This is a genomic window from Paenibacillus lignilyticus, assembly GCF_017942085.1.
GTDB classification, from domain to species: Bacteria; Bacillota; Bacilli; order Paenibacillales; family Paenibacillaceae; genus Paenibacillus_Z; species Paenibacillus_Z lignilyticus.
The window spans coordinates 692,059-922,744 of the sequence record NZ_JAGKSP010000001.1 but is presented as its reverse complement, the minus strand read 5'-3'; the positions used below and the strand labels follow the sequence as shown (position 1 = coordinate 922,744).

Below are 230,686 nucleotides of genomic sequence, written 5' to 3'. Positions count from 1 at the left end.
TTGTCGCGCCTATTCCGAGCGTGGATGGGAAACCCGCCGTGCCTAAGGCGCTTCCCTTCTCGGGAAGCTGGGTCGTGGTCCGCAGCGGCTACGAGCATCCCGAGGCGTTGATCAAGGCGCTCAACGTCACCTACATGATGCAAGCGAATATGGGCGAGCCGGGTAAGTTCTGGGACGAAGCGGGCAAAGGCGTCTACAAGGATTTGTCCGCGCATCTGTACATGAAGCCCTACTTGTTCGATTCACCTGTTCGGAACTTGCAATCAGGCAAAGAAATTCATGCGGCGCTTCAGTCGGGCGATGAAACCAAGCTCGTTTCCACATCGGCCCGCAATATCTATGCGAACTTCATTCAATCCAAGGATAAGCTGGACGCCTGGACCTTCCGCAAAATATTCGATGAGTCGGAACTGGTGCTGAGCAGTTACCCTAAGCTGCAGTATTCGGCCTTCTTCGATGCGCCGACACCGGAGATGCTCACTAAAGGAGAAGCGCTCGCACGCCTCGAGCACGAACAATTGACGCGAATCATCATGGGTTCACCTCTGGACATGTTTGGCCGGTTCAAGGAAAAATGGGTCAAGCTCGGCGGGGATGCGATCACTCGGGAAGTGAATGCCTGGCAGCAAAAACAATGAAGCTCCGATTAGCGGAGCACGGGCAGGAAGGCGGTGGACAATGGGATTGAGAGGGTTGCTGCGCACAGGCGTGTTTCGTAAAATGTTTCTCGGCTTTCTTGCGGTCATGATTCCTTTCACCGCGATTTGCTATGGCGCCTTGTGGGTGGCCGGCAATGCGTTGTCCAATCAAGCGCAGCAATCGGCGCATTCGAAGCTGCAGTTTTTTATGGATTACTTGCAGGAAGAGCTGCGCAACGTGAATCAGATGCTCATCGCCCTGAATAACGACGCTGACATGCCGGCGGTATACCTACATCAGCATGACGGTTTCGATTATGAATTCGTCCAGCTGGCTGGCAGCATCCGGGCCAAGATGAAGATCGTCAATTACTCCAGCGATTACGTCACGGACGTCTTCCTGCTGCTTCCCCAGTCGAAGATCAAGCTGTCCGTCAATGAAGGGGTGACGTCGATCGGGGGAGCGGACGAAACCATTCTTCGCAGGCATATGAACCGTACGGACGAGATGGTGCGCTACATCGGCAATGACACTATTACCTATTCCACGGCGGTTACGGACGGCAGCAATACCAACGTCCTCTACGTGCTCGGAACGAACCTATCACAGAAACGCATGATTGCGACGATGAACAAGCTGGACGACAACAAGAAGTATAACGTGTTTCTTATCGATGACGAAACGAGAAAACGAATCGGCGATGCGGATTCGGAAGTGCTTGACCGCAGCATCTACGATCAGCTTGCGGAGGACGAGACGAGCCGGATTCAAGTTGACGGGAAAGCATATCTCGTCCAGCGCTCGACGGACCACAACTTCACGCTGGTGTCCTATATCGCCGAAAGCAGCATTTTGGCGCCGGTCGCCGTCATCTGGAAATGGTACGTGGGCATCTCGATCAGCATGATTCTATTTGCCGTGCTGTACTCCTGGTTCACCTACCATCAAATTCATAAGCCGCTCCATAAGCTTGTGCGGACGATGCGCGAGGTGGAGATCGGGAATTTGAATTCCACCTTGCCCGTCAGTCAGAAGGACGAGTTCGGATTTGTCTATAAACAGTTCAATAAAATGGTCGGTCAACTCCGAAGCCTGATCGAGGAAGTCCTCGAAAGCAAAATCGAGCGACAGCAAGCAGAGCTGAAGCAGCTCCAATCGCAGATTAACCCGCATTTTCTGTTCAACTGCTTCTACATCGGGTATCGGATGGCCAAATCCGGCGAGATGGATCAGGTGGCAAAGCTGTGCAAGTACTTAGGCGATTATTTCCGTTTCGTCACCCAACAGGGATCTCGCGACGTGGCGCTGATGGAGGAGATCAAATACACACGTACGTATTTGGAAATTCAGAAGATGCGGTTCTCCAACCGGCTCGAATTCGAAATCGATATTCAATCAGGGCTTGAACGTATCGAGGTTCCGGGCCTACTCTTGCAGCCGCTTGTGGAGAATGCGCTTTTGCATGGGATCGAACGCGCGGACCGGCCTGGTTTTCTGCGCATTACCGGTTGCGTGGAAGGGGATGTCTTACGGTTGGACGTGAAGGATAACGGTCGCGGCATGGAAAACGAGCAATGGCTGAGGCTGCAGAGCCGTCTGGAGAAGCCCGTGAACAGCTCGGATCATTTTGGCTTATGGAATGTGAATCGCAGGCTTTATCATCTGTATGGCGAGGAGAGCGGGATCATGCTGGAGAACGGTGCGCCGGACGGGTTTACATCCTCGCTTCGCATTCCGCTATGCAAGCTGAAGCAGCAGCCGGAAGCTATTCATCCGTTCAAGCCACAAAACCAAGAGGGAGTGACCGGCCATGTACAGACTGTTGATCGTTGACGACGAGCCGGCGATTGCGGAGGGCCTTGCGGAGATGATTACCGAGCTTGGGCTGCCTCTAAGGGAAATCAGCTACTCCTTCTCGGCGAACGAAGCGCTTCGCAAGTTCGATCAGGAACCGTTCGATATCGTGCTGGCAGATATCCGCATGCCCGAAATGGATGGACTGCAGCTCGTTCAGCGGCTTAGGGAAAGATGGCGCCATACCGCAGTTATCTTCCTGACCGGTTTCTCGGACTTTGATTACGCAAGGCGCGCGCTGCAACTGGGAGCATTGAATTACTTGCTGAAGCCTGCGGAAGACGAAGAAGTAGTGGTGAGCTTGAAAGAGGCTATATCCCAGCTCGACCAAGCCTATCATCTAATGCTTTCTCTAGAGGAGGCCGAGCGTCTGTCCCGTCAAGCGATTCCGCTCATGCAGGACAAATGGTGGGGGCGCATGCTTCACGGCGAAGTGAATGTGAGGACATTATCCGATTCGGCTTTCAGCCAGAAGCGGATACCGCTTTCTGTGTCGCTGCCCGTATGGACGTTGATTGTGCGTATCGACGATTTCGGCAGGCGGTTTCATAACGAAGACGAGTTCTTGCTTCTGTTTGCGGTGCAAAACATGGTTCAGGAGCTATGGGCGGGACAATATCGCGTGGAGTCGTTCCGCTTCGAAGGCTGGTTCGTGCTGCTGCTGCAGACGGAAGATCAGGAGCAGAGCAGGGAGCAGTGGAGCGAGCGGGTGTCGATTATGCATGAAACCGTTCAACGGGTGCTCGGCATCACCTTCTCTATGGTGCTCACACCTGAGCCGTCCTCATGGGACAAATGGCCCGATGCGTTCTGGTATGCTGAATCCGCGCTGCGATTGTGCGCATTCAGCAGCACGCTGCTCGTCACGCCGGAGCGTGACAAGGCGACGGCGATCCACTACCAGTTGCTGCACAAGATCACGCAGGAGTTATCCGAGGCGCTAAAAGCCAGGGATGAGGCAAGGTTCAAGCGCTGCCTGGACAGCGCTTTCGCCATTAACGGCCTGGAGCTGCCGAGTCCGGAGCAGCTGGCCATTCACTACATTGCGATCGCCAACCAGCTGTCGCAATTCTTGCTGCTCTATAATTTGCAGAACCAATTGGACCCTCAGACGGCAGATCGGCTAGGCAACTTCAAGTCTCATCGGGACGTCGGCTCTATGAAGAGCTTCCTCATCCAGCTCTTTAATCATATCTCGAACAAGATGGGCGCGGTTCGCGACAATCCATCCGATCTCTTGATCGCGCAGGTCCGCGCTTACATTCATCAGCATCTAGAAGAGGATCTATCCTTGAACGCGCTGGCCAAGCTTAAGTATGTCAGTCCGTCCTATCTGTCGCGCCTGTTCCACCAGATTACAGGTGAGCAGCTGATGAGCTACATTACCCGAGTTCGGATGGAGGAAGCCAAGAAGCTGCTGCTTGACGATCGCTACCGGATACAGGACATATCCGAGAAGCTCGGCTTCCAGAGTGCGAACTACTTCTCCAAGGTGTTCCGCAAAACCGTCGGCATCCCGCCGCAGGATTTCCGTTCCTCCTCGTTATCGAATTCATAGCTTGAAGCGGCGGCTCTCACTCGGGAGCCGCTTTTTTTACTGCTTCGTATCCCTTTAATCCGCGCAGAGGACAAAATCGTGCACGAACGTAAAGACTTTCTTCTTATTGGCGATAGCCTGCATCCGTTACGATAAATGTGTAGCAAGTAGAGCAATTCCAATAACGTTGAGCGAAAGGATTGGATGCATGTGAAGAACAAGGCACTGCGCTTTACTCTGTTTGGATGCGTGGCGTTGACGCTCGTACTGACGGCAGCCTGCGGCAGCAACAATGGCAATAACACGGGGGAATCGGGGAATAAGACGAACGATTCGGCGACAACGAATAATGCGCCGACGGACAATACTTCTGCGGAGAAGCCGGCGGAAGAGATCGACTACTACAAATTCAAGGAGCCGGTCGATGTCGTATTCGCGAAGAGCGTATTCGATGTCAAGGTGTACCCTGAAGGAGAAGATCCAGGCAACAACGCGGTGTACAAAATGATCGAGCAGACGACGAACATCAAGCCGACGAACAAGTTCGCCGTCCCTTACGAAAACTACCGCGAACGCATCAAGCTTGGGATTGCGAGCAACGATCTGCCGGACATCTTCTTCGCGGAGCAAGCCGACGTGGACCAACTGATCAAGAATGACATGCTGGAAGACCTGAAGCCGATTTATGACAAGTACGCAACGGACAAAACAAAACAAATCGCCGGTTACAAGGATGGGCTTCTGTTCTCTGGCGCACAGCGCGAAGACAAGATCTACGGCATGCCTAACGTTTCCGATTCACTGAACGGTTCGCCTGTCGTCTACATCCGCAAGGATTGGATGGACAAACTGGGCGCGCAAATGCCGAAGACGTTCGAAGAGCTGATCGCGCTGGCTAAGCGCTTCGCCAAGGAAGATCCGGATGGCGACGGCAAACCGGACACGTACGGGCTGTCCATGAACAACCAGCTCGACCTGAAGTTTACGGCGCTGATGAACGCTTACGGCGCATATCCGAAGGTATACGTGAAGGATGCGGACGGCAAGCTGAATTACGGCAGCTTGAATCCGAATATGAAGCAGGGCTTGACGATGCTGGCCGAACTGTATAAAGAAGGCGTCATTGACAAGGAATTCGTAACGAAAGACATGCCGAAATCGATGGAGCTCGTCTCGCAAGGCAAAGTCGGCATTCTGATCGGGGAGTTCTTCTCGCCGCTCTGGCCGCTGCAGGATGTGCCGAAGAACGTGAAGGGCGCTGATTTCGTCAGCATGCCAATGCCTGGTCTTGGCGGTTCGGAGTATCAGCCGAACGTTCCGATTAACGTAAGCGGCTACTTCGTGGTCCGCAAAGGCTTCGCGCATCCGGAAGCGCTGATGGTGCTGCTAAACAATCTTGCCGAAACGTCCTACAGTAACCTCGACAATGCGTGGGCGAAAGCATGGTCGGAACTCAATAAGGATCCGAAGTACGCGAATGCCAGCATCAACAACTGGCTGCCAGTCTTCAATGACCGCCCTGACGCCAATACGAACCGCTACAACCTCTTCACCGATGCGCTTAAATCAGGCACCGATCAGAACATGCCGGCCGATCAGCGCGTTACGTTCCAGAACGTGAAGAAGGGCAAGGAAGGCGATGCGGCTAACTGGCCATGGTACAAAACGTTCCTCGAAGGAGTACCGAATGCCAGCAGCTACAAAACGATCGTCTACAACGGTTGGTTCGGAAGCGCGACAGAGACAGGCAAGCTCAAAGGCGCAAGCCTGCTCGACCTGGAGAATCAAACGTTCATTAAAATCATCGTGGGCAAGTCTCCGGTCGATTCCTTCGACGACTTTGCGAAGCAATACAACGATCTCGGCGGCAAGCAGATTCTAGATGAAATGAATGCGGTGCTAGCAACGCAGAAGTAAGCCCAATACCAAGACGTACGCGCAACCGAATACCAGGGCTCGTCCGCAGCGGCGAGCCTTGGCATATCTAATGGCAATGGCGGTGGCTTCATGAACATGATCAAAAGGCGTTTGGCTACAAAAGAATGGCAGCTTCATCTGATGATTGCTCCCGGCGTCGTTTTTCTTATCCTGTTTTCGTATTTGCCGCTCTATGGCATCCTGATTGCTTTCAAAGAGTTCTTGCCTTCCAAAGGAATTTGGGCATCGCCTTGGGTCGGACTCAAATACTTCGACTTCATGATGAAGTTGCCCGATGTCTGGCGCGTGACGAACAATACGGTTTACATTGCCGGACTGAAAATACTGCTCGGCTTCCCGGTTCCGATTATCATTGCGCTCATGCTGAACGAAGTGCGCCGCAGCTTCTTCAAGAAAGGCGTGCAAACGATCATTTATCTGCCTCATTTCCTGTCCTGGGTCATTCTGGCGGGACTCATTCTCGACGTGTTTTCGCTAACGGGCATCGTGAACTCATTTCTTGGCTGGTTCGGCATCGAGCCTTTCTATTATCTTGGAGACAACCGGAGCTTTCCCTGGATTATTATAGCAACGGACATTTGGAAAAATTTTGGCTGGGGAACGGTCATTTATCTGGCAGCTTTAACCGGAATCGATCCAGCCCTTTACGAGTCGTCGGTTATTGACGGTGCGAACCGCTGGAAGCAAACGCTCCACATTACGATCCCGGGCATCGTGCCCATTATCATATTGACCGCGATTCTGAGCCTGGGCAATGTGCTCAATGCGGGGTTCGAGCAAATTTTCAACTTATATAATCCGCTCGTCATGGATCGGGGCGATATTCTGGACACGTACGTGTATCGGGTGGCGTTTCAGGAAACGAACTGGAGCCTTAGCACGATGGTAGGGCTGATCAAATCGGTTGTGAACAGCGTGCTCATTATCGCAGGCTACTTGCTTGCTTACCGCATTACGAAATACCGCGTATTCTAATCGCGCATTCAGGCATTTGTTCCTTCGGGGGGGCATGAAATGAACAAACTACATGATACATGGGGGATGCGCTTGTTCGCCATCTTCAACTATCTGCTTCTTGCGGCTGCAGCATTCCTTTGCATCCTGCCTCTGATAAACGTGCTGGCCGTTTCCTTGAGCAGCAGCCACGCGGCCAATGCCAATCTGGTAGGCCTATGGCCGGTTGATTTCACGATTCAATCTTACAAAGTCATTCTGACCCGCGCGGAAGTGTTGAAGGCGTTTTGGATATCCACGGAGCGAACCTTGCTTGGCGTGCTGCTCAATAATGTACTGACCATCCTGATGGCCTATCCGCTGGCCAAGTCTGCGAAGCAGTTTGCAGGGCGGCACGTCTACATGTGGGGGATGATCTTCGTTATGCTGTTTAACGGCGGACTCGTCCCAACCTATATCATCGTGCATGATCTTGGGCTGCTGAACTCCATTTGGTCGCTGGTGCTGCCGGGCGCCGTTCCGATCTTCAGTGTCATTCTAATGATGAATTTCTTGAAGCAGCTGCCTTCCGAAATCGAAGAAGCCGCGTTTATGGACGGCGCATCCTACTTCACAAGCTTATCGCGGATCGTCATTCCGCTGTCTATGCCGGTTATCGCGACCGTGACGTTGTTCCACTTCGTGGGGCATTGGAACGATTGGTTCGCGGGCTTGCTGTACATGACGGATATATCCAAGTATCCACTGCAGACGATGCTGCAATCGGTCGTCAAGGGCAACGACATTATGACGCTCGACGCAGCAAAGCTGTATGCAGATGTTTCGGATCGGACGCTGAAAGGCGCGCAAGTCTTCGTGACGGCTTTGCCGATTCTCTTGCTCTATCCTTTTCTTCAGAAGTATTTTACAAAAGGGATCGTCCTCGGTTCTGTTAAAGGGTAAATGGGTAGTCTACTTTCATGTCCTTGATCCAACAATCTACAATCAATTGCATGGAGGTTGAGCAGACACGTTCTGCTCAACCTTTTTTTGCGTCAATTTCATGCTTCCTGTTACAAAATTATTTAGTATTCCCGATTTTTCGAATATGTTTTCGTTGGCAGATGACATATTTCATTAAGAGTATTGCAGATATAATTAAAAAAAAAGAGATAGGAGAGAAAATCATGAAATCGGAGCTACAAGCTGCAACTTATAAAGAGATCCGTCATCGTTCCAGCAAAAGCTGGTTAAAAACTTTCATCAGTCAGATTGATTTACAAGTGATGGTGCTTCCCGGCGTTTTGTTGGTCCTCATATTCAGCTATTTTCCCATGTGGGGCGTCTTAATGGCTTTCCAGAATTATAACTTATTTAATGGCTTTTTCGGCAGTGATTGGGTGGGGCTGAAGCATTTTGAGATGTTCTTGCATTCGCCTGACTTTTCACCCTGATGGAGAGGTTGCCATCTTCCTTAATTATATGTCGAGCTCGCAAGTAGTAGAGTTTAAGGAACCTGTCCAAGATTGCATAAATATTGGAACGTTGGTCGGAAACACAGAATTGCCGCCATACGGGGTTATGGTTGTGCAGCGTCTTCGGAGAAACTAGTGGGTAAGCTGTTCAGCGAGCAGATCAAGCTTACCACGGGCTTGGCTGTATAGTCCCCCGCCCCGGCCATGTGGCCGAAGCGGGGAATTTGGCTTGGTGAGAGGAAGGAAGATGAATGAGCAATCCCGCGATAAAAGGCATGCATCACCCGGATGACAATTTTTGAACGGGAATCCGGATCGTTACCTGCGTGCCGCGACCCGGTTCGCTATGGAAAGCGAGTCCGAAATCGATTCCGTAAAATAGCCGGATCCTCTCGTGAATGTTACGGAGTCCGTATCCGCTATCTCTCGTTCGGTTATCCGAATTGTCCGTAAGCAACATTCCGACCATTTCGGTTTGCATGCCTACGCCGTCATCGGACACCTTAATGACGATGTCTCCTCTCTCGAGCCCCCCCGTAATCCGAATCTCGCCCGCTTCCGAATCTTTGCACAAAATCCCATGAATGATGGCGTTCTCCAAAATCGGCTGTAGCGTGATTTTCAAAATTCCATAATCATGGATTTCTTCATCGACATCAACGACCAATTGAATTTTATTGACGTAACGAGCAGTTTGCACTTGCATGTAGCTGCTCGCGTGAAGCAGCTCGTCCCGAATGGAGATGACCGTTTTTCCCATGCTCAAACTTAATTTATAAAACTTCGAAAGTGAAGTCACAACCTGCTCGATCTGGTCGTTCATTCCGCTTCGGGCCATCCATTTCATCATATCTAATGTGTTATACAGAAAATGGGGATTGATCTGCGCCTGCAATGCTCTCAGCTCTGCGTTCTTGACCTCCTGTCCCGAAAGATATTGCTCCTCGAGCAGCAATTCGATCTTGCCAACCATGAAATTGTAGTTCTCGATCAATTCCCCGAACTCGTCTTTGGAAGGAGGCAGGGAGAGCGCCGCAATATGGCCATTTTGAACGTTGCGCATTTTGCGCATGATCTGAGTGAGACGGGACGTCATGTAGTTGGAGATTACAATGGACAATAGAAAAGCGATCAGGGCGATGGCAATGAGCAAGAGAACGGATTTCCTTAACATCAGCTTGCTCTCGGAGGCGATTTCTTTAAGCGGAATCGCCGTCACCATGTACCAGTCCGTATCGGGAATTCGTCTGCTTTCGAGATACATGCTGGCGGATGTATGGTCCACTTTAACGAAATGCGGACCTTTTTCTGCGGAACTCGCCGTCTCCGCAAGATCGATGTTGTATTGCTGCTGAAGCTTAGGATTCGAGCTGGCGACGATTTCGTTGCTTGAATTCTGGATATAGGTCAGGCTGTTGCGGATCGGCGAGGCGTTGTTTAGAACGTCGACGATAGCCGATTCTGGAATGTCTAATCTGACGATTCCCAGAAATTCGGAAAAATCATTCTGGTTGCGAATCGGTCGAAGAACGGACAACGTTCTGGACGAAAGAGATTCGCTTTCGAAGTACGAGCCCGGTGCCCAGAGAATGCCTTTTCCGCTGTCCATTAATCGTTTAAACCAGGCGGTTTTCTTTGCGGCACCCAAGCTGAATAAATTCCAATTTTCCTCTGAATAAAACAGCTGATCGTTGACGTATAGTTTCACGCTGCTAATATCCTGCTCATTTTCAAACGAAGACAAGAACGGGCGGATATTGAGAAAATCTTTATATTGCGTAAAAAAGTCGGCGGCGCTTGCCTCACTCGTCATGACGTCGTTTAGCATTTTCTCAGATACGAGGATATCACTCGCCGCGCGAATTCTTTGAAATTTATAGGCGAGAAATGAGAAGGACTGGTCGAAATTCCGGGTGACCGAGAACGTCGTTCGATCCAAAAATTGCTTATAGGCCTGTTCCGAAGACAGATAGAAGTAACCGCCGAGTGGGATGACGATCAGTGCTAAAAAGGATAGAATAAGCTTGTTTTTGAGCTTCAATTCATAAAAAAAGCGAAATGCTCCCATTAACGTTCGCTTCATTCCACTAAATCCTCCCTGTATTCCGAAGGATTCTTCCCTGTAAGCTTTCGGAAGCACTTCGCGAAATAATCTCCGTTGCTGTAGCCTACCCGGGCGGATACATCGGAGATTTTAAGCGAAGCATCGCGAAGAAGAGCTTTCGCTTGTCCGACACGGTACTCCGTTAAATATTGGTTGATCGTGCGGCCCGTCTCCTGCTTGAACCGATTGCACAGGTAAGAAGCAGTCAGCAATGTATGAGCGCTTATCCGTGCAATGGACAATTCTTGGTCTGCGTAATGAGAATGAATGTAATCGAGAATGCCGTCTACGACGCTACTGTAAGGCGAGCGTTCCTTCAAGAGGGAGGCGTAACGTTCAATCTTCTTTACGAGAAATTCTCTCAGTTCGCTTAGTGTATTGAAATCGCTCATTAAATTCCATAGATAATTCGAGCTGTCTGCATTGTCGAACAAACGGATTTCTTTTTCTCCGGCGGCACGAACGACGACGAGCAGGAGCTGGAAGTATATTTCCTTGACGCTGTTCACCGTCGTGTTCTTATGTTGCTTAATATCGAAGGTCAGGCTATGGATAAGTCTAATCGCAAGGCGGGTTTCTTGTTTGGCAAGATGCTCGCCGAATGAGGTAATCAATTGGGAATTTAACGAATAGGAGGGCGTGTTATTCTCGCTATATCCGTATAAAGAATAGCCGTTATAGAACATATGTTGCAGGACGATCGCTGCCGTCCGATAAGATTGCTCCGCGTTAGCCAGGCCGACAACCGGCTTGCCAACAGCAATGAACACCGCTTCCTTCGCGGGCAAAACGTCCAGCAAGTTGGAAGCGAAACGGTCGACTTGATCCTGAAGCTCTTCCGAATGGCCGGACGCAGCATATAGATGCACGATGATGTGGTGTTTGTCCTTAACGGCGGCGAGGCCGGTCGTGTCCGGGGCCGTTAGCAATCCGGATGCCAGGTTGTATATATAGTCAGCCATCGTTTCAGCCTGCTCCTGATTCCCAGAGGCGGACATGGAACGGATTTTAATCAATAAAGTTTGTAACCGCAGTTTGGCGGGAAATGAAATAGATGCTAATTGGCACATTTCTTCAATACGTTCTTTGTTCGATTGGGACTTCGTGATGGCGATCGCCATTTCGCTCAAGATGAGTGGAACGGCAGCGACGATCGTGCTCTTCTCCGCATTGGGGTTTTTGAGAAGCTCTCGATAATGGGATACTGCCAGCCGAACCGCTTCTGTCATCTCCGGGAGGTCAATCGGTTTCTCGACGTAGGAAACTGCCCTCAGCTTGATGGCCGACTTCAAATATTCCTTGTCGGAGAATCCGCTCATGAAAATAATGTGGCAATTCGGCTCTGTTTCTCTGTAAGCGGTTGCAAAATCAATCCCATTCATCTTGGGCATTCGCACATCGGTTAAAAGCATTTGGGGACGTTCCCGCCTAGCGATTTCCAACGCTTTGCTCCCATTGCTCGCTACTAGCACGGTTTCCACGCCAAGCGATTGCCAAGGTAGGGACTCGTAAATTCCTTGCAGCGTAAACGGATCATCATCCGCGATCAACACTTTCAGCATGTATTCAGCTCCCCCTCATTGAGAAGACAGTTTTCTCAACAGTACAATATTTTTGGCTATATTACAATTCTGTCGGGTTCATTTGAAAACGAAGAATCGGCATACTAGAAACATAGCTATCCAAGAATGAACTACATAGAACAGGGGGATTAACGCAGTGAAACGTGAATCATTGCTTCGGCATCTAGTGAAAAATCGGCTTCTGGTGTTGATGTCGTTGCCGGCCATCGTTTTTTTTATCGTATTTAGTTATTTGCCTATTGCCGGTTTGGTTATCGCTTTCAAACAGTACAATTACCGCGATGGCATCTTCGGCAGCCCATGGGCAGGTATTGACAATTTTCAGTTTTTCTTTATTTCAGGAAAAGCCTGGCTTGTTACGAGCAATACGTTTCTGTATAATCTAGCGTTCATTATCATTAACAACCTACTTGAGATTGTGCTTGCAGTCGCACTCGTCGAAATTTCGAGCAATTGGCTTCGTAAAGTGATGCAATCGATGCTGTTCCTTCCGTATTTCGTATCCTGGGTGACGGTAGGGCTGTTGTTCTTCGGTTTTGCGAACTTCGATTCGGGTATCGTGAACAGCTTGTTGCAGACATTTGGCGCGGAGCCGATCGATATTTACAATACGCCAGGTTATTGGCCGATCATGATCGTGCTCGTAAGCGCTTGGAAAGCGGTGGGTTACGGGATGATCTACTATATGGCGGCGATTATGGGCGTCGATCCCGAAATCTATGAAGCGGCCGAAATCGACGGAGCGAATATTTTTCGCAAAATTTGGCATCTGACGATTCCGTACTTGATTCCGACAGTTGTCATCTTGCTGCTGCTGGCGGTCGGGAACATATTTCGAGGCGACTTCGGCTTGTTCTATCAGCTCGTCCAGAACAATGGAGTTCTGTTCGATAAAACCGACGTCATCGACACCTTCGTCTTCCGTTCACTGCTCATGACGAGGGAAGAGGGAATGGCCGCTGCGGCCGGTTTCTATCAATCCGTCCTTTGCTTCGTTACGATTATGATGGCGAACTTCGCTGTAAAAAAATACAACAAAGACTACTCTTTGTTCTAGGAAGGAGAGCTTGCCGTTGAGAAAAATTACTACGGATCGGTTAACCTTCAACACCATTGCATATGTGTTAATCGGAGTTATATCCGTTTTATGCGTCATCCCGTTCATCATGGTCATCTCCTCGTCCTTCACGAGCGAACAGACGATTGTGGCAAGCGGTTACACGCTTCTGCCGAAGGACGTGACGGTAGAAGCTTACCGGGTTGCGCTGAAAGACCCGATGCTGATGCTAAGAGCGTATAGCGTTACGATAACCGTCACGGTTATCGGCACGGTACTGAGCGTCTATTTGATGGCGATGACGGCTTATGTCATTCACAAGCGAGTGTTCAGAATTGCCAACGGTCTCGCGTTTTTCTTCTTCTTCACGACGTTGTTTAACGCAGGGCTAGTTCCTTGGTACATCTTGATTATTAAATATTTGAACCTTAAAGACAGCTTGCTCGCTCTTATCTTGCCTTCCTTGCTAAACGTGTTCTATATCATCGTCTTGAAAGCGTTCATGAGGGGAGTGCCGGAAGAGCTTAGCGAGTCCGCGTATATGGACGGTGCGAACGAATTTCGCATTTTTAACTCGATCTTGCTGCCCGTATGCAAACCGGTTCTTGCGACGGTCACGCTATTTGTCGCCTTGCATTACTGGAACGACTGGTACCTTGCGATGCTGTTCATCTCCGAAGAGCACCTTCGGCCGCTCCAGCTATTGCTTTACAACCTGGTGACGAATTCGGAGGAATTGCGCAGAGTCATGGAAGCATCGGGGGGAGGCGCTTCTGTGGATATGTCGAACCTGCCGCAAAATTCCCTCAAGATGGCGGTTACCGTCATCGCAATCGGGCCGATCATCTTACTGTACCCGTTCATTCAGCGTTATTTCGTTAAAGGGTTGACTTTAGGCGCGGTTAAAGGTTAAATCCGGTCATACCGGTTTAACATAAATACATTTTACATGGAGGGTCACTATGAGAAAGAAACAGGCAAAGTGGTTTACCGCAATGGCATTGGCAATCCTCTGCAGCATCTTTTTATCGGCATGCTCCAACAACAATGGCAATGGCAATTCCTCCTCAAGCTCTTCTGGTAGCGGTTCGGCTTCCCCGTCCGTATCGGCGAACGAGTCGGAAGCGACTCAAGAGCCGCTAGAAGAAGTGACGTTGAAAATGGTGCTGCTCGGTGATAAGCCGACGGATGCCGACGAGGTGTACACAGAGCTCAGCAAGATGGCGAAGAAAGATATTAATGCGAATATCGAGGTTCAGAACCTGAGCTGGGGAGAATGGAGTCAGAAATATCCTTTGCTCTTCTCGAGCGGCGAAGATTTCGACCTCGTCTACGTCGCGGACTGGACCGGCTATCAAGGTTACGCAGGAAAGAACGCCTTCCTTGAATTAACGGAAGATCTATTGTCCAAGAATGCGCCGATTACTTGGGAGAAAACCCCGAAAGACGCATGGGAGCAAGCCAAAGTGAATGGAAAAGTGTACGCCGTGCCGCAAGCTGTACAAGAGAACGCTTCTCACTCTTTCATGATTCGCGGCGATTTGAGAGAGAAGCACAATATACCGACGATTAAAGACATGGCCGGTCTTGAAGCTTATTTGCTGGCCGTCGCCCAGAATGAAAAAGGAATCATTCCATTCGGATTCCAGCTGTCGACGGAAATGTTCATCCAGAAGTATTTTGATAAAAACCCACAAGCATATACGAACGGATCGGACAAATCGAACAGCGCGCTGAGCTGGAACTATTTCACGAAAGATGGCATGGTCGCCCAAAACCTTTATGCCAATGACACGTATAAAAGCTTTGCCAGCGCGATGTCTAATTGGCAAAAAGCAGGCGTACTTTCCAAAAACGCGTTAACGCAAAAAGAAACGTCCGCGCAGCTTTTCCAAGCGGGTAAATCTGCTGTGGGAGCTCTGTCGCTTGACCAAGCTTCCAATGTCGTAGCCGGAATTAAAAAGACGCATCCGGAATGGAAGCCTGAAGTGTTCATGCCAAACGTCGCGATCGTGCCTGCAAGATTTACGCAGAACGGCGTGTCGATCAACGCGAATTCCAAAAATCCGGAACGCGCGCTCATGTTCCTCGATCTGTTGAAGTGGAACAAGGAGTATTTCGACTTAACTTGGTACGGTATTAAAGGCAAGCACTGGGAGCCGTCAGGCGATGACCGCTTCATCTCGTTGGCGGATGCCGCAAATTATCCGCCTTCCGGTAACGACCCTTGGGGTTGGAGAGGCACATTTGAAAGATGGAATGTGGAGCAGCCGGACGACGTCGTCGCTCAATTGAAAGGGTATAGAGAGTCGTTCCACGAATATCCGTATGGTTTGAGCTTCGTTTACAGCGATGCCAACGTCAAAAACGAAAACGCGGCAATCAATAATTTGGCGCAACAATACATGAATCCTGTTTCTGTCGGGTTGGCCGACTATGACACCGCATACGCGAAGTTCGAGAAAGCGGCTAATAAAGCGGGTCTGGAAAAAGTGCTCACGGACTTGCAAATGCAGATCGATACGTTCAAAAAAAATAATCCTTAAGTTACCAGAAGCGGCTGGACGGGATCTTTCCGATCCAGCTTTTTGCTTTTCAGACAAGAAGAATGATCCGCACATCGTATGGGGGTTATCGTGATATGAGACAACACTTAGAGCATGCTAAATTCTTTATATTGGAAAAGACGAAGAAGAACGCGTCTTCATTCGGCGACCGGCTGCCGACGAGCACGGAAGGAGGCAAATACAAGTTCGCGGACGATGGATTCTGGGTAGGCGGATTCTGGTCGGGCTTGAACTGGCTTTGCTACGAGATGTCGGAAGAAGAATCGTTCGCCGTTGCAGCGCAAGCATCCAATTGGCGCTTAACAAAGAGACTTTACGAGAAGCCGGATACGTTGGATCATGACACGGGTTTTCTCTACCTTCCGACGTTCGTGGCGCATTATAAGCTGACCGGCGATTCCTCTTCGAGGCAGATTGCTTTGGATGCGGCGGATCGATTAAAGGAACGGTTCAATGATAAGGGCAAATTCATTCAGGCATGGAACGTTTGGGTGAAGGGAGAGGCCTTCAGTGAAGAAAACCGGGGCAGGATTATTATCGATTGCATGTATAATTTGCCGCTTTTGTTCTGGGCTACGGAGGAAACGAACGACGAGGCTTACCGTAACGTTGCGGTGGCCCATGCGGACACGTGTGCAAAGACAATTATCAGGTCGGATTACACTGCGTTCCATACTTACGTGTTCGATCCCGATAGTGGAGAACCTAAATACGGCAAGACATTCCAAGGTTACTCGGACGATTCATGCTGGTCCCGGGGTCTGACCTGGGCGATCGGCGGATACGCTTATGCATACAAATATACTGGAAATACGAAATACTTGGAGATCGCCCGAAAGACGGCGGAAGCGTACATGAGCCGTGTGGAACAAGACTTCATTCCTTTATGGGACTTCTCTGTGCCTAATCGCTCGGAAGCATTGCGGGACACGTCGGCAGCGGCGATCTCGGCGGCTTCGTTGCTCGAACTGGCTGAGCATGCGGATAGCGAGGACGAAAAGCAACGTTATACGAACTTTGCTATTCAAACGCTCCTGAACTTATATGAAACATACAGCACGAGGTTTGAACCCGAGAACGAAGGCTTGCTTAACGAAGGTTGCGGCCATCACCCAGCCGGCGTCGATTTGAACTGCTCGTTAATTTACGGAGATTATTATTTCGCGGAAGCCATCGCGCGTCTGCAAGCGAATGGGAATACGAAAGGCTACTGGTGATCGGCAATGAATTCATGATTACATTCGTATAATTAGGAAAGCATCAAAAAGGCAGGTTCAATTTATTGAACCTGCCTTTTTACCTAGTTTTCTCGTTTCGCGCGGTGTTTTGCTATATTGCTTTCGATACACTCGTTCAAAGTGTGTCAATGTATTGAAACCTGCTACATGACAAACTTCGGTAACGGGAAGCATCGTAGAGCGAAGCAGATTATGAGCGAACTTCAGGCGTAGCTGCTGCAGATACTGCTGGAAAGTAAGCCCCAATGTCTGTCGAAACAGCTCGCTGAAGTACGTAGCAGACAAATGTGCGTGCGCTGCGGCTTCCTCGAGCATGAGAGGTTGACGGAAATAATGCTGAATATGAATGAGTGCTTTATAAATGCCCGGATGAATCGGAGTGCCATTGTCGGATATGATCGTTGAGAAATCGGAGGTATTATTCTGCTTTATGCTCCGCCCGCGATGCCATTCGATGTCCTTTGTTATTCGCCGATGTGCGATGTGCAGCGCATCTGTTATCTCGATGTTTTTACACCACGTTTAATTGAACGTCAATATTGCCGCGAATCGCCCTCTGGAATAGGGACATACATCATGAGCTGCTCTGGCGAGTTCCTGAGCAGTATTCCGGTCCACACCAGCCAAGGCGATGTCGAGCTTGACCGCAAGTTTGAAATGGTCTGTTTCATCTTTGCCCAGTGTTACGTGCGCTGTCACCTCTGTACGGTCGGGGTTCACTTTCCGCTCCCGACACACTACATTCAGCGCACTCTCGAAGCATGCCGCGTATCCGCCCGCGGTTATAGGTTACCCATCTTTCGTTAAATCAACAGTTGCGTACAAAGCTGTGTTTTCACGATTTTCGTGAGCGGTTTACACGTGACCTCTATAGATCCATTGTGCTAGCCTCATCAAAAGGTAAGATGCGTTAAAAAATGTAAAATATTACAAATTCTATATCGCTGCCCAAGCATTATTTCATTATTTTCATAGAATGTAGCATGTCCTCTAAGAAAGTGAGGTGAGACGTCATGCCTTTTACTACTGGTCCAGTAACGAATACTAGAGACTTTGGCACAGCTTCAACTAATATTGTTATAAGCACAAGAAATCTGGATTTGGCAAGCCCAGCAACAATTATCGCACAGATTTTTGCTTCTGTTGATTCCAGTATTTTTTATACTGCATACCATCTCTCGTATTTAGTGCCCCCAAACTCCTATGATGTTAGGGAGTTTTTTATTGCAGGAAATGTTACCTACGAGGTGCAGCTTGCTACAATGAATGTAAGCCCGCCTGCTGTATTGATGGCTGTTACTGGTATTAACGAATTCGGAAACTTAGTTGAGGAGCAACTCTTTAATCAGAATGAGCTTATCTTTATTACTTCAATGAGTCCTCCAATAGTGTAATTAACTTATTTTAATAGTACTGCCCATTTGATATGCTCCCCCAACAGCAGACAGGTGAATTAATAAAAATCTGTTGCTATAAAGGGAGCATTATTTATGTTTGAGATTCAATTCCGCTGATGTGAAACTCGCCAAAATAGAAGCGATAAAGAGAAAAGGAAAAACTTTACGTATGAACAAACGTTCCGTATCCTTATAAGGAAACATACCTTAAATAAAGGTGGTTGTTCCTTTGAGTAACGAGAATGCTTATCTTAAGAATTTTCTACAAGTAAGATTAGTTTCGGATCTCGAGAAAGCAAGAACGTATTACCAAGAAGTTCCAAGTTGACGGCTGGGGGCATGCCGAACGCGGTAATAATCTTGGCTTTATCCTTCAACAAGCTATTAAGCCGGAAGACGTTCTCCCTAATCGAAAGCCGGATAAACCAACCGGGGACGAGCAAACTTCTATAGCAATTTCGACGGGGTTGGATATTTGTTTAATGAGTTCAGCTCCAAGGGAGCAATAATTGCATACGAACCAAGAATAGAACCAATGGGAAATAGTCAGTGGAAGCATTTTGCGGTCAAGGACCTGGATGGTTACGTCATGGTTTTTGGTGGAAGTGATTAGTCAACGGTTACGTTTTTCAATCACCACAATAAATACTTGGCCCCGACTCATTCTGAAAAATCGGCTTTATAAAATAAAAGTGCTCGACTTTGCTGTAATGCAAAGTTGGGCACTTTTTGCTTTATGGAAGTAATGCGATGAAACAGCGATTTATTTATTCATTATTTAATTGAGCCTCTGGAGAATACGGTATTTCCTGCGAAATTCTTATAGACACCTTGAACATAGGATTTTTGCAGGGTGTTAACGGTAAAGTAATGGGATGGCAAAATAACCATTTGATCCAGTAACAGTTGTTCCGCTTTGTGGTAGAGCTCCATCCTTGTTTTGGCATCGAATGTTTGTTGTGCTTTACGGATATAGCCATCATAGTCGGCATTGCTCCACCCACTATCATTCATGCCGCTCCAAGAAGTAAATATATCGAGGAAGGAAGACGGATCGTTATAGTCAGCCCCCCAGCTGGCTCTGGCAATCTGATAATTTTGATCTCTGCGATTTTGTAATAATTCATACCATTCCTGAAACTCTATATTAACTTTGACTCCTAAATTCTGTCCCAACATTTGCTGCAAACCGGTTAGAAGCTCTTCGATACCCAACGTATCATTCGAAATCAATGTTACAGGCGGTAATTCATCGAGTCCTTCTTCTTCAAGCCCTTTCTTCAAGAGTTGTTTAGCCAACTTTACATTTTCCGAAATATACGCCTTATCCGAGTACTCTTCACGAAATGATTGTTTTGCGCCTTGAATACCCGGTGGTACGAAACCGTATGCAGGTGTAGCAGCAGATACAAGCTTGTCACGATGAATCGCCATTGAAAATGCACGCCGGATGTTCACATTATCGAAAGGTTTCTTGTTGACATTAAACACATAATAGAAGGTAGAAGCGATCTCGGAGACATGCAGATCTTTTATTGTGTTTGAATCAAGAGCTTGTCTGCTAATATTGGTCTGATCTGACCCCGACCAATCGATTTGATTACTCTTGTACATTTGTAATTCTTTCTCGGGGTTATCCATGATTTGAATGCGTACTTCGGTAAAATGAATCTGTTTCGCATCTGAATAGTGGCTGTTCTTCGCAAGTATGATCTGCTTGTTTGGCATCCATGCTTTCATATAGAAAGGCCCGTTAGAGACCAACGTTTTTGCGGAAGCGAACCAATTCGGGTTCGTTTTTGCAATTGATGCCGGGACCGGCGAATAGATCGGTGTAGTGAGCAGCTGCAAGAAGTAGGCAGTCTTCTCCTGCAGCGTCACTTGAAGCGTGTTGTCATCCAGTGCTTTAACGCCAACTTTAGAAACATCGATTAGCCCTTTATTGTAACTTTCGGCATTGCTAATACTGTAGAGCAAGAAAGCATAGTCGGCGTTCATTTTCGGATTCAATGCGCGCTTCCATGCATATTCGAAATCGGATGCTTTTACTTTCTGATTGTTACTCCAGTAAGCGGAAGATCGCAAATGAAATGTATACGTTTTGCCATCTTTAGAGATGTCCCACGACTTCGCCATCCCTGGCTCTGCTTGGCCGGTTTTCGTCAATCTCGTTAATCCTTCATAAAGCGCCTGTGCCACTGTGAATTCGGTGGAGTCTACAATGCGAGCCGGATCCAACGTTGAGGGATTCGTATACAGATTAAATCGAAAAGTTTGTGGTTTCGTACTTGCAGCCGGGGCTGCATATGCTCCGGTAATTAGTGAACAAATGAATATAAAGCTGATTAATAGTGCCGATAATTTCTTTTTCATGACTCCCCCTGAAATGTCTGCCATATTGTGGAAATGGATACATCTATTATCGGGGATATACTATTTTTTGTCTATATATGGATTCCTCGTTATCGACACAGCACGGTGAGCTAGAAGGGGCTGCGTAAATCGAGGCATTTTTGTATAATGATCCTAATGTAGACAATACTAGCACGTGGCAGTGGTTTCGGATGTCGAGGGTCTCGTTGAAAATAATTATCAATTAGATGCCGAAAAAGTCTTGACAAATGCTCGTCCGAGAATTAATATCAGTTTAGAATAATTTTAATTAAATGCTCTATAGGAGGAAACAAACTCATGTCTCTAATCGGAAAAGAAGTACTACCTTTCAAAGCGCAAGCATTCCAAGGCGGTAAATTCATCGAAGTATCCGACGCTAACTTCAAAGGTCAATGGAGCGTTGTTTGCTTCTATCCAGCTGACTTCACGTTCGTCTGCCCAACTGAGCTTGGCGACTTGCAAGATCAATACGCTACATTGAAATCGCTTGGCGTAGAAGTTTTCTCCGTATCGACGGATACACACTTCACGCATAAAGCATGGCACGATAGCTCGGAAACAATCGGCAAAATCGAATACATCATGATCGGCGACCCTACGCACGCGATCTCCCGCAACTTCGACGTATTGATCGAAGAAGCCGGTCTTGCTGACCGCGGTACGTTCATCATCGATCCGGACGGCGTTGTTCAATCGGTTGAAATCAGCGCAGGCGGCATCGGCCGCGATGCAAGCACGCTAGTTAACAAAATCAAAGCAGCTCAATACGTCCGCAACAATCCAGGCGAAGTTTGCCCTGCGAAATGGCAAGAAGGCGGCGCAACACTTAAACCGAGCCTTGATCTTGTCGGCAAGATCTAAGGAACGATGTAAATGACTACTGCCGCTTTGCATCCCGACGGGTGCAGGCGGTTTTTTCTTGCAATAACTGAAAATGATTCTCATTTGGAGTTTTGAAACGCGGCAATCATTTAACATCACTTGGGAGGGAATGTGAAATGGTCTTAGACCCGGAAATTAAGGCTCAACTGAATCAATACCTTGGTTTAATGGAAGGCGACGTGCATATCCAAGTCTGCGCGGGCGAGGATCAAGTATCGAAAGAAATGCTTGAGCTGATGGATGAACTTGTCGGCATGTCTTCCCGGATCAAGGTCGAGAAGGCTGATCTGCCGAGAACGCCGAGCTTTAGCGTGAACCGCCCAGGCGAGAATACGGGCATTGCGTTCGCGGGCATTCCGCTCGGTCATGAGTTTACCTCATTGGTGCTTGCGCTGCTGCAAGTCAGCGGCAGAGCTCCCAAAGTCGAGCAGGACGTAATCGATCAAATCAAGAGCATCCAAGGCGAATACCGCTTCGAGTCGTACATCAGCTTAAGCTGCCATAACTGTCCGGACGTCGTGCAGGCGCTAAATCTGATGAGCGTTCTCAACCCAGGCATTTCGCATACGATGATCGACGGCGCGGTATTTAAAGAAGAAGCCGAAAGCAAGGAAGTCATGGCGGTTCCATCCGTTTACTTGAATGGCGCGTTTTTCGGCGGCGGCCGCATGACCATCGACGAGATTTTGGCGAAAATCGGCGCGACGCGCGACGACTCCGAGCTATTCGATAAGAAGCCATATGACGTCCTTGTTGTCGGCGGCGGTCCGGCAGGCGCGAGCGCGGCGATCTATGCAGCCCGCAAAGGAATTCGCACAGGCATCTTGGCGGAGCGATTCGGCGGGCAAGTCATGGATACGGTCGGCATCGAGAACTTCATCAGCACGAAATACACCGAGGGCCCTAAGCTCGCGGCAAGCCTGGAAGAGCATGTGAAAGAGTACAACGTTGACGTCATGAAGCTGCAGCGCGCTGTGCGTTTGGATAAGAGCGACTTTATTGAGGTCGAGCTCGAGAACGGCGCTGTACTCAAGAGCAAAACCGTTATCCTCTCCACAGGCGCTCGCTGGCGCAATGTCGGCGTTCCCGGCGAAGCAGAGTTCAAGAACAAGGGCGTGGCTTATTGCCCGCATTGCGATGGTCCTTTGTTCGCCGGCAAACACGTAGCTGTCATCGGCGGAGGGAACTCCGGGATCGAAGCGGCAATTGATCTCGCTGGCATTACCAGCCATGTCACCGTTCTGGAATTCGCTCCGGAATTGAAGGCGGACGCCGTTCTTCAAGATCGTTTGTACAGTCTGCCGAACGTAACGGTGCATAAGAACGTCCAGACGAAAGAAATTACGGGTACGGACAAAGTAAACGGCATTTCCTACATCGAACGCGATACAGGTGCCGAGAAGCATGTCGAGCTAGAAGGCGTATTTGTTCAGATTGGACTTGTGCCGAATACCGACTGGCTACCTGATCATATCGAGCGGACGCGTTTCGGCGAGGTTGTCGTGAACAACCACGGAGCGACAAGCCTGCCGGGCGTATTTGCCGCGGGTGATTGCACGAACAGTCCGTATAAGCAAATTATTATTTCGATGGGTTCAGGCGCAACTGCGGCTTTAGGTGCCTTTGATTATCTCATTCGTCATTAATCCAGCTTATGCTCGCTTCCGGCCGCCTTGTATCCTACAGGATGCGGGCGGCTTTTTTATTGAGAGTGATTGATAATTGTTTTCAATTGGAAGCATAATCTTATTGACAGCGACCTATTCTATAGTTAATATTATTTTATAATAATTATAATTAATTGCGCAGCAGGCGGCATCGGCCGAGATGCAAGCGCGCTCGTGAATAAAATCAAAGCAGCACAATACGTATGCAATAATCCAGGCGAGGTTTGCCCAGCGAAATGGCAAGAGGGCGGTTCTACGCTTAAACCGAGCCTTGATCTCGTAGGCAAGATCTAAGGAGTGAATAGACGATGGTATTAGACCCCGAGATAAAATCACAGTTAAATCAATACCTTGGTTTGATGGAAGGCGACGTACTGCTCAAAGTATGTGCAGGCGACGATCAAGTATCGACAGATATGCTTGGACTGGTGGACGCGATTGCCGGCATGTCATCCCGTATCCAAGTAGAGAAAGCGGATTTGCCGAGAACGCCAAGCTTCAGCGTGAACCGTCCCGGCGAGGAGACCGGCATCGTTTTTGCAGGGATCCCGCTCGGCCATGAGTTTACATCCTTGGTACTCGCTCTGCTGCAGGTTAGCGGAAGAGCTCCCAAAGTCGAGCAGGACGTTATCGATCGGATCAAGAGCATTCAAGGCGAATACCGTTTTGAGACGTACATCAGTTTAAGCTGCCATAACTGCCCGGACGTCGTGCAGGCACTGAACCTGATGAGCGTCCTAAATGCCGGCATATCGCATACGATGATCGACGGTGCTGCATTCAAAGCGGAAGTGGAGAGCAACAACATCATGGCTGTCCCATCCGTGTTCCTAAACGGCGAGTTTTTCGGCGGCGGCCGAATGACGATCGACGAGATTTTGACCAAAATCGGCATGACGCGCGACGACTCGGAGCTGTTCGTCAAAGAGCCATATGACGTGCTAGTTGTCGGCGGCGGACCTGCGGGAGCTAGTGCAGCGATCTACGCGGCGCGCAAAGGGATCCGCACCGGCATCGTGGCAGACCGCTTCGGCGGACAAGTCGTCGATACGCTTGCGATCGAGAATCTGATCGGCATGAAATATACCGAAGGCCCCAAGCTGGCGGCTAGTCTCGAAGAGCATGTGAAAGAGTATAACGTCGACATTATGAAGCTGCAGCGCGCCGTACGTTTAGAGAAGAGAGACTTCATTGAAGTCGAGCTCGAGAACGGGGCAGTGCTGAAGAGCAAGACCGTCATTCTCTCCACCGGCGCGCGCTGGCGCAATATCGGCGTTCCGGGCGAAGAGGAGTTCAAGAATAAAGGCGTGGCTTATTGTCCGCATTGCGATGGTCCGTTGTATGCAGGCAAGCGCGTAGCCGTAGTCGGCGGAGGCAACTCCGGCGTCGAGGCGGCGATAGATCTCGCAGGCATCGCCAGCCATGTCACCGTCCTGGCATCATCTCCGGAATTGAAGGCCGACGCGGTACTTCAAGATCGTCTGTACAGTCTGGCGAACGTTACCGTACTGGTGAACGTTCAGACGAAAGAAATTACAGGGACGGACAAAGTGAACGGTATTTCCTACATCGAGCGCGTGACGGGAGCCGAGAAGCATGTCGAGCTCGAGGGCGTATTCGTACAGATCGGACTCGTTCCCAATACCGAATGGCTCGGCGATGGCCTTGAGCGGATTAGCTCCGGCGAAATTGTCGTGGACAAGCGCGGAGCAACAAGCCTGCCCGGCGTATTTGCCGGCGGGGATTGCACGGACATTCCGTACAATCAAATCGTGATCTCCATGGGTTCAGGCGCTACCGCAGCTTTGAGTGCCTTTGATTATCTGATCCGTCATTAATTGTGTTTATAGATACTTCCAAGCCGCTTGTATTCGATCTGATGCAGGCGGCTTTTTATTTGTCCTCCATCCCATCAAGCGTGAGACTCATAATGACTTGCATGGAATGACAAAATAGAAACCTATTTCCTGTTACCTTCGTCTTTGACTTTAGATAAAGAAAGGATGGAGGTCAAAGGGATATGTTTTTCTTACAAATGTCCGGTTTTCCCGGTTCGGGAAAATCAACGCTTGCCAGAGAAATTGCGAAGCGCACCAAATCGGTCATAATCGACCATGATATCGTGAAAACAGGATTGTTAGAGGGACTTGAATTAGAGTGCCAGGAGGTAGATCCCAGAAGGGCGGGAGGGGTCGCTTATCATATCGAATGGGCGTTGGTTGATTTCCACCTTTCCCAAGGACATAGCGTTATATTGGATAGTCCTTGTTTGTATGAGGTGTTGGTTGAGAAAGGAACCGCATTGTCTGACAAACATCATGTGAAATACAAGTATGTAGAATGCGTATTGAACGATATCCATGAACTGAATAATCGGCTGAAAAACCGAGAGCGAATGATGACCCAGATCGGTCCGGTCGATATACCTGAAGAGAAATGGCAAGAGGTGATCAACCGAGCCAAAAGGAAGTTACACGTGGCGTGCACCAAAGTAGACACCTCACAACCCGTTGATCATTACATTAATGATGTACTGCTGTATTTGAATAAATAATGGCTCTAAGTAGGTAAAACAACAAAAAGTGCTTAACTTTGCTCATGCAAAGTTAAGCACTTTTTTCTTACGTTCAATCATTAATAATCATCGGTTAATCCCGAGCAGTTGCTCTTAGTCCAGCCGTTTATGCTCGAATACGTGTCCTAAAATAGCTTCCGGTGATTTGCCGGTCATAAATTGAGCGATTAGTCGCTTAGTGGCTAATGCTTCCGTCCACTGGTTCGCTTCCGTCAGAACCTGGATCGCTTGGTCGAGAGTCGCGAAAAACGCTTTTTGCATCTCTTGCGCCGTTTTGAGTTCTTCTTCGCTTGACCGAATGCCTGACGATTCCGGTTTGCGCTCCTTGGTCGCTTGGGCCAGCGCTTTACGCATGTCTTCTACGCCGAGATCCGTGCAATAGGCAGGCGATCCGGGCTGTTGGCGCCAGGACTCATCCAGCCCTCCGGCATCGACCGGATCGAATCCTGCTTCGGCGACCAATTGCGATACGATCGCTTTAGCTGCAGGGTCGTCGCCGGATACAGGCAACGCGAAGCGGCCGGGTAGTTGCGATTGAATTTCTTCCGTCAAGTTATACCAATTCGTGGCATTGAACGCTTTAATAACCGGATGCTTGATTTGTTCCTCTACCCAGCGGCTTTCGGGCAACCCTTTCTCAATGGGCTCAATTGCGCCGTCGCGGTGCAAAGGGTAGTAATTGCCGGTATCGATGACAACCGCTTCAGGTGCGATGCCGGCGAGAAATTCCGCCGGTAAATTGAGAATTCCCTTTGTAGGAATGGAGACGATAATAACATCGGCGCCTTTAGCTACATCCTGTACCGTTGATGGCGTCGCTCCCGTTTCTTTGGCTAATTCGTGCAAAGCCTGGGAGTTACTCGAATTCGCAATAGAGACAGTATGTCCTTTTCGGGTGAAAATCCGTGCAAGGTTACCGCCGATATTTCCTGTACCGATAATAGCTATTTTCATCATGAACAACCTTCCTTCTTGGAATTTATCATATAGCCACTTAAATATGACTGCAGTCAGTTTAAATGTGACTGAAGTCAGTATACTCTGGTCACTTTTGTTTTGTCAATTCCCTGCGTGCGCTTTGACTAACTAAAAACCAATACAGTATAGTTGTAATAGTGGAGGGGTTACGGAATGAAGGAAAAAGAAACAAGTCGGTACCTGAAGGGGAAAGCCACGAAGAAAAAGATATTCGCCGTCGCGAAGGAGCTCATCCTAAGCAAGGGATATAGCAACGTTACGGTTGATGAAATTTGCGAGAAATGCAGCCTGTCCAAAGGGGCATTCTATATTCACTACAAGTCCAAAGAGGACATCGTCAAAAAATTATACCGAGACGATTTTTCCGAGTACATGGAGGAGCATTTCGGAAAGTATATCAATGAAAACGAAGAAGCTTCTCCGGTAGAGAAGCTCAAAACTTTTATGATGGTTGCACTGGGCTTTCCAATCATCGTTGGAGAGGAACTGACGAAACTTACGTTTGTAGTCAACCTATCTCAGAACTCAACAGAACCATCCTTTTTCTCGGACTGCATCGAGCAGGAGTTGCTGATCAAAGCGATTGCTGACGGAATATCGACGTCCATATTCAAGACGGCGTTATCCGTCGATGAAGTCGTGAATTATATTTATTCTTTTTTGACGGGAGCCTTCATCACTTGGTGTCTGTCCGATGCCGACTACGATATTGGCCAAGCCAGTGAGAAATATGTGGATACGCTGATTAAAGGCCTCCTATAATCGTCCGAAAAGGACTTGAAGCTTGAGCAATCAAGCTTTTTTTGATGCGATAAAGGCAAGCCGAGATGAGAAGAGCCGATGCCGAGCCCATTGCGTTGGGGAGGCAACGGCTCTTCCTCATTTAATACATTTTGTTATGATCCATGATCCATATGGAACCATAGACGACGACCACGACAATGATGAGGCCGAGAATGAGCGTAACGAGGTTATACCGCGGTCCTTCCTCTTCGCGCAGATGCATAAAGAACAGCAGCTGCACCGCGAATTGCAGAACCGCCGTGGCCAGCAGTACAACGACCGTCGTTGTTTTCCCGAACCAGCCGTTCATGACGGCCAGAATCGGGATAATGGTCAAGAGGATGGAGAGCGCGAAGCCGATGACGTACTCTTTGAGGGAGCCGTGGTGCTTGGCATGGCTGCCATGATTTCCGTGTCCGCCGATAGCATTATTGTGATTCACTTCTCACATCACTCCCATCAAATAAACGAATGTGAACACGAAGATCCATACGGCATCGAGAAAGTGCCAATACAAGCTTGTGATATGTACTTTTCGCTGCGTGACCGGCGTAATGCCGTGCCGGGTCAGCTGGATAATCAACGCCGTGATCCAGCAGATGCCCAGCGAGACGTGCAGTCCATGCGTACCGACAAGCGTGAAGAAACCGGATAGAAACGCACTGGTATGAATCGTATGGCCTTCGTGTACGAGCTTCAGAAATTCCGTTACTTCCATCACAATAAAGCAGGCACCGAGCAGGATCGTTACAATTAGCCAGCCTAACAGTCCTTTTCGGCTTCCCGCGTTCATAGCCAGCACAGCCAGACCGCTGGTGAAGCTGCTCGTCAGCAGGATGAACGTTTCGACGATGACGCCGGGCATTTCGAAGATTTCTTTGGCCCCCGGTCCGCCTGCGGTACTCTCATGAAGCACGAGATAGGTGGCAAACAGAGTCGCGAACAAGATACAGTCGGTGATCAAGAAAATCCAGAAGCCGAATTTACGGAGCTCTTCAAGATCGTGATGGCCATCATGTCCGGCCTCATGCGCATGCGCGTGTGCCATTAGCTAAGCCCCCTTGCATTTGCTTCCGTCCGTTGGATTTCATCTATCGGGATATAGTAATCGGTGTTGTAGTTAAACGAATGAACGAGCATCGTCAGCGCAATGCCGACGAAACCGGGAATCGCGATCCATAGCCAGTGAAATACAAGGCCAAAGCCGACTGTAAACCAGCAGATGGATTGAATAAAAGGAATCGGTGAGTTCTTCGGCATATGAATAGGCTCGAGCGCCGGCTTCTCCTTAGGCATTTTCCCTGCGGCGATGCGTTCTTTCTCCTCCCACCAATCATCTCGGTCCGTAACGAGAGGCGTCGTCGCAAAGTTATAGAGAGGTGCCGGCGATGGAATGGACCATTCCAGCGTACGGGCTCCCCACGGATCGCCGGTTGTGTCCTTTTCCATAAACTTGATGCTGTGCGCGATCTGCCATACCTGGAACAAGAAGCCGAGACCCATCAAGAAACCGCCAATGGTCGATGTGAAATTGAGCGCCCACCAGCCGGTATCCCAGTCGTACGAATTGATCCGGCGAGTCATGCCGTCAAGTCCGACCACATACTGAGGCATAAAGCAGACATAGAATCCAATATTCCATATCCAGAACGCCCATTTGCCGATAGGTTCATTCAGTTTGAAGCCGAACATCTTCGGCCACCAGTAATACAAGCCCGCAAAGTAACCGAAAGCTACCCCGCCGATGAGTACTTGATGGAAGTGGGCAATGAGGAAGTAGCTGTTATGGAACTGGAAATCCGCAGGTGCTACCGAGAGCATGACGCCGGTCATGCCGCCAACGATGAAACATGGAATGAACCCGATCGTCCACAGCATTGGCGTTGCTAACGAGATCCGTCCGCGGAACATGGTGAACAGCCAATTGAATATTTTCACGCCCGTAGGAATTGCGATGATCATCGTTGATATGGCGAAGAAGAGGTTGACGTTAGCTCCGGAGCCCATCGTGAAGAAGTGATGGAGCCAGGTGAAATACGCCATCAGACTGATGCTCATCATCGCAAACACCATGGATCCATAGCCAAACAAACGTTTCCTGGAGAAGGTTGCCACCACTTCCGAGAAAATACCGAAGGCGGGCAGAACGACAATGTATACCTCCGGATGGCCCCACATCCAGATTAGGTTGACGTACATCATGGCGTTGCCGCCGCCATCCATCGTGAAGAAATGCGCACCCAGGAAGCGGTCCAAGAACAGCAGCGCGAGCGTTACGGTCAGCACAGGGAACGCGACAATAATCGCGATGCAGCTTGAGAGTACGGACCACGTGAAGATCGGGACCCTTGACCATGTCATCCCGGGAGCACGCATTTTGACAATGGTGACAATGAAGTTAATCCCCGTCATCAGGGAACCGATCCCGGAAATTTGAACGCCCCAGATGTAGAAGTCTTCGCCTACTCCCGGACTGCCCGTCATCTCGGAGAGCGGCGGATACGACAGCCAGCCGGCATTCGCCGAACCGCCGATGACGAAGGACATATTGAACAGCATCGCGCCGAAGAAGAACAGCCAGAAGCTGAGCGAGTTGAGGAACGGGAAAGCGACGTCGCGCGCGCCAAGCTGCAACGGCACGGCGATGTTGAATAAGCCGAACATGAGCGGCATCGCCATGAATAGAATCATGATGACGCCATGCGTGGTGAACACCTCGTTGTAGTGCTCCGGCGATAGAAATTTCATTTCGGGAAAAGCAAGCTGAGTCCGCATCAGCAGTGCATCCACCCCGCCGCGGAACAGCATAAGAAGTGAAGCAATGATGTACATAATCCCGACGCGCTTATGATCGACGGTCGTCAGCCATTCCCTCCACAACCAGCCCCATTTGCCAAAATAGCTAAGCACGAAGATAATAGCCACCGTCGTCAGCGAGATTGCCACATCCGCCCCGTAGATCAACGGGTCGCCTGTGACAAAGAACCACGAGACGAAATCTTTAATTTGGTCCATCACGGAAGCCTCTCCTCTCATTTGCCATGATTCATATGCATGTTGTCCAATTTAGGATTGGCGTGCCCGGAGCCGAAGCTTTCCAAGTCGTCCGGCGCATCCTTTTGCGCGTTGTTGCCAGGAGGGAGCTGGCCGCCTTCCGAATGTTCAGTCGATTTTTCTCCACTTAGCGTTTGGGCTTTCTGCGTATATCCCGGAGGAGCTCCGCGGCTCATGGAGTAGACATGAACGATCCGCTCGAATAAGCCGGGCGGGATGGACGCGAAGGTCATCGGGCCAGAAGTGCCGGGCTTTGCAAGATTTTGATAGCCTTCTTCGGACAAAGCATTCCCGCCGGCTTTCGATTCTGCCACCCACTGATCGAATTCCGCCTGCGGAACAGCTTTGGTCTTAAAGCCCATTTTCGCGAAATCGCGGCCGGTAAAATTGGATCCGGTACCCATATAATTACCGGGCTCATCGGCTTGAAGATACATCGTCGTCGCCATGCCGGACATCGTGTAAATCATCCCTCCGAGCTGAGGCACCCAGAACCCGTTCATCGGCCCGTCTGAGGTAAGCTCGAACTTAATCGGGGTCCCCTCGGGAATGACCAGATGGTTGACGGTGGCGATGCCTTGGTCCGGATACTGGAACAGCCATTTCCAGTCCAGCGACGTTACCTGGATCGTGATCGCTTTCTTGTCGGACGTGATCGGTTTTGCCGGATCCAGCATGTACGTGTACCGTGCGGTTACAATGGCCAAGATCAAAATGACCAGGATAGGAATGCTCCACCAGATGATCTCCAGTTTGGTGCTGTGAGACCAGATCGGTTGATAAGGCGCATTGTTGCCCTTCTTGTCGCGGAAGCGCCATACGATCCAGGCCGCAATGATTAACACCGGAACCAATAGGATCAGGCAAAGCAGCATTGTGATATAGATTAGGTCACGCTGATGGATGCCGATTGGTCCTTTCGGATCGAAGACTATCATCGACTTGCAACCCGATACGAACATGGCGGTGCTTGCCAAGACGCCGCTCGTCGTCAACAGCCGTGTGAGCTTTGAAATATTCATCAGTTCCTCATCTCCTAAACATCACCTTGGATTAACTTAATTTTCCCCGGAATGCGGTTCAATATTACAACGGCAATTGCTGCAAGTCCGAGCTATATAAAGAAGGACTGCTCCCTATAGAAGGAAACAGTCCTTGTTCAAAGCAAGACTAAGCTGCCTATTCGGATTCGATTTTGCGTTTATGCACGAGGTTGATCGCCGTACCGATCGTATAGATGAACACACTGCCGACCAGACAGCCGATGCCGGTCATTAAAGAGCTATTGCTATCGCTGAAATTCTCATAATTGATGAGACACAGCGCCACACCAATTATAAATGCTAACCACGCGGCAATTTTCATGGTTAGAAACAGAGCATTTCCTTCTCGTTCCGTTTTTTCATTCGATACCGATTTCGTCGTCAATGTACGTCCACTTCCTCAAAAGGATCTATTTCATACTTTTCCTCAATAGTATGGACAGCTATTTGTTTTTTAGTTCGAAAAAGGAATGAAACCTTCTTGTACAGTCCAATGAGGTATGATATTTTGTATATAAAACTAAGAAAACTAGAATGGTTTTATGAGTTTTATAGATGTTTTCGTAATTGAAGAAGAAAAGGAAGTGGCGCGATGGAATTAAAATCAAGGGTCATGAAAGCGGCTATAGAGGTATTCGACGAGAAGGGAATTCGGTTTACGATGGACGACCTTTCGGCCAAGCTGGGCATCTCCAAACGAACACTTTATGAGCAAATAGGAAATAAGGAAGATGTTATTCGTCTGTTTATCCAAGAAGCTTTTGCAAGCATTAAGGAACAGGAGCAGCGCATTTTATCGGATTCATCCCTGGATGTGATTGAGAAGCTGAAGCGCGTTATTCCGATCATGCCTGCTGTCTCAGATGTACTCGATTACCGGCGTGTCTACGAAATCGAGAAGACGTACCCCAAGCTGTTCGCGGAGATCGAAGGCCACCTGCAGGCAGATTGGGATCAAACGATGGCTTTAATCGAAGAAGGGATTAGGCAGAAGCGGATTAAACCGATTCATCCCGTGATACTGAAGGAAATGATTGTCGGGACAATGAATCGCATGCTGAAGGACCGGTTCTTGATGGATACGAATCTGACTTACGACGAAGCGTTGAAAGAGATGATCGATATTCTGTTTACCGGTATTTTGCACGAGGCTCCGTTATAACCATTCTAATGAGAAAAGGTGAGCATATGGGAGAACATCGGATTGCAATCAATCAGGCAGACAAGAAACAAAGCATGGAGGGCTTTGGTGCTTCAGGCGCATGGTGGGCACAGCATACGGGCAGCTGGCAGCAGTCGGAAGTATCTCGATTGCTGGAATTGCTCTATGATCCCCACAAGGGCATCGGTATGACGATCTATCGCCATAATATCGGAGCCGGCAATGGCGAGGAAATTGAAGATGTATGGCGGCGAGCGGAAGGCGTCGAAGTTGCCGAAGGTCAATATGACTGGAGCAAGGATGCGCAAGCGCTGGCGGTAATGAAGATGGCCGCTCAGAAAGGCGCCAAGCAAATTGTAGCGTTTGCCAACAGTCCAACTCCTAGAATGACCATTAGCGGGATGACCTCCGGACATCGAGAAGGGAAGTCCAATTTCCGGGAAGGCATGGAAGAGCAGTTCGCCCGGTATCTTGTGGATGTCGTCAAGCATCTGATTGAAGTCGAAGGCTTGCCTGTGGAATGGATATCCCCGATCAATGAACCAATGTGGTTATGGAATGCGGAGAATGGACAAGAAGGCTGTCACTACACGCCTGAGGAATGCGCGCAAGTATATCGTGCGTTAGCACGCAACATACAAGAGCAAGGGCTGCCTGTCCGCATATCCGCGATCGAAGCGGGAGAATGGACAAGCGCTAGGATGTACTATTATAAGCTGGCAGAGGATAAGGAGCTTATGAGCCAAATCGGCAATATTGCCGTCCATTCGTACGTTCCGCAGGTTTCTAATCCGGTGTACAAAGAAGAGTTCGCCGAGCTTATTCGCCGGGATCAGCCGAACCTCAGCATTTGGATGTCGGAGTGGACCGAGATGGAGGGCGGAGCGGACTATGGCATGGAAACGGCGCTGAATCTAGCCAATTTGGTCCATGAGGATATCACCATTGGCGGCGTGACTTCATGGCAGTATTGGATCGCCGTGTCCAAATACGACTTCCGCGATGGGCTGGTTTATGTCGATGAGGCAGAGGGCCGGATTAAGGAAACGAAACGGCTTTGGGCAATCGGAAATTATAGTAAATTCATTCGGCCGGGCGATGTAAGAAACGAGGCTCAATCCGATCATCCGGAGCTTAAGGTTGCTGCGTTTACCGACAACGGTGGAGAGCGCGTAACGCTTGTTGTCGTCAACAACAGCAAAGAGAATGTTACCTCTGGCATCGATATCGGTACGGATGGAGAGGGAACGACTACAGAAATTTACGAAACATCGGCAGATTTCGACTTGGAGCGTGTATTCACCGGCGCAACCCCGCGTACATGGTCGTTTAAAGCGGAAAGCGTGACTACGGTCGTGGTAAAGGGATAACAAAAATACGAGACGCAGAGAGTTCCTCTCTGCGTCTTATTTATGTAACAGGCAGGAGAATCGGATTACGGGCGCGAAAGTTTCGGTACAGGTTGCGTAAATAAGCTCCTTATATTGTAACGAGGTGAACCATGATGGAGACAATAGGGCACATGATGGATGTTGGGATAAAGCCTGATCTTGGAACAGATGCCGTGCCGGCCTTCCGACAGGCAGTAGAGAAGATGAAAGAGTACGATAGTCCGGTAACGCTATCGATCCCGAAAGGCAGATACGATTTCTATCCCGAGCACGCGGCGAAGGTGCCCTATTATATTACCAATACGGCAAGCGAATCCGAGAATCCGGATGTGAGCAAGACCGTCGGGCTGTTGTTGAAAGGCATGAAAGACATTACGCTCGATGGCAACGGTTCGCTCTTTGTTTTCCATGGGAAAATGACGCCTCTGGTCATCGATGGCTGCGAGAACATTCAGATTCGAAATCTATCGATTGATTTCGAGCGTGCGACCATGTCGGAGATGGTAGTCGAGTCAGTAGGCCGTCATCATCTGGATGTTCGCGTCAAGCCTGACTCTTGGTATGAGCTCGATCTTCATGGGGATCTGTTCTGGGTCGGGGAAGGCTGGCGATACCAAGGAGGACCGGCAGCGCAATACGATCCGGCGAACCATACGATCAGGCGTATCCCGCAACATCCCGTCATGGACGCGGTGAAAGTAGAAGCGTTAGAGCCGAATCGCTTGCGTTTGCATTATGCAGGGGAGATGCCGGATACGAAAGCCGGAAACGTATTCCAGCTGCGCGATGGCATCCGCGATCAAGTGGGCTCATTCGTGGTCCGCAGCCGGAACGTAACCTGGTCAAAGGTCGGCATGCATTACATGCATGGGCTTGGAATTGTATGCCAGTTCAGCGAGAATGTTTCATTCGATGAAATGAGCATGAAGCCTCGCGCCGAATCCGGCCGGACATGCGCAGGATTTGCGGATTTGATCCATGTCTCGGGATGCCGCGGACTTATCCGTATCGAGAACAGTGATTTTGAAGGGGCGCATGATGATGCCATTAACGTGCATGGCACCCATTTGCGAATCGTGGATCGTCCTTCCGGAAACCAGATTGTCGTTCGATATATGCACGGGCAAACTTATGGTTTTGAGCCTTTCTTCGCAGGAGATGAGCTGGAGTTTATTCAAGCACGTACATTAACACCTTATTCCAGCCACACTGTTGAAGCGGTTAGCAGGATTGATGCCAGAGATTGGCTGCTTACTTTAGACAAGCTGGTACCGGATTCGATCGAGGAACATGATGTAGTGGAGAATGTCACTTGGACTCCGCAGGTCAGCGTCCGCAACAATCGGTTTGCTTGTATTCCGACGCGCGGCATATTGGTCACGACAAGACGTAAGGTTGTAATCGAGAACAACCAATTTGAACGCACAGGCATGAGCGCCATACTTATCGCCGATGATGCCGAGAGCTGGTTCGAGTCCGGCATGGTTCGGGATGTGACGATCAGAATGAACCGATTCTTGGAGTGCGGCAATGAGGAGCACCCTGTCATTCTCATCGCTCCGGAGAATCGAGAGGTTCCAATCGAACAGCCGGTACATCAACAAGTCCGAATTAAAGACAATCGTTTTGACATGACCGCCGGTCAAATTCTGCATGCGAAGAGCACTTCGGGGCTGCATGTTCTCCATAATGAGATTGCCGTACCCGCATCGGGTAAGGCGTTCTCCCGATTCGAGGATGCTGTTCGTCTGCTGGCTTGCAGTAATGTAGTGATTAATGGGAATTCCATTTAAAATTTAGGCTTGGGCTGAGTTTAAGAATGGCTAGGAGATTCCCACTCGGTTTTCCATTGATTCATGTGCGTAAACACATCCGAGAAGGCTGCTCCTTTATCCGTGAATCGCTGAGGCTCCTTCAATAACTCCGTGATGACTAGAATAGTCCATTTTCCGGAAAGAAATTGCAAAACTTCAGCAATGGATTCAATACAATCGCTCTCGAACTTCGTATATTCCACCTGTATCATCTCACAATCTGAATGATCTCAGTATACAAGTTACCCCTCGGGAGCTCCGATACGGGCGAGCGTGTCCGTAGCATGGCTGGGATTTCGCTATCAAGTGCGGGATTTCGCTGCATACAAACAGATCCTAAGGACATAATAGTTGCAAATCATGCAGGGATACGATGGAGGCACAACTTCATGTCGAACAAAAAATGCTATTATGCATTTGAAGATTCAGCAGGCACTGCAATTGAATTTCAAGCCACCAGCTTACAACAGGCGATGATGATCAAGAAGAAGAAAGCGGAACTTCTGGGGATTCATAAAGAGGCTTTCGAGCTCACAGGTATACGCTTGAAACAAAATCAGAGCGAATAGAGAACATTCGGGCGACTGCGCATTGAATGCGGTAAAACCAAAGCTACGTAAGAGCAAGGGGCTGTTCCATCGTCATCACAGATGACATATGGGACAGCCTCTTACTTTTGTATGCAATGTCGTAATGAAATGTTGCCCCTAGTGCAATAATATTTCCACCACCAGCCGCCTAAGCTGCATTTCCTGCGGCAATGTCACACATCCTCCGCGTCAATCGTTTAATCAGTGAACAACTAGAAATATGTCATATGAGAGGTGGAGTCATGAAAGGAAACGCATATTACTGGCGCAAGCTGCACTCGCTCTTCGGGGTCATTCCTCTTGGAGGTTTTATTCTTGTGCACGTATCGATCAACTTTCAGGCGTTTGAACGCGGACCGGAAGGGTTCGCTACCTATGTCCATATTATTAACAGTATACCGCTGAAGCCGCTGCTCGAGATTTTCGGAATCTACCTTCCGATACTGTTTCACGGCGTATATGGATTGTACATGGCCTATCGGTCCAACATGAACGCGGGACAATATTCATACGGCCGCAACTGGGCTTTCATTCTGCAGCGGATGACGGGCGTTCTTACGTTTATTTTCGTTTTCTGGCATTTCTATAATACGCGCCTTCAAATTTACTTGGGCAACATTACGCATGAAGAGCTTGGTTCAACCATGCATCAAATTGCCACGAATCCCATGTATTTTATCCTTTACGTCATTGGCGTATTGTCGGCCGTATTCCATTTCAGCAACGGACTCTGGGCATTCATGATCAGCTGGGGCATTACGATTTCGCCACGCTCGCAGAAACTGTCTGCTTCTATTTGCATGGGCGTATTTGCGCTGATCTCGCTGCTGTTCATTCTTTCGCTCGTTGCTTTTACCGGTAATGAATTCATGTCATCTTAATAAATCGATATATTCACACACATCTTGGGGGGCATTCATATGAAAATTGTAGTTATTGGCGGCAGCGGCTTAATTGGGAAAAAACTTGTAAACAACCTTCGTCAGCTTGGCCATGAGGTGGTGGCGGCATCCCCGTCGCTTGGCATCAATACGCTGACCGGAGAAGGGTTGAAGGAAGCGCTGTTCGGGGCGAGGGTTGTCGTGGACGTATCCAACTCGCCTTCGTTTGAGGACAAGGCGGTGATGGAGTTCTTCGAGACTTCCACTCGCAATCTCCTCGCTGCGGAAGCGGCCGCCGGCGTCAGTCATCACGTAGCGCTGTCGGTCGTGGGCACCGATCGCCTTCTTCAAAGCGGTTATTTCCGTGCGAAAATGGCTCAAGAAGAGCTGATCAAATCTTCCAAAATTCCGTATTCGATCGTCCGCGTGACGCAGTTCTTCGAGTTTGTCGGCAGTATCGCCTTTGTCGCTACGGAAGGGGATATCGTGCGGCTGCCTTCGGTTCTTACACAGCCTATGGCTGCGGATGATGTTGCGTCCGCGCTGGTTGATTTTATTGAAAAACCGGTGAATGGCATCATCGAGGTGGCCGGTCCGGATCAGATGCGTCTCGATGAAATCGTTCGACTGTACTTGCAGGCTACCGGGGATTCGCGGAAAGTGGTCACGGATGACAAAGCGCTCTATTTCGCTTCAGCTGCGGTGAATGATCAATCTCTCGTACCAAGCGATGGTCATGCACGCATCAGCTCGACGCACTATAAGGAATGGCTGAGCAGTTCCGTTAACTGAAGCTGGGATCGTTCTCATGATTAAAGCAACGCAGTATATTACCGTGTTTCTCGGCATCCTGTCGTTCGTATTTGTGTTTGCCATGGTTCCTAATGTTCTCATACAAGGTCATTTTGACGGTTCTCTTCATTTCCTTTGGTCCAATGGGCTGACAAGCTTTAATGAATATCTAGCAGGTATCGCGAACGGGGATACGTTTCGTTATCTGTCCGGCAAGACGGAACGATCGTTCTGGGAGCAGATCGGAAGCAGTCTTACGCTCACTTTCTCCTACATGGCGGTCGGCGCTGTTATCGGCATGACCTCCGGCATATTGCTCGGGATCTATTTCTCGGTAACACGTAAACAATGGCTCAAAGGGCTGCTGGAGCTGACAAGCGTGCTCCCGGATTTCGTCATCGTGCTGCTCCTGCAGGTTCTAATCGTCCTCATTGCGGATAAGACCGGGCTTGTCATGTTTCAAGTCGCCAGCTTCTCGACGGATGAACCGGCGATTGCGCTTCCGTTGATTTCGACGATCATCATTCCTGCGATCTATATGATTCGCAATGTGGCTCTTCACATGAGCCAGACGCTGTCCGAGGATTATATCAGCTTTGCGAAAGCACGGGGATTAGGCAAACGCTATATTATTTTCTTTCATGCGCTGCCTAATGTGCTTCCCTTCGTCAAAGCGGATTTGCATAAGTTTCTGGGGATTCTGTTCGGGAATTTGTTTATTTTCGAATATCTGTACAACCTGAACGGCGTGACGTTGCTGGTGTTCTCCAATGCTTATGCCTATGAAGGTTATCAGTACAATTTGGTCGTGAACGGCCTCTTCACTTTGCTGCTGCTCTATGCCGTTATGTTACTCCTCATGAAAGTGCTGATTGCCGGCTGGGAGAAGGTGTTCGTACGATGAATAAAACGCTGTTTATCGGCTTGTTCATTACGATTCTAATGATCTTGGCTTCTTTCTTGGGCCAATTTGTAGCTCCCCACGATCTAAGCGACTCGGCTACGGTGGATTATGTGGTCGATGAGAACGGCAACGGCACGCTTCTGGCACCGCCGTTCCCGCCGAATGCGAGTTATCCGTTCGGTACCGATAAGTTCAGCGTGGATATGATGGCCAAACTGCTGGCCGGAGCGAAATTTACGATCATCGCGTCGCTGTCGATTGCCGCATTTCGGATTATCGTTGGCGGCGTGCTGGGGATGCTGCTCGGATTTGTCGGCAAAGGCAAAACGACAACGGGCAAGCGCCATCCGCTCTGGAGTCTGTTAAATGGCATCCCGATCTTTATTCTGGTATGGATGATTATGATCGGCATCTCTATTGAACCTTCGGCATCACCGTTAAAGCTGACGGTCATCATAGCCGTCGTATTGGCGCTGGTGGGCATTCCGACAGTCGCCTCCACGATGAAAGAGAAAACGATGATCCTTCGCGAGAAGCAGTTCGTACTCTCCGCCAAGTCCATCGGAGCAAGCCGCTGGAGCATTATTCGGAAGCATCTGTTTCCGCATTTGAAGGAAAGCTTTCTCATTCTGTTCGTTCAAGAGATCGTCTTGATCCTCGGCTTGTTCGGGCAGCTGGCGATCTTCCATATCTTCGTCGGCGGCACGGCGGTGTACTACAATCCGCCCGATCCGCCCGATTATGTGAGTATCTCGAATGAGTGGAGCGGATTGGTCGGACAAGCTCGCAGTAATTTGTTTATTTATCAGTGGGTGCTGGTCATCCCGCTGCTTGCGTATCTCCTCTACATTCTCGGCTTTCATATGATCTCGATCGGGCTTGAGAAGCTGTACAAGAAGAGATTTTCGAAGTTCTCTCACTTCTGAGTCCGGCAAACTTTCTATGGTTTCATTTACCGTACTTTTACCGTTTGTATGGTATCCTAAACGAAATAGGCTATTGTCGGCGGTGAAATGAAAGTGAACATTCTTCTGGCGGAAGATGATAAGAAGCTGGGCAAGTTAATGAAATATGTACTGGAGAAGAAAGGCGACTACCACGTCGATTGGGTAGATAACGGCGAGGATGCGCACCACTACGCGGTCGGCTCGACCTATGATGTGCTGGTTCTGGATTGGATGATGCCGCGCAAGGATGGAATTGACGTTTGCAAAAGCTTGCGAGCGGCCCATTACCGTCAGGCTATCCTTCTGTTAACCGCGAAGGATGCGCTGCAAGATAAAATCCTCGGCTTGGATGCCGGGGCAGATGACTATCTCACGAAGCCCTTCGAGATGGATGAGTTACTCGCCCGTCTCCGCTCGCTCACGCGGCGAAACTTTGCCCCTATTCAGGCGGAGGCGGTGACGTTCGGGCCGTTTATGCTGAAGCGGTCGTCCCGTCAATTGTTCCGGAGAGGGGAAGAGATCTTCCTCAGCCAGCGGGAGTACCAGCTGCTCGATTTGTTTCTTCAGAATCTCGGCCATGCGCTGACGAGGGACGTTATCTTAGATCGTGTCTGGGGCGTTGGCAGCGAGGTGTCCAATAAAAATGTGGATGTAACGGTCAAAATGCTTCGGGACAAGCTGGAGGCTGTACAAGGGGAAACGATGATCCAGAGCGTCAGAGGGGTAGGCTACCGATTTGAAGCCTAAACGACCGGCGCTCAAGACAGACATGTTCGTTAAATCGAGAAGGAAGTTAACCTACACGTACACCTGGCTGATTATTCTCTTCTTGGTCGTATTTTCAATCATCGTTTCCGCTATATTCCTCGGAATGGCTTATCGGGAGCAGCAAGAATCCATTATGTCAACGTTGTTTGCGACGACAGAGAAGGGTAACGTGGCGATTCCTGATTTATCGAACTCCCGCGGGGACGACTTGTACTTTTTCTATGTCCTGGATGACCAAGGAAATGTGCTGGCAGGCAGCTCTGCCTATCCGCAACTGGAAAACATCAATATACAGAAGATCATTAGGTGGCATCCTCGAGATGTTTCGTTTCGATTGGACTGGCAGCCGGAGACGCATGTGGAAGTGCGCCAACGTGTCGACATTGAAATCGAACCGAAATTACCGCCGAAAGCTCCGAGGGTACTGATGGCTGGGGAGCGGCTGCTCTATGTCGGCGCGCGCCCGGTTATGCTCGATAACGGTACGATAGCCGTCATTTATGCCGCCAAAGATGTGACCTTCTATTATGAGGTGTTTCGAAACCTGCTTGTGGTGTTTCTCCTTATACTCGTCGTCTTCATCATGGCCGCGGTATGGCTGAGTAATTCCATGTCCAAGAAAGCGATGATCCCGATTCAGCAAGCATACCGGCAGCAGCAGCAGTTTCTGGCAGATGCGTCGCATGAGCTTCGGACGCCGCTGAGTATTATGAATACGTCGCTGGACGTCATCGAGCTGGAGAATGGGCAAGACTTCTCCGCCTTTACAAAGGAAGTCGTCGTGGATATGAAAGAGGAAGTCGGGCGCATGAGCCGCATGGTTCAGCACTTATTGCTGCTCGCTCGATCCGACGCAGGCTCTGTCGAATTTGAGAAGGCTTCGTTTGACTTGGTTCCGAAGGTCCGGCAGTGGGTGCAGACGATCGAAGCCGTTGCTCACAAGAAGCAGATTTCGTTAAAGGCCGAGCTGCCTGAACAATTGGCGGTTACGGGAGACGTGGAACGAATCAAACAGCTGGTGTACATCCTCTTGGACAATGCGATCAAGTACACACCCGAAGGCGGTACGGTTGATGTCGCCTTGAGCAGCAGTCCCAAACAATGGTCACTATCGATTAGAGATACGGGCATGGGCATTCCTGAGCATGCGCTACCTCGGATCTTCGACAGGTTCTATCGGGTGGAGGAGCACCGTTCGCGGGAAGAAGGAAGCGCGGGACTTGGACTGTCGATCGCCAAATGGATTGCCGAATCCCATCAAGGGTCGATCGAAGTGAAAAGCGCGTTAGGTAAAGGAAGTACGTTTATCGTGAGATTTCCCATCGTATAGAATCATAGGCCCTTTCTCAATGCATGTTGAGGAAGGATTTTTTTTGCCTATTTACCGTACTTTTACTTTCTAAGTCTATAGTGAGAGCTGTAAGAAGAACATTGTCGCGAGAGGATGGATGAGAGATGAGGTCCGGTAAATCTTGGATCAAGAAAGTGCTTCTCATAGCTGTTGTTATTGTCGTTGTTGGCATTGGAGTGAAATTCGCTTCGGGTGGCGACGTATCGGTTCATCAGAACGCCATTAAGCATGTGAAATTAAAGGATGAACCGTTCCTGCCAAGAGGTGATGAAAGAAGTATAGGCGGTATGCCCAGAGGCGAAGGGAGAGATATCGTTGTTGCCGGGCCGGAAGTTGGGCCAGTGAAAGCGATGCGCATAGACGGACATCCGCGCGAAGAGTGGAATGCCGGCGTGGCCATAGTCGGCACGATCCTTATTGCCGGATTGCTCTTCTTGATTCTCAAGCGCAGAAAGAAATCGCCATCCCAATCCCACGAACCGCTTTATGTAAGCGCAGCTGCGCCGATGCTGACTTCCACTTCCGATTTCCTGGACCAATGGGAAAGAAATCATTCTGCTAATGCAAAGGAGTCGAACTGAATATGGGCATTTTCAAGCGAGTAAAAGATTTGTTTCTGGCGGAAACGAACGGGCTTCTGGACAAGTGCGAACAACCCCTTAAAATGGTGGATCAATATATTCGCGAGTTTGAACTGGAGCTTGCAAAAGGACAGCGGGCATTGGCGAATCAACTGTATATTGAGAAAAGACAAGCTGCCCTAATCGCCGAAACCGAGGCCATCATCGAGAAGCGAGATCGCCAGGCCAAACTCGCGGTGAAGCAAGACGAGGAGCATATCGCGAAGCTGGCGCTGCAAGAAAAGCTGATGCATGAGAAGAAACTGGCGGCTTACAGCGCCCAGTATGCAACCATACAGGAACAAACGAAGCTGCTGGAAGAGCGAATCGGACGGCTGCTTGTGCAATCGGAGGAGTACAATCATCGCCGCCTGCTGCTTGCATCCCGGGCTAATGTTGCCAGCTCGCTGAAGGAATTGAATCAGAATGTCGTATCCTTTCAAACCGAGAATGTTGCCAAAGGATTTGCTCGCGCGGAAGACAGAATCTTGATGATCGAAGCCGAGATGGAAGCGATGGCTCATTTCTCTTCCCCGGTGAAACGATCGGCTCCTCAATATTTGGATCCAAGTCTTACGGCAGACATCGACAAGGAATTGGATGAGCTGAAGCAGCAGCATACTCAGGAATAGCAGGCCGGGCATGAAGCAGAAACTTACTTCACGATACGAGGCGTCCCTTAAGGGGCGCCTTTTCGAACGTTATTGTTTCATATAAATAGGATGAGGGTAAGTAATGGCTTGCCGATGCGAAGTCGAGTATGTCAAATTATTCTTCTCATTATTCTCACTTTTTTCTCATTATTAACTCTTATTTGTACTTGTGCAGTGTGCAAAAGCACCATGTCCGATACTACTAAGGGGAGTGTTTCAGCTAAAATATGTAAATAATACTTAAATTTTATTTAAAGATATGATTTTGATGGTTGCTCATAGTCCCACTTTGCTGAGGTTCTCGGATACCCCTAATTGGGTAATGAGGCCCAATCGTCTGAAGCTCCAAGAATCGTTCCGAACGGCGCTATTGAGAATCGTTCTCTTTCCAAGCGCAGTGCTCTGCTATCTCGTTTTTGCTCTTACAAAAAGATTACAAGAGCTAACCTCGTTCGTTAGCTATCTACTTCGTATTCGACAAATGATGGGTATCCCCAATTGAGTCCAAGGTCACTGTTTACCTGTAAACGAACGGTTAACAAAATCAGTACTCCTGCAGTATGTCCATGTCAACCTTCTCAAGGTATGTTGAGATGAGGAGCCCATTGTCCGATTTTGGATATCCATGACGAAAACTTAAGATTCTCTCATATTGTTCATAGTATGAGCACTCCATAACCGGAAGTGGTTTTCAAATGAATGGCAAGAAAGGTGATGATAACGATGGCAATTCAGATCGAGTCAGAACGATTCTTAATCGAGGAGCGTAACCGGATCGCTGAGGAACTGCATGATCGTGTTTCCCAGCATTTGTTCGGTATCATTTACGCCATTCAGTCAATGAAAGGTGACTGTAACGGAATGAATGACGACCGGACCCAAGAACAGATGCAAGAAATTCAAGAAGCGGCATTGGCTGCTTCCCGTGAACTGCGTGCATCGATTTACAATCTGAGCTCTCGCGAGAGCGATAAGAACGACAATGCTTCCTGGATCAGTATCGTACAATCACATCTGGCCAATCAGGCCAAATTGAACGGAGTCGAAATCCGTTTCCACGCACCTAACTCGGACGACCGCCTTTCTATAAATCATCAAAAAGCGCTGTATCGAATGATCCTGGAAGGGGTAGGCAATGCAATCCGTCATGGAGCGAGCAGCAGGATAACGATTCATTTGACTGTGGAGCCCCGGATTGTCAAACTCTCCATCGAAGATAACGGACGCGGCTTTAACCCTTGGTTGATCAAACCAAGCAAACCGGATTCAGGTTTCGGTTTATCTAACATGCGCACGCTTGCCGCATCACTGGGCGGTAAGTTTGGAATTAGCACGAAGCAAGGGAGCGGGACCGTCATTCGGGTCTTACTGCCGATAACCGGCGTTCATAAAGCAACCGGCCAAACTACGAAAAGCGGGTGATCGACTTGAAAATCGTCATTGTGGATGACCATCATGTGGTCCGCAAAGGCCTGATCGCCGTACTGGCGCAGGAAGAAGGAATTGAAATCATCGGAGAGGCTGAGACGGTCGAAGAGGCTGTTCAGCTCATAGAGACGACTGAGCCTGATCTGGCCATCGTCGATATTCGACTTGGCGACCAATGCGGCTTTGACGTGGTCGAACAGTTTCGAGATCATGGCTGCCGTTTCATGATGCTTACTTCATCTGCGGCGGAAGCGGATATTCGCCGGGCAGAGGAGTGCGGCGCTGACGGCTATGTGCTTAAAGATTCCATGCCCGAGGAGCTGCTGCTCGCCATCAAGATGATTGACCGGGGAAGAAAATACTTTGATCAAGGGCTTATGGACGTCCTTATCCGTAAGGACCCGGACGATCCGCTCGAGAAGCTGACTCCGAAGGAACGCAATGTGCTGTCCTCTCTGGGCGAAGGACTATCCAACAGCGCTTTGGCGCAGAAGCTCATGATCAGCGAGTCCACGGTTAAGAAACATATTAGTAATATTTTTCAGAAATTAAATGTAAATGACCGCACGCAAGCTGCTCTTTATGCGCAGTCGCGGGGAGTAGCTGCGTACGCATTGTCGGATGAGCTGTCCGGAACTACTTAAAAGAGTGGCGACTGCCGCTCTTTTTGTTCTTCTTGGGGCGCATATGGTACGAAAGTATAATTCGACTGTATCCATTGGGGGCGGCCGGACGTACAACTTGCGATGCAACAAAATTATCCTGCCGTTCAATAGTCTTGAGGCGTGAAGTCGCTATACAATTAAGGTGCACAGCAAAATGGCCTTACCGCCAAGGGGAAGGTTGAGCCCTGGAAGGCTGATAGCAACACATAAATAAATCAGAATATTCAGACTAAAATAGTGTTCAATCTCCACCTATGAACGCGGTATCGGAGGAACCAGCTTGGAATTACAACGATATTGGAGCATTGTCAGAAAGAAGCTGTGGCTGATCGCTCTAATGGTGATAGTCAGCTGCACGCTCGTCGGCTACTACACGAGCCACTTCGTGAAACCGCAATACGAAGCTTCGACGAAGCTGATCGTAGGTCAGAGCAAGGAAGCGGATCCGAACAAATCAATCATTGACGTCGGTTCCATCAACTCCAATATATTGCTGATCAAAACCTATAAGGAAATCATCCGGACGCCTCGCGTCATGGAGAAAGTCGTAAAGGAACATCCGGAGCTGGGCGTAAGCGCAGGCGAGCTTGCTTCGAAAGTGAGCGTCAGCTCCATCAATGAAACACAGGTCATGACAATTACCGTCCGAGATACTTCTTCTGAGCGAGCGGCCAATATCGCCAACGCCATGTCGGAGGTCTTCCGCCAAGAAATTCGGACGCTTATGAAATTGGACAATATCGCGGTTCTGAACTTGGCCGATCCAACGCAACACCGAAGCCAAGTATCGCCTAATCCTGCGATGAACATTATGGTCACCTTCGTACTGGCCTTGATGGCCGGCGTCGTAGCCGCTTTTATTCTGGATCAGCTGGATGACACGGTTAAGACGGAAGAAGATGTTCAGGCACAGTTCGGAATTCCCGTGCTGGCGGATATTCCGAAAATCAAACGAAGCGTTAAGGGCGCAAGCGGCCATAATGCTCAGATGAAACAGCTGTCAGGGAGGAAAAGCAATGTCTCGCTTGATGCATAGAAGCCTTGTTACCGAGAACAATCCGAAGTCGGCCGTCTCCGAAATTTATCGCAGCTTGCGGACGAAAATCTCCTTCTCGAACCGGGATGAAGCTTTGAAGAGCGTCATGATTACGTCGGCGCTGCCGGGCGAAGGCAAGAGCACGACAGCGGCCAACGTTGCGGTCACCTACGCGCAGGCCAATAAGAGGGTGCTGCTTATCGATGCAGACCTGCGAACGCCCGTTCAGCATCACATATTCGGGCTAAACAACGATCGTTACGGGTTAAGTACGGCATTAGCCGATCATAGCGAGCTTGAAGCGGTTATTCAGCAAACGCGCATCGCGAATTTGTATGTATTGACTGCCGGGCCGGAACCGGATGGACCGTCTGAGCTGCTGGATTCGCTGGAGATGACGGCATTGCTGGAGATTGCAAAGGAGCGCTTCGATATCGTGATCATCGATACGCCGCCGATTATGGCGGTTACGGATCCGCTGATATTAGCCAACAAGAGCGATGGCGTCGTACTTGTAGTGAAGCCGGGAAAAGTGAAGAACGATATAGCGGCCAAAGCTATGGCAGCACTGGAATATGGCCAGGCAACCGTCATCGGAGCTGTTCTCAATCGGGCAGGCCGTTAGCAACCAATATCTCTGCCGATTTAAGGAAATGTCTCCTGCTCCTTTATCACCGGAGGCACTCGGTTATGCTGTGGGTCAAGCGGCCTTAGACGTTTATCGTCAGGGGTATGACGTGAGGGAGGGTTCAATGCCCTACTCTATTTTTAGATCCGTTTCTTCTTATCTAGAAATACGAGCTATGTTTTACTCCATGGCGAGAAAACATAGCTCGTGTTTTTAGAACACGACATAGATACAGAAATAAATTGGATAGGGTGAGATCAATGAAAAAAGTGAGAAAAGCAATTATCCCTGCGGCTGGACTCGGTACTAGGTTTCTACCCGCAACCAAAGCAATGCCCAAAGAAATGCTTCCGATTGTCGACAAGCCGACAATCCAGTACATCGTGGAGGAAGCGATCGCATCCGGTATTGAAGACATCATCGTCGTCACGGGCAAAGGAAAACGTGCAATTGAGGATCACTTCGATATTGCCTTTGAGCTTGAGCATACGCTCGAGGAGAAAGGGAAACACGAGATTCTCCGGAAAGTACAGCAGTCATCTAACGTTGAGCTTCACTATATCCGTCAGAAAGAGGCAAGAGGCCTCGGGCATGCCGTATGGTGTGCACGTAATTTTATCGGTGACGAGCCGTTCGCGGTGCTGCTCGGCGATGACATCGTCAAAGCGGATGTTCCTTGCACCAGGCAGCTCATCGAGCAATATGAACGAACGGGAAAATCCGTTATTGGTGTTCAAGCGGTAGGCGCTCACCAAACGCATCGTTACGGGATCGTAGATCCGCTTGAAAGTGTCGGGCGGCTGTGCACCGTCAACCGTTTCGTGGAGAAGCCGCCATTCGGACAAGCGCCGTCGAATTTGGCTATTATGGGACGCTACGTGCTAACCCCGGATATTTTCGAATATTTGGGCCGGCATGAGACGGGAGCAGGCGGGGAAATTCAATTGACGGATGCCATTCAGAAGCTGAATGAGGATTCCGGCGTATACGCCTACGATTTCGAGGGGACTCGCTACGATGTTGGCGAGAAGCTCGGATTCATAATGACAACGATCGATTTCGCGCTCGGCAACCGCGAGCTGCGCTACCAATTAATAGAAGAGCTCGAGGAAATTCTCGAGCGTGAAAGAGCGAGTGTATCTCATGAATCGACAATTTGATCAGGAAGCTGTCATGAAGGTGTCGGAACATCAGGCTCTGCAAACGTATAACAATTTGGTTTTCTATACGCTAGTCAAACGCATGATCGATATTAGCTGCGCGCTGCTCGGATTAATTATCCTCCTGCCCTTGTTTGTACTCATTGTAATCCTGATTAAGCTGGAAGATCCGAAAGGCTCGGCGTTCTTCTATCAAACTCGCATTGGCAAGGACGAGAAACCGTTCAAGATGTACAAGTTCCGCTCGATGGTTTCAAACGCGGAGGAGAAGCTGAAGGATCTGCTCGATAAGAATGAAATTCAAGGTGCCATGTTCAAGATGAAGGATGATCCGCGCATTACCAAGGTCGGCAAATTCATTCGGAAAACAAGCATCGACGAGCTTCCGCAGCTGGTTAACGTACTCAAAGGCGATATGTCGCTGGTTGGCCCCAGGCCACCGCTGCCAAGAGAAGTTGCAGAGTACTCGGAATACGACAAGCTCAGGCTGACGGTGACATCGGGCTGCACGGGATTATGGCAGGTCAGCGGTCGCAATGACCTGAGCTTCGAAGAAATGGTGAAGCTGGACTTGGAATATATCCAGAAACGAAGCGTAACAGGCGATTTGAAAATTATTTTCAAAACCTTCAAGCTTCTGCTCGGTGCCAAGGATGCTTTTTGATAGGGGGTAGGGACTGCACATGAAAACCATCATGTTTATTACGAACCGGTTTCCCTTCCCGAATACGGATGGACGGAAAAATATGCTGCTGCAATACATTCGGCAAATGAAAGAGATTTATCCGGGCAGTGAAATTGTCAATTTATCCTTCGTGGATGATGACCGGTATCTCAAGCATCGGCCGGATGAAATCGATCGATTGGTGTGTCTTGAGCTGCCGGGATTGGCCGAGAAGCTATTCAATGTCGCGGTATATTCCCTGCTGCTAAGAAGATGGCCGCTTCAGGTATCTGCTTATTACAGCCGGAAGACACATCGGAAAATCAAAGAAATTGTGCAATCGGAGAAACCGGAGCTCATCTTGTACGACATGGTGCGCGTTGCGGAATATGTGTCTGAGGAACAAGGCAGACAGGTTCTGAGCTACGATGATCTGTTATCGCTGCGCTATCGGCGGCAGCTTGAATGGTTTCATTATATTCCATCCGCACTTGGCGGGTTTGCGGACAAATTGCCGGGCAAGCTGAAGCGTTTAGCGGACGTGAAGTTTATTCAGAAATGGTTGATCAACCTGGAGAGCCAGCTGCTTGGCAAGTACGAGAAGCGGGTGGCGGCCCATTTTCACCATCTCATCTTCACCTCCCCGACCGAAGCGGAAAGCTTCCGGAAGGTTACCCGCCACGAATCCTGTTACGGCATTCCGATGAAGTTCGAACCGGATGGACGGCAGGGCAGCGGACCGCGCAGGTATGACCGAAACAAGCTGGTGTTCGTCGGCAAGATGGACATCCCGCATAACAGCTCCGCCGTCGTCTATTTCTGCGAGCGAATATGGCCCAAGATCAAGCGGAAGGCGCCGGATGCTACCTTCTACATTGTCGGGAAGAATCCGACCGCCGAAGTGCTGCAGCTGCAGGAAGCTTATCCGGGCGTCGTCGTCACCGGAGAAGTGGACGATGTGAAGCAGATTGTCAGCAATTGCGCGCTTATGATCGCTCCGCTGCTGTTCGGGACAGGCATCAAAACGAAAATCGTGGAGGCGATGTCCTGGGGCGTTCCGGTCGTGACCAATCAGATCGGCGTCGAAGGGATCAGCGCCAACCATAGTGAGGATTTGTTCATCTGCGATTCGGATGACGAAATCGTTCAGAACGTACTGCTTCTACTCAGCAACCCAGAGATTAACGAGAAAGTATCGCGCAATTCGGTACGCTATGTCGCAGGTCATTTCAGCAGCTCCGTCACACGCAAACATATGGAGCTGATCTTATCATAGCTCCGCTTGCGCCAAGAGCAGGTGCATTCATGGTTCTTCGAAATCTTATCATTATGCTGTTTCTCTTCTCCTTGGCGGTTTTAACCTACGATAGCTTGCCGTATTTTCACTTCTCGGTCTATCGTCCGGTCGCCATGTTTCCGATGTTCGCAGCGTCGTTTCTGCTGTTATTCTGCGATTTCCGGTTCAGGCCGGGAGACCTCTTCTTCATCGCATTCGTTATCTACAGCATCGGACATTCCTTGGTGGCCGCGATTGGCTATGAAGATGCGGGCAGCAGCCTGAAACATGTCATTACGCTGCTGTTTGGCCTATCGATGTACAGGGTGTCCGTCTATATTGCCGAAGAAACGAAAACGGATCCTGCCTTGAAGGGATGGATCGCCAAGAGCCTGTTAATCGGCTTTATCCCGCCGGTGGCTATCGGTTTCATTCAGCTCATGGATGCGCTAGTTATTCACAGCGGATTCTCCTTGCCTTTAACGGGGTTGTTCTCGGAGAAGGTGTATCGCGGACGTATTCAACTGCTGTCCGGAGAGCCGTCGTGGGGAGCCATTCATATGCTGAGCGGCGGCATTCTGATGTTTTACCTGTTCAAGCAGGGTTTCCGCAAACATTTGGTGCTGCTGATCGGAACGGCGGTGCTGCTGGTATTATCCTTCTCGGCTTATGCCTACAGCGTATTGCTGACCGCGCTGCTCATCTACGTGCTGATAACGAGCAAGAACCGGGGAAAAATGCTGCTTGTGCTTGCGGCATGCGTTCTTGTCGTAGGGGTAGGGGTTCCGTTCCTGTTAGAGGCTTTCCACGTCAGCGGCTACTTTACGGACCGGTTCCAGTTTGATTTCAATTCCCTGATCAAGACCGATAATTCGTTTTTCATCCGGGTTGTTTTCCCGGCTATCGGTTTCTTGGAATTCGCACACCACCCGCTCTTCGGCGTTGGGGGAGGATTTTATTACAGGGATTTTGCGGAACTATTGCTGAAGAATTTCAATGATGGTTTGGTGTTCAAAGAGGTACATGATCTCGTCTTCGACACTCCTGAGATGGCAACGTCACGGAATTTGTTGTCCAAAGTGTTCGCAGAGGAAGGCTTGATCGGGGCCGCGCTGTTCTTCGGCTTTATGATCTCCGCCTTGAGGAGCGCAGGTGCGAGTCCTTACGCTAAATTCGCTTTTGCGCTGTGCGTTTCGCTCGTCATGAACTTCGATTCCTATTCCTTTGTGAACTTTTGGCTGTTGATCGGGTTCATCCGAGGCGGTTTTTTCAATGAACAGCCGGCTGCCGTGGCAGTAGGAAGCGTGATGCAGCGCATGAAGGGAATGAAACGAATTGCATGAGAATCTTAATTGTGAATAGTTTATACACGCCGTACATCATTGGCGGCGCGGAAATATCGACGCAAATATTAGCGGAATCGCTGGTCTCCGCCGCTGAGGTTCATGTCTTGACGGTTGGCGGTCAGAAGCGAAGCGCCGGTGTGTACACAGAAGTGATCAACGGCGTCACCGTGCATCGTTTGCCATACAACAATCTGTACTGGATCGGGGAGCCTCAGGGACGCGGAACATTGATGAAGGCGGCACGCAGGATGATCGATCTCTACAATCCGGTGCAAATCAAGACGTTCCGCAGCCTCTTGTCAGCGATCAAACCGGATCTGGTGCACACCCAGAATTTATCCGGGTTTGGCTCGGGGATTTGGTCAGCTTGCGCCGAACAAGGCTTGCCAGTGGCGCATACGCTCCGGGACTATTCGCTCCTCTCGCCGGTCAGCTCTCCCATCAAGAACCAGGCGTTAGCGCGCATGTATCATTCGACTTCGCTTGGTTACAGCAAACGGGTATCGGCGGTCGTCGGGATTTCATCCCATATTCTAAAGCGTCATACGGATGCGGGACTGTTCCCTAATGCAGCAAAGCTGGTCATTCCGAACGCCGTGGACGGCGCTATCGAAGGCGGAGCGAAAGACTTTCATCGCGAGCCGCTGCGAATCGGTTATTTCGGGCGAATCGAAGCCGAGAAAGGCGTGCGCGAGCTGATCGACGCCATCCGTTTCCTGCCGCGCAAGATGGTAGAGCAAGTGATGATTTGCGGCGATGGGGGATTGAAGCAGCAGCTTCAGGAGTTGTGCAGCTCTGATGACCGGTTCGTGTTTACCGGCAAAGTTACACCGGAAGAAGCCCGCAGCCATATGGGCCGCGTCGATGTTACGTTTGTTCCTTCCATATGGGAAGAGCCTTTCGGACGGGTCATCATCGAGTCGTATCAGGTCGGAACCCCGGTGTACGCCTCGGCGGTCGGAGGAATTCCGGATGCGGTCTGGAATCCGGGCGAATTCCTCTTTGCTCCGGGGAGCGCGGAAGCGATCCAAGCCAAAATTATCGCGTTCCATGCCTTAAGGGGCGACGAGAGAAGAAGGATTGGAGAGCAGTGTCTGAAGCATTGCCGTAACTTTACGACGCAATCGCTGTTGGACAAACACCTCAATCTATATGAACAAATTCAATATGGCCAGCATGAATATGCGCTGGCAGGGGTGAACGGGAGATGAGCACCATGAGCAAGTCGACCGTTTACATGTGGCCCAAAGCGAGCCCGGATAATAAATACAGCGAACTGCTGACCAAATCGATTGAGCAGGCAGGATTGCATGTCGAGCATTATGACAAAGAAACGGTGCTGAAGCCGGGCAGCGGGGACATCGTCCACATGCATTGGCCGAGTAATTCCTATCAGCATGCATCCGGATTGGCATTGACCGTCCTGAAGTCGCTGTTCTTCGCGCTCCTGCTGCTCTATTACAGGATCAGAGGCGTTCGCTTGTTCTGGACCGTTCACAACATTTGGCCGCATTCAGGCAGAACACGCTGGGACTATATCATGCGCAAGTATATTTTGACCGTTTGCCACCGCGCTTTTGTCCTGAGCGAGTCGGTGAAGCAGGAAGTTTCCGGCGTGTTTGGGATATCGCCAAGAAAGCTTGTGGTGACGCCGCATGGCCATTATGTTGGCGCCTATCCGGGTACAGGAACGGATATCCGCCGGAAATTCGGCATCGCGCCGGACCGGTTCCTGTTCTTGTTCGTCGGTCGGATCAATCCGTACAAAGGGGTTGATCGACTCGTGGAGGCGTTCGCGTCACTGAATCTTGAGCATTGCAGTTTGTTAATCGCCGGAAGGGTCGATAAGGGGTACAGCCTGGATTTCATCGACGCCTACAACAGCGATGGAGCCATTAGCGTTTATCCGCAGTTTGTGGGTGATGATGAACTGGCCGACTATCTGCAAGCGGCCGATCGGGTCGTATTGCCGTACAACCAAATCACGACATCCGGGAGCGCGATTCTGGCTTTATCCCATCATAAGCCGGTTATAGCGCCGAATCTTGGCGCGCTCGGTGAGTATGTAACAGGCGAATGCGGCATTCTGTACGATCCGGAGGACCCTAACGGCTTGCGCAATGCGCTTCGAAAGTCATTGGACATGGATATGAAGCAAACGGAGAAGCAAATTGAGGCCAAGCTGCGAGAGCTCGATTGGAGCCGGATAGCCGGTAAAATGATCCCTATTTATAGCGGTACAAAGCTGCACGAGGTGAAAGCATGAAAGCAACGATAGCCATTTGTACACATAATCGGGCAGCAGATGTGAAGGAAGCGCTGCTCAGCCTGCTGCAGCAAAGCTACAAACAACCTTTCGAGGTCATCGTGATCGACAATCGATCCACCGATCATACCAAACAAACGGTACTGGACTTCCGGAATATGGTCGATATTCAGGTCCGCTACGTGTATGAGGAACGACTTGGTTTATCCGTCGCCCGGAATCGTGCGATCCGCGAGGCAAGAGGCGAGATCATTCTCTTCCTGGATGACGATGCGAAGGCATCGAAGGACTGGCTTGCCGGCATCATTGACTTGTTCGACGGGAATCCGCGAATCGGCTGTGTCGGCGGTAAAATCGAGCCCGCATGGGAAGGCAGCCCGCCAAGGTGGCTGTCCCGGGATAACCATTCCCTCTACAGCATTTTGGATTATTCGGATGACATTGTGGAGATGAAGGAGCCGGCGATTCCGTTCGGAGCCAATGTTGCTTTCCGCAAGTCGGTATTCGATACGATGAATGCCTTCCGCGAGGATCTCGGCAGAGTGGGAAGCAATTTGCTCTCCAGTGAAGAGGCTGAGCTGATTGCGCGTATTCGTACGCGGTATGCGGTCTACTACACGCCCCATGCTTCCGTGCTGCACAAGATTCCGCGAAGCCGGATCAGCCGGAAATGGCTGCTGCGGCGCATTTATTGGCAAGGGGTAAGCAGCGCGGTGTCCTCGAAGCAAAAAACGGGGATCATCATGAAATCGCTCGTGAAACTGCCGATCTTTCTCGTGCTGACGATCTTGTTCCTGTTCGATAAACGGCGGATATTCCGTAATGTCAGCAAGATCATTTATAACAACGGATTGATCAGCGGCGTGCTGCGAAGCTACCAGCTGAAGCGAATCTAACCTTTGAGGATGTTTTGAATCATGAATCAACTAGCTGCTACAAGGGCGGGAGCAGGCCGCAGCGTATTCCAAACGATCCTGCATACCAGCGTCGCCAATCTGCTCATTATGGTGTTAAGCACCTTAACCTCCATCGTGACCGCACGATTGTTCGGCGTCGAGGGGAAAGGGATGTTCTCGGCTATTCTGTTCTGGCCGACTTTGCTGGCAGGGCTTGTCTCATTCGGGCTACCTACCTCCCTTATTTACAACATGAAGATTCATGCGGGGAAAGCGGCGGAGTACATTCGAGCAGGATTCATGTTCCAGGTGCCGGTCAGTGTGCTTGTCGGCACGATTGCCTGGATCGGCCTGCCCGTCTGGCTCGGAAACTATCCGGATGACGTCATTCGGACAGCCCAGTGGTACACGATCTTGACACTGCCGATGCTGCTGGCTGTCAATCTGCTGACGGCACTCACGCAAAGCATGGATAAATTCGTGCTGTATAACGGACTGCGCTTATACGTTCCGCTTAGCAATCTGCTGGGACTGCTGGTTTTGTGGGCGATCGGCAAATTATCGCTGCACGGCGCCGCACTCATATTCTTCGGTACGAGCTTAATGGTCATCTTCTGGGCGCTGTACCGGCTGCGGCATGAATTATCGTTCAACTGGCTGCGCAGATTTTCGGACCGTATCGTGCTGGGGACGCTGTTTGGCTACGGTGGACGAGTATTCGGCGTAGAGCTGCTCGGCACGCTGTATTCACAGTGCGACAAGCTGATTATTTTAACGCTGCTAACACCGAGGGATTTCGGGCTCTATACGGTTGTTTATACGTTATCTCGTGTATTCAATGTCGTGCAGACGGCCATTTCGAACGTTATTTTTCCGAAGGTGACGGGGCTTAGTCAGGACAAAATCATCGCTTCCGTCGGCAGAGCCTTCCGGCTGTCCTTCCTGCTCATGACCATCGCGGTTATTCCGGGAATGCTCATCGGCCATTATTTGCTGGGCCTCTTGTACGGGGAGCAGTTTCTGGAAGCCGGCACGGCGTTCTACCTGCTGTCCCTCGAATGCATCATCGGCGGAGGTTCATGGATTCTCGCCTCTTCCTTCAACGCGATGGGACGCCCCGGATTGGTAGCGATGCGGCAAGCGATCGCGCTGGCCATCACGGTCGGGTTGTTTTTCATCCTTACACCGCTGTATGGCTTGAACGGCATCGCAATTGCTTTGCTGCTCGGCGCGGTTATCCGCATTCTGATTACGATCGCAGCGATGAGGATCGTGTTCAAGGTTCGCATTCTCGGCATTTTGTATGACAAAAGTGATCTGCGCTTTCTATACGAGCACCTCTCGCGAAGAATGCAAACTTAGGAAGGCGGCAACACCGGCATGAACATAAGCAACAGAAGCATCAAGGATTACTTCAAATTCGGGTATCGCGTATTGCTCGGTGCGTTCTTTCGGAGGCATGTCGATCAATGCGGGAAGCTGCTGCGGGTAGGCGGAAGCATGACGGTGTCGAAGGCCAAACGAGCCAAGCTCTTCATCGGCGACTACGTCATCCTGCACAAGCATGCCGGATTTTACTTGGATTCCAACGAGGCTGTCATTGAAATCGGCGACCATACGTTCATTAATCGTAGAACCGAAATCAGATGCAAGAAGCAGGTAACAATCGGCAGTCACTGCGCCATCTCGTGGGATGTCACCATTATGGATACGGACTATCACAGCATGGAGGGCAGCTTGGCGACCAAGCCGACAATCATCGGCAATCGTGTCTGGATCGGCAATAAGGCGATTATTCTGAAAGGGGTCACGATCGGGGAAGGCGCAGTTGTGGCTGCAGGGTCGGTTGTGTCGAGAGACGTGCCAGCCCACACGCTTGTCGCAGGCGTCCCCGCGAAGCCCATCAAGAAGAACGTGAAGTGGACCAAGTGACGGAGCTTGTTCAAAAAGCGCGGAGAGCACATCCCTGAACCCTGCAGCACTCCCTTTTTGAACAAGCCCGAGAGAGAGAGAGAAGAGACACGGAGGAGACGGATGAATGGAAAGCGTACAGTTTGCTCATCCGATGGATGAGCTCAAGGACCGGCTTCGGCAGATTTTGCAGGTGATTCCGCCGCATTCCAAGATCTATTACCTCGATTATCCGGTTCATGGTAATGGCGGAGATCTGTTGATCATGAAAGGCACTGAAGCGTTCTTCAAAGATAATCATATTCGCGTTATGGCGCGTTACAGCGTGCTTGATTTCCCAAGCGGCGTGAAGATTCCGCAGGATCATATTATCGTGCTGCATGGCGGCGGGAACTTCGGTGATCTGTATCCGGCTCACCAGAGGCTGCGCGAGCAAGTCGTTTCCGACTATCCCGGCCATCGGGTAGTCATGCTGCCGCAGACGATTTTCTACAAGAGCGAGGCGGAATTCAACCGGACGGCAAGTATCTTCAATCAGCATAAGGACTTGCATCTCTATGTTCGCGACACCTACTCGCAAGAGATGGCTGCCGTCAAATTCAAGACCTGCCATGTCTACCTGTCCCCGGATATGGCGCATCAATTATGGCCGATTCGGAGCCATACGAACCCGGATAAGGAATTGCTTTGTTTCCTTCGCATTGACATCGAGAAGACGGCGGAGCAGGAGCGGCTTGAAGCTTCAGGCCAAGGCGACTATCTGGATTGGGCGACGCTGTTCAGCGGATTTGAGCAGAAATCCATTCGCGCGATTTTCAAAATGTCCGCAGCAAGCAACGGCAAATTGCCTGTAAGCATGATCTGGGGCAAATACACCGACTATCTGGTGAACAAAGCCGTTAACCGGTTTAGTAAATACAAGAAAGTGCAGACCTCAAGGCTTCATGGACATATTCTGTCTTGTCTCATGGATAAGCCGAATATTCTGCTGGACAACTCCTACGGAAAGAATTCCAGCTACTATCGCACTTGGACGAATGGAATAACGTCAGCGAAACTATTGGCGCAGCAGACTAGCGCAGAGAGAGTTTGACTCTCGTCAAACTTATAGCAGAGAGAGTTTGACTCCGTCAAACTCCCTATTAAAGGAGGTATATCATGAAAGTCGTATTGCTTTCGGGAGGATCGGGGAAACGGCTGTGGCCGTTGTCGAATGACGCCCGGTCGAAACAGTTTTTGAAAATCTTGAAAAAAGACGATGACCGTTTGGAGTCCATGATACAACGAGTCTGGGGACAGATCGGTGAAGCCGATTTGCAGAATCATGCCTATGTCACGACGAGCAAACCTCAGGTAGAGATGATTCAAAGTCAGCTTGGGAATGAAATCAACTTGATCGTCGAGCCGGAGCGAAGAGACACATTTCCCGCGATCGCGCTTGCAGCCACCTATCTCTATTCGGTCGAAGGCGTGAGTCTTGACGAAGCGATTGTCGTCATGCCGGTAGATCCCTTCGTTGAGATCGGCTTCTTCGAGAAGCTGAAAGAGTTAGAGCAGGTGCTTGCCAGCTCCGATGCCGACTTAGCGCTGATGGGGGTTAAACCGACTTATCCATCTGAGAAATACGGGTATATCATTCCGAAGCAAAGCGGCGACGCTGCTCAAACGTTCATGGATGTTCAGAGCTTCCGCGAGAAACCTCGCGAAGAAGAGGCTGTAGAGATGATTCGTCAGGATGCGCTGTGGAATTGCGGTGTTTTCGCATTCAAATTGGATCTGATCATTAACATACTGATCGTGAACGGGCTGCCGATCCAGTACGAAGAAATGTTGAAGCAGTACAGCAAGCTGCCGAAGATCAGCTTCGACTACAAAGTGGTGGAGAAAGCGAATCGGATAGCTGCCATTCAATATGATGGGTCCTGGAAGGATCTTGGCACATGGAATACGTTGACGGAGGAAATCGAAACCTCTCTGATCGGCAAAGGCATTATTACGGCAGATTCAATTAATACCCATGTCATTAACGAGCTGGAAGTTCCGATTACACTGCTCGGCTTGTCCGATGTCATTGTTGCGGCGAGTCCGGACGGCATTCTTGTTGCAGACAAAGCTTCAAGTCCGCAGATCAAGGATGTCATGAAACACTCGGAGCAGCGCCCAATGTACGAAGAGCGGCGCTGGGGACGCTATCGGGTGCTCGATTATGTGACTTATCCGGATGGCCGGGAAGTGCTGACCAAGCGGATCTTCATTTCCGAGGGAAGCAATCTGAGCTACCAATACCATAGTCTTCGGGACGAGGTATGGACGGTGGTTGCCGGACATGGGGAAATGGTGCTTAACGGCAAGCGATTCTCCATCACTACCGGGGACGTCCTCCTGATTCCGAAGGAAAACAGACATAGCCTGCGTGCGCTGGCGGATATCGAAATCATCGAAATCCAAACCGGTTCGCAGCTGATTGAAGAGGACATTGTAAGGCTTGAACATGATTGGAACGAAATTATGCAGCTCTGTACGAAATAACGAAGCGAATGCTTACGCTGCTGCGTTTTCTCCGAAAATTCGAAGGAGTTGTTGAAGATGAACATCACGGTTATCGGTGCTGGTTATGTCGGGCTTGTATCGGGGGTTTGTTATGCGGAGCTTGGCAATCAAGTGATCTGCGTAGACAAGGATCAAGCCAAGCTCGATATTTTGCGAAACGGAGCTATCCCTATTTACGAACCGAACCTGCAGGAACTTTCGCTTAAAAATATGGCTGCCGGGAAGCTGAGCTATACGTCCGATCTGCATCGCGCGGTTCAGCTGTCGGATATTGTGATTATCGCGGTCGGGACGCCTTCCTTGGCAAACGGCGAAGCGGATTTGTCTTACATCGATCAGGCTGCCGACGAAATTGCGGAAGCGATGAACGGATATAAGATCATCGCCGTGAAGAGTACGGTGCCCGTCGGCACGAACGAACGCGTGCGAGATCGGATTCGCCGCCTGACGAGCGAAAGGTTCGACAGCATCTCGCTGCCGGAGTTCTTGAGAGAGGGTTCGGCCGTCCAGGATACGCTTCATCCGGACCGGATCGTCATTGGTGCCGACAGTCAGAGTGCCGCAGACACGATGGCCAAGCTGCATGCGCCGCTGACGGATCAAATCGTGATGACGGACATTCGCAGCAGCGAGATGCTCAAGTATGCCTCCAATGCTTTTCTCGCTACGAAAATTTCGTTCATTAACGAGATTGCGAACATCTGCGAGAAGGTAGGCGCAGACGTGACCCAGGTCGCCCAAGGAATGGGATACGACAACCGGATCGGCCATTCGTTTCTGAAAGCGGGCATTGGCTATGGAGGCTCGTGTTTCCCGAAGGATACTAGGGCTCTCATCCAAATTGCCGGCCATGTCGATTACGAATTCAAATTGCTTCGTGCGGTAGTTGAGGTCAATCAGGATCAGCGGTTCAAAATGATCCGTAAACTTGAAACGATATTCGACGGCAACCTCCAAGGCAAGACGATCGCCATCTGGGGACTATCCTTTAAACCCAATACCGACGACGTGAGGGAATCTCCGGCACTCGAGATTGTTCAGCATCTGGTGAACAGCGGGGCTGTGGTGAAGGTTTACGATCCCATCGCAATTCCGAACTTCCGCCGTATGTACGGCGAGGACGGCGTGGTTTGGTGCGAAGGAGCATTGGAAGCGGCAGCCGATGCAGATGCGCTCTGCCTGTTGACGGAATGGGACGAATTCATTCACGTGGATCTGAATCAGCTGCAAACAGTACTGCGAAAGCCTATTTTGATTGACGGCCGCAACGTGTTCAAAGAAGAGGATTTGGCGGGTACGGCGTTCATTTACTATTCCATCGGCCGCCCCAGCTTGAATCAAGGCGTCAAGGAGGAAGTGTTGGCTTTACATTACTAAAGGATGATGAGGGCCTTTATTGTGAGAAAAAATGCTTCATTGCTGTTGTTATATGGGCTGCTCGGCTGCTTGATACCGTTATCCGCTACGGGAGATGCCGCTCCGCTTTCCTACTATGAGATTGAAATCGACCATCTGCGAGATTGGAAGCAGGTCTACAAGCATTCCGATACGCTCTTTCTGACGAAGGCTCCGAGTGAAACCTCGGATCCGACCCGAGTGAAACGCAGCGGCGTTTCAGGTGAGAACATGGTGTACAAGGCGGAAGGTTATCTCCGGTCCTTCGCGGTTTACGCATACTATCAGCCGAACGGGAGCAAGACCTATGACCATCCGGCATTCTACATTTCCAAAGATGGCGTGACCTATATCAAGGTCATACCGGACATGCACGAAGTAGACAGCGGAGCGGTAAACATCGTGTACGAATCGAGAAAGTTCCCGGCAGGCACGAAGTTTCTCAAAGTCGTCTACCAGGGTACCAGTATCGCAAGATCGCCTGCCATCGGGAAGGTTGTACTGAACGGACCTTCCAGCGCAGACACCAGCGTGCCTTCGGGTACAGTGCCTTACGGGCGAATGGTTATGCTGAACCAGGGCGAGAAGGGTGAAACCATCTATTACACAACCGATGGCAGCGACCCCAGAACATCGCTGACTCGCATGCATTACAGCTCGCCAATTGCAGTCGTTCAAAATTTGCTGCTTCAAATAACAGCTGTGGGCCATTCCAGTTCGGGCCAGTCGGCAGCAACAGGCGTATCGACTTATCGATATGTGCCTGCTCCTCAGTTGGCGCCGCCGGTTGGGTTAATCGATCCGCTTGATAATTTCAAGCTGCTCGCCCATCGCGCCAATCTGTATGTAGCCAGTAACCAGCCGGGCTACTTCGATAACGACAAAGGCCGGCTCGCGCGTACGACCAGCGCCCCCGGCAGCATGGTGTACCATACGGGTTACGACATCCAATCGTTTACGGTCTACAGCAGCTTTTTTACCGGAAATCCGATGGAGGAGCATCGATTGTTTGTCTCGTCGGACGGAAAAGACTACAAGCAAATTCCCGTGACGATCAACCCTGTCGGCTATCCGACGGGAAACTGGCAGCAATACGCGTATGAAGCTTCAGGATTGCCCGAACATTCGAGGTATTTGAAAATCGTGCTGCTCGGTTCTAAAGCCTGGTCGCCTCAAGTTTCGAAGGTCGTCATTAATCAGAACACGGCTTCCGTGAAGCTGGCCACCTCCCGAAGCGAGTCTTCGGTGAAGACCGAATTGACCTCGATTACGAAAGGCGCGCGCATTTACTATCGATTAAACAAAGGGCCGGATTTCGTGTATTATTCGAAGCCGCTCCAGCTTCAAGGGTATAACGTACTTGAAACGTACGCGGTGAAAGACGGCTGGCTGCCAAGTCCGATTCGCAAGTTTACGGTGAACGCGAGCAGCGAGATCCTTGTCGATCGCTTCGGTCAAATGAAGGATGCGAATTTCACGGGTAAAGTGACCGATGAGAAGGAGCTGGCAGCGGATGCGGCGGCAGATGCTGCTTACTACGGCAGCCTGAAGCCGCCGGGAGGCCGCGATCCATACGGCGGACTTGCCGGCAGCGCGAAGAAATACAATTTGGCTGCCAAGGGTTACTTCGCGATCCAGCGAATGGGTGAACGCAAAGTGATGACGACGCCGGATGGAAATCTCTATTTCAGCTTAGCCGTGAATGGCGTGACGGCCAATGAAACCTACACCCGGATCGCCGGTCGGGAGCAGAAATTCGAATCCGTTCTCCCGAATCAAGGCATTAACAAAAACGCTTATATCGGCAAGGATAACTATTCGTTCTATGTGGCGAATGTTTTCCGGAAGAAAGGCGTGTTCCCAACCGAGCATGCGATCTACTCGGAAGCGGTAACCCGGCTTCCGAAATGGGGCTTTAACGGCGTAGGCAATTATTCGACCGAGAAATACGGCGAGGATGGCAAGCTTCCGTACGTGAGAATGCTTCCGCTTAACGGAATGGCATGGGCTCGAATCAATGGACTCTCGTTATTCGATATCTTTGCTCCGAATGCCGCAGAGCAGATCGATAAAGCATTCAAGAATGCGCTCACGCCAAACAAAAACGATAAGAATCTGATCGGTTATTTCATCGATAACGAATACGACTTTCATAAATTTTATACGAATGTGCCCAAGCTCAAAGCGAGCTCGGCTGCCATGAAAGGGAAATTGGTCCAGAGGCTGAAGGATAAATATCAAACCATCAGCTCCTTCAACGCCAATTGGAAGACGACATTCAAATCGTTCGACGAGATGAAGGAGGCGGAGCTGCCTGTTTCAACCTCCCAATCATGGCGCGATATGGAAGGCTTCTTCGACTACTATCTGGATACGTTCTTCGGAACGGTATCTCGTGCATATCGGAAATACGATCCGAACCATCTCCTTCTTGGAGATCGATGGATTACGACAACGTTCCATAATGAGAAAATCAGCAGCGCGCTTGCCAAAGCGGAAGGGAAATACGTGGATGTCATCAGCATCAACTATTACACCTATAAGCTCGAACCCGATCTGTTGAAGAAGATTTACGATCTATCCGGCGGCAAACCGATTCTGTTCAGCGAATTCGGTTACGGGACAAGCGAGCAGGGGCTTGCGCCTCTCCTTCCGAACTCGGCAGTGAACCAGTTCCAACGGGGAATGCGCTATCGCAATTACGTGGAAGGTGCGGTCACGCTGCCTTATGTAGTCGGTGCACACGTGTTCAATTACGTGGATCAAGCAGGGCTTGGCAGGTACTGGCAGGGCGTAGGAGGCGAGCATTACAACTCCGGTCTGGTCAATGTTGCGGATCGCCCTTACAAGGACTATCTGAAAGCGATCATGGATACGAACTATGACATCTATAAGGTCATGCTCGGGGAGCGCGCGAAATTTTATTATGATTTCAATAAAGGCTAAGCCGATTGCTTCGCAATCCTTGCCTTGAAGGAGGTACACGTTGGTCGATTCGAGCGGCAACAACCTTGTTTTTCTACTTTGTACGCCGAGGAGCGGAAGCTCTCTGGCCACGGTTATGCTCCAAAATCACAGTAAATTGTTCGCCACCCAGGAAATGTGGTTCCTGATGAGCTTGTATGATCTGCAATCGCCGCAGCGCCGCGCTTATGGCGGGACAGGCATCCTTAATCAGTTCTATAACGGCGTTCTGCCTCAACACAGCTATGAGCAGGCTTGCCGAGCTTTTGCCCTCCAGGTCTACAACGGCTTAATGCAAAGCAGCGCCGGAGCGGAGATGGTGATCGACAAGTCGCCCAGGTATTATTATCTGCTGGAGTTTCTGGATGCTCTGTTTCCGCACTCCCGTCGGATCTGGCTTATTCGCAACCCGTTCGCGGTACTCTCTTCCCATAAGAAGGTGAACGGACAGCGGGGAACAAGCTTCAATCTGAGGGAGGACATGCGAAATGGAACCTTCGATATGAAGGTTGCCGATCTGACGATCGGGTTGTTCCGCTATTTCCGCTACTTCGCTCAAGCTAATCCCTACACGCACCGTTTGTCCTACGAGAAGCTGGTGGCGAGCCCGAGAGAGCAGATGATCGAGGTGTGCCGATTTCTGGGCGTTGCCTATGAAGAAGGGCTGGAGCTTTACGGGAACTTTAGAAATACCGCCAAGTCTGACTTGTATTTCAGCATGGGGGTAGGGGATCCGTTTGTTTCGAATCATTCGGAGGCGAATCAGGATTCCATCGCGATCTGGAAAGACGTGCTCGACAAGCAGGAGATCGAAATGTACGGCCGAGTGCTTGGCGCTCAACTCTTTCATGATCTGGGGTACAGCGAGGAGCTGGCTGAAGCGGAGAAGCTCACGGGCGTACGCTTCGAACTTGAACCGGATACGGAGCTAATGGATCTGTACACCAAGCAACTGGCGGATGCGACAGGCTGCAGGTGGGAAGCCGATTACGAGATGCGAACGGATTCGGGTACATCAGGAAATGTTGTGCTGCCTGAACGGTACCATGATGATAAATGGCTGCATCCGGAGGAGCTTCAATTGCAGATGACCGTGCGCATGCTTGAGAAACGTCTGGAGAACAGTGCCAAAGAGCGCAGGCAGCTGAAACTGCAGCTCGACACCATGAAGCGCAAAGCCAATCGGCTGAAAATGCTGATTCCCTTCGGCAATCGACTGTCCCAGCTGGCTTCGACCTACTTCAATAACGGCAGGCTGAACAAATGAGCGCGATTGTCGGCATTTATCAGCATACCGGGCATCCGGTCAGCAGCAGGGACAGCAGCGGAATGATGGAAGCCATGGAGAGGTACGATGCCGATGATGCCCAAACGTGGACGAACGGCGCGGTCTTCCTCGGCTGCCGGGCCAAGTGGATCACTCCCGAGTCGGTAGGCGAGCGAATGCCTTATTACGACGCCGAACGCAAGCTTGGCATCGTTGCCGATGCCATCCTTGACAATCGCCGGGAATTGTTCGAGCTGCTGCAGGTTTATCCCGCTCATCGCGGCAAAATTACGGACAGCGAGCTTATTCTGCTGGCCTATCGCAAATGGGGGCGCCATGCTCCGGAATATCTGATCGGCGATTTCGCATTCGTGATCTGGGATAAAGCGAAGCAGGAGCTGTTCGGTGCCAGAGATTTGCTGGGGCATCGCTCGCTGTACTATGTTCAAGGCCGCGATCGGTTTGCTTTCGGTACGACGCTTGCTCCGTTATTCGCCTTACCGGATGTTGTCAAAGCGCTTCATGAACCTTGGCTTGCGGAGTTTATGGCCATTCCGGAAATGTTCGAGTCGACGGACGTCACCTCCACGCCTTACCGGAACATTCATCAGCTGCCGCCTGCTCATACGATTACGGTCGCGGATGGACGCGTTTCGCTCAGTAGGTACGGTTCCTTGGAACCGAGGTCGATGCTTCGGCTCTCCTCGAATCAAGACTATGAAGAGGCATTCCGGGAGGTATTCGATGAAGCGGTGAGGTCAAGGCTGCGCACGCATCGTCAAGTGGCGGTAACGTTAAGCGGCGGACTGGACTCCGGCTCCGTCGCCAGCTTCGCCGCACGTGCACTGCGTGAGGAAGGGAAGTCCTTGCATGCGTACAGCTACATTCCGACCGGCGATTTCACCGATTGGACGCCCAGCAGCACAGCAGCCGACGAAAGCCGGTTCATTGATGCAACGGTCCGGCATGTCGGCAACATTTCGCACCAAGCGATGGATTTCGAAGGGATCAGCCCTTTATCCGAAGTAGACGAGTGGCTGGACATGCTCGAGATGCCTTATAAATTCTTCGAGAATTCCTACTGGTTGAAAGGGATACACGAGCGAGCAGGCGGACAAGGTGCAGGAGTGCTGCTCACCGGGGCAAGAGGAAACTTTACCGTGTCGTGGGGGCCGGCGCTCTATTATTACGCTACGCTGCTCCGAAAACTGAAATGGCTGGCATTCTTGCGGGAGCTTCAGCTGTACAGCGTTAATAAAGGGATAAGCAGATCGCGCTTATTATCCGTGATCGGCAAGCAGGCATTCCCGATTCTGGCTAAACGTTCGCAGCAGGCGAGCGAACCGGAAGCTATTCCGACGATGCTGATTCATCCCGATTTTGCGAGGCGAACGGATGTGTTCGCCAAGCTGCAGGAGCATCGAATCGGCGTGAACGGCTCTACCATCAGCGATCCGCTGGAGCTGCGCAAGGAGAAGATGCAAGATCTTGCTGTCGGGAACAAGAACGGCGCATCGGCAACGAAATTGTCCTTGCGTTACGGCGCATGGGAACGCGATCCCACCTGCGATCCCAGAGTCGTGCGGTTCTGCTTCTCGGTCCCGGTGGAACAGTATGTGCAGGGCGGCTTGGATCGTGCGCTTATCCGGAGGGCGACAAAGCATTATTTGCCCGACGAGGTAAGGCTGAACCAGCGCATTCGCGGCATTCAAGGAGCGGATTGGGTGCACCGCATCGCGCCATCCTGGAAGCCGTTGACCGATGAACTGAGGCAGCTGTGCACCGATCCTGCAGCATCCCAGTACTTGCACGTCAACCGTATCCGGGACGCCGTCTCTCGGCTTGGCGATACGCCTCGCCCGGAGCACGCTTTCCATCCGGAGATGCGAATGCTCATGCGCAGCCTGATCATCTACCGGTTCTTAAAACGATTTTAAAAGATTTTAGAGAAATGATAAGGAACGTAAGGGTGAAAGGGATTGTGCCGGAGAGTTTACGTGCCTCCTTTAAACTTGTATTGTTACCGACTAATCTAATCCAAAGAGAATACAAGCTTAACAGCGGCCGCAGGCACATCCCTGAACCCGGAGCTCTTCCTTATAACTTTCTTTAAAAATAGTATAAAACTCGTTAACTCCATTGAGAGGGGGTGAAAAACCATGACGAACAAAAAAGAATGGCAAGTTCCGACTGTTGAAATGCTTGACGTGAGCGAAACGATGTATGGAAAAGGGATGTCGAATATTGACTTTGTAACAACTGACGATATGGACATCTATAACCCGAGCTAGTTCGGTCCAAGCGCCCTTATACAATCCGCGCAAGTGGATTGTATAAGGGATTTATTATTATTGCCCTGAAAGGAGTGATTGATCTGATATCTGCCAGTGAACACACGGTATATAAGGCTTTCAACATGCGGATATCGAGTTCAATCCCGCTGCCTGAATTACCTGTGTCCGGTCCCATGAAGGAAAAGGAGCACCCCGATGTTTTCATTGAATCGGCTAGCCCAGACAAGTTGTGGGAAGAGCTTGAGCTTGGCGGCAGCAACTTTTTGTACAAAGACGGCCGATTCCTGTTCCTCATTCCGGAGACAGCTATTTATTGCATAGAAGACGCATATCGAATTACAGTCGCTCCGCTTACCGGCGCAGATCCAGAGAAGGTGCGTGTGTATTTGCTCGGTACCTGCATGGGCGCGCTGCTAATGATCCGCAATGTGCTGCCTTTGCACGGAAGCGCCATTATGATAGGCGGCAAAGCCTACGCGTTTCTTGGCGATTCGGGAGCCGGCAAATCAACGCTTGCCGCCACGCTGGTAAGCAAAGGGTATGAGCTGATAAGCGACGATGTCATCCCGGTTTCCTTTGCGGGTGAAGGAGGAAGGCTTGTCGTTATGCCGTCTTATCCGCAGCAGAAGCTGTGGCAGGAAAGCATCGATCAGCTGGGTTTGGCATCCGGGCACTATCAATCGGTTTATCGGGAAACGACGAAATTTGCCGTACCGGTACTTTCAAGATTTTGCAACGAGCCCGTCCCGCTTGCCGGACTGTTTGAATTGGTAAAGTCGGAATCTGAGCCAGCGGTTTCGATCAGGCGGTTGTCCAATCTGGATCGACTGCGCATCGTGCTGATGCATACGTACCGAAATATGCTGATCCCGCGTCTGGGATTGGAGCAATGGCATTTCAAGATAGCTTCCGGCGTGGCCGATCAGGTAAACGTACATCAGCTCATTCGGCCAACAAACGGATTTACGGCGCAAGACCTCGCAGCTGAGATTATTCGTACCATTGACAAAGGAGGCGTATAAACGTGACGAACGTGAACTTGGCGGAACAACAGATTATCCAATCGCCTGGCAGTATTGTGAGTGACATGAACGGGGAGAAAGTGATGTTCAGCATCGATAGCGGAAAATATTACAATCTCGGCATGATTGGCGGCCGAATTTGGGAGCTCCTTACTTCACCGATTACGGCTAGCCAATTGGTAGACAAGCTCCTATTGGAATATAACGTTACACGTGCTGCCTGTGAGGAACAAGTCGAGGCTTTCCTTCGGAAAATGCATCAGGAATCGCTAATCGAGGTTCGGAACCTTGAAGCGCATCGTTAGGAAGTTTCTCGCTCTGCCTGCGGAGAAGAAACGGGTCATGCTCGAGGCGTTCATTTACTTAGGCTGGGCACGAGTATTGAAGACCTTACCGTTCTCCCGGATCGCGCCATCCTTGGGCGGGCGGATGTCCGAAACCCCGCTGGCGAATGATCCGTCGAACGAAATGCCGATCCGACAAATTGCGCAAGCGATTCGGGTGGTGAGCCGTCATACCATCTGGGAAAGCCAGTGTATGGTCAGAGCGATCGCAGCCAAGAAAATGCTGAAACGGCGCCAGATCGAAAGCACGCTCTACCTGGGTACGGCGAGGGATGATCAGGGGAACATGATCGCGCATGCTTGGCTGCGCAGCGGGCCATTCTATGTGACCGGAGCCGAGGAGATGAAAATGTTCACGATGGTGGCCGCATTCGGATCGGACAAAACGCAAGGAAAGGAATGAAAGTGTCCCGTTATGGAGAACAATCGCACCCTGGATCTAAGCGCTTTTCCTGAAGAATTAAACATCATGCTGGCGTTCATGCAGATGAATGCCGATCAGGCGCAGCAATGGGGCAAGCCATCGATGCCTGTCATCGATTGGAATCAACTTCTGAAGCTGATCCGACATCATCGCGTCTATCCGCAGCTGTATTCGAAGCTGAAGAACAACAATTCGATTCCTGCCGACTTCTCCCAAGCCCTTCATCGGGATTACGGCATGAATACGCTTCAGATGCTCCGTTTAAGCGCTGAAATGGGCCTTCTGTGCAGCTCATTTCAGGACAAAGCGATTCCTTCATTGGTTCTTAAAGGACCGGTGCTCGCCGATCTGCTATATGGTGATGTTTCGCTTCGAACGTCCAAGGATTTAGACATTCTGGTCCCAATGGACGGTGTGGAAAAGGCAGAAGAGATGTTGACCGAGCTTGGTTATGAGAGCGATAGTCATGCTCCGCGGTTATTCAATTGGAAGTGGAAGATGCATCATATCTCCTATACGCACCCGCAAACGAGGATTCAGGTGGAGCTTCATTGGCGTCTCAATTCCGACATGGGCAAAGAACCTTCATTCGAGGAGCTCTGGGAACGGAGAAGACGCAGTACGCTTATGAGAAATGAGATTATTTATATGCTGGGAAGCGAAGATCTCTTCATGTATTTGGTCTCGCACGGCGCCCGTCACGGCTGGTTCAGGCTCCGCTGGCTGGCGGATATTGATCGCTTAGTACGCCAAGGCGTAAACTTTGAAACGCTTATCTCGCTTATGCGACGCTATGAATGCCTTCAGCTTGGAGGACAGGCTCTAATTCTTGCTTCCACACTGCTTGGCACGCCGATACCAGGCTCCGCCAAACCGATGATCACCAGCAGCCACCATCGCGAGTTGGCTCAGCGTTCGCTCTATTTCATCCGGGATATCGTCGCTTTCTCGCCTGTGCCGAGCTCCCAAGAATTAGGCAAGACCTATAAACGTTACTTGTTTGCATTGAAAACGACCCGGCAAAAGTCGGTTTATATAGTTGGCCAATTATATCCCAGCTTCAGGGATACGGAGGCGATGCCGCTTCCGAAACAATTGCATTTTCTATACTTTCCCTTAAGGCCGTTCGTCTGGTTATGGCGGCAAATGAGGCAGGAAGCTTAAAGGGATCCTTCCTATTCAAGCAGGACATGACTGCACGTAGAAGAAAGACAAGCACCTCGGAGGCAAACATGAGTGCAATTGCAGGTATTCTTTGTTACAACGAAGAGACTGTATCGATAGAGGATAGCAAGAAACTTATGCAAGCTTTGCAAAAATATCCGGCCGATGATGTGCAAACCTGGCATGGAGGGTCCGTATTTCTGGGATGCCATGCCCAGTGGATCACGCCGGAATCGGTTCATGAACGTCTGCCGTTCTATGATGAGCTTCATAAACTGGCCATTACCGCCGATGCGATCATCGACAACCGGGATGAATTGTTTAACCGGCTGCAAATTGCTTATTCCCGGCGGAAAGGGATGACGGACAGCGAGCTTATTTTGTCGGCGTACCTGAAGTGGGGGAAGGAAGTCCCGCGCTATTTGATCGGCGATTTCGCTTTTGTCATCTGGGACGAGAAGAAGCGCCTTATTTTCGGAGCACGCGACTTATTGGGAAACCGCACGCTCTACTACCATCGTCAAGAGCGGCAGTTTGCCTTTTGCACGGCGGTCAATCCGTTATTCGAGATCACCGGCGCCGAGAAGGAGCTTAATGAGTCATGGTTTGCCGAGTTTTTGGCCATTCCCATTATTCTCGATTCCGTCGACGTGAACGGGTCGGTCTACCATAATATCGAACAAATTCCTCCGGCACATAGCTTTACGGCCCGGGATGGCAAAATGACGCTGGAGCAGTACGAGACGCTGGAAGCGCCCCGGGATCAGCTTCGGCTGAAATCAAACGGCGAATACGAGGAAGCGTTTCGCGATGTTTTTCAGAAGGCTGTAACATCGAAGCTTCGGACATTCCGTTCGGTCGGCGCAAGCTTAAGCGGTGGATTGGATTCAGGCGCAGTCATCAGCTTTGCCGCTGACCCTCTGCGTAAGGAAGGGAAATCATTGCATACATACAGTTTCGTTCCTTCGCCTGATTTCGTGGATTGGACCTCGAGAAGCATGATGGCCGACGAAAGTCCGCACATTGGAGCCACGGTACGTCACGTAGGGAATATATCGCACAACGGCTTGGATTTTTCGGACAGGAACTCGTTCGGGGAAATCGACGACTTGGTCGGGCTTCTGGAAGCTCCATATAAGTTCTTCGAGAATTCGTTCTGGATCAAAGGGATTCTTGAAAAAGCACGGCAAGATGGGGTCGGCGTGCTGCTTACAGGAGCGCGAGGAAATTATACCGTTTCTTGGGGACCGGCCATGGACTACTACGCCAAGCTTTTAAGGAAGCTGCGCTTGTTCCATTTTTACCGCGAGCTAAAGCACTACGGGAGACAGATGAATATAGGAAGATCCCGGCTGCTGCCTATTATCGCTAAACAAGCCTTTCCATTTGCGACCAGATCTTATTACGCCAAGGAACCGAAGAACGAAATTCCGAATCTCATCCATCCGGATTTGGCCGCAAGAACAAATGTCTTTGAAAAGCTTAAACACCATGACGTCGGTTTAGGCGGGGCTGCATTCGATGAATTCGAAGCACGAGACTATCAATTCAGCAATTTGGCAACCTCAAACCATCAAGGCACATCTGTAACCAAGTTTTCCCTGCGGTATGGCGTTTGGGAAAGGGACCCGACCTCCGATCCGAGAGTGGTACGCTTCTGCATGTCCGTGCCGATCGAGCAGTATGTACAAAACGGGATGGACCGATCACTCATCCGGAGGGCAACCGAATCGTATTTGCCCGATGAAGTACGATTAAACCAACGCATTCACGGCGTTCAAGGAGCGGATTGGGTCCATCGCATGATTCCGATATGGGGGTTTTTCAACGAAGAGCTTTGGAAGCTTTGCCGGGATCCCATGGCCTCTCATTATTTGAACGTAGATCAAATCAAGGCATCGCTTGAGAAAATCGGCCATGCTCCAAAGCCGAAGCATGCATACGATCCGGATGCGAGATTATTAATGCGTGCCTTGATAGCTTACCGGTTCTTGAAGCAATTTACGTGATTGATTCCACTTGAAGGGAGGTGATACATATGGAAAAGCAAACAAGGAAAGAATGGCAGCAACCAACGGTGGAAGTTCTCGACGTAAACATGACGATGGGTGGACCGAATGGTGTATTCCCGGACAAGAACGGCAAGGGTTCCAACAAAGGGCACGCTTTTGAATCCTAAATGCACCTGATACGCGGCAAACCAATTGGCCCTTATACGAAGAAAACGTATAAGGGCCTCTTCAAGTTTCATTTACAGCTACTCTACTGAATTGAGGTGAGGAAGATGAACCCTGCTGTCAAACGAACGATTTATCGAGCATTTGGGCTGACGATGGCAAGCGAAATCGCCTTGCCGGAGCTTCTTCGGGAAGCGGAACAAACATGTGAAGCGGATGTTTATATCGACAAGGATGACTTGTATCAAGCCTGGAACGAGAGCAGCGGCAGTGGCAGCGACGATTATTGTGCTCTTGAAGGCGATGATTTTATGCTGAACATAGAAGGCACGGCCATTTACAGAGTCCGGGGAGGGAACCGGATCACTGTTTCTCCGACAATCGGAGCGGACGATGCCGTTGTTCGGCTATACTTGCTCGGAACCTGCATGGGTGTGCTGCTGTTCCAGCGTAAGATGTTGCCTTTACATGGAAGCGCCGTTGTCATTAACGGCAAGGCTTATGCGTTCGTCGGCGATTCCGGCGCGGGCAAATCCACCCTTGCTGCCGCCTTTCTCAAACGTGGCTATCCGCTTCTGACCGACGACGTGATTGCCGTAACGTTGAACCGCGACCGGGTCCCAGTCGTCATTCCCTCTTACCCGCAGCAGAAGCTTTGGCAGGAGAGCATCGACAAGCTTGGGATGCAGTCGGATCGTTATGTTCCGCTGTACGAGACCAAATATGCGATACCCGCAGCGTCAATGTTTTGCGAGGAGCCGGTCCCTCTGGCAGGTATCTTCGAACTCGTAAAGACGGACGGATGTGGCACGGAACTTCGCCATCTCCAAGGGCTTGAGAGACTTCCTACCATCCGATTTCATACCTACCGCCATTTTCTGATTCCTCAGCTTGGCTTGGATCAGTGGCATTTCTCTGCCTCCGTCTCGATCGTCAATCACATTAACATGTACCAATTATGCAGGCCGGCCGAGAGATTTACCGCCTACGATTTAGTAAGCCGAATCCTGAATACGGTTGAAGAAGGAATACGGATTTCGCACGGATAGGGGGAAAAGAAAAATGGAGCATCTGCTGCTATATATCAAAAAAATGCATCATTTTGCCGGTAAGAAGCTCACTGTCAATCTGATCGGCATGGTAGTGATCAGCTTCCTCGAGGGGATTGGCATTTTTCTGTTGATTCCGGTGCTTGGTTTGATAGGGGTTTTGGACCTCCATACGGATGGTATTCCGTTTGTGGCTGACTTGGTAAGCCCATTGAAGACCATACCGGACGGAATGAGACTGCTTGTTGTTCTAGGGGGGTTCATTCTATTAATTGCAGGTCAGGCTTATTTGCAGCGTAAGCAAACGCATTTGAACCTGGATATTCAGCATGGGTTCATAAGGTACCTTCGAATGGAAATGTATCAGGGCTTGCTGCAGGCCAAGTGGGCGTTCTATCTGCAAAGAAGAAGATCGGATTTCTATAACATCATGACGAATGAGCTTTCGCGCGTCAGTCAAGGCGCCTATCTCGCGATGCGGTTAATGACCACTATTTTGTTTACCGCGGTACAAATCGGCTTTGCGCTGTGGTTGTCGGCACAACTGACGATTATGGTCTTGATCTGCGGTTTAGCGCTTGCCGTGTATGCAAGCCGATTCATTAAACGGTCCAAAAGCATCGGGGATGAAACCTCCGAGCTTGCTCAGCATTATATGGGCGGGATGACCGATCATTTTAACGGGATGAAAGACATTAAGAGCAATCGTTCAGAAGCGCAGCATTTAACTTGGTTTCGCGCGCTTTGCGGCAAAATGGAGTATAACCTCGTTCACTTTGGGAAAACGCAGGCAACCTCCCAGTACATTTATAAAGTGGCGTCCGTCATTATCATTACGCTATTTGTTTACGTATCTCTGGAAGTATTCCATGTACAGGCTGAGAAGCTCATGCTGATCATCATCATATTCACCCGTCTTTGGCCGAAGTTTTCGACCTTGCAGTCTAATTGGGAACAAATTGCCCAAACGCTTCCCGCTTTCAAGAATCTTGCGGATCTTCAGAAGGATTGCGAATTGGCAAAGGAATTGGAAGTGCATGACAATCCGGCGGACGGAGATCCGGTAAGCATGGAGCAAGGAATCGAATGCCGAGGAATCACTTATCGTTACAATGGAAGCCAATCCTCCTATGCCCTTAAGAATATCAATCTGTCCATTCCGGTGAATCGGATGACAGCTATCGTTGGAAAATCCGGTGCCGGGAAAAGCACCTTAATCGATATCATCATTGGACTCATTCAACCGGATGAAGGAGAGGTTCTTGTCGACGGACGCAATCTGGCCGGCGACGACAGCTTCTCGCTGAGGAGATCCGTCAGTTATGTCTCGCAGGATCCATTCTTGTTCCATGCAAGCATCAGAGAGAATCTGTTGATTGCCGCCCCGGAAGCAACGGAAGCCCAAATGTGGGAGGCGCTGCAGTTCTCCGCTTCGGATGAATTTGTTCGAAATCTGCCGCAGGGATTGGATACCATTCTTGGTGACCGTGGGGTTAGGCTTTCGGGAGGGGAAAGACAGCGGATTGTTCTGGCTCGGGCGGTATTGCGAAAGCCGGGTATTTTGATCCTCGATGAAGCAACCAGTGCCTTGGACAGCGAAAATGAAGCCAAAATTCAAGGCGCGCTTGACCGATTAAGAGGAAGAATGACCATTATTGTCATCGCGCACCGACTGTCGACCATACGCAGCGCGGATCAAGTCGTTGTATTGGAGAAAGGCGAAGTGATTCAACGAGGCGGCTACCAGCAGCTTTCTGCGGACATGAAAGGCACGTTTAGCAAATTGCTGCATTTTCAATCGGACAAAGTTGTGCCTTAACAGGGGGAATGGTGCAGTATCCGCGCAGCCTGTTATCCGAGTCCTAGTAATGGGAGTGAACGCTGACCGAGAAAGTCGCTCCCCGAAGTGTAACGGTTGCCAGAGGGGATAATCACTGATTATTGGGCAAATCCTGTGCGATAAGGCCTGTACGCTTCGTTGGATTCTCGAGGGAAGGTCTAACGAATCGTACAGGTCTTATTTGCACTAAAAAACTCGTTTTGGAATTCTAACGAATCCTACAAGCCTTATTTGCTCCAAAACCCCTGCATTTCAGCGTAATTCTGCTAAATAAGCCCTCTGTGATTCGTTAGAATTTAGGAGGTGCCCATTTCTGCAAAATAAGGCCTCTACAATTCGTTAGAGCGGCAAGGACAGTGAAGACTGCCCGGGAAAGTCGCTCCCCGAAGTGTAACGGTTTCCAGAGGGACTATTTCACGAGCAGCATGCACTGGGGAGAAGTTGACAGCGGTAGTAGTGAAGGTTGCCCGAGAAAGTCGCTCCCCGAAGTCTAACGGATTCCAGAGGGGCTATTTCACGATTTAGGCAGAGTTTCCACCAGTAAAAGACAAATTAGCTTACTGGCGACCGATAGAGACAAAGAAAAAATGCTGACGAATCGTTGAGACGCTATTTGCTAGTTGTATGGGGGCAAAAACCCCTCCGCCCGGCAGGGGAGTGTATCGATCCATGCATCAAGAACAAGCCTCTGGAGTCGCGGTCAATTGAGCGAAAGATAGGCAGAGTTAGTAGAGTTCTCTACATGCTGAGAGAGAGCCGCGTGGCTCTCTCTATGGTCAAGATGATATCGAGCAGAGGGGGTTAGTTGCCGGTGAAGTAGTTTCGTTCTTCGAGGTAGTTGATAATAGCCGCTATGGATTGTTCAATGGTTAACTGTTCCGTATCTATAATGAGCTCGGGCGCGCTCGGGATGTCATACTGACCGCTTACCCCCGTGAAGTTGGGAATTTTTCCGCTTCTTGCTTTCCGATAGAGTCCTTTGGGATCTCTCTTCTCGCATTCTTCTAACGAACATTTTACGAAAATTTCGTTGAAATCCCCCGGTTGAAGCAGCTCTCTCACCATATTGCGGTCCTTCTCGTTCGGAGAGATGAACGCCGCCAGCACAACTAAGCCGGCATCCACGAACAACTTCGAGATTTCACCGATTCTGCGTATGTTTTCTTGGCGATCCTCATCAGAGAACCCGAGATCACGATTGAGTCCATGCCTGATATTGTCCCCATCGAGGACATAAGACGCAATTCCTCTGGCATACAATTCCTTCTCCAGCGCAAACGCCAGCGTTGATTTACCGGAGCCCGATAAACCCGTTAACCATAACGTACAGCTTCTTTGACGAGTCCTCTTCTGCCGGTCATCCCTTGATATATTAGAGTGATGCCATGTGATATTGTCGCTCTTGTGGTCCAACGGTTCCTCTCTCCCTCCAAAAACTTGTACACCTGATTAATTAAACATGGAGGAAATAGTCGAATCATGACAGGCATATTGTTCCGTTCCCTGTCCAGTTCAAAGAACATCAAGAAAACGCTTGGGTTTGAAAAATTTGGGTTGAAAGCGCTGTAACTGTTGATGTATTCTGGAGGTATGTGAAACGTTTCAATTCGTTCTAAGATTAGCAGTAAGAATAGAGTTTGAGGGAGAGGGATTACGAAGTGAATTCATCATCATCCGTTTATAAAGTCGCTTTTATCGGCTGCGGCAAACGTGCGCATGAACATGCCATTGGGGTACAAACCGACAGCAGATTAAAGGTTGTCGCGTTGTCCGATATTTCTGCCGCATCAGCCGAAACGCTGAATAATGAGTTTGGCTTTCAAGCCAGCATCTATACCGATCACAAGGAAATGCTGGAGAAGGAGAAGCCTGACGTTGTTCTCATCTGTCTCTGGACACCGCTGCATCTGCCGGTATTCCGCGATTGTGCGGAAGCGGGCGCGAAGGCTGTATTGTGCGAGAAGCCGATGTCGGCAACATGGGGCGAATGCCAAGAGATGGGTAAGATCGCAGACGAGTTTGGCTGCCAGCTGACCTTCTCGCTCCAGCGCCGTTTCGCTAAGGGAAATCAAACGGTACGTCGTTTTATCAAAGAAGGCCGAATCGGCCAGGTGCTTCGCCTAGACCTCTATTCACCGCCTAATCTGCTCGATTGCGGTATCCATACGTTTGATCAAGCGATTAGCTACATGGACGAAACGCCGGCGAAAACAGTGCTTGGGGCAGTCGATACTACCGAAATTTATAACTGGTTCAACGTGCCGTCCGAATGCGGCGCGACCGGTCAAATTCTATTCGCGAACGGCGTACAGGCGAGCCTCTATTCCGGCTCTATCGATACATGGGAACCGAGTCAGGATATGACGAAGATCTGGGCCGGTGTTCGCGTCATTGGCACCGAAGGTTTTATCGAAGTGATGTGGGACGGGCAAATCGTCAAGGGAATCAACTACGACGATCCGTCTTGGAAGCCTGAGATGGAGCTGTCCTCGATGTCTGATCAAATGATCGGTTATGTCCGTCATGCGATTGACTGCTTGGAGTCAGGCGAAGAGCCCGAGGCGTCGCATCAGAAGGCAACTCGCGCTTCGGAAATTATTTTCGCAGTCTATGAATCGGTACGACGCAATGCACGAGTAGAGCTTCCGCTTACCGGCGTTACGGACAGCCCTTTCATCACCATGCTTAATGACGGCCAATTCGCGAAATAAAGGAGCGGGAAACGAACCATGACAAGACCGAAGCTTGGGTTAATTGGAATCGTGCATGAAGAAGCGAAGCAGGATTTCTGGGGGACGATGAAGCGCGTCGCTGAAATCGGCTATAAGGGAATCGAAGGCGGCGGCGAGCTGCTCAAGGGAGATGTCGACGCCAATGTCGCGCGTTTCCATGAATTGGGATTGCAAGTGGCTACGCATAGCGTTCCCAGCAAGGAACTGCTTCGCGACGAGAAGGAAGTCGATCGCCTGATTCGCGAGGCGCATGCCCTGCAAACGAAGGATGTTACGTTCTGGTGGGACGTCGTTGATAATAGAGAACAGCTGCTTCGCGATGCTGAATTGTACGATGCGGCAGGTGCTCGTTTTGCGGCTGAGGGGCTGCGATTCTGCTATCACAACCATGCGCATGAATTCGAGAGAACGTTTAACGGCGTATACTCTCTGGACATTCTGGCTGAGCATACCGATCCGAAGCATCTGTTCTTCCGTATGGATGTGGCTTGGATTACGCTCGGCGGTGCAGATCCGGCGCATATCCTTCGCAAGATGGCGGGCCGTGTACCGGCCATTCATCTGAAAGATGTGTACGGCACAGACGAGGTTGGGAAGTGGACGGCTGTCGGTACCGGCGTCGTCAACATTCAAGCGTCGATTGAAGCAGCTACCGAAATCGGCGTGGAATGGATGACGGTCGAGCAAGATCAGCTGCGCAACCTCACGGGTATCGAGACGGCGACAGTCAGCTACTTGAACTTGAAAGAAAAAGGCTTGCTCTAATTGATCTTGATCATATACCAGCAATACCGACAGGCTGCCGGGCTAACCCGGCAGCCTGTTCTTTTTTATTTGATTGCAAGCTGCACACTTTTCTCGTTACGATGCGTCTAGATATTGAGATATCTACATGTTATTGGAAAACAGGGGGCAATCACATGCTGAAACGGGTCGCAGCCATTGCTGCAATGATGCTTGCAATGACGGGATTTGCTTGGTTGGGGCACGGACAGGCAGAAGTGTCTGTCGCGGGTAAACCGATCGCAGCGGAACAGAAGCCGGCCGTGGAACGGCTGTATCGCGTCGAATTAGATGGTAAATATGGTCTCATCAACAGTAAAGGCGAACCGGTAGTAGCGCCGATCTATGATGGCATATGGTACGACAGCAAGCCGGGGAATTCTTATGTCATCACCAATCTTGCAGAGAAGAAGGTGACGTACTATACCCTTGCGGGAGACAAACTGTTTGATTGCGCGATGAATAGTTGTGGTTTGATGTATGACCGACTGACCATCTATACGGAAAAGATTCAAGGAACTAACGGTAAGACTGAGCTTCGGTATGGCTATAAGGACAGCCAAGGGCAGATCGCAATTCGGCCGATTTATGTGAAGGCGTTTAACTTCTCGGAGGGGCTTGCTCGAGTCAATCTTGGCAAAGCTACCGGCTTCATAGACACGAAGGGGCAATTGGTTATTCCCTATCAATTCAGTTACACAGCAGACTTCGCGGAGGGAATGGCGGCCGTTAAGCTGGCTCTGAATGGCAAGTTTGGCTATATCAATACATCGGGAAAGCTAGTGGTGTCTCCGCGTTTTACCCATGCAGAGTCATTCTCCGATGGAGCAGCCGTTGTGTATGAGAATGGAAAATATGGTTATATCGATAAAACCGGGAAGTATATTCTGAAGCCGCAGTTCTCGATGGCGCAGCCGTTCTCGGAAGGGCTGGCGTTCGTGGAACGCAACGGGGTTACCTTCTATATCAACAAGAAGGGACAGAAGATGATCCAGAATATTAAAGCGGGCGGAACCTTCTCCGGCGGTCTGGCACCGGCAAGCACAGGGCAGAAATACGGCTTTATCAATACTTCCGGCAAGTTTGTGATCAAGGTGCAGTTCGAATGGGCGGCCTCATTCATCGGGGAGCTGGCAGAGGTTTATATTAACGTTCCGGACTCGCGGGACTATATACGAGGATATATGAATCGCAGCGGAACGATTGTATGGCCGCCGCAGCAATGAGTCGCCACAGCAGCCGCTTACTTCCATCGAACGATGGGAGTAAGCGGTTTTTCTATGTAACTCTGAACCGTTAAGTTATATAATAGAGATGTTTGAAAGCGATTTCAGAGAGGGGGAGCAGGGTGATTAACTTGATGATCGTCGATGATGAAGAAACGACACGTGATAGTTTGATGGAGCTGGTGCCCTGGTCTGATTGGGGAATTACAGAAATGCATTCGGCGGAGAACGGCATTGCGGCGCTTGCGCTTGCAGAGAAGTTCAAGCCGTCGATATTGCTGACCGATATTCGCATGCCGAAGATGAATGGCATTGAGCTGGCGCAGAGGTTCCGCATCCTCTATCCGGATTGTGAGATTGTATTCCTTAGCGGCTTCTCGGACAAAGAGTATTTGAAATCGGCGATTCAGCTGCATGCCGTCGACTATCTGGACAAGCCTGTCGACATGGAGCAGCTGAAGACGCTGTTTATCGACGTTGTGAAGAAGATTGAACATGCGGCTACCCAAAAGGTAGATATTCAGTATCGGCGCGAGGAGATCGTTGTGGATGTGATCTGCAACAAAACGGATCTGTCGGTCTGGATGGATCGCGTCGACTCCGGCATTTTGCCGTTAACGACGAGCGAACCCTTCCGCGTCTATACATTTCTGTTTAATTGGTCCTCTGCCACAGCAGAAGATGAGAAACCGCTGGTCAAGCAGCGAATACTTCACCTATTGAATCATTCTCCGAGCAACTCGGATCAACGATATATCGCCGGATTCGTGGGAGATCGATGTTTGGCGATCATCGCGAATGATCCAGCCGCGGTTCAACAGATGAAGGCCGAAGCATTCGCCGGGAATATACTGGAATCGATTCAAGAGGCTTCGCAGGGGAACTATTCGCTGTCTGCGGGCTGCAGCGATCAAACGGTCCGAACCGATGCATTCTCCTTGTCGTACAAGGCGGCGACAGAAGCGGCGAAACGTCAATTTTACGCGGGGACGAATCGGATTTACTTTCCGAATTCTGCTGCGCCCGGCTGTTATGAACTGGACAAAGGCGTTTATAACCGCTTTAAGAAGATGCTCAGAAGCGACCCGCCTGAAGCAATAATCGACTATGTCAATCAGTTGACAGAAGCAATCGCCGCCGCCGAGGACCCCGACACGAATAAGATCAGAAACCTCTATTTCAATCATTTGCGGATACTGTTTGAAGTGACGATGCAGTGGGATGCTGCCGATTCCGGCGATGAGCAAGAAACGACGTATATGTGGCGTGAAATCGATACGCGCATTACCCTTAGCGAGCTTGCCGCGTTTCTGCGCTCGAATATCGACATGACGATGCTGAAGCCGGAGAGCAGGGCAGGCGGCATCGAGAAAATCGACGAGATCAAGAAGTATATCGCAAGCCATTACGACAGCAATCAGCTGTCGATTCAGACCATCGCTCAGCATACGTATTTGAGTCAAACGTACTTATGCGCTTTTTTCAAGAAATCGACCGGCCGTACCCTGAATGAATTCATCACGGCGCTTCGCATCGAGAAAGCGAAAGGGCTGCTGCAGGACCGCAATAAGAAGCTGTACGATATTACAACCGAAATCGGACTCACGGATACGAACTATTTCTCCACGCTGTTCAAGAAATACACAGGCTCCACACCATCCGAGTATAGGATGAAGCAGCTCTATGAGAGTTAACATCTACCGCGATTTGAAAATGCACTATAAGCTTTTCCTGCAATATTTACTGCTGCTTGCGATCCCTTTCACATTGTTTATTATCGTGAATTATCGCATCTCCTCTAAGGATCTCGAGACGCAAGCGAGGTATTCCTCCCGGCAAGTATTCGAACAGAGCCGATCGTTTATGGAATTTAAGCTATATGTCGCCAAGAACTTCTTAACGATCCTGGCTTCGAATGAGAAAATCCAAGATATTTTGCATCGGAGCGCCAGCTATTACTACAATAGCTACGGGTTATGGAGCTTCGATGTCGAAGGCATCCGCAAGCAATTTTATATTACGAAGCCAAGCGAAGACATTATCAAAACAAGCTTATATACCTCTCAGGCCGTAGCAAGCACGAACGAAACCGATGACGTAATGAGCACCAATCGGATTGCGTCCACCGCGTGGTACGCGAATTTGAATAAGAGCAGCACTACGTTCGAGGTATTCCCAAGCATGATTCTGCTGAATGATTTGCAGAAGGAGAAGACGCCGACGTTTACAATCGCAAGAAGTATCTTCGATAACGAAAGCTTCCAGAATGTGATCGGGGTCCTCAGTGTCGATATGCCCAAGAGTATATTCGAATCGATTCTGGATCGCGTAGCGTTTACGAAGGAGTCCTCCGTATTTCTGATCAACCAAGCCGGCGAGATCCTGGTTCATTCCTCCCATGCGAATGCAGGGATGCTGTCGTTCAAGTCGGACATTCTGAAAGGGAGCACGAACGATCAGTTCAAGGAAGGGGTCTGGGGCAAGCGGGTTTTCGACAATGCGGAGTATTTGGTCGGGGCGCAGCTGGTCGAGGATTCCGACTGGTATTTGGTCAGCTTGACTCCGTATAAGGAGATTCTGGGCTCGCAGAAGAAAGCGATGAAGCAGATGCTGGCCATTGCGTTCTTAATTGCGATGTTCCTGCTGCCGCTGGCCTTTCTCGCTGCTGCGTCCGGTACGCGCAGAATTCGCGGTCTGATCTCGCAGATGAAGAGCGTGAAGCAGGGCGACTTCGACCTGCAAATTCAGCACGAGGGCAAGGATGAGATCGGGGAATTATCGCGGAACTTCAAGTCGATGATCGCCAAGGTTACGCAGCTGCTCGATGAGAAATATGCGCTGGGGCAAGAAGTGAAATCGATGGAGCTCAAAGCACTGCAGGCGCAAATTAATCCGCATTTTCTCTATAACACGCTTGACCTGATCTACTGGAAGGCGATGCGCATTCAGGAGCAAGGCATCTATGATCTTGTCCAATCGCTGTCCAAATTCTATAAGCTTAGCTTAAGCAAAGGGGAGGACATCGTCTCTTTGCGCAATGAAGTCGAGCATATTGCCGCCTACATCGACATTCAGAACGCCAGGTTCAAGAACGGCATTACGCTTGTGATCGATATTCCGGAAGCGCTCTATGAACATGCGATGCCGAAAATCACGCTGCAGCCCTTGGTCGAAAATTCGATCATTCACGGCATTCTGGAGACGGAAAGCGAGACAGGGACCATTACGATCAGCGCAAATGCCGTCCATGGCAAAATCGTGATCACGGTGAAAGACGACGGGGTGGGCATCTCGCAGGAAAACCTGGAACGTATTTTCAATAGGGATCGAACCGACCCCTTCCACGGATATGGCGCAAATAATATCAACAAACGTATTAAGCTGCTCTATGGAGAAGAGTATGGACTTACTTATCGGCGCAATGAAGGCCCCGGCGTCACGGTCATCATCGAGCTGCCGTGGTAAACCATCGGCCACATTTCCCGCGCCGCGTCCGCGAGACCCCATTGACAACATTCAAACCGGCATGTGACAATTAAAGATGAATCGAAAACTACAACTGAAACGAGTGGGTCGCGATGAAGTATTGGCGAAAGCATGATACTGGACAATCGCATATCCCCTTTTCGAAAAGGGACCGCGTGGAAGCTTAAAGCTTCCGCTCGGTCCCTTTCTTATATTAAAGCAAGAAAGGGGATCACTCGACATGTTAGTCGCCGAACAACAAGAGAGGGGTGTTGACATGACGCCTGTCGTACTGGATGGAAAGCAGCTCGTGCCTGAACTGGTGATGGAAGTGGCATTGGATTGCAGAGCGGTCATACTGTGTGCGGATGCGGCCGAGCGTGTGAGTCGCTGCCGTGAAATGGTGGAAGAGCTTGTTGCCGCCGGCAAAGTCGTTTATGGCGTAAGCACGGGTTTCGGTAAATTCAGCGATGTGCATATCTCGCCTCAAGACGCCGCGAAGCTGCAAATCAACTTAATTCGCAGTCACGCCTGCGCGGTAGGCAGCCCCTTGCCGGAAGCAACGGTTCGGGCGCTCATGCTTCTTCGCGCCAATGCGCTTGCCAAAGGGTATTCCGGCATTCGTCCGGTCACGCTGCAATTGCTGATCGATTGTATCAATTTAGGCGTGCATCCCGTTGTACCCGAGCAAGGCTCGCTCGGCGCAAGCGGTGATTTAGCGCCGCTTTCCCATCTGGCGCTCGTGCTGATGGGCGAAGGGGAGGCTTTCTATCAAGGGGAGCGGCTTCCGGGTGCTGCGGCGCTGGCCCGAGCAGGGTTGAAACCCATCACCTTGCAGGCAAAAGAGGGGTTGGCGCTCATCAACGGTACCCAGATCATGACCTCGATCGGCACGCTCACCTTCATGAAAGCACAACGATTGGCCCAAATCGCAGACGCGATCGCAGCGCTCACTTTGGAAAGCTTGCGCGGGATCCCGGAAGCATTCGCTGAGGAAGTGCACCAAGCGAGACCTTATCCCGAACAGATTGGCGTGGCGAAGAATTTCCGGACCCTGCTGAAAGGCAGTAAACTAACGACGCGGCAGGGAGAGATCCGGGTACAAGATGCTTATTCGCTTCGCTGCCTGCCGCAAGTGCATGGAGCTACTCGCCAAGTGCTTGATTATGTGCGGGATAAACTGACCATCGAAATCAATTCCGCTACCGATAATCCGCTCTTATTTCCGGAAGATGGGCAGGTCATCTCGGGAGGCAATTTCCATGGTCAACCGATCGCGTTTGCCATGGATTTTCTGAAAATCGGGATGAGCGAGCTTGCGAATATTTCGGAGCGCCGAACCGAACGGCTCGTCAATCCGGCGTTATCCGGCGGCTTGCCTCCTTTCCTTAGTCGCAACCCGGGTATCGGGTCAGGATTGATGATTACGCAATATGTTAGTGCATCACTCGTTTCGGAGAATAAGGTGCTCGCCCATCCGGCAAGCGTAGATTCAATTCCGTCATCGGCCAACCAGGAGGATCACGTTTCCATGGGGACAACGGCCGCCAGACATGCGGTACAGGTGGTTGACAACGTTTCCAAGGTGCTTGCGATTGAATTGATCTGTGCCGCTGAGGCAGCCGAGTTTATCGGGGCGGACGGGTTAGCTCCCGCAACTCGTGCGTTATACGAGAAGCTGAGAACCCTCGTTCCGCCGGTCGTGGATGACCGTTCCACTTCGGCCGATATCGAAAGAACAGCGGACGCTTTGCTGTCCGGCGAATTTCTGGTCGCGGTGGAAGCCATTACCGGACCACTGTATTAGTCAATCATGTTCTAGGGGAGGATCCGATATGACTACGAATAATCAACCGGAACCAAAACGTGTAATCCGAGCTCCGCGCGGCACGGAATTGTCGTGCAAAGGCTGGGTGCAGGAAGCGGCACTCCGAATGCTGATGAATAATCTCGACCCTGAGGTTGCGGAGCGTCCGGAAGAACTGGTCGTTTATGGCGGCATCGGCAAAGCAGCACGCAACTGGCCATCCTATGACGCCATCGTGCGTGAGCTGCAGCGATTAGAGAACGACGAAACGCTGCTGGTCCAATCCGGTAAGCCGGTCGGCGTCTTCAGAACCCATGAACGCGCTCCCCGCGTCCTGTTGTCCAATTCCGTACTCGTGCCGAAATGGGCAACTTGGGAGCACTTCCGCGAGCTGGAGCAGAAGGGGCTGATGATGTACGGTCAAATGACTGCCGGCAGCTGGATTTATATTGGGACCCAGGGAATTTTGCAAGGGACGTACGAAACCTTCGCCGAAGCCGCCCGTCAACATGCAGGAGGTACGCTCAAAGGCACGCTGACATTGACGGCGGGGCTAGGCGGCATGGGCGGCGCGCAGCCGCTGGCCGTCACGATGAACGAAGGCGTCGTCATCGCCGTCGAAGTCGATCGTGCGCGTATCGAACGGCGCATTCAAACGAGGTACTGCGATGTTCTCGCGGAAACGCTGGATGAAGCCTTGGCATTGGCGAACAAAGCCATTTCAGAAGGGGGAGCGCTCGCCATTGGCCTACTGGGGAACGCGGCGGATATTTATCCCGAATTCGTGCGCCGCGGCATCAAGCCGGATTTCGTGACGGATCAAACGTCCGCGCATGATCCGCTTGTTGGTTACATTCCGGCCGGTTATTCCTTGGATGAAGCGGCGGCACTGCGAGCGAGTGATCCGGAGCAATACATGAAGCTGTCCAAGGCAAGCATGGCAATCCATGTTCAGGCGATGCTCGACTTGCAGCGGCTCGGATCGGTCGTGTTCGATTATGGGAACAACATTCGTCAAGTCGCGTTCGATGAAGGGGTTGCCAATGCCTTCGACTTTCCCGGCTTCGTGCCTGCTTATATCCGTCCTCTGTTCTGCGAAGGCAAAGGGCCATTCCGCTGGGCAGCGCTCTCCGGCGACCCGGAGGACATTCGCAAAACGGATGAGCTTGTTCTCCGCATGTTCCCGGGGAACGATCATCTTCGCCGCTGGATTGAGATGGCGCGCGAACGCGTAGCGTTTCAAGGTCTTCCGGCACGCATCTGCTGGCTCGGTTACGGAGAACGGGAAAAGTTCGGTCTCGCGCTCAACGAGATGGTGAAGAGCGGCGAGTTGAAAGCACCGGTCGTGATCGGCCGCGACCATCTGGACTGCGGCTCCGTGGCATCGCCGAACCGGGAGACGGAAGCGATGAAGGACGGGTCGGATGCGGTTGGCGACTGGGCGATTCTGAACGCGCTCATCAACACATCGGCAGGCGCTTCCTGGGTATCCGTCCACCATGGAGGAGGCGTCGGTATGGGTTACTCCTTGCATGCAGGCATGGTTGTCGTTGCCGATGGTACCGACGAAGCAGCTGAACGCCTGCGCTGCGTGTTGACGTCGGACCCGGGAATGGGCATCGTCCGTCACGCGGATGCCGGTTACGAGGAAGCCATCGACAGCGCGGAGAAACATGGAATCCGCATTCCGATGCGCGATTAGGAGATAACCTATAACCTTAAGGAGCGTGACGATCATAGAACGGATAGACTTACTGCTTACAGGCATCGGCCGTTTGGTAACCCCTATCGGGAACGTACCTCGTTACGGAGGAGAGATGAAGGAGCTACGGGAGATTACAAATGCCGCGGTCGCGATACAAGGCGGACGAATTGCGCTCGTCGGTTCCGAAGAAGACGTGACAAACCGGCTGCAAGGCGTAGAAATTGCTCAGACGCTGGATGCTCGCGGTTATCTGGTTACGCCTGGTCTCGTTGATCCGCATACGCATCTCGTACATGGCGGCTCGAGGGAGCATGAACTCGCGCTTAAGCGTTCCGGCGTCCCTTATTTGGATATTCTGGCTCAAGGCGGCGGCATCTTAAGCACCGTTCAAGCTACCCGTGCTTCAAGCGAGCAGCAATTATATGACAAGGCGTATCGAAGCCTCGATATTATGCTCTTGCAAGGCGTAACGACGGTGGAAGCGAAGAGCGGGTATGGCCTTACCTTAGAGGATGAGCTTAAACAGCTGCGTACGGCGAAACGGCTAAACGAAATGCATCCGATTGACGTCGTTTCAACGTTCATGGGCGCCCATGCAGTGCCGCCCGAGTATAAAGGCAGGGCTCACGATTACGTAGACCTCGTCTGCGACATGCTTGCCGAAGTGGCGCAACATGGCCTGGCGGAGTTTTGCGACGTATTTTGCGAACATGGAGTGTTTACAGTAGAACAATCTCGTCGTATATTGCTCGAAGGGCGGGGACTCGGACTGCTTTCCAAAATTCATGCCGATGAAATCGAATCGCTCGGCGGAACCGAATTAGCGGGGGAAGTCGGCGCGATTTCCGCGGAGCATCTGCTGGCGGCGTCCGACGAAGGCTTGCGGATGCTTGCGGCAAACGGCGTCATCCCGGTGCTGTTGCCAGGCACTTCGTTCAACCTTGGACTTAACAAGCATGCAAGGGCGCGGGACATGATCGATCGGTTCAACCTTCCGGTGTCCCTGTCAACCGATTATAATCCGGGATCCTGTCCGACCGAATCCATTCAACTCGTCATCATGCTCGCCTCGCTCAACTTGAAGATGACGCCGGAGGAGATTCTGACGGCCTGCACGATCAATGCGGCAAACGCGATTGGCCGAGGTGATCAGATTGGTTCGATTGAGGTAGGGAAGCGCGCAGATATCACGCTATTCGACGCGCCGAATCTTGCCTATTTGCCCTATCATTTCGGCATCAACCACGCGTACGGCGTGATCAAGAACGGGAATGTCGCCGTTTGGGATCGGCAAATCGTCACGTTGCAAGCCAAGAAGGAGGGGACGCTTCCATGAGCCAGGAGATCCCTTTTCTGAAAAGACCGGATCAGGCCGTGTTTCGAGATCATCTGGAGACAAAGGTCGCGCATTGGATCCGAGAGTGGGATGGCAAGGAACAATTGCTGGCGGGGATCATCGGAGTACCGCTCTCTAAGCCTTCCATCTCGATATCCAGCGCCTCGACGACGCCTGCGGCGATTCGTACGGCATTCAAGTCGTTTACGACCTACTCGCTTGAATATGACGTTGATCTGCAGGACATGGCCGTCCGCGACCTCGGCGACATTCAGATGCATGTTACGGATATCGCGGAATGCCACCGCCGCATCGAGGAAAGCATGAACGCGATCTACAGGGCTCAGCCTTCTATCGTTCCGATCCTATTGGGCGGGGATCATTCGACAAGCTGCCCCTCTATTAAAGCATTCTCCCGGCGTTATCCGGGCAAGAAAGTGGGCATTATTCATTTCGACGCGCATCATGACGTGCGTAATTTCGAAGACGGCGGCGTTACCAATGGGACCCCTTTCCGAGGGGTCTTGGAGTCCGGTGTCGTCGATGGACGGAATATCGTGCAAATCGGTATCCGAGGATTTATGAACGCAAAGCCGTATCACGATTATGTGAAGAGCCATGGCGTGCATGTATTCTCCTCGCGCGATGTGCGTCGCACGGGCATCGATCCGGTCATCGATCAAGCGCTCGCGCTTGTCGGCGACGGAACGGAAGCGATCTATGTCAGCTTCGACGTAGACGTCATCGATCAGGCTTATGCGCCGGGCTGTCCGGCTATCGGGACAGGGGGGCTGAATCCATGGGACGCGCTTGACGCCTTGTATCGACTCGGAGCTTTACCCCAGGTGAAGGGGATCGATTTTGTTTGCATTGACCCAGCCGTGGACGTGCGCAACGTGACTTCTCGCCTTGCCGTACAGTTTATGCTTAGCTTCTTGGCAGGAATGGCAAATCGAAACGGATAATCCGCTAATCAGTGACTATAGAAGGAACCTGAGCTTACTTGAATTTCCGCAAGAGCAGCCATGCTCGGAGGGGGAATTCCGGTAAGCTTTCTTCTCGTGTAGGACTCTTGGATTGTACAATTGTTCGGCACCCTATGATAAGATGGGCCGTATAGTCGACAAATTTCGCTTGGTAAAGTTGCGTAAGATTGCAAAGGGATCGTAATTTTATCTCGTAGCACGGATTATGAAAACGCTTTATTATGAAAGCGTAACCAACAAACGACATTCGGTAAGAGGTGGATGAATGCAAAGGGCTCTGAAGAAAAAAGGATTCCTGTACGAGATTATGAAAAACCGTATTCTCTATCTGATGTTTTTGCCCGTCGGGATCTACTTCCTCGTGCTGGCTTATCTTCCGATGCCGGGTATCGTCATTGCGTTCAAGGAGTATTCCTACGACGGCGGCATTTTCGGAAGCAAATGGAATGGAATCGAAAACTTCAAATATTTCTTCGAATCCGGCAAGCTGTGGCTCGTTACGAAGAACACGGTGCTTTACAATCTCGTGTTTCTGACGGTTAGTACGATTCTATCGGTTATCGTCGCGATTCTGATTGCGGAAATGGTCGGCAAGTACTTCAAGAAGACGGCGCAGACGTTCATGTTCCTGCCGTACTTCATCTCCTGGGTTACCGTGTCGGCGTTCTTCTACAATATCTTCAACTATGATTACGGCGCGCTCAACACGTGGCTGAAGTCGCTCGGCGCAGAGCCGATCGACATCTACTCGAATCCGAGTATGTGGCTCATCCTTCTGCCTCTGTTCTATGTATGGAAGGGAATCGGCTTCTCCAGCGTGCTGTACCTATCGGCGATTATGGGAATCGATCATGAGAGCTACGAATCCGCCAAGATCGACGGCGCGAATTTGTACCAACGGATCTGGTACATTACCATTCCGATGCTAAAGCCGACCATCATTACGCTGGTTCTGCTCGGACTATCCAGAATCATGCGCGGAGAATTCGATATGTTCTACCAACTTATCGGCGACAACGGACTCTTGGCCGACACGACGGACATTATCGATACGTTTGTCTTCCGATCCCTTATATTCGCGAACGACTTCGGCATGGCTTCCGCCGGCGGCGTGTACCAATCCGTGCTTAGCTTCTTCATTATCTACGCGGTAAACTGGGGCGTTAAGAAATGGAACAGCGATTATGCGCTCTATTAGTGACTCTCGGTTCGAGCAGGGAAGGCGGTTCAAGTCTATGAAAATGGGAAAAGACGTCATCACCTTTAATATCATCGCATTCATCGTCGTAGGTTTCATCGGCATCGCCACGATATTGCCATTCGTCATGCTGCTTGTGGGATCCTTCCAATCCGAGAGTTCGATCCTGCAGTATGGATACTCGCTTCTTCCGCGGACCTTTGACCTTGGCGCTTATAAATTCATTTTTATGGAGCCCGAGAAGATCTTCCACAGTTATCTGGTCACGATATTTCTTACGATAGCAGGTACCGGAATATCCGTCTTCTTCTCCTCGATGACTGCTTACGTGCTTGCCAGAAAAGATGTGAAATACCGCAACGGGATGGCCTTCTACCTCTTCTTCACGACCTTGTTCAGCGGGGGCTTGGTGCCTTACTATCTGCTGATGTCCAACTATCTGCATCTACGAAATACGATGATGATTCTGCTCTTGAACGGGATGTTTAACGTCATCTACATCCTGATTCTGAGAACTTATATCGCGAACAGCATTCCGGATTCCATCTCCGAATCGGCGAAGATCGACGGGGCAAATGACTTCTCCATCTTTATCAGAGTCGTGTTCCCGCTGCTCAAGCCGGCGCTCGCATCGATCGGGCTATTCATCGCCCTCGGGTATTGGAACGATTGGTATACGGCGACGCTGTTCATTACCAAAGACAACCTGTTTCCGCTTCAGTACACGCTATACAGAATTCTGAGCTCAACGACCTTCGCGAAACAGATGCTGCAGAATAACGGAGCTGCATCCGCCATTGAATTGCCTCAGCAAACGGTTAAACTCGCGCTGACAGTCGTCGCGACGGGGCCGATCGTTTTCGCTTACCCGTTCGTTCAGAAGTATTTCGTTGCCGGTCTTACGATCGGGTCAGTCAAAGGATAGGTGGGTTTGGTTAATTCCGCTACGCGGCGGTTTAACATAGTTCATTCAATAATTGGGAGGTTAAACAAAGATGAGCAAGAAATCAAAAGCACTAAGTCTTGGTTTATCGCTAATGCTCTGCTTGACGTTAATCTTGTCCGCTTGTTCCAAGAATGACAATGGCAACAAAGACACAGCTAACAACACGCCTGCCAATGAGACGAAGAACAACGCAGCGGCCAGCAACACGGACAACAGCGCTGCAGCCGACAACACTGCAGCCGACAACACAGAGAAACCGCAATTGGATAAAGTGACGTTGAAATTCGTTCTTCTCGGCGAAGCTCCGAAGGATAACGAAGCGGTCATGGCTGAAGTCAACAAGAAGCTCGAAGCCGACATTAACGCGACCATTGAATTGACTTATATTCCGTTCGCCGACATTAATACGAAGTATCCGCTCGTACTGGCTTCCCCGCAGGATTGGGACGTCATCTTCGGTAACGTCAACTACGGCTCCAACGCTTCCAAAGGCGGTTATCACGAAATTACGATAGACGACGTAAACAAGTTTATGCCATTGACGGCATCAGCTACGTCCGAAGGCCAATGGACGGATGCCCGCGTAAACGGCAAAATCTACATGATTCCGCAAACGTTCAAGGAATTGGACGTGGGTACAGGTTTCTACCGTGAAGATCTTCGTAAGAAGTACAACGTACCTGAAATCAAAACGTTCAAAGACTTGGGACCTTACTTTCAAGCGCTGAAAGACAATGAGAAAGGCATGCTTCCTGTTGACGGCTCCGCCTCCGATATTCAAGGTATCTTCGGCGGCTTGATGAAGAACTATGTACTTAAAGAAGCGAACTATGTTACGGGATTCTTCCCGGACGATCCGTCATACACGATTACCGGCTTGTTCGACGATGCCTTCAAAGCGAAGTTTATCGATGCTGCCAAAACGATGAAGGATTGGGCGGACAAAGGGTTGCTGCCTAAGAACGCATTTGCACAGAAGACGGCTGCGTCCGACCTTGCCAAAGAAGGCAAATCCGGCTACTGGGCGAACGCTTTCGAGAACTATGCCCAATACAGCTCCGACATGATCGCTAAAGGCTGGGAGCTTGGCGCGGTCAACAACCTGACAGACAGCGGCGTCGTCATGACTCGTCCCGCTACAGGCAACGGTTTCGCATTCTCTCCGAAAACGAAGAACTACGAAAGAGCGCTCATGGCGATCGACCTGCTGCACCAAGACAAAGCTTATAACATGCTGCTCGCATTCGGAATCGAAGGCAAAAACTACACGCTTAATGGCGATGGCAAGCTGGTTGTCGCTCAGGCCGATCCGAATCCGTACCCGATGTACGGTGCAGGCTGGTGGTCTAACAACCGCGACCAATGGCCGCCGCTTGAGAGCTATACGCAGCAATACATCGACACGAAGAAAGCGCTGCTTGAGAAAGCCGCACCATACTTGCTTAACGGCTTTAATATCGATACGACAAACATTAAAACAGAACTCGCCAATATCGTGAACATCGACAAGCAATACTCTGCACCGATCCAAATGGGTCTGGTGAAAGACGTAGACGCCGCAGTAGCCGACCTGATCGAAAGATACAAAAAAGCCGGCGCCGAGAAAGTAATCGAGGAAGTGAAGAAGCAGGCAGCGGCATTCGTTGCATCCAAGCAAGCGCAGTAATCATAACGGAAGAGGGCTGCTCCCGGAAGGTAGCAGCCCTTTTTTTGAACAAACGGAGGTTCAAATGGATAAGAAAACCATGTTCCTTACACCAACCACGCATTGGGACCGCGAATGGGTCATGACGAAAGGGCAATTTCAGGTTCGTTTGGTTCATTTGATCGATCGGCTGCTGCGCATCATGGACGATCATCCGACCTACAGGTTTCTGCTCGATGGGCAAGCCATTGTACTTGAAGATTACTTAGCTATCAAACCGGAGCAAAGGGAACGGATAGCCGCTCTGATGGCGTCCGGCCGGCTGGTTACCGGACCTTGGTATGTGCTCGCCGATCAATTTCTGGAGAATGGAGAGTCCACGATTCGGAATTTGCTGATCGGCATGGATTTGATTCGGCAAATGCGCGGCAGGCCCATGATGCTCGGTTATGTACCGGATTCCTTCGGGAGTATTGCGAGCCTGCCGATGATATTGAATGGTTTTGGCATTCAATATGCTACGTTTGGACGTGGACGGCCTAGCTGGGATAAAGAACTTGCCGAGTATGAATTCTGGTGGGAGGGTCCTGCGGGTTCGAAGGTTTTGGCGGCCAACCACGGATATAGCCATGGGGTATTCCTGAGCTATCCGGATATTTGGAGCGACATCAGCCAGCCTTCATCGCTAGAGCCCGACGCGCAGCTGACGCTTGGCAGCTTCCTTGATGAAGCGCAGAAGCAGCTCGATAAAGCCTCGACATCCAATCTGTACATGTCCGTTGGGATTGACCATATGGAACCCCGGCCTTCATTACCCGGGATTGTTGATTATATCAATCAGCATCAAGAAGATTATGAGATTCGGTACGCAATGCCCGAAGATTATCTTGCTGCTGTTGCAGCAGCGGCAGATGGATTGTCCTCTTATGCCGGAGAGATGAGAGGATCGGGCGACCTTCCGATGGATTTGGTAGGGACGTTATCCTCTCATATGAGCCTGAAGCAGCAGAACGATGCCAGCGAAATGCTATTGCAGCGATTAATAGAGCCGTTATGGGTCATGGCTTCAATTGCGAGCGGCGTTGCCTATCCGAAGGGGCTCATTCAGAACCTATGGAAGCTGCTGCTTGCCAATCATCCGCATGATTCGATCTGCGGCTGCAGCCTGGATCAGGTTCACAAGGATATGCGGAATCGCTTCGAGGAAATCGAGCACACGGGCGCCTATCTGATCAAGGACGGACTTCATCAATTGCTTACTGCCATAAACACGGCTTCTCAAGAAGAAACTGCGATTGCAGTTGTAGTGGTGAATCCGCTTGGTCGCTTACATACGGGGCCGGTGAAGCGTTATGTGCGCGTTCCGAAGCGATTCAAGCATGACGTCTATACGCTTCTCGACGAGAAGGGGCAGACCATTCCTGCGAGAATACGCCATGTCGTGGATAAAAATAAAGACTTGGAGAGCGAATATATGACCGCCGACATGCTGGCGGTATTGATTTCGAAGACGAGTGAGGATACTCGCGCAGCCAATCAGGTGTTTACGGTACTGGAGATTGATTTTATCGCGGAGAGTGTTCCGGCTATCGGTTACCGATGCTATTGGATCAAGCCCGGCACGACGAACAATGAAGCGGTATCTGTGGAAGCATTAGCATTAGCAGCTCGTCCGGTAGTTTCCTTATGCGAGAGTGGCATGGAAAACGATGCGATTCGCGTTCGTTTCCACGAGGATGGGACGTTTGACCTTCTCTATAAGCGTACGGGGAAGGAGTATCGGGAGCTTAATTATTTGCTCGATCGGGAAGAAACGGGTGATTCGTACGATCATCATGAATTTGCGGCGTATGATGAACGCGATTCCAGAGCATGCAGCGCTGGGACCGGAACGGGATGGCGGCTGCAGGAGCATGTCGAGGATCGCATTGTCTTCAGGGCCGAATTGACCTGGGAGCTGCCCAAAGCGATTCAAGACGGGAAACGCTCATCGGCAGTAGCCAGCCTTCCGATCACGATGACGGCCACGCTTTATGCGAATGTGGAGAGGCTGGACCTAGCCCTCGAAATCGATAATACGTGCAAGGACCATATGCTGCGCGTCGTGTTCGATACGGGACTGCATACGGGAACGGTTTCGGCCTATGATCATTTTCAAGTGGTGGACCGGCGTGTGAGAGAAGGCGGCGGGGAATGGAGAGATGAGCCGTTCCAGGAATTTATTGATGTTTCCGATGGGCGGGAAGGACTGTGCTTATCGACAAAAGGTTTACCGGCTTATGAAGCTGTTCGCGGCAGCGGCGATAGAGGAACCTCCGTGCAGCTTACCTTGGTCAGGTCGGCTGGCAGCATCGGGCAAGCCGCCGGCGCCAACTATCCGGCTCCGGGCGGACAGTGCCAAGGACCGCATCGGTTCGAATATGCGTTAATTCCCCATGAAGGGGATTGGCGGCAAGGACAATGTTTGGGAAAAGCTTCGGATTTTCGCGCACCGCTGTTAGCGGAAGCCTCGTTGCAGCATGATGGGAATTGGCCATCGCAGGGCTCCCTGATGTCGATCCAATCGACAGCGGACAGCGATCCATTCATGAGCTGTTTGAAACAAGCCGAGGATGGCGATGGTTGGATAGCCCGTCTGTGGAATCCTGGGCCGTCAGGATATCTGCAAGTAGATGGTGAGCTCCTCGCCGGGGAATTGGACGTCTGCTCCGCCTTTTTGGATGAGCGTCTGAAGGAAAAGGCAGATGACGCAGCAGCAGCAGGCATAGCGATGCAAGCCGGGGAGCTGGTCACGATTAAGGTTCAGGAGCGGCGCAATCAAGGATAAGAGGGAGAGCGATGATGGCAAAATACCGGTTGACCTATGAGAACTATTTGGATAAAGTGTACGGCGCATGGCTGGGCAAGAGTATTGCCGGTACGATTGGCGCTCCATTCGAAGGCAGGAAAGAACTCTTCGATTACGAATATGACCCGCGGGCCATAAAGGAAATGCTGCCGAACGACGACTTGGATCTTCAGGTGTTATGGCTGCATGTGCTTGAGCAGAAAGGCGTCTACTTCACTTCGATGGATTTGGCTGACGCGTTCTACGAGCGGTATCCGTTCGTGCCGGGCGAATATGCCTGGTTCAAGAAAAATTATAACCGAGGTATTTATCCGCCTGTATCGGGTGCATTCAATAATCGGTATTACGTCAATGGAATGGGCTGTCCCATTCGCTCCGAGATATGGGCCTGCGTTGCGCCGGGCAATCCCGAGCTCGCGGCAGAATTTGCGGGACGAGACGGCATGCTGGACCATGAGGGCGATTCCATTTACGCGGAGCAGTATCTGGCGGCCGTCGAAGCGATGGCCTTCGTCGAAGATGATCTCATGAAGCTGCTGCGAGACGGCATGGTCTATTTGCCCGAGGGAACGAGAATTCGCCGGCTTGTGGAGGATACGATGGCATGGTCCTCGCAGGATTTGACCTGGCAGCAGGTTCGCTCTCGGATTATTCGCGATTACGGTCACCCGGACTGCACGAACCTGTATCAGAATATTGGATTCACACTGGTATGTTTGTTTTACGGCAAAGGGGATTTCCTGGAGACGACGATGATCGCGCTGAATTGCGGCTTCGATACGGATTGCAGCTGCGCGACAGCAGGCGCTCTTCTCGGGATTATATATGGGGCAGACCGCTTAATCGAGAAGCATGCCTTCTACGACACCAGCTACAAGCTGGACGTGAAAGTCGCTCGCCGATCCAATCAACTGTCGGACTTGGCCGAGGATACTTGCGCAGCGGGGTTGACCATCATGAGAGAGCTTAATGGGGCGATCGAGATTACAGGCCAGCCGTCTGAGCTTGGCTCCATTCCCGCGAACAAACCGGAGCCTTCCATTGTGCTCTCCGTTGATTATCAGGGAATACCCGTTGTTGGATGGTCGGAGAGCAAGACGATCGCCATCGGACTGTCGAACGAGACGGAGTTTGTCGCTGTGGATCAATTGACGGTCGACTTGCCTGATGGCTGGCAGAGTGATTGGACTTCGCAGCACATCGTTCTGCAGCCGGGGGAAATCAAATCGGTTACGCTCACGGTAAGCGTACCGGAGCAGGTTAGCTACCTCTCGGAGAAAAACTTGCTCACTGCTGCATTCGGCGGGGCAACCTTTATCTTCGGACTGAACGGAGCGCAGGTGTGGAAAGTATTCGGGCCGTTCTGGGAAAATCATATTGAGCTTCCTCGCACGGAGCTTGGTGAGTGGTATTACGGAGCATTCAAAGGCACGAGGGACGAAATCGCGGATTTGACGCGGCAATTTCATCTCAATACGAAGGCCGATGCGACCAAAGATTATAGGAGTCTGGTCGATCCGCAGGATTACCGGTTCGTGAATGTGACCGAGGATTTGTTCTCGGTTTCGGATCTGATCGGCTTCCAAGGACCCTGCGTCGTATACGCGGAGCGGGAGATCGAGCTGCCGGAGGATCGCGAGGTCAACATTATTTTCGGGCATACCGAAGCTTATCGGCTATGGATTAACGATCAATTAATAAGCGAGACGGATCATCATGATTGGTGGACCGCGGAGAATCGGCATCACTCTGAGGTGAAGCTGCGTCAGGGAAGGAACAAAATCGTGCTGCAGGCGATTCGGCGCGGCCGTCATGCGGATTACAGCTTGATCTTCACCGAGCTGGGTCAATCGTTCCCGCATCACATCACGGATCTTGGCTCGTGGATCGACCATAAATAACGTCAGAGAGGACTGCCGCAGCGGCAGTCCTCTCCGTTCGTCGAGCAACCTACGTTCTTTCAATCTTCTAACGGTTGCCATCGAGCATATTTGAACGTTTTCCACTAGAAATCGACCCATCTGCTGCAAATAACGTCTGTGACAACCATTAGAATTTCAAAAAGGTTTATTTTCATATCATAGCCTCGCTGACAACCGTTAAAGTTTTGTTCATGAAAGGTAGATATTAAAGAGGTTGTCGTCCCCGTAGAGGTTATTGGATCTTCGAACCCTATTATAGAAACACGAATCCATCATGTATAATACATATTAAACTACGAGATCATAGCTATCAGTCTATCGGATCGGGTGGGTCGGGATATTCGCGAACTGGTGGAAGGGAAACGAGAAGTTCGGGATATGGCAGGCTTGCTTGAGCCGACGGCGGTTATGAAATACCCCCGGAATGTTTAAAACCCAAAATGAATCGAGAAGGAGCCATGATACATGTCGCAGAATAACTATCAAGCTTTAATCAAAGATCGAATCTTCATGGGCGGAGCAGCGGATGTAGAGGATATGATCAAGAACGAAGAGGTCGATGTCGTCATCGACTTGCGTGCCGAGGCTGCCGGTTGTGCCTATGAAGGCGCGGATGTGGAGTGGATTCAAATTCCTCTTGGAGACAATAAGGCGGATGACCATCTATTATTTAAGAAAGCGATTGATGAAGTTGTCGGCGCGTACAAGAGCGGCAAGAAAGTAGCTTTCCATTGCGCCGGGGGCGGCGGCCGAACAGGTGTCGTTGCAGTCGGAACACTGATAGAGCTTTCTCAAGCGGCCGGTATTGAAGAAGCGGAAGCGAAGGCAATCGATATTCGTGCCAAAATCAATATAAAGCCGCCTCAGCGAGAAGCGCTGGACAAGCTATACCGGATATAACGGAATTGCCCACCGACATGTGCCGGTGGGTTTTTTGGTTGACGATGTTTGTTCGGGATTTGAAGGTTTGCTGCGAACGGTAATTGTCATAAGTCATTTATTGATACATAATGTATCTATAATAAAGGAGGAGTGATCACTCTTGAAGAAGCTGCTATCGTCCGTCTTGATTGCTTGTTTATGGTTAGCTACGCTCAGCATTGTACCTGCAAGCGCGGCAGCACCGAGTAACGGCAGCATATTGCTGCAGCTGGATGGCATTTCCGGCGAATCGACCATGAAAGGGTATGAGAAGTGGATTGCAATTGCAGGTGCTTCGTTCTCCATAACCAGTCAAGGCGCCGTTGCCGCAGGTTCAGGTTCAGGGGCTTCTAAAGTAAGTCTGTCATCGCTCACCATTTCCAAATCAACCGATGCTGCGTCTATACCGCTCATGTTGACTGCCATGAAAGGCGTACATATTCCGAAAGGCAAGCTAGTTTATACGCGTCAAGGTGGAGAGGGGAATCCACTCCCTTACTTGATGATCGAGCTTGAAGATATTTTTATAAGCAACTACAACTTCGATGATACTGAAGAGACCGTGGAGCTGGTTTACGGTAAAGTGAAGTGGACGTACTGGATTACGGATGCGAAAGGGATACGTAAACCTGTCACAGGCGGCTGGGATGTTAAGAAAAATGTACCCGCCGCTTAATGAATACTAGAAGGCAGCCGCATCGGCTGCCTATTTTTGTTGTGCGTGAAGGAGGTTTTCAATCCTAGGCGTCGAAACAACCAGACATACATCTAGAAATGGAGAGTGTGTGCGCGTTGAAAGCAAATCGAATGGAAGCGTTCAGCGATGGCGTATTAGCCATCATTATTACGATCATGGTGCTGGAATTGAAAGTGCCGGAGGGACACGAGTGGCATTCGCTGGTAAGTTTGGCGCCGAAGCTGCTCAGTTATTTGTTCAGCTTTATCTACGTGGGGATTTACTGGAATAATCATCATCATCTTCTTCACGCCGTTCATACGATGAACGGCAAGCTGATGTGGCTTAATATGCTATTGCTATTCTGGTTATCGCTCGTGCCTTTCTCTACGGCTTGGATCGGAGAGAGTCACTTTGCTCCCACGCCGACAGCGCTGTATGGCATCGTGCTGCTGCTAGCCTCCGTTTCATATTGGTTATTGCAGCGCGCGATTCTGGGCCAGCATCCATCTGACTCTGCGATTCTGGCGGCGATGGGTAAAGATTTCAAAGGTAAGATATCGCCTTTGATCTATCTATTAGCCATCGTGACGGCCTATCTTAACGCATGGGTATCTTGCTTCTTCTTCGCGCTTGTTGCGGTGCTCTGGTTTGTGCCCGACAAACGGATTGAACGCGTATTGCTGAGAAAGGCAAATTAGAAGGGAAAGCCAGTTCGATCAGAGCGCCGATCGGACTGGCTTTTTTTGCGTTGAGGCCGAGTTTTCATAATTCTAAGCTCTACTGCAAACAATAAGGAAATAATTAACTGTCGGCAGGTGGTGATGGCATGTTTCGCTTCAAGAAAACAATTCGGAAATCCGGTAAACCACAATCCGTTGAATTAGAATCCGGAGATCTCAATAAGAAGATTTCACAGATTCAGAACTATTTCGCACAAACGGAAGATCTGAAGCTTCAGATGCTCACTTGGGCAGATCAAACCTGCGCTTTGATTTATCTGGAGTCACTCGTACAATCGGCTTCCATTCAAACGCTTGTCATCGATGCATTGCTGGAACCCAGTCCCGATGATATCGAGCAGAAGTTAACTGCAGTTGAAGTCAAAAAGTCATCCGATCTAATCCTAATCGGAAAATATATGCTTGAAGGACATTGCGTCATTGTAACGGAAAGCGACTCGACCGCAATCGCGATACCCGTAGCAAAATCGCAAGACCGAGCCATACAGGAACCCAAAGGCGAGCAGATCATCAAGGGAGCACATGATGGATTTATCGAAAGCTTGAGTACCAATCTATATTTGCTTCGCACTCGCATGACGAATCCAAAATTAAAAGTGAAGTACCTTACGCTGGGCCGTGTGACAAATACAAAAGTCGCGATGATTTACATGGATGGCTTTGCGGATCCCAAAGTCGTTGCAGAATGCGAGAAAAGACTTTCCGCAATCGATCTGGAATATCTGTATTCCACAGAAAACATTGATGAGATGCTTGAAGAACATCCGCTTTCGCCATTTCCCCAAGCCCTGCAGACCGAGAGGCCGGATCGGACTGTAGCTTATTTATTGGAAGGCAAAATCTCAATTATCGTCGATGGAAGTCCTGTTGCTTTGATACTGCCTATTACGTTCTTCTCCTTTTTTCAGACACCGGATGATTACAACAGGCGCTGGATTATCGGGTCCTTTTACCGGTTGCTTCGTTTAGTCAGCTTTCTATTAGCTATCTGCTTGCCAGCTATCTATATTGCTACCGTATCGTATCATTCTGAAGTGCTGCCGATCGGCATTCTTTATTCGGTAAAGGTGGCGTTAACGTACGTTCCTCTACCGCCTATTTTAGAAGCGCTTGTCATGCAAATCATTTTGGAGCTGCTGAAGGAGGCCGCGATTAGGCTGCCTTCACCTATTTCTCAAACGATCGGTATTGTCGGAGGCTTAGTCATTGGTACCGCTGTGGTGGAAGCTCAATTGGTTTCGAACACGATGATCGTTGTTATTGGGCTGACGGCAATTGCGTCTTTCGGCAACCCAGTCAACGAATTTGGAACCAGTCTTCGGGTATTGGGATTTCCCATGATGATAGCTGCATCTTTGTTCGGTTTTTTCGGCATTTCCATAATGCTGATGCTGATCTTTATTCATCTCTGCAAAATCGAAACATTGGGAATCCCGTATTTTGCGCCGTTCGGTCCGTTTCAAGGAAAAGAGAATTTTAAAGATGTGTTGCTCAGACTACCACTGTGGATGGTTAATAAAAGCTCGCGAAAAGCGGAATTCGGCCTCATTAAACAGACGATATTAGGGAGGTGGAAGCGTCCATGAAAATGAGCATAAGCAAAACCCAATTGTTTTTTTTGATTATCAAAACGCAGATTGGAATAGGCTTATTATCCTTGCCCTCTGAAATTCAGAGCATTGCGAATGGAGATTCTTGGATTTCGGTTCTTTTGGCCGGAGCAATTATCCAGATTTTGCTATTCGTCTATTGGCGGCTGCTCAAGAAATTTCCGAATGAAACCTTGAGCGAAATTACAAATCGCCTGCTTGGGCGATATGTGGGAAAAGTGATCAATCTCGTCTATTTTGGTTTCTTCGTATTCATCGCGGCGTATGCATGTTCACTCTACGTAGAGCTGATCCATACTTGGATGCTGCCCTTAACTCCCGGGTGGGTGCTGCTTGTGCTTATCGTCGGGACGAGCGTTTATTTGGCCCATGATAATTTACGTGTTATCGCTAGGTTTTTTGTCTTAGCTTCCATGCTGTTCCTTGTGTTGCTTCTAATCAGCATTTTAAACTTTAAGAATAGTGTGCATATTACGAATATATTGCCTATAGGCCATTCAGGTATGCTGCAAATGTTTAGGGGAAGCGACAAAACGTTCTTCTCCATGCTTGGGTTTGAGGTGACACTATTTTTCTTTTCCCATGTACAAGATAATAAGAAAGGCATGTTTACCTTAATTTCATTAGCCAATTGCTTTGTTACGTTTTTTTATACCTACTTTGTTTTCATCTGCCTGATCGGAATTACTCCAAAGGCGTTAGATTCGGTGAATGAACCGGTCTTGTTTATTTTAAAAGGGTTGTCCTATCAGCTGTTTGATCGATTAGACCTTATTTTCTTAACAATTTGGATTATTCCGATGACCGCCACGATTGTTTCTTATTTATGTGTCGCCGGAAAGACCATAACCGCCAAAGAAAGCTCCTATCGAAAACTGGTTTGGTTCAGCGGGGGCATCGTATTCACTGCAGCGTGGTATTTATCGACAATTGAAAATGTCGATTCCTTTAGTAAATGGCTGGAATATGGATACTTAGTTATGATTGCAGCAGTGCCGGTGTTGTTGTGGCTGGGATCCTTCCTTGTTAAAAATAATGCAGAGGTCGGTTCAACATGAGAAGAGGAGTATTGCTAACGGTTTGGATCTTATTATGCTCGATGATCCTTACAGGATGTTGGGACAGCCAATATTTATCCACTAAAAAAATGGTAAACGGACTTAGCCTTGATATTGCCAAAGACAACTCCTTAATGATGACAATCAGAGCCATCCAGCTGAAGAGTAAAGGCGGCGGCCAATTCGATGTAAAAGATCAAGAGATGCAAGCAACCGGGGAATCGACATATAGTGTAGGAAGGAAAATTGACAGCATGCTTCCCGGTACCGTCGAAGCCACCAAAACACATATTATCATCGTTGGAGAAGAACTCGCCAAACAAGGTTTATTAGCACCTTTGGAATATTTTTACCGCAATCCGAAAGGATATCTGAATTCGAATATTCTTATAAGTAAGGGGGTCGGGGCTGAAGTTTTATCGTTCAAAAAGATTGACAATAGCCCTATCGCCTTTGGCATTATGCAGTTGATTCACGGAGCAGTCCGTTCGACAGTCGCTCCGGATCAAACGCTGTATTCGATCTGGAGTCAACTGTTTGATCCGGGAGAAGACATGATTCTGCCTATCATCTATAAATTAGGTAATAAAGCGCTAGTCGTTGACAGTGTCGGACTATTCGATGGCGATAAATATTCAGGCGTCTCTTTGTCTAATGATAACAGCATATTATTATTGCTCCTGCTCGGCAAATTGAACACATTTGCCAACTTGGACATTCCCATAGACGATAGCTTGCTTACCTTACAAACGAGAAAAATGAAGCGAGCTGTCCGTTTAGCTGTTAATAAAAAAACGTCAGAGATCGAGTTTGTCGTAAAGGTAGATCTCTATGGCGTTATTAGCAGTTTTCCGAACCATCTAGGCCAAGAAATCGATCGGGAGCAAGTGAAGAAGGAAATTACTGAATACTTAAATAAACGCGCCATGGGCGTAACAAGCAAGTTGCAGCAGGCGAATTGCGATGCGTTTGGCATCGGAAGAAGGCTTAAGGCCCATCATTCCAAGCTGTGGAAAACTATCGACTGGAAGAAAGCATACAAGGAAGTGAAGATAAGGCCGGAAGTCCAAGTCCATATTAAAAGTACAGGCATTATTAAGTAAAGGGAGCCAGCGCGCAAGCGCGGGCTCTTTTTTGTCGATGCCGGAATGAGTAAGATTTTATGTAAATTTCATGCACACGAAGGCGATGTAGCTGATGCGGAATGGCGCGGATTCCATCGCATTGAGAAAGCGTTGTGGGTCGATAACACCACGGACGGCATGACAGAGTACGCGGATCGACTTCTTAGTGATGTCAAGGCACTTCGCGCATTGATGGAAACCGTTGAAGTATTTTGGGCCGGAGCAAACCGATGGTGCTCCTTGGATGGCTGGGGGAAGCTATATGGTTGTCAGGCGGATTCGGATTCGCGTTGAAGTGTGGGATCGCTCTACGCTTAAGGATCAAGAAGACACCTTCGGCCGTCATCGGCACAGCGGAGCACCGATTGGAAGTCAGAATGAGCGGGATAAGGTCGATCTTGCAGCGAAGGACGGGAAGGGATTTTCGCGCTTGGAATGCCTTCATTGATAAGCAGGTGGGAGGAGCCTTGGCAAGAGGCAGCTTATGGTCCTTGTTTGTCGTATCGGGGCTCTCCATCTTCCGCGAAGGCGCAGAAACGGCTATATTCTATGTCGGCATGTCCCCGTCCATTGATCCGATGCAGATGCTGCTCGGGATCGCTGCGGTGCTGCTTGGGATTCTTGCCTTATTGATGATCAAGTACAGCGTGAAGCTGCCGCTTCGTCCGTTCTTCCTGACGTCCTCGGCATTCATCTACTTGCTGGTGTTCCGTTTCATCGGCGAAAGCATTCATTCGCTTCAAGTGGCCACCTGGGTACCGGCGCATTCCATTTCGAGAAGCATCTCCGTGAATGTCCTTGGCATTTACCCGACGCTTGAAACGGTTATTCCGCAAGCCGCTCTGCTTGTATATTTGCTCATTCGATATCGTTCGGTCTTCATTATCGGCGCGCCTCGAGAAGGAACGGCAAAAACCAGCTTGAAATAGAAATGAAAGCTTAATCCGATCTCGCAGAGGAGATCGGATTAAGCTTTTTTTCGTTATTGGCTTAGCTTTACATTCATCGGATTTGTCCTATGCGCGACTGATTAGCTGCACGCACAGTTGAGGACCGGTTTGCGGGCGGCTGTCGTCTCGTCCAGTCGGCGTACGACGGTATCATAAGGTGCGCCCAGTATAATGGCTGGATTCGTGCGTGCTTCTTCGGCAATTCGGATCATTGTATCAATAAACCCGTCGAGTGTCTCTTTACTCTCTGTTTCGGTCGGTTCGATCATGATACATTCCTCGACGTTGAGCGGGAAATAGATGGTTGGCGGATGGTAACCGAAGTCGAGCAGCCGCTTGGCTACGTCTAACGTGCGGACGCCGTGCTCCTTCAGGCCGCGACCCGACATCACGAACTCATGCTTACAGACGCCGGGGTAAGGAAGCTCGAAATGAGGAGCGAGCCGGTGCATCATGTAGTTGGCATTGAGAACCGCACATTCCGAGACGCGGCGCAGTCCTTCCGGTCCATAGGTCCGAATATACGTATATGCCCGTACAAGAATGCCGAAGTTGCCGTAGAACGCTTTGACCCGGCCGATTGACTCAGGACGGTCGTAGTCAAAGTAATAGGTGCCGTCATCGCGTCTGGCGGCAAGAGGTTTGGGCAGAAACGGTATGAGCGTGCTTTTCACGCCGACAGGGCCGGCTCCCGGGCCGCCGCCGCCGTGCGGCGTGCTCATCGTCTTGTGCAAATTAAGGTGGACAACGTCAAACCCCATGTCGCCGGGTCTGGTGATGCCCATGATCGCATTCGAATTCGCTCCGTCGTAATAGAGCAGGCCGCCAGCCTCATGGATGATCTCTGCGATCTCAACGATCTGTTCCTCGAACAGGCCGAGGGTACTCGGATTTGTGAGCATGAGCGCTGCGGTATCCTTGCCGACAGCTGCGCGCAGCGCGCCTAGGTCGACCATGCCGTGCTCATTCGATTTGATGGTGATGGTTTCGAAGCCTGCGACGGTGGCACTGGCAGGATTTGTTCCGTGCGAGGAGTCCGGAACAATCACTTTGGTGCGTACATCGCCGCGGCTTTCATGGTAAGCGCGAATCATCATCAGCCCGGTCCATTCGCCATGGGCGCCTGCAGCCGGCTGAAGCGTAACCTGATCCATGCCGGTCAGTGCAGCCAGGTCGTTCTGAAGCACATACATCAGCTCGAGTGCGCCTTGGATGCTCTCTTCCGGCTGATAGGGGTGAATCTTGGCGAAGCCCGCGAAACGAGCGGTATCTTCGTTGATTTTCGGATTATACTTCATCGTACAGGAGCCGAGCGGGTAGAAGCCGTTATCGACGCCGAAATTGCGCCGGGACAGCTCGGTGTAGTGACGGATTACGTCGACCTCGTAAACCTCGGGAAGCTGTGCAGGCGTTTGTCTTAGCATTTCGGCAGGAATGAAGGCAGAAGGATCCGATTCGGGTACATCGCAAGGCGGGAGGGAATAAGCGACGCGTCCTGGTTTGCTGAGCTCGAATATCAGCGATTTGGCCGGTTTCAATGACATGTTCCTCTTATCGTTCTGTAGAGCAATGGTAGAATCGCCCTCATTAAAATGTGTTGTCATGCCATTTCCTCCAGTCTCGCGACAAAGTGATCGATTTCCGCGCGCGTACGTTTCTCCGTCACGGCAATTAACATATGACCTTGCAGCTCCGGGTAGGCAAACTCAAGGTCGCAGCCACCGAGGAAGCCGGCGGCAAGCAGCTTCAGATTCGCTTCCTTTACGGAAACGCTGGTCGGCAGCTTCACGACAAATTCATTAAAGAACGGAGCGGAGAAGGGGAGTTCGAAGCCGCGCTTTGCAAACTGATCGGCTGCGTAATGGGCTTTCTGTAAATTCAAGTTAGCGGCCTCGCGCAAGCCCTCTTTGCCCATCGTCGACAAGTAGATCGAAGCACATAGAGCAAGCAATGCTTGATTCGAGCAGATGTTGGAAGTCGCTTTCTCCCGCCTTATATGCTGCTCCCGAGCTTGCAGCGTCAGAACAAAGCCGCGCTTTCCGTCGATATCCGTGGTCTGGCCGACAATCCTGCCCGGCATCCGCCGCATCAGCGGCTCGGTGACGGCGAAGAACCCGCAGGTCGGTCCTCCGAGCGATTGCGAGATGCCAAGCGGCTGCGCATCGCCGACGACAATGTCGCTTCCGAGCTTGCCCGGTGTCTCCAGCAAACCGAGCGACAAGGGATTGCTGCTGACAACAAGCAGTCCTTTAACATGGTGAATGATTGGCTCGATGGCGGCTAGATCCTCGACCGCGCCGAAGAAATTCGGCGATTGCACGAGCACGGCGGCGGTCTTGGTGTCTACGGCTGCCTGTAGGGCGTCCAGATCCGTAACGCCGTTCGTAAAGCCTACTTCGACGATGTCCAGGTTTAGGCCGCGAGCCATCGTGCGGACCATCTCACGGGCTTCCGGATGGACGGTACGCGAGATGACGATCCGGTTTCGCTTCGTCGCTCCTGCGGCCAAGGCGCCTGCTTCGGCCAAAGCGGTAACGCCGTCATACATACTCGCGTTTGCGACAGCCATGCCAGTCAGCTCGCAAATGTACGATTGGAACTCGAAGATGGCTTGAAGCTCGCCTTGGCTGATCTCCGGCTGGTAAGGCGTATATGCCGTATAGAATTCAGAGCGAGAGATCATGTGATTGATAACGACAGGCAAGTGGTGATCATAGATTCCCGCACCAAGAAAGCTTTTGTAACGGTCGGTGTCGGCGTTGCGTCCGGCAAGCTCCTTCATATGCTCGAGCAGGGAGAATTCGTCAAGCGCGGAGGACATCGGCATCGTACCGCGGTAACGGATGGATTCCGGAATGTCTCGGAACAGCTCTTCGATCGATGCCGCGCCGATCGTTGCGAGCATATCGGCTTGGTCTTGATCGGTTATGGGGATGTAGCGGTGTATATTAGCCATGCATTTCACTCCTTAGGAAGTCTTTTATAAAATGGGGTCTTGATGACTTTGGCCTTTAACTGTTTGCCGCGAATTTCAACTGTCAGTTCGGTGCCGAGAGCGGCAAAGTTCGCATCGATCAAAGCGAGACCGAGGTTGCGCTTCAGCGTCGGTGATTGTGTGCCTGTCGTGACGGTTCCGATTAATGTGCCGTTTGCATAGACAGGGTAATGCGAGCGGGGGATGCCGCGGTCAATCAGCTCGATGCCGACAAGCTTGCGTGACAGCCCATCTTCCTTCTGCTTGACCAGCGCTTCTCGGCCGATAAAGACCTCTTTGTCGAGCTTGACGAAGAAGCTGACTCCGGCTTCCAGAGGCGTGATGGTGTTCGAGAGCTCTTGACCGTATAGCGGCAATCGCGCCTCAAAGCGCAAGGTGTCACGAGCGCCGAGTCCGGAAGGGATTAAGCCGAGCGGTTCGCCGGCTGTGAGCAGCCTTTTCCAGACGTCGCCGGCTCGGTCTGCCTGAACATAGATTTCGAAGCCATCCTCGCCCGTGTAGCCGGTTCGCGAAACTAACGCATCCACTCCCGCGAGTGAGGTGCTTGGTGCGAATCGGAAAGGAGGGAGTTCGAGGACGTCGGTACCGGCGCCGGCGGCAGCCATGACGGCAGCGGCTGACGGTCCCTGCAAGGCGAGTAGGGCAAGCTGATCAGAGATATTCTCGAGTAGGACATCCCCGATTAAATGACTGCGCATCCATTCGTAATCCTTATCGATGTTCGAAGCGTTCACGACGACCATGAACTGATCGGCCGTGATTCGATAGACAAGCAAGTCGTCGACGACGCCTCCATCCGGATAACACATCAGTGAGTATTGCGCTTGGCCGTCGGCGAGCTTCGTGACGTCATTGGTCGTCAACAGCTGCAAGAAGCGCTCTGCGAATAGGCCGGTCACCTTGAATTCTCCCATATGGGAGACATCGAACAGACCGGCGCGCTGCCGAACAGCGTCGTGTTCTTTCTGAATGCCGGAGAACTGGACGGGCAGCTCCCAGCCGCCGAAGTCGATGCAGCGGACCTCCGGATGAGCGGCATAGAGCGGGTACAACGGGGTTCTTTTCAAATCGGCCATTCTTGACTCTCCTCCTCGAATTCGTGATCGTAACGCAAAGAAGGACAGCAACAAAAAGGGAGCGCATTCTCAGCCGAAGCTGACTGCGTTTCCTTTTTGCTCTGTCCTTTGTACCTGAGAGTTACCCTATGTCCGGTTGAAAAAGATGGAACATAAGTTTCCCCGTGGGTGATCCCGCGAACGGGATGCTCTCCAGAGGTGCGTCCGATAAAGGTCCTTTTGCCTGAGAGATTCACCTATGTAAGGTTTACTCCTTCGGCGCCGCCGAAATCTTGCTTGTTGGCGATCTCTCCCTTTATCATCATCCGCTTATTTAGTTGTTATCCTCTATTCTTACATGCAAATAACAGGTTGTGTCAACAAAAATAAAAAAATGTTAATAATATGTTAGGTATATTGACATAAATTATAATTCTGTTTTAAGCTAAACCCATCAACAACCGAATAAGCGGATGACGATGGCAGGGAGAGACTGAAGGAGCGAACCGTTCCGGAGGCACCGAAGGAGCAAGTCGACGGCCGGCCGAAGATTAATCTCTCAGGTAAACGTACCGCCATTCGACGCAACTCTGGAGAGAGCGAATAGCCACCAAAGGGGTAAGAGCGGATCTTGGACCGTTTAAACTCTCAGGTACCCGGGACAGAGAACTTGGCGCATAGCCGGTTCTCTGTCTCTTTTTATTGCTTCCCCGGCATGCAAGGAGAACCGCTTATGCATATCATCGCGGGTAAGGCCGTATGCTTCGGCGAGGAACTAAATCCTTCTCTTAAAGTATATGCAGCGATGGTCCTCAATAGCGCCTAGATGCCGCCGGTTTTGCAGATGTTGGGTGGCAGAGTCGGACAACCGCAGTTAACTACCCTATAACGGAAAGGAAGTTGAACATGAGTGAAGTGAGAGCAGGATTGGGCTATACAGAGGAGCATGAATGGGCTGAGGCGCGAGGAGCCGTCATTCGAATCGGGATTTCCGATTTTGCGCAATGTCAGTTAGGCGACATTGTGTTCGTGGAATTCCCGGAAGTGGGGGCAACGCTTGAGGCGAACTATCCGATGGGTACGATCGAGTCGGTAAAAACCGTATCCGATCTGTTCAGCCCTGTTAGCGGAACGGTCGTGAAAGTGAACGAGGAATTGCTGGACGAACCGCAAAAAGTGAACGAAGACCCGTATGGAGAAGGCTGGATTATCGAGGTCGAGGTGGAAGGCGAAGCGGCGGAAGTGGTGGCCGCGCTCTGGAGCGCTGAGCGATACGGGGCGTTCGTTGCATCCAAATAAGGAGGTGCGCAAGATGCCGAAGCCAAGGGTACGCAAGCCGGAGTGGCTCAAAATATCGCTTCATGCAGGAAACGGATACCAAGAGATCAAATCGATGATGCGCGGCCGCCAGCTGCATACGGTGTGCGAGGAGGCGAAATGCCCGAATATATTCGAGTGTTGGAGTCGGCGTACGGCAACATTCATGATTTTGGGGAGAATTTGCACGCGCGCCTGTCGGTTCTGCGCCGTGAACTCGGGCCAGCCGACAGAGCTCGATCTGGAGGAGCCCCGGCATGTGGCGCAATCCGTCAACGAGATGGGACTTGCGCATGTCGTCATCACTTCCGTCGCCCGTGACGATCTGATTGATCACGGTGCAACGATGTTTGCTGCGACCATTGTGGCTGTGCGCTTGGAAAACCCGCTAACGAGCATCGAGGTGCTAATCCCGGATTTGGGCGGTGACAAGAATCGGCTCGCTGTCGTGCTGGAAGCGAAGCCGGATGTGCTGAACCACAATCTCGAGACGGTGAGCCGGCTTTCGGACAAAGTGCGCGCAAAGGCCAAATATGTCCGTTCACTGTCTGTGCTCCGCATGGCCAAGGAACTTCGTCCAAGTCAGACGACGAAATCCGGCTTGATGGTCGGGCTGGGGGAGGAGAAGGAAGAGCTTATTGAAGCCATGCGCGATTTGCGGGAAGCCGGCTGCGATATTCTGACGATTGGGCAGTATTTGCAGCCTACGTCCAAGCATATGGATGTCGTTCGCTATTATCATCCAACGGAATTCGAAGTACTCAAGCAGGAGGGACTTGCGCTTGGTTTCGCCCATGTCGAGGCAGGACCGCTCGTCCGAAGCTCCTATCACGCCCGCGAGCAAGCCGAGCGCGCGAAGGCAGCCAGTGCTGTAGGGGGAGTGTTACTATGAACGACTATGATATCGTTATTTTGGGCGGCGGCCCCGGCGGTTACGTAGCCGCCATCCGAGCTGCCCAGTTGGGCAAACGCATTGCGCTGGTCGAGAAAGAGAAGCTGGGCGGCACTTGTCTGCATAAGGGATGCATTCCCAGCAAAACGCTGCTGCGCAGCGCGGAGCTCTACGAGACCATGAAGCGCAGCTCAAGCTTCGGAATCCGCGTGCACGGGATCGAACTTGATTATAGTAATGTGCTTGCCCGAAAGGATGCTATCGTTGAGCGGCTCGAGAGCGGCGTACGCTTCCTTATGAAGAAGAATAAGATCGATGTCTATGAAGGCATGGGTATGATTGCGAATACTGCCATTACGAGTGATCGCAATGGCGTTATTGAAGTAAAGAGCAGCGGCATTGCGGAAGGTGAACCACCAATAAGCATCGGCTATCGTGATCTCATTGTGGCTACGGGATCACGTCCCCGTCGTATCCCCGGGTTGCCGGTAAACGAGCGGATTATGAGCAGTGATGAAGCGCTTGCCATGGAATCCGTCCCGGCTTCTGTTGTAATCGTCGGAGGGGGCGTCATTGGCGTTGAATGGGCTTCGATGTTGAACGATTTCGGCGCGCAAGTAACAATCGTCGAAGCGGCAGATCGGATCGTGCCAACGGAAGATGAGGACTTGTCCCGCGAACTGGCGCGTCTGTTCACGAAACGCAGGATCAAAACGTTGACAGGCGCAATGCTGCTTCCCGGCAGCGTTTTGGCGGACGATGGAGGCGTGGTCTTGCAGGTCTCGCGGGGAAGCAAGATCGAGACGCTGATGGCAGATCGTATGCTTGTTTCTGTTGGACGAGCGGCGAATATTGAAGGCTTCGGACTCGAACGAACGGCGGCGCGGATCGAGCAGGGGGTCATCGCGGTAGACCGATCCATGCGGACGAACGATCCACATGTCTATGCAATCGGCGATGTCGTCGGCGGTCTGCAGCTCGCCCATGTTGCCAGTCATGAAGGGGTGGTGGCGGCAGAGAGCATCTGCGGACTCGACGCTCATTCGCCAGAGGCTGTTTCCGTTCCGAAATGCATCTACAGCCGTCCCGAGCTTGCCAGTGTCGGACTATCTGAGCAGGCTGCGGTGGAAAGCGGGCATTCGGTCAAAATAGGCAAGTTTTCGTTCAAGGCGATTGGCAAAGCGCTGGTTTTAGGTGACTCTGACGGCTTCGTTAAAGTGGTTGCGGACGAGAAGACCGGGGATGTCCTTGGCGTTCACATGATCGGACCGCATGTGACGGACTTCATCGGCGAAGCATCGCTTGCGCAGCTTGTGAAGGCAACCTCGATGCATATCGGCCGAATGATTCATCCGCATCCGACGCTCTCCGAAATTATCGGCGAAGCCATGCTCGAGGCCGACAACCTGGCTCTGGGGATGTGATTGCGATGTGGAGGTTCGTACACACGGGGAATCGGACGCCGGCAGAGAACATGGCCATCGATGAAGCGATCGTCGTTGCTCATGAACGGGGACTTGTTCCGCCGACCGTTCGATTCTACGGCTGGAGTCCTGCGACATTGTCCATTGGCTGTTTTCAGAAGGCTGCCGAGGTCGACTTTGATGCGCTGCACAAGCATGGCCTCGGCTTCGTCCGGCGGGCAACCGGCGGACGTGCGGTGCTTCACGATCAAGAGCTCACCTACAGCCTCATCGTCTCCGAGAATTATCCCGGCATTCCGAGCAGCGTAGTTGAAGCCTATCGCGTTCTCAGCATGGGACTGCTGTTTGGCTTTCGCAAGTTAGGTTTAGCCGCGAACATGTCGGGTATGGAAGACATGGAGGCTGATGTATTGGCGGATCAATCCGCGTGCAGTGCTTCGGGAGGAAAGCTGATGTCGGCTGCCTGTTTCGATGCTCCTTCCAAGTATGAGCTTGTCGTTGAAGGCAAGAAAATCGCGGGAAGCGCTCAAATGCGAACCAAAGGAGTCATTCTCCAGCACGGCTCCATCCTTATTGAACTGGATGCGGATCTGTTATACGGTGTTTTGCGTTTCGACGACGAGACGGAAAAAAGGCTGATGAGAAAATTATTCGAGCGCAAAGCAGTCGCGATAAATACCTGTCTGCGGCGGAAAGGGGAACTGCCGCTAACGATTACGGATGTGGAGGAAGCTTTTCGCATCGGATTTGCTCAAGGGCTGGAATCCGAACTCATCAACGGCAGCTTAACGGAGTTCGAAACGGAATTGGCCAACCAGCTTGCGATAGATAAATATGGCGCTGACGGTTGGAATCTTCGAAGATAAACGGAGGATGTTCAGATGAAGCCTATACGACGGCATTCAGCTATTAATAATCTGCATGGTCCGCGGCATCGCCGGCTTCTAATCGCGCTTTTCGCCTCCCATTTCTTCTGTACGGTACAATTTGTTTCTGCCGGGTATGCGCTATCGGAGGGCTTAGATTGAACCTCATTACCGGCATCATGCTATGCGTTGGAGCCTACATTCCGGATAATATGCTCGCTCGATCAGCTTGGTCTTCCATCCCTATTGGATTGTTGCTATGCATGTTCGCGTCGGTTTGTCTATTATCTTGGAGCGGCAGCGACTCATCCGTCATCACCTTTGCGGTGTCCTGCGCAGGCTTTGGCTTTGCGGTGGTGAATCTTGGCGTGTCTTCCGAGAAGGCCGAGGTTCAGCTGCAAGGGCTCCCTGACGGATTTAAGCATAAAATGGTCAGTTCGCGGCTATTAGGCCTTGCCATCGGCTTCGCAATCTCGGCGCTATTCGCGATTGTGCAATGGGGAAGCTTTCATATCGGACTCATGCGGCTGGTTAACGGCTGCGCGTTCTGTCTGCTTGCTGTCTGTTTCATATTGATATCCAAAATTAGCTGGGTTCGTGCTTGGTAATAAGCAGAACAGAGGGTGAGGGAGCCGATTTGGATTGACAAGCGTATTTTACGAATGAAGCCCGCGGAATCCGCGGGCTTCATTCGCATTTGAATGCTTTAACTATCAAGTCCCGTACCTGGCAAACCCGTACTTTGAATCACGCGAAATCGAGTTTAATGTTTCGTTCGTCCCCCGACATGGAGGATGGAAGCGACTAAGTTGTCATGATCCTGTTCACTTACGCCGCCGGAGAACCCGCAGGACTGCCTGGCGATGAGCTGCGTAGGAAGAATGATGACGTCCTCTTCCTTGCGTGCATTGAAGACGAGCTGGGTGGCAATGGCGCCAACCTCAAATTTGGAATGGCCGATCGTCGACAATGCCGGCCTGATTAGCGGGGCCAGGTTAATGTTGTCGAAGCCGACAATGGCAATATCCTCGGGCACGCGCAGGCCTGCTTCGTGCAGAGCGCGGATGGCGCCGATTGCCATCTCGTCATTGGCTGCGAATATAGCGTCCGGCAGCCGTTTGCTTGCTAGGAGAAGCTTGACCGCTTGATAACCGCCGGCTTCGAGGAATCGTCCGTGCATCGCAATCCGCTTAGGGACGGGCAGGTCGTGTTCGAGCAGAGCGCGTTTGTAGCCCTCGTATCGCTGCGTGTTATCGAAGGCTGCCGACGGTCCGCTCAGAAATTCAATATTGCGCCGCCCCAGCTTAATGAGATGAGCGACTGCATCATAGCCGCCTTGTTCATTGGTGATGAGGACGTTATGTACATAATCGCCTCTAAGCTCTCGATCGAGCACGACAATAGGGAAGGATTCCGAAGCCACTTGAAGAATGAGGCTGTCGCTGATGGCTGTTCCCATGATGATAGCCCCATCTACGAACTTCTCTCTTAAGAAACGATGCGCGGAGCTATTCTCGCCGCCATAGGTACTGCAGACGATCAAATTGTAATCATGCGAGGCTACAATCTCTTGGACGCCTTCAATGACTTGGCTGTAGAAAGGACCGCCAAGATCGTTCAGGAATAGTCCGATCGTCTCACTCTTGCGTTTCTTCAAATTGCGGGCAGCCCCGCTTGGACGGAAATTCAGCGCCTCTGCGGCCCGAACGACTTTGCGGCGCGTCTCTTCACTGATCTTAGGCGAGTTGTTCAGTGCGTAGGAGACGGTCGAAACAGCAACGCCCGCCATCTTCGCTACATCCTTGATTGTAGCTGACATGTTATCCTCCCGGTCGAGTACGAATTTTAGATAAACGAATAAAAGAAGGTTAACAATTTCGTAATATTTATTGATCATTATACCATTGGATTCTGCAACGTGTGAATGAGTATACACGAATAATAGGTGCGAGAGTCGCATCTACCTATCCATTTATTGGCTAATCCGGCTAATTTATTCTTGAACGCGGTGTAGAGAGATTGTTGCTGATGGAAACCGCGAATTTCATTATAATGAAAGATGACAGCCTGATGGCAACTCACTTGGAGGATTGGCGAACTTGAGCGATGAGAAGGAGTTGGAAAGCAAGCATGGAAGAGAACCTCAATTGGCAGGCAAAATGGATTTGGCCGAATCGGAACGGCCTCGATCAGGTTGCAGGTGATAGAGAGCCGCAGCTGGCTTATTTTCGCCGCAGCTTTCACGTTTCAGATAAGTCGGATGTTCGTTTGACTGTACGCGTTTCTGCAGACAGCCGTTATCGGCTCTGGCTAAACGGAGAATCGCTTGTAAGCGGTCCGCTTAAAGGGGACATGAACACCCATTACTATGAAGTGATCGACGTGACGGACAAGCTCCTTGACGGGGAGAATGTTTGGGCGGCTCAAGTGATCTATTATGCGGGGAGAACCGGACCTGCCTCTGTATGGCGATCGGATATGGGCGCTTTCCTGCTGGATGGTCAATTGGCGGATGGAGCGGGCAACGTCTTGGAGGATGTCAGCACGGATTCGCGCTGGCAGGCAATGCGTCTTGGAGCCGGTGCGTTCACGTTCGAAAGGGAAGCGTTTACATTGTTTATCGGCGGCGGGGAACGTGTGAAGGGCGGCGACCTGCCGATCGGATTCACGAATGTCGATTATGATGATAGCAAATGGACGAATGCAGTTGCCGTCAGCGAGATTATGGACGGGATGTATGGTCAATTGACGCGTTGGCAGTTAACCGAACGGTCGATTCCGTTCATGCGAGAGACAGTACGTTCTTTTACTCGCGTTATGCAGGCGTCGAGCGGGGAGCGGACATGGAACGAAGGCATTTCGCCGGAGCAACTGTTTGGCGTGGTGCTGGCTCCGGGAGAGAAGCTGATTGTAGAGCTGGATGCTTCCCGGATGACCAGCGGATATCCGCGCGTTCAGTTCTATGGAGGCAGAGGTGCGCAAGCTTCCGTGCTTTATGCAGAATCCTATGAGCTTCCGCCGGAGGGAGACGGAACTCGCCATAAAGGGGTTCGCGATGATAAAGAAGGCAAGTCGCTGTATGGCTTCGAGGATTACTATTCTATTGCCGGTGTCGGCGATTCGAGCACGGCTGTAAGTGAAGTGTACGAGCCTATCCACCGCAGAGGGTTTCGGTTTATTCGTCTGACGCTTCAAGCCGCAGATGAACCCGTGACGCTGGCAGGGATCGATTATCGTCAAAGCGGATATCCGCTGGAGGAATTGGCGGCGTTTGACGGATCGGATCCTACATTAGCGCCGTTATGGGAAATCAGCTTAAATACGCTGCGCGGCTGTATGCATGAAACGTATGAAGACACCCCGTTCTATGAGCAAATGCAATATGAACTGGACAGCCGTCTGCAAGCGTTGTTCACCTATTCCGTAAGCGGGGATGACAAGCTCGGCCGCAAGACGATTCGCGACTTCCACAGCTCCTTGCTGCCAAGCGGCATCCTGCAAAGCCGCTATCCATCCGTCGACAGACAGGTCATACCGGGCTTTGCCTTGTTCTGGCTCATGATGGTATACGATCACTACAAACATTACGGCGATGCTGCCCTTGTGAAAGCGTATCGTCCGACGATGGATGCGGTGCTCGGCTGGTTCGAGAATCGCCGCGAGGAGAGCGGGCTTGTCGGGCAAATGCCGACCGCGTATTGGTCGTTCGTGGATTGGACGATGGCATGGAAGGACAATGCCGGCGCTCCGCATGCGGCACGCCGCGGGCCGCTTACGGTCTACAATCTCATGTATGCGGATGCGCTGGTCAAAGCGGCGGAGATGAATGAGTGGACCGGACGAAACGAGACCGGCGCGGAATACCGCGAGCGGGCAGCATCCGTACGCGAAGCTGTTCGCCTTCATTGCTGGTCGGAATCGCGCCAGCTGTTCCGTGACGGGCCGGCGGTTGAAGCCTACAGCCAGCATGCGCAGGTGTGGGCCGTACTCACGGGAACGGTCAAAGGGGATGAAGCGAAGTCGCTGACGGCACGGATGCTGGATGGAGACGGAGATGGAGCTGATCTGGCACAAATCTCGACGGCAATGTCGTACTATCTGTTCCGTGCACTGGCGATGACGGGCATGTACGAGCAAACGTTCCAGCTGTGGGATTCATGGCGCAGACAAGTCGATCTGCACCTGACGGCTTGGGTGGAAGACCCGGTGTCGGAGCGCAGCGATTGCCACGCCTGGGGCGCCTTGCCGCTCTATGAATTTCCTTCCGAAATTCTCGGCATCAAACCGCTGGCACCCGGTTTTGCCCAGATCGGTATTTCACCGGTCGTCGGTCCGCTCAACTGGGCGAAAGGTAGCGCATCAACGCCTCATGGCCTTGTTGAAGTAGCCTGGCAGCTGGACGGCAGCCGTTTCGCCATTCAAGTGAATGGACCGGCCGGCATTCCGGTTACGCTCACACTGCCGAGCGGCGAGCAAAGGTCCTTCGCTGAAGCGCGGGAATTGGAAATCGAGTGCGATTACACATTCAACGCTGTTGCCAACAGCCAGTAGCCTGCGAGAGATCGAAATGTCGGTTTGGACATTTCGATCTTCTTTTTGATATCCCTCAATTTCCAGTTCCTGTTATACTAAATGAAGCTAGGTCTACCGCATCTCGATTTCGAAGGAGCGTGAGTCTTTGTTCAGTTACACGATAAACGCGGACTTGAAATTGCAAATTTTGCAGATCAATCATGCCGATGACATCTATGCCGCGATCAAGAAGAATCGAGAGTATCTTGGGGAGTTCTTGCCTTGGGCGCTTACGACGGCAAGCGTGGATGAAGTGAAACTCTATATTGAATATGAGCTGAAGAGATTCACCGGCAACAACGGTGTCTCCTGCGGTATTTTCTATCAGGATCGTTACATAGGCAATATTAGCGTCCATGATATTAACTGGAAACACAGAAAGACGTCAATCGGCTATTGGCTGAGTGCGGAGCATCAAGGGAAGGGATTCATGACAGAGGCTTGCAGGAAGATGATTGCGTATATCTTTCAGGAATTAGAGCTGAACCGGATCGAAATTCGAGTAAGAGTGGATAATGCGAGGAGTAAAGCCATCCCGCTGCGGCTTGGATTTGTGCAAGAAGGAATCATCAGAGAAGCGGAGTATAACAAGGGAGAGTATCACGATCATCTGGTCTACGGTTTGCTGAAGTCGGAATGGAAACCATCCATAACTTGAAGCGGAAATCTCAATCTGATTACAAATAAAGCCTCCTGAGCGCACCTCTTCGGTTGCGTGCAGGAGGCTTCTTGCTGACCGGCAGCTAATCGGCAAGTGCCGGAAACCGCAGCGTAAACGTGGTTTCCTTGCGGTTCGTTTCGAACGTGATGGTGCCGTTATTGCGTTCCACGATTTGCTTGCAAATTGCGAGTCCAAGGCCGGTACCGTCCGATTTGCCCGTGACGAACGGATCAAATAAGGTCGATTGAATGTCTGCCGGAATTTCCGGTCCGGTATTGATGAAACGAATGTAGATATGGGCTCCGTCAGCGAAGGTAAGCACCGTAATTTTGCGATGATGGATGTCCGTTTCGCGCAGCGCGTCAATGGCGTTATTCAGCAGATTCGAGAACACCTGAATAATGGCAAGGTTCTGAACCTCCACCTGCAGATCATCCTGCAGCCGCAAGGAAAGCTCGATATTCTCATTCAACAGCAGCGGGTTGACGAGGAGGAGCGTTTTCTCAATGACCTCATGCAGCGGCATGAGGATGCGCTGCTCATCCGCGATCGGCTTTCGGGAGAAACTGAGAAATCCGGTGACTTGCATTTCGATATTACGGAATTCATTGTCGATGATGTCCAGATATTTCTCGATGCTGCCAAGCGAATCCAGTGGCAGAGACTTACGAATTAATACGAGAAAACCTTTGATGGATGTCAGAGGATTGCGAATCTCGTGTGCCATGCTGGACGCCATTTTGCCGATTAAGTTGAGTTTATCCGCATGAATATCCTCGATCAATTTATCCTGCAGCTCCATCTTGCCGCGGGTATGATCGAAGAAGTAAGTGTAGATTGTCGCTTGGAAGGCATCGATTCTGGTGATGATGGTTGAAATAATAGCGGCAAGCTGAGAAACTTCGACCTCAATGACAGCTATTTTCTCGAGAAACGCTTCCCGGAAAAACAATGAGCTTTTTAAAATATGATCAATGGGGATCCCTTTATTAAACAGCAGGTCGCACCACTCTTTATACTCGGCAAATATGGGATGCTCCTCAATTGGGATCTGGATATCCGATATTAGAATGATGTAGCGTTCGCCTTGTTCTTGAAGCGTAGCGGTGTCATATTGATTCGGATAGTTCTGTTCCAGCCGCATGATCCAGTTATGTATAATTTCTTTCTGATACATGTCGAAGAACCGATTGATTTCATTCATCTTCTCATTCATGAATTCGCTCACTCCAGGGATTCATTTTCGGAATAGGCACGTCAATAGGCGCAGACGGTATGGATGGAAGAACTGGTCGGAGTCAGTGGATCGCAGCTGTCGGTTAGGAAGGGGCTAAGCGGTTAAAGTCAGTTCATCTATCTTCACGAGGCAGCCCGTCCCTTGAGGCGATTGCGCAACTACGCCCGTTAAGCAAGTGGAAGGGAGATTCATGCCGAAATATCGGATTTGCCGCCACAGCTCACCATCCGCTGAATAATGGAAGGAGATACAATTATCGTCTCGCGTTATGCGCAAATACGGCTTCTCTACCTCGACGCGCTCGGAATTGCAGTCGTCTGAGCTGCCATCTTTCGTGACAACAGACACGATGGTAGGGCATTCGCCGTCATATTCGAAACATAGCTTCGCCCAATTTCGGTCGTCTACCATCAGCATCAGACAGCCCGAGTCATATTTGTGCGTCATGGAGGCGCTTAATCTGGTAGTCAGTACGAAAGACCCCGTAACCGGCCTATACAGGAATGGTGCGGAGCTGACAACGTGTTTGCCTGCCGGATCCTGATAGAAGTCAGCATTCGCCGGAGCTTCAATGATTAGTTCACCGTTCTCGCCGCGCTCCGAATGACTCGGTTCGTTCATCCACTGCATCGTCCGTTCCGGCTGCAGATTGAGCAATAAATTCGCTTCCACCATCATCCCTCATTTCACTGAAATTCTCACTCTTACATAACATTCTCTTCGCAAACGAAATGTCCTGCCCTCAACTTAATCCTTGTCGCGAACTGCGGTAATCTCCCGGCGTCTGACCGGTCGTTTCCCTGAACATCCGGATGAAATAATTATAGTCCTCAACGCCGATGGCTTCGGCTATGACGGGAACGGGCAGCTCGCCTGCTGCGAGAAGCCGCTTGGCCTCTTCGATCTTTAAATAACGGATGTATTGGACAGGCGTTTTGCCGGTATGTTTCTTTAAACAACGAGACAGGTATTCGGCATTAAAATGAAACTGTTCCTCCAGCGAAGCCGAGTGAAACGGCTCCTTGATGAAGCGGGGTAAAAACTCTTCCAGCCGGCGGCTTAGTGTAAGCGAGCGCGACGGCTTCGTCGATTCTATCGTTAGCTGCTGCAGCTGCTCCAGCAATCGAACGAGCAATCCATGCAGACGCGCCGCATTCTCCAAATTCAGCTTCTGCTGAATCGTCAGCATTTCACGAAGTATTGGCAGCAGCGGCTTCGGGTCGATATTCGCCCATTTCGGCAGAAACAACGATTGTCTGCGCGGAAGGAAATCGGCATCTGTGCCCGGTTCAAGAATGGAGGACCAGGAGATTTGGTGGCTGCTCAGAGAGACGGCAGGTAGTGGGTGATAGAAATGAATCCAATAGATCTCGGTATCTTCGTCGCAGGGCCGATGACCGACATGGGTATGACCGGGCTCGAGAAGAAGCAGATCACCTGCACCAACCGCATAAGGCCGCTCATCTTCCGTCATATAAATGGTACCTTTGATCACGAGCAGCATGTCATACATGGGAAAATTCCGCTTGAAATGCTGGTTGCCCGGCCGCCATATGGAATGGCCGACGGTTACGAATTGCGGAAGCGGAGGGATAGGAAGCTGTAAACATTCCATCGTAGAGGGTCCTCTCCTAATAGGTCGATTTTGTGCTATAACAAGTCTATTCCATCTCTATCCTCCCGTGCAACGACTATGTAATAGTGAAGAAAGATTGACTACGAGGATAGGGGCGAAGCGTATGCGGTTTAGACAGGTTCATCTTGATTTTCATACCTCAGAGGCCATTCCGGGCATTGGCAGTCAGTTCTCCAAGGAGCAGTTCCAAGAGATGCTGCGCAAAGGCCATGTTGATTCCATTACGGTGTTCTCCAAATGCCATCATGGCTGGGCTTACCACCCGAGCGAAGCCAATGAGCGCCATCCCGGATTGGGGTTTGATTTGCTTGGCGCAATGATTGAAGCGGCGCATGAAATCGGCGTTAAGACGCCTGTCTATATTTCCGCGGGGCTGGATGAGAAGATGGCCAGACGCCATCCGGAATGGCTGTTCCGCGATCAGGAAGAGAGAACGAGCTGGGTCAAAAATTTCATGCAGCCGGGTTATCATGAGTTCTGCATGAACACTCCTTACCTGGAGATGCTGCTGAAGCAGATCGAAGAGGTTGTTCGAGGCTATGATGCGGATGGGATCTTCCTTGATATCGTTGGCGTCCGTCAATGCTACTGCCACTATTGCGTGGCGGATCTGCGACGCGAAGGCAAAGACCCGCGCAATGCGGAAGATGTGCTGGCGCTGGGCGAACGCACTTATGCCCATTATGGGAAAGCGGTGAAGGAGCTGATCCATGGCTTAAAGCCGGGCATGCCTATCTTCCAAAATGGCGGGCATATTCGCCGAGGCCGACGCGACTTGGCCGAGCTGAACACGCATCTGGAGCTGGAATCATTGCCTACCGGCGGCTGGGGGTATGATCACTTCCCATTGTCGGCGCGTTATTCGCAGACGCTTGGCATGCCATATCTGGGCATGACCGGCAAGTTCCATACGTCATGGGGGGAATTCGGCGGCTATAAACATCCGAACGCACTGCGCTACGAGACCGCGCTTAGCATCGCGAACGGGGCTCGCTGCTCAATCGGCGACCAGCTCCATCCGGACGGCGTCATGGATGAGGCGACCTATGAACTGATTGGCCGCGCCTACCGCGAGGTGGAGCAGAAAGAAGCCTGGTGCACGGATACCGTGAATGTGGCCGATGTTGCCTTGCTCTCTCTTGAGGCTGTCGGGGTTCACAAGACGTCGGGGCAAGTGGATTTCACGGGGCATTCCGATGCGGGTGCGGTAAGGATGCTGCTGGAAGGCAAAATTCTGTTTGACGTAATCGATATGGATGCGGATTTCTCCGGCTACAAAGTTATTATTTTGCCTGACGAAGTGCTGCTCGGCAATCGGTTAACCGCCAGCCTTAGGCGTTATCTGAATGATGGCGGCAAGGTGCTGGCAACAGGACGGTCGGGTTTAAAGGAAGACGGAAGCGGGTTCGGCCTTTCATTTGGCGCTCGATGGCTGGGCGAGAACGGCTTTCAGCCGGATTATTTCCGTCCGGCGTTTGAGGTACAGGATCTCGGCCGGGCCGCATTTATATTCTATGGCAAAGGTCAACGCGTTGAACTTGAAGATGGAGCAGGCGGAGCTGTGCTTGGTCGGCGGGAGGATCCGTATTTTAACCGGGATGTCTTCGCCTTCTGCTCGCATCAGCATACGCCAAGCTCGCGCCGCGACGGTGGACCCGGCATGGTGGAAGGGCCGGACGGCATCTATATCGCCTGGAATGTCTTCGAGGATTACGGGACGAAAGGCAGCTTGATCTTGAGGGAAACGGTGATCTATGCCCTGAATAAATTGCTGGGCGGCAACAAAACGATCGATACCTCCTTGCCGGCGCAAGGCATAGTGACCCTTCAGCGGCAGCCGGCAGAAAGCCGATACATCAACCACTTGCTGTATGCGACACCGGTGAAACGCGGCAATGGGATTGAGATTATTGAGGATATTTTACCGGTTTATGCTACGAAGGTATCCTTGCAATTGCAGGAAGAGGTTAAGAACGTCTACTTGGCACCGCAGCAAGCCGCTTTGTCGTTCGTGCAGGAAGACGGGAAGCTGACGTATACCGTAGATCGAATCGAATGCCATCAAATGGTCGTGATTGATGTCGCGAAGTAGATTTAAGTAAGAAGCAGCAGGAGCGGGGATCGTAGACCGTTTCTGCTGTTTTTTTGCTGGTAATGGCGCCGCTCGGGGCAGGATTTCGGGCTGTAATGACGGAATACTTGCAGTAGGAAAAATAATACAGAGAGGATTGATCCCTCATGAGGCTCGGAGGCCCGATATTGGCCAGGCAAACGCTTGATCCGGAACGCTGGATTGCCGCGCACGTCGAACGCGGTTATACGGCTGCTTATTTTCCGGATGTGGATGATGCGGCGCGAATCGAGGATTATGTTCGCGCTGCGGCTAAGGCGGACATCGTCATTGCAGAAGCGGGGGCGTGGAGCAACCCGCTAAGCCAAGACCCGGAGGTGCGGGAGCAGGCAATCCGCTACTGCAAGAAGAAGCTCGTGACGGCAGAGCTGGCAGGGGCGCGCTGCTGCGTCAACATTGCCGGTTCGTTAGGCGAGCAGTGGGATGGTCACGACCCGGCGAATTTGACTGCGGACACCTTCGAGCTGATTGTAGAAACGGTCCGCGGAATCATTGATCATGTGAAACCCGAGCGCACGTATTATACGCTGGAAATGATGCCGTGGATGTATCCCGACACCGTGGACAGCTACTTGCAGCTCATTAAGGCGATCGATCGGGAAGCCTTTGCCGTTCATTTGGACCCCGTCAACATTGTGACCAGTCCGCAGCTCTTTTACCGCAACGGTGCTTTGATCGAGGAATGTTTCGAGAAGCTGGGTCCGTATATTCGCAGCTGCCATGCCAAGGATATCGTGCTCGGATCGTCGATGGTCGTTCATTTGGACGAAACGCGTCCGGGGCTGGGCAAGCTGGATTATGCGCAATATTTGCGTCAATTAGCGAAGCTGGACCGTGACGTGCCGCTCATGCTGGAGCATCTGGACAGCGATTCCGAATACCGAATGGCCGCGGACTATATTCGGGCAACAGCGGATTCGATCGGGGTGTTGCTGGGATGACGCATCGGAAGGATGCAGGACTTGTCCTGGCAGGCATTCGCCAAATCGAACTTCAAGCGATGGATCGCGGAGCTGAGCTGTTGCAGTCGAACGAAATCATAGGTGAAACGTTGTTTACGCTAATCAGTACAGGTACCGAGCTCGCGTTGTATCTTGGGCGGGCTGATTTTACGAGCATTCCGGGCTATGCCGCGGTTTTTCGGGTCCAAGAGGTTGGCAGTGAAGTGCAAGCCTTCAAGCCCGGAGACTTGGCTTTCTGCATGGGACCGCATCGCTCCGTGCAGCGTGTAAGGGAGACGGAAGCGCTGCTGCTTCCGGAGGGCTTGTCCCCGGCAGTGGCAGTCTTCGCGAGAATGATGAGCGTCAGCATGTCGACGTTATCGACGACAAAGGCGAGGCCTCCGCAGCGGGTGATGGTAAGCGGGCTGGGTTTGGTGGGCAATATGGCGGCGCAGCTATTCGCGGCGAGCGGTTATTCCGTTACGGCTTACGATCCGGTTGCGTGGAAGCGTGAAGCTGCTGCTCGTGGATCAGATGCAGGAGCAGGCAGCGGTGCGACGGTATCCAATCTGCCGCCGGTGGATGATCCTGCTCAGAGAGGGAAATTCGCGCTTGTTGTGGAATGCTCGGGACATGAGCAGGCGGTACTCGACGGCTGCCGCATGGTTGGCAAGAACGGCGAGGTCGTTATGGTCGGCGTGCCATGGGGAAGGCAGACGGAAGCGTATGCGCATGAGCTGCTGCAGCATGTTTTCTATAACTATGTGGTGCTGCGCAGCGGCTGGGAATGGGATATCCCGACCCATGCCGTAAGCGCGGCGGAGCCGGGAATTTTCACGAATCTGGCAGGGGCGCTGCAATGGCTGGCTGCCGGAAAAGTGAAGGTAGACGGCTTGTACGAGGTCGTTTCGCCTAAGGAAGCGGCTGCCGTGTATGAGGATTTAGCCGAACAGCGTAACCATTCGCTTGGTTTTGTATTTGATTGGTCGCTTGTTTAAAGAGGGCACGCTAGGACAAGCCTAGAATTCGCGGGACAAGGGACCAACCGATAAGCGATTTGCAGGGAGTTAGCTGAGAAGCGCGACTGCGAACTACAAACCGCAAACCGCGAAGCGTGAACCGCAGACCGCAAACCACGAATCGCAAACTGCAAGTATGCGTTGAACATCATTCAGCGTTTCTTGGATTTTTTCTTGCCAACGGGAGAAGCGGCCTTTTTGCCTTTCTTCGACTTCCGTCGGTTTGCGGTAACTTCTTCATCGACGAGGACATCTTCTCCGTCCAACTCTTCGTCTACTTCTTCCTCAGCTTCTGGATTTTCACCAAACTCCGGTAAAATATTGGCATCGCCGAACAGGACAGTGCCGTTGTTCTTCACGATGATGACTTTTCCGATCCAGCAGAACATGGACGCGATGCCTCCTTCTGACATACTGCTGGTCTATGTTATGAACCATACAGCCTGCCCGTATTGGCGCGTGTCCGTGGTAAGCAACATAATTAAGTCAGGCTAAACGTCAATGAAGATGACGTTCAGCCTGACTTGGATCACGTAGATCTTTAGATGACCTATATTCTCGCAATTCCGTCGAATTCCGCCGAAGTAGATCTCTGGATGAGCTACATCCTTGCATTTTCACGTATTCTCGCTGATGTAGATCTCCGGGTGTGCTACATTCTCGCAATTTCGTGAAAATCCGCCGACGTAGATCTCTAGGCGAGCTGCTTGTCTTTCGAGTCACAGTGACGAGGGATTGCAGCTCCGAGTTTTGACCTATGTAGATCCCGAGGTGAGTTGCTTTCTCTCATTTCCGTGGATTTCCGCAGATGTAGATCTCTAGGTGAGCTACATGCTCGCAATTCCGTGAATTCCCGCCGATGTAGATTCCACGATGAGCTGCTTTACCGCCCAAGAGAGGTATCTAGTACCTCTCTTAAGCCTAAACCTAACATTTCTCCCCAATGAGCGGTACCCAAACCGTTCATGACCTCGATTCGGACCATTTTCACCGCTGTGCGGTACGAGATACCGCACGTCTAACGTATCCGATAGAAAAGGCTGCTTCGTCATCGAAGCGATGACAGAAACAGCCTCTCAGCAACTCATTATATTACTACAGTACTAATATCCGCGCTCCGTACGCCAGATGCTCGACCATTCGACGGCTCGCCTCCTCGGCGTTGCCTTCGAGAATGAGCTCGAAAATTTCCAAATGATCGCGGTAGGACATCCCGATCCGGTTCGAGTCCTTGCGAAGCACCTTGAGTGCCATCTGGAACAGCCGATCCTGCAAATTATCCATCATCTGCACCATTTCGGTGTTCTCGTAAACGAGTGCCAGGCGACGATGAAATTCGGAATCCGCATGCGTGAATGCCAGATAGTCATGCTGCGCGGCAGTTTGCTCCTGAATCAGCAAATTAGCACGGAACCAAGCGATCTCATCCTGTGGGAGCTTACGATTTGCCAGCTTCTTCACGATATGACCTTCCAGCGCAATCCGGAAATCGAAGAAATCCGCGACCCGCTGCAGTGACAATTCGGGAAGACTCAGCCCTTTATTAGGCGCAATGTTAAGCAGCCCTTCGGCAGCCAGCTTCTCAAGAGCGGATCGGATCGGCGTGCGGCTCATCTGGAGCAGCTCCACCAAATATTTCTCCGTCAGCTGGTCGTTGGAATTAATCGTTCCTTCCAATATGTAGGCACGAAGCTGCTCATACGCTTTCTCTTTCAACGTTACGGTTGCCATAGTCAGTATCCTTTTCTTCTATAAAATGAATAGATTTCAAATACGCGATCGATTGTTCCATCCAGCTTCGTTCGCGTGCAGCCGTCTGCTCCACAGACTCCGTGAACGGTGTCCATAACTCAAGTATGGCGGTGGCTGACGTTTTGTCATGCTCCCGAATCGATGCTCGCAGAAGCTCGTAATCGAGCCGGCCTGCTCCGGCAGGTGCGCCGAGGATCGTAAAGCCGAGCTGGTGGTCAACCCGTTTAATATCGAAATCTTTAATATGCAGGTTTACCAGATAGGGGATTAACCGTTTGATAACGACATCCGGACTCTCCAGCGCGCCAAAAGAATTCACCGTATCGAGGCAGCAGCCTACAAGCGGATGGTTCAAGCTCTCAAATAATTGTACCAGTTGTAGCGTTGTATGCAAGCCATGATTTTCGATGGCAAGTGCGATGTTCTCTTCCTCGAAGGCGGGAAGTACCTCTCGCAGCTGTTGTTCTGCGGCGGCAAGATCGGGCGTTGTAATAATCGTGCGAACGATGGGGGATTGCAGTGTCCGAGCGATATCCAAATACGTCAGCAGCAGTGCGGGATCCGTTCCCCGTGTGCCAACCTCAATGGAGACGTTCTGCTCATCCGCGATTTGCTTCAACTGTAAGAGCTCATCCGACGAAAGCGGATGGAGCGGCAAATTGTCCGCGATTTGCACGAGATCCAGTCCGCAGCTCCGCGTAAGTTTTATCAGTCCTTCATGCGTAAGCGGTTCAACCGGGCGCTCATAGCCGGGTATGCCGATCGACCAAGTGACAGTGAATGAGCTAAGTCCAAGTCTCACACAGAATTCCTCCCTAGCATTTGTGAACTTAGAATACCAGTTATTTTAGAGGACGGCAATAAATATATATGTATTGTATACATTTTGTATTGAATGTCGAATGTCGATCAGTTATGCTAGGTTCAATAATACTTATTCTATTAATAAGGAGCAGGATGAATGAGCAACCAACCCAATGAAATCACAATTGCCGTGCTTGGTGCCGGAGGTAAGATGGGCTGCCGGATCACGGATAATTTGAAGCAAACGGATTATCGACTCCTTCTGTGCGAGCAAGCTGAGAATGGTATTGCCCGCATCGCGCAGCGCGGATTGTCCATTACGCCTAACGACGAAGCGCTTGCTGTAGCCGATTACATCATCCTCGCCGTGCCGGATGCCGTGATCGGGCCGCTGAGTGAGAAGATTGTATCGCAGTTAAAGCCGGGTGCGACGGTCATCTTGCTCGATCCGGCTGCAGCGTATGCGAAGCAAGTCGCACTGCGCGATGATTGCACGTTTGTCGTTACGCATCCATGTCACCCTGCATTGTTTGAAGAGCAGGATACTCCGGAAGCACGCAAAGATATGTTCGGCGGCATTGCGGCGAAGCAGGATATTGTCATAGCGCTTCAGCAAGGCAGCGAGGAAAACTTCGATATTGCGGAGCAGATTTGCATTCGAATGTTTGCGCCGGTCACGCAATGCCACCGGATTACAGTCGAACATATGGCGCTGCTGGAGCCGGCAGCGGCGGAAGTCGTTGCGGCAGCGGCTGCTTGTATTATGAAAGAAGCGATGGATGAAGTCATCCGCATGGGCGTTCCGGAAGCTGCGGCCAGATCGTTTATGCTGGGCCATATCCAGATTCCGCTGGCCATCGCGTTCAATAATGTGAATCCGTTCTCCGATGCAGCGAAGATTGCGATCAATTACGGTTACGATAAGATTTTCAAACCGGACTGGAAGCAAGTGTTTACGAAGGAATCATTGGATGAAGTGCTGCGCCTCATGCTGCATCTGGATGAGAAGCCTGCCCTGAAATAATTCAACATGACAGAGAGGGAGATAGAAGCATGTGGAAGGTTGGCCTAATCGGTACCGGCTTCTGGTCGGATAAGCATCTGCAGGCGTGGAGTCGAATTCCGGGTGTTCAAATAACGGCACTTTGCAACCGCTCTCCGGAGAAATTAATGAAGGCTGCTTCAAAATACAACATTTCTTCCGATCAATTGTATAGTCATATCGACGATATGCTTGCGCATGCCGATGTAGACATTATTGATATCGTAACGGGCGCAGAAACGCATGTCGATTTCGTTCGAAAAGCAGCGCAGGCGGGCAAGCATATCATGTGCCAGAAGCCGTTTGCGCCGACAATGGAAGAAGCGGAAGAGATGGTATCGCTCGCGAAGCGAAATGGCGTCAGGCTCATGGTTACGGAGAATTGGCGCTGGTTGGAGCCGTTCCAAACGATAAAGGAAGTTATCGACAGCGGCGAGTTAGGAAAGCTGCATGTTGCAAGATACGTTCATACGGATTATTACACCCCGCGCATGGAGCCGGAAGCTGAGCTGCCGCAGCCGTTCTTCCGCACAATGCCCAAGCTGCTTTTCTACGAAATGGGCGTGCATTGGTTTGATACTTGGCGGTTTCTCTTCGGGACACCGCAGCGCTTAACGGCAGAGCTGACGCGGGTCAGCAACCATATTATTGGGGAAGACAGCGGCATTGTCATGCTTGGACATGAAGGCTTCTACGGATTCATGGATATGAGCTGGGCAACCAGGCAGAAGCTGGACCGTCCGCTTGGCGAGCAGGTTAAGGCGGTGCATTTGGAGCAGTTTGTCATTGACGGCAGCAACGGCAGCTTGAAAATGTACACGGACGGCAAAATCACCGTTGTTTCGAAAGACGGAGCTTCGGAGCGAGTCGTGAAAGACGAGACAACGCTCGATCACGAAGAAAGCCATTTCCGGCTGCAGTCGCATTTTATTGCTTGTTTATCTAACGGCGAACCGTTCCAAACCAGCGGCGAGGATAACTTGATTACGCTTCGTTTGGCTTTCTCCGTCTATGAGAGCGCAGCAGAGCATAAGACGATTGCGATCACTTAGAGCGGCTGATTCGACAGCTCGAAGCGGAAGAATAAGTCGAATATTTCCGGGGAAATGATAGAGAGCGAATAGTACGCTTATGTTACGGTCACGCAATCGTGAGAGCCTGGAGAGGCAGCATGCTTCTTCCCGGGCTTTTTCTGTTGAAAGGTACTGTCATTGCCAAGAAAAGGATTGACGGAATTATCCAGCTTCATTACTATAATGTTGTATACAACATACAACATGACGATTCGCATATAGAAAGCAGGAGGTTAGCAGCGTGTCCTCAAGTCAGCTTCCACCGCAGCCGTTAGAGAAATTGGTTGTCAGTAACATTTGGGATCAAACCTATCAAGTGCTTAAGGAGCGAATACTAGCCCGGCATTTTGGCGCAAACGAGAAGCTGCTCATTCCTGAGCTGGCTAAACAGCTCGGCGTCAGTCGTACTCCGATTCGCGATGCACTGAACCGGCTTGAGATGGAAGGGCTCGTCCGCACCGTATCCAAGGTAGGCACCTTCGTCAATCCCGTCATGGAGGATAACGTCAATGACATTATGAACAGTCGGCTCATGATCGATTTATGGACCATTGATCAGCTGAGCGTCATGGACGAAGAATTGCTTGCTTCCAAGTTCGATGCCTTAGATGCGCTTGTCGAGCATGCAGCAGCCTCTATTTCAGAGGGACCGGGCATCAACATCGAATTGCAATCCAATTTTGATTTGATGTTTCATTTGGAGCTTGTCCGGATGAGCGGCAATCGTAGAAATGTGGAGATTTACAAATCGCTGATGCACTATCGTTACTTGAATCTCGGCGAGCCGCATGTGACGGACGAGATGATGATGCTTGCTTTTCGCCAGCATCTGTCGATCTATGAATCGCTGCGGGCGCGAGACTTTCAAGCAGCGAAGGAAGCGATCACGAAACATCTGGCGTACTCCAGGCAAAATATCTTAAATGTCATCATTCGCAGTGGCGGGGAAATCTAGTATCCGGAGAAGCAGGGTGAAACGCAGGTATGATGAGCTTACATAATAAGACAGCGATTATAACCGGGTCGACCAGCGGGATCGGCGAAGCAACGGCATGTAAGCTGGCAGAGCTTGGAGCCAAAGTGTTGGTGACAGGCAGGGATCCGGAACGAGGATCGAAGGTTGCGGCGGAAATTATCCGACAAGGCGGAGAATCGTTGTTCGTGCAAGCAGATTTAAGCGATCCATCGGTGCCGGGCAATCTTGTGCAGGCTGCGATTTCACAATGGGGACGGCTGGATATCGTTGTTAATAATGCCGCGCTGGTGTGCAGCAAGCCGCTTGCCGAAGTGACCCATCAAGATTGGGACCGGTTATTTGCGGTCAATGTGAAGGCAGGTTTCTTTCTGATTCAGGCGGCGCTGCCTTACTTGCGTGAGACGCAAGGCGCCGTCGTCAATGTAAGCTCGATTAACGGACAGATCAATGCGCATGACAATCTCGTCTATGACACGATGAAGGCGGCTTTAAACCATATGACACGCGGACTTGCCTTCGAGCTGCGCAAGGAAGGGGTAAGGTTTAATGCGTTGCTTCCGGCCGGCGTCGCAACACCGCTCCTAGAGCAGTGGCTGCAGCAGAAGCTAGGCGATCCCGAAGCAGCGAAGCAAGCGGCTGATCGGAGTTATGACGATCCCCGCGTAGGCAAGCCGGAGCAAATTGCAAGCGCTGTCGCATTTCTCGTCAGCCAAGAGTCATCTTGGGTCAACGGCGCCTTGATCCCGATAGAAGGCGGGTTTACGTTAGGGAACACGAAGGATTGAAACGAACCGCGATTTAGAACGAATCACATAAATTCATCAGAAGGATGTGTTTCAAGTGAGTTTGAGTCCACTTCAACTTCCGCTTCCCCTGCAAACAAGTTTGAAGGCAACGAGTCGCGGCACCGCACCGGGCTGGGCTGTGAAACAACGGCAACTATTCGACCTCCTGAATGAATCCGCGAAACGTTTCATTGCGAAATATACAAGGCCGGACGGTACGCTCATTTGGCGAAATGATTGGCCGGGGATGGACGGCTCTGACGATCCCTATGAGGGTTTCATGAATTTGGCGCTGCTTCACGCTTTAGGAGGCGACGATTTCCTGCACGAAGCGTCCCGCCGAATCTGGGAAGGCATCACCTTCCAGTGGACGGAATATGGACAAATTCATCGCGAGTTTGACGCTTATTATGATTGGATGCATCACGGCGAAGGGTATTTATACTTTTATTTTCTGGGACTCTCCGGGCCTGCGCTCTTGAAAGATCGGCAGCGTGCCGTGCGATTCGCTAACATGTATACCGGCGATGACGCGGAAGCGCCGAACTATGACAAGGAGAAGAAGCTTATTCGATCTCCGCTCAATGGCAGCAAAGGACCGCGTTTTATCGCATCCGCAGAGGATTGGTCTACGCATCGCGGCATTTTGGATAACTATTTAGCGCCCTATGAAGATATCCCGGGTGTGGATTTTGCATCGCGCAAATGCAAGTGGAGTGACGATACCATCTACGCCCATCTGCTATCGATGATGAATGAACGGATGAACCGCGGTGACGTACCGCTGAACTTAAATGCTACGGGACTTGTCGCAAATGCGTTCATGCACACAGCCGATGACAAGTATAAACAATGGGTAGTGGACTACTTGGCGGCTTGGTCTGAACGCGCCGCACGCAACGGAGGATTAATCCCTGATAACGTAGGCTTGAATGATGAAATCGGGGAGTATAACGACGGCAAATGGTGGGGCGGCTACTATGGCTATCGCTGGCCGCACGGTTTCATGACGGTTATCGAGCCGATCACAAATGCGACGATGAACGCGGTTTTGCTTACAGGGGACATGGAGCAACTCGGCTTAGCGCGCAGGCAGATCGATTTGAACTGGTCGCTTCGCAAGCAATCGGAGGATGGCCGAACAGTTGTGCCTTACAAGCATTTTGACGCGGGCTGGGCGGATTTCCGCGAAGCAAGCGTTCGGTATCCGATCTATCTGTGGACGGTTTCGATGGCTGCAGAAGATCTCGAGCGGATTAATCGCATTCCGAAGAGCTACAACTGGGATGAAGTGGTAATTCCGAATGTTTCCGGCAAGGATGCGCTGACCGGACGGGATACGAAGCATTTTATAAGCAATACGGAGCCTTGGTTCCGCTACATGAACGGTGAGCTGCCGGATTATCCGGATCGCATTCTTGATGCGAATTTCAAGCTGATCACGAAGCAGCTGGACCGGATGGATTCTCCGATGGGGGATCCGGCGCAATGGTCAAGCTCCTACAACGATGATGATTTCTCCAGTATTCATATCTGGCAGGAACTGTGTCCGGTCTACATGGAAAGTCTCGTGCAGCTGACGCTCGGCGGACCGATGCATATTTCGCATGGCGGCTTCCAGCACGGGAGATTCCGCTATTTCGATGGCGATCGCAAGCGAGTGGGGCTCCCGCTAGACACGGCAGCATTGGTTGAGCAGCTGAGCGACGACTCTGCAACGCTGCATCTGGTGAATACGTCGATGTTTGAGTCGCATACGGTGGTCATTCAAGGCGGCACATTCGGGGAGCATGACATCATTTCGGCCACGGTGCTGGATACTGAAGATCAGGCGGGACAAACGGTACAGGTTAACAGCAAGTGGCTGCAGGTAGAATTGCTTCCCGGTGCAGCGATTCGCCTCTCCCTTATGATGTCTCGTTATGTGAATGAGCCTACTTATGACGGACCTTGGTCGCGGAAATCCGTTGAGCCGCTTCTGACAGGACGGACCGAATAAAGAAGCTATTGATGCAAACGGGCGGCTGATGCTGCCCGTTTTTACGCAATTTGCAGCAGGCATGGTATAATTTAGGCAAGTCATTCCACCGGCAGGCATTAGTAGAAGAGAAGTGAGTTGCACACCGGCGGAAGCATGTCCACCATTTTGGAGGTTAACGAACGATGAACATTACGATTATTCACGCAGCGATGACACATGACAAGGAAAATGGCTACAAAGGAAACGTCCAATTCGAGGTCGAAGGCCATAAACATCCCTACGAAATTACGCTTCAGCTGAACAGTCTGCGCGGAACGACATGGGATTACAGCTTGTTATTCGCGAAAGAACCCGGCTCCGAGGAGCAAATCAATGCCGTTGAAGCCGCCATCGAACAGGATGATGATCTGTTTGACAGCCTGATTGACGCCGCAGCGGCAACCTTGCCGGAAGAAGAAGAGGAGGCACAGTCATGATTGGAATCGATCTGACCGGGCGCACCGCGCTCGTAACCGGGGCAACCGGAGAACTAGGCAGAGTTATGGTTCGCACAATAGCTGCTTGCGGGGCGGATGTTGCGATTCATTATAACAGTAACGAGGGACAAGCCCTGGAGTTGCAGAAAGAAATCATCGCCACCGGCAGACGCGCTGCTATTGTCCAAGCAGATATTACGAATTTGGATGCCATTGTTGCCATGAGAGACAAAGTGAACGCAGAGCTGGGCCATGTGGATATCGTGGTCGCGAATGCCGTCATTCAATATGGCTGGACATCGATTCTGGAGCAGGCGCCTGAGGATTATCGCGGCCAGTTTGAATCCTGCGTGATGCAAAGCGTATACCTGGCAAAAGCTTTTGCACCGGCCATGATTGAGAAACAAGCAGGCCGGTTCATCGGCATCAACACCGAATGTGCGATGCAAAACTTCGAAACCCAATCCGCTTATGTGGCTGGCAAACGGGGTATGGACGGCGTTTATCGGATTCTGGCCAAGGAGATTGGCAGACATCAGATTACGGTTAACCAAGTTGCTCCGGGGTGGACGATTTCGGACCGCGACCGTGCGAACGGGACAGAGCGCAATGAAGGTTATGAGAAAAGCGTAGCATTGAAGCGGAGAGGAACCGATCAGGATATTGCGAACACTGTCGCATACCTGGCTTCCGATCTGGCCGGATTCATTACCGGTGCTTATATTCCCGTTTGCGGCGGAAACGTCATGCCAGCAATCTAAAGAACTAATTCTTCTAAGTCATGTTCGAGACGAAGACCATCCTGAGCAGGGATGGTCTTTTGGTGTTGTTTCCCGGCCGACCGGCGGATTGAGGTCATGATGGATAAGTTCTAACGAATCGTACGAGGCTTATTTGTACCAAAATAGCTGCAAAAAAATTCTAACGAATCGTAGAAGCCTTATTTAGGGGTTTTTAGGTGAATTGGAGCTGATTTTCCCCAAATAAGACCTGTACGATTCGTTAGAATCACCAAGCCCCGAATTTCGGTTAAATAAGACCTGTACGATTCGTTAGAATTTCGAAACATGTTGAAAGTGGAACGTGGAAGGTTGAGTGCGTGGAAGGTGGACTACCGAAAGATATGAGTTACCGAATGTGTAAATGTTGGATGCCAAACTGCATGTAAGGTGGGATGCGGATTGATGTGAGTTACCGAAAGTGTAAATGTTGGATGCTAAATTGTGTGGAATGCGGAATGCGGAATGCGGACCACGGATTCTGTATGTGCGGGGATCGTGGAATGCTACAACGTAACGTATCCTAGAGGCACTATTCGAGGGTTTTTGGTCGTTTTTACATCAAATATAAGCTGTAGGGTTCGTTACCCTTCATTTTTCTCCTCCATTCGCTGCATCTCATCAGTTGCCAACATCCTGCCTTGTGAAGTAAGATAACGCTTTCAGGAGTTGATAGTCGCTCATCAGTGAAATTGTTTCTGAAATCGGCGCTCTAAACGACTTCCTCGCACCTGCTAATTGCGGTCAATTATGGCCGTCTTAATTTCTATTTGTCGAAACGTTTCACTTAGCGGCAAAAACATGTATATTATTCATAGGGAGCTGACAGCGTCATGGTAGGTCCGATTTGGGCTGGTCCATTCTGCTTGTCAATTTTCGGAAGGTTATGACGATGTGAGAATTGCTGCTTCGTCTAAGAAATGAAGCTCTATCTTGTTAGTTCCGCATATCTGCAGTTTCGGATGTCGATGCTAATCGAGGGATAAAATGGCTTCCGGCTTTTGCCCCGGTACTTATCTGATTGGAATCGTTGGCTAACCGCCATTGATCTTATACAACACATCTAAAGGAGTCGATTGCTATGAGAATCAAATTGACAGAGCAAGAATTGGCAACTGGGCAGCTTAACCCGGAAACATTGGAGACAGCAGCTGAGCAAGTGAAAGTTAATGGCTATATTTTGTTTGAGAAAGTGCTGAGCGACGAGAAAATCAAAACCATCCGTGACTCATTCGATCCGATCTTCGACGAGTATATCGACAAACGCGGTTACAACACAGGTACCAACCGTGCGCAAATGTTCCTGCCTTTCATGGCGCCGTTCAATGACAGTGAAGTTATTGCTCACCCGATTGTAATGAGCGTTATCGAGAAAGTGCTCGGCAGAGGCTTCCACTGTTCTTATTTTGCATCCGATACACCTATGCCAGGCTCTGATTATCAAGCTGTTCACTGCGACATTATGCCGTTGTTCCCAGAGCTTACTGTTCCGCTTCCGGCGTTCAGCCTTGTTGTGAACATTCCGCTTGTTGATGTAAACGAAGTGAACGGTCCGCTTGAAATATGGCCGGGCGGTACGCACCTGAATCCGGACAATGCGAACCACGATACACTTGATGGCAGCATCAACCCGAACCTGCACATCGTCCGCGCAGCAGAAGGCATGCTTTCGGAGAAAGTGTTCATGCCTGCAGGCTCCATCGTTATCCGCGACATTCGTATGTGGCACCGCGGCACGCCGAACCGTTCTGACGATCGCCGTACGAACCTGGCTATGATCTTCAACCGTCACTGGTACAATTCCAGCACACATACTCCAATTCCGCGCGAAACCTATGATGCGATGACTGCGAAGGAAAAAGAGGTTTACCGTAACTTCCGCATTGGTCAACCAGTAGCAATGCCTTGGGAATAGGAAGGGGACTCGCTCAATCATGCGATTCTATTTAATTGGGGCCGGTGTCATTAACCGGACCCACGCTGAAGCGATTTACAAGATCGAAGGCGAAGAAGTCATTGAAATCAAAGTTGCGGATCCGAACCCAGCGGCGCTTGCGAGCTTCGCTGAGCGATTCCCGCAAGTTACAACATTTACCGATGCTAAGGAAATGCTGAACGAGGAGCCGCGTGAAGACGATATCGTAATCGTCGGCACGCCTCCATTTACGCATTTTCCATTGTCGCGAATGGCGCTGGAATCCGGACGTCATACGCTTTGCGAGAAACCGTTAGTGATGAATCGCGAAGAAGCAGAAGCGCTGCTTGAAATCGCCAAAGCGAATAACCGCATGCTCGGCTGCTGCAGTGTGCGTTTCTTGCAGGTACCGAAGACGGATGAAGTGAAACGCATTTTGAATTCGGGCGAGCTCGGCGATGTATACAAAATTTCATTCGTCTTCCGCGGTCAACGCGGTCGTCCCGGTATTGAGCATCAACCCGAGAGCCGTTGGTTCTTGGATAAATCCAAAGCCGCCGGCGGCATCGTCATGGACTGGGGTCCTTATGATTTCACGCTTCTGAATGATATGCTGCAGCCGGTGAGCGTTGAGGTTGCTTCTGCTTGGACAGCGAAGCCGGAAACCGACATTGATCCCAAGGATGTCGTATATGACATCGAAGGTCACGTAGGCGCTATGCTGAAATTCCAGCAAGCCAGCGGCAAATCGGTCTGGGTCCAATACGAGCGTGCTTCCTGTACGCATGGCGAACCGTATTACACGGTCGAAATCGAAGGCACGAATGGCGCAGTCAAATGGTCGCCGTACTTCGAGACCGACCAAGTTCTGGTTAAATCGGACAAGAATGGTGAAGTTATAACTAACGAAAATACGATTCCGTACGAAGGTCAGATCGGTTACATGGACCACCCGATTCACTTCTTCTACCAGAAAGTGAAAGGCCAGCAGTCGCCAGCGGTAGTGAACGAGCAGGCTGTCTTCAATTTCTTGTGTTTACAATCGATCTATGATGCTGCTGCAAGTCAACAGGCAGTTGTTCTGAGGAGGAAATAAGCATGATTACGAATAAAGGCTTCTCCACGGGGCTCTATGGCTACCAGTGTGAATATTGGAAGGATGGCAAAGATCCGTCCATGGAAGAAATTTTCCGCAACTGCGCGGAAGCAGGCATGAATGCGCTTGAGCTGGATCCAACTCCGGAGCTGGCAGCATTGGCAAAACAATTCGGTTTAGCGATTTCCGGTGCATACGTTGGTTTGCAGCTGCATGAACCGTTCGAAACGTTGAACATTGAAGAAACGGTTATACCTGTCGCTAAGCGTGTAGTGGAAGCAGGCGGAACGGATCTCGTCATTAATGCCGATCCGAAGGGCGGCTGGGATGCTCCGCAGGCGAAGACGGAAGAAGAATTCAAGCAAATCGGCGACAATTTGTCCCGCATCGCGGCAGCTGTCAGCGGTCTTGGTCTTAAAGTCAGCTTGCACAACCATGCTTCGGACAAACACAATGCGGAAGGCGATCTGCGTGCCGTTATCGAGTACGCAAGCCAAGAAGTAGGTCTGTGCGTTGATACGGGCTGGGCGCACGTTGCAGGTTTGAACCCTGTGGAAATGATTCGGACGTATTCGGATCGGATTTACGCCTTCCACTTCCGCAATCAGAACGGACGCATCTACAGCGAGGATTTGACTGTTGGTGACATCGATATGAAACGGGTGCTGCAAGCGGTATCCGACATCGATTATAAAGGCTGGCTGACATTCGAGCTGGTGCATGAGGAAGGCACGGGCGCGAAGAGTACTCTCGCGGAAGCGACTGCCAAGTCGATTGCCTATCTGAAGTCTTGCATCGCGGATATCGAATAGAAAGGCGGCTTACTATGGATAGCAACGTAAAGAAAACCCCATTCCGGCTGGATGCGGAGAAGGAAGCCGCTATCGAGTCGCTGCTTGAGCAGATGACGCTGCAGGAGAAAATCGGCCAACTGACGCAGCTGGGTACATTTGACGAAGAGTCCGATGGCGAGCTGATTGAAGAAGGCATGGTGGGCTCCATTCTTGGCGTTCGCGGAGCGGACACGGTCAATGAGCTGCAGCGTATTGCGATTGAAGAGTCCAGACTGGGTATTCCGCTGCTGTTCGCGGATGACGTCATTCACGGCTATCGGTCGACTTTCCCGATTCCGCTTGCAGAGGTTTCCAGCTGGAATCCGGAGCTGCTGGAAGAAACGGCAGCGATTGCGGCACGTGAAGCTTCATCGGACGGCATCAACTGGATTCTTGCGCCGATGGTGGATATCGCCCGCGACGCAAGATGGGGAAGAATCGCGGAAGGAGCAGGGGAAGATACCTACCTGGCTTCTTCCGTTGCCAGAGCTCGCGTTAGAGGGATTCAGCGAAATGATTGGACGGATCGGCCGCATGTAATGGCTTGTCCGAAGCATTTCGCCGCATACGGACTTGCGGAAGGCGGCCGCGACTACAACACGGTCGACGTGTCGGAGACGCGGATGCGCGAAACGTATTTCCCGCCGTTTCAAGCGGCGCTCGATGCCGGCGCAGGCACGATTATGGCGGCATTCAATGAAATAAACGGGGTGCCGGCTTCCGGCAACCGCTGGTTGCTCAAGGACGTGCTGCAGGATGAGTGGGGCTTTAAAGGTTTCGTCGTCAGCGACTGGGAATCCGTAGATGAGCTTGTCCAGCATGGCTATGCCGCAACCCGTGAGCAAGCCGGCCTGCAAGCGATCAAAGCAGGCATGCACATGGACATGCACTCCCTTATCTATCATGAGCATCTGGCTGCGTTGATTGAGAAAGGCGAGGTTAACGAGAGCGAGATTGATGATGCCGTTCGCCGTATTCTGCGTGTGAAGCATCAGCTTGGCCTGTTCACGCATCCTTATGTAGACAATAAATTGGCAGGCACCTTTATGCTGCATGCCGAGCACATGGAAACCGCGCGTGAAATGGCGCGTCAATCGATCGTGCTGCTTAAGAACGAGAACGACACGCTTCCGCTCAAGCCGTCTGTCCGCAAGCTGGCGGTTATCGGTCCGTTTGCCGATGATCGCGAGGCACAGCTGGGCTGCTGGCGCGGACAAGGAAGACCTGAAGATGTCATCACCGTATTGGCAGGCATACGGGCACTTGCTCATCAGCATCAAACCGAAGTTGTGTATGCACGGGGCTCAGGCGTGCTGGACGGCACCGCTGAAGAGCTCGAGCAAGCGGTATCGGCTGCGGTCAGCAGTGATATCGCCATACTTGTAGTAGGCGAGAATGCGGATATGAGCGGCGAGAACAACAGCCGCGTATCGCTAGATATCCCGGCATGCCAGCAGAAGCTGCTTGAAGCCATTCATGCGACCGGCGTTCCGGTTGTCGTAGTTCTTGCTAACGGACGTCCGCTTACGCTGGAGTGGGCGGATGCGAATATTCCGGCTATCGTTGAAGCTTGGCAGCTCGGCGTGCAAGCAGGCCCGGCGATCGCCGACATTCTGTTTGGCGCAGCAAGCCCAAGCGGCAAGCTGCCTGTCACGTTCCCGAGACATGCCGGCCAAGTGCCAATCTACTATAACGCGAAGAAAACCGGCAGACCGCATATGAGACGTTATGTCGATGCCGATATCACACCGTTGTACCCGTTCGGTCATGGTCTGACGTACACAAGCTTCAGCTATGAAGAGCTGCAGATCGAGCAAGCCGAGCTTCCGCTTGGCCAAACGCTGAACGTATCTGCTAAGGTGCAAAATACGGGAACTCGCGAAGGTGTCGAAATCGTACAGCTGTATATATGCGATGAGGCAGCAAGCGTGACTAGACCTGTGAAAGAGCTAAAGGGCTTCCGCAGAATTACGCTGCAAGCCGGCGAAAGCACGACCGTTTCGTTCCAGCTGGCGAAAGAAGAGCTCGGTTTTATTAATCAAGAGCATCAATTCGTGGTAGAGCCAGGGAAGTTTAAGCTCTGGATCGGCCCAAGCAGTGCGGAAGGTTTGGAAGGGCAATTCGAAGTCATTTAATTCATCTTTCGGAAAACCCCCGATATTTCGGGGGTTTTTCCATTTTCTATCGAATCGTTTCGACTCTGTTAGATATTAATTTGGGAATCCAACCCAAGAACTAACAAATTCCTAACAAAAAAAAGATCAATTTTATCTGTTGAAAGCCTTTTCACTTCCAAAAATCTGTGCTATTATGTGTTTGTGAAACGTTTCTACGAGTGAAAAGGGTAGTTCTTTAAATAAATATCCCCTCTATGACTGTGAATTTAAGTTTGAGCGCTGATGAGTAATGTAAGCGTTTCATATGGGGGAATTTTACTTTATTCTTTCGAAACGTTTCAACAGGCTGAACCAGAGGTGGAATTGATGATGGCTGCTACGATCAAAGATGTTGCAAAAATGGCCGGAGTTGCCGTATCAACTGTTTCTTACGCACTGAATAACTCACCGAAGATAAGTGAGGAAACGCGAAAGAAAGTCATTCGAGCCGCAGAAGAGTTAAGCTATCGGCCAAGCGGCGCGGCACGAAATTTGAAGAAGCGCAAGAGTGAAACGATCGGACTGTTCCTGAATGATTTGGGCGGACCTTTCTATAGTCAAGTCATCGAAGGGGTACAGGAAGTTGTTGCCTCGCATGATTACAATCTCATTGTTTGCAGTACATATGGCGGTGAGAACAGCTCGGCCAATCGGTTTCTGAGAGAAAAGTTCGTGGATGGCGCCATTATTATGGGTACAGCGATTCCGGACAGTTTAATTCTTCAGGTAGCGGCTGAGTCATTCCCGATCGTCGTACTCGACCGAGAGCTTAAGAGCGATTACGTACACAGCGTGCTAATCACGAACGAACAAGGCGCTTATGATGCGGTTACGCATCTCATTAAATTGGGGCGCCGAAGAATTGAATTCCTTAGCGGGCCGCTCGCAGCGTACGACAATTCCAAACGCTATGACGGCTACAAGCGCGCACTAACGGAACATAGCTTGCATGTCCCGCCGAAGATCAGCCTGCAAGGGCGTTACTTGGAAGCCGGCGGCTATCAGACGGTGAAGGTCATGATGGCATGCAAACGACTGCCGGACGCCATCTTCGCAGCGAATGATGAAATGGCGATAGGCGCTATGCGAGCGCTTCGCGAAGGAGGCATTCGAGTGCCGGAGGATGTTGCCGTCGTAGGTTTTGACAACATTAGTTTTGGACCGTTCGTTCGACCTTCGTTAACGACAATCGGCCATTCTAAATATGAAATGGGAGCGATTGCCACACAGCTCGTGTTCAATGTGCAGAAGGAAGAGAACTCCATCTTGCTTCCTACACAGCTGGTCATTCGTCAATCCTGTGGATTCAAAGGCACTCACAATGAGAACGAAGAAAGCTATATATTCCATGAAGGGAGGCGAAACCAGGGTTAACCGGGCAGTAAAGGAGCAAGTCAAGCTTGATTGTGTTTATGGGGAAGTCGACTAAGAATCACCAAATCTACATTCACGAGCTGGGGGAGAATTGGAATGAAAAAGTCAATTAGCATGTTGCTTCTAATGGTACTGGCTGTATCGTTTGTACTTGCCGGCTGCGGCAGCAGCAGCAACAATGCGAACAACACAGCAACGAACACGAATACGGGCAACACAACAGAGACCAATAATACGGCGACAAACACGACTACGGAGCCAGCAGAAGAGCCGGCTGCGGAAGAGCCTGCGGCAACGGATGAAGTTGTAACGATCACATACGGAACTTGGGGCGATAAAGCAGACAACGGTGCTGAGATGAAACGTATCAAAGCATTCGAAGCCGCTCACCCGAACATTAAAGTAGTAATCGATAAATCGATGGATTGGCCTTGGGATGAGAAATTGGCAGCTGCAGCAGCGGCTAACAAACTTCCCGACGTAACTTGGTTGTTTAACGTGCCTCTCGCTGTAGGCAGCGGCTGGCTTGAAGATTTGACTCCTTATCTGGAACAGGATCCTGATTTTGCTCCTGATAAAATTTACGGCAACTTGGCCGACACGGGTAAATATAACGGCAAGCAGTTTGCATTGCCGCACGGACTCTTCTCATGGGGCGTCTACATCAACAAAGATTTGTTTGCAAAAGCGAATATTCCAATTCCTAGCGCTAACTGGACCGTTTCTGATCTCGAGGATATTTCCAAAAAGCTTACGAATTTTAACGAACAGCAATTCGGTATAGATGGCGCAGCGGGCATGGCTGACGTATTGATCCCTAACATCGATAATACGCTGGGCGCTTCGACATGGGACGGCACGCAGTATAACTACACAAACCCGGCATGGGCGCAAGCCGTTAACTGGGCAACGAACTTCGGTATGAAAGACAAATCGTCGCTTCAAAGCTACAAGAAAGAACAAAAAGACAAATGGTACGGCAAAGACATCAGCGGCTTCAACATCGGTAAAGTCGGTATGGTGTTCGATGCAACTTGGAGCTTGACTTGGTACAAACAAAACTTGAAATTCAACTGGGATATCCTTCCGGTTCCGGGCTATGACGGTCAACAACAAAAAGCCGGACTCGTTACGGATTATGCAGGTGTAACGAAGAGCTCGAAACATAAGAAAGAAGCAGTCGAGTTCCTGAAATGGATGACTTATTCCAAAGACGGCTGGTTGGCACGTATTAAAGACGAGTCTCCGCTGGCTTCCATGCCGCTTGTTAACGATCCAACTGTATGGGAAGCATGGTTGGCGCAAGACTTCGTAACGCCGGGCGTTAAAGATATCGTAAAATCGATCCCAACCGGCGTGCTTGAAACATTCAAATACCAACCGGGCTTTGCAGACTTCACAGCCAAAGTGAAAGACAAGTACAACGAGAAGTTCCAAAAAGGCGAAGCAAGACCGGAAGACGTGGCTGCTGAGCTTCAAGAGAAATCGATGGAGTACTACAACAACGCAATGGCTAAAATTACCGAAGCAACAAAATAAAAGCAAGTAATCACAATTTTTCCTCCCCTCTTAGGGGAGGAAAAATTGTTCTACTGGGGTGAAAGCATGAAGTTCAAACCATTATTAGCTGCAATTATATTTGTTTCGCTCCTGGCGACAACAGTACCTGTATCCTTCGATGGTCGTTCCATCGCGCAGGCTGATGAGGCTGCTGCGCCAGACAAAGATAAACAAGATAATGACGATATTTTGGATGGTTTATTTGGCGGTGGCGGCAGCGAAATTTCTTCGGGTGCCGGCAAGCAGGACGAAGTAAAGGATACGGCAGGCGACGAGGAAGAAGACTCCCCTGTCAAGAAGGTCGTAGAGGATGCCTACAGCGACGTGCTCAAAGCATGGCAGGCCAAAGGGATCAAAGACGCGGCAACGGATATCATTATTCATCCTAATCAATTTGTAACGCCGAACGGCAAGGCTTCATTGACTTCGGATTCGAACGGCTACGATGAGCCGGTGTTTTCATGGACAGATGACTTGAATGCGATCGATTTGAATGTAACTGCGCCTCAAGATGGGCTCTATCAAATTAAAATCGACTATTACTCGACATCGGATAAAATTATTCCGATTGAGCGGGCTATTGAAGTAAACGGAACATATCCGTTTTTCGAATCCAGAAGAGTTGTGCTTCCGAAGCTGTGGACAGATGAAAACGCGACATTCGACCGAGATGCGCTCGGGAATGAGACGCCGGCAAGCCAGAAGCAAATTAAGCAATGGCAAACGGCTCCATTGATGGATGCGAGTTATTTCACGGCGGAACCGCTGCGGTTCTATCTGAAACAAGGCACGAACAACATCAAACTTATGAATTTGCGCGAAGCGGCACTAATTGGCCGAATCGTCATTTCTTCTCCGGAGGTACTGCCGCAGTACGAGCAATATGCGAAAGCAAACAGCTTGTCTAAAGCAGACTCATCCATCATTGTCGTGGAAGCCGAGCATCCGATTTCGAAATCGGAGCCGTCGATTCGCGCGATTGCAAGCGGAGATGCAACTGTTGTTCCTCATAGAGACGGCAAAGTCACGTTAAATACACTCGGTGGAGAAACGATTGCAACCAGCGGAAACGCCGAAGAGAACGAGCAGGCGTGGCAAGTGGGCGGACAGCGGGCTACTTGGAAAGTGAAAGTCGATAAGGCGGGCTCTTACCAACTGGCATTCAAGTATTTGCAGACTGGCAAAACGAGCATGCCCGTATATCGCACTTTAATGATAGATGGCAAAGTGCCATTCAAAGAAGTGAATGAGTACGCCTTCCCGTACACGGATGAGTGGCGTAACGAGGTCTTGTCAGGCAAAGACGGCAAAGCGTATCAATTCGCGCTTACAGCGGGAGAACATGAAATTTCGCTCCGCGCCGACGCTGCTCCTTATGGACAAGTCATTCAAACGATTAAGAATGTCATGTGGGATATTAACACCTTGGCGCTAGAGATTAAGATGGCGACCGGCAATACGATGGACGTGAATCGGGACTGGGACATTACGAAGCAGATGCCTGATTTGCCGCAGAAGCTGGAAGGCTTCGCCTCGATTCTGCGCAAGCAATACGGCGCGCTGAAAAAGCTTGCGGGCGCTAATCCGGACCAAGCGAGTAATTTGCTCGTTGCGGCGGAAACGCTGGAGCGCATGTCGAAGGAACCGGAGAAAATTCCGTATCAATTTAACCGACTGTCCGAAGGTTCAGGCTCTGTGCTGCAGACGCTCGGTGTCATTAACACGAAGCTGCCAAGACAGCCGCTCCAGCTGGATCGGTTCTATATTTATTCGGACAGCAAGCTGCCAAGCGAGAAGGCGAGTTTCTTCAAATCGTTATGGAACAGCATCGGCGCGTTCTTCAAATCGTTCACGCGCGACTACTCCAAAGTAAACGCCGACGATAAGGACGCCGTGCAAGTATGGGTAAACCGTTCGCGTCAGAACGTGACCCAGATGCAGCAGCTGATCAATCAAGAATTCACGAAGAAAACAGGCATTAAAGTAACGCTCTCCATTATGCCGGACGAAGGAAAGCTTGTGCTTGCCAGCGCTGCCGGCAATGCGCCTGACGCGGCACTTGGCGTCAGCAACTACATTCCTTTCCGCCTTGCCGCGCGCGGAGCGTTAGCGGACATGAATCAATTCGAAGGCTTTGACGACGTGCAGAAACGGTTCTCGCCGGGTGCGCTGGTTCCGGTCACTTTCGATCAAAAGCTGTATGCATTACCGGAAACGCAAAGCTTCTGGGTGCTGTTCTACCGGAAGGATATTCTCGATGCGCTGAATATTCCCGTACCCGATACGATGGACGAGGTAAAACAAATCCTGCCGGAGCTGCAGCGTTTCGGGATGAACTTCTACCTGCCGCTGTCGCAAACGGGCGGATTCAAGCCTTATAACAACACCGTTCCGTTTATTTATCAAACAGGCGGCAAGCTGTACACCGATGATGGCCTCCGCACCGCGATCGATCAGGATGAGGCATTGGCGGGATTAAAGCAAATGACGGACATGTTTACGGTATACAGCGTTCCGCTTCAGGTACCGAGCTTCTATAACCAGTTCCGCGACGGAAGCTTGCCGATCGGTATTGCTGATGTCTCTACTTATATCCAACTGACAGCGGCGGCTCCCGAGCTTGCCGGTTGGTGGAAAATCGCTCCTTACCCCGGCGTTAAAGGCAAGGACGGCGTCGTAAACCGGACTGCTCCGGGAACGGGCGCTACAGCGATTATGTTCAACAGCAGCAAGAAGAAAGACAACACGTGGGAGTTCCTGAAATGGTGGACCTCCGAAGAGGCTCAAGTTCGCTTCGGTAACAATCTGGAAGCGATCTATGGTCCGACTTACAAGTGGAATACGGCCAACGTAGAAGCGTTCAGCCAGCTTTCCTGGCCGAAGGAAGATATTGAAGTCATTCAAGAGCAATGGAAATGGCTATGGGATATTCCGCGCTTCTTCGGCGATTACATGGTCGAGCGGGAAATAAGCGACGCTTGGAACAAAGTCGTCTTCGACGGCTACAATGCGCGAAGGGCGATGGAAGACGCCGTCATTAACGGCAATCGCGAAATTAAGAAACAGCTTACGGATTTCGGTTATCTCAAGAACGGTAAAGTTGTCAAACCGTTACATGTGCCGATGATGCCGAATATGTCAGACATGGCCAAACGAGGTGATGAAAAGTGAAGCCTGCGACTGCAAAAGCCATAAAAAACGAATTTAACGCCTTTGTATTTATTAGTCCGTTTTTTATCATTTTTTCACTGCTTGTCGTAGTTCCGGTCGTTTCCGCCATTTACTTGTCGTTTACCGATTTCAACTCGATCCAAACGCCTAAGTTTATCGGACTGACCAACTATGTAAACCTGATTACGCAAGATAATGCCTTCATGATGTTCGTCTTGCCCAACACGCTTAAATTTGCGCTTCTGGTCGGCCCTGGAGGATATTTATTATCCTTCTGGCTCGCCTGGCTGCTGGCGCAAATTCCGAAGAAGTCACGTACCGTTATCGCATTGGCGATCTATTCGCCATCGCTCACGGCAGCGGTAGCGATGGCTGTCGTGTGGCTCGTTATTTTCAGCGGTAATGCTTCCGGTTATTTGAATCACTTTTTAATGAGTCTGGCGATTATCAACGAGCCGATTCAGTGGACACAATCGCCGCATTATCTGATGCCGATCATGGTGACCGTATCGCTCTGGAACAGTATGGGCGTCGGCTTCCTGGCGATGCTCGCAGGTATCCTCAACATTAACGGCGAGATGTACGAAGCCGGCTATATCGATGGCATTCGCAACCGTCTTCAAGAGGTATGGTACATTACCATTCCGAGCATGAAGCCGCAAATGCTCTTCGGGGCCGTTATGGCTGTCGTCGGCACATTCCAGGCCGGAGCCATTGGCGTGCAGCTCTCAGGCGCCAATCCTACGCCGCAAAATGCCGGGCAGCTCATGATCAATCATATCGAGGACTACGGTTTCCTGCGCTATGACATGGGTTACGCTTCTGCGGTTTCCGTCGTCTTGCTCATTATTGTTTACGGATTTTCTAAACTGTGCTGGCGCTTGTTCGGCGACTCCGACTAAGTCCGCAGTGTATCACGAATTGGGAGAAGGTGATTGCGTAAATGGCTTCTTTTCATAGTAATAAAATCAATCCGGATCGGTTCAGCTTCGGGCAATGGAAATTCTTTCTCTTCCTCGTATCGCTGTCCGTGTTTATGATCTTGCCGATTATATTTATTTTCTCTCAGGCGCTTAAGCCTGTAGACGAACTGTTTCTATATCCGCCGAAGCTGTTTGTTCAGCATCCGACGTGGAGTAACTTCGCAACACTGTTCAGCGTCGGCGACGTTTCGGCGGTGCCGAAGACGAAATATTTGTTCAACAGCATCCTTGTGACAGGCTCGGTCGTCTTCCTGTCCATCGTGATCTGTTCGATGACAGGGTTCGCGTTGTCCAAAAAAGAATTCAAGATGAAGAAGGTCGTCTTCGAGGTTAACATCATCGCGCTGATGTTTGTACCGGCAGCGGTAACGATTCCGCGCTACTTGGTCATCGAGAAGCTCGGGCTGACGGATAACTTCCTAGGTCATATCTTGCCGATGCTTTCCTTGCCGGTAGGCGTGTTCCTGGTCAAGCAATTCGTCGATCAAATCCCGAATGCGCTCATCGAGGCAGCGCAGCTTGACGGAGCGAACGATTATTACGTATTCCGCAAGCTCGTTATTCCGATGATTATGCCGGCGCTTGCGACCGTTGCGATTCTATCGTTCCAATTGGCTTGGAACAATGCGGAAACCTCTTCGTTATTCATGAGCAAAGAAACGCTGAAGACGTTCGCTTTCTACATGAGTACGCTGACGACGACTACCGCGATGGAAAATAATATTGCCGGTCAAGGGATGGCAGCGGCGGCAGCGCTTCTGATGTTTATTCCGAACTTGGCCATCTTCATATTCATGCAAAGCAAAGTAATGGATACGATGGCGCATTCCGGTTTGAAGTGAGGAGGAGAACAATGTTCAGATTCAGATGGCTCACACTTCTCGTTGCCGCTGCGCTATTGGTTGGTTCGACTACTGCTTATGCGGACGTGCCTTATCCTACCTTCACAATCGATGAAAAAGGTCATGGCATTATGATGCAGAACGCCTACATGCCGGTAGGCGCAATCGACGGGTACAGCATCTTTGGCGAGAATGAAGCGCTAAGCAACGGAAAAGTGGAGCTGAATAGCCCGCAGGATATTTTTGTAGATAACGAAGACCATGTGTACGTTGCAGATACAGGCAACGCCCGAATTGTGGAATTGGACTCATGGGGGAACTTCATCCGAATTATCGGCGAAGGGGAATTGAAGCAGCCGAAAGGCGTTTTCGTAACGGAAGATAAAGATATTTACGTTGCGGATTATGCCAAACAAAGCGTCGTCGTCTTCGGAAAAGACGGGAAGCTGAAGCAGACGATCGGCAAGCCGAAGTCGAAGCTGTACGGCAAAGATACGCCGTTCAAGCCGCAGAAGGTCATCGTCGATAAACGCGGCAGCATTTATATTATCGGCGAAGGTCTTATCCAAGGTCTTGTCCGATTGGACAAGGAAGGCAAATTCCTTGGCTACTTCGGCGGTAACCGCGCGGGCTTCAACCTGCTGAAGACGCTTCAGCGCATGTTCTATACGAAAGCTCAGCTTAGCAAAATGACACGGGAAATGCCGATTTCGCCGACGAATATCTCGGTTGATTCGGAAGGACTTATCTATACGAGTACGACAGGGATTAACGGCGGCGCCATCAAGAAGCTGAACGTAGCGGGCAAGGATTTGCTCGGCGGCACGTGGTCGCTTAATCAGGTTTCCGATATTACGACCGACGTCATGGGCAATATCTATGCGGTCGATGCCGGTGAAGGCATGATCCTGGAGTATAACCGCGACGGTAACTTGATGTTCCTCTTCAGTTACAACGACACGGGCGAACAACGTCTCGGCTTGCTGGCGGCACCGACGGGCATTGCCGTCACATCCGATGGCAGACTGCTTGTCCTGAGCGGCGAACGCGGCAACGTTACGGTGTTCCAGCCAACGGCGTTCACGAAGCTGGTACACGAAGCGCTGGGTCTTTACCTGGACGGCAAATACGTACAAAGCCGTGAACCGTGGAATGAAGTGCTGCGTCAGAACAGCTTGTTCTCGCTGGCACACACCGGTATCGGCCTTGCCTACTTCAAAGAAGGCAAATACCAGGAAGCATTCGAGAAATTCGAGTTTTCCAAAAACAAGAAGGAATACTCCAACGCGTACTGGGAACTCCGGCGCGAATGGATTATGAAACACGCGGTTGATGTAGCGTTCAGCATCCTGGGCGCCATTATTGCTTTGATGGCCATTCGGTTTGCTTACCGGAAGTATCAATTCGGCAAGCCGGTCGTTCTCGCTTGGCTGAAGGTGACGAGACAATGGTTCGTCGCGCAGCTGCTTCATATTTTCCGTATGCTGCGGCATCCGATTGAAGGCTATTACGAGCTGGAGCATAACAACAAAGCTTCGGTAGCATCGGCTACCGTCTTGCTGGCCGTACTGTTCGGTGTTCGCTTGTTCGGCCTCTATACGACGAACTTCTTGTTCGCAACGATGGAGCCGATGCAAATTAACATCGTGACCGAGCTGCTCAAGCTGCTCATCCCGCTGTTTGCGTGGGTCATCTCCAACTACCTCGTCAGCGTCATCAACGATGGGGAAGGCAGCTTCAAGAACATCTATAAAGGGACGATTTATGCGCTGTCCCCTTACATTATTTTTGCAATTCCGCTGGCGATTATGTCACGTGGCCTAACCCTGATGGAGGGTGTCATTTATAACTACTCCTACAATATCGTCATTCTGTGGTGTGCGCTTCTGCTCTTCATTATGGTGAAGGAGATCCACGGCTACGAAATTAAGGAGACTGTTAGAAACATCGTTCTCACGATCATCGGCATGCTGATTATGGCATTTGTTGCGTTTATCCTGTTCGGCTTGTCGAACCAGGTGTGGGAATTTGTTTACTCGTTATTCCAAGAGGTGAATCTGCGTGTCGATTAACAAGAAACCGATTGTCCTGGTCGCGTCTGCTGCGCTTGCAGCGGCAGGGTTGTATCAGTTCGCATATGGGGCTACAGTTGAGCATCAATCAACTGAGGGTCAGAGCAAAATCGTTCTTAATAAGCAGGAAGGCTCATTCCCTTATCGTTCGAACAATTATACGATGCCGGAGAAGGCAGCAGGCGCCATTGCGAATCGCACGATTCCGTCTGACTACAAGAAGATCGGCGAATCCGGCTCGCTGGAGCTGTATATGGCAAATGCTTCGCTGGCCATTATGGTGAAGAACAAGGAGAGCGGTTATGTGTGGGCGTCCACGCCTAACGACGCCGATCTGCAAAATGCCGAGCTGAACGATGAGTGGCAGACCGCCGTTAAATCGCCGGTGCTGCTCGAATATTATAACGATCAAGAGATGCTGAGCACGGGAAATTTCCTGTCGCTCGGCGGTAAAGTCGACGGCGTTGAGCCGATCGAGCAAGGGGTTCGCGTGAAGCTGACGTTCGGAACGCTGAATGCCGGCATCGCACTCGAAGTCAAGATCGAGAACGATTCGCTCGTTGTCTCGATCCCATCGGACTCCATGTGGGAGAAAGGCGTCAGCAAGCTGGCTTCCATTCAGGCGTATCCGTTCCTCGGCGCGGTGCACAAGGCGGATATTCCGGGCTATCTGTTTATTCCGGACCGTTCAGGCGCGTTGATTCGTTTCAGCAAAGCGCATTCCCGGTTCGACGAACCGTACGTCGGCAAGATTTACGGCACGGACTACACTTCCGATGGCAACATGAATACCGGCCGTACATCGGTTCCGGTATTCGGGATCGTGCACGGCAGCGGGCAGAACGGCGTCCTTGGCATCGTTGAGGACGGCCGGTTCAATGCCAAGATTGTCGCTTATCCGAGCGGGCTGAGCACGGACTTCTATTGGGTCGCTCCGAAATTCGAAATCCGCTACGGCTACTTCCAGCCGACGAGCAAATCGATGGGCGGCTACAATACGTTCCAGAAGGATGCACTGAAGACGGACCGCCAAGTCCGTTATAAGTTCCTTGGCGGCAAGGAAGCGGATTATGTAGGCATGGCGAAGACGTACAGAACGTACTTGCAGGAGAAAGGCGAGCTCGTCAAGGAGAAATCGACGAAGAGCAAAGCCGATGTTCCGATGCAGGTTCGTCTGCTGGGCGGAGAGACGGAAGCGAGCGCATTCGGCGCCAAGGTCGTTCCGATGACGACGTTTAATCAGGCGAAGACGATTGTCGACAGTCTGGAGAAGAACGGCATTACGAACTTGAAGACGGTGCTGGAGGGCTGGAACGACGGCGGCTTGAACGGCGAACGTCCTGCCGAGTTCCCGGTGGAGTCCAAACTTGGCGGGAATGCGGGCTTGAAGGATCTGAAGAAGTACTTGGAAGGGAAAGACATTCCGGTCTATCTCTATAATAACTACACGGTCGCTTTTGAAAATTCGGATCTGCTCAATTTCAAATCAGATGCCGTTCGCGCGATTAACAATGAAATTAACGAGTTTCCGTTCTTCGGCTGGGGCGACAGCGATTTCTTCTCCGATATAATGGCAAGGGACATTAGTCCGGGCAAATCGGTTGAAATTGCCAAAGACGATGCCGAGGAAATGAAAGATCTTGGCGTAGATGGGCTGGCGCTTGATATTACGGGCAGCACGCTCGTTTCCGACTATAACAAGAAGCATCCGTTTACACGTGAGCAGACAGCCAACGCGTATCGCGAGCTCGCCGCTAACTTCAAGAACAACTTGAGTGAGCTGGCGGTTTATCAAGCCAACGACTACCTGTGGAAATACACGGATACGATGTTCGGCATGGGTTCCGGCGCTTCGCAGTACATGTATGAAACGGATACGATTCCGTTCCTGCAAATCGTCCTGCATGGCTATATCGATTATTTCGGCTGGCCGTCCAACTCGGCTTCGAGTCCGCGCGAGGATACGCTGCGCATGATCGATTACGGTCAATACCCATCGTACCTGCTTACGCATGAGCCGTATTGGAAGCTGAGAGACACGCCTTCGGTAGATTTGCTGACAACGCAATATACCGATTTGGAGCAGCCGATTAAGGAAACGTACAAAGCCGTGAACCAAGCGCTCGGCAAGGTTCAGGATGCAACGATTGAAGCGCGCGTCGTGCCGGATTACGGCATCTCGGCAGTCAAGTATTCCAACGGTGTGGAAATTGTAGTGAACTACACATCAAGCGACTACACATACAACGAAGTCAGCGTCAAGGCGAAGAGCTTCGCTGTCATCGGGGGTGAGTAAGTTGAAAGTGACCAAAAAAATGAGAGAGGCGCTCACCGGGTACGCCCTGGTGTCGCCTTGGATTATTGGCTTTATCCTTTTTATGGCTTATCCGATTTATTACTCGGTATATTTGAGCTTACACAAGGTCACCATCAGCGCAGATGGCATCGTAACTGAATATACCAAAGGGGATAACTACAAATATGCGTTTCTGTCCGATCCGGAATTTGTAGAGAAGCTGCTGCTGTTTGTTAAATCGGCAATCGGCATGATCCCGATTATTATCGTATTCTCGATGCTGGTAGCCTTGCTCATTAATCAGCCGATTCGAATGAAAGGACTGTTCAGAGCGATTTTCTTCTTACCGGTCGTCATTACGAGCGGCGAGGTTGTCAATGAGCTGTTCAGTCAAGGGGCAACGGCAATTCCGCTTGTCGAGAAATATGGGATTATCGAGATTATTAAAGATAATTTGAGTCCGGCATGGTCTTCGCCGATCATTAGCCTGATTCAACAGCTCATCTTGATTCTGTGGTTCTCCGGCGTACAAATTCTGATCTTCCTGGCAGGTTTGCAGAAGGTCAATAAGCAAGTCTATGAAGCTGCCTCCATCGATGGCGCATCGCCATGGGTAAGCTTCTGGAAAGTAACATTGCCTGCCATTAAGCCGTTTATCGCGGTGAATATGATTTATACGACGGTTGATTTGTTCACAAACTCGTTCAGCGATGTCATAGAGCTAATCAAGGAGAATATGTTCAACCTGACAACCGGCTTCGGTTACGCAACCGCAATCGCTTGGATTTACTTCGGTGTCATATTTGTCTTCTTGCTCTTGATTCTGCTGCTGTTCCGCAACAACGATGACGTGAATGTGAGACCGAAGAGGAGGAGAGCTTAATGGAACGAACATCAAAGTTGCAGTTGCAGAAGGCTTTTCTGCTTCGTACGTTCAATCGCGGCAAACGCATTCTGATGGGAAGACAAGGCAACGACGGAATCGTATTCAAATTGTTAGTCTACGCGCTGCTTATTAGCATCGGGTTCGTTTATTTGTATCCGATTCTCTATCTTGTCTCGCAAAGCTTTAAGAGTTTATCCGACTTGCTGGATCCAACGGTGCTCTGGCTGCCGCAGAAGCTGTACCTGGAGAACTTCACGCAAGCTTGGCATGTTCTTGATTACATGGATACCTTCTGGAATTCGGTCTTGAACTCCGTCGTTCCGGCGATCGGTCAAACCGTTTCCTGCGCGGTCGTTGGATACGGGATTGCGAAATTCCATTTCCCGGGCAAATCGATCGTGCTTGGGCTGATGATGATTACGTTCATCGTTCCGTCCCAGGTCGTGATGATCCCGCTTTACTTGATGTTCAATGAGTACCATATGCTTGGCTCATCGCTGCCGTTCATCGTGCCGACGATCTTCGCGCAAGGGATTAAAGGCGTGCTGTTCATCTTGATTTATACGCAATTTTTCCGGACGATCCCCGCATCGCTCGAAGAAGCGGCTCAGATGGATGGAGCCGGCTTTATCAGGACCTTCTTTACGGTTATCTTGCCAATCTCTACACCGGCTATCGTCGTTGTATTGCTCTTCTCGACAGTATGGCATTGGAACGAAACGTACCTGACCTCGCTCTACTTGGGTGAGAGCATGACGACGCTGCCTCTGCAATTGAAAACGTTCAATGACTCGTTCACGAAGCTGTATGGCGGCGGGGCAGCGGTTGGCGGCGGTCAGACGAAGAATATCAATGAATCGATCCGCATGGCCGGCACGCTGCTAATCGTACTTCCGCTGCTGATCCTCTACATGTTCGCGCAGAGACGATTCGTAGAAGTAGTAGATAAAACAGGTATTACAGGCGAGTAATTCGATTGAATCTCAGACGAATTGGAGAGGGTGTTTAGGATGACAAAGAAGTTAAAGGTTGCCGTTATCGGGGCGGGCGGCATTTTCCAATGGGCGCACTCCGCTCCGCTGAAGAACCATGAAGAGCTTGAAGTCGTTGCGATCGTCGATATCGACCTGGCGAAAGCGCAAGCCGCGGCTGAGCAGCACGGCATTCCGCAAGCATTCAGCGATTATCGCGATGTCATCAAGATGGAAGAGATCGACATCATCGATATTTGCACGCCGAATCTGTTCCACTCCGAGATCGCAGTTGCAGCGCTTGAAGCCGGCAAACATGTTTTCTGCGAGAAGCCGGATGCGGTAAATCCGGATGAAGCGATCAAGATGCAGCAAGCGGCGGCGACAAGCGGCAAAGTGCTTATGGTGATGCGCAACAACCGCTTCCGTCCGGCATCGAAGTTCATCAAGGAGTGGATTAACGGAGGCAACCTCGGCGAAGCCTATGCAGGCCGCTGCGGTTGGACTCGCCGCCGCGGTATTCCGGGCAAAGGCGGCTGGTTTACGACCAAGGAGCTGTCCGGCGGAGGTCCGTTGATCGACCTTGGCGTTCACTTCATCGACTTGGCGATCTGGTTCATGGGTAATCCAAAGCCGATCTCGGTAACCGGGGCAACCTACACGAAATTTGCGGACGCAGACGATATCGCAGGCTCCGAGCACAGCAAGTTCGGCGAGAAATCGGAAGGCGAAGGCATCTTCGACGTGGAGGATCTTGCGATCGGATTTATCCGCTTCGATAACGGCGCATCGCTCCAAATCGAGTTCAGCTGGGCCTCCAACATCGAGCAGGAAGAGAATTTCGTTGAGCTTCGCGGCACGAAGGCGGGCTTCCGATTCAGTAACGGCAAGCTTGGCATCTTCGGTGAATCGAATGGCACCGTAACGGATCTTGTTCCTCACGTAGGCGAAGACACGGGCGGACATGGCGAGAACCTGTACCATTTCGTGGATGTCGTGCAAGGCCGCGTGAACCCGATCTTCACCATCGATCAAGGCGTGGATATGATCAAAATTTTATCTGCTATCTATGAATCCGCCCGTACAGGATCAGAAGTTAAACTGTAAGGGGATGCGTTAGTGGTGTTCCGGTATCGCCGTCCATGAACGGCAGGCGATACCGAACATCTGCCGCATCAAGGATTCTTTTTTTATGAGCATATAGGCGTGTACAAGTTTCACCTGATCAAGGAGGATTGCAAAGTGAAATTGACGGATGAACAGCTATTGGAGCTGGAGAGCAAACGGAGCTTCTACTTCTTCTGGGAAGAGGCGAATAGCGATAAAGAGAGTCCGGGATTCGGCTTAATCGTAGACCGTGCGCCGGGCGACGCTTCGATGTGCAGCGTGGCTTCGGTTGGATTCGGTTTGACCGCACTTATGATTGGCGTGGAACGCGAGTGGATTTCCCGCAGCCAAGGCTATGAACGGGCGCTGGGAACGCTGAACACCTTGCTGGAGCATGCGGAGCAGGTCAACGGATTTTTCTATCATTTTCTCGATATGCATACAGCTAAGCGTTATCGCGACTGCGAGGTTTCCGTTATCGATACGGCGATCGCGCTTTGCGGTGCGATTGCCGCCGGTGAATATTTTGGCTGCGATGTGAGAGAGCGAGCGCAGCAGCTCTATGAGCGCATTGATTGGAATTGGTATCGGGATCCGGAAACGAACCAGTTCTACATGGGCTATGCCCCGGAACGCGGCTTCTTCGGCAGATGGGATCTCTATGCGGAGCAGTTCATGATGTATTTCCTCGCTGCCGCATCGCCTACACATCCGGTAGACCCGAGCATGTTCTATGATTTTGGCCGCCAATATGGGACGTATGGCAATAATCCGCCGTTTATCTATACTTGGTTAGGCTCGCTGTTTGCCTTCCAATTCTCCCATGCCTGGTTTGATCTTCGCGGCAGGGTAGACCGCGATCATATCGATTGGTGGGAGAACTCCGTTGTCGCTACCAGAGTCAACCGGGATTACTGCATCGCCAATCAGGCGGTATTCCGCACCTTCGGGCCAGACGCTTGGGGACTAACCGCATGTGACGGGCCAACAGGTTACAGCGGTCGTTACGGCGCAGCGCCTTCCGGTCGTGACAGTGCGAACGATCAGCATGTACCCGACGGTACGGTACCGCCGGCTGGGGCTGCAGGATCAATTCCATTTATGCCGCAGGAAGTGATAAGCGCCTTGCGGAATTATTATGAGAACTACCCGCAGCTATGGGGCCAATACGGCTTCAAGGACAGCTACAACTTAGATGTAACACCGGCGTGGTTCGCGGACGATGTTATCGGCATCGACAAGGGGATTACGCTGCTCATGATAGAGAATTACAGAAGCGGGCTGGTTTGGAACTATTTTATGAAAAACCGTTATGTCCGAGAAGGCTTGATGAAATGTGAAATTCGTGAGAAGCAGCACTCATAGAACGCGATTTGGAGGCTGGCATGCATATGAAGTATTCCATTCCGTCTTATTCGTTTCACGGTTTACACAGGGAAGGCAAGATCGACCTCTTCGGCTATTTCGAAACGGTTAAATACCGGTATCACCTGAATTGCGCCGATATTTGGAACATGATGTTTGAGAGCTATGACGAGGATTATTTGCGGAAACTGAGAGAAGCGTTAGATGAGAAGGAAATGTATGTAGCCAATCTTTGCGTGGATGCGGCCGAAGTCTGGGATGTTGACCCGTTGAAGCGCGAGCAATTCTATCAGAATGGATTAAAGAATCTCCGTGCCGCTGTCATCCTCGGCGCGCAGACCGTTCGGATCGATATGGGCGGTCGTGAGCTGGAAATGTCGGAGGAGCAGTTTGACTACACCGTTATGCGGTACAAGGAATATGCGGCATTTGCAGCTGAACACGGGTTCATGGTTGGACCGGAGAACCATTGGGGATCATCGCGGGTGCCCGAGAACGTTCGCAAGGTGTCTGAAGCCGTCGATCATCCGAATTTCGGCATTCTGCTGCACTTTGAGAATTGGGATGTGGACAAGGAGAACGGAGATCGCCTTTGCGCGAAGTATGCCTTCCATACGCATCTGGCGGCATGGGTCGTTCCTTCCTGTGAAGAGAAGATGAGCATCTTGCAGGAAGCCGGATACCAAGGGCATCTAGGCATAGAACATCACTCGTCGAAGAATGAATACGCACAAGTGGCGTGGCAATTTGCGTCAGCGCGAAATACCTGGGCTTCGATGCAAGCGAAACAAGCGGAGGTGCTTGGAGCATGAGCGCGAAGACCATCCGAATCGGTATTATTGGCGCTGGGCTGATCGGCAAGGAACACTTGGAGAGATATGCGAAAATCGAGGGCGCCGAAGTAGTGGCGCTCTGCGACATCAATGAAACGCAGCTAAGGAAGATGGCAGATCAGTTCGGCGTTCCGAATACGTATACGGATTTCAAGGCGCTCATTGCGCGCGATGATCTCGATGCGGTTGATGTGTGTTTGCACAACAACCTCCATGCACCTATTACGATTGCCGCGCTCGAAGCGGGCAAGCATGTGTATTGCGAGAAGCCGATTGCAGGTTCTTATGCGGACGGCAAGCGGATGCTGGATGCAGCCAAGCAAGCCGGCCGAATGCTGCATGTGCAGCTGAGTTTCCTCTATCTTATCGAGACGATTGCGGCGAAGATGCTGATTGAGGATGGGAAGCTGGGCAAGCTCTATCATGCCCGCTCGACCGGTCACCGCAGACGCGGGCGCCCGTTCGTAGACGGATATGCGACGAAGGAATTTAATCGCAAGGCCACCGCATCCGGCGGCGCTTTGTTTGATATGGGCGTGTACCGCATCTCGCAGCTGCTCTACTTGATGGGATTGCCGAAAGTGAAAACGATTACCGGCAAGACGTATCAGGAAGTGGAGATGGATGAGGCGCGCAGAGCGATTAGCGGCTTCGATGTGGAAGAGCTCGGCGTCGGCTTCGTCCGGTTCGAAGGTGGATTGACGCTGGACATTATCGAAGCATGGGCCATTCATCTGAACGGCTTCGAAGGAAGCAGTCTGGTCGGCAATATCGGCGGGGTGCGGCTCCCCGGACATACCAGTCAAGGTAAAACGCCTTTCAGCTATCATACTCAGCTGAGCGATATGGATATGGACGCGACGTTCGATCTTAGCTATGCCAATTACCGCTGGCATCAGCTTCGGGAGAATACGGATGCTTATGATTCGTCGCAGGAGCACTGGATTGCAGCCCTGCAAGGCCGAGTAGAGCTGCTGCCAACCGCAGAGATCGCCCTGCAAACCATTCTGGTAAGTGAAGGGATTTACTTATCCGACCTGCTGGAGCGGGAAGTGACGGCTGAAGAAGTGATCGCGGCCTCCCAATCGACAGCACTGAACTTATAACCAAATTATACCTATACTAAAACTCAAACAGTCAGAGTCAGGAGAATCGTATCCCCATGATTGAAATCATAAATAAACAAATTGTAATTGATGGCAAGCCCGAGCTTATTATGTGCGGCGAGGTCCATTATTATCGTCTTGCCCGCAGTGAATGGCAGGATCGGATCGATAAACTGAAGGACGCAGGCTGCAATGCGGTTGCCTCTTATGTCCCTTGGTTATGCCATGAGCCGCTTGAAGGGGAGTTTGATCTTGACGGACACACACGTCCAGAGCTCGATCTTGGCGAATTTATTGATCTTTGCGAAGCGAATGGACTTTATTTCTTCGTTCGCCCGGGTCCGTTCATTATGGCGGAGATGAAGAACGAAGGTATTCCGTTCTGGGTCTACGAGAAGCATCCGGAGGTCATCCCGCATGGCTGGGATGGTGCGGAAGCGACGACACGGACGCTTGATTACCTGGCACCGGGTTTCTTGGCTGCAGCTCGCAGCTGGTACGCCGCTGTAATGGCTGTCGTAGCACCTCGTCTGCATGGACAAGGCGGCAGCATCATTGGCGTCCAGCTTGATAATGAGATTGGCATGCTGTCTTGGGTAAGCAACTGCCCGGATTTGACGGAGCATGTCGTAGGTGACTTTACGGAATGGCTCGGCCGTACTTATGAGGCAGACAAGCTGCAAGAGCGGTATCCGTTTCATCGGTGCGATGCCGATGTTCGTTTAGCGGCCATTCGTTCGCCGGAGGAAAGCTACGCCGCTGAGCTTCTGCATGATTTGGGCTACTATATGCGTGACCGATTTGCTCGTTATGTAGCCGTGCTGCGCGAATATGCCGAAGAATTCGGTGTTCGCGATGTGCCGTTCTTCGTGAACATTCACGGCACCGGCGGCGGCCGCGGATTCACGTACCCAATCGGCATCAGCCAATTGTACGAAGCTTATACGCAAGCGCCGGGGTATCTGTCCGGCTCTGATATTTATTTTGGCGATCTGACGGTTAGCAATTTCCAAGACCTGTACTTGATTAACGGGTTTATGGATGCGGTGCATCTGCCGAATCAACCGCTCACTTCGCTGGAGTTTGAATGCGGCGACGGCAACTATGGCAATAATTTCGGCGGTCGGTATGACGTGTCGGCTGCGGACTTTAAAACCCGGATGTGTATCGCGCAAGGGAATCGGATGATCAACTATTATTTGATGACCGGCGGGAGCAATTACCGGATGGATCAGCAGCTCGGCGACGGCAATGACCGCGTCGCTTTCACCGGCGAACGCCACGGCTTCGCGGCACCGGTCAGCCCGGAAGGGGAGCTCAACTATACCTATCCGCGGATGCAGCGTGCGATCAAGACGATGATGGCCGTGAAGGATAAGCTGGCTGTTATGAACGAAGAGCATGACGGAATAGCCTTTGCATTTATTCCCGACTACTACATGACGGAATATAGGTATCCGAAGAGCGAGAAGATGAATGAGATTCTGAAGAACATCGAAGCGAACCGTGCTTACGGCGGCTGGGAAATCATGGGCCGCGGCATGCTGCTCGCAGGCTACCGATTCGCGTCGGCGGACATTCAGAATAAGCCGCTTGATCCTGCGGCTACGCCTGTGCTCGCCTTGCCGAGTGCTCGATACTTGAGTGCGGCTATTCAGCGTAAAGTGGCCGACTTCGTAATTGCCGGCGGCGGGCTGCTGCTGTACGGCGAGGTGCCGCAGTTGGATATGGAAGGCAAACCTTGTACGATTCTTAGCGACGCGCTGGGCATTCAAGTGGAAGGCATCGTTCAGAACGGACCTCACTCCTGGCCATCCGTCATTGCAGAAGGCTGGGCAGCCGGTCGCCCTGAGGTTCATACGCATTTCGCACAGCGTCTGGCGCCCGGACAAAACGATGTTATCCTGCGTTTGTATGACAGCGGATTTGTTTGCGGCGTTGAAGCAACAGCAGGACGCGGCCGTGCCATTGTCATTGCGACGGCTTACAGCGGCGATGTGCCGTTGTTCAAGACAGCCCTTGAGCGTTTGGGTGCGCAAGCCGGTTTGACGCATGATAATCGCTATCTGGGGATATTCACCACGTCGACGGTTAATAATGAAGGCGAACGATTCGTGCATATCCTTAATCTGGACGGCTTTGATAAAGAGCTTCGTCTCACAGATCGCGGCGGGCAGCTGTTTGGCGGTCGCAGCATCCGGATTGCCAGCAAAGACGGCGTCATGCTGCCGATCGGGATGACGTTCGGCGAGGTGCGAATTGTCTACTCAACCGCTGAAATTACAGCCGTTTCTCAGGAATCGTTATCTTTCCGATTAACGCAGGCAGAAGATGTTATCGCGCTCGATACCGCGCGCGAGATCTTGCCAAGCGCGGATTACTCGGTAGAGGAACAAGACGGCGTGAAGCTGGTCGTATCGCGGAAGCATGCTAAAGTGGATGATCAACTTACCGTTCTATTTGCGTAAACTAATTCTTTCCGCTACCGTGAAGGTAGACTATAGTCTTAATCGAACGAAAAACCCCGAGAAATCGGGGTTTTTCTCTATATCCAATCGAAACGTTTCACCAAAAACAGGAATCGATGGCTAAATCGTGACAAATTTGCACGAAAAAAGTTATAAAATTTAAGATGAAAGCCTTTTACCATCGAGAACAATGTGCTAATATGGGTTTTGTGAAACGTTTCGACAAAGTTAGTGACGAAAATTGTCACTATTTGTGAATGTGAATGTAATTTTGAACAAAACACCTTTTTTGGTTGTGAAAGCGGTTCATTTGGATCGTTTTATTTTATAAAACAGTCGAATCGTTTCGATGGAAATTGTCGTGTCGGCAGTCGGTCAGACCTGCGGGTTTGGGACATAATAGGTGTGGTTAATACGCAACTGAAATAGGAGGATTTACCGATGGCTATGTCAACAAGCAAACAAAACGTAAGGCCCAAAAAACGCAGTGGGCTGCAAACGCAGAACATAAAGATCCTGTATCTGTTCTTGGTTCCTGCGATGGTATTAACTTTCATTTTCTCGTACCTGCCCATGTTTTCCAACTACATCGCGTTCTTGGATTATGATTTCAACAAAGGCTGGTTCGGCTTTGGCAGCGAGTTTGTCGGGTTTGACAACTTCGCCAAGTTCCTGACGGATCATAAATTTTATACATTGATCGGCCGTACGCTGCTTTACAGCGTGACGATGATGATTGCCACCTTCCCTGCGCCTTTGATTTTCGCGCTGCTGCTCAATGAGCTTCGCGGCGAACGCTTCAAACGCATTGTTCAAACCACTTCCTATATTCCGCATTTCGTATCATGGGTAACGGTTGCCGGTTTGTTCTACATGTTCCTTACTGTTGATGCTACAGGGATTATCAATAACCTGCGCCAACTGATTGATCCGGCAGCCGAACGTATCTCGTTCATGCAGGATGCGAAGAACTTCCTTCCCGTTCTTGTCATCTCCGAAGTGTGGAAAGAGACAGGCTGGGGAACGATCTTGTATCTTGCAGCGCTAACGAGCATTGACCCGCAGCAATACGAAGCCGCACAAGTGGATGGCGCGAGTCGCTGGCAGCGTCTGATGTATATCACGCTTCCGGGTTTGATCCCAACCATGTGTATCCTTCTGATCTTCTCGCTCAGCGGATTGCTTGCAACTAACTTCGACCAAGTGTTCAACTTGCAAAATAAAATGATTCGTCTGGATACGGACACCATTGGCGTTTATACGTACTACCAAGGTCTTGTAAGCGGACAGTATTCGTACTCTGCCGCGGTCGGTCTATTCCAAGGCGTAATCTCCTTTATTCTGATTATGGCTACTAACTACACGACGAAGCGCCTCAGTAACGTAGGTATCATTTAAAGGAAGGGGTTACCGGAACCTTATGAAAGCGAACAGAATTAAGCGAACAACAGGTGAGCGCACATTTGATGTCTTCAACATCCTACTTATGTTGATCTGGGCGATAACCGCGATATATCCGTTCTGGTATATCTTGGTAATGTCCTTCAATACAGGAGCTGATGCGGCCGCTGGCCCGATCTGGTTCTTTCCACGCGTATTTACGCTAGAGAATTATGCCTTTGTGTTTCAATATGATCGTCTTCACTCTGCGTTTATCGTAACGACGCTGCGCTGTATCATCGGACCCGTTCTGTCGGTAGTCGTCACGATGCTGGCAGCCTTCGCACTGTCGAAGCGATTCTTGCCGGGGCGTAAGTCGATTCTCTTCTTCTTTATGATCCCGATGTTTATCGGGGGGACGATCATTTCCAACTACGTTGTCATTTCGAAACTGGATCTGGTCAACAATTTCTTGGTTTACGTTCTACCGGGTGCGTTTGGCTTCTTCAGCATGATCATCATGCGTACGCACATTGAAGATTTGCCTGCTGAGCTGCAGGAATCGGCTTTCATCGACGGTGCCGGTTATGTCCGCATCTTCGTGCAAATTATATTCCCGCTTTGCATGCCGGTTATTGCCGCTTTCGCGTTCTTCGCAGTCGTGGGCAACTGGCTGGACTATTACACGAACTTGATCTACGTTACAGACCGCAGCTTGAGCACGCTGCAGTTCGTATTGTACGAAATCATCAACCGTGCGGAAGCGAACACGATGATCGATTTCACGAAGACTTCCGGGGCTGCCGCGCGCAGACTTCTGGCTCAGAAAAACAACACCGTTCCTACGCCTGAGGTTATTAAAATGACCGTCATGGTCGTAGTAACGTTCCCACTGCTATTCGTTTACCCGTTCTTCCAGAAGTATTTCGTTAAAGGGATGTTAACTGGAGCAGTTAAGGCTTAATAAGCCACTGCTTTTCCATAGTTAATTAAACACCATCAAAGGGAGGCTTTACGGTATTATGAAAAAGGTAGTCATGATTATGTTCGCTGTTCTGCTGGCTGTTTCTCTGGCTGGCTGCGGCGGCTCCAAGAACGAAAACAACGCACCGAACAATACGGGCTCAAACACGGGCGCTCCGGTTGATCCGGCAAACTTTAAGGAAATCCATTTGGAAGTCCTTAGCCAATTGCCGACAAACCCACGTAAGCCGGTTGAAGACAAACTAACGCCAATCTGGCGCGAGAAAACAAAAGTTATTCCTGATTTCGTTGAAATTCCGGCGGGCACTGACTATAAAAGCTGGCTGCAAATGCAAATTCTTGCTGATACCGTTCCAGCGGTAATCGCGAACCAAAACGGGATCGCAGACGATGCCGACAACATGGAAATGCTCAAGAAGGCAGGCATGGTTCGCGAAATCACGCTTGATGAAATGACAAAGTATATGCCGCTTACGGCTGCACGTTTATCTGAGCTGGGCGTTACGATGGAACAATGGTACAAAGCAAGCGTAGATCCAACTGACGGTAAGCTATGGGCGATTCCTTCGCTGCCAAGCCCGTTGCTGAAAGAAGAATACCGCAAAACACCTTACGGCGACTCCCGTTTGGGTAACGGCGGTTATGGCGTATGGATGCGCGATGATATTTTGAAAAAAATCTTCCCGAACGCAATGAGCGCAGCTGAACTGAAGAAGCTGGCCGTTGAGAACAATGGTAAATTGTCGCTTGAGCAAATCATGGATATCCCGATCAAAAATCTGGATGACTTGTATGCTTACTTGGAAAAAGTAAAAGCGTTGAACATTCAAGAAAACGGCAAAACCATTACACCCGGACACCTTCAATTGGATAACACTAGAGGCGCGCTTCAATGGTCCTTGTTCACGGCTAGCGGCTTGAATATGAGCCAGGCTTATCCACTCGTAATCAACGAGTCCAAAAACCTGTTCGCGGATTATGAGCTGACACCGGAATGGAAATCGTACATTTCGTTTATGAACAAAGGCTTCAAAGATGGTTTGTTCGGCAAGGAATTCTACATTCAAAAGAACGAACAGCGCGATGCCAAAGTTATCAATGGTGAGTATGCAGTCGTTAATATGTGGGCTCCTATTGCAGCAAACCAAGAAAAAGTGAAAAAAGAAGGCAAAAACTATGATTGGAGATTCTACCCAATCTTCGCAACCGAGCTTGACCCAAGCAATCAGGATGCAGCAAACCAGTACTTCCCGTTGACGACAAAATGGAACTCGAAAGCCATCAACCCGAAAAAAGTTACGGACGACATGATTCCACAAGTATTGAACTGGATCGACTGGAATAACTCCCTGGAAGCAGCTGATCTACGTTCATGGGGAACTCCGGACATGTACACAGGCGAAGGTATGGAACGCCGTTACAAACCGGAATTCAAGAAGGTTGAAGAGTACAAGCTGCTTGGCAAGCAAGATGAAACAGGCGATGGCTGGTACTACGGCATTCAAGGTCAAGACAACACAATGACTAACCCAGAGGTTTACGGCCTTGCAATGGCAGACGAAATGGGCTTTGTATACTCGCCGCAAATCGTTTACCCATTCAGCGTAAGCAACTACGATCAATCTACTCTTGTAAACACAGCTTGGCAGCAGCACAACATGAAGAACATGTCGCTTTACGCGGAGCTTCCTGTTGACGAAGCTACGCAGCAAGCACGTGCAGAGTACGACACCGTTACCAACGATCTAAACAACAACCTGATTGCCCCTCATAATGATGAGCTCGATAACCTGATTGTGAAAGCCATCACCAGTCCGGTTGCTGATTTCGACAAAACGTATAAAGAATATACAGACGTACTGGCGGAAAGCGATATTGCCGACGGTATTAAGAAACAAACAGAGGCTTGGATGAAATATTACAAACTGCGTGAAGGCTTCTTGAAGAAATTGAACTAAAATAGACCAGTTGCAGCGCTCCGGCCGCTCGGCCGGAGCCTGTTACTTTCAACTTGAGAGAGGATGTTATTGATGACGAAGAAACTTAAAGTTGGCGTAATCGGTGCGGGCGGTATTTTCCAATGGGCGCATTCCGAGCCTTTGAAAAACCACCCGGAGCTTGAAATCGTTGCCATCTGCGATATCGATCTGGAGAAAGCGCAAGCAGCGGCAGAGCAGCACGGCATACCGCAAGCTTTCAGCGACTACCGTGAAGTAATCGCGATTGCAGACATCGACATTATCGATATTTGTACGCCTAACCTGTTCCACTCCGAAATCGCGGTTGCCGCTCTTGAAGCCGGCAAACATGTATTCTGCGAAAAACCGGATGCCGTTAATCCGGAAGAAGCGCTTCGCATGAAAGAAGCTTCCGAGAAAAGCGGCAAAACGCTGATGGTTATGCGTAACAACCGTTTCCGTCCGGCTTCCCAGTATATCAAACGCTGGATCGACCAAGGCAACCTGGGCGAAGCATACGCAGGCCGCTGCGGCTGGACGCGCCGCCGCGGCATTCCGGGTAAAGGCGGCTGGTTCACAACGAAAGAATTGTCCGGCGGCGGTCCGTTGATCGATCTGGGCGTTCATTTCATCGACTTGTCGATCTGGTTCATGGGCAATCCGAAGCCGGTATCGGTAACGGGCGCAACGTACACGAAATTCGCCGATGCGGAAGATATCGCCGGCTCTGAGCACAGCAAATTCGGTTCCAAATCCGAAGGCGAAGGCACGTTCGACGTTGAAGATTTGGCAATCGGCTTTATCCGTTTCGACAACGGCGCATCGCTTCAAATCGAGTTCAGCTGGGCTTCGAACATCGAGCAAGAAGAGAACTTCGTCGAGCTTCGCGGTACGAAAGCCGGCTTCAAGTTCAGCAACGGCAAGCTTGGCATCTTCGGCGAAGATCAAGGCGTCGTAACGGATATGGTTCCTCACGTAGGCGAAGACAACGGTGGACACGGTGGGAACCTGTATCACTTCGTCGATGTTATTCAAGGCCGCGAGAAACCAATCTTCACCATCGATCAAGGCGTAGACATGATCAAAATTTTGTCCGCGATCTATGAATCGGCTCGTACGGGATCGGAAGTAAAACTGTAAATTGCGGCAGAAGCCCGTACCGTCCAATTGGGCTGGTACGGGCTTCTTCTTTGTGATATAGGTGAACATGAGGGAGAGTGGCTAAAGATGAAGAGGAAGCTCGTATGCGTATATGATTTGGAAGCGAAGCATAGACAACGAATTCGTGAGGCTGCGCCGGGATTTGAGCTTGTATTTGGCGGCGATGCCGATGAAGAGGGAATGAAATCGCATCTGGCGGAGGCGGAGATCGTAGCAGGCTGGGATGATCAAGCGGCAGCAAGCGCGCTGCGGCCGGGCACTTCGCTGCGCTGGGTGCAGGCTTGGGGGGCTGGCGTGGAGCAGATGCCTTTCGAAGCGTTTGCGGCGCATGGCGTAACACTGACGAATGCAAGCGGCGTTCATGCGAACGGAATTTCGGAGACCGTGCTTGGCATGATGCTGAGCTTCACGCGCAAGCTGCACATAACGATGCGAAATCAGGTGAAGAAGAAGTGGGACTGGCTCGGCGGCTTGGGCGAAATTCACGGGAAGGTGCTCGGGATCGTCGGCGTTGGTGCGATCGGCGAGGAGCTTGCGAGGCTCGCGCAGGTATTTCATATGCGCGTACTGGGCGTTCGCAATTCCGGTAAGCCATCCCCGTATGTAGATCAGATGTACGGCTCCGACGGACTGGATACCGTGCTGCAGGAGAGCGATTATGTCGTGGTTACGCTTCCGATCACGAAGGATACGCACCATTTGTTCGACCTTGCGAAATTTAAGCAGATGAAGCCTTCCTCCTTCTTCGTTAACATCGGCCGCGGACAGACGGTTGTAACGGAAGATATGGTGGAGGCGCTGCAGTCCGGCATTATTGCCGGGGCAGGGCTGGATGTGTTCGAGCAGGAGCCGCTCCCGGCTGCTCATCCGCTGTGGGAGCTCGAGAATGTCATCCTAACGCCGCATAATTCCGGCAACTCGATCTATTACACCGACCGTGCGGTTGATATTCTGGTTCATAATCTTGGCGTTTATCTTCGGGGCGACGGAGAGTCGATGCGCAATCTCGTTAGTTTGACGAATCAGTATTAAGCTGAATAGGCAGTGCCCAGGCTAAGAAGCGGCTTTCAATTCGAACAGCTTCTCAAGCTGCCCCAGTATGGCCGTTAATTCATGCTGGGATTGCAATAGACCGATAAGCGCGCGGACAAGCACCATTCGGGGCTTGTCCGCGTCCGCTTCTTCCTGCAGAAGAATGGCCGCATCATTCAGCTCCGTCTTTCTCGCGTTCGTAGCCTGGAGCTCCTGAATGGTGCTCAGCAGTCTGTTGAGCCCTTCTCCCAGCTGTTCCTCCGCAGGTACAGCAGTCCCCTTCATCCCGCATGCAACAAATTGCGTCATAACGGACGACTCCAGTATCGGCGTACTCTTCGATAGAAGAAGGCCTGCAACCATTTCGTCCATGCGATCGACAACGAAAGCCGCCATTTGTTCATAATCGAACGGACTGCTTATCAGCTCCGTCATCACCATATATTCCTTGATAATACCGATATAGAGCGCAATCAGATCCCACTTATACACATCGATGCCCGGACCGTATGCGTGAACTAGGCTTTCCTCCAAGTAAACAAACATCTGTGAACGAATTTGTTGAACGAATGTAGCAAAAACACCGGTATCGTTAATCTTCAGTTCATAAAAGTCTTTTATACTGGATTTAAATTCTTTAAAGCTGATGAATTGGTTCAATGTTTCTTGCACGAAACGCGCTTTAGGCGAAAGCGCTGCATCTGCCTTAATGCGATCCACTTGATCGAACATTAGCTGAATGCGATGACGATAGACCTCCACGAGCAAATCCTCTTTGGAAGCAAAAAACTTATATAAAGATCCCTTAGCAATGCCGCAATCGTTCGCAATATCTTGAATGGAAGTAGCGGCAAAGCCTTTCTGTGCAAATATCCGCATCGCAGATCCGATGATTTTATCTCTAAGCAAGCTCAAAAGCGCTCCTCTTTTCAGAAAAAGATTGACAAGTGACTGTCCGGTGTTGAGAATATTATATATCGTGACCAATCGGTTTTCAATAAAAACGATCGGTCACAGTGTTTACAATAAGGATTTTATGGAGAGAAGGTAGAACGATGTCATCACCAACAGCAACAACATCATCATCCGAGTTTTCGATCAGAGCCATCATCGCACCGTTAATGGCTGTAATCGTCGGGATGATCATGGTCATTCTGGACAGCACCGTCGTGAACGTAGCGCTGGCGAAATTCCAGACCGAATTCGATGCGACCATCAACACGGTTCAATGGACATTTACCGGCTATACGCTGGCCTTGTCCGCCGTTATTCCCCTCGCCGGCTGGATGACCGATAAGTTCGGGTCTAAACGTATATTCTTGATTACGATTGCGTTATTTACGATCGGTTCCGTGCTGTGCGGAGCTGCTCAAACGGTTGAACAGCTTATCGCGTTCCGTGTCATTCAAGGGCTCGGCGGCGGTATGGTTATGCCGATCGGTATGGCGATCATATTCCGTCTCGCCCCGCAGGAGAAACGCGGCTCGGTTATGGGAATGCTGGGTATCCCCATGCTGCTTGCGCCGGCGCTTGGACCGATTCTCTCGGGCTGGCTGATCGAAGCGGTCTCGTGGCACTGGATTTTCTTGATTAACCTTCCAATCGGTATCGTCGGCATGATCGTGGGCATCAAATATCTGCCGAATTTCGAGCAGAACAAAGCGCCTGCCCTAGATATCATTGGGATGATTCTAGCGCCAATCGCGTTTGCATCGCTGGCTTACGGGGTTAGCGAAGGCGGCCGCACAAGCTGGACAGCGGACAATACATTGACCGGTTTGATCGTCGGCGGTATTGCCTTGCTGCTGTTCATTATCGTGGAGCTTCGTCACAAACAACCGCTTCTCGAATTGCGCGTATTCCGTTCGTCCGACTTTACACGCGGCACATTGCTGGTGTGGATCGTTCAAATCGCCCTGTTCGGCGCCATGATTCTCATGCCGGTATTCCTGCAAAACATTCGTCATTATTCTCCGCTCGAAACGGGCGTTATTATGCTTCCGCAAGCAATCGGTTCGATGCTCTTCATGCCGATTGGCGGCCGTTTGTTTGATAAGATCGGTGCCCGTCCGCTTGCATTGGTCGGTCTTACGCTCGTTGGCGGAGCGATGTTCATGCTTCATACCATCAACGTGGATACGAAGCTGATTATGATCATTGTCCCGCTCTTCATGATCGGATCGGGTATGGGGTTATCGATGATGTCCTTGAACACGCACGTGCTTAACTCCGCGCCGCGTCATCTCGTTTCCCGTGTTACGCCGCTTACGACGGCAGCACAGCAAGTGGTTACCTCTTTCGCGGTTGCCGGCCTTACTGGCTATATGACAACCCGCGTCACCGATCATATGACGGCCGGCGGCAATCCGATCGATTCTGCGGTTAATGCCTACAGCGATACCTTTATGTTATCGTTTGGTCTGACCGTCTTTGGTATTTTGTTCAGCCTTCTGCTTCGCAAACCGAAGCCGCAGAAAGACATTGCAGGTGCCGAGCAGGTTGATCCAGCTATGATGATGGGTCACTAAACGGCGACTAATTCAAAAAGCTGCTCCCCGGCGTCATTAGACGATGGGGAGCAGCTTTTTGCTCGTTTACATATTTGCGCGCTGCGTCATTGGTTTAGGCTTGCGAACCGTAGCGGTGCGCTCGATCATCATGACGAGTCGGTAGACGACATCGGCAAGAATAATGCCGGCGAATGCATCAAAGATGACATGTTGTTTGACAAAGAAGGTCGAGACAATAATAAGCGAAGACATACCGTAAATCAGTGTCTGATTGATTCGGTTGCGGAAGCTGCTGGTATATAGAGCTTTCATCACCATGTAACTGGAGAAGCAGTGAATGCTCGGGAAGCAGTTGAATGGTTCATCTCGCCCATACACATAACCCAGCAGGCGGGTAAACGGATCGTTCCCGACCAGTTCAGGCCGAGGAACAGTCGTTTGGAAGACAAGGTAGATTCCGTAACAGATCAGTGCGCAAACCACATAGGTAATAAGCGAGCGTCTGTATACGGCGGGGTCTTTTATAAAGAAATAGATCAAACACAAATAAATATAAAAAATCCAAACCGAATAGGGCAGGACGAACACTTTAACGAGCGGAATCGCTCGATCCAGATCAGTCACCAAGCTGTAGACTTGGGCGCCGGGCCGATTCGTTAAAGCATACAGCCAGCCCATTACCGGAAAAATGAGCATACTGATCAGTGGCAAAAAACGTTTCATTGGATCCTCCCCTGAAAAAAAGCTTGTAGGCACTCTAGCAACTCTACTAGCAATCTTGTAATAATAAGATATTGTGGTTGCGGATGCAAGCACCAAAAGCATACAAAAACGTGAGGCGGTTCAGGAATGGTTAAAATTGCTCTAGTCGATGATGATGTACATATCCGAGAATTGGTCCGGCTTTATTTAAGCGACGAGGGTTTCGAAATATTGGAATTCGCAAATGGCGAAGTAGCCTGGCTATATGTCAAGGAGATTCCCGTGGACATGGTCATTATGGACATTATGATGCCGCGCATGGATGGCTATGAATTGTGCAAGAAGCTGCGGGAATCAGGCGATATGCCCATTCTCATGATTACGGCCAAAGGGGAATCCGAGGAGAAAATCAAAGGGTTCCAGCTGGGCACCGACGATTATTTAACGAAACCGTTCGACCCGATGGAACTGGTGGTCCGGGTCAAAGCGCTGCTGAAGCGATATAGGATTACTTCTTCCCAGATGGTCGCGATCGGGAGCATCGTACTCGACCGGATCGGCTATCAGGTCATTTATAAAGATACGGACACGGCTGTCACCATACCGATGAAAGAATTCGAGCTGCTGTACAAATTGGCGAGCCATCCGGGGCAATTGTTTACGCGGGCGACGTTGATTGAGCAGATATGGGGATTCGAGTATGAGGGTGACGAACGGACGGTGGATGTACATATCAAACGATTAAGGGAACGCTTTGCAGAATATGAAACTACGTTCCGAATTGTGACACTTCGCGGACTCGGTTACAGGCTCGAGGTGCTGAATGATTAAGTCGCTTTATGTGCGAACGGTATTGGTCTTCGTCGGCGTCGTCATCGCGAGTTTGATTTTTGCCTTCTTCTTGGCTACGAGGCTATACAGCAACAGTATTAAAGAGCTGGGGGAAGAGCAGCTGATCGAAAGCGGCAAGCGCATCATTATGATGATTCAGAAAGCGCCTGAAGCGCAATCTGCCGCCAGCCTGGATGAAGTCACGAGCAACATTGTGCTGATTCCGGTCTTTAAAGTGAAAATAGTCGACGAACAAGGAGCTTCCGTCAAATACGGCAGTGAAATCGATCCCAAAGCGCAGTTCTCGATTACTCCCGCGCAATACGGACATGTCATTAAAGGCGGTATCTATAGAGGCACTTTACAAATGAATCAAGATGATAAACATGGCCCCGAGACGACATTGATCGGGCTGCCGTTTGAATTCCGCGATCATCCCTATGCGCTGTTTATTTCTCCGGAGCTAAATGACTTGCTTGACGTCTTCCGCCGCGTGATGTTAACCGTTCTACTCAGCGTGCTCGCGATGGGCAGTTTGCTCATCCTGCTTGCCTCGCGGTTCATCGTCAAGCCGCTGCAGCGTTTGACGCGGGCGACGAAACGGATGGCGCAGGGCGACTTCGGCATCAAGCTTCAAACCAAACGCAAGGACGAGATCGGCGCTCTGACCGCAAGCTTCAACGAGATGGCGAAGTCGCTCCGTATGCTGGATCAGATGCGATCCGACTTCGTAAACAATGTCGCGCATGAATTTCAGTCGCCGCTGACATCCATTACCGGATTCTCGAAGGCGCTGCGGACGAAACAGATGGATGAGGCCGGGCGCCAGCATTACTTGACTATTATCGAAGAGGAGAGTCAGCGGCTTGCAAGGCTGAGCGCGAATTTGCTGCGGTTATCCGTCCTGCAGCAGGATCAAGGTCCGGTCCACCCCGTCTATTATCGGCTGGACGAGCAAATTCGCCGCATCATTATTGCAAGCGAGCCACAGTGGAGCGTTCGAGAGATCGAATTCGAGCTGGAGCTTGAAGATTTGACCATCCATGGGGACAAGGATAGTTTGGATCAGGTGTGGCATAATTTGATTAGCAACAGTATCAAGTTTTCACAGGATGCAAGCTGCATTGAAATCACGCTGAAGCAAGTCGGCGAAATGGCTGTAATAACGGTGCGAGACCATGGAAAAGGCATTCCGCCGGAGGAGCAGCAGCGTATTTTCACCCCATTTTACAAAGTGGATCAATCCAGGGATTATGCTGTTAAAGGAAATGGACTGGGCCTTTCCATTGTGAAACGAATTGTCGATCTGCATCATGGCGAGATCACGGTCTCGAGCGTACCGGACGTAGAAACGGTTTTTACGGTGCGACTGCCGCTGCATGCTGATGGTCATGTGTCGTGATTTGTAATGTCCAGTACATATTCAGTTCAAATTTCTCCTGTATACTGACCTCTAGATAGAGAAAGAGGAGAGATAACATTCATGAGTTGGTTAAGTCGATTCAGTCTAAAGAACAGTGTAGCAGTCGTTATTCTCTGCTTGATGGTACTCGGGTTTGGCTTCTTCTCCGCCACCCAGATCAAGCAGCAAACCTTCCCGGACGTGGAATTTCCGGCCGTATTCGTACAAGCCGTTTATCCGGGGGCTTCAACGGAAGAAATCGAGTCCGAGGTTACGGTACCTGTTGAGGAGAGCTTGCAGGGGCTCAAAGGTTACGATGCCTTAACGAGCACCACTTCCGAGAATTCCGCAAGCGTCATCCTGCAGTATCCGTTCGGAACGAACATGGATGATAAAGTAAAGGATATTGAGGCGGCAATTGCGAAGCTTCAAACACCCGAGAAAGCCAAATTAACGATTCAACGTCTGAATATTAACGCGGCGCCGATCTATGAAGCGGCCATCTTCTCGTCGAAGGACGATCCGTCTGCCCTGCAGAAGGTGCTTGAAGAGCAAGTCGTGCCGAAGCTGAAGAAGGTTACCGGCGTTAGCGCCGTTGAGCTGAAAGGTGTCGTATCGCAAGAGCTTCGCATCGAAGTCGACAAAGATAAAGCCGCACAGCACGGCATTTCGCTAAATGCAATCCAAACGGCGATCCAGCAGCTTGACTATGCGCTTCCGCTTGGTTCGGTAAGTCAAGACAGCACATCGATTCCGATTCGTCTTGTCGGTAAGTTATCACAGCTTGATCAAATCAATAATCTTGAACTAAGTCCTGGAGCAGGCGTTGGCGGTGGAGCAGGCGCTGGAGCACCTGGTGCGGGCGGACAAGCGCCTGCGGCGAAGGTCAAACTGTCGGATATCGCTAAGATCACTACAGTCTCCACGCAAAATGAAATCACTCGTTTTGACGGCCAAGCCAGCTTCGTCGTTCAAATCGTGAAGACGCAGGATGCCAATACAGCTGAAGTATCCGATGAAGTGAAGGACGTATTGGAAACCTACAAGACTAAAGCCAACCTTGATATTCACCTGATTCAAGACCAAGGCGCCGAAATTAAGAAGTCGGTTTCCTCGCTAATTCGAGAAGGGCTGTATGGTGCGCTGTTTTGTGTCATCATTATATTCCTGTTTTTACGCAATATACGGGCAACCCTGATTTCGATCATCTCGCTGCCGATTTCCATCTTCGCAACGATTGCTTTAATGAACGAAATGGGTTATACCCTGAACATTATGACGCTCGGCGGTATCGCGGTATCGATCGGTCGGATTGTGGACGACAGTATCGTTGTTATTGAGAACATTTACAGATGGCGCCAAGAGAAGGGCCGCGATATGAACGGCAAGGAGCTGGCCTACAAAGCGACCAAGGAAGTTATCGGCGCAGTTGGCTCCTCGACAATTGCAACGGTAGTCGTGTTTTTACCGCTTGCTTTTGTTACCGGGATCATTGGCGAGTTCTTCCGTCCTTTCGCAATCTCGGTTGTCATCTCGATCGTCAGCTCCTTGCTGGTAGCGATGATGCTCATTCCGGTGCTGGGCGCGAAATTCTTCAACCACATCAAGCCGCATAAAGAAGGCGGCAAGTTTATGGATTTCTACGAGAAACTGATCCGTGGTGCGCTTAAACGAAAAGTACTGGTGTTAATCGCCTCCATTGTGATCTTGATCGGTTCATTCGGTACGATTCCATTGCTTGGCGTAGCGTTCTTGCCGGCAGGCTCCGTGCCTTCGATCGGCATTGAATTGAAATTGCCTACGCAAAGCACCATTGAGCAAACGAATGAGGCTGCAGAGAAAGTAGAAGGTTACTTGAAGGATCTGAAAGGCGTCGACAATTATCAGGCTTCCATTGGCGGAGCGGATAATCCGTTCATCCAAATCGGTTCCACGTCGAACAGAGCCGCATTCACGGTTCAATTCGCAGAAGGAACGCCGATGGACACGATGATGGACGATGTCGGCAAGGATCTGAAAGAGCTGTTGGCTAAAGATGTACCTGATGCCACGATTAATGTCAAAGAAGGCGAACAGAACGGCCCGCCAACGGGTACCAGCGTGGAAGTGAGCTTGTATTCCGAGGATATGGCTGCCCTCACGACAGCTTCGCAGCAAATTGAGAAGCTGATGACCGCGAACACAGATATGAAAGATGTTACGAATAACCTGAAGGATACGACGCCAAAATGGGTCATCTCGCTGAATCAAACCGCGAAGGATTTGAACGTGTCTGCGTTCCAAATCATGGGTGCCGTAAACGAGCAGCTGCGTCCGACGGATGTAGGCAGCTACGTGCTTGACAGCAAGAGCTGGGATATTACGATGTCTTATGCGCAGCAAATTACGTCCAAGGCGCAGCTGGAAGCTATTACGATTCCGACTGCGGCCGGCATGAAGCAGCTGAAGGATCTCGTTGAACTGACTGAAACGATTGCTCCGATTGCAATCAATCATGAGGATGGCAAAATGTCCGCGAAAGTGACGGGGAACGTGAAGGAAGCCGACAAGACGGCAGCCGTAACGAAAACGATCACGGACGATATCGACAGCCTGTCGCTGCCAAGCAATGTAGAAATGAAAATCGGCGGCGGCCAGGATATGATCAACAGCGGCTTCCAAAGCATCGGTATTGCGATGGCAGCAGCGATCGGTCTTGTGTTCCTGGTGATGAGCATGACCTTCGGCGGATTGTTGACGCCGCTGATCATTCTCTCCTCGTTGCTCTTCGTACCGGTTGGTTCCTTGGGTGCGCTTCTGATCACAGGCCAATCGTTATCGATGAGCTCCATGATCGGGATGCTGATGCTCGTAGGTATCGTAGTAACCAACGCAGTCGTATTGCTTGACCGCGTTGAGAAGAACCGCAAGGAAGGCATTCCGCTTCGCGAATCGCTGGTCGAAGCTTCGAAAACAAGGCTGAGACCGATTCTGATGACGGCATGCGCAACGATCCTGGCGCTTGTGCCTCTGGCGCTCTCGGAATCGACAACAAGCCTGATCTCAGGCGGTCTTGCGATTACCGTAATCGGCGGTTTGACCACGTCGACGCTGCTGACACTGATTGTGGTACCGGTCATTTATGAGTTGACGGGTAAGCGTCGTAAGATTGAGAAGGAATTGGATCTGTAAGGGTTGGGAACGGAGCAGGTTTTACTACTGCTCCGTTTTTTTATGTTCGTTCGCGGATTGACCTGTGCCTCCACCCACAGCCACCACCAACATCAACACCAGCACCAGCACCAGCACCAGCACCAGCACCAGCACCAGCACCAACACCAACACCAGCAGCAGCACCAGCACCAGCACCAGCACCAACACCAACACCAAGCACCAACACGCGACCGCCGTCGCGACCGCCTCACTCCCTCCGGTTCACACGCAGGATGCTCTAACGAATCGTACAGGTCTTATTTGGCCCGAAATAACGTCGAAAAAATTCTAACGAATCGTAGAGGTCTTATTTAAGGTTTTTGCGTATGTTGGAGTCGTTACACTCCAAATAAGGCTCCTACGATTCGTTAGATTTTCGGAGTCGTGAAATTCGGCGAAATAAGGCTCCTACGATTCGTTAGATTTCGAAGCCAGCAGCCGTGAGCCGCCAAATCGAACTCTTCGCACAAAACCAAGCTAAACGACAGGCTGAGAGTACGGATTTGGAACTCTCGGCGTCCAAACTAAACCTCCACTCCCCCGTTCCGCTAGCTGAAAGTCGCCAAATCGAACTCTCAGCACGAAAATTAACATCAACTATAGGCTGAGAGTGCGGAAATGGAACTCTCAGAGTCCAAATTAACCTCCAATCTCCCGTTCTGCTAGCTGAAAGCCCCTAAAGCGAACTCTCAGCACGAAAACTAAGCTCAACTATAGGCTGAGAGTGCGGATATCGAACTCTCCGCATCCAAACTAACCTTCATCCCCCCGTTCCGCCAGCTGAAAGTCACCAAATCGAACTCTCAGCAACCCAACCAACCTCCAATCCCCCCGTTCCGGCAACACGCCTAAATCCCCCACGGTTGTTTAGATTTTCGATCGGGATGCTTTATTGTGGGGAGTGAGGGGATTACATGATGGAGTTGGTTTACTAAAATGCTCTCTTTTGTGTTTGTGAGCGAGGGAGGTGGGTTGAGAGGAGGTTGCAAATGGTTAGTTGAAGGGACAAGAGCAGCTATTCTGTGGTCGTTATCGGAGTGGAAAGGATTGGGGCGAGTATAAGGGAGCAGCGATTTCAGACAAAATAAAAGAAGCTGAGCACACGGATAACCGTGTGCTCAGCTTCCAATCGCTTTAACGGGATACTGTGGCTGTATGTTGCTGCATTTCAGTCGCCGCTTGTTTCTTCATCCATCGCTGATTGATCAGCGAGTGAATAACGAAGAATAGCGCCGATGCAGTCGCAGTAATGACAGCCAGCCAAGCTACCGGCGTCAATTGGCCGATATCGTACAAATGGCCCATCATGTATGGACCGAGGACACGCCCCGCGGAGCCGATGCCGCCGGCAAGTCCGAGATAGAACGGAGCTTGCTTGCCGCCGTTCTCACTGAGGAACGCAGGAATGGCCGGCGCGATCAGCATCTCGCCGAAGGTGGTGAGCACCATGCCGAGGACCATGCCCGGAAAGCTGTGAAACATAAGAATAGCGGCATATCCGGATAGATAGAACAAGGCGCTGGCAGTTAGCTGAGCCGTTATGGTTTGAGCGGCTAAGCGTTTGATCAGGCCGATCAGCGGCTGTGCGACGAAGATCAGAATGCCGTTCAACGTCCATAGGTAGCCGAACATCTGCTTCGGAAGCCCTTCACTGATGATGAACGGGGAGACCCCGGTATTCCAAATGCTGTTGCCCAGATTGAGCAGCATGGCGCCAACGGCCATGAACAGATAGACCCGCACATCCAGGAGCAGCGCCCAAACACTTTCATTTTGGGGAGACAGCCGTTTCATCTTCACCGCTGCCGTATCGCTGCCGGTTCCAACTTGCTTCAAGTAGAACAAGAAAAAGATGGCGAAGATAGCCGACGTCACGCCGTTCATCGAGAAGCTGAGCGAGTAGGAAATGTCGGCAAGGAAGCCGCTGAGCGCAGTTCCGATTGCGACTCCGATATTGTTGGCGACATAGACGATGTTGAACAGCTCACCCCGCTGATCTGCGAAGCGAAAGCCGATAAAGGCTTGAATGGCCGGCATGGACAGCGCGTTGAACAGTCCGATCAGACCCATCATCGCGATAAAGACAGGCCAATTGTGGCTAAGCACCGGAAGCAACAGCAATCCTGCTGCATTTAGAGCGAGTGCGCCGATGATCAGCTTTTTCACGCCGACTTTGTGATAAAGCGCGCCGCCGAGCAGCTGTCCGGCGATACCGCCGATCGATTGAATGAGAATGACAAATCCGGCATCGGTCATGCTGCGTCCGAGCTCATCGAAGACAAACATCGTCACAAGCGGCCACATCAGCGCGCTTCCGATCGCATTAATCAGACTGGCAGCGAGAAAAACTTTGATTTCCTTCGGGTATTGATGAAGTATACGCATAGATGGGTTCTCCTGTTGTTCTCCTGTTGAAATGCACACAATAAGCCTTCATTATACTCGATTAAGGCGAATCTAGGGAGACCCGGAATTTTCCACACAGGCCACACTGACAGAGCCAAGCTCTCCTTTTTAGGATGACGAACGCCAGCTAGAAGGCGACACCCCAATATATTTCTTAAACACCGTCGCAAAATGCTGACTGGTCTTGTAGCCGAGGTCGAGCGCGACTGCCGTCACGTTGGCGCCGGGCTGACGAAGCAGCTCGCAGGCTCGGTTGATCCGTATCCGGTCCATATAGTTGGCCGGCGATTGGCCGTGCAAATTGTGAAACAGCCGATAGAAGTGCGACTCGCTGACGCCTGCGAGCGCGGCGAGCTCCTTATTGCTCCAGCGACGCTCGGGTGCGGCGTCGATTTGGGCGGTAAGCGCGAGCATCGATTCTTTCAGATCGAGCGGGAGTTGACGGGCTGCGGCAGGCGGATAGAGCAGCTGCAGCAGAATATCGACCAAATGATGGCGCACGCGGAACGCTGCGCTGCGTTCTTCTGCTTCCAGCAGGCTGCGGAGCTTATAGAATTGCTCGCGCACGCGGCTGTCTACGGAAACAATGCGGGGCAGCTGCAGCAAGGCTTGATGGATTTGATCCCGGTCTTCATCGTTGAACGACAACCAGCCCGGATAGTCGGCGGGATCGCGTAAGATGAACCACCAGATACTGCAGGGCTCAATAAAATTCAGTCGTGCGCGATGCCATTCACCGGGGCGGGTATGGAAGATTTGTCCCGTAAAGGAGGGATAGTAATCGCCATCGACTTCCCAAGTCACCCGGCCATTGTCGACATACACAAATTCGTAGCAGCCATCATGTTGGTGATCCGCAAGCGGGGAGGCTTCCTGGAAACGGTCATAGCCCAGCATCATAAGCTCGGGAAAGTCGACCCTGCGATTGGCGGCATGATCGTTTATCTCCCAGCGAACCGCATCGTTTCTGATTTTGGCCATTTGGAAGTGCAGCTCCATTCGTGTCTAATTATCTCTTATGTTTCTAATCCTATTTGATAGGTTTTCGGAAGTCAACGACGCTGCCCATGCTCTACAATGAAAGCAGTTACAATTATATTGATGAGAGCGAAAGAGGTGTCTTACGTAATGGGAGTTATTGATTACACCATCACCGAAGAGGATAAACAACGATTTAATACCGATGGCTACTGGATCAGTCCGAAGCTGATCGATGATGATACGATTGCGCGTCTGCGTGAAGCACATGAGCGAGTATGGACGAGAAAATATGACGGCTTCGGCCTTCCGATGCACCACTATCACCCAACGGACAATCCGTTAGCTTTACGTAAATTCGACAATGGCTGGTGGATTAACGATGAGGTCCGCTCCGTGGTGACCGATCGCAATTTAGGAAAAATGGCTGCCGAGCTGCTGGACGAGGAATCGATTCGGTTGTGGCATGACCAGGTGATTTATAAACCGGGCACAAACGGTCAAGAAACGTCTGCGGGAAATGTAGGCTGGCATCAAGACTACGGTTACTGGCGCTGCAGCAGCACGCCTAATATGTGTACCGTTTGGATCGCTTTACAAGATACGGATCTGTCGAACGGCGGGATGATGACGATTCTCGGCTCGCATAAGTGGGGCGCAGTAGAAGGCAGCGATACATTCTTCGAGCAAGACATGAGCAAGCTGAAGGCGAAGTTTGCAACGCGGGATTGGGTTGAAGAGCCTTGTATCCTGAAGGCTGGGCAGGCTAGCTTCCATCATGCCCTAACCTTCCACGGTTCCGGCACCAACTACAGTCCGGATCCAAGACTCTCCGTTGTCGCGCATCTGATGCCCGGCCATACGTATTACCGCGAGAGCAGACAACGCCACGATAATCTGCGCTATCTGAGTGCACGACCGGTGCCGGGGATGAAATTTGATAATGAAGAGTATTTTCCCACGCTCTACTCCAAATCCTAATAAGAGTCAGTCTACAGAAAGACCGGAACATCCTTCCCAGGGAGGAGGAGTCCGGTCTTTCTATGTTGTATAATCACTTGGTGTCATTTGTTAATATTCCGTTCACAAAGATGGATTACGATGAACATGAACATCAAGAAAAGGGGGATTAACGGCTTTGAAGCAAAAAGAAAGCAATAAAACATTAATTTTGATCGGGTTGATGATCGGGGTCATCTTCGCAGAGCTTGACGAAACGGTTGTTTCGACGGCGATGCCCACGATTATCCGTGATCTGGGCGGATTGGCGCTGTATGGCTGGGTTGGCGGGGTCTATATGCTCGCCATGACTTCCTTTATGGCCGTACTCGGCAAGCTGGCCGATTTGTACGGACGCAAGAAGATTTACTTACTTAGTATGGGCTTATTCATTGGCGGCTCCATTATTAGCGGCTTGGCACCATCGATGGAGGTGCTGCTCATTGGACGGGGGATTCAAGGGATTGGCGCAGGGGGACTCATGCCGCTGGCGATGGTCATCTTCGGCGATACGTTCCCGGTTGAACAAAGGGCCAAGATTCAAGGGTTATTCGGTGCTGTCATGTTTATTCCGCAGCTGCTCGGACCGCTTGTCGGGGGATATTTTGCCCAGCATATTTCATGGCACTGGATCTTTCTCGTGAATATTCCGGTCGGCGTTCTGGCTGCGTTCATCCTATCGCTCGGACTTCAGGAAACGAGGGTGGAGCGCAAAGTCAGTGTCGATTGGTACGGGGCCATTATTCTTGTTGCCGCGTTAGTCAGCCTGCTGCTAACGCCGGTGCTGCATCAGACAGAGGGCTATGCGTGGACAGAACCTGTCATGCTTAGTCTCATGGGAGTCGGCGTGCTCTTGCTTGGATTGTTCGTTTTCGTGGAATCCAAGGCGAAGGAGCCGATCCTGCCGCTTCATCTCTTCAAAAACCGCAATTTCGTTGTGCTGTCATCGCTCGTATTCGTCTTCATCCTTGCCGTAATGGGCGCACTGTCTTCATTCCCGTTCTTTGCGCAAAACGTGCTGGGACTGACGCCTACAGCGGCAGGCTACCTGACGCTTCCGCTCATGGTGGGCGCAATCGCGGCAAGTGTAGTAGCAGGTCGGTTGATGACCAAATTTCCTTACCGCAATATTTATGGCATTTCGTTTATTCTTCCGGTCATCGGTTTCTATCTACTGTCGACAACGCATGTGGATACGCCGATTTACATTTTCGTCATTTACTTCATCATTCTCGGACTTGGCTTCGGTACGTTGTTCGGCAATCAGCTGATCGTGCAGGAATCGGTTGAGAAAGAGCACAGCGGGATTGCGCTGTCATCCGTAACGCTCTTCCAATCCATCGGCATGACCATCGGATTCAGTTTGTTCGGCTCCGTACTCGCAGCTAATGTCACGTCGGGATTGAAGGGCTTGGCCGGTTCCATGACGGCAGATCAAGCGGCGAAGCTGGGCGATATCTCGACGGGCGCGATTCCCCAAGATATCGATCCAACGCTGCTCGAACAAATCAAAATTGTATTCGCTGACGCATTTACGCATCTCTACTGGATCTCTTTCGTACTCGCTATCGTATCCTTCCTGATCTGCTGGTTCTTGAAGAAGGAAGTGCTGGTGACGAAGAAGGATGACGAAGCAGGGGCACAAGAAAGCGTGCTGGAAGCGACGCTATGATCAAGCGGCTTGATTTGACGGATCCATCGGCAGCGCAGCAGTTCCTAGATGTACAATTGCCTTCTTACCGAATCGAAGCCGAGCTTATCGGCTTCGATGGTATTCCCGGTCTTCATGACACGATCGAGAAGCTTGGGAAATGCCAAGAAATATTCTTCGGCTGCTATGTCGAAGGCGAATTGGCCGGCGCGATTTCCTTTAAATTAGAGGAAGAGGGCAGCGTAGTTGATATCCATCGACTCGTTGTCCATCCGAATTATTTCCGCAGAGGAATCGGCGAAAGGCTCGTCCAATTTGTCCTGGAAGCCTTTCGGAGTCAGGCAAACACGTTCATCGTAGCAACGGGAGCCGCGAATACGCCGGCGAAACGACTGTACGCGAAACTCGGCTTCGAGGAAGTTCGAGAAGTGGAAGCGGCGCCGGGATTATTCATCGCAGAGTTCACCAGAAGAGGAGATTGCTGAGCTGTTGCAGCCGGCAATCTCCTCTTTGCTTTTGACATTGGCAGGGGAGGAAAGGATGACTTACAATAAGTGGGACGATTGGCGACGGGAGAGATGAAGCGGTTGAAACCTTCAAAGGCAGCACTTGCTCCGCTTGGTAAACAAGGCGTGAGCGCATATTTTCTTCTTGGTATTATCGCGTTTCTGTGGGGGCTTAATTATGCTGTCGTGCGGGTCGGTTTGGAGTCGCTCGATCCGATGCTCTTCTTAATGCTGCGCTTCGGTGTGTCCGCAATACTTATGTTCGGCCTTCTCAGATGGAAGGAAGGCAGCATTGGCATTAGCCCGGGCGATCTGTGGAAGTTCATTGCTCTTGGAATTATTGGCACAACCATGCTGGAGAGCTTCGTGGTGGTATCCATCGATTATACGACGCTTGCGAATTCGTCTATTCTAAGCATCGCGCCATGGCCGATCTTCGCGGCGATCTTTGCGCCGATCTTTACGAAGGAGCGCATCAGGCGATCGCTGATCGGATACGGTTTGGTATCGATGCTGGGCGTCATTCTGGTCATCTTGGCAGGAGGCAGTTTCTCGCTGGATTCGGACCTGCTGCTTGGCAATTTGCTTGCGTTCTCCGTTAGCGTCTGCGGTGGATTCTACTCTGCAGCCTGCATTCCGATCCTCCAGAAATATTCGGCGCTGCGGATGACCACTTGGATGTTCAGCTTCGGTACATTGTTTATGCTGCCTTTTACAACCAAAGCTTGGGGAGCAACCGATTGGGCCGGAATAGGCTGGTCAACAATTGGGGCGCTTGCATGCAATATTTTTGTCATCACGATCATCTGCTTCCTCCTGTGGAACAAAGCCATGCCTCAGATCGGCGCAGCAACGGCAAGCTTCTATCGGTATTTGACGCCGCTTGCGGCAGCCTTGTCCGGTGTGTTATTTTTCCAAGAGCCCGTTTATTCCGGCCAACTCGTTGGCGCTTGTTTGATGTTCATGGGATTGATCGGCATCAGCCTGCCGGCGGCTAGATCGGGAACGGTGAAGCAGAAAGCCGGAAGCAGCCTAAACTAGCCCGTATGCAGCTGGACGTAAGTATAAATGATTCCTCGCCTGCAAATACTTTCATTACCGAAGCTGCCGGAGTTGTTCAATGCATGAACTAGATGTAAAATAGTTGAAGCATCAGGAGCCCCTTCAAGCAGCAATGGCAGAGCGGATCAACCATAAGCTCATCCTCACCTCCTTGTTCGTAAAGCTGATGCTTTGCGTGCATGGAGGTTTTCTTATTTGAAGGAGGACGTTATGACTTTTCGAAGCTCGAAACGCAAGCTTGATCTGCTGCCTTATACACTGAAGCACCGGCTGTTAGCCATGCTGGCGCTGTCCGTTATTATTCCGCTGACCCTCATTGGACTCATCTCCTTCTATGGAATCTACAATGTGCTTCAGAACAAGGTAGAGAAAGGAGTCGAGAAGAGCTTGGAGCAAGAGCGCAAAGGGATCGAGTCCATATTAAGCAACTTGGATTACTCCTCCCGCCAGCTCGCCTTCGAAGGGAAGGTCGGTAAAGACCTCAAGAGCTACCTGACGACGGCTGATCCGCTCGACCGCAAAGAATTAGCCGATGAAATTGAGGATTATATATCCTTGATTAATTACACGAACCCGCTGCTTGGGTTGACGACCTATTATTTGCCCGATACGAAGCAGTTTCTGTTTGAGAATTTATATATCAACCCGAAGCTCGACATTAACGACTTTGTGAAAATCAACCAGAATACGAGCAATTATACAATTCACGGCCCGCATCGCACGTTATATACGAACAGCCGCAATTCCGTCTTCTCGATTATGCGGCAAACGGAAACAAGCTCCGGCGACAAGAGCACCGTGCCGATCTATGTCTATATTGAGACGAATGTCTCTGCAATCACAAGCTTGTTCAACAATGACCCCTACGGGATGCCTGTCCGGCATTTGATGCTGGACGCGAAAGGCCACATTATCTATAACAGCCAGGAAGACACCGAATTCCCGATTGGCGCCGATATCACTTCCATAAAAGATCGGCTCGGAGATAAGTTTGTCTTCTTTGAAACCTCAAGCAACTTCGGCATTAAAGTCGCAGTCGTTATTGACCGTAATGACTACCATAAAGAGATGAACGCTTGGTTGAAGCGCTTCGCAGCCGTTGGCATTCTCTCGCTTATTATCGGTTTAGTCATCGGTTGGATCATCTGGAGCATGATTTACGGTCCGCTGCAGCGCATCCGCAAACAGTTCAAGCTGCTTGGCGAGAATCGGTTCAATGAGCCGCCGGTTTCCCTTCGTATGAAGGAGTTTGACGAGCTGCTGTACCACTTCTATGAGATGCGCCAGCGCATCCGCGAATTGATGTCAGAGATCGAACAGAAGGAATCGCGCAAAAGACATCTCGAAGTCGAGAAGCTCATGTATCAGATGAACCCGCATTTTATTCATAACACGCTTAACACGGCGCAGTGGCTCGCTCGCATTAACGGTCAGGACGAAATCGTCCGGCTGCTGATGATCTTTACCCGTGTGCTCAATTACAATCTGGGCAAGGAAGGCAAGATCGTCACCGTCGGCGATGAAATCCAGACAGTCAAAGACTACATGGAGCTGCAGCAAATCAGATACAACCATAAGTTTAACGTGGAGATCGAGGTGGACGAGGCGACAAGCGCGATTGAAATGCCGCGATTTATTTTGCAGCCGCTTGTCGAGAATGCCCTTTATCATGGTTTCAAGCAAAAGGATGGCACGATAACCGTAAGGGTAAGCAGGGCAGATGAAGAGCATCTGTTCATCTGCGTGAAGGACAATGGGGAAGGCATGTCGCAGGAGGTTATCGAGAAACTGTTTCATTCCAATGACCCCAACCGCCGTAAGGTCGGCCTTGGGATTGGGCTTAATTTTGTCAATAATATTGTGAAAATGTACTACGGTGATCCGTATGGACTCGAGGTAACCAGCACGCTCGGAGTCGGTACGGAAATGCGGCTGCTGCTGCCGATCACGGTGAAGGAGGTATGGGATGATTAGGACATTGATCGTAGACGATGAGCATTTGGTGCGCAAAGGATTGGTCTTTACCGTACCGTGGAAGGAATGCGGGTTTGAAATTGTTGCTGAGGCGGACAATGGGGAGAGCGCGCTCGACATTATCGATCGGGTACCGATCGATCTGCTGCTGACCGATTTGACGATGCCGGTCATGGACGGATTTGAATTAATGCGTATTGTAAAAGAACGTTACCCTGCGGTACGGACCGTTGTGCTGACCTGTCATCAGGATTTTCATTTTCTGCAGGATGCGATGCGCCTCGGCGCCATCGACTATGTCGTGAAGACCGATATCGCGGATAATGTGCTCGAAGAAATGCTGCTGCGCATATCCGAGCGAATCGTGGCGGAGCAAGCACAAGGCGGTCCTGCTGATGCATCCGGGCAGGCGAAGCAGGCTGAATCCAAAGAGTCTCTGGTAATTATGATGCCGGAGCAAGTTACACCGCGAGCACGTCCGGCAGGTTTGGAAGGCGCCGTTCAAATTCAAGATTCGATCTGGATGGTTCCCGGCAAAACCAGTTCCGAAATCGATGCGCTGCTGTCTCGGATCGAAAGCGAAGGCGAAGCGGACAAGCTTTGTTACGCACGCGTAACGAATTGGCCGGATAAGCCGAGAACATCGGATTGGCTTCCAATGCTGAAGGAACGCATGTTTTATGAGTCCTATGCAAACGATGAATATACCGTTTCGCTTTCGGAGCTCATCGGTGAGAAGCCGAGCACGATGGATGTGCCAGCTGATATCCGGCTAGCTTGGCACAATCAGCGCTGGTTGTTTGATAAGAAAGAGTTCGAGGACTTGCTGCTGGCTATCCGCGATGGCAGGCCTTCCTATCGCAGCGTCGTGACGATGTTCGAGGAATTGGCGGCCGCTTGGGATTTGATCGCCGTTAACAATCGGTTGTGGCCGGACTGGCGCATGGCGACAGCGGCTTTCACCACGCTTGTTGAATGGCAGCGCTGGTTCGAGCAAGCGTCAATGAGCATCACTCAGTACGCCAGAAGCCGCGGATTCTCGAACGATGTGTTTATCGCGATCATGCGTGCGCTTGAGATGCTGCATACGGATTCAGGTGGAAGCGCCAATCGTACGGAGCTGTCCGCGAAAGTGAATCTCAGCCAGAGCTATTTCAGTACGATATTCAAAGAGATCATCGGCAAGTCCTTTCATGAAGCGGTTAAGGAAGCGCGGCTGGAGAAAGCCAAGCAGATGCTGGTCCAGCATGCAGATATGCCGATCTATTGGATCGCGGAGAAGACAGGCTTCCAAGATGAGAAGTATTTCAGTAAGATATTCCGGCTGCAAACCGGCATGGTGCCATCGGAGTTCAGAGAACGTCAATTACGGCGGTAAGGTAGAAAAAAAACGAATGCAGGTGAGAAAAAAGTCGTCTGGCGTCGACAATGATGTCCGATAGGCAGACGTTCTTCTCCCGTGCATAAGTCCCGATTCTCTCACGATTCGGCTTGATGCGGCGGTATGATGGTCATGTACCAAATAACATTAAACAGCCGAAAGAAGGGGTAGCATTGAAAAAAGCAGCATTGTTGTCGGCAGTAGCATTAATGCTTGTTGTAACCGCTTGCGGAGATAAAACAAACGAGACCGCAAACTCGAACAACTCGAATAACACACAAGCGGACGCACCGGCAAACACGCCGGTAGAGAAAGCGGATCCGTTTGGAAAATACGCAGAAACCGTTGAGTTTACGACAATCGTAAACAACAACCCTGAGGCAGCAAAGAAGTTCCCTGAAGGCGAATCCTTCGAAAACAATAAATACAAGTCTTACCTGGAAACATCCCTTAACGTAAAATCCACGCCGCTTTGGGAAGCGAATGGATCGGCTTACTCCAATAAATTCAACCTCATGATCGCAAGTAACGATCTGCCGGACATCTTCGTTGTAGAGAACATCGACAAGACTCCTGCAAAAACACTTCTGAAGCGGATGTACGATGCAGGCATGCTTGAAGACCTGACTACGGTTTATGAGCAGTATGCAAGCGACGCGGTGAAAGAAGTTAATAAATCGGTAGACAACAAAGCGCTTGAGAACGCATCGTTCGACGGCAAGCTGTACGGCCTGCCAAGCGTTAACGATATGAACAACGCACAGATGGTATGGATTCGCCAAGATTGGCTGGACAAGCTGCAATTGAAAGCTCCTACGACAACGGATGAGCTGATGGCTGTTGCCAAAGCGTTCAAAGAGCAAGATCCGGACGGCAACGGCAAAGCAGATACGCTTGGTCTTGCTGTGCAAGGTGCTCAATTGTTCAACAACGATCCGTTTACGTTGACAGGTTTCGTATGGGCAGAGAACGCGTTCCCGAACATGTGGGTCAAAGACGCTTCCGGTAAGCTCGTGTACGGTTCGACAACGCCTGAAATGAAAACGGCGCTTGGCAAATTGGCGCAAATGTACAAAGACGGCTCGATCGACAGCGAATTCGCGCTTCGTGACGGCAACAAAACAGCTGAATTCCTGGTTAGCGACCGCGCTGGTATGATGATGGGCATGTGGTGGAACCCGTACTGGCCAATCGGCGGTGCCATCGACAACAACCCTAAAGGCGAGTGGAAAGCTTATCCGATTCTGACAGGCGACCATGTTAACGTAGGTAACGAGTTCTACTCCAATTCCTTCATGGTTGTTAAGAAAGGCTACGCACACCCGGAGCTGGCCGTGAAAATCATGAACACGATGAAAGCAAACTCGACGAAGAAAATTCCTGAGCTGCTTGAGCTTGAAACGACAGGCATCTACAAAGCAAGCGATTCGACTAGAAACCAATGGGGTCTGAACGCGCAAATTTCCCCGGCATTCCCGGATACAACAGCTCGTACGGTTAAGAAATTCGATGAGATTTTCGCTGGTACGGCACAAGAAGGCATTCTTGATATCGCGGAGAAACCGATCTTCGATCAAGTGAAATCCGAGAAGGACAATCCGAAGAAAGACCTCAACAACTACAAGACGTTCCTGGCTTGGATGGAAGGTAACGGCGTAGTATCGCATAACAAGCTGAACAACGTATTCAACGAATTCACCGGCACAACGCCAACCATGGAGCAAAGCAACACGACGCTTACGGACCTGCAGACGAAAGTGTTCCTCGAAATCATCATGGGCAAGAAGGATATTTCGGAGTTCGACAACTTCGTAACGCAGTGGAACAAGCTGGGCGGCGAGAAGATCACGGAAGAAGTAAACGCAGAATATACAAAAACGCATTAAGGTTAGTTCAAGCTGATGGAGAAGGAAAGGCGTTAATCCTAACGGTTAACGCCTTTCGTTTCCTAAGCGGGATGGGAGGATTATAGAGATGGCAAAGCTGTGGCAGAAGGAATCCATACATTTTCATATCATGCTGTTGCCGGCACTCGCATTGGTCTTGATTTTTCAAATCTATCCGATGTCAGGTATCGTATTGGCATTCAAAGATTTTGTGCCTACCAAAGGAATCTGGGGCTCGCCATGGGCAGGCTTCAAACATTTTCTCTTCGTGCTCGACAACCCGGAAAGCGCCACGATTTTGCGCAACACCTTAATTATTTCGTTCGGTAAAATCATTACCCTCATTATTGTGCCGGTCATCTTCGCACTGATGCTCAATGAAATTAGACTGCGCTGGTTTAAACGTACCGTGCAAACCGTCGTCTATCTGCCTCACTTCCTGTCATGGGTAGTCGTAGCCGGTATTCTCAAAGATGTGCTTTCGCTTAGCGGTCCCGTTAACTGGGTGCTGCACAGCTGGTTTGGCTTGGATCCGCAAATGTTCCTCGGGAGCAATGAATGGTTCCGCACGATCATCGTGTCATCCAACGTATGGAAAGAGTTCGGATTCTCAACGATTATCTACTTAGCGGCTCTCACCAACATCAACCCTTCGCTGTATGAAGCGGCTGAAATTGACGGAGCAGGACGTTTCCAAAAACTAATGAATATTACATTGCCGGGCATTGCGATGACCATCGCGCTGCTTGCTACACTTAGCCTTAATGGTGTACTTAATGCGGGCTTCGACCAAGTCTTCAACATGTACAACGTACTGGTCATGGAATCCGGCGATATTATTGATACGTATGTGTACCGCTCAGGGCTGATGTCCGCCCAGTATGAGATGGCAACCGCGATCGGATTGCTTAATTCCGTCGTGAGCTTCATTTTGGTTATTCTGACTTATACGATGGCTTATCGATTTGCTAATTATCGGATCTTCTAGTGTATACAAGCGAGGTGAAAAGGTATGGTTCAAAATAAAACGCTCGGTTCACGGTCATTTGATGTGCTGCTGCTGCTGTTCATGGCAGTTATCTCACTTCTGTCCGTTGCGCCTATTATTCATACGCTGGCGTTGTCGCTGAGTAAAGCTTCCTTCGCTATGGCCGGACAAGTTTTTCTATGGCCGAAAGGCTTTGATATCAGTTCTTATCAAAAAGTGTTCACGGATAAGCAATTCTTTCTCTCATTCTGGGTTTCGGTAAAACGTACCGTCACTTATACTGGATTTAGCTTGCTCGTCACTGTACTGATGTCGTACCCGTTATCGCGCGAAACCAAACAGTTCAAATCGCGGAACGTCTACATGTGGGTATTCGTATTCGTCATGATGTTTAACGGCGGTCTCGTGCCTACGTACCTGACGATCAAATCCCTTGGCATGATGAACAACTTCTGGGTGCTGATTCTGCCGGGTCTCGTTAACGTGTATAACGCTATTCTGGTGATGAACTTCTTCCGTAACCTGCCGAAGGAATTGGACGAATCGGCTGGCATGGACGGAGCAGGCGCTTGGCGGAAGCTGGTTCTTATTTACTTGCCGCTTTCGCTGCCGGTACTTGCAACGATTACGCTCTTTAATATCGTGAGCACCTGGAATGAATATTTTTCTGCGATGATCTACGTTACGAAGAGCAACTTGATTCCGCTGCAAACGTATCTGCAGCAGGTCGTAGTAACGATCGATCCGACGAAAATCACCACAGAGAATGTAAGCCAGCTTACGAAAGTATCGAGCGAAACCCTTAACTCGGCCAAAATCGCCGTAACGATGCTGCCGATTCTCATTATTTATCCGCTGCTTCAGCGCTATTTCATCACGGGGATAACGATGGGTTCTGTCAAAGAATAAATCCAACGGGAAACGAGGATCTTTCATGACGAACAGTACGAACAGTACGAACAGTACAGATAGTGTGAACAGTACAGTATCATTAATTACAAGAGCCGACGACTGCGGCAATTGCGAGTCCCATAACTTAGCGATCGCGGAGAGCTGCAAGCACGGTATCGTGCGCAACGTCTCCGTGATGGCAACGGGCGCCGCGTTAGATCATGCGGCGGCTTTGTTTGCCGGAGACCGAAGCATCTGCTTCGGTCTTCATGCTACGATGAATGCGGAATGGGAGACGTTCCGCTGGAAGCCGCTGCTCCCGGCATCTGAAGTGTCGACACTTGTTGAGGCGGACGGTTATTTCAAGCAGCACCCGGGTCTGTGGCTTGCCGCGCCGCCGGATGTCGAGCAGATTTTAAGCGAGATGAAGGCGCAGTTGGACAAGCTTCGTGCAGCCGGATTTGCAATAACGTATGCCGATTCGCATATGTTCTTTGAATGGGCGATTAAGGGGCTTGATGCGGCTTTTGATGCATGGTGCGTGCAAGAAGGGCTTATCAGCCATCGTCCGTTTACGGGCAGGTTGCCTGAGATCAGCGGCGATGATGCAGGCGAAAGCGTAGTGGCGGGGGATCCGGTGGATCAGTTCGTCGCTCGGCTGAAGCACGCCGCGCCGGGACAGTATTTGATCGTCGGCCATCCCGGCTATGATGATGAAGAGACTCGGAGCTGGGGAAATTCGGATTATCCGGGTACGAAGGTTGCGCAAGATCGCCACTGGGAACGTTTGATGTTTACGGATAAGCGTGTACTGGACGCGGTTCGAAGCGGCGGCGTACGGTTGCTTCGTTATGACGAGGCTCAGGCGCTATAGAAACGATTGCGAATTCCATCGCAGCTACAGGAGGAGAATGAACGATGGCAGTCATTCATATGGATTTTTTTTCAAGCGTGTTGGGGATGACCTCCTCGGTGTCCATCGTGATGCCGCAGGACGTGCAGCCGGGCGAGAAGCTGCCGGTGCTGTACATGCTCCATGGTTTAAGCGATAACGAGAATACATGGCTTCGCCAAACGACGCTGGAGTACCAGCTTTCCAAATACCGCATGTTCGTCGTCATGCCGAACGTGCACCGCAGCTTCTACTCCGATATGGCGCATGGCCGCAAGTATTGGACGTATGTGAGCGAGGAGCTTCCGAAGATCGTGAAAGCGATGTTCCCGATTTCGGACCGCAGAGAAGATACCTTTGCAGCCGGCTTGTCGATGGGCGGTTACGGCGCAATGAAGCTGGCGCTGGCTTATCCGGAGCGTTACGCTGCCGCGGCAAGCTTCTCCGGCGCGCTGGATATCCACGCGATTGAGAATTTGTTTGAAGGCAGTGAGTTCACCGATATTTTCGGTGATGCGGCAGGCACGCAGGAGCACAAGGACGACTTGTTCCACCTTGCGAATGTTGCAGCGAAATCCGGCAAAGAGCTCCCTGCGCTTTACCAATGCTGCGGCACGGAAGACTTCCTCTATGCCGACAATATCCGCTTCTTATACCATATCAAAGCGCTGGGCATCGAACTCACCTACGAGGAAGAAACAGGCTTGCACGAATGGGGCTACTGGAACATGAAGCTGCCGCGCGTGCTTGAGTTTCTTACCGGTGCTGCGAAGAAGGATGCTGTAACGACATAGAATGATGTAGATACCCGCTGGTCGATTCGTTGACTAGCGGGTGTTTTTTGTTGTTGTGGTGGAAGTCACTCGCCGCATTTGCAATCTCAAGCACGACGTCCTCCGCCCCCTTGCATCCGCGAACCTGCGCCTCCCACGCCCCCCCGAACCCGGGAATCGGCACCGCACCCGGCACCGCGCACCACACACTTTGAATTCTAGCCTACCTACTCATACAATGAAGGATGTAACGGACATATATGGCCGTTACAGGCGTTTATCGCTATTAGTCTGCCTGTAACGGTCATTTTTGTTCATTACAGCTGAATTATTAGTGTCTTGGGCTAGTTTTCGGTTCTAACGGACAGTCTTGACCATTAAATTTCTTATTTTGGAATTCTTACTTTCTAACGGACATTATTAACCGTTAGGTGGCTTTAATCCTTTTCAAGCTCCCGATCTAAGTCCAAAAGAGAAGTGAATAGCTCCCAGAGCAACACATCCTCCGAAACTCGGAGGAATCGAGTAAAGAGTAGCCCCCAGAGCAACACATCCACCGACATTAGTTGGCAACGAGTAAGAGGGGCTCCCAGAGTAATACATTGATGGAAGTAAGGTGGATTAGAGTAAGAGTAGCTCAAAGAGCAACACATTGATGGGATTTGAGGAAATAGGAGTAACTCGCCTAGAGATCTACATTGGTGGGAATGTGGCTCACACAGAGATCCACATTAACCTAAAAATGGCGAAAATAGACTTTGTAGCTCATCCAGAGATCTACATTGTGATAAGCTCGGTTAGAAAGAGTATTTTCCAAAGCAACACCTCCGCCGGCGTTCGGCGATCGAGCAACAAGAGGGGAACGAGTTACCGCACATTGGCGGGAAATCGGCGATCGAGCAGCAAGAGAGGTAGCAGATACCGCACATTGGAGGAATACCCGCGAGGTAACAACCAACAATACAAAATGGGCTGCCTCACATGCCGCATACGCATACATGCGTGCTGTGTGAGGCAGCCCATTCCTTCTAAGCAAAACGGATTTCGATGAGTACTTCTGTGGTGCTTGAATCACTTGCGATAGAGTAGAAGCCCTGCTCGGAGCGGACTTCGACAGCTTGTCCGTTCACGGTTGCGGATACCGGCGCGGTCTTCGACGCGAAACCGTACACGCCGCCTTCATGCAATAGCACAGTTGCGCGGTCCGGTTGAGCGAGCATCCATTTGACGGTAGCCGCCGACACGTACTTGTCGATTAAGCCGAAGCTTGCAAAGCCGTTACGGTAAGGGGCGGCCGTGAACAGCTGCGGTTTGCCGCGTTCGACCGTGAAGCCATACGCCGCCACGGTCTCGCCAAGCAAGGAGGCGCTGCGGCCGAAGTGCGAATAGACAGCATACTCGTCGGCAGCCTCCATCCCAGCGATGTCCGTCAAGCGGAACTCGCCATCAATCGGCGCAGCATCCGCATGAATGTGGAAACATGCGAGCAGTCCGCTGTCGCCGGAGCGGCTCATGATTTTGAGCGGCACCGCGGTTTCGACGGGGTTCACCAGCAGTACGTCCTCTGTCGGTACGCCCGGCTTGTCGGCACGAAGAATGCGGCCATCGGACAGAATAAGCGGGCGCAGTACTTCAGCATCGGTCTCGCCGACTTTATCGCTAACATAAACGGGGCCGCCGCTAATCGCGCGGAGAACGGCATGATCCGTACGATCCGCGTGGGACGTCCACCAAATATCCCAATCGCCCCAATACAGCGTGCTGTGATAGAACGAATTGTAGGCGTTCTGCAGCGCATGCTCGCGGAACCATTCCGGCTTCGCGGGATAGAAGTCGTCGCTGTTACGTGAAATTGCAGAGTTAACGCGGCTCCACACATTTTCCTGCGCCATGCCCATGCAGTTGATCAAGCGGCCATCAAAATATAGCGATGCCGAAGCTTCAAGCGCCTCATGCAATCCCTTCGCCGCTTGTCCAAGAGGCTGTTGGCCTTTGACAAATTCGATCACGGAGCTCTGGCTGTCCACCTTCAGCATGTCGATGCCTTGCGCGGACAACCAGCTATGCCATTGCTTCCAGAAACCGAAGCCGATCTTCGCATCCGTGCTCGGAACCAAACGACCGGCAGTGTCGGTCTGCAGCAGGTCGCGATGTTTAATAGCGATTTCGCCCTCCGGATCAACGCCATGCCAATAACCCGTGAACGCATGCCAGACGCCGACCCAGTTGACGCCGAAGTCGTTCTTGAGCTTGCTTACCGTACCGGCAAGACCATCCGGGAACTTCGAGCGATCTTCCTGGAACGACACAAGAGCTTTCTCGCGCACCGGAGACCAGCCGTCGTCAATCATCACCCATTTGACCGGAACCTGTTTAGTACGCAGCTCCTCCGCTTTCTCCTCAATGCCCTTCTGCGAAACATCATGATAGAACGCATCCCATGTGCACCAGCCCAAATAGTCGAAAACCTCTGGGTAACGCTTCGACTCCCGAAGCCGAACCGGCTCTTGCCGAGCCAGGAATACCGCTTCAGCGGCTTTCTCGACAACCTCATAAGCGTTGTCACCTTCATGAAGAACAAACAGCAGCTCACGGCCCGTCCTTACACCGCGAAGCAGCGGAGAAATAACAAACTGCAGTCCTTCGCCGTCACCGCGCATCGTCGTTTTGAACACATTCGAGCATTGCGGGAACAGCTGCGTGTAGCGGCCGCCCGCTTTCCAGAGCAGCGCCTGCGTTTTCTCAGGGAGAGCTGCAGTGCTCTTCGCCATATAAGGTCGGGTCCACCACCATTTGTACGCATTATAGTGGGCGAGTATGCCTTCCAAGCTGCCGACAGGCTCGCCGACCGACAGCAGTATGCCGGCATCCGCTGCCAATGAATGCGTCACGCCGAAGACATCCTGTTTTAATTGCACCGACATATAAGCACTTACGGTGTGCTCGTAACAACGAAGCTCGAGCGTCAGCCGGCTTGTTTCCTCCGCGTCCCGGAAAGGCAGCAAGTACGTTTCGTAACTGCCCGTTTCGTCCACACCGCCATCGCCTTGCACCCAACCTGCTGTTTCATAAACAGGCGTATCGCCATTTTCGTAAGTCACTGTAAGTCCATATCGGTTAAATAATCGCTGTGGATTCATCTGTTATTCCCCTTTGCCGCTTCAATCGTGCCCTGCAGCAAACAAACAAGCAAGCAGAGTACACCTGTAATCATAACGGAAATGCGCCGCATGGCAGGAGGGAAATAGGTCTTGCAAAGGTGGAAAATCGTCTGTAGTTGCATGGGAAATATACGGACATGAGCTGTCCGGCGTGGTTGAGGAAGTAGGCGAAGGCGTGGTGTCCGGTGCGAAGCCCGGTGACCGCGTCATCATTGAACCGGCGATTCCGTGCGGCAGCTGCTATCCATGCCTAAGCGGGAAGTACAACTGCTGCATCGATATGAAATTCGTCGGCTCCTTTGGCGGGCAAGGCGGGTTTGCCGACTATGTAGCGGTGCCGGAGCGGTGCATTCATCCGATGCCGGATGAGATGGAATACCGCATCGGCGCGTTGTGCGAGCCGTTCACGATTGGCGCACAGGCGGTCAAGCAGGCTGGTGTGAAGGATGGCATGACCGTCACGATTCTTGGCATGGGCCCGATCGGGCTGACGATTCTGATTCTGCTGAAGCAGCTGTATGCTGTGCGCGTGTTCGCCGTCGATGTCGTGCCGGAGCGGCTGCTGACCGCGAAGCAATTCGGTGCGGACGTCTTGATCAATCCGCTGGAAGCGGATCCTGTGCAGCGCGTGAAGGAATTGACCGGCGGGGAATATTCCAATGCCGTCATCGAGGTGGCCGGTCTCAAGCGCACGATGGAGCAGACGATTCATCTGGTCAGCGCAGGCGGCCATGTTGTGATCGTGGGGCTGACCTCTGACGATGTGAGTTTTCCCGGCATCCTGTTTACGAAGAAGGAAGTCGAAATCCGCGGCAGCCGGAACAGCGTGGATCAATTTCCGTTCATTATCGATTTCCTCAGCCGCAATCGCGAGCTGGCTGATGCGTTCATCACGGCGACGATGCCGTTCCGGGACATCGCCCATGCCTTCCATGAGACCAAAACGAAACCGAATGCGTTTAATAAGATTATTTTGATGTTTGATGAGGTGTAAGTGATTTATCTAGGCGCTTGATTCGCCAACTAACTTGCAAGAGTTGCCCTGGGGGCTACTCTTTCGTAAAACTAGCTTACTTTCCGACAAAGAGTTGCTCTGGGAGCCACTCTTTGGCTTGAATAGCAAATCGGCAAGTTGAGTGAAAGAAAGGTACCAAGGGATCTACATGGGAGCGAATTCGGCGAAATTAGCGAAAGAAGGGTACCAGGGGATCTACATGGGAGCGAATTCGGCGAAATTAGCGAAAGAAGAGCACCAGGGGATCTACATGGGAGCGAATTCGGCGAATCGAGTGAAAGAAGAGCACCAGGGGATCTACATGAGTGCGAAATCGGCAAGTTGAGCGAAAGAAGGGTACCAGGGGATCTACATGGGAGCGAATTCGGCGAATCGAGTGAAAGAAGAGCACTAGGGGATCTACATGAGTGCGAAATCGGCAAGTTGAGCGAAAGAAGGGTACCAGGGGGTCTACATGGGAGCGAATTCGGCGAATTTAGCGCATGTAGAGTACCTAGGGATCTACCTGGTGGGCTATATTCAATCCAATAAATAACCCGGAAAAAGCAGCGAAGAAGCATCTTCGCTGCTGTTTTCGGGTATTTTTGTTTTTGTTTGATTTTCTGTATTCAAAAACAAACAAACATGTTACACTGATCTCAACATCATATATCAAACTCATTCGGAGGTATTCACAATGGTACAAAGTTTGTGGGAGCAAGAGAAAGCATCGGAGCTGCAAGGCGGACTTGCGCAGCTGGTTTATCGTTCGAACATCATCGGCACGGATCGCCGGGTATGCAACTGGGGCGGCGGCAACACGTCCAGCAAGACGACGGTACAGGATTTCCGCGGTCGTGACATTGAAGTGATGTATGTGAAAGGAAGCGGCTCTGACCTTGCTACGATGAAAGCGGGCAATTTCACGGGTTTGCGCATGGAGGATATTCGTCCGCTGTTCGAGCGCGATGAAATGTCCGATGAGGAAATGGTTGGTTACCTGGCACACTGCATGATCGACAGCAAGCACCCGCGCGCTTCGATCGAAACGCTGCTGCATGCCTTCCTTCCGTTCAAACACGTGGATCACACGCATCCGGATTCCATCATCAGCCTGTGCTGCGCGGATAACGGCAGAGAGCTGGCGAAAGAAATTTTCGGCGATCGTTTCGTATGGGTCCCTTATGTACGCCCGGGCTTCACCCTATCCAAAATGATTGCGCAAGGCGTGCTCTCGAATCCGAAAGCAGAGCTCGTGCTTATGGAGAAACACGGTCTCGTCACTTGGGGCGAAACGTCCGAAGAAGCATACGCGCAAACGATCAAAATCATCACAGAAGCGGAAGACTTCATTGAAGCTAGCGTCAACGAAGCGAAGCTGTTCGGCGGCGTGAAACACGCAGCGCTTGAAGCCGATGTGCGCAGAAGCATCGCTGCACAAGTGATGCCAACGATTCGCGGCGCAGTCAGCGATGCGAAGAAAATGATTTTGACCTTCGACGATGCAGACGACGTGCTGGCATTCGTAGGCGGCGCGAAATCCCCTGAGCTGTCCCAAGTCGGCGCAGCTTGCCCGGACCACCTCGTTCACACGAAGGTTGTGCCACTGTTCATCGATTGGACGCCTAACCCGGCAGACATCGATGGCTTGAAAGCGATTCTTAAAGAAAGCATCGCTGCGTATAAGAAACAATATGAAGCCTATTTCGAACGGAATAAGAACGAAGGCGACGTGATGTTCGAAGCGGCGCCGCGCGTTATTCTAATTCCGGGAATCGGCATGATTAATACAGGCAAAAGCTGGTCCAACTCAAAAGTAAGCGGCGCACTTTACCACCGTGCCATTGCCGTTATGCGCGGCGCAACAGCGCTAGGCGACTTCGTCTCCCTGAGCGAGAATGAATCCTACAACGTCGAGTACTGGCCGCTTGAGCTGTACAAACTGTCGCTTGCTCCTGCAGAAGCGGAATTCTCCCGCAAAGTCGCGTTCATTACCGGCGGTGCCGGCGGTATCGGCAGCGAAACGGCTCGCCGCCTCGTTTCCGAAGGCGCGCATGTAGTGCTTGCCGACCTGAATTTGGAAGGTGCGGAGCGGGTAGCCGGCGAAATTAATGGGAAGTACGGCGAAGGCCGTGCGGCTGCCGTGAAGATGGACGTGACAAGCGAAGAAGCGGTTATGGCGGCTATCGCGGAAACTGCCATCACGTACGGCGGCATCGACATCATCGTGAACAACGCGGGTCTAGCAACCTCGAGCCCGTTTGACCAAACATCCTTGAAAGAATGGAACCTGAACATGAACGTGCTTGGCACAGGTTACTTCCTGGTCGCACGTGAAGCGTTCAAGCTGATGAAAGAGCAAGCGATCGGCGGCAACATGGTCTTCATCGGTTCCAAAAACTCCGTGTATGCGGGCAAGAGCGCATCGGCTTACAGCTCGGCAAAAGCATTGGAGGCTCACTTGGCACGCTGCGTGGCGGCAGAAGGCGGAGAGTTCGGCATTCGCTGCAATACGATTTTGCCGGATGCGATTCTGCAAGGCTCCACGATCTGGAACGGCAGCTGGCGCAACGAGCGGGCAGCCGCTTACGGCATCGAGCCGGATCAGCTGGAAGAGTACTACCGTAAACGGACGACGCTGCTCGTTAACATCTATCCGCGCGATATCGCTGAAGGCGTTGCATTCTTTGCATCATCCAAGGCCGATAAGACGACTGGCTGCATGTTGACGATTGACGGCGGCGTGCCGGCAGCATTCACACGATAAGAGAGGTTGGTGCGGGCATGTATCAAGCAAGAGGCGAGAAGCACTGGATTATACCGGACGGCTACATTCCTCCAACGAGCAAAGGTTCACTTGAAAGCCACGAATCGGTGTGTGTACTCAACTGTGCATCGGAAGACGCACTGATCCGGATGACCATTTTCTTCGAGGATCGCAATCCGATTGAAAACATTCTTGTTGTCGTACCGGGCAGACGAACCAAACATATCCGTACCTCTTCCCTTTCGTCAGGCGGAGAGTTCATTCCGGTCGGCGTTCCTTATGCGATTGAGGTATTGAGCGATATTCCGATTATCGTGCAATACAGCCGTTTGGATGCAACGCAAGCGGAGAATGCATTAATGTCAGTCATAGCTCATCCTCTAAAATAACGATAAAAGGAGCATGTGAGATGGACCAAACAATTCAAGCCAATTATGAGGCAGCCAAAGCGCTGTATGCACGCCATGGTATTGACGTGGATGCGGCATTGGAGCAGCTGGCTCAAATTAAAATATCGATGCATTGCTGGCAAGGAGACGATGTACGAGGCTTCCTGAACAAAGGCCAAGCGCTGACAGGAGGCATTTCGGTTACCGGTAATTATCCCGGAGCTGCCGGTACGCCGGAGGAGCTTCGCTCGGATTTGGAGCTGGCATTCTCCTTGATTCCCGGCAAGCACAAGCTGAATCTGCATGCGATTTATGTAGATACGGACGAGCAAGTCGAATTGGACAAAATCGAACCGAAACATTTTCAGAAATGGGTCGATTGGGCGAAGGAGCAAGGACTCGGCCTTGATTTTAACCCAACCTGCTTCTCCCACGAGAAGTCGAAGGACGGCTTCACGCTGAGCCATCCGGATCCGGAGATTCGTCAATTCTGGATCGACCATTGCAAAGCATCCCGCAAAATCGGCGCTTATTTCGGCGAGCAGCTCGGCCAAACCTGCGTCACGAACGTATGGATTCCGGACGGATTCAAAGATACGCCGGTCGATCGTTTGGCACCGCGCAAACGGTTGAAGGATGCGCTCGATGAAGTTTTCGAGGAAGAATTGAACCCTGCTCATAACCTGGATGCAGTGGAGAGCAAACTGTTCGGCTTGGGCTCCGAAGCTTATGTTGTTGGTTCGCATGAATTCTACATGGGCTATGGGATGCAAAACAATAAACTGATCTGTCTGGATGCCGGCCATTTCCACCCGACGGAGGTCATCTCGAATAAGCTGTCTGCGATTTCATTGTTCACAGACGGCATTCTGCTCCATGTCAGCCGCCCAATGCGCTGGGACAGCGATCATGTCGTGACGATGGACGATGAGCTGATCGATATCGGCCGTGAGCTTGTCCGCGGCGATCTGCTTAGCAAAACGCATATCGGCCTCGATTTCTTCGATGCCAGCATTAACCGTGTAGCCGCTTGGGTTATCGGAACGCGCAACACGATCAAAGCGCTGATGAGAGCGATGCTGGATCCGGTAGAAGCATTGCGCCAAGCGGAGCTTGATGGCGACTATACGACTCGCCTTGCGCTGCAAGAGGAATTCAAATCTTACCCGTTCGGCGCGGTTTGGGATTATTACTGCGAGAAGAACGGCGTGCCTGTGCGTGAAGCATGGCTTGCCGAAGTGAAAGCTTACGAGCAAGCGGTATTGCTGCAGCGGGGCAAAGAACCGGTCGAAGCAGCAGAATCTAACGTATAGGAGGATGCAGCTTGCCAAGCATTCTGGCTTATGACCTTGGAGCCAGCAGCGGAAGGGCGCTGCTCGGCCGATTAAATAATCGCGTTATCGAGGTAGAGGAGCTTCACCGATTCGGCAATGATCCGGTCGGCGTCGGCGACCGTTTGCAGTGGGATATTCTCCGTTTGTTTCATGAAATCAAACAAGGACTGCTGAAGGCGAAACATGCCGGCGAAACGCCGGCAAGCCTTGCCATCGACTCCTGGGCGGTCGATTTCGGACTCATCGGCCGAGACGGCGAGCTGCTGGGCAATCCCTACCACTATCGGGATCGTCATACCGACGGAGTAATGGAACGCACGAAGGCGCGCCTTACGACGGAAATGATTTTCGGCCGGACAGGGATTCAGTTTCTGCCGTTTAATACGATTTACCAGCTTGCGGCGCTGAAGGAAGCAAATTCTCCGCTGCTTGAGGGGGCAGAACGGTTTCTCATGATTCCGGATCTGCTTCGGTACTTCCTGACCGGCGAGATGCATAACGAGTTCTCGAATGCGACAACGACGCAGCTGTACAATCCGCTCGAAGCACGCTGGGACCAGCCGCTGCTAGAAGCGATCGGGATCTCGCCATCGCTGTTCGGCGACGTTGTTCAGCCGGGGGCACGAGTGGGTCAACTGCGGCCTTCCCTTATGGAAGAGCTCGGCATCGGTGCAGTGCCGGTTTATGCGGCAGCCGAGCACGATACGGGCTCGGCGGTTGCGGCGGTTCCGGCGCTGGAGCGAGATTTTGCTTACTTAAGCTGTGGCACTTGGTCGCTGATGGGGACGGAGATCGATCGTCCAATCATCAACGAACTCGCGCAGGAGCTGAATTTCACGAATGAAGGCGGCGTTTACGGCACCTACCGTTTGCTCAAGAATATTATGGGGCTGTGGATTTTGCAGGAAAGCCGCAGAGCTTGGGAACGTGCCGGTCAATCGTACACTTTCCCTGAGCTGATTGCTTTGGCGGAGAAAGCGCCGGCATTCGGTGCGCTCATCGAACCGGATGATCCGATGTTCCTGCATGCAGGCGATATGCCAGCGCGAATTCGTCAATATTGCGTGTCGACGGGGCAGACAGCGCCGGCAACGCCGGGCGAAATCGTCCGCTGCATTCTGGAAAGTCTTGCACTGAAATACCGTTATGTGCTTGAATTAACAGAGCGGCTGTCAGGCAAAACGTTCAGCGGTCTGCATATGGTAGGCGGCGGCATTCAAAATGTGCTGCTGTGCCAGTGGTCGGCGAATGCGATCGGCAAGCCGGTTTGGGCCGGGCCGGTTGAAGGCAGCGCACTTGGCAACTTAGTCGTGCAGTGGATTGCGCAAGACGAGCTCTCCGATATTTGGGAAGCGCGCAAGGTGATCCGGGAGTCGTTCCCTGTCGTGGTGTACGAGCCGCAGGAACGCCAGTTATGGGATGATGCATACGGGAAATTCCGTGCGTTAACGGGACTTATCCAATAGAAGATGGCAATATGAGCAGTTCGCGAGAAGAGGATGACTATGCTGGTTGCAGAGCGTTATGAGAAAATAGTGGGACTGGTAAATGAACGGGGCAGCATCCGGGTAACGGAGCTCAGCGAGCTGTGCCAGGTGACGGAGGAGACGATCCGACGCGATCTGGATCGGCTTGAGCAAGCGGGAAGGCTTCGCCGTTCGCATGGCGGTGCGGTCAGCGTGAAGGATCTGCCGCAGCAGCAGCCGGAAATTCCGTATGCGGAGCGTGAAATTACGCACGCGGAGGAGAAGAAGCGTATCGCGCAGGAGGCGGTCAAGCTCATTCGCCCGAAAGACCGTATCCTGCTGGACGCGAGCTCTACCGCGTGGTATATGGCTTCGTATTTGCCGGATTTTCCGCTGACGGTGCTGACCAATTCGATCAAAGTAGCGACCGAGCTGAGCAGCAAGGAGCGCATTGAAGTCATTTCGACAGGCGGCTTGCTGGCGCAGCGCTCGTTATCTTTTGTCGGTCCGCTTGCAGAGCGGTCGCTCGACCTTTACCATGTCGATAAAGTATTTCTCTCTTGCAAAGGGGTTCATTTGGACCGCGGCATTAGCGAGTCGAATGAACTGCAAGCGCGCATCAAGCAGAAAATGATCGGTATGGCGGACGAAGTAGTATTGCTGGCCGATGCCAGCAAGTTCGGAGTACAGGCGTTTACGCATGTCGCGGACATCAGCGAGATCAATCGGATCATTACGGATCAGCGGCTTCCGCAGGATACGCGGCTGCAGCTTGCGGATCGTACTTCGATTTCGGTTTTGACCGTGTAAGCAGCAAAGATGACTTCCGATCGAATCGGAAGTCATCTTTTTTATTGTTATTTCATGCGCCGCTTATACACCTTCATCGCGGAGTAACAGAAGACCACCAGGATCGCCGAACTCCATATCAGCGCCGAAAGTGTTGTTTGGTCCGCTGTTCCTCCGAGTAAGAGAGAACGGATGCTTTCGATGAGCGGCGTCATAGGCTGGTATTCGGCGAAAACGCGAACGGCTCTCGGCATGCTGTCGGTAGGGGCAAATGCCGAGCTGACAAATAAGAGCAGCATCAGAATGTAAGCGAATACCCCGGCGCCTTCGAAGGTTTTGGCAAGTAGGCCAAAGGTGACGGCAATCCACGTGAATGCGAGAATGCTGAGCAATAGAATGAGAATAGCCAATACCCAACCGAGCGCATCAGCTTGAGGGCGAAATCCCATTAAGAAAGCCGCGAGAAAGATAGCAATGAGCGAAATGACGTTAAACACTAAGGACGCGATCACATGACCGCCTAGAATGGATGCTTTTGCGATAGGCATGGAGTGGAAGCGCTCGAAAACACCTTTGGTGAGATCATTATTGATACGGAGCGAAGAGTAGGCAACACCGCTGGCAATACAAAAGAGTAAGATGCCGGGCACAATGTAATTGATATAGCTTAGATCGCCGGTGTCCATCGCCCCGCCGAAGACATAAACGAAGAGCAGCATCATCATGATCGGCATGGCAAGCACGGTAATAATGGTATCGATGCTGCGCGTGGAATAGCGTATGACACGTCCGCTCATAACGGCAGTATCGCTTAGAACATGCATCAGCTTCATAGGGACCGCTCCTTTTCGTTTGAGACGAATGTCAGAAATACATCTTCCAATGTAGGCAGCTTCTGCGCAAACTCGGCAATCTCGATTTCCGCGTCCGCTGCTTTAGTCAGGAGCTTGAGCATTTGCTTCGTAGTTCCGTCGGTGATGACGGAGAGCGTGAGATTGTTCTCATCTGCCGTCGCGTTGTATTCGATAAACAGGTCGCGTGCTTTTGACAGCGCAGCTTCATGATCGAAACGGAGCTCCAGATGTCCGCGCGGCAGCAGGTTTTTCAGCTCCGCAGGGCTGCCGTTTGCAACGATTGTGCCTTCATGCAAGATCGCGATTTGATCGGCAAGGTGGTCGGCCTCTTCTAAATATTGCGTCGTGAGGAAGACGGTGACACCCGATTTTGCAAGATCCTTGATGATCTCCCACATGGCAATACGGGATTGCGGGTCAAGACCGGTAGTCGGCTCGTCCAGAAAAATAACGCGCGGATTGCCCAGCAAACTCATGGCCAAATCCAAACGTCGGCACATGCCGCCGGAGTAAGTCGCGATGCGGCGATCGGCGGCATCGAGCAGGTCGAAGCGACGCAGGAGCTCGTCGGCTTGGTTGTCGGGGTTCGGCAAATGGCGCAGTTTGGCCATCATGCGAAGATTCTCGCGTCCGGACAAAATATAGTCTACGGTGACGCTTTGTCCTGTCAGGCTGATTTCGTTTCGTACCTGCTCCGGCTGCACAGATACATCATAGCCGTTAATCTTCGCATTCCCGCTGTCAGGCTGGAGCAAGGTGGCAAGGGTTTTGATGATCGTGGTTTTGCCGGCACCGTTGGAGCCGAGCAGGGCAAAGGTCGAACCTTTCTGCACGGCGAAGTCGACTCCCCGCAGAACTTCCACATTTTTGTAAGCCTTCTTGAGGCCTTTTACCTCAATGGCAAGATTGTTCGTCGTCGTCGGCATGATGATGCCTCCTATTTCCCCAGTTTTTTATGAATGGATGCGTTCATTTTGGCACGCATCTGTCCTGTCCACGTTTGAGAAGACACACCTTCCAGCAATCCGTCACAGAAAGCCATGACGTCGTTTCCGACTAGATCCAGAACGTCTCGTCCTTCGGCGGCGGCCAGCTCGAACATGTCGAGCATCTCGGGAAAGAGGTTGATGACTGCGGGATCCTGAGACGAGAAAGTGAGCATATAATGTGAGGCGATTTTATATACTTCGCGGTATTCATAGGGGAGCTTCTTTGCACGTTTGACGCATGCTCTGTACACTTTTTTCTGCTTACGTCCTTCTTGGATGGCATGAACGATTTTCTTAAACACGGCTATCCTCCTTCAGTTGGGCAAGTCTTGACGAGATGTAGCCCCATTTGTCCCAAAATAACTTAAGCTCACGCTGCCCGGCGTCATTCAACCGGTAAAACTTCCTTGGTGGCCCGACATCGGAGGGCTTCTTCTCGATATCGACGAGTTGATTTTTCTCGAGCCGGATCAGAATCGTGTAGACGGTGCCTTCGACGACATCCTGGAAGCCGAGCGTATTGAGGGATTTTACGATTTCGTAGCCATAGGTTTCTTTCCGGCCGATGATTTCAAGCACGCAGCCTTCCAGAACCCCTTTCAGCATTTCCGTAAGGTTTTCCATAAACGTCCTCCAAGCTACTTTGTATCGCTTAGTACCACTACATAGTATCACCAAGTAGCTGTGTTGTAAACAGTAAATTAGGCCAAGTCTCCGCATTTTTATATTGTCAACATGTCTGACAACCTGATAAAATGATATCATAACTATTTCATAAGGCGAGGTGCCGATGAACGTGAAAGTTTCCTTATTTATTACTTGTTTAAGCGATGCCTTATATCCTCCGGTCGGTGAGGCGATGATCCGTTTGTTAGCCAGATACGGCGTAACCGTGGAGTTCCCGACCGTGCAAACCTGCTGCGGCCAGCCTGCTTTCAACAGCGGCTACTGGAAGGAAGCGCGTGAGACGGCGGCTACGATTCTGGCTGCTTTTGAAGATTGCGATTTCGTCATTTCTCCATCCGGTTCTTGTACCGGCATGATTCATCATTATCCGAAGCTGTTCGAGAACGATCCTGTCATGCTGGAGAAAGCGATTAAGCTGCAGGAGAAATCCTACGAGTTTACGCAATTTCTGGTGCAGGTGCTAGGGGTTACGGATGTTGGCGCTAGCTTCCCGCATAAAGTCACGTATCATCCTTCCTGCCACGGCAGTCGCCTGCTGGGCGTGAAGGAGGAGCCGCTCATGCTGATGAAGCAGGTGCAGGGGATGGAGCTGATTCCGCTTCCTTTTGCCAATGATTGCTGCGGGTTCGGGGGTACGTTTGCGGTAAAAATGTCGGATATCTCCGGTGCGATGGTGAGCGAGAAGAGCGATCATGTGCTGGAGACGGAAGCGGAAGTACTTGTTGGCCTAGATATGGCATGCCTGATGAACATTGCGGGCAATTTGCGATACCGGGATAAGCCTGTGCGCGTGATGCATCTGGCGGAGCTTCTCTATGAAGGAGTGAAAGGCGCATGAGTGGAGCAGGAACGGTTGGCGGCAACACGGTCAAGGAACGGGCGGATATTGCGCTGAACAATGATTTTCTGCGTAAAGCGGTTCGGTTTACGACAGAGCGTCTGCGTACGGGCAAGGAGAAAGCAGCCGAGGATCATGGCAACTGGGACGATTGGCGCGAGCGCGGACGGCAAATCCGTCTGCATACCATTGCGCATCTCGATTATTACTTGAATCTGTTTGTGAACAATGCGCGAGCGAACGGTGTCCATGTGCATTTTGCCGAGACGGCAGCGGATGCGGTTAAGATCTCGCTGGATATTGCGAAGCATGTTGAGGCTAAGTCGGTCGTGAAGTCCAAGTCGATGGTGACGGAGGAGCTTCATCTCAACACGGCGCTGGAATCGATCGGGGTCGAGGCGATTGAGACCGATCTTGGCGAATATATCATTCAATTGGCCGGCCAAACGCCATCCCATATTATCATCCCGGCTATTCACTTGAATCGTTATCAAATTGCGGATCTGCTCTCGGCCGATGCCGGAGAGACGCTTGAGCCGGATACGCAGATTCTTGCCGGCTTCGTGCGCCGTAAGCTGCGGGAACGGTTTCTGGAAGCGGACATTGGCATGACAGGCTGTAATTTCGCCATTGCCGAAACGGGATCTATGGTCTTGTTCGAGAATGAGGGCAATGCGCGGATGGTGACGACCGTTCCGAAGACGCAAATTACGCTGATGGGGATGGAGCGTATTATTCCGTCGTTCGCCGATCTGGAAGTGATGGCGACGCTGCTGCCGCGTTCGGCGACAGGGCAGAAGCTAACCGTATATATGTCGGCTATCTCCGGGCCTCGCCGCGAGGTCGATGCGGACGGCCCGGATGAGATGCATATTATTATCGTGGATAACGGGCGCTCGCTGCAGCTTGGCGACCCTGAGTTCCAAGAACTGCTGAACTGCATTCGCTGCGGCGCTTGTTTGAATGCTTGTCCGGTTTATCGCCACATTGGCGGTCATGCCTATGGCGGCACGTACAGCGGACCGATTGGAGCGGTGCTTACCCCGGCGCTGAAGAAAAACGTTGCGGAGTGGGACGATATCGCCAATGCTTCGAGTTTATGCGGCGCGTGTTACGAGGCTTGTCCGGTGAAGATTCCGCTGCACGAAATGCTCGTTTATTTGCGCCGGCGCAAGCTGGAGAGCGGCCGCGGCGATAAGCTGGAAGCGCTCGGCATGAAGGGCTTCGCTGCGGTGATGAAGAATTCGAAGCGATTTAAAGCCGTGCTGAAGATCGGTCAATTGGGTCAAAAGCTGGTCGTTCGCGATGGCGGAATCCGCACGAAGGTCGGTCCGTTGAAGGGCTGGAACACGTACCGCGTTGCGCCGAGCTTGCCGAAGGAATCGTTTAGGGAGAAGTGGCCTACGATGGAAGCGGAAATCCGCAGCGGCTTGCAGGAAATGGATCCAGCGATGAAGCGCCGGATGGAAGCGATCGTGAAGGAACGCGGAACAGGCAAAGGAGGAGGGCATGGTCATGGCAGCTAGGTCAAAGGAGCATCAAGCATGGCTCGACGGGCTTGACGCGGAGTCGCGCGCGAAGCAGACGGGTTTCATCGACGGCATCTCCGCGAAGCTGAGACGTCCGCGCGAGATCGCGCCGCCGGCGCATCCGTATCGCGGCGCGCCGGATTTCTGGCAAGACTTTGAGTGGCCGCTCGAGGAGCGCGTCGCGAAGTTTATGGACAATTTCAAAGCCGTCGGAGGGCATGCCGTTCGGCTTGCCGATATGGAAGAAGCGAAGTCGTTTATTGCGGGCAAGGCGGCCGAGATGAGCGCGAAGTATGTGATCCGCCAAAATCAACCGGAGCTGAACGAGCTGGGCTTGGAAGCGGCCATTCCGGATGCGAAGATATCCGTTTGGAACAGCGATCCGGAGGAATACTGGAAAGCACGGGCTGCGGAAGCGGATTTCGGCGTTGTTGTGGCTGATTATGCAGCGGCGTATACGGCTTCGATTACGGTTACGTCATCGAAGGACAAAGGGCGCTCCGTTAGTTTGCTGCCGACGGTACTCATGGCGATTATTCCGATTGAACGGCTGCATACACGTTTGGGCCAAGTTTTGATAAACTTTGATCAGGCAGGACGAGCGAACTTGCCGGCAGGCATTCATTTTATATCCGGGCCAAGCCGATCTGCCGATATCGAGAACGACCTGACGATTGGCGTACATGGACCCGGCGTCGTCTACGCGATCATTGTTGGCTAATAGAAGGGAATTCTACCGATGGAAGTTACCCGTTTATCGAAACGCAATCATTATGAGGAGATTGCCGAGCAGCTTAAGCGCTTGGTTATTGACGGCAAGCTGAAGGTCGGCGACAAACTGCCTTCGACGAAGGAGATGTCGGAGCAATTCGGCGTCGGACGCTCGACCATGCGCGAGGCGCTCAGTGCGCTGAAGGCTATGGGTTATATCGAGATCAAACAGGGCGGCGGGTGTACCGTTATCAACAGCGCGCCGCCTGAAGTGGAGCTGCCCGAATTGCAGTCGCTGCGGATGAACCGCGAGACGCTGCTCGAGCTTCTTGAAGCAAGGCAGTCTTTGGAGGTATCGAACGCCTCCATCGCTGCCTTGAAGGCGACGGACGCCGATTTGGCTGAGCTGCATCGGATCATGCAGGAGATGGAAGCATCGATCGGCGATGATCGGGAGGGGGAGCGCACCGACGTGGAGTTTCATGCGACGCTGGCGCAAGCGACGCATAATTCCATTATGGTGCGGCTGTTCGATTCCATCGTGAGCCAGCTTGAAATGGCTATCCGCGAGATTCGCCGGGTCGAGATTTACGCGAATCGCTCGGTTTCCGAGCGGCTGTATCGCGAGCATCTCGCTATCTACGAGGCGATCTCCAGCCGGGATGCCGATCTCGCGGGCGAGCGGATGAAGCAGCATCTTGTGCATGTGGTGAGTAATTTGTTGAAGCATTTGTAGGGATCGATGCCCGCCGAGATCAGGTTTATGATCTTGGCGGGCATTTTGTTTTGCATATGATGTGGCTAGGTTGTGACCATTGCGCCTCCATTGACATGGACGACTTCGCCTGTTACGTAGCTCGAATCGTCAGATGCGAGGTAGACATAAGCAGGTGCCAGCTCGAATGGCTGGCCGGCCCGCCTCATCGGCGTATCCAGGCCAAAGGTGGAAACGTATTCTGCAGGGTAGCTGGACACGGTAAGCGGCGTCCAGATCGGTCCCGGAGCAACCGCATTTACCCGGATGCCCTGGTGCACCAGAGAGAGGGCAAGGGAACGTGTGAAAGAAACAACGGCACCTTTGGTAGAAGAATAATCGATGAGCAGAGGTGCGCCTTGATAAGCGGTAATGGAGGCTGTATTGACGATCGCGGCTCCGGATTTCATGTGCGGCAGCGCTGCTCTGGTGATATAGAACATGGGGAAAATGTTCGTTTTGTACGTGTCGTACAGCTGCTCCGCGGAAATATGCATAATGCTGGTTTGCGGGAACTGCACGCCTTGGTTAAGGATTAAGACATCTATCTTGCCGTAGGTCCTCATCGTCAGATTGACGACTTCCCGGCAGTGCTGCTCCGATCTTAAATCACCCGGTAGGAGCAGGCAGGTTCTGCCGAGCTGCTCGATTCTCTGTTTGGTTTCGTTAGCATCCCTGTGCTCATATAGATAAGGGATGACGACATGAGCGCCTTCTTTCGCAAAAGCAATGGCAACCGCACGGCCAATTCCGCTATCGCCGCCGGTAATGATGGCCACCTTATCTTGCAGCTTGCAGCTGCCTTTATACGAAGGATTTTCAAATATCGGCCTTGGCACCATCTCATACTCCAGCCCAGGCTGGACAGGCTGATGCTGGGGAGGAAACGCGATCGGCTCTTCTTTGCAGACCGTCTTTTTACCGTAATACGGGTAAACGGGGATCATTGGCTGTGGCTACCTCCTGAAAATAATCAGATGGTGTACTTTATTCATCTGCAGGCGAATGGGTACATGTGCGGAGTTCGAGACTAGAGACTGGGGCCGCGGTGTAGTAAAATAAGGAATAATGCTTGACCAAAAGGAGACTCGCTATGTGCCGTAATATTAAGACGCTGTTCAACTTTGATCCGCCTGCTACCGAAGAAGAGGTTCATGCAGCCGCGGTGCAATTTGTCCGTAAGCTCTCAGGGTTCACTGCACCCTCCAAAGCGAATGAGGCTGCCTTCCACATCGCGATTGACGAAGTTACCGCAGTTGCGCAGAAACTGCTTAGCTCATTGGTAACCAATGCCGAACCGCGCAATCGCCAAGTCGAGATCGAACGCGCCAAAATCCGTTCCGTGAAGCGGTTTGGGACGAAGTAGCCGGTGAAGTGATTCCGGAGGAAGTAGCAACGAATGATGGCTGAGTAGGTCATAATTGAAGCGACGGGAGGCCATTCGATCCGTTAAGCGATTCGGCAATCGGTATCTTCGAATGTCCTCTTTTATCCCAAAACTCTAGCACGCAGAAGTCGAATCCACTATAATTGAAGCATATATGAGTTACATAATTTGTCCTGAAGCACAGGCTGCTCTTCTCGGAGATTTTTCCGGGCGGGCAGCCTATTTTTATTTGTCGGAGGAGTGGGTCATGATGGTGGCGCAAGAGTTCGAGCAGGCATATACGCGTATGATGGAACAAGCGATGGAGAGTGGGAGCGAGGAGCGGAAACGAAGGTTGTCGGAGTACGGAGAGGCAGAGAAAGCTCTGCTTCAGCAGGTGTGGTGGCCGGCAGTCGGGAGCTTAGACTATTTGCATCCCCAGTATGAGCTAGTGGATTTGAAAGGCGGGACGCGCTTCGCAGACTTCGCTTATTGCCCTCCGTTGTCTTATCAGCTATTACTGGAGGTTGACGGCTTTGGGCCGCACTGGCGGGACATTTCTCGTTGGAAATTCGCTGATGACTTGTGCCGTCAAAATCATCTGCTCATCGAAGGCTGGAAACTGCTGCGTTTCGCCTACGACGAAGTCATGGAGAAACCCCGCCGAAGCCAACAAACGCTGCTCATGGGATTAGCCAAATGGGGCGGCATCGCTCGCCCCGCCGGCGAAGAGCTGAGCGTTTACGAGCGAGCACTCCTGCATTTGATGCAGGAGTGCTGGGGGGAACTGACTCCGGTTGCTGCGGCGAAGAAGATGGGGATTTCCAGAGGCTCCGCTGCAAAACACCTTCGTTCACTTGTTAGCAAAGGCCTTCTTGTGACGAAAGTATCTGGGACAGGCAGAATTATGCGCTATAAGCTGTCTACTTCAAATTTGAGTAGCAAAGAGGTCGGAAATGAGCGCATGAAGCGCACGAGGAGATCTACATAGTAGTTAGTTTGGAGAAATGAGCGCATAAAGCGCACTAGGAGATCTACATAGTAGTTAGTTTGGCGAAATGAGCGCATGAAGTGCACGAGGAAATCTACATAGTAGCTAGTTAGGGGGAAATGAGTAAATGTAGCGCACGAGGAGATCTACATAGTAGTTAGTTTGGCGAAATGAGCGCATGAAGTGCACGAGGAGATCTACATAGTAGTTAGTTTGGAGAAATGAGCGCATAAAGCGCACTAGGAGATCTACATAGTAGTTAGTTTGGCGAAATGAGCGCATGAAGTGCACGAGGAAATCTACATAGTAGCTAGTTAGGGGGAAATGAGTAAATGTAGCGCACGAGGAGATCTACATAGTAGTTAGTTTGGCGAAATGAGCGCATGAAGCGCACGAGGAGATCTACATAGTAGTTAGTTTGGCGAAATGAGCGCATGAAGTGCACGAGGAAATCTACATAGTAGCTAGATAGGGGAAAATGAGTGAATGTAATGCACGAGGAGATCTACATGGAAGTAATTTCGGCGTAATGAGCGAATGTAGCACAACAAGAGATCTACATGAGGCAGCGCGCCCGCCTCGGCCGGCCGCCCCGCTGGCCCGTGACATGACCCCGGCCGCACGGGGCACGTCACCGGGCCCCTGCCACCATTTTGGCCTACGGCTCAAAATGGTTTATACTGGGTAAGGAATGCAAAGATGCTGCAAGCATTCGAGGAGAGGCATGCCGATGCTTAATTTTGGGAACTTTTTTACTTATTTGATGGTTGTTAATATACCGCTCGCGATTGCGGTTATATTCATGGAACGGCGAAACGTGGGCGTGACGTGGGCGTGGTTGATGGTGCTTCTCTTTCTGCCTGCGGTGGGGTTCGTGGTGTACCTGGTACTGGGGCAGAACCTGAGCAAGAAGAAGATCTATAAGCTGAACAAACGGACGAAAGAAACGATGAACGCGATGATCGAGAATCAGCGGCGGGAGTTTCGGGATAATCAGGTCGTGTTTAACGACGCGGCAGCGGCGAATTACGCGGATATGATCTATATGAATTTGACGAGCGGTTTTGCGCTGTACACGCAGAACAACAAGGTTGAAATTTATACCGACGGCAATGATAAATTTGGTGCGCTGTTCGATGATATTGAGCGGGCGAGCAGTCACATTCATCTCATGTACTATATTGTGCAGAACGACAAACTGGGCAATCGCCTGCTCGATGTGCTTGCAAGCAAAGCCAAACAAGGGGTCAAGGTCCGATTTCTCGTCGATGACATCGGATGCTCGCTGCTTCCGCGTCATTTCTTTGATCGGCTGCGTGCGGCGGGCGGAGAGGTCGCTTTCTTCTTCCCCTCCAAAATCCCCTACCTCAACATTCGCGTCAACTACCGCAATCATCGCAAGCTCGCGATTATCGACGGGCAAATCGGCTACATTGGCGGCTTCAATATTGGCGATGAGTATTTAGGGCAGGATGAGCGCTATGGGGCGTGGCGGGATTCGCATCTGCGCATTACCGGCCATGCGGTGCTCCAAATGCAGGCGCATTATATGCTGGATTGGAACATGGCGTCCTCGTCACCGATTACAAGGGATGTGCTGGAGCTGTTCCCGCCGACCGCCAATACGGGAAACGCGGGCATTCAGATTGTATCGAGCGGACCGGACCAAACGCTGGAGCAAATCAAGAACGCATATATCAAAATGATCAATTCCGCGAAGGAAACGATCTTTATCCAAACGCCTTATTTTATTCCCGATGAGAGCTTATTGACCGCTTTGAAAATGGCCGTATTATCCGGAATCGACGTGCGCATGATGCTGCCTAGCAAGCCGGATCACAAAATGGTGTACTGGGCATCGTACTCGTACCTGGGCGATTTACTCAGCGAAGGGATGAAATGTTATCTCTATGAGAAGGGCTTCCTTCACGCGAAAACGATCGTCGTGGATGGCCATGTCGCCTCGGTGGGGACGGCCAATGTGGACATTCGCAGCTTCAAATTGAATTTTGAAGTCAATGCGATTCTATATGATACCGAAACGGCGTCACAGCTGAAACGTATATTCGAGGATGACATGAAGGTCTGCTCGGAGCTGACTTATGAAGCCTATACGCAACGATCGACGTTTCACAGATTCAGGGAATCCTGCGTCCGGCTGTTATCACCGATCTTGTAGTGGGTAATACAGATGAGAGCAACAAGGAGTGTGAGAGAGATGATGGACAAGCAAATGGTCATGGAGTGGGCCAAAATGCTGATGAGCTATAAGTTTGCACTGGATGAAATAAGCACGAAACTGACGATTCTCAACGAAGAACTGCAATTCGTTCAGCATTACAACCCCATCGAGCATGTGAAAACACGGATAAAATCGCCGGAGAGCATCGTGGAGAAACTGCAGCGCAAAGGCGTGGAAGTGTCCAAAGAAAATGCGGCCGCGCATATCCGGGATATCGCCGGGGTACGCGTGATTTGCTCGTTCACAACTGACGTCTACCGCGTTTACGAGATGATTCTCAGACAAGGTGATGTGAAGGTCATCGAGGTCAAGGATTACATAAAGGATCCGAAGCCAAACGGGTATCAAAGCTTGCATATGATCATTGAAATTCCGGTATTCCTATCGGATCGCATTGAGCATGTGAAAGTGGAAATCCAGCTGCGGACCATCGCTATGGATTTCTGGGCCAGCTTGGAGCACAAGATCTATTATCAATTTCACGATGACATGCCCGATTCCATTCGCGATCAATTGAAGGAAACAGCCGATATGATCGGTGCGCTGGACAAGCGGATGCTGGGTTTAAAGGAGGAAGTACAGCGCTTCAGTGAAGATGCGCTGCATACCACGACATCCTCGCTTGCGTTGTCTCCGCCGGCACCACCCGCGCAATCAGCGGTACCGACGCCTAAACCGGCACCAAAACCAGCGCCTGTGGCTGCACTTTCACCCAAACCAGCACCTGCGCAGTCGCCGCTTTAGAAGTATCCGAACCGAAAGAACGATACCAACCGGTATCGTTTTTTTTGTTTTTTAACCAAAATCACTAATTATTACATGAAAAATGGAACAAATTTTACCTGTTCTTTCGAGTTTCAATTGATTAGAATGGAGAATATGCTTTTGAGCATCAGAAATAACCGTTTGTTTTGAAAACGCTTCCAGTAAATAGATAGCTCACGTACAGAAGGGAAGGCTTCAGCGATGTTCCGATTCCTAATCCGCAGCATGAATGACATGAAACTGAGAACAAAGCTTATTTTATCCTGTATCGTCGTTGTTTTCGTACCGGTCATGATGGTCGGGGTCTTCCTGACGAGCGAGCTGCGGCATATGGCGCTGGAAAACGCGCTTGAACAGACTGCTGCAAACGTGGAGCGGGTAAAGAAACGGACGGCCGAGGTGATCAATGTCTCGAATGATATTTCTTATCGGATGTCCAATGACAGCCGGCTCGCCGGACTCGCGAATGGTCAATATGAAACCGTTTACGACGTCGTGAAGGCGTACAAGGATTACCCGGATATTAAAGAATACATTCGCTTGTATAAAGAGATTACCAACATCCGTTTCTACATCAATAATAAGACGCTGCTTAACAACTGGGAGTTCATTCAGCCGACAAGCGCCATTATTCGGTCGAAATGGTATCAAACGGCGATCAACAGCAGCGGGCTGATCGGCTGGAACTATATCGAGGATGAACGCGATCATCTGCCCTATTTGAGCTTAATCCGCAAAATCGATTTTCTGAATCAGCATAACATCGGCATACTCGTCATCAATGTGAACGGGCGAATGCTGGATTCGATTCTCAATCAAGAAACCTTCGAGACGATGATCGTGGATGAAGATAATCATATCGTGTCCGCGAACCGTCCGAATCGGGTAGGAAAGACGCTTGCCGATATTTCATTTGATCCGAACGTCGTCGATAAGCAAAGCGGGAGATTCCAAGCGGTCGTGGACGGCAAATCCTCTCAAATTCAAATCGAACAGCTCGTCCCGGCTTCAAGCTTGAACGGGATTCGGATTATTTCGGTCTTTTCCATCGACAGCATCGTGAAGGAAGCCAATCAAATTATTGTGCTGGCGCTGTCGGTTGTTGCGATCAGTCTCGTAGTGGCAATCGGCTTAATCTATGGTTTTGCGACGTTTCTCTCGAATCGACTGCTGCGTCTAAGCAAGCACATCACGAAGGTTGCGACCGGTAACCTCGATATTGCGCTCGAAATTGACGGGAAGGACGAGATTGGACAGCTGTCCAGGCAGTTCAACGCCATGGTGGTCAGCATTAACGAGCTCCTCATCGAAGTACAGGAATCAAACAAGCAGAAGGTGCAAATTCAGTCGAAGCAAAATGAAATCAAATTCAAAATGATGGCCAGTCAAATCAATCCCCATTTCTTATTCAATGCGCTCGAATCGATTCGGATGAAGGCCCATTTGAAGGGGGAGAAAGAGATTTCGAATGTCGTTAGGCTGCTGGGCAAAATGATGCGCAAAAATCTCGAAGCCGGCAATCGAACCGTCATGCTGCGCAATGAAATCGATATGGTTCGCTGTTATTTGGACATCCAGAAATTCAGATATGAAGATCGGCTCATGTATGAACTGCTGGTTGATCCCGCCGCGGATATGGCACCGATTCTTCCGCTTATCATTCAGCCTCTGGTGGAGAATGCCGTTATTCATGGACTTGAGAACAGGGAAGAAGGCGGTCTCGTTCGCGTGAAAGCCGAATTGCTGGGGGATATGATTCACGTCGAAGTCATTGATAATGGCGAAGGCATGGTGCGGGAGAGGCTGGAAGAAGTCCTGCAAACGTTTGGCGATCAAGAGGATGGGGAAGGCAACCGCATCGGGCTTCGAAATGTTCATATGCGGCTGAAGCTTCTCTATGGCAGCGAGTACGGACTCGATATTTGGAGCGAGCCGGGCATTGGAACCAGAGTGCAATTTACGATTCCTATTGGAGGCGATTCTGCTTATGTATAAAGTGCTCATTACAGATGATGAACCTACGATCCGCGAAGGCTTGCGAACGCTAATTGACTGGAACGAACTTGGTTATGAAGTGGTGGACACCGCAGCAAACGGGAAGGATGCGCTTGCGAAATATGATCGGCATAAGCCGGATCTGATGATCGTGGACATTCGAATGCCGGGAATGAGCGGGCTTGAGCTGATAGATCAGCTGCGCAAGAACGAACAGTCCGTTCATGTGCTAATCCTGAGCGGCTATGCGGACTTCGACTATGCCAAGAAGGCGATTGCGCTGGATACGGACGGCTATCTGCTCAAGCCGGTCGACGAGGACGAGTTGGTCGATTATTTGGTCAAGCTGCACGCCACACTGATGCGAGAATCGGCGCAGAAGCTCAAGAGCGAGTTGAAGGAAGTGTGGAATCGCGAGCGAATCGTGCAGTCTTATCTGATTCCGGGCAGTCAGGTGCCAGCTGCACTGCAGGAGAACGAATTGACGGATGCGGACCTTAATTGGGACAGCTATACCGTCGTGCTCCTGAAAATGCAAGGCAAGGGGCATGAGATCGAGCATGGACAGCTGATGAGGCTGAAGGGGCTGTTCGTTCAAGCATTTGAGGAGACGGGTACAGGCGTTGTGTTTACCATGGATTCCTTTATCGGGCTGCTCGCGAAGAAGGATCTGAGCTTGGAGCAGAAGCGGCAGGCATTATTCAAAGACATGGCCGCCCTATTGTCCCAAGAGGACCTGGCATTTACTGCAGCGGCAGGATCAAGCGTGAATCGATTAGAAGATATCGGCAGCTCATACGAGGAAGCGGCGAAGTTCGTCAGCATGCGATTCTTCTATGCGGGTGGTCAGCTAATAACAGCAGAAACGGCACCAATTGCAAAGACTGCTCCAATAATCGACGCAGCGGCTGAAGAAACCGTGTTCGATTGCGGCGAAACGGCTGCAAAGTTGTTTTTTGCCATCGATATCGGGAATGCGAAAGCGATAGCGGAATTGGTTGCGGAGAAGGGCAAATTTCTGTTGGCGTGCGGCAGCTCGGAGCAAACGATAAAAGCTACGCTTGCCGAAATTGTTACCTGCGTGATCAGCAAGCTGTCGCAGCATGATCCTGACATGCAGACAAGGGGAGGGCAGCTCTCTGCCAGCATCCATGCCATATTCGAGCAAACGCACTACAACGAGATGGAGCTGCATGTCATTGCTTTTTTGCAAGGCTTAAAGCCCGAATCGGCAACCGTTGGCACGGGCAAACAAATCAAGAAGATGCTTGATTTGATTCAGCGCAATTATGTGGAGAATTTGAAGCTGGATGCGCTGGCGGCTGTATTTAACTACAACAGCGCCTATCTCGGCAAGCTGTTCAAGAACGAAACAGGCGAATATTTCAACACTTATCTGGATAAAGTTCGGGTCGAGAAAGCGAAAGAACTGCTCACTCAAGGGATGAAAGTGTATCTGGTTGCCGAGAAGGTCGGGTACTCCAATGTCGATTATTTTCATAGCAAATTTAGAAAATACGTCGGAACTTCACCGTCCTCTTATCGGAAAATGTGAGATTTTTATATGATTTTGAGCAAAATTGTTAGGGTATTGAAAACGCTTTATTTTCCTTATCATTAGATCATACAGCAAGGAGGAATTGCTTATGAACTACCGGAAGCCGCGTTTCTGGCACACATTTATGCAGCAAAAATATTTGTATCTCATGTCTCTTCCCTTTATAGCTTGGGTGTTCGTATTCAGCTATTTGCCGCTCTGGGGATGGACGATGGCGTTTCAGAAGTTCAAGCCCGCCAAATCATTTTTCGAACAAGACTGGGTAGGATTGCAGTATTTCAAGGAACTGTTCCAAGACGATTCGTTCTTCCAAGCGCTGCGTAATACGCTTGCGATGAGTGTGATGGGTTTGATTGCCGGATTTACGATTCCGATTATCTTCGCCATCTTGCTCAATGAAGTTCGCATTCAAGTGTTCAAGCGTTTCGTTCAAACGATTTCGTACCTGCCGCATTTCGTCTCATGGGTCGTGGCAGCGGGCATCGTAACGAAAATGCTCTCCACCGATAACGGTGCGGTGAACGACCTGCTAGTCGGTCTTCACATCATCAGCGAACCGATTCAGTTTTCGGCCAAAGGCAATTTGTTCTGGGGGATCGTAACCGCCTCGGATGTATGGAAAGAAACCGGATGGAACACGATCATCTATCTGGCCGCAATTGCCGGCATTGGACCGGAGCTCTACGAAGCTGCAAGAGTGGACGGCGCGAGCAGGCTGCAGCAGGTTTGGAACATTACGCTGCCGGGTATTCGCTCCACGATCATCATTCTCGTTATTATCTCGATTGGTCACTTGATCAGCATCGGGTTTGAGAAACAGTTCTTGCTTGGCAACAATCTAGTCCGCGATTATTCACAAACGCTCGATTTGTATGCGCTTAACTACGGGTTAGGGATGGGACGATATTCCTTCGGTACCGCGATTAACATCTTCAACTCTGTCGTCAGTGTTCTCTTGCTCTTCACGGCTAACGGCATTTTCAAGAAAATTACGAAAGAAAGCATTATATAGGAGGCTGCCAAATGGAAACTCGCTCACTATCCAGCGGTACGCCTTGGTCCGACCGCATCTTCGATATCGTTGTCTATACGGCCATTATCATTGTTACTGTCGCCACGCTCTATCCGTTTCTAAATGTTCTGGCGATCTCGCTTAACGATTCAACAGACAGTGTGCGCGGCGGCATCACCATCTTCCCGCGGCAATTCACACTGAAGAACTACGAAACCATATTTGCCTTCTCCGGGTTAATGACCGGACTCAAAATATCCATTCTCCGGACGATTGTCGGCACGATTCTTGGTCTCATCAGCGCTTCCATGCTGGCGTTCACGCTGAGCCGGGTCGACTTCCAGGGACGGAAATTCGTATCCACGTTCTTGGCTCTCACGATGTATGTATCCGGCGGCTTGATTCCGTTCTACATCCTGATCAAGGATCTTCACATGATGGGCACCTTCGCCGTCTATGTGCTGCCAGGACTTGTTAGCGCATTCAACGTCTTCGTTATTCGGTCCTTTATCGATGGGATTCCTTATGCATTGCAAGAATCCGCTAAGCTCGACGGTGCCAATGATTTCACCATTTACTGGCGCGTCATTCTGCCGCTGACGAAGCCGGCACTCGCCACGATTGCCCTGTTCCTTGCAGTCGGTCAGTGGAACTCTTGGTTTGATACTTATCTGTACAACGGCTCGAAGGATCATCTGACAACGCTGCAATACGAGCTCATGAAGGTCATTCAGAGCACGACAACGAACGTCGATAATTTCCGCGGCCGCAACATGGTCGAGGTGATGGCGCAGATTTCGCCGGAATCCGTAAAGATGGCCATTACGATTATCGTTACGGTACCGATCCTGATCGTATATCCGTTCTTGCAGAGCTATTTTGTCAAAGGGATGACGCTTGGTGCGGTAAAAAGCTAACGGCTCGCTTCGATTCGCCAGACTTTGGTATTAGCAGGTTTCCTGTTTATACAATATAATTTTCACATAATGGGAGGGTTTGCAACATGCAAAGAAAGACAGCCAAAACAGCTTCGATTCTAATGTCGCTCACCATGCTTGCTGGATTACTTGCTGGCTGCGGTGGCAACAACAATGAGAAAAACAACGAAACAAGCAATTCTGCCGTAACAACGGAAGGCAATGCCAATTCGAATGCCGCAAATGCTGATGCTAACAAGGACGCTGCAGCGGAAGATACGTCTCCAATCACGTTCTCCATGTTTGCTGAAGACCCGAATCCGAACTGGAATAACATGCAAGATGAAGTCAGTAAAGAACTTACGAAGAAAACCGGCGTAACGCTGGATGCGGAATTCGCGGTCGGCGATCCGGCGCAGAAGGTAGCGCTAATTGCAACAAGCGGCGAATATCCGGATATCATTTCGGCTAAAGGCGATATCGGCAAACTGGTTGATGCCGGCGCTGTAATCGACCTGACTGATCTGATCGATAAATATGCTCCGAACATTAAGAAAGTACTGGGCGACTACCTGGTGCGCGCTAAATATACGAATGAAGATCAAGCGATCTATGCAATCCCGACTTGGGCAGCAGCAGATGAGCAGCGTTTCGTTGCCGGCGGCGGCTTCGAGCTTCAGCACCGCGTAGTAAAAGAAGCGGGTTACCCTGAGATCCGTACGGTTCAAGACTATGAGAATGTAATCAAATCGTACCTGGAGAAGCACCCGACGGACGAGAACGGCAACAAAAACATCGGTGTATCCTTGAATGCCGATGACTGGCATATGTATATTTCCGTAACGAACCCGGCTGTAGCAACAACAGGGGGTTCCGATGACGGTGAGTATTTCATCAACCAAGATACGCATGAAGCGATCTACCACTTCCGTCGTCCGGAAGAGAAAGAATACTTCCGCTGGTTGAACCATATGAACGATATCGGCTTGCTCGACAAAGAAAGCTTCGTTCAAAAATACGATCAATACAAAGCGAAAGTAGCAACAGGCCGCGTCCTTGGTCTGATCGACCAAGACTGGGATTACAATGATGGCCAACAAGCATTGAAAACAGCCGGCAAGTTCGATCAAACGTATGGTCACTATCCGGTTACCATGTCCAAAGACATTAAAGAAGCATCGTTCTGGCCAACCGGTTTCATGGGCGGCTACGGCATCTCCATCTCCAGCACGAATCCGGATCCCGTTCGTACGATTAAATTCTTGGATTACCTGGCTTCCGATGAATTCCAAGTGCTTAACAACTGGGGTATCGAAGGCAAGCATTACAATGTAGTAGACGGCAAGCGCGTTGTACCGCAAGAAGTACAAGATCGCATCAACAACGACAATACGGCATTCACGAAAGAAACAGGTATCGGCTTCTACTGGAACATGATGGTTCACTACGGCGATGGCGCCAAAGATCCATCCGGCAACTACTACACGAAGAACTTCCCTGAGCAGCTCGTTCTTGGCTACAGCGATGTAGAGAAAGAAACGCTTGCCGCTTACAAAGCAACTACATGGAAAGACCTGTTCCCGAAAGAGGACGAGTTCAAAGTTAAGGCATACGGCGCTGCATGGAACATCTCGATTCCGGGCGAAGATGAAGTATCCATTCTTGGCACGAAGATGAGAGACATCACATGGAAACGTATCCCTGAAGCGATCCTGGCTAAACCAGCTGACTTCGACAAAGTATGGGATGCATACATGGCAGACCTCGACAAAGCCGGCGTGAAGAAAATGGAAGAAGGCTACACTAAATACGTGCAAGACCGCGTTGAGCTTTGGAGCGTGAAGTAAGGATTAGCTAGACATGCAAGACATGCAAGACATGCAAGACAAAATGCCTCTTACACCTTTGTGTGTAGGAGGTTTTTTTGTTGTGCCGAATGGCTTGCAGTCGAATGGCGCATGGGGGGCGGGCTGGTGCTAAGTGGCTGGAAGGTGAGTAGTATTCAGAGAGGGAGTGCTAACGCGGAACAGCGAAAAAGGTAGCAACCACATGCGGAAGAGTTGCTCTGGGGGCAATTTACCTGCACTCCAGTAAAAGAGAGGTATCAGATACCGTACAAAGAACAATAAGAGCCGGTTGTCATCAAAAGAGAGGTACCAGGTACCGCTCATCAAATAGCGAACGCCACTTTGCCGCGCGGGGAGCGCCGCCTATTGAATCAGCCTCCCGACAATGCAATAAACCGACCTATACCTTGGGACGTTCCCGCTAGGTTCGCGCATTCAACCGCCGGCGGTATTCGCCCGGCGTCTGGCCGGTGTGCTTGCGGAACATGCGGTTGAAGAAGCTGACGTCGTTGAAGCCGACGTCCAGGGCAATGTTGAGCACCTTGTTGTCGGTGGTCTCAAGCAGAGTTACGGCATGCCGGATTTGGACGGCGTGCTTATAGTCGAGCAGGCTGAGACCGGTTGTTTCCTTGAACTTGGCGGTGAAGGAAGAGACGCTCATGCCGCATAATTGGCTTAGCTGCTGCAAGGTGAGCGGCTGATAGTAATGCAGCTCCACGAAGTTGACGATGGATTCCATCCATTCTTTATCGCTGACGGCGACGGGCTGCAGCGTTTTGCGGTTCTCGTGATGGAAGCGGCTGAGCCAGACGAGACATTCAATCCACCTTGTCTTGATGATGAGCTGATAGCCCTCCCGCCGCTGGCGGAATTCGTCGTAGATGGTTTGCAGATGCGATTGGATCTGGAGTTTCTGACCGGGCTGAAGGGAGTGATAGGGAACGAAGGATTGCGTTTTGCGCAGAAAGGGAACCAGGTAGAAGAAGTTGACGAACGAAGGCATTTGCTGCAGCACTTCCATCTCGCGCTGAAGAAAGGATGCTTCGAAGAGAACATTGTACACGATCGTTTCCTTCTCCGATGAACAGGTATAGCTGTGATAGACGTTGGGCTCCAGCACAAATACGTCCCCGGCAACAAGCTGGTAGGTATGGCCGGACATTTCATGAAGCGCGCTGCCTTCCACGACGAAGACAAGCTCCACAAAGTCATGCGTATGCGAAGGGATATGCTCCCCCTTCTGGATCGTGTAGCGATCAATATGGAAGGGGAAATTTTCCTGATGGAAGTAATTTTCACCTCGGAATACGGTCATGGGCTCCTCCTGGAGGGGACTTCTATATCAACAATGATTAGGACAATAGAATTGGAAAAGAATATCGAGCGAAACCTTCGGCATTATAGCGATAGCGCTCGCAGATGATATAATCTCGCGGCTGCGGATCAGGCTGCAAAGCGTTCGTCTCAATAAATGCTTCGATAATTTCTCCGGCGCCTTCAAAATCACCATCTTGGCTGGCGGCAACGACACAGCTCTGAGCGGGGACGGTCATGCGCGCAAACCATTCCGGTATTCCTTCAAACGTAGTCACTTCTACGGATAACAGATAAGCATGCGTATTCGGGACATCCTGTTCAGCAGCCTGCGGCCACATCCCATACTGGACGGAAGCATCAATGATCTGAGGCATATGTGCGGCAAGTCCAAGCAAGCTTTCTTTCGCGTGACGGAATTTGCTCCCCATGTCCTGAAGACCAATACAAGGGATGCCGATCAATTTCATTTCCGCATGATCAACAAGTTGAGCCCTCTTCTCCGGCAAAACTGAAATATTCAGCTGTCTCACCCAATCACCTCTAAGGAAGATTCATACAAGTTCATGATAAGGGAACGTTCGTTCTTAGTCAATGCAACAAAATCGAAAGGGACAGCGCAGCCAATTCTGCCCTGTCCCTTGATTCCCACTATACAAACACTTCCAGCATAAGATCGATCGCGCGGTCCGCATCAACGTTAATGCACACGTCAACCGGGGAGCCGGCGACCGGCTTTCTCCGCAGGTCAGCAACGGTCATACCCAGGGTTAGCTCGCCTTTGCATTCCACCGAAAGATGCATTTGCTGCGTCTGCACGATGCCGGGCTCCAGTGCAACCAGCACGGCAAGTGGGTCATGCATAGGCGCACATTGCTGCAAGGCATCCGACTGGCGGTAGAAATTGAAATAGTAGGACATGGACCGATTCAGGAAGCTGACAATCTCGCGATTCTCCGGCTTGCAGGATTGCTCCAGCAGATCCAGATGCGATTGGCGAAGCCGTGTTTGATAGGTGACGTCCAAACCGACCATCGTGATCTTCAAGCCGGATTGGAAGACGAAGTCGGCTGCTTCCGGATCACCCCAAATGTTCGCTTCGGAAGTCGGTGTCACATTGCCGGCAACATGAACGGCTCCGCCCATTAAATAGAGATGCTTAACCTTCGAAGGAAGCTCAGGGTCCTTCTTCAGCGCATGCGCGATATTCGTAAGTCTGCCAAGCGCAACGATAACCAGTTCGTTCTCCAGCTCATCCGCCTTGCGAACGATGAAATCGTCAGCGGGTTCCGAAATTGGACGCTGCGTAGAAGCGGGAAGCTCCACATCGCCGATCCCGTTAACGCCATGAACATGCGTAGGGAATACTTTCACGATGCGTGTAAGGGGCTGTGAAGCACCTTGACTGACGGGAATTTCGTTCTCTCGTCCGGCTAGCTTTAAAATTCGCAATGTATTCTCGGTGGCTTGATCGACGGGAATATTGCCAAAAGTCGTTGTAATCCCTACGATATCCGCCTTTCCTGACTTGATTCCATAGAGGATGGCCAGTGCGTCGTCAATTCCCGTATCGGCATCGATGATCATTTTCAGCTGTTTCATTATGTAACTCCTTATCCAATTGTTAAATCATGCTATAGTCCAGTATAACCTTCCCGGCGCCGCAGCACCAATATTAGGGTGAAAAGTGTTGAACATTTCGACGATGAAAATTAAACTTAATAGTATTCATGCCTTACGAAGTAAGGGCAAAGGAGTAGACGTAAGATGCCGAATGATCGCACGCGCGTAAAACCTGAAGTTGCAGCCTATCTCGAGAGGATCGGCTATGAAGGACCGCTTGACGGCAGTGCAGCAGCGCTCGCCGACCTGCAAGAATGTCATCTTCACACAGTGCCTTATGAGAATTTGGATATTATGAACGGCATCCCGCTGTCCCTGCAAATCGACTCCCTCAAGGACAAAATCATTCACCGCCGCCGCGGCGGTTACTGCTTCGAGCTGAATGCATTGTTCGGCTGGCTGCTGCGGGAGCTGGGGTATCCGGTTACGGATCTCGTAGCCCGTTTCTGGCGTGATGTCGATACATTGCCGCCAAAACGACGTCACCACGTGTTAAAGGTGGAGGCAGAGGGCCGTACCTATTTAGTCGATGTCGGTGTTGGGGGCATCGTACCGAGGCGGCCGATCGAGCTGATTGAGAAGCTGGAGCAGGCACAAGGCGAGGAAGTCTACCGGATGGAACGAGACCGTGAGTTTGGGTGGTTCCTGTGCGAGTTGAAGCGCGGGGAATGGAGCCGTATCTATTCCTTTACAGAAGAACCTCAGCTTGCGGGAGATTATGAATTTGCCACGTTCTGGTGCGAGAATGCGCCGGATTCGGTGTTTAGAAAAGCTCCGATTCTCGCCATTCGAACGAAGGAAGGACGCAATACGGTATCCGGCGAGGAGTTCCGTATTTTCGCAGGTGAAGGTGCGCCTGTTGTATTTAATGCGGCAACGAAAACAGAGTTTGATGCAGCGCTGGAGAAATATTTTGGCATCAAGCTTTAATTGAATCGCGGTCCGGCAAGGCTTCACTCGCAGTCGAATGATTGCAGTAGAGCCTTCTTCGGTTTGTTTACGCCTTCACTTTCCTCATCGCCAGCAGCATGCGGAAGCTGAGCACGGCGAATATCGCAATTCCCCCGCAGAGCAAGAAAGCGAGTCCATAATGATGGACGTAATATTTGACATGCAGCCAGCGATCCCCCAGCAGGAAGCCGATATAAATAAAGAGAACGCTCCAAGACAGCGCACCCGTGTAAGCATATAGCATAAACGTACTGAATTTCAGCCTCGACATCCCTGCCATATAAGCCGTTATGTGGCGAAGGCCCGGTACAAAGAAGCCCAGGATAAGCAGCACATTTCCGTATTTATTCATCCACCCTTGCGCACGTTCAATCTTGGCAGCGGAGATGTGAATTTTGGGACCATATTTGAGCAGGAAAGGGAGACCGAATCGGATGCCGATCAAGTAGCTCAAGGTAATGCCCAGAGCCGAGCCCAGAAAGGCGCATAACACGACAAGCAGTGGATGCAGCGTTCCGTTGCCGGCAAGATAGCCGGAGTACGTGAGCAGCACTTCGTCCGGGACGGGCACACCGACTATACCTAGCGCGAGTGCGAACGTTAATCCGATATATCCATAGCGGAAGATAAGCAGTTCTAATAGATATTCCAAGCGGTGCAGCCTACTTTCTTATGCGGGTTCAAGACTATTTGGTGTCGCTTGAGTACGCTTTTGTTATATGAAAATGAAGTTGTTTTATATTTCTTCCCTTCTCATTATGGACTATACTAGGGTCGAATCCAATTTATCGAAAAAGGTGGCCATCACATTGACACGTAAATTGCGTTGGGGCGTTATCGGCTGTGCCGGAATCGCCGTACACTCCGTTATTCCGGGTACGAAACAATCCGAAACCGGGGAAGTGACAGCGATTGCAAGCCGCGATTTGGCAAAGGCAGAAGAAACCGCAGCGAAGCTCGGCATTGCCAAAGCTTATGGAAGCTATGAAGAAATTTTGAATGATGCGGATATCGATGCTATCTATATTCCACTGCCGAATCATTTGCATATGGAATGGTCCATCCGTGCGATGGAAGCAGGCAAGCATGTCCTATGTGAGAAACCGATTGCGCTTAATGCGGAAGAGGCCGCTCGCATGGCCGATGCCGCTGCGAAGAACGGCGTTCACCTGGCAGAAGCGTTCATGTACCGCCAGCACCCGCGCTATGAAGAGATTCAAGCGATTATCGCTTCCGGCGAAATCGGCGAGCTGCGCGGGATTCACGGCACGTTTACATTCAATAACGCAGGCGATTCCAAGAACGTACGATACCGCAGAGACTGGGGCGGCGGTTCGATCTATGACGTAGGCTGCTATCCAATCAGCGCAGCAAGATTGCTGCTCGGTGCTGAGCCTGAGGCGGCAACCGTACATGCATTGATTTCCCCCGAGCACGACAATGTCGATATGATGGCATCGGGTATTTTGGAATTCCCGAACAGCGTAGCACTGACATTCGATTGCGGCATGTGGGCGGCTTTCCGCAACACGCTGGAAATCATCGGAACTAACGGCCGTATCGAAGTGCCTGAAGCGTATATCGGCAATCCTACTTTCTACGTTCATTCCAAAGACGGCAAGCGCGAAGTGACGCAGCCGCAGCTGAATCAATATGCACTGCAAGCAGATGAGTTTGCCCGTGTAGTATGGGGCGAGAAAGAAGCGGCCTTCACACCTGCCGATGCCGTGGCCAATATGAAAGTTATCGATGCTTGTTTGAAATCGGCTTACTCACGTACTCGGGTTAGCATCTAATTGAAGCAGGAGGTTTATCATACGATGAAACAAATCAAACTACCCGGCGTTAAGCAGGGCATCTCTCAGCTTATCATGGGATCGGATTATTTTGCACCGGAAGTTTATGAATTGGTGTGTGCAAATTTAGACGCGTTTACGGCAATCGGAGGAAACACTATCGATTCGGCTTTCATATATGCCGGCGGTAAAAGCGAGCAAGCAATCGGCATGTGGATGGAGGAGCGCAAAAACCGCGAATCCATCAATGTATGGACGAAAGGCGGTCACCCGAATCACCTGGGTCCGCAAGTGAACAAACAATCCATTTACAACGAGTTGATGATCAGCCTGGAGCGTCTGCGCACGGACTACATCGACTTGTATGCTCTTCACCGCGATGATACGAATGTGCCTGTCGGCGAAATCGTTGAGATTCTCAATGAGCATATCGAAGCCGGCCGAATACGTACGTTTGGCGGTTCCAACTGGACGACGGCTCGTCTGCAAGAGGCGAATGAGTATGCAGCTGCTCATGGTCTGCGCGGCTTTGAATTCAGCAGCCCTAACTTGAGTCTGGCGAAAGCCCAAGAACCCTATTGGGCGGATTGCATTAGCGTCGATGAAGAGATTCTGGGCTGGCATGAGCGCACAGAGCTGCCGCTGTTGTCTTGGTCGGCGCAAGCACGAGGTTTCTTCACGGGCCGGTTTACGGCCGAAGATCGCACGGATGCTGATTTGGTGCGGGTGTTCTACAATGACGATAACTGGGAGCGTTATCGCCGTGCGGAGCAGCTGGGCAAAGAGAAAGGCTTCTCTACGATCCAGATCGCTCTTGCTTACGTGCTGAGCCAATCCTTCCAAACGGCTGCCATTATCGGACCACGGAATGAAGCGGAAATGAAATCTTGTTTGGAAGCGACAACGATTACACTGACGCCGGAGGAAGTTAAATGGCTGGATCTGCGGACACGCTAATTGAGCTATGGCCGGAAGGCGCACCGCTGGCGACAGGAACGACTGACGAGGACCGTCCTGCGCTGACGCCTTATTTGGCAGAAGG

196 protein-coding genes, 2 pseudogenes and 4 riboswitches (2 of these 202 running past the window's edge) are annotated in these 230,686 nt (G+C 50.9%); of the genes and pseudogenes, 161 read left to right on the top strand and 37 right to left on the bottom strand.

Annotation, left to right across the window (positions count from 1 at the left end):
- The 7 genes from I8J30_RS03995 to I8J30_RS33880 all read left to right on the top strand — a co-directional run.
- On the top strand, positions 1 to 638 hold the 3' end of the coding sequence (locus I8J30_RS03995) for an extracellular solute-binding protein (RefSeq protein ID WP_210655564.1). Its footprint begins 1,033 nt before the window's first position; the window shows 638 of its 1,671 coding nt (coding positions 1,034–1,671); its start codon lies beyond the left edge, outside the window; it ends in the stop codon at positions 636 to 638.
- A gap of 40 nt (positions 639 to 678) precedes the next feature.
- On the top strand, positions 679 to 2,472 hold the full coding sequence (locus I8J30_RS03990) for a sensor histidine kinase (protein WP_210655562.1): 1,794 nt from the start codon (positions 679 to 681) through the stop codon (positions 2,470 to 2,472).
- A complete protein-coding gene (locus I8J30_RS03985; protein WP_210655560.1) occupies positions 2,450 to 4,051 on the top strand; it encodes a response regulator transcription factor in 1,602 nt (533 codons plus the stop codon). Before I8J30_RS03990 ends, I8J30_RS03985 begins: the two co-directional genes overlap by 23 nt.
- A gap of 189 nt (positions 4,052 to 4,240) precedes the next feature.
- Complete coding sequence (locus I8J30_RS03980; RefSeq protein WP_210655557.1) at positions 4,241 to 5,947, top strand: extracellular solute-binding protein; 1,707 nt, start codon at positions 4,241 to 4,243, stop codon at positions 5,945 to 5,947.
- 90 nt (positions 5,948 to 6,037) lie between these two features.
- Positions 6,038 to 6,943 carry an ABC transporter permease gene (locus I8J30_RS03975; protein WP_210655555.1) on the top strand — a complete coding sequence of 302 codons (906 nt, stop codon included), beginning with the start codon at positions 6,038 to 6,040 and terminating at the stop codon, positions 6,941 to 6,943.
- Between the two features lie 39 nt (positions 6,944 to 6,982).
- Entirely contained in the window at positions 6,983 to 7,864 is an 882-nt protein-coding gene (locus I8J30_RS03970; RefSeq protein ID WP_210655553.1) for a carbohydrate ABC transporter permease, read from the top strand.
- 224 nt (positions 7,865 to 8,088) lie between these two features.
- The gene (locus tag I8J30_RS33880) at positions 8,089 to 8,355 is read left to right on the top strand and encodes a hypothetical protein (RefSeq protein ID WP_210655551.1); all 267 of its coding nucleotides are present in this window, start codon (positions 8,089 to 8,091) and stop codon (positions 8,353 to 8,355) included.
- 301 nt (positions 8,356 to 8,656) lie between these two features.
- On the opposite strand, the gene I8J30_RS03960 is transcribed toward I8J30_RS33880, so the two are convergent.
- Entirely contained in the window at positions 8,657 to 10,459 is a 1,803-nt protein-coding gene (locus I8J30_RS03960) for a sensor histidine kinase (RefSeq protein WP_210655549.1), read from the bottom strand.
- Complete coding sequence (locus I8J30_RS03955) at positions 10,456 to 12,042, bottom strand: response regulator (RefSeq protein ID WP_210655547.1); 1,587 nt, start codon at positions 12,040 to 12,042, stop codon at positions 10,456 to 10,458. Before I8J30_RS03955 ends, I8J30_RS03960 begins: the two co-directional genes overlap by 4 nt.
- Positions 12,043 to 12,199: 157 nt before the next feature.
- On the opposite strand from I8J30_RS03955, the gene I8J30_RS03950 reads away from it, so the two are divergent.
- From I8J30_RS03950 to I8J30_RS03935, 4 genes are all read left to right on the top strand, one after another.
- On the top strand, positions 12,200 to 13,120 hold the full coding sequence (locus I8J30_RS03950; protein WP_420831199.1) for an ABC transporter permease: 921 nt from the start codon (positions 12,200 to 12,202) through the stop codon (positions 13,118 to 13,120).
- A gap of 16 nt (positions 13,121 to 13,136) precedes the next feature.
- On the top strand, positions 13,137 to 14,033 hold the full coding sequence (locus I8J30_RS03945; protein ID WP_240547769.1) for a carbohydrate ABC transporter permease: 897 nt from the start codon (positions 13,137 to 13,139) through the stop codon (positions 14,031 to 14,033).
- A gap of 49 nt (positions 14,034 to 14,082) precedes the next feature.
- Positions 14,083 to 15,666, top strand: coding sequence for an ABC transporter substrate-binding protein (locus tag I8J30_RS03940; RefSeq protein WP_210655545.1), 1,584 nt, complete (start codon positions 14,083 to 14,085; stop codon positions 15,664 to 15,666).
- A gap of 95 nt (positions 15,667 to 15,761) precedes the next feature.
- The gene (locus I8J30_RS03935) at positions 15,762 to 16,904 is read left to right on the top strand and encodes a glycoside hydrolase family 88 protein (protein WP_210655543.1); all 1,143 of its coding nucleotides are present in this window, start codon (positions 15,762 to 15,764) and stop codon (positions 16,902 to 16,904) included.
- Positions 16,905 to 16,961: 57 nt separating this feature from the next.
- Here the strand turns inward: I8J30_RS03935 and I8J30_RS03930 are convergent, their stop codons facing one another.
- Entirely contained in the window at positions 16,962 to 17,240 is a 279-nt protein-coding gene (locus I8J30_RS03930; protein WP_210655541.1) for a helix-turn-helix transcriptional regulator, read from the bottom strand.
- A 207-nt stretch (positions 17,241 to 17,447) separates the two neighbouring features.
- Positions 17,448 to 17,645: an OsmC family protein gene (locus I8J30_RS03925; protein WP_338044798.1), complete on the bottom strand. Its 198-nt coding sequence runs from the start codon at positions 17,643 to 17,645 to the stop codon at positions 17,448 to 17,450.
- 293 nt (positions 17,646 to 17,938) lie between these two features.
- Here I8J30_RS03925 and I8J30_RS03920 point away from each other — a divergent pair, with 293 nt between their 5' ends.
- Complete coding sequence (locus I8J30_RS03920; protein ID WP_210655539.1) at positions 17,939 to 18,319, top strand: hypothetical protein; 381 nt, start codon at positions 17,939 to 17,941, stop codon at positions 18,317 to 18,319.
- Positions 18,320 to 19,096: 777 nt separating this feature from the next.
- On the opposite strand, the gene I8J30_RS03915 is transcribed toward I8J30_RS03920, so the two are convergent.
- Positions 19,097 to 20,695, bottom strand: a complete 1,599-nt coding sequence (locus I8J30_RS03915; RefSeq protein ID WP_210655536.1) for a peptide ABC transporter substrate-binding protein — start codon at positions 20,693 to 20,695, stop codon at positions 19,097 to 19,099.
- A gap of 318 nt (positions 20,696 to 21,013) precedes the next feature.
- Between I8J30_RS03915 and ahpC the strand changes: the two genes are divergently transcribed.
- From ahpC to I8J30_RS03890, 5 genes and pseudogenes are all read left to right on the top strand, one after another.
- Positions 21,014 to 21,577 (top strand): alkyl hydroperoxide reductase subunit C, encoded by a 564-nt coding sequence (gene ahpC / locus I8J30_RS03910; protein WP_210655534.1) that lies wholly within the window; start codon positions 21,014 to 21,016, stop codon positions 21,575 to 21,577.
- A gap of 137 nt (positions 21,578 to 21,714) precedes the next feature.
- Positions 21,715 to 23,244, top strand: a complete 1,530-nt coding sequence (gene ahpF / locus I8J30_RS03905) for an alkyl hydroperoxide reductase subunit F (RefSeq protein WP_210655532.1) — start codon at positions 21,715 to 21,717, stop codon at positions 23,242 to 23,244.
- Positions 23,245 to 23,406: 162 nt separating this feature from the next.
- Positions 23,407 to 23,559: pseudogene (locus I8J30_RS03900) on the top strand (peroxiredoxin); the annotation flags it as partial.
- 14 nt (positions 23,560 to 23,573) lie between these two features.
- On the top strand, positions 23,574 to 25,103 hold the full coding sequence (gene ahpF, locus I8J30_RS03895) for an alkyl hydroperoxide reductase subunit F (RefSeq protein ID WP_210655530.1): 1,530 nt from the start codon (positions 23,574 to 23,576) through the stop codon (positions 25,101 to 25,103).
- A gap of 182 nt (positions 25,104 to 25,285) precedes the next feature.
- Positions 25,286 to 25,819, top strand: coding sequence for a P-loop nucleotide/nucleoside kinase family protein (locus I8J30_RS03890; RefSeq protein WP_210655528.1), 534 nt, complete (start codon positions 25,286 to 25,288; stop codon positions 25,817 to 25,819).
- A gap of 114 nt (positions 25,820 to 25,933) precedes the next feature.
- Here I8J30_RS03890 and I8J30_RS03885 read toward each other — a convergent pair whose 3' ends face one another.
- The gene (locus I8J30_RS03885; protein ID WP_338044814.1) at positions 25,934 to 26,842 is read right to left on the bottom strand and encodes an NADPH-dependent F420 reductase; all 909 of its coding nucleotides are present in this window, start codon (positions 26,840 to 26,842) and stop codon (positions 25,934 to 25,936) included.
- 129 nt (positions 26,843 to 26,971) lie between these two features.
- Between I8J30_RS03885 and I8J30_RS03880 the strand changes: the two genes are divergently transcribed.
- Positions 26,972 to 27,580, top strand: a complete 609-nt coding sequence (locus I8J30_RS03880) for a TetR/AcrR family transcriptional regulator (RefSeq protein ID WP_210655524.1) — start codon at positions 26,972 to 26,974, stop codon at positions 27,578 to 27,580.
- A gap of 121 nt (positions 27,581 to 27,701) precedes the next feature.
- Here the strand turns inward: I8J30_RS03880 and cyoD are convergent, their stop codons facing one another.
- The 5 genes from cyoD to I8J30_RS03855 all read right to left on the bottom strand — a co-directional run bounded on the left by cyoD (position 27,702) and on the right by I8J30_RS03855 (position 32,083).
- Positions 27,702 to 28,043, bottom strand: a complete 342-nt coding sequence (gene cyoD / locus I8J30_RS03875; protein ID WP_420831198.1) for a cytochrome o ubiquinol oxidase subunit IV — start codon at positions 28,041 to 28,043, stop codon at positions 27,702 to 27,704.
- Between the two features lie 3 nt (positions 28,044 to 28,046).
- Positions 28,047 to 28,649, bottom strand: a complete 603-nt coding sequence (cyoC, locus tag I8J30_RS03870; RefSeq protein WP_210655522.1) for a cytochrome o ubiquinol oxidase subunit III — start codon at positions 28,647 to 28,649, stop codon at positions 28,047 to 28,049.
- Positions 28,649 to 30,616: a cbb3-type cytochrome c oxidase subunit I gene (locus I8J30_RS03865; protein ID WP_240547768.1), complete on the bottom strand. Its 1,968-nt coding sequence runs from the start codon at positions 30,614 to 30,616 to the stop codon at positions 28,649 to 28,651. The genes cyoC and I8J30_RS03865 overlap by 1 nt, the downstream gene beginning before the upstream one ends.
- Positions 30,617 to 30,633: 17 nt before the next feature.
- A complete protein-coding gene (gene cyoA, locus I8J30_RS03860; RefSeq protein ID WP_210655518.1) occupies positions 30,634 to 31,677 on the bottom strand; it encodes a ubiquinol oxidase subunit II in 1,044 nt (347 codons plus the stop codon).
- Positions 31,678 to 31,834: 157 nt separating this feature from the next.
- Positions 31,835 to 32,083, bottom strand: a complete 249-nt coding sequence (locus I8J30_RS03855) for a hypothetical protein (protein WP_210655516.1) — start codon at positions 32,081 to 32,083, stop codon at positions 31,835 to 31,837.
- 207 nt (positions 32,084 to 32,290) lie between these two features.
- Here I8J30_RS03855 and I8J30_RS03850 point away from each other — a divergent pair, with 207 nt between their 5' ends.
- The 40 genes from I8J30_RS03850 to I8J30_RS03655 all read left to right on the top strand — a co-directional run bounded on the left by I8J30_RS03850 (position 32,291) and on the right by I8J30_RS03655 (position 75,316).
- Positions 32,291 to 32,860 carry a TetR/AcrR family transcriptional regulator gene (locus tag I8J30_RS03850; protein ID WP_210655514.1) on the top strand — a complete coding sequence of 190 codons (570 nt, stop codon included), beginning with the start codon at positions 32,291 to 32,293 and terminating at the stop codon, positions 32,858 to 32,860.
- A gap of 26 nt (positions 32,861 to 32,886) precedes the next feature.
- A complete protein-coding gene (locus I8J30_RS03845) occupies positions 32,887 to 34,230 on the top strand; it encodes a glycoside hydrolase family 30 protein (protein ID WP_210655512.1) in 1,344 nt (447 codons plus the stop codon).
- Between the two features lie 131 nt (positions 34,231 to 34,361).
- Complete coding sequence (locus I8J30_RS03840) at positions 34,362 to 36,044, top strand: right-handed parallel beta-helix repeat-containing protein (RefSeq protein ID WP_210655510.1); 1,683 nt, start codon at positions 34,362 to 34,364, stop codon at positions 36,042 to 36,044.
- 410 nt (positions 36,045 to 36,454) lie between these two features.
- The gene (locus I8J30_RS03835) at positions 36,455 to 36,634 is read left to right on the top strand and encodes a hypothetical protein (RefSeq protein WP_210655508.1); all 180 of its coding nucleotides are present in this window, start codon (positions 36,455 to 36,457) and stop codon (positions 36,632 to 36,634) included.
- Positions 36,635 to 36,897: 263 nt separating this feature from the next.
- Positions 36,898 to 37,536 (top strand): succinate dehydrogenase cytochrome b558 subunit, encoded by a 639-nt coding sequence (locus I8J30_RS03830; protein WP_210655506.1) that lies wholly within the window; start codon positions 36,898 to 36,900, stop codon positions 37,534 to 37,536.
- 39 nt (positions 37,537 to 37,575) lie between these two features.
- Positions 37,576 to 38,328, top strand: coding sequence for an SDR family oxidoreductase (locus I8J30_RS03825; protein ID WP_210655504.1), 753 nt, complete (start codon positions 37,576 to 37,578; stop codon positions 38,326 to 38,328).
- A 16-nt stretch (positions 38,329 to 38,344) separates the two neighbouring features.
- A complete protein-coding gene (locus I8J30_RS03820; protein WP_210655502.1) occupies positions 38,345 to 39,232 on the top strand; it encodes an ABC transporter permease subunit in 888 nt (295 codons plus the stop codon).
- Positions 39,229 to 40,158, top strand: a complete 930-nt coding sequence (locus I8J30_RS03815; protein WP_210655500.1) for an ABC transporter permease — start codon at positions 39,229 to 39,231, stop codon at positions 40,156 to 40,158. The genes I8J30_RS03820 and I8J30_RS03815 overlap by 4 nt, the downstream gene beginning before the upstream one ends.
- A gap of 93 nt (positions 40,159 to 40,251) precedes the next feature.
- On the top strand, positions 40,252 to 40,926 hold the full coding sequence (locus I8J30_RS03810; RefSeq protein ID WP_210656080.1) for a response regulator transcription factor: 675 nt from the start codon (positions 40,252 to 40,254) through the stop codon (positions 40,924 to 40,926).
- The gene (locus I8J30_RS03805) at positions 40,916 to 42,277 is read left to right on the top strand and encodes a sensor histidine kinase (protein ID WP_240547766.1); all 1,362 of its coding nucleotides are present in this window, start codon (positions 40,916 to 40,918) and stop codon (positions 42,275 to 42,277) included. The genes I8J30_RS03810 and I8J30_RS03805 overlap by 11 nt, the downstream gene beginning before the upstream one ends.
- A gap of 125 nt (positions 42,278 to 42,402) precedes the next feature.
- Positions 42,403 to 42,879, top strand: coding sequence for an LPXTG cell wall anchor domain-containing protein (locus tag I8J30_RS03800; protein WP_210655498.1), 477 nt, complete (start codon positions 42,403 to 42,405; stop codon positions 42,877 to 42,879).
- 2 nt (positions 42,880 to 42,881) lie between these two features.
- Complete coding sequence (locus tag I8J30_RS03795; protein ID WP_210655496.1) at positions 42,882 to 43,550, top strand: PspA/IM30 family protein; 669 nt, start codon at positions 42,882 to 42,884, stop codon at positions 43,548 to 43,550.
- Between the two features lie 744 nt (positions 43,551 to 44,294).
- Positions 44,295 to 44,993, top strand: coding sequence for a sensor histidine kinase (locus I8J30_RS03790; RefSeq protein WP_210655494.1), 699 nt, complete (start codon positions 44,295 to 44,297; stop codon positions 44,991 to 44,993).
- Positions 44,994 to 44,998: 5 nt separating this feature from the next.
- Positions 44,999 to 45,643, top strand: a complete 645-nt coding sequence (locus I8J30_RS03785) for a response regulator (protein ID WP_091213748.1) — start codon at positions 44,999 to 45,001, stop codon at positions 45,641 to 45,643.
- 301 nt (positions 45,644 to 45,944) lie between these two features.
- A complete protein-coding gene (locus I8J30_RS03780) occupies positions 45,945 to 46,700 on the top strand; it encodes a YveK family protein (RefSeq protein WP_210655492.1) in 756 nt (251 codons plus the stop codon).
- The gene (locus tag I8J30_RS03775; protein WP_210655490.1) at positions 46,681 to 47,325 is read left to right on the top strand and encodes a CpsD/CapB family tyrosine-protein kinase; all 645 of its coding nucleotides are present in this window, start codon (positions 46,681 to 46,683) and stop codon (positions 47,323 to 47,325) included. The genes I8J30_RS03780 and I8J30_RS03775 overlap by 20 nt, the downstream gene beginning before the upstream one ends.
- A 263-nt stretch (positions 47,326 to 47,588) precedes the next feature.
- Positions 47,589 to 48,488 carry a UTP--glucose-1-phosphate uridylyltransferase GalU gene (galU, locus tag I8J30_RS03770; RefSeq protein WP_210655488.1) on the top strand — a complete coding sequence of 300 codons (900 nt, stop codon included), beginning with the start codon at positions 47,589 to 47,591 and terminating at the stop codon, positions 48,486 to 48,488.
- A gap of 13 nt (positions 48,489 to 48,501) precedes the next feature.
- Positions 48,502 to 49,152, top strand: a complete 651-nt coding sequence (locus I8J30_RS03765) for a sugar transferase (protein ID WP_240547849.1) — start codon at positions 48,502 to 48,504, stop codon at positions 49,150 to 49,152.
- A 19-nt stretch (positions 49,153 to 49,171) separates the two neighbouring features.
- Positions 49,172 to 50,428, top strand: a complete 1,257-nt coding sequence (locus tag I8J30_RS03760; RefSeq protein WP_210655484.1) for a glycosyltransferase family 4 protein — start codon at positions 49,172 to 49,174, stop codon at positions 50,426 to 50,428.
- Positions 50,429 to 50,457: 29 nt separating this feature from the next.
- Positions 50,458 to 51,771, top strand: coding sequence for an O-antigen ligase family protein (locus tag I8J30_RS03755; protein WP_210655482.1), 1,314 nt, complete (start codon positions 50,458 to 50,460; stop codon positions 51,769 to 51,771).
- Positions 51,768 to 52,985, top strand: a complete 1,218-nt coding sequence (locus I8J30_RS03750; protein ID WP_210655481.1) for a glycosyltransferase family 4 protein — start codon at positions 51,768 to 51,770, stop codon at positions 52,983 to 52,985. The genes I8J30_RS03755 and I8J30_RS03750 overlap by 4 nt, the downstream gene beginning before the upstream one ends.
- A gap of 5 nt (positions 52,986 to 52,990) precedes the next feature.
- Entirely contained in the window at positions 52,991 to 54,040 is a 1,050-nt protein-coding gene (locus tag I8J30_RS03745) for a glycosyltransferase (RefSeq protein ID WP_210655479.1), read from the top strand.
- Positions 54,037 to 54,936: a glycosyltransferase gene (locus I8J30_RS03740; protein WP_210655476.1), complete on the top strand. Its 900-nt coding sequence runs from the start codon at positions 54,037 to 54,039 to the stop codon at positions 54,934 to 54,936. The genes I8J30_RS03745 and I8J30_RS03740 overlap by 4 nt, the downstream gene beginning before the upstream one ends.
- 21 nt (positions 54,937 to 54,957) lie before the next feature.
- The gene (locus I8J30_RS03735) at positions 54,958 to 56,298 is read left to right on the top strand and encodes a lipopolysaccharide biosynthesis protein (protein ID WP_210655474.1); all 1,341 of its coding nucleotides are present in this window, start codon (positions 54,958 to 54,960) and stop codon (positions 56,296 to 56,298) included.
- Between the two features lie 18 nt (positions 56,299 to 56,316).
- Positions 56,317 to 56,868 (top strand): acyltransferase, encoded by a 552-nt coding sequence (locus tag I8J30_RS33525; protein WP_210655472.1) that lies wholly within the window; start codon positions 56,317 to 56,319, stop codon positions 56,866 to 56,868.
- Between the two features lie 106 nt (positions 56,869 to 56,974).
- A complete protein-coding gene (locus I8J30_RS03725; RefSeq protein WP_210655470.1) occupies positions 56,975 to 57,940 on the top strand; it encodes a polysaccharide pyruvyl transferase family protein in 966 nt (321 codons plus the stop codon).
- Between the two features lie 65 nt (positions 57,941 to 58,005).
- Positions 58,006 to 59,376 carry a sugar phosphate nucleotidyltransferase gene (locus tag I8J30_RS03720; RefSeq protein ID WP_210655468.1) on the top strand — a complete coding sequence of 457 codons (1,371 nt, stop codon included), beginning with the start codon at positions 58,006 to 58,008 and terminating at the stop codon, positions 59,374 to 59,376.
- 57 nt (positions 59,377 to 59,433) lie between these two features.
- Positions 59,434 to 60,774 (top strand): UDP-glucose dehydrogenase family protein, encoded by a 1,341-nt coding sequence (locus I8J30_RS03715; protein ID WP_210655466.1) that lies wholly within the window; start codon positions 59,434 to 59,436, stop codon positions 60,772 to 60,774.
- A 21-nt stretch (positions 60,775 to 60,795) separates the two neighbouring features.
- The gene (locus tag I8J30_RS03710; RefSeq protein WP_338044796.1) at positions 60,796 to 63,738 is read left to right on the top strand and encodes a chitobiase/beta-hexosaminidase C-terminal domain-containing protein; all 2,943 of its coding nucleotides are present in this window, start codon (positions 60,796 to 60,798) and stop codon (positions 63,736 to 63,738) included.
- Between the two features lie 40 nt (positions 63,739 to 63,778).
- On the top strand, positions 63,779 to 65,023 hold the full coding sequence (locus I8J30_RS03705; RefSeq protein WP_210655462.1) for a sulfotransferase family protein: 1,245 nt from the start codon (positions 63,779 to 63,781) through the stop codon (positions 65,021 to 65,023).
- The gene (locus I8J30_RS03700) at positions 65,020 to 66,960 is read left to right on the top strand and encodes an asparagine synthase-related protein (protein WP_210655460.1); all 1,941 of its coding nucleotides are present in this window, start codon (positions 65,020 to 65,022) and stop codon (positions 66,958 to 66,960) included. The genes I8J30_RS03705 and I8J30_RS03700 overlap by 4 nt, the downstream gene beginning before the upstream one ends.
- A 222-nt stretch (positions 66,961 to 67,182) precedes the next feature.
- Positions 67,183 to 67,314 (top strand): paeninodin family lasso peptide, encoded by a 132-nt coding sequence (locus I8J30_RS03695; protein WP_143044416.1) that lies wholly within the window; start codon positions 67,183 to 67,185, stop codon positions 67,312 to 67,314.
- 125 nt (positions 67,315 to 67,439) lie between these two features.
- Entirely contained in the window at positions 67,440 to 68,339 is a 900-nt protein-coding gene (locus I8J30_RS03690) for a phosphoenolpyruvate carboxykinase (ATP) (RefSeq protein WP_210655458.1), read from the top strand.
- Between the two features lie 2 nt (positions 68,340 to 68,341).
- Complete coding sequence (locus tag I8J30_RS03685; RefSeq protein WP_210655456.1) at positions 68,342 to 68,644, top strand: lasso peptide biosynthesis PqqD family chaperone; 303 nt, start codon at positions 68,342 to 68,344, stop codon at positions 68,642 to 68,644.
- A 37-nt stretch (positions 68,645 to 68,681) separates the two neighbouring features.
- On the top strand, positions 68,682 to 69,086 hold the full coding sequence (locus tag I8J30_RS03680) for a lasso peptide biosynthesis B2 protein (protein ID WP_210656079.1): 405 nt from the start codon (positions 68,682 to 68,684) through the stop codon (positions 69,084 to 69,086).
- 12 nt (positions 69,087 to 69,098) lie between these two features.
- A complete protein-coding gene (locus I8J30_RS03675) occupies positions 69,099 to 70,271 on the top strand; it encodes a nucleotidyltransferase domain-containing protein (protein WP_210655455.1) in 1,173 nt (390 codons plus the stop codon).
- Positions 70,272 to 70,339: 68 nt separating this feature from the next.
- Positions 70,340 to 72,280: an asparagine synthase-related protein gene (locus tag I8J30_RS03670; RefSeq protein WP_210655453.1), complete on the top strand. Its 1,941-nt coding sequence runs from the start codon at positions 70,340 to 70,342 to the stop codon at positions 72,278 to 72,280.
- Positions 72,281 to 72,309: 29 nt separating this feature from the next.
- Positions 72,310 to 72,450, top strand: a complete 141-nt coding sequence (locus tag I8J30_RS03665; RefSeq protein WP_210655451.1) for a paeninodin family lasso peptide — start codon at positions 72,310 to 72,312, stop codon at positions 72,448 to 72,450.
- 105 nt (positions 72,451 to 72,555) lie between these two features.
- Positions 72,556 to 73,497, top strand: a complete 942-nt coding sequence (locus tag I8J30_RS03660) for a phosphoenolpyruvate carboxykinase (ATP) (RefSeq protein ID WP_210655449.1) — start codon at positions 72,556 to 72,558, stop codon at positions 73,495 to 73,497.
- Between the two features lie 13 nt (positions 73,498 to 73,510).
- Positions 73,511 to 75,316: an ABC transporter ATP-binding protein gene (locus tag I8J30_RS03655; protein WP_210655447.1), complete on the top strand. Its 1,806-nt coding sequence runs from the start codon at positions 73,511 to 73,513 to the stop codon at positions 75,314 to 75,316.
- Between the two features lie 822 nt (positions 75,317 to 76,138).
- Here I8J30_RS03655 and cysC read toward each other — a convergent pair.
- The gene (gene cysC / locus I8J30_RS03650; protein WP_210655445.1) at positions 76,139 to 76,750 is read right to left on the bottom strand and encodes an adenylyl-sulfate kinase; all 612 of its coding nucleotides are present in this window, start codon (positions 76,748 to 76,750) and stop codon (positions 76,139 to 76,141) included.
- 245 nt (positions 76,751 to 76,995) lie between these two features.
- On the opposite strand from cysC, the gene I8J30_RS03645 reads away from it, so the two are divergent.
- From I8J30_RS03645 to I8J30_RS03535, 23 genes and pseudogenes are all read left to right on the top strand, one after another.
- Positions 76,996 to 78,048 carry a Gfo/Idh/MocA family protein gene (locus I8J30_RS03645; RefSeq protein WP_210655444.1) on the top strand — a complete coding sequence of 351 codons (1,053 nt, stop codon included), beginning with the start codon at positions 76,996 to 76,998 and terminating at the stop codon, positions 78,046 to 78,048.
- A gap of 18 nt (positions 78,049 to 78,066) precedes the next feature.
- Positions 78,067 to 78,834, top strand: coding sequence for a sugar phosphate isomerase/epimerase family protein (locus I8J30_RS03640; RefSeq protein WP_091213810.1), 768 nt, complete (start codon positions 78,067 to 78,069; stop codon positions 78,832 to 78,834).
- A gap of 155 nt (positions 78,835 to 78,989) precedes the next feature.
- Entirely contained in the window at positions 78,990 to 80,078 is a 1,089-nt protein-coding gene (locus I8J30_RS03635; protein ID WP_210655442.1) for a WG repeat-containing protein, read from the top strand.
- Between the two features lie 122 nt (positions 80,079 to 80,200).
- The gene (locus tag I8J30_RS03630) at positions 80,201 to 81,772 is read left to right on the top strand and encodes a response regulator (protein ID WP_210655439.1); all 1,572 of its coding nucleotides are present in this window, start codon (positions 80,201 to 80,203) and stop codon (positions 81,770 to 81,772) included.
- Entirely contained in the window at positions 81,762 to 83,543 is a 1,782-nt protein-coding gene (locus I8J30_RS03625; protein WP_210655437.1) for a cache domain-containing sensor histidine kinase, read from the top strand. The genes I8J30_RS03630 and I8J30_RS03625 overlap by 11 nt, the downstream gene beginning before the upstream one ends.
- A 277-nt stretch (positions 83,544 to 83,820) precedes the next feature.
- Complete coding sequence (hutH, locus tag I8J30_RS03620) at positions 83,821 to 85,350, top strand: histidine ammonia-lyase (protein WP_210655435.1); 1,530 nt, start codon at positions 83,821 to 83,823, stop codon at positions 85,348 to 85,350.
- Between the two features lie 28 nt (positions 85,351 to 85,378).
- Positions 85,379 to 87,052, top strand: coding sequence for a urocanate hydratase (gene hutU / locus I8J30_RS03615; protein WP_210655434.1), 1,674 nt, complete (start codon positions 85,379 to 85,381; stop codon positions 87,050 to 87,052).
- 34 nt (positions 87,053 to 87,086) lie between these two features.
- Positions 87,087 to 88,391, top strand: coding sequence for an imidazolonepropionase (gene hutI, locus I8J30_RS03610; protein WP_338044813.1), 1,305 nt, complete (start codon positions 87,087 to 87,089; stop codon positions 88,389 to 88,391).
- Positions 88,388 to 89,356: a formimidoylglutamase gene (hutG, locus tag I8J30_RS03605; RefSeq protein WP_210655432.1), complete on the top strand. Its 969-nt coding sequence runs from the start codon at positions 88,388 to 88,390 to the stop codon at positions 89,354 to 89,356. Before hutI ends, hutG begins: the two co-directional genes overlap by 4 nt.
- Before the next feature lie 286 nt (positions 89,357 to 89,642).
- Entirely contained in the window at positions 89,643 to 90,575 is a 933-nt protein-coding gene (locus I8J30_RS03600; RefSeq protein WP_210655430.1) for an ABC transporter permease, read from the top strand.
- Positions 90,576 to 90,612: 37 nt separating this feature from the next.
- Positions 90,613 to 91,500, top strand: coding sequence for a carbohydrate ABC transporter permease (locus tag I8J30_RS03595; protein ID WP_210655428.1), 888 nt, complete (start codon positions 90,613 to 90,615; stop codon positions 91,498 to 91,500).
- A gap of 70 nt (positions 91,501 to 91,570) precedes the next feature.
- A complete protein-coding gene (locus tag I8J30_RS03590) occupies positions 91,571 to 93,187 on the top strand; it encodes an ABC transporter substrate-binding protein (RefSeq protein WP_210655426.1) in 1,617 nt (538 codons plus the stop codon).
- Positions 93,188 to 93,251: 64 nt separating this feature from the next.
- Positions 93,252 to 95,993: an alpha-mannosidase gene (locus I8J30_RS03585; RefSeq protein WP_210655424.1), complete on the top strand. Its 2,742-nt coding sequence runs from the start codon at positions 93,252 to 93,254 to the stop codon at positions 95,991 to 95,993.
- A gap of 11 nt (positions 95,994 to 96,004) precedes the next feature.
- A complete protein-coding gene (locus I8J30_RS03580; protein ID WP_210655422.1) occupies positions 96,005 to 97,915 on the top strand; it encodes an ADP-ribosylglycohydrolase family protein in 1,911 nt (636 codons plus the stop codon).
- A gap of 486 nt (positions 97,916 to 98,401) precedes the next feature.
- Complete coding sequence (locus I8J30_RS03575; RefSeq protein ID WP_210655420.1) at positions 98,402 to 98,836, top strand: protein-tyrosine phosphatase family protein; 435 nt, start codon at positions 98,402 to 98,404, stop codon at positions 98,834 to 98,836.
- 142 nt (positions 98,837 to 98,978) lie between these two features.
- Positions 98,979 to 99,533 (top strand): Hcp family type VI secretion system effector, encoded by a 555-nt coding sequence (locus tag I8J30_RS03570; protein WP_210655418.1) that lies wholly within the window; start codon positions 98,979 to 98,981, stop codon positions 99,531 to 99,533.
- 116 nt (positions 99,534 to 99,649) lie between these two features.
- The gene (locus I8J30_RS03565) at positions 99,650 to 100,234 is read left to right on the top strand and encodes a TMEM175 family protein (RefSeq protein WP_210655416.1); all 585 of its coding nucleotides are present in this window, start codon (positions 99,650 to 99,652) and stop codon (positions 100,232 to 100,234) included.
- A gap of 128 nt (positions 100,235 to 100,362) precedes the next feature.
- Positions 100,363 to 101,862, top strand: coding sequence for a spore germination protein (locus I8J30_RS03560; RefSeq protein ID WP_210655414.1), 1,500 nt, complete (start codon positions 100,363 to 100,365; stop codon positions 101,860 to 101,862).
- On the top strand, positions 101,859 to 102,944 hold the full coding sequence (locus I8J30_RS03555; protein ID WP_210655412.1) for a GerAB/ArcD/ProY family transporter: 1,086 nt from the start codon (positions 101,859 to 101,861) through the stop codon (positions 102,942 to 102,944). The genes I8J30_RS03560 and I8J30_RS03555 overlap by 4 nt, the downstream gene beginning before the upstream one ends.
- Entirely contained in the window at positions 102,941 to 104,047 is a 1,107-nt protein-coding gene (locus I8J30_RS03550) for a Ger(x)C family spore germination protein (protein WP_210655411.1), read from the top strand. Before I8J30_RS03555 ends, I8J30_RS03550 begins: the two co-directional genes overlap by 4 nt.
- A gap of 45 nt (positions 104,048 to 104,092) precedes the next feature.
- Positions 104,093 to 104,362 carry an imelysin family protein gene (locus tag I8J30_RS34155; RefSeq protein ID WP_210655409.1) on the top strand — a complete coding sequence of 90 codons (270 nt, stop codon included), beginning with the start codon at positions 104,093 to 104,095 and terminating at the stop codon, positions 104,360 to 104,362.
- Positions 104,298 to 104,489 (top strand): annotated as a pseudogene (locus I8J30_RS03540) (iron uptake transporter deferrochelatase/peroxidase subunit); the annotation flags it as partial. The gene I8J30_RS34155 and the pseudogene I8J30_RS03540, both read left to right, overlap by 65 nt.
- Positions 104,446 to 104,997, top strand: a complete 552-nt coding sequence (locus I8J30_RS03535; protein ID WP_338044793.1) for an FTR1 family protein — start codon at positions 104,446 to 104,448, stop codon at positions 104,995 to 104,997. The pseudogene I8J30_RS03540 and the gene I8J30_RS03535, both read left to right, overlap by 44 nt.
- Before the next feature lie 101 nt (positions 104,998 to 105,098).
- Here the strand turns inward: I8J30_RS03535 and gcvPB are convergent, their stop codons facing one another.
- From gcvPB to gcvT, 3 genes are read right to left on the bottom strand one after another with little or no spacing between them, the layout of a single operon-like run.
- The gene (gene gcvPB, locus I8J30_RS03530; RefSeq protein WP_210656077.1) at positions 105,099 to 106,562 is read right to left on the bottom strand and encodes an aminomethyl-transferring glycine dehydrogenase subunit GcvPB; all 1,464 of its coding nucleotides are present in this window, start codon (positions 106,560 to 106,562) and stop codon (positions 105,099 to 105,101) included.
- Positions 106,563 to 106,618: 56 nt separating this feature from the next.
- The gene (gene gcvPA, locus I8J30_RS03525) at positions 106,619 to 107,974 is read right to left on the bottom strand and encodes an aminomethyl-transferring glycine dehydrogenase subunit GcvPA (RefSeq protein WP_210655401.1); all 1,356 of its coding nucleotides are present in this window, start codon (positions 107,972 to 107,974) and stop codon (positions 106,619 to 106,621) included.
- A 5-nt stretch (positions 107,975 to 107,979) separates the two neighbouring features.
- The gene (gcvT, locus tag I8J30_RS03520) at positions 107,980 to 109,089 is read right to left on the bottom strand and encodes a glycine cleavage system aminomethyltransferase GcvT (RefSeq protein WP_210655399.1); all 1,110 of its coding nucleotides are present in this window, start codon (positions 109,087 to 109,089) and stop codon (positions 107,980 to 107,982) included.
- Between the two features lie 99 nt (positions 109,090 to 109,188).
- A riboswitch (glycine riboswitch) is annotated at positions 109,189 to 109,287 on the bottom strand.
- 3 nt (positions 109,288 to 109,290) lie between these two features.
- A riboswitch (glycine riboswitch) is annotated at positions 109,291 to 109,394 on the bottom strand.
- A 147-nt stretch (positions 109,395 to 109,541) separates the two neighbouring features.
- Positions 109,542 to 109,653: riboswitch (glycine riboswitch) on the top strand.
- A gap of 3 nt (positions 109,654 to 109,656) precedes the next feature.
- Positions 109,657 to 109,735: riboswitch (glycine riboswitch) on the top strand.
- On the opposite strand from gcvT, the gene I8J30_RS33520 reads away from it, so the two are divergent.
- The 6 genes from I8J30_RS33520 to I8J30_RS03490 all read left to right on the top strand — a co-directional run bounded on the left by I8J30_RS33520 (position 109,700) and on the right by I8J30_RS03490 (position 114,175).
- Positions 109,700 to 109,894: a hypothetical protein gene (locus I8J30_RS33520; protein ID WP_420831197.1), complete on the top strand. Its 195-nt coding sequence runs from the start codon at positions 109,700 to 109,702 to the stop codon at positions 109,892 to 109,894. (Overlaps the previous riboswitch by 36 nt.)
- Positions 109,895 to 109,974: 80 nt before the next feature.
- Positions 109,975 to 110,367 (top strand): glycine cleavage system protein GcvH, encoded by a 393-nt coding sequence (gene gcvH / locus I8J30_RS03510; protein WP_210655397.1) that lies wholly within the window; start codon positions 109,975 to 109,977, stop codon positions 110,365 to 110,367.
- A gap of 4 nt (positions 110,368 to 110,371) precedes the next feature.
- On the top strand, positions 110,372 to 111,277 hold the full coding sequence (gene lipA, locus I8J30_RS03505) for a lipoyl synthase (protein WP_338044812.1): 906 nt from the start codon (positions 110,372 to 110,374) through the stop codon (positions 111,275 to 111,277).
- Entirely contained in the window at positions 111,274 to 112,701 is a 1,428-nt protein-coding gene (gene lpdA / locus I8J30_RS03500; RefSeq protein WP_210655393.1) for a dihydrolipoyl dehydrogenase, read from the top strand. Before lipA ends, lpdA begins: the two co-directional genes overlap by 4 nt.
- Complete coding sequence (locus tag I8J30_RS03495) at positions 112,701 to 113,567, top strand: lipoate--protein ligase family protein (RefSeq protein ID WP_210656075.1); 867 nt, start codon at positions 112,701 to 112,703, stop codon at positions 113,565 to 113,567. The genes lpdA and I8J30_RS03495 overlap by 1 nt, the downstream gene beginning before the upstream one ends.
- Positions 113,568 to 113,725: 158 nt before the next feature.
- Positions 113,726 to 114,175 (top strand): hypothetical protein, encoded by a 450-nt coding sequence (locus tag I8J30_RS03490; protein ID WP_210655391.1) that lies wholly within the window; start codon positions 113,726 to 113,728, stop codon positions 114,173 to 114,175.
- A gap of 155 nt (positions 114,176 to 114,330) precedes the next feature.
- On the opposite strand, the gene I8J30_RS03485 is transcribed toward I8J30_RS03490, so the two are convergent.
- A complete protein-coding gene (locus tag I8J30_RS03485; protein WP_210655389.1) occupies positions 114,331 to 115,386 on the bottom strand; it encodes a LacI family DNA-binding transcriptional regulator in 1,056 nt (351 codons plus the stop codon).
- A gap of 311 nt (positions 115,387 to 115,697) precedes the next feature.
- Between I8J30_RS03485 and I8J30_RS03480 the strand changes: the two genes are divergently transcribed.
- Positions 115,698 to 118,118 (top strand): alpha-L-rhamnosidase-related protein, encoded by a 2,421-nt coding sequence (locus I8J30_RS03480; RefSeq protein ID WP_210655387.1) that lies wholly within the window; start codon positions 115,698 to 115,700, stop codon positions 118,116 to 118,118.
- A 127-nt stretch (positions 118,119 to 118,245) separates the two neighbouring features.
- Positions 118,246 to 118,797: a GNAT family N-acetyltransferase gene (locus tag I8J30_RS03475; protein ID WP_210655385.1), complete on the top strand. Its 552-nt coding sequence runs from the start codon at positions 118,246 to 118,248 to the stop codon at positions 118,795 to 118,797.
- Positions 118,798 to 118,882: 85 nt separating this feature from the next.
- On the opposite strand, the gene I8J30_RS03470 is transcribed toward I8J30_RS03475, so the two are convergent.
- The 3 genes from I8J30_RS03470 to I8J30_RS03460 form a co-directional block, all read right to left on the bottom strand.
- A complete protein-coding gene (locus tag I8J30_RS03470; RefSeq protein WP_210655383.1) occupies positions 118,883 to 120,016 on the bottom strand; it encodes a sensor histidine kinase in 1,134 nt (377 codons plus the stop codon).
- Between the two features lie 114 nt (positions 120,017 to 120,130).
- Positions 120,131 to 120,712 (bottom strand): DUF1349 domain-containing protein, encoded by a 582-nt coding sequence (locus I8J30_RS03465; protein WP_210656073.1) that lies wholly within the window; start codon positions 120,710 to 120,712, stop codon positions 120,131 to 120,133.
- A 67-nt stretch (positions 120,713 to 120,779) separates the two neighbouring features.
- Positions 120,780 to 121,652 carry a helix-turn-helix domain-containing protein gene (locus tag I8J30_RS03460; RefSeq protein WP_210655381.1) on the bottom strand — a complete coding sequence of 291 codons (873 nt, stop codon included), beginning with the start codon at positions 121,650 to 121,652 and terminating at the stop codon, positions 120,780 to 120,782.
- A 124-nt stretch (positions 121,653 to 121,776) separates the two neighbouring features.
- Here I8J30_RS03460 and I8J30_RS03455 point away from each other — a divergent pair, with 124 nt between their 5' ends.
- The 3 genes from I8J30_RS03455 to I8J30_RS03445 all read left to right on the top strand — a co-directional run bounded on the left by I8J30_RS03455 (position 121,777) and on the right by I8J30_RS03445 (position 125,743).
- Positions 121,777 to 123,765, top strand: a complete 1,989-nt coding sequence (locus I8J30_RS03455) for a beta-galactosidase trimerization domain-containing protein (protein ID WP_210655379.1) — start codon at positions 121,777 to 121,779, stop codon at positions 123,763 to 123,765.
- A gap of 167 nt (positions 123,766 to 123,932) precedes the next feature.
- A complete protein-coding gene (locus I8J30_RS03450) occupies positions 123,933 to 124,745 on the top strand; it encodes a sugar phosphate isomerase/epimerase family protein (protein ID WP_240547761.1) in 813 nt (270 codons plus the stop codon).
- Positions 124,742 to 125,743, top strand: a complete 1,002-nt coding sequence (locus I8J30_RS03445) for a zinc-dependent alcohol dehydrogenase (RefSeq protein ID WP_210655375.1) — start codon at positions 124,742 to 124,744, stop codon at positions 125,741 to 125,743. Before I8J30_RS03450 ends, I8J30_RS03445 begins: the two co-directional genes overlap by 4 nt.
- 173 nt (positions 125,744 to 125,916) lie before the next feature.
- On the opposite strand, the gene I8J30_RS03440 is transcribed toward I8J30_RS03445, so the two are convergent.
- The 3 genes from I8J30_RS03440 to I8J30_RS03430 all read right to left on the bottom strand — a co-directional run bounded on the left by I8J30_RS03440 (position 125,917) and on the right by I8J30_RS03430 (position 128,318).
- Positions 125,917 to 126,153: a hypothetical protein gene (locus tag I8J30_RS03440; protein ID WP_210655374.1), complete on the bottom strand. Its 237-nt coding sequence runs from the start codon at positions 126,151 to 126,153 to the stop codon at positions 125,917 to 125,919.
- Positions 126,154 to 126,859: 706 nt separating this feature from the next.
- Positions 126,860 to 127,495: a GntR family transcriptional regulator gene (locus tag I8J30_RS03435; protein WP_210655372.1), complete on the bottom strand. Its 636-nt coding sequence runs from the start codon at positions 127,493 to 127,495 to the stop codon at positions 126,860 to 126,862.
- Positions 127,461 to 128,318 carry a sugar phosphate isomerase/epimerase family protein gene (locus I8J30_RS03430; RefSeq protein WP_210655370.1) on the bottom strand — a complete coding sequence of 286 codons (858 nt, stop codon included), beginning with the start codon at positions 128,316 to 128,318 and terminating at the stop codon, positions 127,461 to 127,463. The genes I8J30_RS03435 and I8J30_RS03430 overlap by 35 nt, the downstream gene beginning before the upstream one ends.
- Before the next feature lie 159 nt (positions 128,319 to 128,477).
- Between I8J30_RS03430 and I8J30_RS03425 the strand changes: the two genes are divergently transcribed.
- From I8J30_RS03425 to I8J30_RS03280, 30 genes are all read left to right on the top strand, one after another.
- Entirely contained in the window at positions 128,478 to 129,344 is an 867-nt protein-coding gene (locus I8J30_RS03425) for a phosphogluconate dehydrogenase C-terminal domain-containing protein (RefSeq protein WP_210655369.1), read from the top strand.
- Positions 129,345 to 129,373: 29 nt separating this feature from the next.
- Entirely contained in the window at positions 129,374 to 130,414 is a 1,041-nt protein-coding gene (locus I8J30_RS03420; RefSeq protein ID WP_210655367.1) for a Gfo/Idh/MocA family protein, read from the top strand.
- Between the two features lie 262 nt (positions 130,415 to 130,676).
- The gene (locus I8J30_RS03415; protein WP_210655365.1) at positions 130,677 to 131,390 is read left to right on the top strand and encodes a GntR family transcriptional regulator; all 714 of its coding nucleotides are present in this window, start codon (positions 130,677 to 130,679) and stop codon (positions 131,388 to 131,390) included.
- Positions 131,391 to 131,419: 29 nt separating this feature from the next.
- A complete protein-coding gene (locus tag I8J30_RS03410; protein WP_210655363.1) occupies positions 131,420 to 132,196 on the top strand; it encodes an SDR family NAD(P)-dependent oxidoreductase in 777 nt (258 codons plus the stop codon).
- Between the two features lie 55 nt (positions 132,197 to 132,251).
- Positions 132,252 to 134,195 carry a DUF8034 domain-containing protein gene (locus tag I8J30_RS03405; protein WP_210655361.1) on the top strand — a complete coding sequence of 648 codons (1,944 nt, stop codon included), beginning with the start codon at positions 132,252 to 132,254 and terminating at the stop codon, positions 134,193 to 134,195.
- A 164-nt stretch (positions 134,196 to 134,359) separates the two neighbouring features.
- Entirely contained in the window at positions 134,360 to 134,653 is a 294-nt protein-coding gene (locus I8J30_RS03400; RefSeq protein WP_210655359.1) for a hypothetical protein, read from the top strand.
- The gene (locus I8J30_RS03395) at positions 134,650 to 135,414 is read left to right on the top strand and encodes an SDR family NAD(P)-dependent oxidoreductase (RefSeq protein WP_240547760.1); all 765 of its coding nucleotides are present in this window, start codon (positions 134,650 to 134,652) and stop codon (positions 135,412 to 135,414) included. The genes I8J30_RS03400 and I8J30_RS03395 overlap by 4 nt, the downstream gene beginning before the upstream one ends.
- A 1,099-nt stretch (positions 135,415 to 136,513) precedes the next feature.
- Positions 136,514 to 137,347, top strand: a complete 834-nt coding sequence (locus I8J30_RS03390) for a phytanoyl-CoA dioxygenase family protein (protein WP_210655357.1) — start codon at positions 136,514 to 136,516, stop codon at positions 137,345 to 137,347.
- 19 nt (positions 137,348 to 137,366) lie between these two features.
- Entirely contained in the window at positions 137,367 to 138,443 is a 1,077-nt protein-coding gene (locus tag I8J30_RS03385) for a Gfo/Idh/MocA family protein (protein ID WP_210655355.1), read from the top strand.
- Between the two features lie 2 nt (positions 138,444 to 138,445).
- Entirely contained in the window at positions 138,446 to 139,255 is an 810-nt protein-coding gene (locus tag I8J30_RS03380) for a sugar phosphate isomerase/epimerase family protein (RefSeq protein ID WP_210655353.1), read from the top strand.
- A gap of 14 nt (positions 139,256 to 139,269) precedes the next feature.
- Positions 139,270 to 141,411 carry a beta-glucosidase BglX gene (gene bglX / locus I8J30_RS03375; RefSeq protein ID WP_240547759.1) on the top strand — a complete coding sequence of 714 codons (2,142 nt, stop codon included), beginning with the start codon at positions 139,270 to 139,272 and terminating at the stop codon, positions 141,409 to 141,411.
- Between the two features lie 348 nt (positions 141,412 to 141,759).
- Positions 141,760 to 142,806: a LacI family DNA-binding transcriptional regulator gene (locus I8J30_RS03370; RefSeq protein ID WP_240547758.1), complete on the top strand. Its 1,047-nt coding sequence runs from the start codon at positions 141,760 to 141,762 to the stop codon at positions 142,804 to 142,806.
- 96 nt (positions 142,807 to 142,902) lie between these two features.
- Entirely contained in the window at positions 142,903 to 144,345 is a 1,443-nt protein-coding gene (locus I8J30_RS03365) for an extracellular solute-binding protein (protein WP_210655351.1), read from the top strand.
- A 66-nt stretch (positions 144,346 to 144,411) separates the two neighbouring features.
- A complete protein-coding gene (locus I8J30_RS03360) occupies positions 144,412 to 147,537 on the top strand; it encodes an extracellular solute-binding protein (RefSeq protein WP_210655349.1) in 3,126 nt (1,041 codons plus the stop codon).
- The gene (locus I8J30_RS03355) at positions 147,534 to 148,439 is read left to right on the top strand and encodes a carbohydrate ABC transporter permease (RefSeq protein ID WP_210655347.1); all 906 of its coding nucleotides are present in this window, start codon (positions 147,534 to 147,536) and stop codon (positions 148,437 to 148,439) included. The genes I8J30_RS03360 and I8J30_RS03355 overlap by 4 nt, the downstream gene beginning before the upstream one ends.
- 41 nt (positions 148,440 to 148,480) lie before the next feature.
- The gene (locus I8J30_RS03350) at positions 148,481 to 149,362 is read left to right on the top strand and encodes a carbohydrate ABC transporter permease (protein ID WP_091213980.1); all 882 of its coding nucleotides are present in this window, start codon (positions 148,481 to 148,483) and stop codon (positions 149,360 to 149,362) included.
- 11 nt (positions 149,363 to 149,373) lie between these two features.
- On the top strand, positions 149,374 to 151,434 hold the full coding sequence (locus I8J30_RS03345; protein WP_210655345.1) for a YIP1 family protein: 2,061 nt from the start codon (positions 149,374 to 149,376) through the stop codon (positions 151,432 to 151,434).
- On the top strand, positions 151,424 to 153,730 hold the full coding sequence (locus I8J30_RS03340; RefSeq protein WP_210655343.1) for a DUF5696 domain-containing protein: 2,307 nt from the start codon (positions 151,424 to 151,426) through the stop codon (positions 153,728 to 153,730). Before I8J30_RS03345 ends, I8J30_RS03340 begins: the two co-directional genes overlap by 11 nt.
- Before the next feature lie 7 nt (positions 153,731 to 153,737).
- The gene (locus tag I8J30_RS03335; RefSeq protein WP_338044811.1) at positions 153,738 to 154,613 is read left to right on the top strand and encodes a carbohydrate ABC transporter permease; all 876 of its coding nucleotides are present in this window, start codon (positions 153,738 to 153,740) and stop codon (positions 154,611 to 154,613) included.
- Positions 154,613 to 155,587 carry a carbohydrate ABC transporter permease gene (locus I8J30_RS03330; RefSeq protein ID WP_210655339.1) on the top strand — a complete coding sequence of 325 codons (975 nt, stop codon included), beginning with the start codon at positions 154,613 to 154,615 and terminating at the stop codon, positions 155,585 to 155,587. Before I8J30_RS03335 ends, I8J30_RS03330 begins: the two co-directional genes overlap by 1 nt.
- Positions 155,588 to 155,626: 39 nt before the next feature.
- Positions 155,627 to 156,694, top strand: a complete 1,068-nt coding sequence (locus I8J30_RS03325) for a Gfo/Idh/MocA family protein (protein ID WP_210655337.1) — start codon at positions 155,627 to 155,629, stop codon at positions 156,692 to 156,694.
- A 135-nt stretch (positions 156,695 to 156,829) separates the two neighbouring features.
- Positions 156,830 to 158,059: a glucoamylase family protein gene (locus tag I8J30_RS03320; RefSeq protein ID WP_210655335.1), complete on the top strand. Its 1,230-nt coding sequence runs from the start codon at positions 156,830 to 156,832 to the stop codon at positions 158,057 to 158,059.
- 26 nt (positions 158,060 to 158,085) lie between these two features.
- A complete protein-coding gene (locus I8J30_RS03315; RefSeq protein ID WP_210655333.1) occupies positions 158,086 to 158,871 on the top strand; it encodes a sugar phosphate isomerase/epimerase family protein in 786 nt (261 codons plus the stop codon).
- Positions 158,868 to 159,998, top strand: a complete 1,131-nt coding sequence (locus I8J30_RS03310; RefSeq protein WP_210655331.1) for a Gfo/Idh/MocA family protein — start codon at positions 158,868 to 158,870, stop codon at positions 159,996 to 159,998. The genes I8J30_RS03315 and I8J30_RS03310 overlap by 4 nt, the downstream gene beginning before the upstream one ends.
- Before the next feature lie 56 nt (positions 159,999 to 160,054).
- Positions 160,055 to 162,466: a beta-galactosidase gene (locus tag I8J30_RS03305; protein WP_210655329.1), complete on the top strand. Its 2,412-nt coding sequence runs from the start codon at positions 160,055 to 160,057 to the stop codon at positions 162,464 to 162,466.
- A gap of 441 nt (positions 162,467 to 162,907) precedes the next feature.
- Complete coding sequence (locus tag I8J30_RS03300) at positions 162,908 to 163,864, top strand: ABC transporter permease (RefSeq protein ID WP_091214000.1); 957 nt, start codon at positions 162,908 to 162,910, stop codon at positions 163,862 to 163,864.
- Between the two features lie 22 nt (positions 163,865 to 163,886).
- Positions 163,887 to 164,810, top strand: a complete 924-nt coding sequence (locus I8J30_RS03295) for a carbohydrate ABC transporter permease (RefSeq protein WP_091214004.1) — start codon at positions 163,887 to 163,889, stop codon at positions 164,808 to 164,810.
- A gap of 58 nt (positions 164,811 to 164,868) precedes the next feature.
- Positions 164,869 to 166,788, top strand: coding sequence for a type 2 periplasmic-binding domain-containing protein (locus I8J30_RS03290; RefSeq protein ID WP_210655327.1), 1,920 nt, complete (start codon positions 164,869 to 164,871; stop codon positions 166,786 to 166,788).
- Positions 166,789 to 166,860: 72 nt separating this feature from the next.
- On the top strand, positions 166,861 to 167,928 hold the full coding sequence (locus I8J30_RS03285; protein ID WP_210655325.1) for a Gfo/Idh/MocA family protein: 1,068 nt from the start codon (positions 166,861 to 166,863) through the stop codon (positions 167,926 to 167,928).
- 87 nt (positions 167,929 to 168,015) lie between these two features.
- A complete protein-coding gene (locus tag I8J30_RS03280; RefSeq protein WP_210655324.1) occupies positions 168,016 to 168,981 on the top strand; it encodes a D-2-hydroxyacid dehydrogenase in 966 nt (321 codons plus the stop codon).
- Between the two features lie 21 nt (positions 168,982 to 169,002).
- On the opposite strand, the gene I8J30_RS03275 is transcribed toward I8J30_RS03280, so the two are convergent.
- Positions 169,003 to 169,896: a TetR/AcrR family transcriptional regulator gene (locus tag I8J30_RS03275; RefSeq protein WP_210655322.1), complete on the bottom strand. Its 894-nt coding sequence runs from the start codon at positions 169,894 to 169,896 to the stop codon at positions 169,003 to 169,005.
- Between the two features lie 140 nt (positions 169,897 to 170,036).
- On the opposite strand from I8J30_RS03275, the gene I8J30_RS03270 reads away from it, so the two are divergent.
- A complete protein-coding gene (locus I8J30_RS03270) occupies positions 170,037 to 171,509 on the top strand; it encodes a DHA2 family efflux MFS transporter permease subunit (RefSeq protein WP_210655320.1) in 1,473 nt (490 codons plus the stop codon).
- Positions 171,510 to 171,575: 66 nt separating this feature from the next.
- On the opposite strand, the gene I8J30_RS03265 is transcribed toward I8J30_RS03270, so the two are convergent.
- Positions 171,576 to 172,214, bottom strand: a complete 639-nt coding sequence (locus I8J30_RS03265; protein ID WP_210655318.1) for a phosphatase PAP2 family protein — start codon at positions 172,212 to 172,214, stop codon at positions 171,576 to 171,578.
- A gap of 126 nt (positions 172,215 to 172,340) precedes the next feature.
- Between I8J30_RS03265 and I8J30_RS03260 the strand changes: the two genes are divergently transcribed.
- The 3 genes from I8J30_RS03260 (at position 172,341) to I8J30_RS03250 (ending at position 177,597) form a co-directional block, all read left to right on the top strand.
- The gene (locus I8J30_RS03260) at positions 172,341 to 173,024 is read left to right on the top strand and encodes a response regulator transcription factor (protein WP_210655316.1); all 684 of its coding nucleotides are present in this window, start codon (positions 172,341 to 172,343) and stop codon (positions 173,022 to 173,024) included.
- On the top strand, positions 173,017 to 174,426 hold the full coding sequence (locus I8J30_RS03255) for a sensor histidine kinase (protein ID WP_240547756.1): 1,410 nt from the start codon (positions 173,017 to 173,019) through the stop codon (positions 174,424 to 174,426). Before I8J30_RS03260 ends, I8J30_RS03255 begins: the two co-directional genes overlap by 8 nt.
- Before the next feature lie 81 nt (positions 174,427 to 174,507).
- Complete coding sequence (locus I8J30_RS03250) at positions 174,508 to 177,597, top strand: efflux RND transporter permease subunit (RefSeq protein ID WP_210655314.1); 3,090 nt, start codon at positions 174,508 to 174,510, stop codon at positions 177,595 to 177,597.
- Between the two features lie 24 nt (positions 177,598 to 177,621).
- Here the strand turns inward: I8J30_RS03250 and I8J30_RS03245 are convergent, their stop codons facing one another.
- From I8J30_RS03245 to I8J30_RS03235, 3 genes are all read right to left on the bottom strand, one after another.
- The gene (locus I8J30_RS03245) at positions 177,622 to 177,789 is read right to left on the bottom strand and encodes a hypothetical protein (RefSeq protein WP_210655313.1); all 168 of its coding nucleotides are present in this window, start codon (positions 177,787 to 177,789) and stop codon (positions 177,622 to 177,624) included.
- A gap of 963 nt (positions 177,790 to 178,752) precedes the next feature.
- Complete coding sequence (locus I8J30_RS03240; RefSeq protein WP_210655311.1) at positions 178,753 to 180,003, bottom strand: MFS transporter; 1,251 nt, start codon at positions 180,001 to 180,003, stop codon at positions 178,753 to 178,755.
- A 129-nt stretch (positions 180,004 to 180,132) separates the two neighbouring features.
- Positions 180,133 to 181,005, bottom strand: coding sequence for a helix-turn-helix transcriptional regulator (locus tag I8J30_RS03235; RefSeq protein WP_210655310.1), 873 nt, complete (start codon positions 181,003 to 181,005; stop codon positions 180,133 to 180,135).
- Between the two features lie 147 nt (positions 181,006 to 181,152).
- On the opposite strand from I8J30_RS03235, the gene I8J30_RS03230 reads away from it, so the two are divergent.
- The 11 genes from I8J30_RS03230 to I8J30_RS03180 all read left to right on the top strand — a co-directional run bounded on the left by I8J30_RS03230 (position 181,153) and on the right by I8J30_RS03180 (position 194,026).
- Positions 181,153 to 181,983: a phytanoyl-CoA dioxygenase family protein gene (locus I8J30_RS03230; protein WP_210655308.1), complete on the top strand. Its 831-nt coding sequence runs from the start codon at positions 181,153 to 181,155 to the stop codon at positions 181,981 to 181,983.
- A 157-nt stretch (positions 181,984 to 182,140) separates the two neighbouring features.
- A complete protein-coding gene (locus tag I8J30_RS03225; RefSeq protein WP_240547755.1) occupies positions 182,141 to 183,673 on the top strand; it encodes an MDR family MFS transporter in 1,533 nt (510 codons plus the stop codon).
- Complete coding sequence (locus I8J30_RS03220; protein ID WP_210655306.1) at positions 183,670 to 184,137, top strand: GNAT family N-acetyltransferase; 468 nt, start codon at positions 183,670 to 183,672, stop codon at positions 184,135 to 184,137. The genes I8J30_RS03225 and I8J30_RS03220 overlap by 4 nt, the downstream gene beginning before the upstream one ends.
- 102 nt (positions 184,138 to 184,239) lie before the next feature.
- Positions 184,240 to 185,199, top strand: a complete 960-nt coding sequence (locus I8J30_RS03215) for a DMT family transporter (protein ID WP_210655304.1) — start codon at positions 184,240 to 184,242, stop codon at positions 185,197 to 185,199.
- 231 nt (positions 185,200 to 185,430) lie between these two features.
- Positions 185,431 to 187,194, top strand: a complete 1,764-nt coding sequence (locus tag I8J30_RS03210; protein ID WP_210655302.1) for a sensor histidine kinase — start codon at positions 185,431 to 185,433, stop codon at positions 187,192 to 187,194.
- Positions 187,187 to 188,572, top strand: coding sequence for a response regulator (locus tag I8J30_RS03205; RefSeq protein WP_210655300.1), 1,386 nt, complete (start codon positions 187,187 to 187,189; stop codon positions 188,570 to 188,572). The genes I8J30_RS03210 and I8J30_RS03205 overlap by 8 nt, the downstream gene beginning before the upstream one ends.
- A 176-nt stretch (positions 188,573 to 188,748) precedes the next feature.
- A complete protein-coding gene (locus I8J30_RS03200; protein WP_210655298.1) occupies positions 188,749 to 190,461 on the top strand; it encodes an extracellular solute-binding protein in 1,713 nt (570 codons plus the stop codon).
- Positions 190,462 to 190,549: 88 nt separating this feature from the next.
- Positions 190,550 to 191,449 (top strand): ABC transporter permease, encoded by a 900-nt coding sequence (locus tag I8J30_RS03195; protein WP_091214048.1) that lies wholly within the window; start codon positions 190,550 to 190,552, stop codon positions 191,447 to 191,449.
- 24 nt (positions 191,450 to 191,473) lie between these two features.
- Entirely contained in the window at positions 191,474 to 192,358 is an 885-nt protein-coding gene (locus I8J30_RS03190; RefSeq protein WP_210655296.1) for a carbohydrate ABC transporter permease, read from the top strand.
- A gap of 25 nt (positions 192,359 to 192,383) precedes the next feature.
- Complete coding sequence (locus I8J30_RS03185; protein WP_210655294.1) at positions 192,384 to 193,214, top strand: ChbG/HpnK family deacetylase; 831 nt, start codon at positions 192,384 to 192,386, stop codon at positions 193,212 to 193,214.
- A 44-nt stretch (positions 193,215 to 193,258) separates the two neighbouring features.
- Positions 193,259 to 194,026 (top strand): alpha/beta hydrolase, encoded by a 768-nt coding sequence (locus I8J30_RS03180; protein WP_210655292.1) that lies wholly within the window; start codon positions 193,259 to 193,261, stop codon positions 194,024 to 194,026.
- 1,007 nt (positions 194,027 to 195,033) lie between these two features.
- On the opposite strand, the gene I8J30_RS03175 is transcribed toward I8J30_RS03180, so the two are convergent.
- Complete coding sequence (locus tag I8J30_RS03175; RefSeq protein WP_210655290.1) at positions 195,034 to 197,145, bottom strand: Sip1-related alpha-galactosidase; 2,112 nt, start codon at positions 197,143 to 197,145, stop codon at positions 195,034 to 195,036.
- 148 nt (positions 197,146 to 197,293) lie between these two features.
- Between I8J30_RS03175 and I8J30_RS33875 the strand changes: the two genes are divergently transcribed.
- From I8J30_RS33875 to I8J30_RS03140, 7 genes are all read left to right on the top strand, one after another.
- The gene (locus tag I8J30_RS33875) at positions 197,294 to 198,160 is read left to right on the top strand and encodes a zinc-binding dehydrogenase (RefSeq protein ID WP_338044810.1); all 867 of its coding nucleotides are present in this window, start codon (positions 197,294 to 197,296) and stop codon (positions 198,158 to 198,160) included.
- 169 nt (positions 198,161 to 198,329) lie between these two features.
- Positions 198,330 to 198,506, top strand: coding sequence for a hypothetical protein (locus I8J30_RS03165; RefSeq protein ID WP_210655287.1), 177 nt, complete (start codon positions 198,330 to 198,332; stop codon positions 198,504 to 198,506).
- A 351-nt stretch (positions 198,507 to 198,857) separates the two neighbouring features.
- A complete protein-coding gene (locus tag I8J30_RS03160; RefSeq protein ID WP_210655285.1) occupies positions 198,858 to 200,927 on the top strand; it encodes a bifunctional aldolase/short-chain dehydrogenase in 2,070 nt (689 codons plus the stop codon).
- A gap of 17 nt (positions 200,928 to 200,944) precedes the next feature.
- A complete protein-coding gene (locus I8J30_RS03155; protein ID WP_091214085.1) occupies positions 200,945 to 201,316 on the top strand; it encodes a sensory rhodopsin transducer in 372 nt (123 codons plus the stop codon).
- A 20-nt stretch (positions 201,317 to 201,336) separates the two neighbouring features.
- Positions 201,337 to 202,629, top strand: coding sequence for an L-rhamnose isomerase (gene rhaA / locus I8J30_RS03150; protein ID WP_210655283.1), 1,293 nt, complete (start codon positions 201,337 to 201,339; stop codon positions 202,627 to 202,629).
- A gap of 11 nt (positions 202,630 to 202,640) precedes the next feature.
- Positions 202,641 to 204,116 carry a rhamnulokinase gene (locus I8J30_RS03145; protein WP_210655281.1) on the top strand — a complete coding sequence of 492 codons (1,476 nt, stop codon included), beginning with the start codon at positions 202,641 to 202,643 and terminating at the stop codon, positions 204,114 to 204,116.
- Positions 204,117 to 204,155: 39 nt separating this feature from the next.
- Positions 204,156 to 204,926: a DeoR/GlpR family DNA-binding transcription regulator gene (locus I8J30_RS03140; protein WP_210655280.1), complete on the top strand. Its 771-nt coding sequence runs from the start codon at positions 204,156 to 204,158 to the stop codon at positions 204,924 to 204,926.
- Between the two features lie 47 nt (positions 204,927 to 204,973).
- Here the strand turns inward: I8J30_RS03140 and I8J30_RS03135 are convergent, their stop codons facing one another.
- The 4 genes from I8J30_RS03135 to I8J30_RS03120 are packed head-to-tail and all read right to left on the bottom strand — an operon-like array spanning position 204,974 to position 207,372.
- A complete protein-coding gene (locus I8J30_RS03135) occupies positions 204,974 to 205,738 on the bottom strand; it encodes an ABC transporter permease (protein WP_210655278.1) in 765 nt (254 codons plus the stop codon).
- Positions 205,735 to 206,685, bottom strand: coding sequence for an ATP-binding cassette domain-containing protein (locus I8J30_RS03130; RefSeq protein WP_210655276.1), 951 nt, complete (start codon positions 206,683 to 206,685; stop codon positions 205,735 to 205,737). The genes I8J30_RS03135 and I8J30_RS03130 overlap by 4 nt, the downstream gene beginning before the upstream one ends.
- Before the next feature lie 11 nt (positions 206,686 to 206,696).
- A complete protein-coding gene (locus I8J30_RS03125; RefSeq protein WP_210655274.1) occupies positions 206,697 to 207,050 on the bottom strand; it encodes a DUF1048 domain-containing protein in 354 nt (117 codons plus the stop codon).
- Complete coding sequence (locus tag I8J30_RS03120; protein WP_210655272.1) at positions 207,043 to 207,372, bottom strand: PadR family transcriptional regulator; 330 nt, start codon at positions 207,370 to 207,372, stop codon at positions 207,043 to 207,045. The genes I8J30_RS03125 and I8J30_RS03120 overlap by 8 nt, the downstream gene beginning before the upstream one ends.
- Before the next feature lie 172 nt (positions 207,373 to 207,544).
- Between I8J30_RS03120 and I8J30_RS03115 the strand changes: the two genes are divergently transcribed.
- From I8J30_RS03115 to I8J30_RS03100, 4 genes are read left to right on the top strand one after another with little or no spacing between them, the layout of a single operon-like run.
- Positions 207,545 to 208,273: a (Fe-S)-binding protein gene (locus tag I8J30_RS03115; protein ID WP_210656061.1), complete on the top strand. Its 729-nt coding sequence runs from the start codon at positions 207,545 to 207,547 to the stop codon at positions 208,271 to 208,273.
- Positions 208,270 to 209,799: a LutB/LldF family L-lactate oxidation iron-sulfur protein gene (locus I8J30_RS03110; protein ID WP_210655270.1), complete on the top strand. Its 1,530-nt coding sequence runs from the start codon at positions 208,270 to 208,272 to the stop codon at positions 209,797 to 209,799. Before I8J30_RS03115 ends, I8J30_RS03110 begins: the two co-directional genes overlap by 4 nt.
- Entirely contained in the window at positions 209,789 to 210,523 is a 735-nt protein-coding gene (locus I8J30_RS03105; RefSeq protein ID WP_210655269.1) for a LutC/YkgG family protein, read from the top strand. Before I8J30_RS03110 ends, I8J30_RS03105 begins: the two co-directional genes overlap by 11 nt.
- Before the next feature lie 18 nt (positions 210,524 to 210,541).
- Positions 210,542 to 211,249 (top strand): FadR/GntR family transcriptional regulator, encoded by a 708-nt coding sequence (locus I8J30_RS03100; protein WP_210655267.1) that lies wholly within the window; start codon positions 210,542 to 210,544, stop codon positions 211,247 to 211,249.
- 65 nt (positions 211,250 to 211,314) lie between these two features.
- Here the strand turns inward: I8J30_RS03100 and I8J30_RS03095 are convergent, their stop codons facing one another.
- The gene (locus I8J30_RS03095; protein ID WP_210655265.1) at positions 211,315 to 212,214 is read right to left on the bottom strand and encodes an SDR family oxidoreductase; all 900 of its coding nucleotides are present in this window, start codon (positions 212,212 to 212,214) and stop codon (positions 211,315 to 211,317) included.
- 146 nt (positions 212,215 to 212,360) lie between these two features.
- Here I8J30_RS03095 and I8J30_RS03090 point away from each other — a divergent pair, with 146 nt between their 5' ends.
- From I8J30_RS03090 to I8J30_RS03050, 9 genes are all read left to right on the top strand, one after another.
- Positions 212,361 to 212,633, top strand: coding sequence for a DUF2277 domain-containing protein (locus tag I8J30_RS03090; protein WP_210655263.1), 273 nt, complete (start codon positions 212,361 to 212,363; stop codon positions 212,631 to 212,633).
- A gap of 268 nt (positions 212,634 to 212,901) precedes the next feature.
- Entirely contained in the window at positions 212,902 to 213,624 is a 723-nt protein-coding gene (locus I8J30_RS03085) for a DNA-binding response regulator (RefSeq protein WP_210655261.1), read from the top strand.
- A 724-nt stretch (positions 213,625 to 214,348) separates the two neighbouring features.
- Entirely contained in the window at positions 214,349 to 215,803 is a 1,455-nt protein-coding gene (gene cls, locus I8J30_RS03080; RefSeq protein WP_420831196.1) for a cardiolipin synthase, read from the top strand.
- 39 nt (positions 215,804 to 215,842) lie between these two features.
- Positions 215,843 to 216,610, top strand: a complete 768-nt coding sequence (locus I8J30_RS33505; protein WP_276316066.1) for a GTP pyrophosphokinase — start codon at positions 215,843 to 215,845, stop codon at positions 216,608 to 216,610.
- A gap of 255 nt (positions 216,611 to 216,865) precedes the next feature.
- Complete coding sequence (locus tag I8J30_RS03070; protein ID WP_240547753.1) at positions 216,866 to 218,626, top strand: sensor histidine kinase; 1,761 nt, start codon at positions 216,866 to 216,868, stop codon at positions 218,624 to 218,626.
- Positions 218,619 to 220,181 (top strand): response regulator transcription factor, encoded by a 1,563-nt coding sequence (locus tag I8J30_RS03065; RefSeq protein WP_210655256.1) that lies wholly within the window; start codon positions 218,619 to 218,621, stop codon positions 220,179 to 220,181. The genes I8J30_RS03070 and I8J30_RS03065 overlap by 8 nt, the downstream gene beginning before the upstream one ends.
- Before the next feature lie 91 nt (positions 220,182 to 220,272).
- On the top strand, positions 220,273 to 221,196 hold the full coding sequence (locus I8J30_RS03060; protein WP_210655254.1) for an ABC transporter permease: 924 nt from the start codon (positions 220,273 to 220,275) through the stop codon (positions 221,194 to 221,196).
- 11 nt (positions 221,197 to 221,207) lie between these two features.
- Positions 221,208 to 222,113 (top strand): carbohydrate ABC transporter permease, encoded by a 906-nt coding sequence (locus I8J30_RS03055; protein ID WP_210655252.1) that lies wholly within the window; start codon positions 221,208 to 221,210, stop codon positions 222,111 to 222,113.
- An 86-nt stretch (positions 222,114 to 222,199) separates the two neighbouring features.
- Positions 222,200 to 223,960 carry an ABC transporter substrate-binding protein gene (locus tag I8J30_RS03050; protein WP_210655250.1) on the top strand — a complete coding sequence of 587 codons (1,761 nt, stop codon included), beginning with the start codon at positions 222,200 to 222,202 and terminating at the stop codon, positions 223,958 to 223,960.
- Positions 223,961 to 224,381: 421 nt separating this feature from the next.
- Here I8J30_RS03050 and I8J30_RS03045 read toward each other — a convergent pair whose 3' ends face one another.
- From I8J30_RS03045 to I8J30_RS03035, 3 genes are all read right to left on the bottom strand, one after another.
- On the bottom strand, positions 224,382 to 225,275 hold the full coding sequence (locus I8J30_RS03045; RefSeq protein WP_210655248.1) for an AraC family transcriptional regulator: 894 nt from the start codon (positions 225,273 to 225,275) through the stop codon (positions 224,382 to 224,384).
- A 37-nt stretch (positions 225,276 to 225,312) separates the two neighbouring features.
- Positions 225,313 to 225,807 carry an effector binding domain-containing protein gene (locus tag I8J30_RS03040; protein ID WP_338044787.1) on the bottom strand — a complete coding sequence of 165 codons (495 nt, stop codon included), beginning with the start codon at positions 225,805 to 225,807 and terminating at the stop codon, positions 225,313 to 225,315.
- Positions 225,808 to 225,925: 118 nt separating this feature from the next.
- Entirely contained in the window at positions 225,926 to 226,876 is a 951-nt protein-coding gene (locus I8J30_RS03035) for a nucleoside hydrolase (RefSeq protein WP_240547752.1), read from the bottom strand.
- A 165-nt stretch (positions 226,877 to 227,041) separates the two neighbouring features.
- Between I8J30_RS03035 and I8J30_RS03030 the strand changes: the two genes are divergently transcribed.
- Positions 227,042 to 227,827, top strand: a complete 786-nt coding sequence (locus I8J30_RS03030; RefSeq protein ID WP_210655246.1) for an arylamine N-acetyltransferase family protein — start codon at positions 227,042 to 227,044, stop codon at positions 227,825 to 227,827.
- A gap of 67 nt (positions 227,828 to 227,894) precedes the next feature.
- On the opposite strand, the gene I8J30_RS03025 is transcribed toward I8J30_RS03030, so the two are convergent.
- Complete coding sequence (locus I8J30_RS03025) at positions 227,895 to 228,500, bottom strand: DedA family protein (protein WP_210655244.1); 606 nt, start codon at positions 228,498 to 228,500, stop codon at positions 227,895 to 227,897.
- A gap of 157 nt (positions 228,501 to 228,657) precedes the next feature.
- Here I8J30_RS03025 and I8J30_RS03020 point away from each other — a divergent pair, with 157 nt between their 5' ends.
- The 3 genes in view from I8J30_RS03020 to I8J30_RS03010 are tightly spaced (at most 24 nt apart) and all read left to right on the top strand, a layout consistent with a single transcriptional unit that may run on beyond the window.
- Positions 228,658 to 229,644 (top strand): Gfo/Idh/MocA family protein, encoded by a 987-nt coding sequence (locus I8J30_RS03020; protein ID WP_240547751.1) that lies wholly within the window; start codon positions 228,658 to 228,660, stop codon positions 229,642 to 229,644.
- Positions 229,645 to 229,668: 24 nt separating this feature from the next.
- The gene (locus I8J30_RS03015; protein WP_210655242.1) at positions 229,669 to 230,601 is read left to right on the top strand and encodes an aldo/keto reductase; all 933 of its coding nucleotides are present in this window, start codon (positions 229,669 to 229,671) and stop codon (positions 230,599 to 230,601) included.
- Positions 230,577 to 230,686 carry the 5' portion of an alpha/beta hydrolase gene (locus tag I8J30_RS03010; protein ID WP_210655240.1) on the top strand. It continues 694 nt past the right edge of the window, so only the first 110 of its 804 coding nucleotides appear in the window; it begins with the start codon at positions 230,577 to 230,579; the stop codon falls past the right edge of the window. Before I8J30_RS03015 ends, I8J30_RS03010 begins: the two co-directional genes overlap by 25 nt.

Excerpts from the sequence above, each read along its gene's own strand:
- I8J30_RS03990 (WP_210655562.1), top strand. The coding sequence starts at position 679 with ATGGGATTGAGAGGGTTGCTGCGCACAGGCGTGTTTCGTAAAATGTTT.
- I8J30_RS03985 (WP_210655560.1), top strand. The coding sequence starts at position 2,450 with ATGTACAGACTGTTGATCGTTGACGACGAGCCGGCGATTGCGGAGGGC.
- I8J30_RS03975 (WP_210655555.1), top strand. The coding sequence starts at position 6,038 with ATGAACATGATCAAAAGGCGTTTGGCTACAAAAGAATGGCAGCTTCAT.
- I8J30_RS03970 (WP_210655553.1), top strand. The coding sequence starts at position 6,983 with ATGAACAAACTACATGATACATGGGGGATGCGCTTGTTCGCCATCTTC.
- I8J30_RS33880 (WP_210655551.1), top strand. The coding sequence starts at position 8,089 with ATGAAATCGGAGCTACAAGCTGCAACTTATAAAGAGATCCGTCATCGT.
- I8J30_RS03960 (WP_210655549.1), bottom strand. The coding sequence starts at position 10,459 with ATGAAGCGAACGTTAATGGGAGCATTTCGCTTTTTTTATGAATTGAAG.
- I8J30_RS03955 (WP_210655547.1), bottom strand. The coding sequence starts at position 12,042 with ATGCTGAAAGTGTTGATCGCGGATGATGATCCGTTTACGCTGCAAGGA.
- I8J30_RS03940 (WP_210655545.1), top strand. The coding sequence starts at position 14,083 with ATGAGAAAGAAACAGGCAAAGTGGTTTACCGCAATGGCATTGGCAATC.
- I8J30_RS03935 (WP_210655543.1), top strand. The coding sequence starts at position 15,762 with ATGAGACAACACTTAGAGCATGCTAAATTCTTTATATTGGAAAAGACG.
- I8J30_RS03930 (WP_210655541.1), bottom strand. The coding sequence starts at position 17,240 with ATGCTCGAGGAAGCCGCAGCGCACGCACATTTGTCTGCTACGTACTTC.
- I8J30_RS03920 (WP_210655539.1), top strand. The coding sequence starts at position 17,939 with ATGCCTTTTACTACTGGTCCAGTAACGAATACTAGAGACTTTGGCACA.
- I8J30_RS03915 (WP_210655536.1), bottom strand. The coding sequence starts at position 20,695 with ATGAAAAAGAAATTATCGGCACTATTAATCAGCTTTATATTCATTTGT.
- ahpC (WP_210655534.1), top strand. The coding sequence starts at position 21,014 with ATGTCTCTAATCGGAAAAGAAGTACTACCTTTCAAAGCGCAAGCATTC.
- ahpF (WP_210655532.1), top strand. The coding sequence starts at position 21,715 with ATGGTCTTAGACCCGGAAATTAAGGCTCAACTGAATCAATACCTTGGT.
- ahpF (WP_210655530.1), top strand. The coding sequence starts at position 23,574 with ATGGTATTAGACCCCGAGATAAAATCACAGTTAAATCAATACCTTGGT.
- I8J30_RS03890 (WP_210655528.1), top strand. The coding sequence starts at position 25,286 with ATGTTTTTCTTACAAATGTCCGGTTTTCCCGGTTCGGGAAAATCAACG.
- I8J30_RS03880 (WP_210655524.1), top strand. The coding sequence starts at position 26,972 with ATGAAGGAAAAAGAAACAAGTCGGTACCTGAAGGGGAAAGCCACGAAG.
- cyoC (WP_210655522.1), bottom strand. The coding sequence starts at position 28,649 with ATGGCACACGCGCATGCGCATGAGGCCGGACATGATGGCCATCACGAT.
- I8J30_RS03865 (WP_240547768.1), bottom strand. The coding sequence starts at position 30,616 with ATGGACCAAATTAAAGATTTCGTCTCGTGGTTCTTTGTCACAGGCGAC.
- cyoA (WP_210655518.1), bottom strand. The coding sequence starts at position 31,677 with ATGAATATTTCAAAGCTCACACGGCTGTTGACGACGAGCGGCGTCTTG.
- I8J30_RS03850 (WP_210655514.1), top strand. The coding sequence starts at position 32,291 with ATGGAATTAAAATCAAGGGTCATGAAAGCGGCTATAGAGGTATTCGAC.
- I8J30_RS03845 (WP_210655512.1), top strand. The coding sequence starts at position 32,887 with ATGGGAGAACATCGGATTGCAATCAATCAGGCAGACAAGAAACAAAGC.
- I8J30_RS03840 (WP_210655510.1), top strand. The coding sequence starts at position 34,362 with ATGATGGAGACAATAGGGCACATGATGGATGTTGGGATAAAGCCTGAT.
- I8J30_RS03835 (WP_210655508.1), top strand. The coding sequence starts at position 36,455 with ATGTCGAACAAAAAATGCTATTATGCATTTGAAGATTCAGCAGGCACT.
- I8J30_RS03830 (WP_210655506.1), top strand. The coding sequence starts at position 36,898 with ATGAAAGGAAACGCATATTACTGGCGCAAGCTGCACTCGCTCTTCGGG.
- I8J30_RS03825 (WP_210655504.1), top strand. The coding sequence starts at position 37,576 with ATGAAAATTGTAGTTATTGGCGGCAGCGGCTTAATTGGGAAAAAACTT.
- I8J30_RS03820 (WP_210655502.1), top strand. The coding sequence starts at position 38,345 with ATGATTAAAGCAACGCAGTATATTACCGTGTTTCTCGGCATCCTGTCG.
- I8J30_RS03815 (WP_210655500.1), top strand. The coding sequence starts at position 39,229 with ATGAATAAAACGCTGTTTATCGGCTTGTTCATTACGATTCTAATGATC.
- I8J30_RS03800 (WP_210655498.1), top strand. The coding sequence starts at position 42,403 with ATGAGGTCCGGTAAATCTTGGATCAAGAAAGTGCTTCTCATAGCTGTT.
- I8J30_RS03795 (WP_210655496.1), top strand. The coding sequence starts at position 42,882 with ATGGGCATTTTCAAGCGAGTAAAAGATTTGTTTCTGGCGGAAACGAAC.
- I8J30_RS03790 (WP_210655494.1), top strand. The coding sequence starts at position 44,295 with ATGGCAATTCAGATCGAGTCAGAACGATTCTTAATCGAGGAGCGTAAC.
- I8J30_RS03775 (WP_210655490.1), top strand. The coding sequence starts at position 46,681 with ATGTCTCGCTTGATGCATAGAAGCCTTGTTACCGAGAACAATCCGAAG.
- galU (WP_210655488.1), top strand. The coding sequence starts at position 47,589 with ATGAAAAAAGTGAGAAAAGCAATTATCCCTGCGGCTGGACTCGGTACT.
- I8J30_RS03765 (WP_240547849.1), top strand. The coding sequence starts at position 48,502 with ATGAAGGTGTCGGAACATCAGGCTCTGCAAACGTATAACAATTTGGTT.
- I8J30_RS03760 (WP_210655484.1), top strand. The coding sequence starts at position 49,172 with ATGAAAACCATCATGTTTATTACGAACCGGTTTCCCTTCCCGAATACG.
- I8J30_RS03755 (WP_210655482.1), top strand. The coding sequence starts at position 50,458 with ATGGTTCTTCGAAATCTTATCATTATGCTGTTTCTCTTCTCCTTGGCG.
- I8J30_RS03750 (WP_210655481.1), top strand. The coding sequence starts at position 51,768 with ATGAGAATCTTAATTGTGAATAGTTTATACACGCCGTACATCATTGGC.
- I8J30_RS03745 (WP_210655479.1), top strand. The coding sequence starts at position 52,991 with ATGAGCAAGTCGACCGTTTACATGTGGCCCAAAGCGAGCCCGGATAAT.
- I8J30_RS03740 (WP_210655476.1), top strand. The coding sequence starts at position 54,037 with ATGAAAGCAACGATAGCCATTTGTACACATAATCGGGCAGCAGATGTG.
- I8J30_RS03735 (WP_210655474.1), top strand. The coding sequence starts at position 54,958 with ATGAATCAACTAGCTGCTACAAGGGCGGGAGCAGGCCGCAGCGTATTC.
- I8J30_RS33525 (WP_210655472.1), top strand. The coding sequence starts at position 56,317 with ATGAACATAAGCAACAGAAGCATCAAGGATTACTTCAAATTCGGGTAT.
- I8J30_RS03725 (WP_210655470.1), top strand. The coding sequence starts at position 56,975 with ATGGAAAGCGTACAGTTTGCTCATCCGATGGATGAGCTCAAGGACCGG.
- I8J30_RS03720 (WP_210655468.1), top strand. The coding sequence starts at position 58,006 with ATGAAAGTCGTATTGCTTTCGGGAGGATCGGGGAAACGGCTGTGGCCG.
- I8J30_RS03715 (WP_210655466.1), top strand. The coding sequence starts at position 59,434 with ATGAACATCACGGTTATCGGTGCTGGTTATGTCGGGCTTGTATCGGGG.
- I8J30_RS03700 (WP_210655460.1), top strand. The coding sequence starts at position 65,020 with ATGAGCGCGATTGTCGGCATTTATCAGCATACCGGGCATCCGGTCAGC.
- I8J30_RS03695 (WP_143044416.1), top strand. The coding sequence starts at position 67,183 with ATGACGAACAAAAAAGAATGGCAAGTTCCGACTGTTGAAATGCTTGAC.
- I8J30_RS03690 (WP_210655458.1), top strand. The coding sequence starts at position 67,440 with ATGCGGATATCGAGTTCAATCCCGCTGCCTGAATTACCTGTGTCCGGT.
- I8J30_RS03680 (WP_210656079.1), top strand. The coding sequence starts at position 68,682 with ATGCTCGAGGCGTTCATTTACTTAGGCTGGGCACGAGTATTGAAGACC.
- I8J30_RS03675 (WP_210655455.1), top strand. The coding sequence starts at position 69,099 with ATGGAGAACAATCGCACCCTGGATCTAAGCGCTTTTCCTGAAGAATTA.
- I8J30_RS03670 (WP_210655453.1), top strand. The coding sequence starts at position 70,340 with ATGAGTGCAATTGCAGGTATTCTTTGTTACAACGAAGAGACTGTATCG.
- I8J30_RS03665 (WP_210655451.1), top strand. The coding sequence starts at position 72,310 with ATGGAAAAGCAAACAAGGAAAGAATGGCAGCAACCAACGGTGGAAGTT.
- I8J30_RS03660 (WP_210655449.1), top strand. The coding sequence starts at position 72,556 with ATGAACCCTGCTGTCAAACGAACGATTTATCGAGCATTTGGGCTGACG.
- I8J30_RS03655 (WP_210655447.1), top strand. The coding sequence starts at position 73,511 with ATGGAGCATCTGCTGCTATATATCAAAAAAATGCATCATTTTGCCGGT.
- I8J30_RS03640 (WP_091213810.1), top strand. The coding sequence starts at position 78,067 with ATGACAAGACCGAAGCTTGGGTTAATTGGAATCGTGCATGAAGAAGCG.
- I8J30_RS03635 (WP_210655442.1), top strand. The coding sequence starts at position 78,990 with ATGCTGAAACGGGTCGCAGCCATTGCTGCAATGATGCTTGCAATGACG.
- I8J30_RS03625 (WP_210655437.1), top strand. The coding sequence starts at position 81,762 with ATGAGAGTTAACATCTACCGCGATTTGAAAATGCACTATAAGCTTTTC.
- hutH (WP_210655435.1), top strand. The coding sequence starts at position 83,821 with ATGACGCCTGTCGTACTGGATGGAAAGCAGCTCGTGCCTGAACTGGTG.
- hutU (WP_210655434.1), top strand. The coding sequence starts at position 85,379 with ATGACTACGAATAATCAACCGGAACCAAAACGTGTAATCCGAGCTCCG.
- hutG (WP_210655432.1), top strand. The coding sequence starts at position 88,388 with ATGAGCCAGGAGATCCCTTTTCTGAAAAGACCGGATCAGGCCGTGTTT.
- I8J30_RS03600 (WP_210655430.1), top strand. The coding sequence starts at position 89,643 with ATGCAAAGGGCTCTGAAGAAAAAAGGATTCCTGTACGAGATTATGAAA.
- I8J30_RS03595 (WP_210655428.1), top strand. The coding sequence starts at position 90,613 with ATGAAAATGGGAAAAGACGTCATCACCTTTAATATCATCGCATTCATC.
- I8J30_RS03590 (WP_210655426.1), top strand. The coding sequence starts at position 91,571 with ATGAGCAAGAAATCAAAAGCACTAAGTCTTGGTTTATCGCTAATGCTC.
- I8J30_RS03585 (WP_210655424.1), top strand. The coding sequence starts at position 93,252 with ATGGATAAGAAAACCATGTTCCTTACACCAACCACGCATTGGGACCGC.
- I8J30_RS03580 (WP_210655422.1), top strand. The coding sequence starts at position 96,005 with ATGATGGCAAAATACCGGTTGACCTATGAGAACTATTTGGATAAAGTG.
- I8J30_RS03575 (WP_210655420.1), top strand. The coding sequence starts at position 98,402 with ATGTCGCAGAATAACTATCAAGCTTTAATCAAAGATCGAATCTTCATG.
- I8J30_RS03560 (WP_210655414.1), top strand. The coding sequence starts at position 100,363 with ATGTTTCGCTTCAAGAAAACAATTCGGAAATCCGGTAAACCACAATCC.
- I8J30_RS03555 (WP_210655412.1), top strand. The coding sequence starts at position 101,859 with ATGAAAATGAGCATAAGCAAAACCCAATTGTTTTTTTTGATTATCAAA.
- I8J30_RS03550 (WP_210655411.1), top strand. The coding sequence starts at position 102,941 with ATGAGAAGAGGAGTATTGCTAACGGTTTGGATCTTATTATGCTCGATG.
- I8J30_RS34155 (WP_210655409.1), top strand. The coding sequence starts at position 104,093 with ATGAGTAAGATTTTATGTAAATTTCATGCACACGAAGGCGATGTAGCT.
- I8J30_RS03535 (WP_338044793.1), top strand. The coding sequence starts at position 104,446 with ATGAGCGGGATAAGGTCGATCTTGCAGCGAAGGACGGGAAGGGATTTT.
- gcvPB (WP_210656077.1), bottom strand. The coding sequence starts at position 106,562 with ATGTCATTGAAACCGGCCAAATCGCTGATATTCGAGCTCAGCAAACCA.
- gcvPA (WP_210655401.1), bottom strand. The coding sequence starts at position 107,974 with ATGGCTAATATACACCGCTACATCCCCATAACCGATCAAGACCAAGCC.
- gcvT (WP_210655399.1), bottom strand. The coding sequence starts at position 109,089 with ATGGCCGATTTGAAAAGAACCCCGTTGTACCCGCTCTATGCCGCTCAT.
- gcvH (WP_210655397.1), top strand. The coding sequence starts at position 109,975 with ATGAGTGAAGTGAGAGCAGGATTGGGCTATACAGAGGAGCATGAATGG.
- lpdA (WP_210655393.1), top strand. The coding sequence starts at position 111,274 with ATGAACGACTATGATATCGTTATTTTGGGCGGCGGCCCCGGCGGTTAC.
- I8J30_RS03485 (WP_210655389.1), bottom strand. The coding sequence starts at position 115,386 with ATGTCAGCTACAATCAAGGATGTAGCGAAGATGGCGGGCGTTGCTGTT.
- I8J30_RS03480 (WP_210655387.1), top strand. The coding sequence starts at position 115,698 with ATGGAAGAGAACCTCAATTGGCAGGCAAAATGGATTTGGCCGAATCGG.
- I8J30_RS03470 (WP_210655383.1), bottom strand. The coding sequence starts at position 120,016 with ATGAATGAGAAGATGAATGAAATCAATCGGTTCTTCGACATGTATCAG.
- I8J30_RS03465 (WP_210656073.1), bottom strand. The coding sequence starts at position 120,712 with ATGGTGGAAGCGAATTTATTGCTCAATCTGCAGCCGGAACGGACGATG.
- I8J30_RS03460 (WP_210655381.1), bottom strand. The coding sequence starts at position 121,652 with ATGGAATGTTTACAGCTTCCTATCCCTCCGCTTCCGCAATTCGTAACC.
- I8J30_RS03455 (WP_210655379.1), top strand. The coding sequence starts at position 121,777 with ATGCGGTTTAGACAGGTTCATCTTGATTTTCATACCTCAGAGGCCATT.
- I8J30_RS03445 (WP_210655375.1), top strand. The coding sequence starts at position 124,742 with ATGACGCATCGGAAGGATGCAGGACTTGTCCTGGCAGGCATTCGCCAA.
- I8J30_RS03440 (WP_210655374.1), bottom strand. The coding sequence starts at position 126,153 with ATGTTCTGCTGGATCGGAAAAGTCATCATCGTGAAGAACAACGGCACT.
- I8J30_RS03435 (WP_210655372.1), bottom strand. The coding sequence starts at position 127,495 with ATGGCAACCGTAACGTTGAAAGAGAAAGCGTATGAGCAGCTTCGTGCC.
- I8J30_RS03425 (WP_210655369.1), top strand. The coding sequence starts at position 128,478 with ATGAGCAACCAACCCAATGAAATCACAATTGCCGTGCTTGGTGCCGGA.
- I8J30_RS03420 (WP_210655367.1), top strand. The coding sequence starts at position 129,374 with ATGTGGAAGGTTGGCCTAATCGGTACCGGCTTCTGGTCGGATAAGCAT.
- I8J30_RS03410 (WP_210655363.1), top strand. The coding sequence starts at position 131,420 with ATGATGAGCTTACATAATAAGACAGCGATTATAACCGGGTCGACCAGC.
- I8J30_RS03400 (WP_210655359.1), top strand. The coding sequence starts at position 134,360 with ATGAACATTACGATTATTCACGCAGCGATGACACATGACAAGGAAAAT.
- I8J30_RS03395 (WP_240547760.1), top strand. The coding sequence starts at position 134,650 with ATGATTGGAATCGATCTGACCGGGCGCACCGCGCTCGTAACCGGGGCA.
- I8J30_RS03390 (WP_210655357.1), top strand. The coding sequence starts at position 136,514 with ATGAGAATCAAATTGACAGAGCAAGAATTGGCAACTGGGCAGCTTAAC.
- I8J30_RS03385 (WP_210655355.1), top strand. The coding sequence starts at position 137,367 with ATGCGATTCTATTTAATTGGGGCCGGTGTCATTAACCGGACCCACGCT.
- I8J30_RS03380 (WP_210655353.1), top strand. The coding sequence starts at position 138,446 with ATGATTACGAATAAAGGCTTCTCCACGGGGCTCTATGGCTACCAGTGT.
- bglX (WP_240547759.1), top strand. The coding sequence starts at position 139,270 with ATGGATAGCAACGTAAAGAAAACCCCATTCCGGCTGGATGCGGAGAAG.
- I8J30_RS03370 (WP_240547758.1), top strand. The coding sequence starts at position 141,760 with ATGATGGCTGCTACGATCAAAGATGTTGCAAAAATGGCCGGAGTTGCC.
- I8J30_RS03365 (WP_210655351.1), top strand. The coding sequence starts at position 142,903 with ATGAAAAAGTCAATTAGCATGTTGCTTCTAATGGTACTGGCTGTATCG.
- I8J30_RS03360 (WP_210655349.1), top strand. The coding sequence starts at position 144,412 with ATGAAGTTCAAACCATTATTAGCTGCAATTATATTTGTTTCGCTCCTG.
- I8J30_RS03350 (WP_091213980.1), top strand. The coding sequence starts at position 148,481 with ATGGCTTCTTTTCATAGTAATAAAATCAATCCGGATCGGTTCAGCTTC.
- I8J30_RS03345 (WP_210655345.1), top strand. The coding sequence starts at position 149,374 with ATGTTCAGATTCAGATGGCTCACACTTCTCGTTGCCGCTGCGCTATTG.
- I8J30_RS03330 (WP_210655339.1), top strand. The coding sequence starts at position 154,613 with ATGGAACGAACATCAAAGTTGCAGTTGCAGAAGGCTTTTCTGCTTCGT.
- I8J30_RS03325 (WP_210655337.1), top strand. The coding sequence starts at position 155,627 with ATGACAAAGAAGTTAAAGGTTGCCGTTATCGGGGCGGGCGGCATTTTC.
- I8J30_RS03315 (WP_210655333.1), top strand. The coding sequence starts at position 158,086 with ATGAAGTATTCCATTCCGTCTTATTCGTTTCACGGTTTACACAGGGAA.
- I8J30_RS03310 (WP_210655331.1), top strand. The coding sequence starts at position 158,868 with ATGAGCGCGAAGACCATCCGAATCGGTATTATTGGCGCTGGGCTGATC.
- I8J30_RS03305 (WP_210655329.1), top strand. The coding sequence starts at position 160,055 with ATGATTGAAATCATAAATAAACAAATTGTAATTGATGGCAAGCCCGAG.
- I8J30_RS03300 (WP_091214000.1), top strand. The coding sequence starts at position 162,908 with ATGGCTATGTCAACAAGCAAACAAAACGTAAGGCCCAAAAAACGCAGT.
- I8J30_RS03295 (WP_091214004.1), top strand. The coding sequence starts at position 163,887 with ATGAAAGCGAACAGAATTAAGCGAACAACAGGTGAGCGCACATTTGAT.
- I8J30_RS03290 (WP_210655327.1), top strand. The coding sequence starts at position 164,869 with ATGAAAAAGGTAGTCATGATTATGTTCGCTGTTCTGCTGGCTGTTTCT.
- I8J30_RS03285 (WP_210655325.1), top strand. The coding sequence starts at position 166,861 with ATGACGAAGAAACTTAAAGTTGGCGTAATCGGTGCGGGCGGTATTTTC.
- I8J30_RS03280 (WP_210655324.1), top strand. The coding sequence starts at position 168,016 with ATGAAGAGGAAGCTCGTATGCGTATATGATTTGGAAGCGAAGCATAGA.
- I8J30_RS03270 (WP_210655320.1), top strand. The coding sequence starts at position 170,037 with ATGTCATCACCAACAGCAACAACATCATCATCCGAGTTTTCGATCAGA.
- I8J30_RS03265 (WP_210655318.1), bottom strand. The coding sequence starts at position 172,214 with ATGAAACGTTTTTTGCCACTGATCAGTATGCTCATTTTTCCGGTAATG.
- I8J30_RS03260 (WP_210655316.1), top strand. The coding sequence starts at position 172,341 with ATGGTTAAAATTGCTCTAGTCGATGATGATGTACATATCCGAGAATTG.
- I8J30_RS03255 (WP_240547756.1), top strand. The coding sequence starts at position 173,017 with ATGATTAAGTCGCTTTATGTGCGAACGGTATTGGTCTTCGTCGGCGTC.
- I8J30_RS03250 (WP_210655314.1), top strand. The coding sequence starts at position 174,508 with ATGAGTTGGTTAAGTCGATTCAGTCTAAAGAACAGTGTAGCAGTCGTT.
- I8J30_RS03240 (WP_210655311.1), bottom strand. The coding sequence starts at position 180,003 with ATGCGTATACTTCATCAATACCCGAAGGAAATCAAAGTTTTTCTCGCT.
- I8J30_RS03235 (WP_210655310.1), bottom strand. The coding sequence starts at position 181,005 with ATGGCCAAAATCAGAAACGATGCGGTTCGCTGGGAGATAAACGATCAT.
- I8J30_RS03230 (WP_210655308.1), top strand. The coding sequence starts at position 181,153 with ATGGGAGTTATTGATTACACCATCACCGAAGAGGATAAACAACGATTT.
- I8J30_RS03220 (WP_210655306.1), top strand. The coding sequence starts at position 183,670 with ATGATCAAGCGGCTTGATTTGACGGATCCATCGGCAGCGCAGCAGTTC.
- I8J30_RS03210 (WP_210655302.1), top strand. The coding sequence starts at position 185,431 with ATGACTTTTCGAAGCTCGAAACGCAAGCTTGATCTGCTGCCTTATACA.
- I8J30_RS03205 (WP_210655300.1), top strand. The coding sequence starts at position 187,187 with ATGATTAGGACATTGATCGTAGACGATGAGCATTTGGTGCGCAAAGGA.
- I8J30_RS03195 (WP_091214048.1), top strand. The coding sequence starts at position 190,550 with ATGGCAAAGCTGTGGCAGAAGGAATCCATACATTTTCATATCATGCTG.
- I8J30_RS03190 (WP_210655296.1), top strand. The coding sequence starts at position 191,474 with ATGGTTCAAAATAAAACGCTCGGTTCACGGTCATTTGATGTGCTGCTG.
- I8J30_RS03185 (WP_210655294.1), top strand. The coding sequence starts at position 192,384 with ATGACGAACAGTACGAACAGTACGAACAGTACAGATAGTGTGAACAGT.
- I8J30_RS03180 (WP_210655292.1), top strand. The coding sequence starts at position 193,259 with ATGGCAGTCATTCATATGGATTTTTTTTCAAGCGTGTTGGGGATGACC.
- I8J30_RS03175 (WP_210655290.1), bottom strand. The coding sequence starts at position 197,145 with ATGAATCCACAGCGATTATTTAACCGATATGGACTTACAGTGACTTAC.
- I8J30_RS03165 (WP_210655287.1), top strand. The coding sequence starts at position 198,330 with ATGGGAGCGAATTCGGCGAAATTAGCGAAAGAAGGGTACCAGGGGATC.
- I8J30_RS03160 (WP_210655285.1), top strand. The coding sequence starts at position 198,858 with ATGGTACAAAGTTTGTGGGAGCAAGAGAAAGCATCGGAGCTGCAAGGC.
- I8J30_RS03155 (WP_091214085.1), top strand. The coding sequence starts at position 200,945 with ATGTATCAAGCAAGAGGCGAGAAGCACTGGATTATACCGGACGGCTAC.
- rhaA (WP_210655283.1), top strand. The coding sequence starts at position 201,337 with ATGGACCAAACAATTCAAGCCAATTATGAGGCAGCCAAAGCGCTGTAT.
- I8J30_RS03140 (WP_210655280.1), top strand. The coding sequence starts at position 204,156 with ATGCTGGTTGCAGAGCGTTATGAGAAAATAGTGGGACTGGTAAATGAA.
- I8J30_RS03135 (WP_210655278.1), bottom strand. The coding sequence starts at position 205,738 with ATGAAGCTGATGCATGTTCTAAGCGATACTGCCGTTATGAGCGGACGT.
- I8J30_RS03130 (WP_210655276.1), bottom strand. The coding sequence starts at position 206,685 with ATGCCGACGACGACGAACAATCTTGCCATTGAGGTAAAAGGCCTCAAG.
- I8J30_RS03120 (WP_210655272.1), bottom strand. The coding sequence starts at position 207,372 with ATGGAAAACCTTACGGAAATGCTGAAAGGGGTTCTGGAAGGCTGCGTG.
- I8J30_RS03110 (WP_210655270.1), top strand. The coding sequence starts at position 208,270 with ATGAGTGGAGCAGGAACGGTTGGCGGCAACACGGTCAAGGAACGGGCG.
- I8J30_RS03105 (WP_210655269.1), top strand. The coding sequence starts at position 209,789 with ATGGCAGCTAGGTCAAAGGAGCATCAAGCATGGCTCGACGGGCTTGAC.
- I8J30_RS03100 (WP_210655267.1), top strand. The coding sequence starts at position 210,542 with ATGGAAGTTACCCGTTTATCGAAACGCAATCATTATGAGGAGATTGCC.
- I8J30_RS03095 (WP_210655265.1), bottom strand. The coding sequence starts at position 212,214 with ATGATCCCCGTTTACCCGTATTACGGTAAAAAGACGGTCTGCAAAGAA.
- I8J30_RS03090 (WP_210655263.1), top strand. The coding sequence starts at position 212,361 with ATGTGCCGTAATATTAAGACGCTGTTCAACTTTGATCCGCCTGCTACC.
- I8J30_RS03085 (WP_210655261.1), top strand. The coding sequence starts at position 212,902 with ATGATGGTGGCGCAAGAGTTCGAGCAGGCATATACGCGTATGATGGAA.
- cls (WP_420831196.1), top strand. The coding sequence starts at position 214,349 with ATGCCGATGCTTAATTTTGGGAACTTTTTTACTTATTTGATGGTTGTT.
- I8J30_RS33505 (WP_276316066.1), top strand. The coding sequence starts at position 215,843 with ATGATGGACAAGCAAATGGTCATGGAGTGGGCCAAAATGCTGATGAGC.
- I8J30_RS03070 (WP_240547753.1), top strand. The coding sequence starts at position 216,866 with ATGAAACTGAGAACAAAGCTTATTTTATCCTGTATCGTCGTTGTTTTC.
- I8J30_RS03065 (WP_210655256.1), top strand. The coding sequence starts at position 218,619 with ATGTATAAAGTGCTCATTACAGATGATGAACCTACGATCCGCGAAGGC.
- I8J30_RS03060 (WP_210655254.1), top strand. The coding sequence starts at position 220,273 with ATGAACTACCGGAAGCCGCGTTTCTGGCACACATTTATGCAGCAAAAA.
- I8J30_RS03055 (WP_210655252.1), top strand. The coding sequence starts at position 221,208 with ATGGAAACTCGCTCACTATCCAGCGGTACGCCTTGGTCCGACCGCATC.
- I8J30_RS03050 (WP_210655250.1), top strand. The coding sequence starts at position 222,200 with ATGCAAAGAAAGACAGCCAAAACAGCTTCGATTCTAATGTCGCTCACC.
- I8J30_RS03045 (WP_210655248.1), bottom strand. The coding sequence starts at position 225,275 with ATGACCGTATTCCGAGGTGAAAATTACTTCCATCAGGAAAATTTCCCC.
- I8J30_RS03035 (WP_240547752.1), bottom strand. The coding sequence starts at position 226,876 with ATGAAACAGCTGAAAATGATCATCGATGCCGATACGGGAATTGACGAC.
- I8J30_RS03030 (WP_210655246.1), top strand. The coding sequence starts at position 227,042 with ATGCCGAATGATCGCACGCGCGTAAAACCTGAAGTTGCAGCCTATCTC.
- I8J30_RS03015 (WP_210655242.1), top strand. The coding sequence starts at position 229,669 with ATGAAACAAATCAAACTACCCGGCGTTAAGCAGGGCATCTCTCAGCTT.